The following is a 230,686-nucleotide window of genomic DNA, read 5'->3' as shown; positions in this document are numbered from 1 at the left end:
ATACCGCGCATTACTATTACCGGCGTGGTGCTTATCTTGCCGCCGTGAATCGCGCACAAACGGCGCTTAAGCAATATGAAAGTGCTCCTGCCACCGAAGATGCATTGCATATCATTGTGCTGTCTTATCGAGCGCTTGGGCAAACAAAACTCGCTAGCGATGCAGAGCGTGTATTACAGGCTTCTTTTCCAGCAAGCCGCTATCTGCAAGATGAGCGCAGCAAGTTAAAGGTTAGATCGTTAAATTGAAGCTACTCATTCAGCTAGCGCGAGCGATCCTACGTTGATTGCGGCGTATGGTTATTTGCCAGAGCCGTGTTCAATCATTTCAACGCCTGTTGCGCTGGCTAACAGACATAAATTTGCAGGACGTTTGGCGAAAAGCCCAACTGTCACAACTCCCGGCCAGCTGTTAATTTCCGCTTCAAGCGTGACGGGGTCAGTAATCTGCAAACCGTGCACGTCAATAATTGGATTGCCATTATCCGTCAGATAAGGTGAGCCATTTGCTGTAGTTCGCAATACGGGTCTACCGCCTAAAGCGAGGAATTTGCGGCTGAGTGCGGCGCGCGCAAGAGAGATAATTTCAACCGGTAGTGCGAAGCAGCCTAACGTATCGACGCGTTTTGAGGCATCTGCAATGCAGATAAAGACCTCAGCTACCAGCGCGATGATTTTTTCGCGCGTCAATGCGCCGCCGCCGCCTTTGATCATATGTCCATGATGATTGATCTCATCTGCGCCATCGATATAGACGGGCAGGGTTTCGACTTGATTGAGATCCAATACTTTAATCCCATGCATTTTAAGTCGCGCAGTGGTCGCATTTGAGCTCGACACGGCGCCATGATAGCGGGCGTTGAAGACCTGGTGGCTAGCTAGAGCGTCAATAAAGTAGTTGACGGTTGAGCCAGTGCCAATCCCGATTACAGCCCCTTCTGGTATGTGGATGAGCAGGTAATCGGCGGCGGCTTGGCTAACGAGACGTTTTAAGGTGTCTTGAGACATGCTGACGTAGATCAAAAAAGAATTAAAAATTAGGGTATGTGCTAATGGGTTGTAGCGCTTAACTCACCAGGATACGTTGCCGGCGTGCCTCGAACAGCGCGATGCCACTGGCTACGGATACATTTAGGCTTTCAACGCTACCGGCCATTGGAATATGCATAACTTCATCGCAGGTTTCGCGGGTTAAGCGACGCATGCCTTCGTCTTCTGCGCCCATGACCAAGGCCAGTGAACCAACCAGCTTGGTTTCATATAAGCTTGTCGGAGCATCATCGGCAGCGCCAACCACCCAAATATCGGCGGCTTGTAATTCACGTAGCGCGCGGGCTAGGTTGGTGACAGAAATATAGGGGGTTGTATCCGCCGCGCCGCTGGCTACTTTTGCTGCGGTTGCATTAAGTCCCACAGCGCGGTCGCGCGGGGCAATCACAGCCTGCGCGCCCGCTGCATTAGCGACGCGTAGGCAAGCACCAAGGTTATGGGGGTCAGTGACGCCGTCAAGTACTAATAAAAGTGCGGGGCCGCTTATCCCATCGAGCAACTCGGCCAAATTATGGGCGAGGGGAATGTCGGCTACGCGCGCGACGATACCTTGGTGGCGGTCAGTACCGGCGAGGCCCCGTAGCCGGTTTTCTTCTGCTGCGATAAGCCGCACTCCAGCGCCGCTAGCGACCTTTAAGAAATCCTGCATGCGCCGGTCGCGGCGGGCGGGGTCATATAAAATTTCGTTGATGGTAGCTGCATCATATCGCAAGCGCGCTGTGACTGCGTGAAAGCCGTAAAGAAGTTTGAGATGGGCCATGCTGTAAAAGAAATTAAGTGTTTTTGCGGGTGCGTTTTGAGCTAGCCTTAGCGCTCTCACGAGATAGGTGTCGAGCTGTTTCGGCTGGCTCTTGGTTGGCTAGCGGGGTTTTTGCTTTAGGTGTTTTTTTAGCTTTGGCAGCGCCAGTTTTGGCGGTTGGGTGCGCTGGATTTTTATGAGAGGCTTTGACCGGAGGATCTTGTACCAAAACAAAATCAATTTTACGCGTGTCTAGGTCAACTCGGCTGACTTGCACGCGTACCCGATCGGCAAGCCGGTAGCGGGTACCGGTATGCTCGCCGCGCAATTCATTTTTAATCTCATCATATTGAAAATACTCTGGCCCCAGCTCAGTGACATGCACCAAACCTTCAACAAATAGCGTATCAAGCTGCACAAAGATGCCAAATGAAGTCACCGCGCTCACTAAGCCGCCATATTCTGCGCCCAGTTTGTCGCGCATAAAATAACATTTAAGCCAGGCTTCAACATCGCGTGAGGCTTCATCTGCGCGCCGCTCATTGGCTGAGCAGTGCAGACCGAATTCGTTCCAAATCGCTGAGCTACTTTGGCGTGATCTTTTTTGGGAAGTATTGGCTTTGTTTTGTAAGGTTTGAGCGTGGCCGCTCAGAGCAGTATTGAGTTGCGTATTGGGTAACAGAGCGGGCTCATAGCGGTTTCCGCTTAAAAGAGCTCGGATTGCCCGATGTGTGAGTAAATCAGGATAACGTCGGATGGGGCTGGTAAAGTGAGCGTAAGCCTCGTACGCTAAACCGAAATGACCGAGATTGTCTGGGCTGTAAACGGCCTGCTGCATGGAGCGCAGTAACATGGTTTGCAGCATTTGCGCGTCTGGCCGCTGGCGGATTTGCGCCATGAGAGCGCTATAGTCGCTGGCCTGTGGTTTAGCGCGGCCCTCAAGCGAGAGTCCAACGCCGCGCAAAAAGCTGCGTAGATTGGCAAGCTTTTCTTCGGTAGGACCTTCATGGACACGATATAGCCCCGCATGTTTATGGCGTTTTAAGAAATCAGCGGCGCATACATTGGCGGCTAACATGCACTCTTCGATCAATTTATGGGCTTCGTTACGCGTGCGCGGGACAATTTGTTCGATTTTCCCAAGTGCGTTACACACAATATACGTTTCGACCGTATCAAAATCGATCGCACCGCGCTTCTGACGCGCGTTTACAAGCAGTTGATAAGCGCCATATAAATGCTGTAAATGTGGGAGTAAGGGAGCGTGGTTTTTGGCCTCAAGGCTTTTGGTATTGGCTAAGAGGGTGGCGACCTCAGTGTAAGTCAGGCGTGCCGCCGAATGCATCACAGCAGGATAAAATTGATACGCATGGAGCTTGCCTTGGGCATCAATGACTAAATCGCAAACCAGCGCGCAGCGATCTACGCCCGGGTTAAGCGAGCACAGTCCATTGGAGAGCTTTTCTGGCAGCATTGGAATCACGCGGCGTGGAAAATACACCGAGGTGCTGCGCTCCAGAGCATCGACGTCAAGCGCATCATTGGGTTTGACATAATGAGATACATCTGCGATTGCAACGATCAACCTAAAACCATCACCACGGCCGACTTTGACAGGTTCGCAATAGACTGCGTCATCAAAGTCGCGCGCATCTTCACCGTCAATCGTGACTAACGGCAAATCGCGCAGGTCAACGCGCTGGTGTAAATCGGCTGGGCGTACTTTGTCAGGCAACTTATTAGCCTGCGCCAGTGCGGCAGCGCTAAATTGATGGGGGACGCCGTGTTTGCGTACAGCAATTTCAATCTCCATGCCAGGATCGTCAATCTCACCGAGGATTTCCACCACTTTGCCTAGCGGGGCGGTGTGACGGCTTGGAAAATCAATGAGCTCAACGCTCACGACCTGTCCCGCCTTAGCTTGGCCTTGAGCCCGCGGGGCAATGATAATATCGTGGCCAATGCGTTTATCTTCTGGGGCGAGTATCAGTACGCCATTTTCGTTCAGCAAACGGCCAATCACATGGGTATTAGCTCGTTTAGTGATTTCTACAATATGTCCTTCCGGCCGTCCGCGGCGATCGTAGCCCATGATGCGCGCGAGGACGCGATCATTGTGCATCACTCTCTGCATTTCCGCATTGGAGAGAAAAAGGTCGGCTTGTGCATCATCACGAATTAAGAAGCCATAGCCATCGCGGTGACCTTGAATGCGGCCTGCTACAAAGTGCGAGGATGAAGCTAATTGCAAATAGCCTTCTTGGCTAGATTGGATTTGCTCATCGCGCTCCATGGCGTTAAGGCGTTTGAGAAAACCTTCTTGTTCTATGGCTTTGACCGAGAGGGTTTGAGCAATGTCTTTGGCGGTTAACGGGACTGTGCTTGCGCGCAACACGCTCAGAATCTCTTCGCGGCTTGGAATCGGATATGGGAATTTATTCAATGGCTAATTTAATGGTTTTTGTTGTGTGAGTGGGGTTTGCTTGTATGAGCGAGGTAAAAGTACAGAAAGCACATCAATTCACCCCCCGCCCTTAGCTAGATGGAGATATTCTAACAGGTAATAAAATTTATACAAAATAGTATAAATTTTATGCTATATCAACCTTTCGAGCTGATGAGTTTGGCTTAATGTTTTCTTTGTTGTATTCTGCGCCCTTCTTATTTTTTATCTTCATTCTTAATTTTATATGACGGTGTCCGCTCATTCTATACCTAAAGTTGGTTTTGTTTCGTTAGGTTGCCCCAAAGCTCTCGTCGACTCCGAGCAGATTCTGACCCAATTGCGCGCTGAAGGCTATGAAATTTCAGCAACCTATGACGGCGCTGATTTGGTGGTTGTGAACACGTGCGGTTTTATCGACGAAGCCGTGCAGGAAAGTTTGGATACAATTGGTGAAGCCCTCCACGAAAACGGTAAAGTGATTGTTACGGGCTGCTTGGGAGCGAGAAAAAGCCAAGACGGCGGCTCTTTGGTTAAAGACATCCATCCGAAAGTACTCGCCGTCACGGGGCCGCATGCTCTGGGTGAAGTCATGCAAGCGGTACATCTCCATTTGCCAAAACCGCATGACCCATTTGCAGATCTAGTGCCTGCGGCGGGTTTAAAGTTAACCCCGCGCCATTACGCTTACCTAAAAATCTCCGAAGGCTGCAATCACCATTGCACTTTTTGTATTATCCCGTCGATGCGGGGCGATTTAGTGTCGCGGCCGGTAGCGGAAATTATGCTGGAGGCGGAGAATTTGCTGCGTGGGGGCGTACGCGAACTCTTGGTGATTTCTCAGGATACTAGCGCGTATGGGGTGGATGTTAAATATCGGACAGGCTTTTGGCGTGGTCGGCCATTAAAAACCCGGATTACTGAGCTGGCCACCGCGTTGGGTGAGTTGGCGGCTGAGCATAACGCCTGGGTGCGTCTACATTATGTCTATCCCTATCCGCATGTCGACGAACTGCTGCCGTTGATGGCGCAGCAACGGATTTTGCCTTATCTAGATGTTCCATTTCAACACGCGCACCCAGCGGTGCTAAAACGGATGAAGCGCCCCGCTAATGCGCAAAAATCGCTTGAGCGAGTGCAAGCGTGGCGCGCGCTCTGTCCTGAGCTGACGATTCGGAGCACTTTTATTGCTGGTTTTCCAGGGGAAACCGAGGCTGAGTTTGAAACCTTGCTGGATTTCATCCGCGTGGCTGAATTAGATCGGGTTGGGTGCTTTGCCTATTCTCCGGTAGCCGGTGCTGCGGCAAATGAATTGCCGGGCGCATTGCCCGATGCCGTGCGCAATGAGCGGCGCGCGCGTTTTATGGAAGTGGCCGAAGCTGTATCGGTGCAGCGTTTAAAGCGTAAAGTAGGACAAACATTGCGGGTCTTAGTGGATGAAGTGAATCATGCTGGAGGCATTGCGCGTTCGTCTGCAGATGCGCCAGAAATCGATGGTGTCGTTTATATTAAACCCGTTGCTCATGCTTCCCATGCCTATCAAGCCGGTGATTTCGTTGACGTAAAAATTACTGGCGCGCAGGGACATGATTTATGGGGCGAAGTGTCTAGCACCGCTAACTGAGCGGTTAACCTACTGATAAGTATGACGATTGCCTATGGATACTCATTTGCAAACTGAGCTCGTGCATCATGCGCAAGCCAATCTGACAGCGGGCTGGGCGGCCATATCGGCACCCGTGACGCGGGCTTCGACCGTTATCTTTCCCAATCTCGCCACGCTACGCGCGCTTGACTGGCGGCATGATGCGCAATGGCGCTATGGTTTACACGCCACGCCCATTTCTCATGCGCTAGCGCAGCAGTTGGCTCGGCTTGAGGGCGCGACACATGCTTTGTTACAGCCTTCCGGCTTAGCTGCCATTGTTAATGTGTATCAAGGGCTACTACAGCAAGGCGATGATGTACTGATCCCGGACAATGCCTATACGCCGAATCGTGATTACGGCGCTTGGCTAGCGAGATTTGGCATTTCTGCCCGTTATTATGATCCGCTCATGGGCGCCGAGATTGCTCAGCTGATACAGGCGAATACACGTTTAATTTGGCTTGAAGCACCGGGTTCGGTGACGATGGAAGTGCCGGATGTGCGTGGCATCACGCAAGTTGCTCGGGCGCGAGGCATATACACAGCGTTGGATAATACTTGGTCAGCCGGACTTGCTTTTAAGCCTTTTGAACATGGCTGCGATATTTCGGTGCAAGCGCTGACTAAATATCAGTCAGGTGGCAGTGATGTTTTGATGGGCGCTACGCTCACGACAGATACGGAACTGTATTTAAAACTCAAGCAAGCCCGTATGCAGCTCGGGTTTGGCGTCTCTGCGGATGATTGTGCGCTCGTATTGCGCGGCTTGCCTAGCATGACGGTGCGCTATGCCGCTCATGAACAGAGCGCATTGGCGCTTGCGCGGTGGTTACAAACGCGGCCCGAAGTCGTGGCGGTCTTGCATCCGGCTCTGCCGGATTGCCCAGGTCATGCCTCTTGGAAGCGAGATTTTTCTGGCTCGGGGGGATTATTTTCGGTCGTGTTTGATGAAAAATATACACCAGTACAAATAGATCGTTTTGTTGAAGGCCTCCAGTTTTTCAAATTGGGGTTTAGCTGGGGCGGCGCATTAAGTTTGGCGCTACCTTATGATGTAGCACCGCTGCGTACCGTGACGCGCTGGCCTCATCGCGGCGGGTTAGTGCGCTTTTTTATTGGTTTGGAAGACGAACGCGATTTGCGCGCAGATCTTGAGCGTAGTATGTCGACCCATTTGCTAGGCTAAAGTTCAATGAATCTTATTCTTCAGAGCACTCAACTCCTGTCTAGTGCACAGCTTGAGCAAGCGCGCATAGCGGCTGGCGGCGCTGCGGCGCTGCGCCTGGATGATTATGCTGCGCGTATTCTCAATGTGGATTTAACTTTGCGCGCGCAAGTGACGGCCTGGTGTGCGCAGCGCCAACTTGACTGTGCGTATCTGCCATCACGGTCTTTGGCTGAGTTTAGCTTGGTCGTGATGGATATGGATTCGACTCTGATCACGATCGAATGTATTGATGAAATAGCTGATTTTTGTGGTCTTAAAGCTGAGGTGAGGGCACTGACTGAAGCCTCTATGAGTGGCGAGATATCTAATTTCGAGGAAAGCCTGCGGTGTCGGGTCGCCTTATTAAAGGGATTGGATGCCAATGTGTTGGAGCAAGTATGGCGTAAGCGCCTAAAACTCTCACTAGGGGCGCAACGCATGCTGGCCGAGGTGCAAGCAGCAGGTTTGCATACACTTTTAGTTTCGGGCGGGTTCACATTTTTTACCGAGCGGCTGGCCACTCGTCTCAGATTGGATTATGCGCACGCGAATAGGCTCGGCATTCGTCATGGCAAGCTTACTGGCGAGGTGGTAGGTGAGATTGTGGATGCTCAGGCCAAAAAGCGGCGGCTCTATGAAGTGTGCGCTGAATTGGGGATTACGGCTTCGCGTGCTATCGTGATCGGAGATGGGGCAAATGATCTGTTGATGATGGCGCCGGCAGGTTTATCCGTCGCTTTTCGAGCGAAGCCAGTGGTGCGGCAAGCGGCAGATGTGTCGTTGGAGTATACTGGTTTAGACGGGGTCTTGCGCTTATTTGGATGAAATTCCTGGTCCTTGATTTAAGCTGAAAAAGCCATTGTAAGATGCCATTTTGATGAGGTGTAATATACTTAAATAAGTTATAAAAAAGAAAAGGGGCAACTTATGAAATACCCAATCACTAAAGTAGTCAAAGTTTCATGCATGCTGGCAATCTTTGCCTTAATGGGAACGGGGCGTTTGGCACTGGCTCAAATGCCTAAATCGCTTGATGCACCGATTCATTACACAGTCAAAGTGGTGTCTAAGCTCTATGGCAATGCACAAGAAACTCGCCAGATTGCATCCGGCGAGGTGGATGATTTTACCTGGAAAACTGTACCGCCTGCGGGAGCTGTGCCGATTGATCGACAATGCCCTCACTGGGAAAATGTGCCGCGTGATAGCGAACATGCGATGTTACGGCAGACAAAAATACGGCTTGCGCCGATTGTCGGCCAAGATGGTGTGGCAACGATCCAATTAGGTTTCCGCGCTCATGCGCCTCAGGGGACTTATATTTATAAAAAGAAAAGCGGCCAAAAGCTGCGCTGTCCTAAAGATCAGGTGCATCACCAAATTGTGCGCTTTACATTGCCCACCAATGGAGCGTCTAAAACGATCAAGTTGACTGACGGAACAATTTTGACGGTAACCGCGACTAGGTGAAATCAATCATTTGATGTGATTGCCCTATGTGAAACATGGGCGGCGGTCGAGTAGCCTAAAGGAGCCTCATCTTCAAGCTCTCTCGCAGTCGGACGTGAATCTCTCGATTCATCTGGTTCTTATCATCCAACCATTTTGGCTCGTTAATAGGCGAAGGTGCAAAGAGCTGTGGCAAATGCGCAACTGCGCGTTTTAACCATGCTCTCGCCCTTGCCATACTTTTACCAAGTCATTTGTATTTCCAAGCGCAAATTCTGCTTGCGATAAATCTGCTCATCAAGCAAAATCTTTTCCAGCTTCGACCAAAATTCATCTGTAATAAGTAATCGGGGCATTGCAAACTCGTGTTGTCTCGGTGTCAGAACCTCAGCAATACGGGTTTGCTTCTAGTTTCTAAACAATTAATTACAAACTTCAACACGCTCTATTCAGGGTTTCTGAGATTGCTTATGCCCTATCGTAATTGGGGTAGATAGGTTTTATGCAGTGAAAGCTGAAGTTTTATCCGATAAAAAGTTATTCAGATATAAGTTAAATAAAAATTATTAAAAAGGAGCAGCCAGTATGTCGCCGATTAATCCAAATCAGAGTATTCAACCTTCTTTAGCTTCAGATTTCCCTGATACGCAAGCAAGAACCGATGCTCCAGGTGAAAGCAACGTGCAAATTGGTAATGGTTTTATAAATTATTTAACCATTGGAAATAATAATATAGCTAATAACCATATACATTTAGCGGGAGCCGATCCGAAGTTAGTAGAAACCCTGATGTTGCAGCATATTTTTGCCTTGCAATCGAATGTTGAGCCGTTGGTCAATTTGGACTCAGCGCTTGAGAAATTGAGGGAGCAGTATTTAGAGGGTTTAAAGGAAGATAACGAAGTTAAAGATGCGTTATCAAATTATGTTGCCCCAGAAGGAATGACGCTCTACGATTCAACCCGTTTCGATTTAAAAAGCAAGGTTCAAGACTTCTTAAACTCCGATAAAAAGGTTTTACTCCTGCTAGGAGAGGCAGGTTCAGGTAAGTCGACATTTAACCGTGATCTTGCTGTTAGCTTGTGGGAGGTCTATACCCAGGCAAGTGCGGTAAAGAATAGCCCTATCCCAGTGTTTATCCAACTATCATCGAGTGAGTTAAAGTCAAAGCCGAATTTGGTTGAGAGGTTTTTTGAAATACAGGGTTTTTCAAAAGAGCAAATTAAGGAACTGCAAACTAAGCATCGTTTTGTCTTGATTTTAGATGGATTTGATGAAATTAGAGATCGGCAACAGGATTTTTATAAGGATAATCAGCTGAATAATTGGCGAGACGCCAAAATCATAATCAGTAGCCGACCAGAGTATTTAGGCTCTAATTATCAATATAAATTTCATCCATCCGATGAGCGTAGCGCTTTACAAGAGTACCGGTTAGCACCTTTTTCGGAGGAAACGGTTGAACGATATGTGGATCAATATAAAAGAGCACATCCAGAGGGGCCGTGGAGTATAGAGCAGTATAAGGAAGCATTAAGACAAGGTGATTTAAAAGAATTGGTACGTAATCCATTCTTGCTCAAAATAACTTTGAGCGTGTTACCTGAATTGGGTGAAATACTGAGAAAAAAGGGCCAACACTTTACCCGAATTGCGCTTTATGAACATTTCTTGAGGAGTTGGTTTGATCGTTCGCAAAAGCGCTTAGCACGAATTAGACTAAGCGGGAGAGAATCCGAAGAATTTAAACGTTTAGAACTTAGAGGATTTATCGAACGTGGCGTGGCTTTCAATAAAAAATTAGCTATAGAAATGTATCGAGCGGGGGAAGTGGTTACCACCTATTCATATGCGGCGGATGATCCTTGGGAGGAGCCTAGCACAGAATTAAGTCAGGATTGGCGCAAACGGTTTCTCGGTGACGATAACGCGATGGCGGTGTTAGTGCGCTTAAATGCGCCGCTAATCTGCAGGGATAAGCAGGATGGTTCAGGTAAAGAGTACCGGTTTATTCACAAATCAGTTCAGGACTATCTGGTAGCGCGGGTTTTATGGGAAGAGCTTGGTGCCCATGACAAGATGGAGTCTTCTTCGTGGCTCAACCGGTTAAATATCGTGAACGATCCGGCAATATTGCAGTTTTTAGCGGAGCGTGTGCGGCAAGATGTGGCATTAAAAGCCCAGCTTTTAAGGGTTGTTGAGCGCTCTAAAGGTGAAGGAGGTACGCAATTTGAGAAAGGAGCGGCCAATGCGATGACGATCTTGGTCAGAGCAGGGGTGCAGTTTAATAGGGCTGATTTAAATGGAATCCGGATTCGAGGGGCGGATCTGAGTCATGGGGTGTTTGACTATACGCAATTTGAAGGAGCAGATTTAAGTGAAGTGACGTTGCGTGGTGCGTGGTTACGTGGTGCTACGATGCGCAAAGCAAATTTGAGAAATGTTGAGTTTGGAGAAATGCCTACATTAGAGTTAGGTGGCTGGCCTAATATTTGTCGTTATTCGCCAGACGGCCGCTGGCTAGCAGTTGGTTCAGCTCTTAAAGGATGCAGTCTCTATAAAGTAGAAGAAACAGAAACAGAACTAGAAACAAAAATACAGAGACGGCTAGAGCTTAAATATAAATGGACCTTTAATCTCCCACTCTTTGGAACACGTTTTGTCGGATACAGTGTTGCGTTTTCTCCTGATAGTAAATGGTTGGCATCAGCCGATTATGATGGAGCGATAAGGCTATGGTCAATTGAGACGGGCCATTTGACGGGTGTTTTTAAACACGGTAATAAAATGGTTTCAAGTGTTTCATTTTTTGAAAAGGGTCAATGGTTAGCATCAGGTGGCTATGATAAGACAGTCAAATTATGGAAAATACAAACGGGCAAACGAGTAGTGAGTGAACCTATGTATACGCTAGAGGCGCATGCTGGAGAGATTGAGAGTATATCGATCTCATCCGATGGCAAGTGGCTAGCCTCTGGGAGTAAAGATAAAACAGTGAAGTTATGGGAGCTAAAAAACGAAGAAGTGACGCTACGGCAAACGCTTGTAGAGCATACTGATGAGATTCATCGTGTGTCTTTCTCAGGAGATAACAAATGGCTGGCGTGTGGTGGGCAATACGGTGCAGTAATGCTTTGGAAACTAGGGAGCACCGGCACATTGTCACATCAGATCCTTAAAGGGCATTCTGGTTTGATGAGAGGCTTATCGTTTTCGCCGGACAGTAGTTGGTTGGCCTCGGGAGATGATGCAGTGAAGCTGTGGAAGTTAGAAAACTCCGAAGCGGTGTTGCATCATACGTTTGAGGGCCATAGTGCCATAGTAAGAGATGTATCTTTTTCGTCAGACGGTAATTGGCTAGCATCGGTGAGCTACGATAAAACGTTAAAACTATGGGAATTAAAGAGTGATCGGGCGCTATTGCCTCAGATGCTCGAAGGACATAGTGGTAGTGGTAAGGTGTGGAGCGTGTCGGTTTCGCACAATGGCAAGTGGCTAGCCTCTGGGAGTAGTGATAAAACAATTAAACTCTGGGAGGTCGGAAATGGGGATGTATTTTTGCGCCAGACATTAAAAGAACATAGTGGAAATGTTCTTGATGTAACGATTTCCGAGGATGGCAAATGGTTAGCCTCTGGAAGTAGCGATAAGACGGTTAAGCTATGGGCGCTTGACTCAGGAAAAGCTGTGTTGCATCAGACGCTTGAAGGACATAGTCATGGAGTGTTTGGTGTGTCAATCTCATTGAATAATAAGTGGCTAGTATCGAGTGGTGGTAAAACAGTCAGGCTATGGGAACTCAGTGACACAGGAGCATTGTTGCGTCAAACGTTTGAGTGCCATAGCGATAACCAAAGGCGCGTGTCAGTCTCACGAGATGGCCAGTGGCTGGCATCCGGATCTGGAAGCAGTGATGGAGCTGGGAGCATAGGCAATAAAGTGGAGCTCTGGAAATTGGAGCCAGAGAGCGGAGAAAAATTGTTGTACCAGATGCTTGAAGGCCACAATAGAGATGCTTTTAGCGTGTCGTTTTCACTAGATGGCAAGTGGTTAGCGTCTGGGAGTCTAGATTGTACAGTGAAGCTGTGGGAGCTAAGCGATACTGGAGCATCGCTGCACCAAACATTGAAAGGCCATAGGTGGGATATTTTGAGTGTGGCGTTCTCGCCAGATAATAAGTGGTTAGCGTCTGGGAGTTTCGACAAGACGGTAAAACTGTGGTCGTTAGATACAGGTACATGTAAAGCGGCGATTCAGTGTTTTATTAGAGAGATAGATTCAATTGTTTGGCAAGAGTGGACTGAAAATTCAGCTAAAATCGTAGTGGGAGGAGCTGAAAATATGATTCGTATTTTCCAATTAGAACGCAAAGGCAACGACTGGAAATATAATTTGCACTGGACCTCATATCAAAACGAGCTATCTGCAGGCGATCTGGTGATTAAAGATGCGCGGAATTTAAGTCTAAATAATAAGCGTTTAATTGAGAGAAATCGTAAAGATATGAATTCTGGTATATCTCAAGAATCAGTAATCTTATTGAATAATCGTCTAAACGATGCTAGAAATCTTGGGCGTTTTTTTATAGGCCTGATTAATCCAAGTAATATTGTGATTAAAAACACAATGCCTGGCGCATTTCCTGAGAAAAATTCTATTGAATCTGGTGTAAATGGATCTTCTGGGTTAGAAAATTTATCTCAAAACGAGCTCAATTTAAGTGATGCATCAGGCCAAGGAATTCCTGATTTAGATCCGATTGACCGTGCGATTGCTCTTCGCGAAGCAGACGGATGGAGAATGAACTCAGAAACTTCTACTAAATCAGACATCGATGAGGCATTTTTCCTTGCAGAGGCGGGGATTTTAAATTGGAAAGCTTTATAGAATCAGGGACTTTGCTGAAATTTAGGAATTTTAACCCTCGATACGGGGTTACTGTATATTGGAGTTTGTTTGCGTGAGAGCCTAAGGATGAAATTCCTTCGGTCTACTAGATCAACTTATTATTCTTTAAGTTGGGTTGCGGGGGCAGGATTTGAACCTACGACCTTCGGGTTATGAGCCCGACGAGCTGCCAGACTGCTCCACCCCGCGTCCGGTAAGAACGAAACTATAGCGAAATGTTCTTGGTTACGCAAGTAAATTATTTTTTATTTTTTCGAAATCGTATCCAGGGTTTGTTTTATGCATGTGCTTTATCGATCCTGTGCGCTGTGAGATCCGTTATTTTTTGCCGGTTGAGCTAGCAGCCACTGTACATCACTGACTCCAGTTTGACTGGATTCTGGGGTTGCTACGAATCCATATTTCCAGCCAGGGGAGGAATGATTTACTTTTTGACCTTGGCTATATAAACCATATGGCTTCCATGAAGCCCCTGCTTCTAACAATGCTTCGACTTGACGCTCAAGCGCTTTAATTTGATGCTTAAGTTTCCGGATAGGCGCTTGTAAACTGTATTTTTGATCATTGTTTGCGGCTTTTTGTTTTTTTAATTTGAGCGCTTGTTTTTCCTGTTGCAATACCGTTGCTAGATTGGCATATTCATCAAGCTGAGCGGCTACTTCGGGTTTGATCAACCAACGCTCTCCAGAAATTTGCTGCGCATCGGGCCCCTTTTCTAAATTAAAAAAATTGTTCAAGGTTTCTTGATCGTGTATTTTGGCCCAGTGTTGCTTTGCATGACGCTTAAGGTCCTGTGGGTTTAAAAACATCACATCTCGAAACATCAATTCAGGAATTAAGCCCTGTTCATCGCGTACTGTATGCACTATGCTGCGGCGTCCGTGCTGTGATGAGTAGTACGTGTGTGAGGGCAAGAGGGCTTTGCTGCGGGGGGCGAGGGTAAGATTGCTTTCGGTGTGGACTTCAATGCCAGCCAGAGCAGCAGAAGCGGATTGCATGAGCATGGTTTTATTTCTCCAGCCGAGAGTTTTCTCTTGACTATAGTGTTGTTCGCTCTGTACCGTGCGCCTCTCGTAGAGCACGGTTTCATTGAAAAGAGCCAGGGTGGTTCCTACTCGTATGGGTTGGTGAGCATCTAATTGGGTTCCCGCAAAAACGCCGGTTAAAAGGCCCAGTTCAGTCTGCTTTATTTTTTGCTTACCTAACGTGATATTAGGATTTTTGTAAAAACACTCAGACGCGAAATACTCCAAGTAATCTTGAGCATCGGTTGCGTGTTTAATCGATTCCCAGTATAGGTTAACCATCTCTTTGCTATTTTTGCGCCATTCCTGCTCACTGTCTTCGCTAGAGAGTGTGCTACGGCTAGGCACAGGTCTGAGCGTGGAGATTTCCGCGTTATACCCTCTAGTGTGTTGCGCGATAGGGCCCCCCCCGGCACCCACTCCTGCAATAATATTTAAAATAGGTGTTTTGATAAGAGTGAGGCCGGTAAAAACGGTAACGCCGGCGTAGCTGGTAACTTGCTTGGGAGCTCCAAAAGTAATGGAACGGCTCGCTTCAGTCGAGCCAATTTTATAAGCGGCTTGTCTGCTATGAGTTGCCTTTAGAGACGGAATAACATTAACCCCAAGCCCAATTTGCAATCCTAGGTTGAGCCCCGTTCTACCGCCATTGCTGGTTTGGCGGGAGTTGCCTGGCGGATGTTGCTCCATGAAAACCTGTTCTCGTCTATGCAGCGTTTCATGTGTGATTTCATCCAGCGCTGGGGTCATAATGGGGGCTAATTTTTCTATTTTTTCGATTCGATCATTCCAACTTCTTTGCATATCCTTTAAACCATATTTATCTAAAGAGTTTTCTTCGTCTTTATTTGAAAAAAATTCTTCGCTTATTTTTTTGAGCGCGTTCAGATCGAATGGAGCTGATTTCGAAGCGGTAGAGCGCAAACGGAAGAATCTACGGCGCTTCAGCGTGCCCATTTTTTCGTTTAACATTTCAAGCAGCGCTTTAATTTCTGTGGCGGGAAGTCGATTGGCTTGGTTTTCAATAAGTCGCGTTGCCTTTTTCAGTATTGTGCGACTGGCATGAGTTGTTAAGTCATAATTTTTGGGGTGGGCGAGCTCTTGCTTCGTTTGAGAAGAGATAGATTGCTCTGTCCATGCCTCGAGTTGGGCCACTTGAAGCGCAGTGTTTAGAAATAAAGTCCGCTCAGAATCACGCCGAGGGGTTTGACTGATTTGAATCATGTTGAGCCGATTCATGCCTTCAGTATAGGGGAGCTGGCATGCATCAATCAGAGCACTGTTGTACTCTTGGATCTGTTTTTGATCGACCCCGAATAATGGCTTATCGTTTGGCCAATAGGGGGTTTTATCGTGATAAATCACATTGCGTAAATTCTTAGCAATCTGTTTTCCTCGCGCGCGCCAATGCTGTTTGCTCCAAATGGAAGTTTGGGCGATTTCATCTCGAATTTTTTTGTAACGATTCGCGCGCGTCACCCATTCAGTTCCGGCTTTGTAAGAACGGTTTGTGACTTGGGCAAGCTCCGAGCCTTCTTGATTTTCATGAAACCCCCATTGCCAGAGGCGAAAAGCGGCCGCTTGAGGCCGGCTAAGGAATTCTTTTGGCGATTTCTTAAAAAATAAGCATAGGTCAGTCAAACGGGCTGATTCAATCGCCAGCAGTGCTAGATCGGCTTTAGACTCCTGCTTAAGCTGACTTAGTGTGTTGGGATCCGTAAGGTGTTGTGGCAATACGCTCAAAGCCGAGTTGCGTGAGCGTAATAATTCATGGATTAAGTGTGATGCTTGTAAATAAACCGTTAAAACGGCGGCTGGCCCGGTGTCAAACATACCGGTTTTCTGGCGCGGCAAATTTTGCAATTTCAATAAAGCCGTTAAGGCTGGGCCTTCCTTGTGTGCCATGGCTTGGGCGCAACGCCAGGCAAGGCCATCGAGCTTAGCGTTGACTGGAGTGCCAGTCGGATTGATTTCAAGTTTTTGCGTGAGCCTGACTAATACCTGCTGGGCCTGCTGCAAATCACCTTCGCAAACTTGTGCCAGCTCATAGGCAACCGCTAGCAGACCGGGTTCTAGAAAAGCAGAAGGAGGTTGAGTTTTTTGTAAATGCGCGTTGATTGACTGAAGAAATTGATACGTTTCATGTTTTTGCGCCGCGGGAAATAAGTCTTGCAATACCGTGTCGATGTGCCCGTGTGCAAGGCAATCAGCATCAAGTTTCTGCTCCGGTTGAATGATATTCTCAATTGAGCGGGCCCAATCACCCGCTTCTTGTTTTGCTGCGCGCTGCTTGAGCGCATGCACCGCTTTTTTTAAATTCAGCTTGGATAGCCACTGAGGCCATAATTTTCCAGCGCGTTTGGGATCGGGCGGGGCAGATATGGGCCGATGAGGACTGGCCTTAGCAAGAGTTTCTAACGGCAGCGCTGCTGTATCGGATGGCCTGACGATTTTAGCTGGGGTAAACGCAGGATGAGATGAAATAGAGGGGCTACGCTTACCAAAACTCAGATTGAGCCGATTTGTAAGCTCAGTTTGCAAATTTTGGATGCGCTTTTCACTGTAACTCAAGGGAGCCTCGTTTGCGGAACGTTGCTCTACCAGAGTTGCGGATGACTGATCGCTGGCTAGAGAGGCAGGCGTGAGTTTCACGGAATATCCTGTTGTGCGACCCAATCAAATTGATTAGGTATCCTATTGCAAGGTTGATCTGCTATAGGTTGATTGTTTTACTAATTCCAATGATTGATGCGGGTGGATGCGAAAAGAAGTTATCCTTAACGATTGATGAACAATTGATTGTTCGCTACGCAGGGTGCGGTTTTGTGTGTCGAGCGTTATCTTCGACGGTTTTTTATGCATGGACGACGGTGCGGCAGCTCGCTTGGACTTAGCTTTTTTATTCTATGATGGCCCAATTGCTTAATGCAGATAATATAAAAATTATTTTATAACTCTATTTGGATTAATATTCGATGAATCTCCCGATTTTAATTTTGATTAAAAATCAGTCTAGAGTAACCCACCAGGTGAGAGCAGATTGATATCTGCTCGCCGATGACGCAAGCGCCGTTTATTTTTTCACTTGATTGCCAATCAGGCCGCCGGCAGCAGCGCCACCCAGCGTACTCAGCATATTGCCGCCCAGCGCGGCGCCCGCCACACTGCCGATGCCCGCACCAATGGCGGTATTGCGCTGGCGGGTTGTCATGCTTTCGCAGGCGGTTAGACTTGCAACCATACTGGCAAGAAGAATGGCGGCGCGAATAGATTTGAGTACTTTAAATTCCATGGCGGGGCTTCCTTTGAAGGTGCGCTAAAAAGATCTGTGTAGCTACGGCGCAGTGCCAAGCTATAGATAATCTTACGCCAGAAATTTGCATTGCATCGTATGGATACGCTGATAAATTTGTATTTAAATGTTTCTGCCTACGATACGCTTGCGACGAGCGGTTTTATCCCGCTCGTCGCATTTTTAATGCTAGCGTTATTTTATTTATTGACGCTGATAAATCTCTGCGCCGTTACGCATGAATTCAATGGCTTTTTCGGTTTGGCCTTGAGTTAGCGCCTGTTCGTCCGAAAGCCCCGCTTTGGCGGCGTATTCACGCACATCTTGCGTGATTTTCATGGAGCAAAAATGTGGCCCACACATGGAGCAAAAATGGGCTACTTTGGCGGAGTCTTTAGGGAGCGTTTCATCATGAAATTCACGTGCTTTATCAGGATCTAAGCCCAGATTAAACTGATCTTCCCAGCGAAACTCAAAGCGTGCCTTTGACAGCGCATTATCGCGAATCTGTGCGCCTGGATGCCCTTTTGCCAAATCTGCCGCATGGGCCGCGAGTTTATACGTGATAATGCCTTCTTTTACGTCATTTTTATTCGGCAAGCCCAAATGCTCTTTAGGGGTGACATAGCAGAGCAGGGCAGTTCCAAACCAGCCAATCATGGCTGCGCCAATGCCTGAGGTAATATGATCGTAGCCTGGCGCAATATCGGTGGTGAGTGGCCCAAGTGTATAAAATGGAGCCTCCCGGCACCAATCGAGCTGCAGCTCCATATTTTCTTTGATTAACTGCATTGGCACATGGCCTGGGCCTTCAATCATGACTTGCACATCATGCTTCCAAGCGATTTGCGTGAGCTCCCCCAGGGTTTTTAATTCAGCCAATTGAGCTTCGTCATTGGCGTCGTAAATGGAGCCTGGGCGGAGTCCATCCCCTAGTGAAAAGCTCACGTCATAAGCTTTCATGATTTCGCAAATTTCTTCAAAATGCTCGTAAATGAAACTTTCGCGATGATGGGCCAGGCACCATTTTGCAATAATCGAGCCGCCGCGTGACACAATCCCGGTCATGCGCTTGGCGGTCATTGGCACATAGCGCAGCAGCACGCCAGCATGAATCGTGAAGTAATCCACGCCTTGCTCAGCCTGTTCAATTAACGTGTCACGAAAAATCTCCCAGCTTAGGTCTTCTGCTTTGCCATTGACTTTTTCAAGCGCTTGGTAAATCGGTACTGTGCCAATTGGCACGGGGCTGTTGCGGAGAATCCATTCACGCGTTTCATGAATATTTTTGCCGGTTGATAAATCCATCACCGTATCTGCCCCCCAACGAATGGCCCAAGTCATTTTGTCGACTTCCTCGCCTATCGATGAGCCTAGAGCTGAATTGCCGATGTTTGCGTTGACTTTAACCAAGAAATTGCGGCCGATGATCATCGGCTCGATTTCGGGATGGTTAATATTCGCTGGGATGATGGCTCGGCCGCGGGCGATTTCGTCGCGCACAAATTCTGGCGTAATTTCATAAGCATTGTGCTGCGCGCCTGGCTGACTTGAGAGCGCAGCGCCAAAAGCTTGTCCAGGATGTTGCCGGCCGAGTAGCTCCACCAGCCGCTCACCTTGCGGTCCGCTCGTGCGGAGACTGGCCAGATATTCGGCGCGGCATTGATTTTCGCGGAGTGCAACGAACTCCATTTCAGGGGTGATAAGGCCTTGCCGTGCATAGTGCATTTGACTGACGTTGGCGCCGGCTTTAGCGCGCCGCGGCGCGCGCTTGGAGCCAGTGAACTGCGTCTCGGCGTGCTCCTTATCGGCTGCACGTGCGCGGCCAAAGAGACTCATAGGATGAGGCAGCGCTTCGGTATCGCCACGCTCAAGAATCCAGTTGTCGCGCACTGGCGCTAGACCACAGCGGATATCAATCTGGGCTTGTGGGTCAGTGTACGGGCCGGAAGTATCATAGACGACCAATGGCGGATTTTTTTCCGCGCCAAAATTGCTGGGCGTATCCGCTTGCGAGATCTTACGCATTGGCACGCGTAGATCTGCCCGTGAGCCCGTCACATAAATTTTGCTGGAATTAGGCAGCGGTTGAATGGCGGCGCTATCGACATGGGCGGTGGCGGAAACGAATTTTGGCTTAGCATTTGTAGTTGTCACAATACACTCCAGTTAGCAGTTACGTATGACTTAGTTTTTGGTCGGATTGACATCCATTTTGAAGTCACTAGCATACAGCCTCATTGGTGACGCGCAAAGGACTCGGTTTGGGGGCATTGCGATTTAGCCGTATTATCCGTGTAAAAACTTAAGACATCGAGCATTTTCAGCCGGGCCCTGATGCCGCGATTTTAGATGCGGATTGTCGCTGAGCTGAAAAAAGTATAGAATTATAGACGTAATGGGAGCTTAAGCTCAGCACGACGTAAGTAAGACATGTAGCTAGCAAAAAGATGGGCATCAAGCCCATTTTTTTTTGGAGAGCAAATTGGGATTGCTGCACAGGCCGCTTAAGCCATTTTTCAAGCCGCTTTGCGTGGAGCCAATATAATGCAACTGATAGAAACTACGGTCGCCGGGCTGGGTTATGAGCTGGTGGATATAGAGTATGGCGCGCGTGGCGTGCTGCGTATATTTATTGATCAAGCAGCAGGGATTACAATTGAAGATTGCGCAAAAGTAAGTCACCAGCTACAGCATGTGCTGACGGTTGAAAATGTGGATTACGAGCGCCTCGAAGTGTCATCGCCGGGCTTAGACCGGCCGCTAAAGAAATTAGCCGATTTTGAGCGCTTTGCTGGCAGTGAAGCGGTGGTTACATTGAGAAAAGCACTGACTGGCCGTAAGCAATACCGGGGTGTTTTGCAGCAACCTGAAGGTGAAACGATTAAGCTGCAATTCATAGGCAAAGAGGGCCCAGCGGTGCTGGATTTTACCTTAGCTGACCTTGATAAGGCTCGTCTTGTCCCGCAGATAGAATTTTAGGAGTTATAAGCAATGAGTCGCGAAGTATTGATGCTGGTAGATGCGCTCGCCCGCGAAAAAAACGTCAATAAAGAGGTGGTCTTTGTTGCACTTGAGGCGGCGCTCGCTTCGGCCACGAAGAAATTATACGATGAAGAGGTCGAGATTCGGGTAGCGATCAACCGCACGAGCGGAGAGCACGAAACTTTTCGTCGTTGGCTGGTGGTGCCGGATGAAGCTGGCTTGCAAGAGCCTGATAAACAGATTCTATTATTTGAAGCTCTTGAGCAAATTCCTGAGATCGAAGTGAACGATCATCTTGAAGAGCCGATTGAATCGATTGGGTTTGGGCGGATTGGTGCGCAAGCAGCTAAGCAAGTGATTTTGCAAAAAATTCGTGACGCTGAGCGTGAGCAAATTCTGAGTGATTTTCTGGAGCGCGGCGAAGTTATCCTGACGGGCACGATCAAGCGACTCGATAAAGGCAATTTGATCGTTGAATCGGGGCGTCTTGAAGCGTTACTGCGCCGTGATCAATTGATTCCACGAGATAATTTGCGGGTCGGTGATCGTGTGCGAGCTTGGCTACTTAAAATCGACCGCGTCGCCCGCGGCCCGCAAATTGAGCTCTCCCGCACAGCGCCAGAGTTTCTAGCCAAATTATTCGAAATCGAAGTGCCCGAAATTGAGCAAGGTTTGTTGGAAATTAAATCGGCCGCGCGTGATCCTGGTATGCGTGCCAAGATCGCCGTGGTTGCTTATGATAAGCGGATTGACCCAATTGGCACTTGTGTGGGCATTCGAGGCTCGCGGGTGCAGGCCGTGCGCAATGAACTCGGCGGCGAAAACATAGATATTGTCCTTTGGTCGGAAGATCCAGCTCAATTTGTTATCAATGCATTAGCCCCGGCGGCGGTCCAGTCGATCATGGTGGATGAAGAAAAACATGCAATGGACGTGGTTGTCGACGAGACTGAATTGGCTTCTGCGATTGGCCGTAGTGGACAAAACGTGCGTTTAGCCAGCGAGCTGACGGGTTGGCAAATTAATATCATGACGCCGGACGAGTCCGCTGAAAAGCAAGCGCAAGAGCGCTCAGCTTTACGTGATTTGTTTATCGCTCGTTTAGATGTGGATGAAGAAGTCGCCAACATTTTGCTGGATGAAGGGTTTACTAGCCTGGAAGAAGTTGCCTACGTGCCGCTTAACGAAATGCTTGAAATTGAAGAGCTTGATGAAGCTACGGTGCATGAATTGCGTAACCGAGGACGTAATGCGTTACTGACAATGGCTATTGCAAACGAGGAGAAAGTTGAAAATATCGCCCTTGATTTGAAGACGCTCGAAGGGATGAATTCCGACTTGCTTTCAAAACTGGCTGAGCATCAGATACAAACGCGTGATGAGTTAGCAGAACTGGATGCCAGTGAGCTAATTGAGATTACGGCAATGGATGAAGAAGTCGCGAAAGCTTTGATTATGAAAGCACGTGAACACTGGTTTCAATAACGTCTCGCGTCATATACGCTTAACGAATAAGTTAAGTGAGAGCGTTAAAGAACTGTTTTAGAATGCGATAAATAGAAATGAATGAGGTATGAATGGCGAGCAATAATGTAGCTCAATTTGCCGCGGAACTTAAAATGTCTGCTGGCGTGTTGCTAGAGCAACTGCGTGCGGCTGGCGTTGCGAAACAAAGTACGGATGATGCATTGTCGGAAGCTGACAAGGCGCGTCTGTTGGATCATCTGCGTCGGGTTCACGGTGCGGATGACACAGAAAAACGCAAAATTACGTTGACTCGTAAACAAGTATCCGAAATCAGGCAGTCTGATGCAACGGGCAAGGCTCGTACCATTCAAGTTGAAGTGCGTAAAAAACGTGTCTTTATTAAGCGCGATGAAAGTGCCGGCGTGAGCGAAACGGCCACAGTAGAGGCTACGGAAGCAGATAAAACCGAGTTAGAACAGCGGCGCGAGGAAGAAGCGCGCCGGCAGGCTGAGTTATTTGCTCGTCAGGCCCAAGAACAGCAAGAGCGCCAGGCGCAACTTGCACTTGAAGAAGCCCAGCGTAAGCTGCGCGAGGAAGAGCTTGAAGCCGAACGCCGTCGTGCTGAAGAGGATGCCGCTAAACAGCAGGCTGCTACTGAAGCTGCGGCGCAAGCTAACGTACCCACTCCCCAACCGCCTAGTTCAACTGATGCGGCAACCCAGAATGTGAGCCAAGTGGCGCTAACACCTTCGGCGGTCACAGAGCAGAAAAAAACGCAAGCACCCACTACTGCTGTGCGGGCTGAGTCGCGCCAAGCAGCGCGCAGAGCGGGTGCTGCTATTGCGCAAGAAGCACCGGCACGAGTCGTTGACGAAGCAGAAATCCAACGTCGGCGCGCGGCGGCCGAGGCAGAAGCGCTGGCGATCCGAGAAATGATGAGCACGTCGCGCACCGTAACGCGTGCCGTTGCAGCAAAACCGGCAGCAGCACCGCCCGCAACGGTTGCGGCCAAAGGGACCTTGCATAAACCTACAACGGGCACCGGCGTTAAAAAAGAAGTTAAGCCGGAAGTTAAAAAAACCGCGAGTGTGGCGGCGACAACCGATAAAAAGAAACCTGCAAAGACATCGAGTTGGCAAGAAGATGCGGCTAAACGCCGGGGCATTAAAACTCGCGGCGACGCTAGCGGCGGCATAGACCGTGGTTGGCGTGGCGGTCCTAAAAGCGGGCGTAGGCATCGTGAAGATCAACGCACAGCTTTCCAAGCGCCGAGTGAGCCCATTGTGCGCGAAATTCATGTGCCCGAGACCATTAGCGTGGCGGACCTCGCACATAAGATGTCGGTGAAGGCTTCTGAAGTCATTAAAGTGATGATGAAGCTAGGCCAGATGGTGACAATCAACCAAGTGCTGGATCAAGAAACCGCCATGATTGTGGTCGAAGAATTAGGCCACAATGCGTTAGCCGCTAAATTGGATGATCCTGAAGCGCTACTAATTGTCGGCGACTCCCATGACGCTGAAAAATTGCCGCGGCCGCCAGTGGTGACCGTGATGGGTCACGTGGATCACGGGAAAACTTCATTGCTGGATTATATTCGCCGCGCTAAAGTCGCTTCTGGCGAGGCTGGGGGCATTACACAGCATATTGGCGCATATCACGTCGAAACGCCGCGTGGGGTGATTACCTTCCTGGATACGCCAGGCCATGAGGCGTTTACAGCGATGCGCGCGCGTGGTGCGCAGGCAACGGATATTGTGGTGCTCGTGGTGGCGGCAGATGATGGTGTGATGCCACAAACCAAGGAGGCCATTGCTCATGCCAAAGCGGGTAATGCGCCGCTGGTGGTGGCGATCAATAAAATCGACAAATCTGGCGCGAATGAAGAGCGTGTCAAGCAAGAATTAGTCGCGCAAAGTGTGGTTCCTGAAGAATACGGCGGCGATGCTCCATTTGTGCGGGTTTCTGCTAAAACTGGGGAAGGTATTGACGAATTGCTTGAGCAAATTTTATTGCAAGCAGAAGTGCTTGAGTTGACTGCGCCGGTCACCGCCTTAGCTAAGGGCCTAGTGATTGAAGCTAGGCTGGATAAAGGCCGAGGACCCGTTGCAACCATTTTAGTGCAGTCCGGTACCTTAAAAAGCGGAGACATTGTGTTAGTAGGCGCGGCTTATGGTCGTGTGCGCGCTATGTTGGATGAAAATGGCAAGCCGACGACGCAAGCCGGTCCTTCAATTCCGGTTGAAATTCAAGGGCTGTCCGAAGTGCCTGGCGCCGGCGAAGAAGTTATTGTGCTGCCAGACGAGCGCAAAGCACGTGAGATTGCGCTGTTCCGTCAAGGTAAGTTCCGTGATGTGAAACTCGCTAAACAACAAGCGGCGAAGCTTGAAAGCATGTTTGATCAAATGGCTGAAGGGGCGGTGCAAAACTTGTCCTTGATTATCAAGGCCGACGTGCAAGGTTCGCAAGAAGCACTGATGCACGCGCTGACCAAGCTTTCTACAAATGAGGTGCGGGTCCAAGTTGTACATGCCGCCGTAGGGGGAATCAGCGAATCGGATGTGAATCTTGCGACGGCCTCAAAAGCTGTCGTGGTCGGCTTTAACACGCGGGCGGATGCACAAGCGCGCAGACTTGCCGAAACCAACGGCATTGATATTCGGTATTACAATATTATCTATGATGCGGTTGATGAAATAAAAGCCGCTATGTCGGGGATGCTTGCGCCGGAGAAAAAAGAGGTGATTGCTGGCTTGATTGACGTGCGGCAGGTATTTCGTGTGCCTAAGATTGGCACGGTCGCGGGTTGCATGGTGCTTGAAGGATCTGTTAAACGCTCATCTCAAGTACGTGTGTTGCGCGCTAATGTGGTCATTCATACCGGTGAGCTTGACTCGCTTAAACGTTTTAAAGATGATGTGCGTGAAGTGAAAACGGGCTTTGAATGCGGTCTTTCCGTGAAGAATTTCAATGATATTGTCGAAGGTGACCAACTGGAAGTCTTCGAAATTACTGAAGTTGCCCGCACGTTATAAAAGCTGCCTACGTTATGTCTAGAAAACGCAGTACCCCTGAGCGCATTAATCGCATCGCAGATCAAATCCAACGCGATTTATCGGAAATGATTACGCGTGGCGAAGTGAAAGATCCGAGGATTGGTTTTGTCACGCTACAAAGCGTAGAGCTGACGCCTGACTATGCCCACGCCAAAGTATGGTTCACGACGCTCTCAGGGGATCCAAAAGCGTCTGGCACAGCTTTAAACCATGCGGCGGGGCATTTACGTAATTTATTATTCAAACGCTTACATATCCACACCGTGCCTACACTTCATTTCATATTTGATGAGACACTTGAAAAAGCGGCTGAGCTCTCGCAATTAATTGATCAAGCGAATACCGTGCGCGCGAAGGATTAAGGTATTGGATAGTCAAACACTATCAATCCAACCCAGTTATGGCGTTTCCTATTCAATCAAGCAAACCGGCCCGACACGCGCTTGATGGCGTACTACTGCTTGATAAACCCCTTGGTCTTTCGAGCAATGAAGCATTGGTCCGCGCCAAACGCTTACTCTTGGCTAAAAAAGCCGGACACACAGGCACCCTTGATCCCCTTGCGTCGGGCTTATTGCCGCTTTGCTTTGGAGAAGCCACAAAATTCTCCAATGATTTACTGAATGCAAGTAAATGCTATGAGGCGACTTTAGTCCTTGGTGCGTGTACGACAACTGCGGATGCGGAAGGTGAAATAATTCAGAGCCGCTCCGTCAAGTGCGAGCTAAAAGCCGTGCATGAAGCGCTGGCGCGCTTTCGCGGCGAAATATGGCAAGTCCCACCCATGTATTCAGCGCTTAAACGAGATGGCAAGCCGCTCTATGAATATGCGCGTGCGGGCTTGACACTTGAGCGAGCAGCGCGTCCAGTCACGATTGAAAAGCTTGAACTCATCAGTTGCACGCTACCGGCGCAAGCGCAAACCGATCCATGCGCGACAGGGACGCTACAAATACGCGTGCAATGCAGTAAAGGAACCTATATTCGTGTGTTAGCGGAAGATATCGGCGAAGCGCTCGGTTGTGGGGCTTATTTAGGTGCGCTGCGTCGTACGGGCGTGGGTGTATTAAAGCTTACCGATGCGATCTCTCTGGAGCGACTTGCAAGCGCTGAGCATCCCGCGCGCCTAACCCACTTGCGGCCTACGGATACGTTGCTCTCTACGTATTCAACGATACAACTTACTGCTGTGCTCGCGCACCGTTTTAAGCAAGGACAGCGCTTACCCGCTGAATTAATGCTTGAGTCGGCGTGCATCAATTTACCCCCGTCGGCCGCTGCTGCGCTGGTGCGGGTATATGATGAAAAGTCTCAATTTTTAGGGACCGCACGTTTAACCGAAAAGATCTTGGCGCCAGAAAGATTGATTGCAAACTCATAAATCAATCTTAAAAGGGGGCGTCAACGTTTGTATATTTCTCGCACGGCGTTTTCAATATGTTGCCGTAGTAAGCGGCGCTCTTCAAGATTCATTACATTTTTATAGCGGCGTTCATGAGAATTAGATAAAGGAGGAGGCTGCTGGATTGAGTTTACGGTTGTAGTGGGTGGACTACAATTGCGGCTGTTGCTGGGTATGCCGTGAGGGTCTGGCGAGCAAGGCAAATGGGTTGCATAGGTCGTGCAGGTATAGCTAAAAAGCGCGATGCTAAGCCAACTTGTGTTCAACCAGCGAAGCATAATTCCTCATCCTTATTGACTCATCTCAATCTACTCAAGTGTACGCGTGGTACTCTAACGATCGTGACTTGAGCCGTATCATTTTTGTAATCTTTTGTAATGCCTTTGTTATCAGTTGATGAATGTTTAAAATAAATTAATTTTGATTCACAATAAAATATAGCTATGGAAAACAAAAACCCACCGAAAATACTGGTAGTGGACGACGACCCACGGCTGCGTGATTTGCTGCGCCGCTATCTTGGCGAACAAGGTTTTAATGTCTATGTTGCTGAAAACGCAACCGCGATGAATAAACTTTGGATGCGAGAACGCTTTGATTTATTGGTGCTTGATCTGATGTTGCCGGGTGAAGATGGCTTATCTATCTGCCGGCGCTTAAGAGGCGGTGATGAGCGTACTCCCATCATCATGCTCACCGCCAAAGGCGAAGATATTGATCGCATCGTTGGCCTTGAAATGGGCGCAGATGATTATCTGCCTAAACCCTTTAACCCGCGCGAGCTGGTGGCGCGCATTCATGCAGTACTCCGGCGCCAAGCCCCAGCGGAATTGCCTGGCGCACCCTCTGAAACGAGTGAAATGTTTCAGTTTGGAGATTTTTCTTTAAATCTGGCAACGCGTACCCTCAGCAAAAACAATCGAGAAATTCCGCTGACTACAGGGGAGTTTTCGGTGCTTAAAGTATTTGCCCGCCATCCGCGCCATCCATTATCGCGCGAGAAACTGATGGAATTGGCGCGTGGCCGTGAATATGAGGTCTTTGATCGCAGCTTAGATGTACAAATCTCGCGTTTGCGCAAGCTGATTGAACCTGATCCGAGTAGCCCTCGCTTTATCCAGACCGTATGGGGTCTAGGCTATGTTTTCATTCCGAATGGAGCGACATGATTGGCATGATTGATTAGAGCGATAAGACCCAGCGTATGCGAATTAATCGACACTTGATAGCGCTTGCCTTCGGCGGGCTTTTCTGGCGCACATTTCTTCTAATTGCGCTCCTGATCGCGCTAAGCGTTGCGGCGTGGTTCCAGATTTTTCGTATGATTGAGCGTGAGCCGCGCGCACAGCGTATTGCATTGCAATTGGTCTCGGTGGTTAAATTGACCCGCGCAGCTTTACTCTATTCGGATCCTGACTTGCGCCGTGCCTTATTGCAAGACCTAGAAAGTAACGAAGGCGTTAGAGTTTATCCACGCGAATTGACCGATCAATACAAATTTCAGCCGGACCAAACGCTATACCGATTGATAGAAACCGAAGTCCGTCGGCGTCTAGGGCGAGATGTGATTATTGCTCAATCAGTCAATCGTATCCCCGCGGTATGGGTTAGCTTTAAGATCGATGACGATAATTACTGGATTGCCCTTGAGCGGGAGCGACTGGATAACGTGTCGGGCTTGCAGTGGCTAGGGTGGAGCGTTTTTGCGCTCGCGGCGTCATTATTGGGCGCTGCATTGATTACGAATCTAGTGAATCGCCCGATTGCGCGTTTAGCCTCGGCCGCGCGCCAAGTTGGTTCGGGACAGACGCCTAAGCCATTGCCGGAGCGTGGTCTAGGTGTTGCAGCGGCAACCAACCGTAGTTTTAACCAGATGGTGCGCGACCTTGAGCAAGTCGAGGCGGATCGTGCGTTCATGTTGGCTGGCATTTCGCATGACTTGCGCACGCCACTTGCGCGCTTGCGGCTTGAAATTGAAATGAGCCCAGCCGATGACACGATCAAACGCGCGATGGTTGATGATATAGAGCAGATGGATCATATCATTGGTCGTTTTCTCGATTATGCGCGTCAAGCTCAGCGCACAACTGTATCGGTTGATCTGTCGCGCCTAGTCCGTGAGGCAGCAGCTCGCCTTGCCTACGAAAAGGATATAGAGATTACCGTCGACTTAGCCGATGCAGCGATCATTGAAGCTGATTTACTGGATGTGCGCCGTATTTTAGCCAATTTACTGGGAAATGCGCGCAAATATGGGCGCAGCGAAGCCGACCGAATTGCGCATATCTCACTCATTACACGTAGCCAGCATGGGCAAGTTCAATTAATTGTGCATGACCGTGGACCCGGCATTCCAGCCGATCAACTTGAGCTGGTTACACGCCCATTTTACCGAGTGGATACTGCACGCAGCCAGGCCGATGGAACCGGCTTAGGGATGGCGATTGTGCTACGTTTAGTGAGCCGCCATCATGGTGTGCTACGGCTTCAAAATCGTGAACCAGGGCCTGGACTTGAAGCCGCGGTCACTTTTCCTGCCTCGCGCTTAACGAGCCACCCTGAGAACGGAAGCCGGATAGAATAAATTAACCGGCTGCCCTCGATGGAGGGTCTCCTCTAATTGCTAAAATCACTGGACTATTTAGTTAAATACTATTGGATTTTATAATTAATAGGTTTACACTTAAGTCTAGTTGCTTAAGTCACTTTAAGTTCCAATGTATTTCCAACCCACGCACAGGAGTTTCTATATGAAAACAGTTGGTGACAAACTCGAAGCATTTTCCATTGCTGCAGCTAAGCCTGGATTCAACCACCACGAAGAAAATGGGCAGTCAGCATTTGAAACCATCACTGAACAGTCTTTTCCGGGTAAGTGGAAAATTATTTATTTTTATCCAAAAGACTTCACTTTCGTTTGCCCAACCGAGATTGTTGAGTTTGGCACATTGGTTAAAGACTTCGCCGATCGTGATGCGGTTTTGCTGGGCGGCAGCGTTGACAATGAATTTGTCAAACTCGCTTGGCGGCGAGAGCATAAAGATCTAGATAAACTGAACCACTACGCGTTTGGCGATGTGAGAGGGGAGTTGATCGATCAGCTCGGCATTCGCGACCGTGAAGCTGGCGTAGCGTTGCGCGCCACATTTATTGTAGACCCGGACAATGTCATTCAACATGTCTCCGTCAATAATCTAAACGTTGGCCGCAATCCACAGGAAATCTTGCGCGTTTTAGATGGTTTGCAAACAGATGAGCTTTGCCCATGCAATCGGACCGTCGGTGGCGCAACCCTGTAACGTGAACTTACAAAAAAGCTCGTGGCTGCGAGCTTTTTTTAACTAGTGAAGGTTATCCAATGGAATTTTTAAATACAATCAAGGACTTGATTCCTGATTACGCGAAAGATATTCGTCTAAATATTGATGGCACGATCGCTCGCTCTTCACTGGAAGGGAGTGACGCAATTAGCGTGGCATTAGCGGCTGCATTTGCGGCAAAAAGCAGCAAAATCGTGGACATCATCAAACGTTCAGGCCAATTATCCGCCGCAGAACAAAATGGTGCATTAACCGCTGCTGCATTGATGGGTATGAATAATACTTGGTACCCCTATTTGGAGATGGCTGACAGTCCAGAGCTAAAAGGGCAACCAGCAGGGCTCAGAATGAATGCTTATGCACAGCATGGCGGCGTAGATAAGCGGCGTTTTGAAATGTACGCATTAGCCGCGTCAATTGTCGGTAAATGTCACTTTTGCGTAAAAGCACACTTTGATACGCTGATTAAAGAAGGCATGAGCACGGCGCAACTGCGAGATGTAGGAAGAATTGCAGCGGTAATTCAGGCCGCGGCTCTAGTAATAGTAGCGGAGCAAGGATGAATCAGCTACAATAACTAGCTTGACTGTAAAGCAGTACGCGAGGGTGGCGAAATTGGTAGACGCACCAGGTTTAGGTCCTGACGCCAGCAATGGTGTGCGGGTTCGAGTCCCGCCCCTCGCACCATAAAATTCTTATAAATCAAAGACTTGGGGTTTTTGGTTGGTCACTTTTCACCCCTCATTTCTGATCAGAAATGACAGCATTTTTTGAGCAAAAAGCGCAATAGATTTTTCTCCTGCCCGCATTGGATGTTCGCCAGCCGATAGTATCATTGATGCATAGGTGTGTCGACATTGGTCCATAGTTAAGAAAAGAACAATAAAACAAAAAAACATTTTTCTTATTTTTCTAGAGCAGCGTTACTAATATCCTTTAAGTCCTCTTGTATCAGGTCGATATGTTCGACCGGAATCAGCTTCAAAACAGCGGGGTGCTAGACAACACAGCAGAAGTTCGGGAATAAAAGCCTAGGTCAGTACGTCAAACAAGGCTATATTTTTTGAAATATGCGCAATTTACGACTATGATTTCTCTCAGCATAAAATTTCTGTAGGCAATGTCTTTACCTGCAAGAGATTTTTTTCATCGAAGGAGGTGCCGCGAGGGGGTAGCGAAATAAGAGAAAATATTTTTTCTCAAAATAAGTCATGGCTTAAATTTTCCATTAAAAATTTAAATTTTAAATTGAGAGGGGATTTAATGAAAGAAAATAATTTAGTCAATTCACATAATGAATGGGATGAATTAGAAGAAATCATTGTCGGTAGCGCTCAACTTGCTAGGGTCCCAGAAAAAGATAAAGGAATGGTGGCCGCTTCTATTGGCGGTGGCTATGATTATTTCGACCCTAATATTTCAGAATTTTTCCCTGAATATATCTTGCAGGAGACTGAGGAGGATATTGAAAATTTTACTTCTGAATTAAAGAAACTTGATATCAAAGTTAGGCGTCCAGAAGATATTTCTATAAATAATTTTTCTACTCCTGACTGGCATTGTGATTCTTTTTTCCCATATTGCCCCCGAGATGTTTTATTGACCGTGGGTAATTCAATAATTGAAACACCTAATTTATTTAGATCCAGATATTTTGAGACGATCGCTTATAAAGAGACCCTGATTGAGTTTATGCAATCGGGGGCCCGCTGGATTTCTGCCCCTAAGCCCAGGCTGCTAGACCACGGATACAACATGCAGGATAAAGCGCAGCTGAGTCTAAATAATCATGAACCCGTATTTGATGCCGCCAATGTGATTCGTGCGGGTCGCGACTTATTTTATTTGGTATCTGATTCCGGTAATAGACTTGGTATGCAGTGGCTACAAAATGCGGTAGGCCATGATTATACTGTCCACGAACTATCACCCAGTATATATTCTTCCGTCCATATTGACTCGACACTCTCTTTTTTGCGTCCAGGATTGTTGTTGGCTAATCCGGCACGTGTCAATGAAGATAATATTCCCGACATATTGAAGAAATGGGAAATTATTTACGCACCGAAGATGACAGAATATAGTTATTCAGACATTAAGCCATCATCTTCAAAATGGTTGGGGATGAATTTGTTAATGCTCTCACCTACTCTCGCTGTGGTAGACAAGCATCAAACTGAACTCATTAAACTGTTAGAAAAGCGAGGGATTGATGTACTACCTACCTTATTGCGTCACGGGCGGACATTAGGGGGGGGCTTTCATTGTATAACCCTAGATGTGCGCAGAAAGAGCAAATTGGAAAGCTATTTCTGATTGTCGCCCTCCTTTGCTGGTAAAGTGCCGCTTAGGGGTAGGAGCAGAGGATCGCACTCTCACGGGTGCGATCCTCTCGTTGAGGGCCATTTCGTAGATGCTGGGTGATTTGCTTACATGCGCTTAAGTTTTTAGTGTAAGTCACTTTTTATTCCTGATGTATTTTCCGCAATGTCCGTAATAGCATTTTGTGCTGTAAATGAATTCAACACAGCCTTCTTTTTGATATGCCTCAAAAAGATTGTTCGCCGCTTGCATCATGGCTTCATAATTGGGTTGCCCTGATTTTGGTATGAAAGAGATAGACAGTAAGCGTCCTAAAAAACTATTCTTATCTAATTTTTGTTGGTGGGTAAATTCAGCAAAATGAACGCTTGTCGGCGTAAAGAATTTTTGGATTTCCTCTTCATCTATCTTGTTAGGATTGATCTCTTGATAGCCAGTGCCATACTGATTTAAGAGTCGCCATCAATGGCGATGCTTCAAGCAGCCGCACATTCCAAATCAGCATGCACAAACCACCCGGCTTAAGAATGCGGTTAAATTCCTGCTTTACCCTCTCTTTATCGAACCAATGAAATGCTGTCGCGACGGTAATGCTGTCTACGCTATGGTCGCTCAAACCTGTCGCCTCAGCAGTGGCATTTACGCTCATAAAGTTTGCATAATCAGCCAATTGTTGTTCTGCTTTTTCTCTCATTTGCGCATTAGGTTCAATACCCAATACTTTGTATTGATCATCAAGTAGCAGTTTGGCGAATATGCCGGTGCCTGAGCCAATATCTGCGACTACCTCGCCAGGTTTAAGTCGTCCTTCTTTTTTGAGAAGATTTATCACAGCAACAGGGTAGGCAGGACGATATTTCGCGTAATACTCGACCGTGTTACTAAATCTCGTAGTGGGGTTAAATTTTTCTTCTTGCATTAAAATTAACTGGTTTTTAATCTAATAAAAACAGGAAGTCTACGTAACGTCAGCGCCCAAAGATGGCTACGGAGTTGCTAGTTGATCGATTCTGGTTGCAGATCGAGGGCGCGACAAAAAAACATCTAAATTAAATGAGTAGACGAGTAATTTAGCAGCAAGCGCTGAGTTGTGCCAGTAGTTTGGGGATGATCCACATTGATGGAAATTAAAATCCAATCTGAGCAACGCTCGCGGGAAATAAAAAAGAGATAAATATTTAAGAGAAAGGAAGAGATTAAATAGTTAAATGTTTATTTAATCTATTACCCACTGATTAAAGCGTTCGATAGCTGCCCTCTGAGTTTCAAGCCAGTACGAGGCGTTGATAAACAAGCCTTTTTTAAGGTTATCTGGATAAGTTTGGAGAAGCTTGGTTCGCTTTGGATCAATATAATTAAAAGCGTCAGGGTGTGTTGGTCCAATCGCATGCGTAGCAAGAAGTGCCTGCCGCTTTGGATCTGAAGTGAATTTAATGAATTCACGGCACGCATTAACGTTAGGTGTCCCCTTCAAAATTGTCCAATTTTCATACCCGTAGAGATGTTGATTCCATGAAAATGCCAGCGGTAGGCCAGCGTCGATTGCTAGTTGTGCCTTAGAAATAAAAACCGGTATTAAATCTACCTCGCCAGAGTTTAGTAGGTGTTCGCTTTGTGCCCCCCTTGTCCACCAAACATTAATGTGCGGCTTAATTTTATCGAGGCTAAGAAATGCCTGGTTAAGGTTACAAGGATAAATTTTATCTGGAGACATGCCACTAGCCATCAGGGCTATCTCTGTGGTTTCAAACGGCAGCTTGCGCAGACTGCGGCGACCCGGGAAAGTGTTTATGTTCCAGAAATCTTCCCATGTCTGAGGTTGTCTTTTTCTAAAAATATCTGTTCGATACGCGAGCACAGTTGTATATACATTCGTTCCAACCCCATAAGGGGATATAAACTGTGGCGCAATCTTTGAAACAATTGGATCGCTCCCAAGTCTATGCTCTTCCAGGTAAATATGCTTGCCTGTGGTCAGGAACAAGACGGACCGATGATTCAGATTTGTGATATCCCATAAGTAACGTTCTGTTTCGACCATCGTTTGAATTTGTGTGGTGGGTTCTGGATCTGATGCAACACCAATAACCTCAATACCGGTTTTCTGTTTGAATGGTTCATAGAACACTTCTTTATATAGCCGAGAGAGAAGTCCGCCTGAATCTCGAATGACGATTTGCCTCTTTGGAGACGTCTTAGAGCGAGTCCAAACGAAAGGCGCGTAGACCGCAGCACCTACTGTCAACAGCTTGATTATGGTACGACGGCCCAGACTTTTAGGCTGATTTTCATTATCCATGTTAATAATGATCTCAAGGCGCCAACGAAGGGAAAAGTAGCGTGTTTTGCGTTAGTTTATCTGAGAAAATAGGCAATTTAGCCACGATCAATCCAAGCGATTGCCTGACTGCTGGCGAATGTGGCCTACCTCATCTGATGTTCCTCGAGGGCAAGCTCACTTACATGCTCTAGTCTCTTGTTAGAGTCTACCCTGCTGGGCAAGGTGGAGGTGGATGGAGTGTAGCGCCTTCGCTTCGTTCTGGTGAGTTGTGTGGGACGCTTGGGATTCACTTTTTTGTAATCAAGACAATCTCCTTGGCTGGTATCATTACTGTTTTCGACGGCGTACCAAGAGAGATTTTCTGGACATGGTATTTGTCACCCTACACCAATATAAACCTTTGTCACTACTGGCGTTGCATCGGTCATGGCTAATTGAGCGTGGGATAACTAAGCTTACAGAAAATGATGACTGACTACATGGCACCGCAAGATGCTACGAACGACCTCCAGTTTAGGCTGAAAAAACGGCTCTTAACATTGAAGCGACGATATATTCTGGGTAGCGATCTGCTGCGGCAAATATGATGGCACCTTACACTGAACAGGATACGCATTTTATGGCGCTGGCTCTTACCGCTGCGCGTGAAGCCCAGAGCAGTGGTGAAGTGCCAGTGGGGGCTGTGGTTGTGTATGATAAACAAGTGATTGCGACCGGTTTTAATCAGCCTATTGGTCAACATGATCCATCTGCGCATGCTGAAATGAACGCGCTGCGCGCTGCAGCGCAGGCACTTGGCAATTACCGCTTACCCGAATGTGAGCTCTATGTAACGCTCGAACCTTGCCTGATGTGCGCAGGGGCGATGATCCATGCGCGGATTGCGCGGGTCGTGTTTGGCGCGTACGATCCTAAAACCGGGGTAGGGGGGAGTGTGTTAGATGTATTTTCTAATACGCAATTGAATCATCAGACCAGAATCAGTGGCGGAGTGCTGGCTCCGGAGTGTGCGCAATTATTGACCCGTTTTTTTGCGGATCGACGGTGCGCATTACGAGCTGCACGGCGGTTAAAGTAATGAACAAAAATTTTAACGTAAGTTTAGTCGCGCCATCCGGTTATCCGCTAGAAGCGAGCACTGTGCACCGTGGGCTTGAGCGGTTGTGTGCATATGGTTGTGCCCTTGAGCATACGGCAGCCGCGCAGCGACGTTTTCAGCGGTTTGCGGGCACTGATGAGGAGCGCGCGGCTGATCTCAATCGATTGATTGACCCAGCGCAGGAGCGCCCAGATATTGTGCTTGCAGTGCGCGGTGGCTATGGCGCAACGCGGATTTTACCTAAGCTAGATTACGCCGGGCTACGGCGCCGCTTTGCAGGCACGTCAACGGCATTTGTGGGTCATAGTGACTTTACGGCAATTCAAATGGCGTTGTTGGCTCGTTCCGGTTTAATCACCTTTGGCGGTCCGACTTTATGCAGCCATTTTGGTGCTGAAACGATGCCTGAATTTACTTTGCATCATTTTTGGCAAGCCCTGGAGTCTGCACAAATTCAGTTAACCAGTAACGTGTGTCAGGCGCAGTCGGTCAACGTCAGCGGCACGCTCTGGGGCGGAAATTTGGCGGTGCTTGTATCATTAATTGGTACCCCGTATCTGCCACAAATCGAGGGTGGCATACTGTTTATCGAAGATATTAATGAGCATCCGTTTCGACTGGAGCGGATGGTGTATCAGTTACATTTTGCTGGCGTGCTGGCCCGTCAGCAGGCACTGGTACTCGGTGATTTTAGCGGAATTCGGCTAGCGCCACATGATAACGGCTACGATTTTATGGCGATGGTTGAGCAGATACGGACTGTCATTGGGATTCCAGTTGTGACCGGTTTGCCATTCGGGCATTGCGCTGATCTGGTCACTTTGCCAGTGGGCGCGTCTGCGCAGTTGGTTGCGCATGCGCAAGGCTTTAGGTTGACGGTGAGTGACTATCCACACTTATAAAAAATTAGGCTGTGTCAAGTAAGAAATTTTTTTCTGAGACTAGAACGTAACGGCCATAGCAGTGGTAGAATCCGCGTTTCACTCCTGCCGGGGTGATGAAATTTGGTAAACATAGCGGACTTAAAATTTGAGTGCCTGACTGGAAACGGTCAGCGTAGAACCCTTCAAATTCGGTGAACCCCCTGGTGCATGCACCGAGGCAATGCCGAGCCAAGTCTTTTGTGCCGGGTATTATAGGCGTAAGAGAAAGGTGTAGAGACTAGACGGAGGGCGCCTACTGCGCGTGAGCGTTAAGGCGAAGGCATAGTCCAGCGCACAAACAGCAGTTATGCTGGCGTTTAAAGACGTAGTGTGAAGAAAATCCGCCGCCTTCGGGCTTGCCGGTTCGAGTCCGGTCCCCGGCACCAGCTTGCTTTTTGACTGAAGCAGCATCTATCAGCGCGCTTCAGCGTATTTCATTAGATTTTTTATACCGTTCTGATACTTCAGTCTGTCAGCCGTAATTTTTGGCATGGGTGTGCTGTATTTGCACTCGTCAGGGGCGCAGGTCACCGGCGCGCTTATAAAGTTATTCCTAACCGACGCTAGCGGATGAAATGACTTCATCTGCAACATAGGGATTCGTTTTTCGCTCTTGCCCAAAAGTAGAGGTGCGGCCATGTCCTGGAATGAAGGTCACGTCATCGCCCAGAGGCCATAGCTGGCTTTGGATGGAATGGATCAACTGGGCCCGATTGCCGCGTGGAAAATCGGTGCGGCCTATGGCGTGGGCAAATAATACATCACCTACCATGGCTAAGCGTTGCGCTCGGCTAAAGAAAATAATGTGCCCCGGTGTGTGGCCTGGACAATGATAGACTTCTAGCGTTTCTTTTCCAAAATGCACTCGATCTCCGTTTTCTAGCCAGCGATCTGGCGCAAATACGCTAGCAGGCGGAAAACCAAAACGGATACTTTGCTCGGGCAATAAGTCTAGCCAAAAACGCTCCTCTTTATGAGGCCCTTCAATCGGAACATGATATTTGTGCGCCAGCTCCTGCGCACCGCCGCAATGATCAAGGTGGCCATGTGTGAGAAAAATTTTCTCTAATTTCACGCCTGCCTTTTCGAGGTATTCCTCGATTTGCTCTAAATCTCCGCCAGGGTCTATCACAGCAGCGTGCTGACTGACCTCACAGATCAGTACAGTGCAGTTTTGCTTAAAAGGCGTAACCGGAATGATTCTAGTTTTCATGGCAATTAAAACGATGCTTAGGGCTTATCCTAGACGGGCATAGTAACGGATGCTGTTCGATTTTTCTTGTATGGGTTGGTTAGGGCGCGCTAGTTTTTTGTGGTTTCTTATGCGGGAACGTCTGACACAGCTCTAAATAAGCTCCTAAAACGCTATCAAGCGCGACTACAACGTTATTGGGTAAGGCGCTCACTGTATCCGCATCGATTAATTTTTGAATCAATTGGCGCACAGCCATTGAAAGATTTTCATGTTGACTGATTAATTTTTGCTCAAGCGCTGATAAGGGTTGGCTTTTTCTGGCGCGTTTGCGAGCAGACATTGCTTCGTCCCCAAATTGTAGCCACTCTGGCGATACGCCTAGTGCTTTAGCAACAGAAGGCAGTCGATTTCTATGCGGCGCTGTGCCCCCTTTATCTTCAGGGCGTTCCCAGTGCTGAACCGCCTGCCAACTTTTAACGCCTACTTTCTGGGCAAGCTCTTCTAGCGAAAATTTTTTTTCTAGGCGTTTTTGTTTGATTCGTGCATGTATATCCATGTCATACAATGTACCCGCCAGAAAAAATAGCGTCACTGCAAATTTTTCTTGTTAAGCAAAAATAACTGGCATATATTGATGCCTGAGAGGGTTTTAGGGCGAGTCCTTGAGCCGCTTTTCTACCTTAAACCACTGAAAATAAAGTGAGAAAAGGAAAATGTTGGATTTCCCAAGAGGGCGTCACGAGGGAGGGGAAATCAGTGTGATAAACCATTTGCAGCGAATAATAGGAAGCGCTGATGTTGACGATTAGCTCACCGGCTTTGACCAGGAGCGGGCGAGGGAAATTATATACCTTCCTGCCTTATTATCTATTGAATGCCTCAATTTTTGTAACCCGGGAGGTTTTTTGCGCGCAGGAGTTCATATGAGCCAAATTGCCCGTAAATTTAGCGTGGAAGAGATTAAAGCGAGGCTCGCCTTATGTTTGAATGCTCAAAACCCTCCCAGCGCGCCGCTCTCAGAGGGTTTGCCTGTCACTGCGGCAACTCAATCTGCTCAAACGCAACCGCAACCGTCAAATCCGAGCGAGTGTTTAGTGCAAGATTACCGCTTAGGGGAGCGCTTGATTGAACTGCATTCAAATAATCTACGTCGGCTTGCATTACTTGAGTTAATCACATCAATCCGAGCACAAGTCAGATTTGATGGACTTTCCAGCACAGCATTATATATTTTGCGCAAGCCGGATATTGAAAAATTGATCAGCCGATTACTCGCAATGAATTCAGTGTGCGTATTAATTCGCGCGCATACGTTAAATTTTCGGTGTGAGCATATTGAATCAATGGAATGGGAAGAAGCTGCGTTACAGTATTTTGTGCGAGCGCAAGCAAGCCTGCCTTTGCTACGTAGCGTTTTTCCGCAAGTGACGCGCGCCCAGGTTGGCCGATTACGCAAGGCATTAGCGGTAGCTCCACCGTCTAAAGCGGCCCATCTATCGCTGCCACAGCTCCAGGAGATTTATCGTATATGGCAAAGAATTTGCCAAGAGCGCGAAGACAATCGTGAACGGTACATCGAGCTCCATGGTGAATTTCCACAGTTCACGTTGACTACATTGTGCGCCGCCTTGAATGTTAAAGTGAGGAAGTAATGGGCCGGACAGATATATTGTTGAGTGAACTGAATGATTTTGAGCGGCAATTCAATCGCTTTTGGATGAGCGCAGCGGGGCTGCATGTCTTATATTTTGCGTGTTGGGTTTATTATTTTAAAGCCATTGTATGGCTTTGGTTACTGATGATTGAATCCAATCACACGAGTCCGCGCTGCTCGTCTGCGTACCCGATAAGGCATGATGATGGCCTCTAACGCGCCCCACTGACAAAAACAACGCAATATGGCCTGTCGCTATCAAAAAGAGAAGAGACCACACATCCTTCAACTGTAATGATTGGCGTAAAAGGAGCGTTTATGGAATCTCAATCCAAAATGCATTGGGTGCATATTTGTCGTGCGTATCTAATGCGTTCTAAATTATTTCGCTGTCAGACAAAGCTGATTTTATATAAAGGCTTGCCGGTCTCTAAAAGCGACTTTTATACGCTATGGCCGCACCCTTGGTCAGCCCTCGGCCTAAGGCTTTTACAGTTTCGTATTGGGATCATGCCATTGCCTCTATATTGCGCTATTTTTGCTTGCTTATGCGCTTTCCTCATTTGGGGCACGTTGCCTAGTGAAATTTCGGTGATGTTTGCTACGCTCGCCGTGCTGGGCTTTACATGCGCCGAATTGGGCGCGCGCCTACCCGGTTTGCGCCGTATTGGTGGGCCTGTGCTGGTGACACTCTTACTCCCTTCAGGCCTAGTGTATTACCAGTGGATACCTACCGATTTAGTGCGCTCAATTAGTGAGTTTTGGCATGCAACGAATATCCTTTATTTGTTTACCGCCGCCATTATTGTGGCGAGCTTGCTTAGTATGGAGCGGCGGTTGCTGATTCAAGGTTGCGCTAAAATTTTTATGCCACTGGCGGCAGGTTCGATTGCTGCGGCATTAGTCGGTACTCTGACTGGCTTAGCGTTTGGTTTAAGTGCATATGATACGTTTTTCTATTTAGTGGTTCCGATTATGGCGGGTGGCCTCGGTGAAGGAGCGATTCCGTTAACATTAGGCTATGCAGCGATTTTACAGGTACCGCAACCTCAGCTTTTTGCACAAGTTGTGCCGCCAGTGGTGCTGGGCAATTTGATGGCCATTATCTGTGCTGCTTTATATCATCAGTTTGGTGCGCGTTATCTGCGCTATAGCGCAGAAGGCCCTACATTATTGTCTGGCGCTTCAGCTCGCAAAAGCAAGCTGCCGCTTATTTCGGTTGAGCCGTTAGCAGAAGCGGGCATGGTTGCATTGGGTCTATACATGATTGGGCTGGTTGTGCATCAATGCACGGCATGGCCCGCGACGATTGTGATGCTGTGCTTAGCTGTAGGCGTTAAATTGACGCGTATGGTGTCGCCTAAATTGGAATATGGTGCGCAGATGATGCACCATTTTTTTTGCCGTGCGGTAGCCTATCCATTATTGTTTGGCATCGGATTGACGCTGACGCCGTGGAAAGGATTGCTTGCAGCGCTTACGCTAGCGAATTGCGTCACGATTATGGCGACTGTATTGACGTTAACGACGGTAGGTTTTGTGGTGGGACGCTGGGTTGGCTTGCATCCGGTTGAAAGCGCGGTGATCAATGCCTGTCATAGTGGCATGGGTGGGATTGGTGATATGGCGATCCTTACTGCGGCTGATCGCATGCGTTTAATGCCATTTGCTCAATTGGCAACGCGCATTGGCGGGGCCTTGAGCGTGCTATTAGCGCTTATTTTGCTGGCTCAAATAACGTAAATGGCAACTTTATAAAGGTGAGGGAAGCATGAAAATGCAAGAGGATAGGTGATTTAGGATGAATCACTAGCTCTATTGATAGAGGTTAGCGAGAGCGTCTCTACCGTCCTGATTTTTGGAGTTTCAATGTATTTAATGATTTTTATTATATTTATTTTAGTATTATTCAGATTTTTATTAGGTTTTTTATATAGATAAAATGCTTTTTAAGTGTGAAAGAAGATTCCTTTTGCTAGTCTGTTGTATATCCCATTTTGGGTGAGTCGAAAGGAATGGTTCGACTTTTTCTTGGATGGCGCGATATTTTTGAAGATCTTGCATTGATATTTTATCAAAGGTTCGCGGAGCTTCGCCTTTAATTTGATAGCGTGTGCTTGGATCTTTAGCTCCAACTCGTTCATCGCGATATGTTTTAGCATTAAGTGTATTTGCGTAAAGAGATTCGATTAATTCACGGCCTACATTGGGCGCAGATTTTCGGGCTAAGTATTGATTAACAAAGCTAGTATTGACAATTTCATACTCTTGTTCAAAGAGTGCTTCTATTGACTCAGGCGCTGGCGTTGACGCTGGGTATGTCAGGGTTATTTGCGGGTCTGTCTTCAGATTATATCGAGATTGCTTAAGGGTATAGGCGGCTCCGTAAATAGGCCATGCGTCTACAACAACAGTGTTGGTTTCCCCCCATTCAGGGACTCTCGGATCACCAATCAATGTGTAGGCGTGGTCTTGTTTTAGATCCGCCATACTGAATAAGGGGGCCTTTAGCCCTTGAGTTGTGAGTATGCCAAAAGCTATAGCATTCATTTCATCACAATTTCCAGCTTGATGTTGCATTGCATATTTTATTTTTCGTTCGATTTTTCCTGTTGGACTGCTATCTGCTGAACTTTCTTTTGCTGCTTTTCGAATTGACTCTCGACACATCTTGCTGCGTACTCTACTTTCTCCTTCTGTGTCAAGTATGCTAAATAATTGATTGCCAGAGCCATAATGCAGAATAGCATTAACTTCCGCAATAACCTCTGTACAAATATCTAAATGCTCCATGGTTTCTTTTGAAACTATTTCAGTTTTATTGCGATATTTCTTTAGGTTCAATTTTAAATCTCTTGGGTTTAATGCTTGATGGAGATTAGTTGGCCTAGGAGGGATATTGGATAATGTAGTGGGCTCAGGCGAGGAATGCCTTGTCCTGGATCTTTTCTAGAGTAAATAAGACGAGAGAGATCACTCCTATTTCTATAAACATAACCGTTGTTCATATTATTAAATCCTACTTAATTTTATCTTGGGATAGGTAATTCTGATTGGGCGGAGGATATTTATATGTTCAGATGCGAAGACAGGTATAGTTAATACGCTTAGTACAGTTCTTCTTACTTAAGAATCTCATTTTTTCAAGTTTTATGATTTGAAAAAGCTAATTTTAAATTAGAAATTCCACTTAGGATGTTGTTCCAGAAAGGTGTCTGCTGTTTTAAGAGTAGATTTTTGTTCTTGAAGAAATTCAATGGGTATTTCATCGAAGGTTTGCGAGACCCCATTATTATCTTTGTATATCGTACTTGGATCTTTAGTCCCAACCCGCTCATCTCGGCATAACTCAGGGGGCGAGGTCTCATAAAAATACTCAAGAAGATCATCGCCTACATTAGGATATCCCTGCTTTTCTGCGAATAAATCAATCTCCGCTATATGAACTGTGCGCGGCCTTTCTCCGAAGAGCGTTGCGATCGAATTGGGGGCAGGTGTTGATGGCGGATGTTGAAAAAATATATCCGGTTCAGGGTTTAAAATACTAGCTTGTCTTAGCGTATAGACGGTTCCAAAAGGATGCCAAGCATCTACGACGACCGTATTCTTAGTTCCCCATGTGGGATCTTTGGGGTCGCCAATGAGTGTATAAAAGTGATCTCGATCATGATCAAATGCACTTAATATGGGTGCCGATAAATTTTGGGTGGTGAGGAGACTGAACGTTATCGCTTCCATGGCATCGCAGTTTCCAGCTTTAAATCGAATTGCGCGCTCGGCTATTTGTTTGATTTGCTGGATCGGCTCCTCTGGTTTTGGATTTTGTTCAAATAGATAGCTGCTTATATAAGAGCGTATTGCACTTTCGCCTTTTGTGCTGACGATATTAAACAGTTGGTTGCCTGCTCCATAGGGCATTAGACGTTTGGTTTTTGTCACGACTTCAGAAGCGATGTTTAAGTGCCGAAGGGTTTGATTTTTGACGCTCTCAGTTTTATGCTGGTACTCGTTTACTTTTAAATCAGAGTGGGTAAATTCTTGGTGTAATTTAAATTTTTTAGGCTGATGGTTTAGCCGGGTTAGTGTAGAGCGAACCTTAGATACCCTACTGTAAGTTGGCGTATGAGGTATGTCTTGCCCTGTTTGTGCAGAAAGATCATGGTGAGAGATTAGATTAATATCATTTTCTAAATGAAATTTTTTATACATATTAAAAACCCTACGTACTTGTCTCGTTTCAATAACATAGAATTTTAATAGAAAATAGAAATTTTTTTGTATTGGTGCGAAGGTATGGCGTATAAACTGAATGCCATTTATAGATTGGTTGCTCTTAATATTCAAGTTTCATATGATAAACTAAAGTCTAAAGTTTGGTACTTGCCTACCAATTTATTGGCCTTGCTTTTCTTGCTATAGTTCTTAAAAATTCTGAATGGGTTCTAAGAAATATTTTTCATTGGTTTAAAATGTACGGGGAAATTTAAATCTGGCAGATTTAGCATAAAAACTTACTGAAAAATAGTAAACTCAATCTTGACTTGCCGCGCCCCTCAATCGGGGAGAGCAGCAAGAAATCGATCGACATTTTTCTGAATAACGATATGTTTGTTAAGTTCTTGCTCTGATATATCGTCAAAGGTACGTGCCTGACTTCCGTCTGTATAAAGTGTGCTTGGATCTTTAGTCCCAATCCGTTCATCTCGGAGGTATCCTGAGTTAAAGTCGTCATAACAATGTTCAATAAGCTCATCACCCACAGGAGGAAGATTGCTATCAACTAAATATTGATCGATAGAAACTGTACCAAGATTTGGGCATTCTTCTCGGAAAAATCTATCTACCGAGTCGGGCGATGGCGTAGATGCTGGATATTGGAGAGTGACCCTTGGATTAGAATCTAGGTTATATGATGCTTGTTTTAATGTATAAGCAGTCTTAAAAGGAAACCAGGCATCTACAACTACGGTATTTTGCGTTCCCCATTTATGATCTCTGGGGTCACCAATAAGCGTATAAGCATGGTTCCGTATACCATCAGCGAAAGTCAATATTGGTGCCGGAAGACCTTTGGTTATAAGTAAGTGATGAGCCATTATTGACATTTCGGAGCAATTTCCAGCCTGATATTGGGGAGTAAGGTATACAGTTAATCCAGTCTCGATCATTGATTGGAGTGATTCGTCATGCATCTGGTAATTTTTCATTATTTCATCGATTTTATCCTGAAGCATATCGCAACGTACGTCACTTTCGCCTTTTGTTGCAACGACATTAAGCCACTGATTTCCTGCCCCATAGGGTATTAAACGATCGACAGCTTGTATCGTTTTCGAAGCGATGTCTAGGTGTTGAAGTGTTTGCGTGTCGACATACTCGGTTTTATATTGATACTGATCTATATCCAGATAAGAGGGAGGGTATTCTTTATGTAATTTATAGGTTCTGGGTTGTTTGCTTAGTGGTATGCGAGGGGGCGAATTATATATTGTTCGGTGGGATGGGGTAAAACGGGATGCTGGCTGTTCGGATTGTGGATAGGAACTGCTGCGAGACAGTGCATCAGCATTATTTCTTGAGTAATAATCTTTATACATATTAAAATATCTTCGGGGCTTATTTATTGAATTAGATCAGGATTTTAATTAGGAGAAGAGAGTTTATTGGCGTGGATGCGAAAATTAGATGCATAAAATGAAGGCCGCGCTAGGTGTATCAAACAATTGCTGAGGCTTCGAAAAAATTTGAGTATGTTGAAATGAGCCGGCTTAGCGATTAGTCGATCTTAATAATGGAACCCCAACTAGCCGAGCTAAAGAGTGGATGCTTTGTTGCTGGATTTTGGCTGTGGCTAAATCACTGTTAAACCATTGATTTGAGAGGCTGATTAGGAGGTCCGGAGAGATGAAAAATAGGCGCCAATGCGGCCACCACAAAAAATCCTCATAACAAATGGAAAGCGCTGCTTGTAGGCCGTCAAGTTTGAGATAGGGCTGTGTCAATTTACCTGTTACGGCGCTGATTTTTGCGCCTGGGCGCCATAAGCCGATAGGCATGGGCATGCGGCTATCTAATTGAGCTGGGTTGTGTCCGAGTGCTAATACGCTATTGGTGTAGCGGAGCGGTATTGCTTGTTTGAGAATATCAGCACCGAGTAAGAAGGTTTGGCCTTGGTAGGCTGCTTGGCGTATCTGTTTGTGCCACCCCCACGCCAGCGCTGGATGCCAGAGCCCGACAATTTCTTCCGGCAGCACAATAATCTTTATGGCGGGCTGCGCGAGGGCTTGGGAGAGCGTGTTTTGTACTTGTTCAGTGCGCTTAAATAATGCAGCTAGTGTGCTTTGATCAAGGCGGCCAAATTGTAAATCAAGCGCTTGCCATCCACTGGGTATGGTTGGGGGTATTTCATTTTTATGTGCGTTTAGAACCATGCAGGCTACGCATAAAATAAGCCATATCATTTTATTACGGCCTAGGTTTGCCGCCATTAGGCAAAGAGTTCCGATGCCGAGTAATAAGCCTAATCCACCCCAGCCAGGATAGAGTGCGCTGCTGATATGCAGGGGGGAGAGCCAGCCAATGATGCCAAGCGGGGGGATCTGAGTGAACAAGAGTGCGCTGAATGTAAGGATGAGCGTTTTTGACGCAGAGGTGTGAGAGGCTGGGTGGAATAACATCCATGGGATAGAAAGCAAGGCCGCCTGGGTTAACCAAAAGCCTCCGCCAAGCAGATAACCCAAGTTCGCCGGCAACTCATTATGGCCGCTGAAAAACCGCGCGCACATGCATGGGATGTCACGTGCCCCAGTCAGGTAATAGCTGATCCAAAGTGCGGCTGCCTGCTGGGGTGTCTGTGTTTTGCGCCAGAGCCATGGTAAGAGCGCTAAGCTGGCTAGCCAGTGGCCTGGAAACCAGGCTAGAAGCGCAATGGTGGTGCCCGCCAGGCTGTAATGGATTAAGCGAGGCGGTTGCATGCGCTGAGGAGGGGCGGTGAGGGGCAAGAGCGCTCAACTCAAGTCAGCTGTTTGAGTCTTGGCTAGGACATTTTTACATTGCCATAAACCAGACTTTTTCTGCGCCGTGGATGATGAAACATTCTCCTTGCATGATCGGCATCAGCGCACTATTTTTCCCTTGTCCATATTTGTCGCGCCTAGAGTCTTCGAAGCGCAGAACCCCGGACGTGTAGCCAGTCATATGCGTATTAAAATGTGAGGTCGCGAGCAGAAAGCCGCTGTCATGCACACATCCAGAGTAGGGATAATTTTGCCATCCTTTGAATTTTCTTGAGGTGGATGAGCACCAAGCGCCGCCTTGACAAGTCAAAATAAAACCCGATCGATCGATTGCCATAGCGCCATGCCCTTCATGGCACTCTTCTCCCGCTTCTTTAAAACGTGTAAGTTGTAGCTTTCGGGTAATCAGTTGGTTTTGCACCAAGATGTCATCGGCTTGGATCCGTTCTGTTGCAACGACTTTGGCATTACGAATCTCTTGTCCAGCGGCATTCATTGAGCCGCTTAATTGACGTGAGCCATCTAGTTTGTAAAATTGTGCAAGCTGCCAAGTTAAATTGCCGGCAACAACGCCCACGCGCGCTGCAAGCGTGCCAGGTACGGCGCCAAGAGGATTAGCTTGTCGCCATTTATGATCTAGCCCAACCAGTTGGTCGCCATGGGCGGGGGTAGAGAGGGCAGCATCTGCACCAGCAGATAATCTGGCTTGAGATAATAAATCGATCCGTAGTGCGCCTTCTTTGTCATGATAAGGGTGCTTAGAGTAGATGAGGCCAGTGATTGAACATGCTAAACCTGGACAGTTTTCTCGCTTGAGTTGGGTTGTGAAAGAGAGCCCGAGCGGGCTGCTATCAGCAAATGTGGGGAGCAGAAATTTAAGCGCGCGCAATTCAGCGACGGTGGGTTCGAGCGGATTGTTTACCTGAGGCATGGGACTGCCGCTAGCGAGTGTATCGTAGTGGGTTTGCACATAGTGATTGACGCCAGCTTGCAGCGCGTACAAATATTGGCCAGTCGCTTTTGCGAAAATTTGCGTAATCTCAGTTTGGACTTTATAGAAAGTCGCCACTATGCCAAGCGTGGAAAGGGTGATGGCTAAGGCGACATCAAGCGTGATAAAACCATGCCGACATCTGCAGCCTATATTGGGTACTCGTTGAGTGCGTTGGCGTGGACCGGCCGAGGGATGAATGAAAGGATGGGGTGTGAATGTTTTCATGGGATTGTTCAAGGATAAGGCGAGCCCTTTTAGCCGACCACCAGTGTCAGTGTATTGGCATCGCCTAGGCAGCGGATCTGTGCGGGATCAGGTTGGCCGCCAGGTGCTTTGACTTCGCTGGTATTAATGGTGAGCCGTGAGGCGCTGCGTGCCAGGGCCGTGACGAGGGGAAGACAGGCTATGTCTGGTAAATTGGTAATTTGGTATTGAACGGCATCGCCAGTTGTGTTGATTTGACTTGGCGTCACAGTCAGTACGCCATTGCCTGGTGATATGGTGACAGCGCCATGGTTATCTCTGAAGGAAGGCAAAGAGCGGAAAAAACCGCCTTGATGTAAAGCGGTATTGTTAATGGCTTGATAATTCCCGGAATAAGCTGTTCGCACACTGCCAATCAGATTGTTAAGATCCATTGCCAGAGTATTGGCGTGCGTGACTTGGCTATTGGTGGAAAAATAAACCAGGGTGCTGACTAGGCCAAAAGAGATGAGCAAGAGCACTAAGCCATATTCAGCCATTAAAGAGCCGCGCTGATGGCTATTTTGCGTGGCGCCCTGTAATCTGTTTGAGGGGGGGAGTGGATGTGTCTTCATCGTGGTGATCCAGGTTGAATAAATTAAATGAAAAAGGAATGAGGTCGTTAACCGTGTGGGGATTCTGACAAATTAGGGGCTCTGCATGATGTGTTGCAGGGTGGCTGATGCTTGGAATTCGTGAATCATCCCAAGTAGTCCAAAATACAGTCCCATCATGCCTGCTACGGTTAAAAATGAGACGCTATAGCGAATTAATGTGGCGCTTCTTTTAATGCGCCTTGGGGTTTCGCGCAGAATGTGCTGAGAGACGTTAAGTAAGGCGCTATCGAGTTTTTGGTATTCGCTCAGGTCTTGCAAGCGGTACTGGAATTCACGCTTGAGGATGCCGGTGGAAAATGCTTCGCCACCACGATTGGGGATCTCCTCAAAATTGCGTGAAATGCGCTCAATATGTTGAGCCAGCCAAGTCGATGCATGGGGCTTAATGCGTGATAAGGCTTCGTGGATGCTCATTGTGCGTTCGCCGATTTTCTGTGTGATTGAGGACAGGGTGGCTAAAAATAGCGCACCCGAAAAATCTCGATATAAGGTGTAAAAGATGATGTGTTGGTCAAGCCATCCTCGACAGCGACCCGTATAGTTTTTGATTGACCAAGAGCCCCATAGCAAGGCCGCTAAAAGTAGGGCGAGCCAAGCTGGGCCCACGCTGCGGATCGTCGTTGCGAAAACATGATAGGTCTGCGCGATGGGACCATAAAAACGCCTATCGATATCCATCGCAGCTTCGATTTGCGGCACAATCCAATAGCCGATTAAGCCTAAAAAAATATGCGAAATAACCAGGCCAACGAGAGCGCTGGCATTAATTTCAAGAAATGAACGATGAGTGCTTTCAAGCGTTTCGAGATTGGCAGCTAGGGTGCGGAGTCCTATTTTAAGATCACCGGATTCTTCTGCAACGGCAAGCACAGTGGTTTCTTCAGGGGGGAGTGTAGGGGCTACAGCGCGTGAGAAACGGGCGGTTTCTTCAAAGCGAGTGAGCCAGTAAGCGCAAACTATGCCGACCGGTTCGTCTGGGTAGCGGAGGGCGTATTTTTGGAGAAATATGGCAAGGGTTTGCCCAGGTTGAGCATCGATTTGGCTAGCGAGATCATTATAGAATTCAGCCCGTTTTTTGCGAAAGCAGCGCTGGGCCCAGGCCAACCGTCGAGTGCGACGCGTTCTGCATGAGGTATATATGATCTGCCAGAATTGCTTCAGTTTGTTGGCGCAGAGTGGCGGAGGCATCGGGGGCTCCTCTGGTGCAGTTGTAGCTGCCGTTGATAGTGTATAAATGAACCAAATTTTGCTTCTATATCAAGCAGGTCGATCTCACCTTGTAAGGTTTTATAAAGAGCAATTTCGAGTGCGGATTTGCCCGTGGTCGATATGTTATCGAGTGGGGCCTTATGCAAGTTGTAAAGATATTGATGCAGCTCTAGATTTTTATGGGCACGCACCAATGCCAGCATTGGCCTGTCTAACTCGAACATTTCAGCGACTACCGTGCGTTGGTGTAGACCATTTAACTCGGGTAGTCCTTCGCGCTGGCAGTGTGCGCAGCCCGTTGGGTTGCGGCAAAACAGCTTATGTTTTAGTGTGTTATCGAAAAGCTCGAGTTTGAAGCAGCGAGTAATACGCGTAACATAGGCCGCTAGCCCTTCAGATGTGGCGAAGAGGTCTGACGCCGGAAAAATGTCTGCCAGTTGGGCCAGGTGGCGGGTTTGTGCGCTGGCTGAATGCATTAACTCAAATAGAGGTATTTTGCAATGTGAGCAGAGCGTGGGCAGCAGCGTTTGATAAACCAGTAAATTAAGAAAGCCGGGGGTCGCTAATACTTCACGTGGAATGCCGAGTTCGTGATCGGCTAGGCGGTCTACAATACCAAGCGCAGAAGGCGTATGCAACGTGCTTAAGGCGCGATGGCCTGATTCGGCAACATCGCGCAATAAAGCGGCGCTCGGCCGGTCCCGAATCTCACCAATCAAGCATACGTCTAGGTCGCCGCGTTTGAGCTGCCGTTTGATGGTTAGAAATGGATCGCTGCTATGCTCTTGCTCGCTGAGCGAGCGTGCGATCGAGACTTGAGAAACGCCGGGGATCAAATATTCAACGGGGTCTTCAATAGAAAATTTTTTAGCCCATTTGGGCATTTGCGCTAATACGGTTTGCAGTGTGGTCGATTTGCCAGAATTAACCACGCCCGCGACAATGGTTGCACCGCTTAAGCGAGCTATCGTGCGTCGCCACAGCGCCACTTGGTCAGGCAGATAGCCTAAATCCTCAAGTGAACGAATGGTTTGCGTGTTGCTTTGAAACAGCAAACGCAAAACCACATCTGTGCCGTTGACGAGCGGGAAAGTCGCTAAGCGGAAGAGGATGTTGCGCTCATCGATAGTGACCGGCACTTGGCATTGCTGCGCATAATTTTCGTTAAAGACGGATTCGGACACTGAATTGCCGCGGGAATAGATAATCGCGGCCATATCGGTCAAGTGGGCGGTGAACATATGGAATGCGGAGGGGCGGACCAGGCGTCCGGCGACTCTAAAGCCTATCGGCGAGCGTTCTTGTGCGCGCCGAATTTCCAGATGAATATCAGACGCGCCGTTAGCCATTGCAAAGCGCGCGGCGGTTAAAAAATGGGCCCATAATGCACTGTCATCGAGTTTTTTCGATGCGAGGCCTTTTATCTGACGATGGCTGTGTGGTTCGTTGCGCACTCGGCATAATTCAATCATTAGAGTGGGCGCTGCGACGTAATACAAAGGGTCCGCTGGGGTATAACGCAGACTGAATTGGCGCACGATTTCTTCGGCTATATCTGAGCTCAGCATGTTCTCAAGCAAAATAAGAGCAAAGCGGCCGCGCTGCATTTTTTCTGTAGCGGATTCAATCAGGACTGGACAAATTTGGTTGCGTAAAGAGGGCTGAAGAGAGATTTCTTCATACAACGTGCGCACGAAATAGGGCAATTCATCAGGCAGGTTAATGACTGCCTTGGCCTGCGCGCCTGGTAATGGAGTGTAGAGCGCCTGAGGTGTCGGCGTGGGCCGGCTCGCGCGCCGGAAATGCAGAGAGGTATCGGTATCTGCCGAATTTGGGCTATTTTGTTTGGAGGTCAATTTAGAGCGCATGAGCACATTACTTTGAGATGAAGCATTAGTTGAAATTTGGTTTAAGTTCAGCTGCAGAGGGTAACCGGTTGATCGCCGCGGGAAGAGGGGCTAGATCGAGTTGCTGGGATGATGCTGAAGACATCGCAGGCAGCGCAATTCGCGTATCGAAAGCAAATGAAATAGAACGAATCCGGCCATTTGACGAGCGTAATTTAACGGCTTGTGGGTTGAGTTCGGTCACCTTATAGTCGCGTACGATTGCGCCAGCATAGAGTGGGTAGATGTGCTCCCCCCAAATCAGATAACCGCGATAATCAGGTGCAATACCAAACACGGCAATGTAGCGAGGCTGCTCGGTAGAGTTAGGCCGCATAGAATCAAACGGTGGCAGGTGCGGGGCCCTGGGTTGTTGGGTGGGCGCGGAGTATGTTTGACTCAATTCATTTTTTAGTTTTTGCAGTTTGAGTTGGCTTTCTAACTGCATGAGCTCGTTGATTGTAGGTCCGGTTTGAGCACTGGCAGCACTGAAGGCATTTAACCAATATAGTGAAATTGGCATGAGTCTCGCTAGGATATGGCGCTTGTATGATCGATTAGTCACGGGCATAAATATCTCCTTTAACCTGCAACATTAAGCTTGAGGCTTTGAGTGAAGTTGTGGGGTGAGAGTCTTGCAGTGTGAGAGAAAGTTGGGTGAGGCTGGCGCTGGCTGGGAAGGCTTCAAATAAAGCGATATTGTGCAGCGGCCCATGGATCTCCCAAGCTGCAGATTGGATTGAATCGAAGAGTGCGCTGGGCGGCATGCCTGCCGGTACGCCATAAGCACGGAAATTCTCAATCTTAGTTTCAGCGACTTGTTGCATGCGTTGTAATTGCGAAATGAAAGTTAAGCGAAGTGCGCGCTGGCTTGGCAAGTTAGGCAGATGTTGCTGTAGGCTCATGGTCGGAATGCTGGGCAGCGCCATGCTTACCTGTAAGTATTGATCGCTGACGGTGTCGATCAGCTCAGCTTCATGGTGTGTTGCCGCTTCGACAAAAGTCTGTGGCGTGGCTTGTGGTAGCTTGCGTTCGTAGTTCAATAAGCATTTTGGTGCAGGCAGATGTGCAGTACAGTCTATGCGGCGTAGATGCCAACCGCCTACGGTAAGCGGTAGCGCCTTTGCCCACTCAAACCAAGCGCTTATCGTGGCTGGCGCACTCAGCAATGGCTGATTGAGTGCAGTGCTGGACGGTACGGGTGGTTGGGCCGTAGCTAGCGTGGGCGCCGTGGTTGCGGCGCGTTTATTGTGCCAGTGCGTGTAGCCAGTATAGAGGGCGCTAGCCATACCTAGCGCTATGACTAGCCATAGCATATAGGGACGAAATACACTGCGCCGCGGCTGATACATACGGGAAGTCGGGCCCGCAAAGCGCGCTAATTCAGTTAATTGGAATGGGTTACAGTCTGCCAGCGCGACATTTCCGAGTAGCGTGTAGTCGTGGTCACCGCATAATTCTACAAACTGTTGAATGAGTTGAGTCAACTCTGCGCTAGACAACCCCACTTTATCAAAATTTTTGCCGCTCGCAGTCGCGCTTCCCCACGGCCGGCCGTGAAAAATCCCGCATAGCGAATGGGTCCCGGCTTGATCCCGGATGGCGAATAGTGCGTTTGGGCCGCAACCTGGCACGGTTGATAGGACATGCGCTGCGGCGTACACGGGTTGATGGCGCAGCGGGGTAGGCAAGATTCCGTGATACAGGCCGATGAGCGGTGTTGCGCCATCTTGCCAAATCAACGTTGCGTTGAGTTTATCCGCCTCAGTCAGAGCGAGCGCCTCGTAAGATTCTGTGGCGCTGAGCAAGGGCTTCCAGCATAGGCCAAAGGCCAGGTGTTTGCCGTTAATTGTAATGATATGCATTAAATATCATCCTGAATTATGGCCGATATGACAATCAGAGTTGTGCTGCGTTGACGGCTTGCGCTGGTTGACCCTCCGCTGAGCAAAGGCATCTGCTCACCGAGCGTTCTGCGCCGAAAATGATCATCAAAGCGCTCAAAGCCGGTAAGGACAATGGTCGTGCCGCTGCGTACGGTAGTGTGTAACATCGCTCCTTGGCGATCGATGTTAGGCAGTTGCACGGATTGGTTTTGCGGGCCTGCTCCAGCATCGAAACGATCGAGGCCGGTGAGCATCGAATCTTCAATCGAAAAGGTCAAGTCGACCGTATCTTTGCTGGTCGCATTGGGATAAATCAAGAGTTTTAAGCCGGTTGAGATCTGGCTGGTCTTAAGACCAGGCACACCCGGCGCGCCCCCTACCGTTGAACCTGCGGGCAAGGCTTCTGAGACGTAAGAAAAAGCATTGCCAATGTCATAGCTCATGGGTTGTCGGTTGCGAATTGTCAGCGGTAGTTCAGTCGACGATTGCACGCGCCCGATCTCGCTTAAAGCATGAATGATCGTTTTGGAGTTATTCAATGCCCCCGCTAGAATATTGAGATTCAAACCACTGGCATGAGAGCCCGCTAGTGAGATGGGTGAATGAGTTGTGAGTTTGAAATCAGGTAGCTTAGAGAGGGCCTGGGTGAGCGCCATATTCCAATCGATGCTAGCTGTGCCGGTGTCATGGGTGAGCACTTGGATTTTTTGTAGTTTAAGGAGTACACGTCGCGACAGGATATGAATTTCGCGGGTGATGATGTCATCCGCGCGTTCTACAACCTCTTTGGTGTCAGTGAGGGTGAGTGTACCTGTTGCCGCGTTGGTTGCAATCGAACCGGCACGCGTCATCAGTGTTTCGATGCTTTGACGCACTGAGTCAAGTTCATTAATCTGAGATGCTTCGCGCTTAGCTGTAGAGTTAGCGTAAGTATTTTGTGGCAGTAACGTAGCGTTAGTATTACTGGATTGAACCGTACTGCCCTGAAACGCAGTAGTGAAAGACATTTCTCCCGCTGAGCCAGGAAGTTGCCAGATTTTGGTGAGCATCCGGTAAAAACGAATCGCGCCGCGTACTTCATCATAGCGCCAGTTGATGGATAAGCGCGTGGCGATCAGATCGAGCATTTGATTCAGAGGTATTTCAGCCGGTTGAAACTCAACCTGAGGGAACGCGTCGAGCGGGCTTGCTGGATTTAAGCTGGCAAACCCTGGAGGGGGATGGTGTATGAATGGATTGGATCGTGCTGGGGCAAAAGGCGCACCTGCTTTATAAGGGGCGCTATGGGCTGTTTGCCGCTCGGCGTGAGCGCTTTGTGCGCGTGGCAAGAGCATTGAGGCGGAGAGGTAAACATCTGGCTCGATCTTAACTGGAATACCCGTTGCCAGGGTGATGCGTTCGGCGGCTAAATTCAAAGGGACCGTTTTTTCTGGGAACATCACGGCGGTTTTGACTCCTTTGCGCAGTGCATAAGGTAAGGTCACTTCGCGCGCGAGAGGTACGGGGTTGCCGACTAAATAAGGTAGATTGACTTCATCATTGACCGCGCTTTGCGGTTTGCCGTCATGCATCTGGGTCAAGAGTGTTGTGCGTAATCGTTGCGCTTTGGCTTGAGCCTGCTCGATGCTGGTGCGGGTTTTTTGTACGAGCTCAGGTGAGATGCAGCCACTTAAGATAAACCCGGCGAGCGTCACAAAAATGAGGTAGCAGAAATTTTGCATAGCGGATTTGGGAGGTTTACTGATGTGGGTTACAAACGGTTGTTTTACGCACCACGCGCACGACACGGTTCGCATAAAAGCACGGTTTAATCTGGTATTCGGTTAACGCTGTGCTGCCTAGTACGCGGCGTACGGCTTCCTTAAAATTACTGTGGCTTTGGTCTTCGGCTTGAATCGGAATATCATGGTTTACATCCCATACTAGATGCCAACTCTCTATTTGCGCCCAGCGCGTAAGGAGTTGCCGTAAATTTTCATCAGAGCGTTTGACTTGCCACAGCGTAGGGGCGGGCTTTTGCGATTCTGGTTGAGTTTTTGCAGGTATTTTGGCGGCGTTGGTGGGCAAAAATAGTGCCTGTGGCGCTACGGTTTTTACGGTTTTGGCAGGCCAAGCGGTCGCCATATGCAGTTTGGAATTTTTGCGCCAAGCCTGCGCGTGCTGCCGGCCTAGACGAAAATGCAAACGTGATTCAAGCTGGTTGAGCACAATGTAAGGCGATTCTACGCGCCAATGCAGCAGAATTTGCCCATCCGGTTTGTCAGCCAAAATGACGGGTGTAGGGAAGCCTTTGCGAAATTGTAAATAGAGTTTCTGGCCGTTATCAAAGACTTGGAGTGGAGCAACCTCCGGCGCTCCTGAGATATGCCAGTCGAAATGATAGGTTGTAGGCGTTTGCGTTTGGGGCTTAGACTCTTGGATCGGGGAAGCATACAGTCTTTGGCTTGAGTCGTATAAAAAGCTCAGTAGTAACGCAGGCATGATCAAAAGCGGCATAGATAAATTTTTCATAGAACGCCTTCGTAATTGGCAACTACAGCGGGAGGAAGCACCATATCGCGCGCGACCATAATGGTGATTTTTTCACCCGGCGACAAAGTGAGCGTAGGCTTAATGTTTTGGTGATGATCGAGCATGCGCCGCGCGATGTCCGAAAGTGTTTGTGCGGCGGTTTGAGAAAATGTTGAGGGCAATGCTGAGCCGCTAACGTTGATCGTCACATTAGGCGGTGCCGATGGTTGGCGGCCAGCCCAGGCCGCAATGCCTGCGACTAGAAAAGCCTGGCTGAATTGGCGCAGAAAATGGTGGTTTGCATGAGCGGGCAAGCCAGATGAGCCACTGCGGTCGGTGGCTGGGACACCGCTAATATCTAAGTAGGCTCCGCTCGGGAAATTCATGCGATTAAAGGCGATGAGCAAGCGGCTTTGACCCACTAACACATCGGCGTTACTGACTCCTACCAAAATAGTGCCACGCGGAATCACCTTGAAATGGCCGCGCACGCTGTCATAAATATCGCGTGTTACCATGGCGCGCACCGTCCCGGGCAGGTCGCTGTTGACACTTTGCAGGGTTACCACGGGGATCGGTTCGCCCATCATCAACAGATAAGGTGAGGCGGCGCTAGTTGGCATTAGAGGTTGGCTACTGGTGTATGTGTTTTGGTGGCGTAGCCAGTGTTCGTCACGACTGACTGCCGGGGCAGCACTAGCGTGCTGGTTGAGTAGTTGCTGCAAAGCCGGGTGAGTGTGGGGGGCAGCAAGAGGTGCGCTGGCTATGGGCGGCAACGGCGCAAGCGGGTTTGGATGCTCTGGATGATTCCCTAACACACGGCGCTCTTCCGCTTCGTAGACTGCCATATCCGTGTCTTCGTTAAGCGCGGCGCGGGCCCGTTCAAGAGTGAGTTTTTGTTCGTTGCTTAAAGGGGCAAAGGGGGTGTTTGGGGCGGGTATGTTATATGCCGGAGGTAGGGGAGGTGCGACCGATGGGGGGCCCTCGGGTTTGATTTTGTCTTGTTGTTTGGCGTGATAGGCGCGCTCGGCCTGTTGGCGTAAGGCCGAGCGTATATCGTTGGCGTTTCCAGCGGATTGCATCCGGTATTCAGCATGGTGTTGCAAGGTTTCTCGTTGCGCGGGGATTTGGGCTGTGCCAGTGAAGCGGCGCGTCATCACGATAACTAACATAGATAGCATTAATACCGTCAGTAATACTTGGACGAGATTGCGTTTAACGCGCTGGCTTTGGCGCGGTATGGAGGAATTCGAGAGGAAGGGAGGCGCCATTTAATGTTCCCACAAATGATTGATTTGTGTACCTGTCGAGCACCCCCAAAAACTGCAGGCCCGGCGTTGGTTGTGATAGATGCGGACTTCATCTTTGCCGAGTTTGAGCAATGCGCCATGCTCAAGCATTTGCCGGATGACAAAATAATCGCCCTGCACCATGAAATTAGCCAACTCCACTGCACCATCTTGAGCCAACATAAAAATGGCTGGAATTTCTTGAGTAGCGGGCATTTTTAGCCAAGTGAAGCGACCATCGTCAAAGACTGCAAGCGGCTTGAATGGCGCTTTACCTTTAACGGTATAGTCAAAATTGGCGCGCTCCAAATTGAACGGCAGCTGCGTACTTGTCTGATGAGATGGGTTGCTTGGGGCCATTTCAGACAAGCGGGCGGGTGAGGGTTTTTTGGGCAGTTTGGCGTTATTTTCTGCGTTATTCGTGGTTTCAGGCGTAAATCCATCTAGGGGATCGCTTTCATGATGTTGCCAAGATACGCGTTGATAATATTGATCTGCATTTTGTTTGAGCATCAACTCATAACGACGTTTGTTCGTGATAATGGTGGCTGTATTCGCAAGCCCCGCTAGCTTGGGCTGGATAAAAAAGTCGCGCCGCGTCACGGCGGTTTTACGATGCCAGCTTTTAGGGTCGGCTAGATAGATGCCAATGATTGTTTCATCTTCTTCAAACTCAAGATGCGTGAGCCGTCCGGTTTGCGTCAAAATTGGATAGGTGTAGTCTGGGTCGTACGGATATACGACTAATTTAGGATCAAGCGTTGCCGGTTCGGCCCGCATGAGCTCTGGCGGTGAGCTTGGAATCGCCGGATGGGTTTTTGCGGCGTGTGTGGTGCTCAGGAGTAGCGCCGTTAATAATGCGACGAGCGGCGAGTAAAGAGATCGCTTGCTATGCTGGAGCAATTTCATGATGCGGATTGAGTTGAAGGGCTGGGACCGTAATAGGGGGTGAGCGTGAAGTGGGTCACCATTAGGCCGATTGGATTGGTTCGCCGTTGCTGTTCGTCAAGGCGTTCGGGGGCTAGGATGAGATTCGCCGTTAACATTTTTTGCGCGCGGTTTGTCTCAATGCCATCGATCCGTTCAATGAGCGTTAGGACCATATAGGCGACCCCTCCTTCTTTAGCATATGAAGTCGAGTTTTCTACTATTTCTCGGGTTAGGCCAGGCTGCTTGGCGATCCGCTCGGCGACGCGATCAGTCTGCGCAAAATATTCAGTGAAAACCTTGGTTGCTGCGCCGATTGTCCAGGCCGCCGCGGCGGGTATATCGTTTTCTTGAGTTTGCTTTTGATCTGGCTTGATCGAAAGCATATGAGTTGCCCAAATGCGCAGAAAATAGGTGATATTGGCGGCAGTGGGTGTAAATTGTTGGGCCACTCGAGAAGACAAATAAACCGCTCCAGAAGCTTCATCATGTTCGATAAAATAAGGTCGTGGGCCAGCGTTTTTGAGGAGTTGCATCAGTGCAATGGCTTCAATTAAGGCCAATATGAAAAATCCTGTTGCGGCTAAGCGTGCCCATTTGGCATTCAGTAGCGGCTTCTGAAAATAAGCAAACCAGGCATGGTTGGCGGCTAATGTTGCGCCAGGATGAGGGGTGTCTGTCTGAGAGGACTGTTTTGAAAAGGGCATCGTGGCGAAGTTCCTATGCTTTAGCGCTGGCGGTGGACCTAGCCATCTGGCTAGGTCCAAACCTCGGCAAATTAAGTGCGCTATGGCCTGAAATAAGGCACTGAGCAATCTGTGGCACTTGCCACATCATGTAGGCTCCCACGCTACCGGTGAAGCCAAGTCCAAGCATTGTTAGGCAATGAAGATCGAGTTGAGAACTGACATGAGGACCAACGCCTGCCCCTAGCTGTAAAACTAATTTCTGTATGGCCGGATTGATTCCAGCTTGGACAATCGTTAACATGAGCCAAGCAATCACTTTGTATAAGCCCGCAACGATGATGAATCTTAGCCAGCCGTTAAACAAAAATTCAGTGGCAGGAAAAATATACCAAGGTAATAAAATAGGACCCAGGCAAAAGCCAATTGCCAGCAAGAAAGAGGACATTTGGGCGACGAGCATAAAGGCGATGGCCATTTGGGTGACGGCCAGCACCGCAATGACTTTGAATATAAATGACAATAAGACAAACGATAAATTGCGTAATGTGTCGAGCCAATGGTTTTGATGGTTATGAGCACTGTGGCTAAGGTGGCAAATTCGTTGGTTGCCGGCCAACTGCGCGCCATCGTCGGTGAGTTTGGGTAATTCTTCGCAGACACTGGTTGCGTCAGCGCGGGTCAGCGAAAAAATCGTTTGGGCGGCGTTCCATAGGGTCCGCACGGTGTCGGCTGGAGTGGCGCTATGGAGGCTAATTTGCTTGGCAGTGCGCTCCATATTGCCAATGAAAAAATCGCGTACGGTACTTGTCCAAGCCGTTAACATCAAAAGAATGATGGCAACTTTAACTAACAAATTTAACTGGTTAACGAAATAATCGATGGTGGAATCCGCCAGCATCCACATCAGGGTGTACCAAGTCGCCATTACAAGACCCAGCGCTAACAGCAATTCAATTCCTTCATGAATAAATTTTCCGTATAGCTCAAGGCCAGTTTTTTGCATCAGCCGGAAGAGTTCGTCGACAATGCCAAGTGGATCGTTTGCATTCATGCGAGTTACCTTATGCCAGTGGTGCAATGTAAAACGATGACAAAAAGCAAGCCGGCGAGTGCCAAGATTCCCTTTGGCAACAACGTGGGTTGCTCTAGCGTTAGGCGGCAACAGGCCCAGGCAAGTGATAAGCGTGGTTTATGAAAACCTCGCGGCGCGCGCAATTCTTCTATGGCAGCCTGAGAGGAGGTGCTTGCATAACGTTGATAGGCGCGCTGCAACCGAAAAACCTCGTTGCGGTCGTAGCATAGTTGATAAATCACCCAGCGCAAAAATAAAGGCATCGCTCGTTTTCTCAACGGTTTAGGGGTGTTCTTGCAGGACATGGAATGGACCGTTCTGGATAAGTTGGCGCTCATGTGTATCGAGTTGGCGTGCTTGCGCTTGGCGCGCCTGAATTAGATTTAAAAGAGCGCGGTTGCTCCATTCATGGGCTTGCTGATCTTTGTTTTGCATGGTTAATTGGCGCTGCATCAAGGCGCGTAATTCGAGCATTTCAGATGCTAAGATGGAGGCTTGTTGGTTGAGTAGCTGGAGTCCCTGGATGGTGCTCGTAATACCTGGAATTTGACTGGATAGGGTATGTACGCTGCGCGCGCGGTGTGCGAGCGTATCTAATGCCGCTAGATCTTGCCGCCATTGACGCTGATAAAGGTGATCTCGACTTCTGGCTAAATTGCTATGGGCTGCTAGCCATTGTTCCGGAGTCAGGTGCAACTGGGTGATTTCGCGTAGGCTACGTTTAAATAAAGCGCGTGTTTGATGGGTCGCTTCTAATAATGACTCAACCGAATGGGCAAGTTGCATAAACATTTGCAATTGATCTCGCCAGGGAGCCATAATTTGCTCTAAAGCATGGGCTGGAAGCTGTACCAGATTTTGCAGCATCGCCATATATTGCTGCACGCGCGTAATGTGCGCTGTAATATTTTGCGTCACCATCGCGCTTTGTTGGCTGACGCTTGCCAGCAGCTCAAAGTGGTTCATGATCTGGGTTAATTCAGTGGCACCTCCTATCGTTGCCCCAACGCCCCCGCCTGCTAGCGTAGGTTTTGCCGAACCGAGCGCGATGCTGCACACTAATATGCGCAAGCAATGTTTATGTAATTTAGCGAGCCGCATGAGTCATCTCTTCAAAATAGCGGGCCCGCCAGGCGGGGTGGCCTGAGCGGTAGTGACGCTCGAAGATTGCTTGCGCACTCAGCTCGCTGCGGAGTACGGCAAGTGTGCGAATATCTAAAGTAAGTGAAATGCGGCGCGCAAATCCATTTTTTTGGGTGATGAAGTAGTCGCGTTTGCGCGTCCCTTTTTCAATCCCTTGGATCTGGCCCGCATGTAACCCTAAACCGGTTTCAAGTGCTGCGCGTTGTGACGGATTGAAGCTGCCGCTAGGAGGCAAAAAAATACAGGTTGGCACATTGTCGCGTAGGCTTGGATAGACGGGGGAGTGCAGGTAACTTTCCGGGGATTGCGTATCCATCCAGACGCTACCGAGCTTTTTGCGCAAGGTGCTAATCCAATCCACGATTTTGTTGGCAAAGCGTGGGTTATCGAGCAAATGCCAGACTTCAGGTAAACCGATAAAGGTTGGCGCTATAACGCCGTTTAGCCGGTTCACGGTTAGCGTATCGTCAAGCTTGTAAAAACATAGATCGAGCAGTGGAGGAGCGACTAAAGGGTTGTGAATAATTTTGCCGACTTCTATGCCAATCAGGCTGGTAGCGGCGAAGCTATCTTCAAGATTGTCAAAGTAATGGGCATACACACCGTCGCCTACCCATGACGCCAGTTGCTGCTTGAAGGGTCCATCAGAGAGTTGGCTATAAATCGCACACAGGCGCCAAAGCGAGCGATCAATATTGCGGGTTGCGCGCAAAACGTTGAGCAGCTGCATGTCGTCTTGCGCGCTAGGCTGATAGCCGCGTAAGCTGCCTAGAAATAAAATCCAGTCTTTGAGCCATTCTAAGTGGCGTTCATGTGCGAGTAAGGCGATTGGATTAAAACTGGCGCTCTCTCCACGTTCTGCAGCAACATCTAAATAAGCACCGCCTTGCATGAGCACAGGGATGCGAGAAGAATAGTCTTTATCGAATAAATAGACGGTTGCCCCGGTATATTTGCGAAACAGGGTCCAGCTCAGATTGAGAAACGAGGTTTTGCCAGAGCCGGAATCGCCGCATAGCAGCACATGCCCGACATCATCAAAATAGCCGGTGAAATGAAAAGGCGTGCCATATTCGGTTGGGAAGGTCGCTAAAGCTGGGCAGTCGAGGCCCATTTCCTGGCTGAGATGTAAGTTATAGCGTTCTCCTTGCGCGACCGTGCGCAGCGGTGCGAGCCGTGCGAGCACCTGCGCATCAATAAAAGCCCAGCGCGCGCACTCACGCCACATGCCGGGAATGGTCACGCTAAAAGCTGAGAGTGCATGGAGTTTTTCGCGCACAGGTGTGAAATGGGCAGCGCGCAAGATGGCTTCAGCCGTTTTACAGGTGGCGCTTGCTTGCGCATAGGCGGTCCGTTCGGCGCTGGCAGATTGAGCAACGTCCGGTCCGCCCGCTTCAAATACGGGTGACCAGGCCAGAATGGTGAGGTTATACCAGCCGTATGCTTGTTGTCCCATTGACACTTCGCCGTGCAACGCATCCGTTTCGCTGGCGGCTTGGGCGCGGGCCAAGTTGTGCCGTACCGATTCAGAATGTCCTTTTTTTAAAGCGGCGCTGAGCAATCCTCGCAGATCCAGTTGCCGGTTATCGTGATACTTGCGCATACTGTTGATAAAGCGTTCTGCGTGGGCCCGACTGGCGAGGCGATAAACCTGGCTGATGGTGAGTTCTCCATGAATTTTGAGGAGGTCGTCAAGGGTCGTGGGCGAGATCTGGTCAGGCCAGTTTTCGCGGGCCACTGGGATGCTGAGCGCAAGTGCGTAACGTTTGCGGCTATTGCCTTCAAAGGATAAAAAATCATGGCCCGGGATGACTTCTGTATCAGGCAGTGCGAGATCCAGAAAAGGGTGGTCGGATATATCCACGTCGGTTTGATTTTCTGCACAAGGGGAGCACGTGGTATGTAAGAACGCACCCAATTGAGTGCTGCTTAAACGACTGCATTTCAGATTAGGTAGGCCTGCTAGCAAGTGGTCTAATAATGCTTCAAATTCTTCTATTTGATGGCGTAACTCATCGGCCGTATAGGCAAATGCGTACTGATCAGAGAAGGTGCCACGCAGCGCTTGCCAGAGGGCTTTGTAAAGCGGTAAACCATCATGTGATAAAGCATGTGAGAGCCTGCCTGAGAAGCGATCTAGACCGGCGTCAGGTGGGCGGACAATCGTCAGGTAGTGACGGTTTAAGTGACAGCCACTTTGCGCAAAAGCGTGCCGCCGTTCATCGTCGACAATTTGAGCATATAGATCGGGTAGTGGTAGTGTGTCATAGTCACTGATGCGCCGGCGATGTACGGTCCACCAGAGGGTGAGCGGTTGACGGCTTAGGCTAATTAGAGCTTGGGTTAAATCTCCAATCAATTTGAGCATCTCGCCCGCCGTGATGCTGTCGGTATCGGGGCCGCTATATTCGAAAGTAGCGAGCAATGAAGAATCTTTACACACTAAAGTAGATGAATTGCACGCAAATAGCCAGGGCACTAATTCGGAGCAAGCACGAGTTCCAAAGCTGCGGCGCTGGCTTGGCGGCTCTTGCTCAAACGCACTTGTTTTGGATGGCTTAAGTTTTAACATAGGTGTTTACGAGCAAAGCCCAATGGACGCTGATTGCGTCTTTGTAGGAGCTGCTGACGCGGCTCGTAGTAGTCCGCTTGGCGGCAGTATTTGAGATAAATATCGATCAAATCAGGATCGCGTTGGCTGGCGAGCCAAATGCTGCAGTAGCCTGGCAGCGCTACGAGCAGAATCCAATAATTGTGTAATGTCGTGGCGACCAAAAGGACGAGAATCAGGAGCAGCCCGAGCATGCGTTTATCCACTGCGAGTAAGCGCTTGCGTTCAAGCAGAACTTTTTTAACTTGGGCATTAAGAGATTGGTTTGAGCTAGGCATAAATAGTGTGTTGCGGTTTTATATTTAACTGCAAACCGGAGAGCGGCCAAAGATGGTTGTCCAGAAAATCGGGAGGTTAAAGATCACGAGCGTTGCCGCTACGATGCGTAGCATCCATAATTTAATCGAAGATGATTTGTCATCTAGCATCCATAAAATGATGGCGAGAGCGCATGAACCGATACTGACAAAGGTGATCAGTTCATCATCGATAACTTGTTTATAGAAGCGGCATAACCCTCCGCCCCAAATCCCGGCGTAAGCATAAGTTGACCAGGTGCATAACAGCCAAGGAAGAAAGATCATGTGTGCTCCAGATTTGGGTTTATTGAACCGTGTCATACGCTGTGGCTTCTTGTTGAATTTTGGAAAATAGCAGGCGGGTTTGATAGCGATGGTTTTCGATGCCGAGGATTTCCCGGATCTCCCAAGGGCCTCTTAGAGCGCCTAAGCGCTGTGTTTGCACTACATAGCGGAAAGTGGCTGCAATGTGTTGGCGTAGATCGGCTAAAGGCCAGGTTTGTGCTTCAGGAGCCATCCGTACCAAGGTTTCAAGGCGGGTGAGTGCTGATTGACAGGAGTCGGCATGAAATGAAACGACTGAACCCGGGTGACCGGTATTGAGCGCATTCAGCAAGTCAAATGCCTCGGCACCTCGAATTTCACCAATGATGATGCGCGTAGGTCGACAGCGTAGAGCCAGCTGCACGAGCTCGCGTATGTTCGCGCCTTGCGCTGGGTGCGTTTCAAACGATACATAATTGGGAACGTAGACTTGCAGCTCACTGGTATCTTCAATCGTGATCAGTCGGTCCTCTCTTGGGATGACTTCGATTAATGCGTTAAGTAGTGTGGTTTTGCCGGATGAAGTTGCACCGCAGACCAGCAAATTTTGGCGCGTATGAATGACCCACTCAAAGAACTGCTGTAGCGCTTGGCCGCCGGTTTGCATGGCGCGGCGCAAAGCTGGATTCAAAGATGTGGTGGGCGGCATCGGGTGTAATGAGTGTTGCGAGGCTTGTGGCCAGGCGTCAAAAGCCCCGTTCTGCACATAGTGCTGGAGACCTAGATGGTGTTCGCTATGTTTGCGGATACACAGCATTGGACCGTAGATCGAAACGGGTCGGCGCGCGGTGGCGATGCGCAGACCCGGTAACCAACAGTCCATCATCAATGCATCTGGCTTATGGTTTAAATTGGCCAGTAAAGTAATGGCGGCCTCAAGACCCGTTTCAGTCAATTTTATGTCGTTCAGATAAAGCGTACTGCCGTCACGCTCAAGCCAAATATTGTCATAACGATTGATCATGACTTCCTGCACATTTGGATCATCGAGTAAGTGGCGAATAGGCCGTAAATGTTCATCCAGAACGTGTTGGGCTATCTGAGCAGCGGATTTATCCATGTCTTGCATTTTCTAGGGCTTCAAAAAAACCCGCCGAGCGGGGATCACACCCGGCGGGAAAGACCTGTCGGCGCAAGAGGAAGCGACCGACAAGGTGTAATTTAGAAAATGGATTGGCCGCTGTCTGTAGTTTTCCTGCCCAGCTTATTGATGCGTTGTGCAGGCAATTTTTAAAGTTTATGGTTATTTGATAACCACAGGTAATGAAAAAGAGCGCTTGGCCTGGCGCTGAAGTTTTTCAAAAAGATCAGGGAAAACAATGAATTAGAGCATTGAATCAAGCTGAGGGAATAGAAATAAAGATCTTCAAAGCTGCTTAAAAAAGACGATAAGGAAGCAGCAAAACTTTACAGCTTAATAGCGTGCAGCAGTTTTTGTCACTGAGTTGAGTGCACGGCATATCAGCATTGTGTGCATCCAGGTTTTGGCTCGTTCAGGTTTTTTGGCTACGGTGAGATTTTTTATTGTGCTGACATTTCGTTACTCTGTCATAGTGAACTGGCTCGGCAGCTCGAGCGTGTCAAGGCGCAAATATCTTTGATTAAATCAGCGTCTCTATATAAACTCCTTAGAGATTATATTCGTTGGTGTTTTTGTGAAAAATACTATACTTTGTTTAGCGGAGTATATTTTGTTTCTTATTAGAATTTAATTAGATCACCATGAATTGAGGTAAAGTAGAGTCGAGTCGTTAGTAGAGGATAGCGAGTTCTGTAAAGAAAGGGGTAAAGTGCGATGAAACGAATCTTTTTATCTATATTGATAGTATTTTTTTCCTTCGTAGGGTGTGGCGAAGGAGAGAAAGAGATACATGATAATTGGGCGAAATTAGAATATTGGCGGACTCTTGGGCATCCAGGAGAAAAGCGTGGAGAAGCTGTCCTACGTATTCAGCAGTGTCATGATTGCCTGGTATTAGATCTTAGTAATCTAAATTTGACAGAGTTGCCAGAAATATTGGGCGATTTTGATAATTTAAGAAGCGTTCTTTTTGTAAATTTGGAAAATAATAAATTACGTGAATTTCCAAGTTCTGCTCAAAATCTTAAAAGATTATTTAGGTTAAATATATAAAATAATGAAATTATAGAGTTTAGGAATTTCCCTTCTGGGGTTGATAGTATTATTATCGATATTAAAGGTAATCCAGTATCAAGTTTAATTAAAGAGAAAATCAATTCTGATTATAGTAATTCCTCTGGTTCAAGTGATTTAGGAAATTTTATTCTAGAGGGAGATGCGAAGAATCAAATTGATGCACTTATTGCGCGGCGTTGCCTTGTTAAGATGATCAAACTTTTGGAGATCTATCCCGCCAAAGAAAATCAATCTTTTGAAAATTGGGCTACTCATATTACTACCGCAAACGCATCCACATTTTCAAATTTCCTCTTGAGGTTATTTGACACAGCGGATGCTAAATCTAGCGTGGGTTTAGAACGCCTTAAGCAACGTCTGCGTCGCGTGCTTCTGGAGCTAGTGGCACATGAAGACTTAAACTCTCTCTGCTTTTATCTTGCAAACGAGGCTTTGGAAACTTGTGGTAATAGAGTGAGCCTAGGGCTGAATCATATTGAACAGGTATTTCTTAATGCAAAAGTTAAACGCGATAAGATTAGTCAAAATGAAATGGCCGACATTGTCATGCAACAATTCCGTTTAAATAAACTTGAAACAGTCATATGTGAAAAATTCAAGCATTTACCATCCTCTACTCAGGTTGAAACATATCTTGCGGTTCAGATTAATTTAAGAGATTTGTGGGGTTCACTGATTCAAGAGCAAGATATGTTGTACCCAAGGTTGTCAGGCATTTCGGCTCCGGAAATGGGTGAAATAAGACAGTTATTGGAACGCGTGGGGCGCGGGGCTGAGCTTTTAAATTTCTTCACGCATCATGAGGCTTGGCGAAGCTATCTGGAAAGAGAATATTTTGAAGAATTTGAGAGCTATAAAATCGAGTATAAGAGGCTATTGGAAGCTTGGGCAAAAAAGCCTGCAGATATGACGCAGGAACAATATGATGAAGGTATAGTTAAGGTAAAGGTCCAACTAGATGAAAAATTACGTGATATGTACATAAATTTTACTAAGCAAGAGGGCATTGCTTTGGGCATACCTTTTTAGAAGAAAATTTATAGAGAAATATGCTTGGAACTCGATTTTTCTACAAAGAATGCACTTTTGAAAAAGTATTTTTACTTAAATATAGAATATATCTTTTATAAAAAAATTTGCAAACAAAAATAATTTGTATATATTGAGAAAATTGCTTCGCGTGGTAAAGGAGCAATAGCTAGTGAGTACCGTTTTTAATTTCTCTAAACCTAAGGAGATCGAGATGGGTGCTGTAGAAAGTGTTTTGCGTGAAGTGGAGAAAGTGACGATAAGACCTTTGGGAGAGGTGGCGCGTACCGTAGAGAGAGAAGCAATAAGACCTTTAGGAGAAGTTGCGCGTGATGTAGAAAGAGTGACAATAAGACCTTTGGGGCAAGTTATACGCGGCACTGAGAGAGCCGTACTCAGACCTGTAGCAGGGCTTGCAAAAGAGAGCATATTGCTGATGGGGCGAACTTTAGATTTAATTAAGCCAGACGTAGATATACCCGCTAATACAGATATGCCAGCCACGGAGGCAAAGATAAGGGAACAGGCAAAAGAAGAGTTCAATAGAACAGAAGCAGATTATTCGAAAGTGCAAGGGGACATCAATGAGATCATTGCACAGACGCCAGCAAGTGACGCAGAAACGCTCAATCTTTTAGGTAAGACTTATGAGCTACACGCCAAAATACGAGAGAAGACAAAAGACCCTTAAGTGACATTACGCGTGAATTAGATCGAATATTACAAGAATTTTCATCAGAAAATCTGACTCCTGGACTAATGACGGCAGCAGAGCATTTAGAAAGGATCGCATGTGATTTAAACCGGTCATTAATGACCCCTGTAGGTGCTTTTGCAAGTAAAGCAATATTACTGATGGCTCGTCTGACGCATTTGGTTAAACGTGTTGAAGAGAAAATAAAATCTGGCGCAGATCTGGAAGTTGAACAAAGTATTTTAGAAGCAGTGATGGTAGATACAGTCCAACTGCAAAGAATCATAGATGATGCAAGGTCAGCTATGCCACTCTCTGCAAGAGAAGATCTGAAGGCTCTAGATGATTTAAGCGAGGAAGCTAATAAAATCCGAGAGACGATAGAGTATCTTCAGGGCAGTATTGAAGTTGTTCAAGACAACGCGGCGCTCGTTGAAAAAAATAAAGTCCTTAAGCAAAAAATCAGTGCGTTAAAAAATAAAATTTTAGACAAAGCATAACGTGCAGCCGAGCATTAATCGAAGTTTTTCAAGAAATTGCAGCTTTTTTCTGCGCGCTTTGCTATATGCCTGGAGAATCCGATTATGAATCCCATTCAGAATACGTCTCAGCCATTTCAGTCATCTTCATCCATTCGCCAACTGACGACGCCCCTGGCAGATACCCACGAGTCTGCGCTTGAAAAAGACGCATGCCCGACAACTGAGCCAAAATGGACGATGGTGCGTGGCCCGCAACCACAGAGCGACTTAACGCTAAAGATGGTTCTGAATGAAGTCACTGGAGAGATGCCATCCCAGCCTAATCGTATCGTGAAGATTGCTGGGCAGCCGGCTGAAATGTCTTGTATTAATGCTCATGGCCTATCTTACTGGGGTTACCGTTTTTTGAATAATGGTCACATTGCGTTGACAACAGGTTCGCCGATTTGGGGACAGAACGGTGATCTTGAAACACTGCGTGTAGCTGAAGGGCAAATTACAATCCGCTCTGGGGCAAAACTAAAGCTGCTTGAATCACTGGATTTAATTGCCTATAGCATCAAAATAGAAGGCAAATTACAGGCTAAGCGCATTCATTTATTAAGCGGAGCCAACTGGCTGAATTACACGAAAACTGGCTATTGGAAGAATGTAGTTGGCCCGCTTACTAATTCCAACAAAACACCTGATTTAGGCCAGCTGACTCTAAACCAGCACGCTAAAGTACGTGCTGAGAAAGAACTCTGGGTTTCGAGTTCGGGTGACATAGTGAATCGGGGTAGCCTGCATACAAATCATGGCGATTTGAGCTTGAGTAGCGCCGGTCATTTCAATAATGACCATGGTTTGGTCAATATTGCAGCGGGGACTGGAGCACTCACAATAAACGTTGCAGCTTTAAATAACCAGAGCGGGTGCATCCTGCATCAAGGAGAGGGCGCAAAGGTTGAAATTAAAGCTACTTATTTGAACAGTCAGACTGGAGTCATTGGATCAAATAAAGATCTGGAGTTAAAAGCCTCTGCGCTAGAAGACCCTGGCATGATCAAAGCAAAACGTGATCTGTCGGTATCGTTACAGGAGGATTATACGCATACTGACTACCAAGCTTTGCAAGCAGGGCGTCATTTATCGTTTCAGACTAAGGGCAAATTAATTAACCAGAGCGCTTTGCATAGCAATGGGGAAATGCAAATTTCTGCAACGGAGATTGAGACCTATTCAGATTCTTCAATCGATAGTTCTAGTACCACGATTAAGGCTGAAAAACTCAAAAACCAAGGCGTGATAAGTGGCGGGGCGGTCAGGGCTGAGGCGCAATTCTTAAGTAATGAAACAGGCAAAATTGAAGCTTCAAGCAAAACCGGAACGTTGCTCGTTAAAGCTGATGAAATTAAAAATAGCGCAGCGCAGATGATCAACCGTGGTAACGGAAAAACACAAATTTCAGCAACTGAAAAAATCGAGAATATTCAATCTGGCGTTATTTTTGGCAAAGGTGAGACTCAGCTTACTGCTGCATCCATCGTCAATCACTCTGAGCCTCAAGATGTGAGCAAGACGAATATAGGCAGCATGATTGCGAGTTCAGGCTCTCTTACACTGAATGCGCAAAAATTAGAAAACCGACTTAGCACGATTTATCAAGGCGAGCTGACTGCGATACCGGTCGGCACGATGGCTGACAGAGGAAAAGCATGGATAGATGAGGTTAAAAAGCAGCAAACAGCGCAAGTGGGCGAGCAACTTACGTTGCTATTCGATAGAGACCCTGCAAAGCTTGAACTGAGAGTAGTCAATGAGTTAGAGAATGACAGCGGGCATATCGTGCACGTTGGCGGGGGTAATACACGGATTATTGCAGGGCAACTCAAAAATAACACCGTACTTGATAAGCCAGCTGAGTGGCCAAGCTTGGTAATCAGTTATGGAAATATTACGATAAATGCACAAAGTGTATTGAATGGCCAAGCTAATCAGATGTTGGCGGGTAAAAATCTCAAATTAGAGGCGGCCCATGGGAACTTCAAGGGAAGCACGGCAGTGGGGACTTTCGTCTCTTCGCGCAGGACATCTAATATGCCCAATAAAGAAGAAGTGCTTACACTCGCTCAAGGCGATTTTGTGAATAAAGGAATCATGCTAAGCGGAAAGCAGATGCTGATTCACGCTATCAATTTTGACAATCAAACAGAGGCACTGATTACGGGGTCTCAGGTATTGCTCAAAGCAGAAGCTACGTTGAATAATAAAGGGTTGATCTATGGCGACACGGTTGCAGTGGGTGCTAAGACCTTAATTAACTTTGAGACAAAATATACTGTCAATGGATATAAGCCAAGCGTCATTGCGGCGGATAAACGTCTGGATATAGGAGCTAATTGGCTTGAAAACAAAGATCATAGCCTGCTATTCAGTGGTGGCGATATGGCTATTGGTCTACAGCTTAATGCGCAAAACCAAGCAACGGATAAGGCGCAGCGCACCATTAACTCATCCGCTACGATGGATGCGGTAGGTCAACTTTCAATTGATACTTTTCGAATCATCAATAAAACTGCTTATTTCAAAACTCGAGAGCGGGTGATCGATGAGCAATTCATTGTAGAAGTACAACCCGAAGGGTCAACTCAGCGCTATCGCCTTGACCAACTGTCATGGGATGCCAGCCGGGGAGGCCGTCAAATGGTGACAGACGGAAGCGCTGCTCCTTTCGCTGACTATACTGAATACGGCTATATGCGAATCGTAAAAGATACGGTCGTCGAAGAATGCGCGCCTGCGACGATCCAGGCCGGTGGCGATATGAAATTGTCTGGCATGGTGCGCAATGACAAAAGCAAGCTGATCGCTGGCGGCAAAATTCTCCCTCTGGATGATACTTTCGAGATGGATCAAAATCGTGACGCGATTAACTTAATTACCCAAATAGATGTAGGGCTTTCCCGTTATACGCGCAGTGATTGGCGCGGCCATTTTGGAGGATGGGAGCGTACGTATAGTGGCTTTATCGACTATAGACTTCCTCCGATTACACAGCAGCGCAAGTTGGATCTCACGACTCAGGCAGAAGGTAGATTGGTTCAGCACAAAACACCTGATCTATTGAGAATACAAGCTCAAGATACGAATAGCTTAACGGTTCAGCCTTTACCTACAAGCGGCATGCATATTTTGCAGACTGCACTGGATCACCCTTTTTTAGTCGAGCTCGACCCACGTTTTAATCGTACTGACTTGCCTTTATCAAGTAATTACCTATTAAATCTGGTGGGTGTTAATCTGGGAAATGCACCCAAGCGCCTAGGGAGCGGTTTTTATGAGCAGCAACTTATACGCGATCAAAGCATTGCATTGGCGGGTCAATATGCACTGTCATATCAAAGGAGTCAAAGAGCTGAATATCAAGCTTTAATGAGAGCGGGCGCAGAATATGCGCGCCAGGCTAGCCTGCAATTAGGCATGCCATTGACAGCTGAACAGCAAGCGCTATTGCCCTATGATATGGTCTGGCTGGTGAATCAAACGGTTAGACTGCCTGATGGTTCGGAGCAAACTGTACTCGCACCGCGATTGTATCTTTCTGGCGCACGCATCCATGTACCGCGGTTAGGAGGTTCGGGTATCGCTGCTAGCGAGATTGATTTGACCAGCCGTGGCATGATTCAAAATGCCGGCACGATGATCAGCACAGGGAGTATCAATCTTAACGCGCAAAATATTGATAACCGACGCGGCGCAATCGTAAGCTTAGACAATATCTCTTTACATGCTAGCGAAGATATCGACAGCCGCGCGGGTACACTTGCCGGTAAACAAATTGCCTTGAAAGCCGAGCGCGATATTCATCTACAAAGTCAAACTCATACGACCCAGATATCTAACGCTAGCTTGACTACGCTAGATGGCTTAAGCCGTATTCAAGCAGAGCAACTGGAAATTCAGGCTAGGAGAAACCTTGAACTGGCAGCGACTCGCGTCGAAGTCAATCAAGCTGCAACTTTAGAAGCGGGACATAACCTCACATTAGGCACTGTCGCTATCGCAGCGCAGCAGCAATTGACCTGGGATGAGCAGAACTCGTTAAGCCAAAGCAGAAAAACCGAAGTGGGGACGTCCATTCAAACAGGTGGGCCACTTGAGCTTAAGGCGGGTCATGATGTCAATGCAGTTGGCGCTTATGTGCATGTAGGGGGCACCCTTTCTGTCAAAGCTGGCAGAGATATTAACCTGGCAGCAGCCTATGAAGAGCACGCTTTTGCTGAATCTCGCTATCAAAAATTTAATCATTTACTTTCTTCTTCAAGTGAATTAACCCAAACTCAACACTATAAAAAACAAGCATTGAACAGTACGTTCTCAGGTGATACCGTCAAGCTAGAGGCTGGGCACGATCTTAGCGCTACGGGTTCAAACATAGTCGGCATGCGTAATGTGGGTTTGTATGCTGACAATGACATCAAGCTCAAAGCAGCTAAGCAGATTGAGAAAGCGAGCCATTACTCAGTCAAAGAGCGCTCAGGACTATTAGAAAGCGGTAGTCTAGGGTGCACCATTGGCGAGCGTGAACAAATAGAGGAATTCGAAGCTGAAAACACCCCGTATGTTGGCACTGTGGTTGGCAGTGTGTCAGGTCAGATCCAGGCCATAGCTGGCCGCGAATATCAACAAAGCGGCAGTCAGCTGGTTACGCCAGAGGGCAGTATTCAGGCTAAAGCACTCAAAGGCACCATCGATGCAGTCTATGAACAAGGCCGGCGCTGGCATCGTAGCGAAATGCATCAATCTGGTTTGACCGTTTCCGTGGGTGCGCCAGTCATTGCTGCTGCGCAAACCGGTCAGCAAATGCTTGAGGCCGGTACCCAAGTCAATGACTCACGCATGCAAGCTTTAGCCGCTGGCACAGGCGCACTCGCGCTTAAAAACGCCTATGATGCAATCCAAGTCGATCCTAGCGCAGCCGGTGGCGCTACTGTTAGCGCGATGATGGGCGAAAGCAGCCATGCGTTTCAGCAAACCCAGTTGAGCGCAATGGCAATGGGCAGCACCATTGCGGCGGGTGGTACCGTGCTCTTAGAGATGGAAGGTTTAGGCGAAAGATCAACCCTTGATATCATCGGTTCTCAGATTGAAGTCAAGCACGATGTTCGGCTCAAAGTAGAAGGCCCGTTGAGAATTGAGGCAGCGCCTAGCACCTTTGCCCAGCATAGTGAGCAACACAGCCAAAGTAGTGCAGCAGGGGTAGTGGCAACCCTCGGAGCCCGTAGCTCAGCAGGCGCATCGGTTGCAATCAGCAGTGGGCGCGGCCACACAGAGGGCGTTGAAGTTAGCCATACACCCGCTCAGATCAGAGCCGGTCATCAACTGATGTTAGCCGCGCAAAGTGATGTTCGCTTAAAAGGCGCTCAACTCTCTGGTCAGCAAGTCGCAGCCAGAATTGAAGGTGACTTGGAAATTGAAAGCGTGCAGAACGCGAATACATATAACAGCCGCTATCAAAGTATCAGCGGCAGCGCTACCTATGGTCCTGCCTCTGCGGTGAGCCTTAATTTCTCACAACAAAAGATAAATAGTAGTTATCTGAGCGTAGCAGAGCAAACGGGCATTCAATCTGGTGCAGGAGGCTTCCAAATTGAAGTCAAAGGCGATACGAAGCTGATGGGGGGCGTACTCGCTAGTACAGATCACGCGATTGAAGAGGGCAAGAATCGATTTATAACGGGTACTTTAGAGGCTCGTGCGATAGAGAATCAAGCACACTACGACGCAAACAGCTTAAGCTTAGGCATTGGGTACAGCAAAGGCGGCCGAGGAGTGGGTTCGAGCCAACGCGGTCAAGCGGTCACGCCAGCGCATAAGGGTAATCAGTTGACTAGTTTAAAAGGCACTAGCGCTGCGTTGCCGATCGCCATGCGCGCTTCGGGCCAAGCCGCGTCAATGACCCAAAGTGCGATTAGCGGTGCGGAAATTGTAATTACGCATGAGTCGCGGCAAAAGGCATTGACGGGGCAAAGCGCAGCAGAGACGATTGCTGGCCTAAACCGTAATCCAGCACACAGCCATGCGGCGTTAGAACCCATTTTTAACCAGGCTAAGATTCAGGCTAGCCTTGATATTGTTGGTGCATTAGGTCGGGAAACGAATACGTTTATCTCCAATCGAGCTAGAGAAGCAGATCATAAAATTGAGCGAGCCGAGCGTATAGAGAGACAGGCCGATGAGGAGCTAATGCCTGTAGCGCGGCAAGAATTGCTGGAAACCGCGGCTGAGTTACGTACGCAAGCACAGACCTTGAATCAGCAATGGGGAGTAGGCGGTACCTACCGTCGCATTGTCACTGCGTTAACGGCAGCAGCCTCGGGTAATGTGACAGGGGCGACTGCGCAATTTACCCAAGCCGCAGCACTCAACTATTTGCAAAGTTTGGGTGCAGAAAAGATTAAACATATTGCCGATGGTTTGAATGATGAGGTGGCACGTGCGGCCTTGCAGGGCGCACTGGCGTATGGTGGCGCAGTTGCGCAGGGGCAGTCGGGTGGTTCAGCGGCTCTGGGAGCCAGCGCCAGTGTCTGGGTGAATCATCTATTAGGTCCTGTAAAAGATCTTTCTGAAGAGGAGAAAGAAGCGCGCAAAAATATCGTCACGAGCCTAGTGGCAGGGGCGACCAGTATCGGAGGAGCGGATGCAACCTCCGCGCAGAATGCAGCGCAGATTGAGACAGAAAATAATGCCATGGTATGGGTCGCACCGTTTGCGGTTACTCCACCTGGGCTTGTTGCATTAACTGCGGTGACTGCAGGCTTAGTGGCCTGGAATGCTTATGAAGCGTATAGAAAAAATCAAGCTTATCCTGTAGCGCAGCCTGAAGAAGATGAAAATCAGTTAATACAGCCCCCTCAGCGGCCCATTATTTTTCCGATAGCACCTCAGGAGTTTGATCCACTTCCCGGCAGAGCTTGGCATCAGGAAGAAAAGGAGATGCCTGAAAGCATGCCGGATCAATCGGATAAATTTGTCGTTGAGCCTATGAGTACGCCAGATCAATCTGGCGAGCATAAAGTAGAGCCTCTGATAAATCCAGGGGTCCAGGAGTTGGATATATCTGATACGGTTATTTTTAGTGAAAGGAAGAAGGCTAATAGAGACAGGGATTTTGTGCCGAATGCTGGCTCTGTGGGTAATATGGAGAAATTCTTTAATGAAACAGAGTTTGGGAAAGAGATGAAGCATATAGCTAAGCCCACTAAAGAAATTTGTAAAGGGGCAAGGCTATACAAAGCAACCGATGAAATTAAAGGTATAGTAAATGAGGGCGATTTCTTCTACTTAGATACAGCGCACAAAAATCATTTGGAGGTTCTTGATAGACACAAAGAATTTAAACATGTCTTAAATTTTGATGGCACAATTAATGAAGGTAAGACTGATAAAGCAGAAGGCAGGAAATTGAGGAAATAAAATGAAATTTATATTGGGTTTTAATAAATTCAAAGAGTATCTTGCAAAACTTCTTCTATCTCATGGTTTGACAGATATTGATCTAAGCGCGTCACACAAAAAGACTGGATTTTCAGTGTGGCATATAAATTGGAGGCGTGATTTGAACAAAGATTTCAAAGAGGATTGGGACTCATTAAAGAGAGAAATTAATTTATATGATAGAGCGCTATTGGAGAAAGATAGGTTGGCTGCTAAGGCAGGACTTATGCATGCTTCTATAAAAATTGGTGACTTGGCAATTAGTCCATTTTGGTCAATATCACATGATTTAACAAAAATTCTGAATAACAAAAATTATAATTGGCCTTCTCTTGGGTTAGGTTATGCCATTCCAAAGAAATATTTAGATGAAAAAATAAATGAAATTGACCAAAAGGAGTGGAATGATTTAGCTAAAATTCAAAAGATCTTGATAGATCTAGTCAAATCTCAAGGAGTGACAGATGAAGAGTTAAAGCGTGTAGATAAAAGAACAGGGCGCTTGATATGGGGCATTGACTTGAACGTCGACTTCAATAAAGTTTTCTATGAGAAGCTGCTAGCTTTGCAAATAGCTTTTGAGGGATATGAAAAAGCCTTTATACAAGAGGACTGGCGAGCAGTTCGGGCGATTCTCCAGAGAATTAGACTAATCAATTTTCAGCTTTATAAATTCTTGAAGGCGATTAGAATAGCACTAAGAAATGCCCGGACAGATGAACGTTTCAATTGGCCCTCTTTCCCAGAAGACTATAAAGTGCCAGTGCATTATAACTATAAGGAATGAACCCGGCCGTAGGGTAACCTTCTCCTTTTTACCCTAAAAAACATTAAAAACTGTTTGCAGAAAATTGAAACGATGTTTGTAAATCGCACAACTTACATAGTAGATTTTCTGGAATTTATTGTGTCTGTTGAAAACTGTTATATAAAGCTAAAAAAACTAAGGCGTGTTGAAATTCCACATAGGCTGCCATAAGAAGGCACAAGCCATGTGCGACCACATTCTCGTCATTACGTTTCAACTGATTGAATCGAGTTGCTAGTACGCGAGATTTAGGCAACATTAGCCATTTAGACTCAAAGTGCGTTAGTCGGATATTCATCATTTTGTATTGGTTCAACTTCGTTGCGTTGCACCGTTAGCATTTCAATCAGGGTAGTCATATAGCGACGTAAGTAAACCCCTTGTTTATGCACAATATATGTCATATAACTGCCAAATAAATGCGCTAATGGTAGCACGCGTAGCGCACCGTTCTTGAGTTCAGCACTCAAGGTTATATTAGGTACGATACCAATACCTAAACCTAGTTCAACATAGGTTTTGATGGTGCCAGCATCGGTCGCTGTAAGCGCAATTTCTGGCGTTAATGACTGGAGCGTAAACGTCTGCAGCAGCTTCGCGTAGCTATTTGCGCAACCGGTATCATAGATCAAGAGCGGATAGCGGGCTAGCTCTTCAAGGGTGAATTCATTTGCCGTAAGCGGGTGATTGCTCGGCATGACAGCGATATAATGCCATGGCGAAGAGGGCGTTAAGTTGAGTTCTGGATAACCTGTCACCGCTTCAATCATCAGCCCGAGATCGGCTTCTTCGCGGTTGATTTGATCGGCTACTTGAGTTGGCGTGCTCAGCGTGATGGATAAGCGAACTCGGGGAAATTTTTTCTTGAATTCGGTAATTACAGAGGGTAGCGTGTAGCAGGTACAGGCTTGGGCTGCCGCCAATACGAGTTTGCCCTGATCTTGCTCAGCGTACTCTTTGCCAACACGTTTAATATTATCGATTTCTTGTAATATTTTTTCAACGGATAATAAAATCGCACGTCCAGGCTCAGTGAGCGAGCGTACCCGCTTGCCATGCCGTCTAAAAATATCGACCCCTAATTCATCTTCAAGCTCGATAATCGCTTTTGATACGCCGGGCTGTGACGTCGCCAGTGCTTTAGCCGCTTCGGTTAAATTGAAATTTCGCCGAACGGCTTCGCGTATAAAGTAAAACTGATGAAGATTCATATTTGAAGACGGCCTAAGAATATGAATAAATTATTAATGTCGATCAACCCAACGCAATGCAATTAAGCCAAGCGCAATATAAATCAAGCTCGGCGTGGCAGCAGTCAGCGGCGCGGGCCAGGTATTGAGCGTGCCGATATGCGAGAACAGCGTGTTGATGAGCTGAAAGCTCATGCCGAGCATGATGCCGCCAAATACTTTAATGCCGACTACGCCGGCGCGGGTATGCAGATAGGCAAATGGCAAAGAAAGCGCAAGCATGACCCAGACCGTGAATGGGTAGAGAAATTTGCGCCAGAGGGCTATTTCATAGCTCTGCGTATCTTGATGATTTTCTTGTAGGTGGCGAATATATGAAAATAAATCGAACATTGACATGCGGTCAGGTGCTACCAGCAATACAGACAGAATTTGTGGCGTCAGCTGTGAGCGCATTAAATATTCAGGCAAGGCAACTTGTGCCGCGTGATAAATCGGTTGCAGCAGATCAGGTTTTTTATTCACAGCACTGCTTGATGGCGGCAATGAGGTCGGCTTAGATAAATGGGTTGCAAGAACTTCAGTCAGCTGCCAGTGATCAGGTGGGATAAATTTGCCACGTTGGGCAACGCGCACATCGGTTAACTGAAATTGATGATCGAATTCATAAATGCGAACATGGCGAATTGTTGTATCAGGCATGAGCTCGCCAACATTCAGAAAGCGCATGACGGGACGGCCTGCGCCGTCATTGTCTAGGGTATCTTTGACCCACACCCCAGAGCGAAAATTCGAAGATACGGAGGAGCCTAATGCTTCGAGCCGCACACGCTCCGATAATTGGTCGGCATAAGGGCTAATTGCTTCGCCAAGGAGAAAAGTAGCCACCACCAACGGGATGCCAATTTTTATTAGAGCGCTGAGTGCGTGCCGGGTCGATAAACCGCTAATGCGCAAGATCGTATACTCTGAGTTAGCAGCCATAGTAGCGAAGATATAAATTGCGCTAATTAACGCCGCCACTGGAATTATTTCATATAAGCGAGATGGAGCGAGTAAAGCGACACGTATGACCGCGTAACCAAATTTATAATTGTGCTGTCCGATTGAGTTGAGTTCGCTAATCAAATCAAAAAAGAAAAAAAGCCCAGAAAATGCAAACAACACAAAGCCGAACGTGGCATAAATCTGGCGCGCTAAATAACCTTCATACACTAATAGAGAAGTGGGCATTGCAGGAGCAGACATAATTTATTTCTCTTTAGATCTAGCCATCGATAGATAGCTAAGCCATGGTCGCTGACGTGTGCGTAACCCAAAAAGTAGCACAACCACCGCGGCAGCAATAAGATGCAAGATGCATAGACCTATGCCGAATGAGATTTTGTCTTGCTCAATCCAAGACTGCATTAAATTCAGCAAATTTGAATAAGTTAGGTAAATCAGAACGGCCATGACCAAATTGATGGTGCGACTGCGACGGGGATTTTGATAGGCCAACGGAATGGCGAGTAACATCAAATTGATCGCAATCAATGGCAAACCGGCACGCCATGCAAGCTCGGCTAAATTGACTGAACTAGGCTGCTGAATGAGTTGTAGGGTTGAGGTGCTGGTTGAGGTGGGGGTGTTAACAAAGCGTTGTTCGCCAATGCGTACGCCATAGCGTTCAAATGACATGATGCGGTAGTCAGGTTGGCCCGGTTGACCATCGTAGCGGCGCCCGTTTTCAAGTACTACAAAGCGCTCGCCATCGGGTTGCGTTATGATGTGTCCCTGGCTTGAAACGATAATGCTAACTTTGCCATTTTCGGTACTGCTGACAAAAACATTGCGTACATTGGTCGCGTCAGGCGAGATGTTTTCGATGAAAAAAACCCGCTTGTTGGCGGCAGATTCTCGAAACTGACCTGGCGCAAGCAAGGAGACTTCGTCACGCTGCGCAAAATGTTCGCGTAAAATTTTGCTCTGTTCGTTTGACCAGGGCCAGCCGACGAAAGCGAAAAACGCAATCGCCACAATCAGCGGCGCCGAAAAAACCGCAATGGGCTTAATCAAATGCGTGAGACTGACGCCAGATGACATCCAAACTACCATTTCCGAATCTTGGTACCAGCGCGTCAGCACAAACAGAATTGAGACAAATAACGTCACAATCAGCATGACTGCGAGATAACCAATCACGGTAAGGCCGATGAGTGATAGTACATCGCGCGGATCGACCTTGCCTGAGGCGGCAAAGCCGACAATGCGAATCATCATGGTGGCTAACATAATGGTTAGCAATACCATAAACACGGCTAAAGCCGTATATGCAAGCTCGCGTTGCAGAGAACGTTCGAAAATCATGGCGGTTGTAGCGGCTACACAGGCAGCAACTAAAGAAAATAGCGGATAATCATGGTTTGCTTCAAAGTAAACCCAATTTATCCAAGGAGAGCGCGATGGACTTTAGCATAAAAGCATGTAACTGGAATAGAGCTGCCCAAACTGAAATGCTGCGGGCGCAGTCTAGTTGTATTGTAATTGGGCTCTTTGAAGGGGGTTCTCTGCTAGGGGTTGCCAAACAAATTGATCAAGCTATGGATGGCGCAGTGAGTCGGCTTGTAAAAGCGGGAGAGGTCAGTGGCAAGTGCGGTGTGGCGCGGATGTTGCACGAGACGGCGGGTCCGAGCGCAGCTCGCGTCTTAGTCGTTGGCCTTGGGCCACGCGAGAATCTTAACGCCAAAGTTTTTGCGCAAGCCGTGCGCGCGGTTGCACGCGTACTTTTGATCACGCCCACGTTTGTTCCGGGTGTCAAAAATTTATGTTGGACACTGGCCCAAGAATGTAGCAACGAATTGGCTGCGGCATCAGGGGTGCGCTTGTCGATTAGTTTAATGCGTGAAATCGCTTACCAATTTACGCAGCTAAAAAGCGCCTCTGAGCCTAGCCAGGTTCGGCCCAAAAAGGTCATCATCACGGTACATGCAGCGGACGAGAAAAGTGCAAAGGCGGCGGCTAAACAGGGCGTTGCGCTGGCTAATGGAATGGATCTGACGCGCGACTTAGCCAATTTGCCTGGCAATATTTGCACGCCCGCTTACTTAGCGCGGACGGCGCAAGAGCTGGCTCGTGAATTGACCTTAAAAGTCGAGGTGTTGGAGCAAAAACAATTAGAGAGCCTAAAAATGGGCGCCTTTCTAGCAGTTGCGAAAGGCTCGACCGAAGCGCCGAAATTGATTGTGTTGCATTACCAAGGCGCTGCAGCAAAAACCAAGCCGATTGTCTTAGTCGGCAAGGGTATTACTTTCGATGCGGGTGGGATTTCGCTCAAACCCGGCGAAGGCATGGATGAAATGAAGTACGATATGTGCGGTGCAGCCGCAGCCCTTGGCACGTTGCGTACGGTCGCTGAACTGGGTGTAAAGTTGAATCTTGTTGTCGTGATTCCAACGTGTGAAAATCTGCCCGCAGGCAATGCCTATAAACCCGGCGATATTTTAACGAGCATGTCAGGACAGACGATTGAGGTCTTGAATACGGACGCTGAAGGGCGTTTGATTTTGTGCGATGCGCTGACTTATGTTGAGCGCTTTAAACCGGCGCTGGTGATTGATATTGCAACCCTAACCGGGGCCTGTGTGATCGCGCTCGGTCACCATCATAGCGGCTTATATACGAAAGAAGACGCGCTAGCGAATGAACTGCTGGCAGCGGCTTCAGTGGCGGCTGATACGGCATGGCGTATGCCGCTTGATGATGAATACCAAGAACAGCTTAAATCCAATTTTGCTGATATGGCGAACATTGGTGGGCGTCCTGCGGGTAGTGTGACAGCGGCTTGTTTCTTAGCGCGCTTTACGCAAGCTTACCCTTGGGTGCATTTGGACATTGCAGGTACTGCATGGAAAAGCGGCGCGGCCAAAGGCGCAACTGGGCGGCCAGTGCCATTGTTGACGCAATTTTTGCTTGAGCGCGCAACCCGCTAATCGTTTATCCGTTATGACGCAAATTGATTTTCATACGCATGTTGGGGATCAACTTGACTATGCGTGTCGGCTCGTGCGCAAGGTTTATGCTGCAGGCCAGTCACTGCTAGTCCTTGCTGAGCCGGCGCTTTTGCGGGTTTTTGATGCGCAGTTATGGACTTTTTCTGCGCTTGAATTTATCCCACATTGCATGGCAGATGATGCGCTTTGCGCAGTCACCCCGATTGTTTTAGCGACTCAGGCAAAACCCGCATTATATGGCCGGGTTTTGCTCAATCTTGGGACGGTTGCCGCGCCTGATTTTGCTCATTTTACGCGGGTGCTTGAAGTCGTTGGCAGCGGGGCGAATGAGCTTGCCGCTGCGCGTGAAAGGTATCGCTTTTATCGTGAGCAAGGCTACCAGCCTAACACTTACAAGCGGGGTGATTAGCCGGTGGACGCGCCGCGGTTTGCGGGCAGTGCGAGAGTCGCGAATTTCGCCAATACGCCACGCGTATAGCGGGGGGCTGGCTGCTTCCAGGCGGCGCGGCGGCGCTCGAGTTCAGCTTCTTCGACATTTAATTGCAGCAGTAATTGGTGCGCATCGATGGTAATTGAATCGCCTTCTTGCACGAGGCCGATCGTGCCGCCCACAAACGCTTCAGGTGCAACATGCCCAACCACTATCCCCCAACTCCCGCCAGAAAAGCGGCCGTCGGTAATTAAACCGACGGATTCCCCTAAACCCTTGCCAACCAGAGCCGAGGTGGGGCTGAGCATTTCAGGCATGCCCGGGCCACCTTTCGGGCCAAGATAGCGTAGTACAAGAATATCGCCAGCTTGAATCTGATCTGCAAGAATCGCGGCAAGCGTGCTTTGCTCGTCGTCAAATACGCGTGCTGGACCCGTAATCACAGGATTTTTGAGGCCACTGATCTTTGCAACGGCGCCATCTGGCGCTAGATTACCTTTCAAAATGGCGAGATGACCTTTCTGATACAAGGCTTTTTCAATTGGAAAAATAACCTTTTGTTCGGGATTAGGTGTATCTGGTACAGCGGCTAATTCTTGAGCGAGTGTAGCACCGGTGATGGTCATGCAATCGCCGTGTAGTAGGCCGGCATTTAATAAAATCTTCATCACTTGCGGAATGCCGCCGGCGCGATGTAAATCCGTCGCCACATACTGACCCGATGGTTTGAGATCACAAATCACTGGGACGCGTTGACGGATCCGCTCAAAATCATCGATCGTCCAATCTATCTCAGCGGCGTGGGCCAGCGCCAGATAATGTAGAACGGCATTGGTTGAGCCGCCAGTTGCCATGACCACGGAGATGGCGTTTTCAATGGATTTTTTGGTGATAATGTCGCGTGGCTTTAAATTGCGTTTGACCGCTTCAACCAGAACGCGCGCCGAGGCAGCAGCGGAGTCAACTTTTTCTTGGTCAGGATTCGCCATCGTTGACGAATAGAGCAATGACATACCGAGGGCTTCAAAGGATGAGCTCATGGTATTCGCGGTATACATACCACCGCATGAGCCGGTGCTCGGGCAGGCATTGCGTTCAATGCCCTCAAAATCTTCTTGATTGATGCGGCCAGCCATGAATTGCCCCACCGCTTCAAAAGCCGAGATGACGGTTAAATCTTTCCCATGCCAGTGGCCTGGCTTGATGGTGCCGCCATAGACATAAATCCCGGGCACATTCATGCGCGCCAGCGCAATCATCCCACCCGGCATATTTTTATCGCAACCACCAATCACAACCACGCCATCCATCCATTGGCCTTGCACTGCGGTCTCAATGCAATCGGCAATGACTTCGCGCGAGACCAATGAATATTTCATGCCTTCGGTCCCCATCGACATACCATCGGAAATCGTGGGCGTGCCAAAAGTCTGAGGATTCGCGCCAGCGCTTTTAATCGAATTGACGGCAGCATCTGTGAGAGGTTGCAGGCCCGCATTGCAAGGCGTGATGGTAGAGTGACCGTTGGCTACCCCAATCATGGGTTTATCGAAATCTTCTTTTTTATAACCTAGCGCGTAATACATAGATCGGTTGGGCGCGCGCTCGATACCTTGCGTAATATGGCTTGAACGTGAGTTATGAGGCATGGATTCTCCTTTGGGCAAAAAACGGGCAAAAAAGCAACGCCTGTACTCGGCGCTGGGCTTGCCACGTTTAAATTTGGGTTAATCTGTTATCACTAAGCTAAGTATAGCAATGAAATCTCTTTTTATTGCTTGCAAATACTATAATGTGAGGTTTATTAATGGTTTATAGGTCCAATCATGCTGGTCCATCCACAATTCGATCCGATCGCGCTTCAACTGGGTCCGCTTGCTGTGCATTGGTATGGCTTAATGTATTTGGTTGCGTTTTTCGCCGCCATTGGGTTGGGTCGCTGGCGGCTACACTTGCCGCAGATCATCGCGCAAGGCTGGAACGCAAAAGCCTTAGACGATTTGATGTTTTACGCTGTCTTGGGGACCATTGTAGGCGGCCGGCTGGGTTACGTTTTGTTTTATAAAGCCAGCTATTACTGGGCTCACCCACTGGATATTTTTAAAGTATGGGAAGGTGGGATGTCGTTTCACGGCGGTTTTGTTGGCGTAAGTTTTGCTCTGTTTCTTTTTGCTCGCCAACATCAGCGCCGCTGGTTAGAAGTGAGCGATTTTATGGCGCCGCTGGTGCCTGCAGGTTTGGCCGCGGGGCGTTTAGGTAATTTTATTAACGGTGAATTGTGGGGCCGGGTGACCACCCCTGATACTTGGTGGGCCATGTTATTTCCACAGGCGGCACGCGCAGATTATGCATGGGTCTTGAATTATCCGCAGCAGGCTGCTGCATCCGGGTTGCAGGCCATTTTTGCACAATACGGCGCACTGCCGCGTCATCCTTCCCAGCTCTATGAAGTGGCTCTGGAAGGGGGGGCTCTGTTTATTCTGGTCTGGCTATTTGCGCGTAAGGTAAGACCGGTTGGCGCAGTTTCAGCCGTTTTCTTGATTGGATACGGCTGTGCGCGTTTTCTGATTGAATTTTTACGTGAGCCAGATGCGTTTCTTGGCTTACTAACGCTGGGTTGGTCGCTTGGGCAATGGCTGTCAATACCGATGGTGGTGGTCGGGGTTGGTGTGCTGATTTATACCTATCGGAGGCGCCCGCTCACTACTTTGCCAATGGCTAAGGAGTAACATTTAGAGCGTAAAAAAAACGGCGCCGAGAATTCGACGCCGTATTATAAAATCTCCACCTTAGCCGTTAGACCAGCATCCTGAACCGGGGTTCAAGATGGTCGCAGTTAGTAGTACTTTGAGTGCATCAGACAAGTGATGCTCACACCCGTACCACAAATTTCCGCAACCTTTGCATATTGCATTGGTTCAAAGAGTATATGGCCCTCGCGAACTAGGCAGAGAAAACTAGAGTTTAAATCACAACATTGGCTTTTTAAACAATTCAAAAAATTGATTCAGCAATTATACTACGCCGGCTCCTATTTAAAGCCCTCAATTAGGTTGGATCACTGCTTGACGATAGCACATTTTGCTCATGCTGCTCAATCGTAGTGGCAATCCGCTGATTCATACGTTGCATTGTACGTCGAATTTCTTCAGTAGGGAATGCTTCATTTTGACGTACGCTACGTTGCAGTAATAAAAGCTCGGAAGCTAACGAAAGAGCGGCCATGACGGCAATCCGATCGGTGCCGCGGGCCGTGCTCTGAGCACGCACTTTGGTCATTTCTGCGTCAACGCGTGCCGCAGCTTCCAATAAGGCCGCTTCGTTTTCTATTGAGCAGGCGAGGCGGTATTGTTGATCCAATATTTGGACTTCAATTTGTTTATTTGTCATGAGAGCTTACGGAGGTTTATTGAGAGGAGTGAGCGTGCGGCGCAGTAGGTAGGGCTGGCGGTAACTGGGTAAGAATGGCATTCAATTGAGCCTGCGCCTCTTCGATTTTGCGAGCCAGGGCATCGCGCTCACTGCGCGTTTGCTCGAGTGTCAAATGGGCCTCGGCTAAGGTCGCCTGGGTTTGCGCTAATTGTTGGGTGACTTCTCGCCATTGTTGGCGATAGCGGTCGAGTAATGTAATGAGCCGACTAATATTTTGTCGTAAAGAATCTATTTCGTTAAGCATGAGCTGCATCCTTGGAAGTCAGCGTATTTTAACCGTATCAAATCGCGTTGCGGTAGTTTGCACAAAGAAAGGCAAACTTAACCGTCAATTAGCGACGATATTCGTGTGGCCGATGGGCATCATCCTAAGCATGCTGTCGCAGTGGGCGCACGCCGATACACATCAGCCGGATCCTGGAAAAATGGGTCCAGTTAAATTCGCTCTCAACCCAACAGCGTTGGCTAAGCCTCCGGTATTGGCTCAAGTGGTGGTGACAGCTTCTCGCATAGCGCTACCATTAACCCATACGCTGGCGCCCACTACGTTATTTAATCAACAAGATATGGCAGAGAGTGGTGCACTAGATTTGCCTGCATTATTGCCTGCTGTCGCAGGGGCGCAGGTTGTTAGGAGTGGTGGACCTGGGGCGACGAGTAGTCTTTTTTTGCGGGGCGCTGCTGCGACGCAAACCTTAGTATTGATCGATGGGGTGCGCGTTGACTCAGCGAGTCTTGGGAGCGCGCAGTTATCGCAATTGATGTTGGATCAGTTTGAACGGGTCGAAGTAGAGAGTGGCAATGCCTCTGCGCTGTATGGCTCAAACGCGATTGGCGGTGTGGTACACATTTTCACAAAAGAAGGTAGCCAAGCTTCGCCAAAATTAAATGTTTCGGCGGAAATGGGTAGCCATCATACCCAGCATCAGCAAGTTGGCCTAGCTGGCGCACTTGACACCACAGGTGACACGACCTTTAATCTGAATGGCTCACGCCTGAAAACCGAAGGTTTCGCAACGCGCGATATGTCACCAACGCAAGCGGTCCATCCGCAGGCCTATGGTTTTTTTACGGAAAGCATCGGCGCTCAGCTTAAGCATCGCTTTACACCTGCTTGGCTGGCGGGACTGCGCTTTTATCAATCAGAAGGGATGGTGGGTTCTGATCTGGCCTATGGTTGCCCAACGGATCTCAATTTAGCCAAGAACCGAGTGCGCACGGTATCTATGTTTGTGGAAAGCAAATTAAGCCAAGCCTGGCGCACTTCGTTGACCGTGGCCAGCGGCAACGACCAAAACCTAAATTGGCTAAATGGCATATTCGATAATCATTTCAGCACCACCAATCGCCAACTGACCTGGCAAAATGAGCTGACTTTACGGCCAAGGCAGCAGCTGCGGTTTGGTTATGAATACCTTCAGCAAAATTTAGATGCCAGCCTTTATACAGCCGCTAGCCGGCATTCGCATGCCAGTTTTGCGGGCTATCAGGCGGGCTTAGGCGCGCATCAATTTCAATTTAATGTGCGGCGCGACCAATATACACATTTCGATGTGGCGCATAGTTACTATGTCGGCTACAGTTACTCCTTCGATCCGCATTGGAAATTTACGGCGAGTCACTCTACGGCATTTCGCGTACCATCGTTTAATGATTTATATTATCCCAATTATGGCAATGCCAAATTACAGCCTGAATATAGTCAAGCGGTGGAGGCGAGGATTGAACATACTTCAGATCAATTGGGCATGACACGTTTGAGCGTATTTCAAACACGTTACAATGACTTAATTGAAGCGGTACCCGCGCCCTCTACTCAGAGCACTGTATTTCAGTTATATCAAGCTCAGAATATTGGCCGCGCGCGCGTGCAGGGACTTGAAGCATCATGGCACGGACGGGTACTCGGTACGCGGATCCGGACTTCAGTGACCGCGCAACACGCCATGGATGAAACGCATAAACGTGAGCTTCCGCGCCGCGCCCGGTATTTGGCAAACTTCCTCGCGACACGGCGCTTGGGCGATTGGCAGGTGGGGGGCATGTGGTTGATGAGTGGTCAGCGCCATGATAATGGCGCTCTGCTCGGTGGCTATGGAGTGGTGAATCTCAACGCGCGTTACGACCTATCCCGCTCATGGCACCTCGCAACCCGGATTGAGAATCTGTTAAACAAAAACCATGAGCTGGTTCAAGCCTATCGCGCTGCACCACGTGGCGTATATTTCACGCTAGGTTGGCAGCAGCGTTAATGATGTCAAATAGCCAATGATCAAAAGTATGACGTTACAGCGCGCCGCATGCATCTGGGCGGTGCTTTTCTTAATTGCCGCTAGCGTATTTGTGGCCTCGCTCGCAGTGGGTAGTGTTACCTTGTCTTGCGCGCAATTATTGCGCGTTTTCTTTGTTGATGAAGAGAGTGTTGCGACCCAAATTGTTTATACTTTACGCCTACCTCGTGCGGTAGCAGGTTTTGCTTGCGGCGCGTTACTGTCCGTGGCTGGCGCGCTGCTCCAAATTTTATTGCGTAATCCACTTGCCGATCCTTATGTGTTAGGCGTATCAGGCGGCGCGGCCACCTTTGCTTTGGGCGCGATGATGCTGTCATTGCCGGCTTTTTATATTAATCTTTGTGCCTTTGCTGGTGCGCTTGTCGCGATTATGATTTTACTGCTCGCCACGCGGCGTATCTGGTTGCAGCACGCATCGCATAGCGCTGCGCCGCGCTTATTATTAAGCGGAGTTGCGCTGGCAATGGGGTGGGGCGCATTGATGATTCTTTTGCTCACGCTTGCCCCAGAGCGCGCATTGCGTGGCATGGTGTTCTGGCTGGTCGGAGATTTAAGCAGCGCGACGCAAGGTTGGTGTGCATTCATCGTGCTTGCCGGAGTACTTATCATGAGCTTAACGCATGCCACACAATTCAATGTCTTGCTGCGGGGCGAGATTGCGGCGTATGCGCTAGGGGTTGCGGCTGCGCCATTACGGCGGCGGATTTATTGGTTGGCGTCACTGGCTACTGCGACCGCGGTGAGTAGTGCTGGGAGCGTTGGATTTATTGGCTTAGTGGTACCTCATGGAGTGCGACTTTTACTGGGGAATGATCAACGCATGTTACTGCCGGCGGTTGCCCTGGCCGGTGGGGCATTGACCTTGGCGGCGGATCTGGTGGCCCGCACGATAGCTGCTCCGCTTCAATTACCATTAGGCGCTGTGACTGCATTGATTGGGGTCCCCGTTTTTTTATGGTTGCTGGCCAGCACGTGCCGATGAATCAGCACCCGCCAAAGGGCGCAGCAATTGCCGCAGATGCACCCATAGCGCAGGGCCTGATGGTGCGTGAACTGACGCTCGCGCAGGGTTCTCGCACCCTCGTTGCGGGCTTCACACAATGCTTTTTGCCGGGTCAGATATGGTGCATTGCCGGCCCTAATGGGGTGGGTAAAACGACTTTAATCGAAAACTTAGCGGGCGTGCGTCAAGCGAAGCAGGGTACGATTGAGCTCGATGGCCGCGCGCTGTCCTTATGGTCAACCGTTGCGCTTGCGCGGCGGCGGGCGTTATTGCCGCAAACTTTGCAAGATATATTTAGCTCGAGTGTATTTGAGACAGTCTTACTGAGTCGCTATCCTTATTTGGCAGGCTGGGGCTGGGAGACTAAGCAAGATCATCTGGCTACTTGGGCGGCGCTCGCTAGCTGGAATTTAACCTCGCTGGCTACGCGTGATGTGCTGTCACTTTCGGGGGGCGAGCGGCAGCGGGTTGCGCTGGCGGCAGTGCTATGCCAGCAGACGCCATTACTTTTATTAGATGAGCCTCTGGCGTATTTAGATTTACCTTACCAAATGGATTGCCTACAGCGTTTACGGAGTTGGACCGGCAGTGCGCAACGCACCCTTATTTTTTCATGCCATGATTTAAATTTGGCACGTCGGTTTGCCACCCATGCACTTTTGCTGGATGGCAACGGAGCCGTCTATAGCGGCCCCGCGCGAGAAATTCTCTCGCCCATCTTGGTTAGCCGTGTGTTTCAACATCCGTTTAAACTTTTGCCAGGCGTTGAGCCAGAAATCTTAGTGCCGGTTTAATTTTCATTGAGCTATTACATATTGGGATAATTCGGCCCGCCGCCGCCTTCTGGCGCAACCCATACGATATTCTGTGTAGGATCTTTAATATCGCAGGTCTTGCAATGCACACAATTTTGCGCATTAATTTGTAAATGCGGTGGTTTATTGTTGTCGGCCACGAATTCGTATACAGCCGCAGGACAATAGCGAGCTTCTGGCCCCGCATAGAGGCGTAAATTGACATCGATGGGCGTCGTGGGATCTTTCAATGTCAGGTGTGCGGGCTGGTTTTCTGCGTGGTTGGTATTGGAAAGAAAAACTGAAGAGAGCCGATCAAAAGTGAGTTTGCCATCAGGTTTGGGATACGCGATAGGCTGAAATTGTGCCGCGGGTTTTAGGCTCTCATGATCTGCTTGCCGATGGTGCAAAGTCCATGGCATTTTACCGCCGAGCAGTTTTTGTTCAAGTCCCGTCATTAAGGTACCCAAGGTGAGCCCCTTGCTCATCCATTGCTTAAAGTTGCGGGCTCGAGAGAGCTCCTGGTATAGCCAAGAGTGCTTAAAAGCTTGCGGGTAAGCGTGCAGTGTGTCACCTTGGCGGCCTTCTACTAAAGCCTCAAAAGTTGCTGCGGCGAGCAGCATTGCGCTTTTAATTGCAGCATGACTGCCTTTAATGCGCGCGGCATTTAAAAAACCTGCCTCGCAACCCGCCAGCGCACCGCCCGGAAAAACTAATTTTGGTAACGACATTAAGCCACCCGCGGCGATCGCGCGGGCGCCATATGAAATGCGTTTGCCCCCGTCAAGAAAGGAACGAATGGCTGGGTGCGTTTTATAGCGTTGGAACTCTTCAAATGGCGAAAGATAAGGATTTTGGTAACCTAGCCCAACCACCAGCCCAAGCGCCACTTGCTGATTGGCCATATGGTACAGAAAAGAGCCGCCGTAAGTTGCATGATCAAGTGGCCAGCCAGCCGTATGTATAACCAGCCCGGGTTGATGTTGTGCAGCTGGGACCTCCCATAATTCTTTAATGCCAAGACCATAAACTTGTGGATCGGAATCAGCGCTGAGCTGGTATTTTTCTTGTAATTGGCGGCCTAAATGGCCTCGTGCGCCTTCGCAAAAAAGCGTATATTTGGCATGCAGTTCTAAGCCGGGCTGAAATTGCTCAGTCGGCTGGCCATCCCGTCCTATGCCCAAATTACCCGTGGCGACGCCTTTGACAGCGCCATGCGCGCCATATAGAATTTCTACGGCGGCAAAGCCTGGGAAAATTTCAACGCCAAGCGCTTCGGCTTGGCGCCCGAGCCAGCGCACGACATTGGCCAGGCTAATCAGGTAATTGCCGTGATTTTTGAAAGTCTCGGGTAGGATCCAAGCGGGTGCTTGATACGCTCGTTTGGAAGTCAGAAATAAAAAGCGATCTTCAGTGACGAGTGTCTCAAGCGGCGCGCCGCGTGCTTTCCAATCGGGAAATAACTCACTCAGCGCGCGTGGATCCATGACTGCGCCTGACACAATGTGAGCCCCAATTTCTGAGCCTTTCTCAAGTACGCATACGCTCATTTCCGCGCCTTTTTGTTGGGCGAGCTGTTTTAGATGAATCGCCGCCGCGAGGCCAGCTGGGCCGCCGCCAACGATGACTACATCGTATTCCATCGATTCGCGCTGGCCGGATTGATCAGAAAAGGGGGTAGGTGACATAGCTCTCCACTGCGAATTATGATTTGTTTTAGCGAACAATATTGTGCTGGAAGTAGCCTTCTACTGCAAGCAATCAGTAAGCTGTAACAGATTGAGATTTTGTTAATTAACTTTTTTGGGCGCACAAATTGATGTCCATTTTTGTTGCTTCATAATGAACCACGAGATTCTTTCTCAACCCGCAGCCAGTGCTTTAGGGCTGAGTGATGCATTCGCCTTTGTGCGTGAGCAAGCGGGTACGCTCCGATTAGATTCGGGAGAGCCTGTCGTTGATCATGCGCTAGGTGTTGTGCGTATTATTAAAGCGCTGAATGTAGATCAACCCACTTTGATTGCATCCGTTATCTTTAATACCCTGAATTACATAACCGAGCCCGGCGCGCTTCTGGTCGCTCGCTTCGGCCCTGAAATTGCACAGCTTGCAGCGGATGTATGCAAGCTGATGCGGCTGGGTGTCAGCAAAGGACCGAAGACATCCGCGGTGGGGCCACAGCGCGCTGGCCGCGATCTTGAGGCCGCGCGGCGGATGCAAATCGAGGTTGTGCGCAAAATGTTGTTAGCCTTTGCCCAAGATGTGCGGGTGGTGTTGATCCGCCTGGCCTCTCGGCTGCAAACCTTACGCTACTATGCTGCGACGCAGCAACGGCCCGCACTTGCCGCGGTGCGTGAAATGCTTGAGCTAGACGCACCGCTGGCTAACCGTCTTGGCATTTGGCAGCTAAAATGGGAACTCGAAGATTTGGCCTTTCGCTTTGAAGAGCCGGTGACCTATAAATACATTGCGGGCTTACTTGACGAAAAGCGGATTGAGCGTAATACCTATATCGTAGAGACCATAACCCAATTACAACTTGAATTATCTAAGGCCAGTATACGAGCCGATGTCAGTGGCAGGCCCAAGCATATCTATAGCATTTGGCGCAAAATGCGCAGTAAGCAACTCGATTTTTCTGAGCTTTATGATGTACGCGCATTGCGCGTGATTGTGGATGACATAAAAGATTGCTACAGCGTGCTTGGCATTGTGCATAATCTTTGGCAGCCGATCCCAAAAGAATTTGATGATTATATTTCACGGCCTAAGCTGAATGGCTATAAATCATTGCACACCGTTGTGCTAGATCATGAAAGTCGTGCCTTGGAAATTCAAATTCGCACCCATGAAATGCATCGCTTTGCCGAATATGGCGTTGCTGCGCACTGGCGCTATAAAGAAACTGGCGGACAGAATTATGATGGGCAGACGGTTGCCCAAAGCCGTTACGATGAAAAGTTAGCCTGGTTGAGGCAATTACTTGCGTGGAAGGACGAGGTAACGCAGGGCGAGGCTGCAGAAAATATATGCACTGACAAAAAACCATGGGAACAATTAAAGCAAGCGGAGCTGGATGATCACCTCTACGTACTCACGCCGCAGGCTCATGTGGTCGCTTTACCGCAAGGGTCAACCGCTATCGATTTTGCTTATTATTTGCATACGGAACTGGGCCATCATTGCCGCGGTGCTCGGATTGACGGCGCTATGGTGCCGCTTAATACGCCACTGCACAATGGGCAAACGGTCGAGATTATAGCGGTGAAGCAGGGCGGCCCATCGCGTGATTGGCTGAATCCGCAATTGGCCTATTTAAGCAGTGCGCGCGCGAAACAAAAAGTGCGTGCTTGGTTTAATGCGATTGATTTGCAACAAGACATCGTGAGCGGACGAGTTCTGGTTGAGAAAACCTTACAGCGCGAAGGAAAAACCTCTACTAATTTAGAGGAGCTCGCGGCTAAATTGGGCTTCAAGTCAGCCGAAGAATTATTTATTGCCGTCAGCAAAGAAGAGCTAAGCCCACGCAGTATTGAGCAAGCATTAGTTACTCCCAGCGCTGAGCAAAACCAGAGTGCTGCTGCGTTAATCACCAGAAAAAGCAGTGATTTAAGCGTGTTGAAAGGTGCGTCAAGCGGTGTGCTCGTGGTTGGAGTCAGTGCATTAATGACGCATTTTGCCCGTTGTTGCCGGCCGGCTCCCCCGGACGCAATTGCTGGCTTTGTGACACGCGCTCGGGGCATCTCCATTCACCGTGCTCAATGTGCAAGCTTTTTCCATTTGGCGCAACGGATGCCTGAGCGGGTGATGCAAACGACTTGGTCTAGTCATGCACAGAGCCGATTAGGTACAATAGTCTATCCGATTGATCTGGTCATAGAAGCAACTGATCGGCCAGGGCTGTTGCGCGATATCTCGGAAGTTTTCGCGCGAGAAAAGATCAATGTAATTAACGTAAAAATTGTGAGCCGGCGTGCCCTCGCATTAATGCACTTCACGGTTGAAGTGACCAGTACTGCGCAGGTTTCGCGGGCGGCAGCATTATTAATTGAAGTCGTAGGGGTGCTGCGTGCTACACGTAAAAGCTAAATGCTTAGTACTCTATCTAGTGCGATCACTATAACGAAATTTTAAGGTAGCGCTCTCTCTTTAGAGCGCTGATAGCAATGTCTTTTGATTCAGCTTTTTTTATTTTAGTACTCGGCGCGATGGTCGCGGGTTTTGTCCAGGGACTTTCTGGCTTTGCGTTTGGCATGGTCTCCATGTCATTCTGGGCTTGGGTGCTCGACCCGCAGCTGGTGATTGCAATGACTGTTTTTGGTGGGCTCACGGGCCAGTTATTGGCGGTGACGACAGTACGCCGCTCCTTGAATTTGCCATTACTGCTTCCTTTTCTCATAGGGGGGTTAGTCGGCATTCCTATTGGCATAGCGATATTGCCCTACTTAAATACGAGTCTTTTAAAAACCATCCTAGGATGCTTACTGATCGTTTGGTGTCCGATTATGCTTTTAAAAGATCGGCTCCCGCCGTTTAAATTGCGTTCGCGCCTAGCGGACAGCATAGTCGGTGGCTTGGGCGGCATCATGGGTGGGCTAGGGGGCTTCGCTGGCGCACTTCCGACTTTATGGTGTATGTTGAGCAGCTTTGATAAAAATACGCAGCGTGCGGTGATCCAAAATTTTAACCTTTCTATTTTAACGGCGACAATGGTGAGCTACGTTGCCACAGGCGTTGTAACGCGCAGCATGATACCGATGTTTGCGGTTGTAGCTGTGGCTATGTTGGTACCTACTTTAATTGGTGCGCGCTTATATAAAGGGATTGATGAGCTTACTTTTCGCAAGATCGTACTCGGTTTGCTCACTTTTTCGGGGGTTACTTTGTTGGTTTCTGTTTGGGTTTAGCTATAAAATGCTTTTCTCTGCTTACGACTCACGTAAAGAACGCATCTGTTGTAGCACTTGGAAAGTCGCTTTAGCTATCGTTGCTATGGATTTGTAGCAATCCAACTGAATTAATCATCTCACTTATTTTTACGCTAAAAAACATTAAAAACGGTTTGCAGAAAAGTGAGGCGATTCTGTAAAACGTACACTTGAAGTTATGCAGCAGCTGCTAACCCACTATCGGCGGATGAACAGACTCTTGCTAAATATAATAGAATTAAAAATAGCCTAAAATTTGTTTCTCAATTAGCTTGTATATAGGTGATTTAAGCTTTTAATGGGCCTGAGTCGTATCTTTGCTGTGGAATTTTTGACGTTGCTCATACTGCCGTAACTTGGGACAGGTGAGTTTTATCAGTTGATAAGTGAAACTCCAATCGATAATGACTGGTGTAATCACAGACTCAATAAGTGAGGGTGTTTAGAGGAGAATAACTAGCATGTCCCCTATTAATCCAGACCAAAGTACCAGATCTTCCTTCGTTCCGTTTCTTTCTAATACGCAAGCACTAACCGATGACTCGTGTGAGAGCAGGGTGCAAATCGCTAATGGCCCAATGAGTAACGCGATCATGGGCAATAATAATACAACGAATCACCATATATATTTAACCTCTTCAAATCCAAAATTCGAAGAAACTTTAATCCAGGCGTTTGAAACGAGTCAGACAACGCAAAAAGAAGCGCTGCAGTCGATCCCTGAGCCTCTTGCGCTATTGGGTGAAAATATCAAAGACTTCAAGAAAGAGTATGAAAGGAGTTTAAAGGGCAGAGGAGAGTGGGATGTGCTGTCAATGTATGTTCCGATCCAGGGAATCAAGAAAGGTCGGCAGGGTGAAGAGAAGGTTGACCTTGAAGCAGAATTGGAGCGATTTTTTGCCTCAGAAGCAACCGTATTCTTACTGCAGGGTGTAGCGGGTACAGGAAAATCGACATTTAACCGTCATCTGGCCCTTAAAAAGCTGGAGGATTATCAACGCCTTTCTCAAACCCAAAGCGATCCGCCTCTCGTCTTTTTTATTGAGCTCAGAAGCATTAAAAATCCGAATGAAAAGATAATCGAACAGTTCTTACAAGGCAAAGGATTTGCATCGGAGCAGATTGAGGCTCTACGGACACATTCGCATCAACGCTGCATTTTCATTTTTGATGGGTATGATGAAATCAAGGAACGGAATCGCAATTTTTATGATTTGAATGAGTTATGGCGGTGGGAAAAGACGAAATTTGTCATTACGAGCCGCCCAGAGTATTTAGATGCGAATTATCAAACGTATTTCCATCCTAAAGGGGCTCGTGATGAATTGAGGGAAGTCTGGATGGCACCATTTTCTGCGGAGCAGAGGTCTCATTATATTCAAAATTATGTGAACACAAGCAATCCTCCGTGGACGGTAGAACAGTATGAGCAGGCATTAAGCAAGTTGACGACTTTAAGCAAGGAACTGGAGCGTCCGATCGTATTGCGTCTGCTGTTGCAGGTACTGCCTGGGCTAGGAAAAATGAATCAAAACCAGAAGGCTTTAACGCTAGGAGCGGTCTATGAGCATTATTTCCAGAAATGGTGGGGAAACTGGCAATCACGCCTGGGGGCAATTGAGTTAACGCGGAAGGAAGAAGAAGCGAAAGAAGAGCTGTGTGAGCGTAAAGGCGGATTTATACAACAAGGTTTTGCTTATATTCAGAATTGTGCAGTGGAGTTGACTCAAGCAAGTCTGATATCTGTTCAGGATAGTGAAGGTTTTAAAAATCGATACCAAAGCGTATACGAGGCTTTTTTTGCAGATGAAACTAAGATAGAAGAGCGTGCACAGAAACGATTATTACGCTTTAACGCACCGTTTCAGATAAAGCAAAAGCAGCACTATGAATTTTCGCATAAGTCGATGCAGGAGTATTTAGTAGCGCGAGCGATTTGTGCGCCTGATTTTGAAGCGATAGAACTTCATCCCGAAGATGTGCTGAATCAGCTTTCGTTGGTTAAAGAGCCCGTTATTTTAGATTTTCTGGTGGAGCGGGTGAAAGAGCAACCGCAGTTTAAGGCGCATCTTTATGCCTGGATAGAAGCTTCCAAAGACCCTCGTGCCTTTGTGACGGTGGGCGCTGCGAATGCGATCACGATATTTGTCAGAGCAGGTGTGCAGTTTATCGAAGCAGATTTAAAGGGAATTCGGATACCTGGTGCAGATTTGAGTAATGGGGTATTCGATTCAGCGCGGTTGCAAGGATCGGATTTTAGGGCAGTGAATTTTCGTCAGGCCTGGTTGCGCGGAGCGAATTTAAGCAAAGCGCAGATGGCGGGAGTGAAGTTTGGCGAATGGCCGACCCTGAAAGAAAAAAGCGCAGTGTATTCATGTGCTTATTTGCCGGATGGGAAAGCGTGTGCAGTGGGATTTTTAGATGGCAAGATTTGTGTGTACGACACGTCGAGCTGGGCAAATATCCACACCTTGCGGGGACATGAAAGTTTTGTTAAGAGCCTAGCGTATTCGCCGAATGGAATGCAGCTGGCGTCAGGAGGCAATGACAATACGGTGCGGTTGTGGGATGCACAAAAAGGACGGCCAGGCCCGATTCTGCATGGACATACCGGTAACGTTAATAGTGTGGCGTATTCGCCGAACGGAACGCAGCTGGCGTCAGGGAGTAATGACGGTACGGCGCGGCTGTGGGATGTGGAAAAAGGGGAGTCGAGTCTGATTTTGAGCGGGCATGCGGTTTGCGTTAATAGCGTAACGTATTCGCCGAACGGATTGCAGCTGGCATCAGGGGAGTATGGTGGGGTGCGGCTGTGGGATGTGCGAAGCGGAGAATTAGGCTTGATCTTGTGCGGACATAGAGGTGAGGTTCATTGCGTAGCGTATTCGCCGAACGGAACGCAGCTGGCATCAGGGGGACAGGACGGTACAGTGCGGTTATGGGAGGTGGAAAGGGGAGAGTTGGGCTTGACCTTGCGTGGACATGAACGTGGTGCAGTTATGAGCGTAGCGTATTCATCGAGCGGATCACAGCTGGCGTCAGGGGGGAGTGACGAGACAGTGTGGTTGTGGGATGTGAAAACAGGAGAAATGTGCTCAATCTTACGCGGACATACGGATTGGATTTATAGCATAGCGTATTCGCCAAACGGAATGCAGCTGGTGTCAGGGGGAGGGGAGGAGGTGCGGCTATGGAATGTGGAACGAGGAGAGTCTGGCCTGATCTCGCGCGGACATGAAAATGGGGTTAACAGCGTAGCATGTTCGCCAAACGGAACGCAACTGGCGTCAGGGAGCAATGACTGGACGGTGCGGCTGTGGGATGCGCAAAGTGGAGAAACGGGCCCAATTTTGCGTGGACATAAAGGCGCAGTTTGTAGCGTAGCATATTCGCCAAATGGAAGGCAGCTGGCGTCAGGGAGTTATGACCAGACGGTACGGCTGTGGGACCTGGAAAGAGGAGAAGCGGGACCGATCTTGCGAGGACATGAAAGAGGAGTTTCCAGCATAGCGTATTCACCGAACGGGTTGCAGCTGGCGTCAGGAGGCGATGACAATACAGTACGGCTGTGGGATGCGCAAACAGGGGAGCCGGGGCCGATCTTGCGGGGACATAAACGTGAGGTTTTAAGCGTAGCGTATTCGCCAAATGGGACTCAGCTGGCGTCAGGAAGCGGTGACAATACGGTGCGGTTATGGGATGTGGAAACAGGGGGGGTGGGCTCGATCTTACACGGACATGCATGTAGGGTTTCGAGCGCAGCATATTCGCCGAGTGGATCGCAGTTGGCGTCAGGGAGTTGGGACAAGACGATACGATTGTGGGACTTAAAAAGAGGAGAATCCGACCTGATCTTGCGTGGACATACGGGTTATGTTTCGAGCGTAGCATATTCGCCGAGTGGGTCGCAGCTGGCTTCAGGTAATTATGACAATACGGTGCGGCTGTGGGAAATATCTTCAGGTCAATGTTTAAGGATTATTCAAAGTTTTATTGGAAAAGTCCAAAGTGTAGTTTGGCAACAGCGGGTCGAAGGGGAGTATGTGTGGACGGGCAGCGCAGATAAGCTCGTACGCAAGTGGGAGGTAAAAAAAGAGGGAGAAGGATATAAGGCCAGGCTGGATTGGATGTCAGGGCACGCAGGGCTGATAGTAGGCGATGTTCTAATAGAAGGCGTAATAGGGTTAAGCGAAGTCCAACATAGGCTATTAAACCCGAGTGGCGCGCGCCCTCCAAAAAATGCAAGTGGATGGCTAGATTTTTTTCGAAGAAATGTAGGTTAAATACGAATTATTAAAAAGGAGCAGCCAGTATGTCGCCGGTTAATCTAAATCAGAGCACTCAACCTTCTTTAGCTTCATATATTCCTCAATTGGCTTCAGCTTTTTCTGATACGTAAGCACGAACCGATGATCCAAGTGAAAGCAACGTGCAAATCGGTAATGGTTTTATAAACAATTTAACCATTGGCAATCATAATACAGCGAATAACCATATATATTTAGCGGCGGCAGATTCGAAGTTGATAGAAACCCTGACGTTGCAGCATATTTTTTGCCTTGCTGCGGCTGTGGGATATTGCTTCGGGACACTGTCAAAAAGTGATTCAAGATTTTAACGGATTAGTGATGAGTGTTGCTTGGAAAGCGATCTCAGGCGGTAATTATTTATTGACCGGCGATGGGAATAATTTGGTTTGCCAGTGGCAGGTGATAAAAGAGGGAAACGAGTATTATACGCGCCTATGTTGGAGATCAATGCATACAAAGCTTACGGCGACGGATACTTTAATCGAAGATGTAAAAGGCCTCAGCGAAGGGGATTGCAGGTTATTAAAGCAGCGTGGAGCGATAATACGTTCCCGAGAGATGGCGGAGTAAATTATTTTGTGAGACGTTGCATTGAGGCACCTACCTTCGAAAGTATCCCATCGCATGAAATAGATTATTAAATCTTATTGATGGATTTTTTGTAACTGGTGATAAAACGCTTCTAGTTTTAGCGCTTGCTCGGGCCATTGCCAGCAGGTGTTGGCATTGAGAGCATTGGCGCTGTAAATCGCACAATTCAAGACAGTGAATTGATTTCACGTCAGTCTAAAGCTAAAGCGGCACTGCGTATATTGCGGAGCAAGCGCAGGGGTCAAAAATCTGCTAGAATCCATACCGCATAAGGCAAAGCGGGCGTCGTATAATGGTTATTACCTCAGCTTCCCAAGCTGAAGACGTGGGTTCGATTCCCATCGCCCGCTCCAATCTGTAATATTTTCTGCATGCTGCTCTCCGTAGTTCAATGGATAGAACGAGTGCCTCCTAAGCGCTAGATACAGGTTCGATTCCTGTCGGGGGGACCAGCGCTAGAGCTTGTCCCTTAATTGCTCCTGGCAATATAAAACAATCTGCATCTATTATTCATATATGTGAGTCAATCCAGGGGAAGTATTTCCCCTAGCTAGGAGACCGCTATGAAACAAGCGACTCTGCCACGTATTGTTTGGGTGTTAGGGGCAGTCAGTTTCTTCATGTCACTCTCTTTTGAGTTAGGCCATGTTTTATTGCCGATGTTACTGGTTGGCACAATGGGCATGAGTGTGACCGCGCTGGGCCTAATTGAAGGCATGGCCGATGCGATGAGTTTTATGATTAAAGTTCTGTCTGGCGTGCTCAGTGATTATCTTAAGCGGCGTAAATGGCTGGTATTATTAGGTTATGGCTTGGCGGCTTTAAGTAAGCCATTATTCCCCCTTGCGCATTTGCCCACTATGTTGGTGGCCGCACGTTTGCTTGAGAGTTTTGGTCGTGGTATTCGAAGTGCGCCAAGAGATGCATTGGTTGCAGATATATGCTCGCCTGCAGCGCGTGGCGCTTGTTTTGGTCTACGTCAATCAGCCAGTACTTTCGGCGCAGTTATGGGCGCGTTGCTGGCGCTGGGGCTGATGTTTTGGTCGGGGGAGAATATTCGGCTGATTCTTTGGTTTCCTATTCTCCCCGCATGGATTGCCGTGGCTCTAGTGCTTTTTGGGCTTCATGAGAAAAAGCGTGCACCGCATAAACCTTCTTTACAATCATTTCCTTTGCGCTGGCGGAAATTACGTAAGTTTTCAACGTACTATTGGCTAATCGTAACGATTATAGCGCTCTTCTCTATGGTGCAATTTAGGCCAGCCTTTATTCTGTTACTTGCGCAGCAAGCCGGCCTCGAGCCGAGGTGGATTCCTGGCATTATTGTAGTTATGTATTTGGTGTATTCATTGTCCGCTTATCCGATCGGCAAAATCTCGGACCGCATAGAGCGTGGGGTTTTGCTTGCTTGCGGCCTGGTGCTGATGATTCTAGCGGATCTGCTATTTGGGTTAGGTCATTCGCTCGCACTTTTGTTGCTTGGGGTTATCTTATGGGGCTTGCATATGGGATTTATCCATGGCATTTTAGCCGCGCTGCTAGCAGAAGCCGCGCCAGCAGAGTTACGCGGCACAGCATTTGGCATTTCTAATCTAACCAGCGGTGTATGCATGGTGATGGGAAGTGCCGGTGCCGGTTGGCTTTGGGATCATTTAGGGTCAGCGGCGAGTTTCTTAATAGGCGCTTTATTGACGCTGATTCCTTTATTGCTATGCTGGTTGATGCCGCACGCCAAAAAATTGGGGCGTAACAGTAGCAAACATTAAACACGATTGCTGTATTCCGCTGAATTACTTTTTGGGCCATTGCTTACTGACCCGCTCGGTACGTAGATAAAGCCGGAAACGTTCGTCGCGATCGGCCGGCCGGCGGCCTTCCCAGATGAGCTTCCAAACAAAAGGTGATAGTGAGGCGGGTGCGCCATAATCCCAGGTATCTTGACGGAGTAATACATCACAATCTTCGTTACCAAAGGCGAAACGCATTTTGCCGAAATAAGCAAAAGAGGCAATTTGCGCATCCCCTAAGCGCACCGGACTAATACATTGATAATCAGTGGGCAAGTGATTTGCAAGCTGGGTGGCCACATCCCGATAAGTTCGGCTGTAATTGACAAGCGGTAGCCATAATGTCATCAATAATACCCACATTAGCGTTGTGCCTGCGCTTGAGAGGACGACACTACGCCATAATGCTTTAGGGCGGCGCGCGAGTCGCCAATATACGAGAATGACCCAGCAGCCTGTGACAAATAGGGCAATAATAAATGCCGGAAGCCTAAATTCAGCCTGAAAACCAGGTGCAAACCGAGCTAAATTGTGCGCAATTTGAGTTGGGAAACCGGTTTGCTGCGCGATCCAAACCAGCCAGACAAATGAGCTAAGAATGGTAAAACTTAATAGCGCGAACCAATCAATTGCATTGATTGTGCCGCGCTTAAGAGTAGGCAAACCGAATGCAGCAAGCACCGACAGCGCAGGCAATAAGAGCAAAAAGAGCCGGTTCGTCTGATGGGTTTGTAGGGCAATCAATATAAGTAGCCCACTTATTACGGACAGCGCAATCATGATATGTGGTGCGCGCCGCAAACCTGCCCAACTATACCAAGACCATGCGGCAAGCGGCCAGGCTGGCCACGTGTAGAGCGGTAGGTTTTTTAAAGCGTAAAAAAGTGTGCTGACTGGAGAGCCAGAGAACGTGCGGAGATTGCCAAAGAGCCAGGCATATAAATAGGGGCTAGCCTCGCTGGTCAAGGCAATGTATGCGGCAAGCGGCCAAGCAAGCGCAATCAGAGTGAGCACCGGCACGCCAAGTGTGAAGAGCGCTTTGACACGCAGCTCGTGTGTCACGAGCATTAAGGCAAGGGTACTGATTAAGAGTGCAACCAGTAAAGGCGGATTAGCGGCAAGTAAGAGTAAGCCCAGTGCCAGACCCCAACAGAGCGCGCCTTGCTTAGGCTTATCTATGCAGCGGATGAGGCCGTAGAGCATCATCGCAATGCAAGCAAATTGTGTAATTTCAGGTGTGGTTTCATGACTGCGCTCGGCTAACCCAAAGCAGCCAAGCAGAATCAAGAGCGCGCCATCGGCCAGAGTGCGGCCGTAATCACGTGACGAAGGTTCGCCACCGAAAGCATATTTAAAGGGCTGAACTTCAGCGCGGCGGCCGAGTAGATAGCCGCTATGCCAGACAAAGGCGCAGCTCATGCACAGTAGACACACGGTGACAATATGCGTAGCGCCAACCGGACCTATCCAGCCGCCAAATATGCGTATGCTGATCGCACCGAGCCAATAAGCAAGAGGGCCGCTGCTGGTGATGGCTTTACCGGCTAGATTGGGCAATAGCCAGTCCTGCCAATGGCCATTGGCCAGCGTCCACATAATGCCGAAACCGGCCGCATCTTCGTTTTTCCATGGGTCGCGCCCAAATAGGCCAGTGACTGCATATACAATGCAAATAGCGAACAATAACCAGCGTGGCAATGTGCGCGTGGCGGTAGTCGTCAAACGAACAACGGCGGATTTCATGCGTGGCGATAAATCATTCAAGCAAAAAATAAATAAAAAAGGCAGCCTATGCGCTGCCTAGATCGCCTCTCGGTGTAAGCACTTGCTACACCGATGCCAAAGCTCTGTGTTTGAGCATTATGCGGGGTCTGAGGTTTTTGCCGATTTAGTGTAACTTGCGTATTTCCGGTTGAATTTTTCGACGGTTCCTTCACTGTCGACAATTTTATTTTGACCGGTATAGAAAGGGTGGGAGGCTGAAGAAATTTCCATCTTTGCAAGAGGGTATTCTTTGCCTTCGTATTGGGTTGTTTCCCGGGTGTGGATAGTCGAGCGAGTTAGGATTTTGTCGTTAGACGACATATCCATAAAGACGACCTCGCGGTATTCTGGGTGGGTATTTTCTTTCATATTCATTCCTTGCGTGGCGCAATCACTTCTGTCCGCGCCTCATTAACGCGGACTCCCTTGTTGCGCGAAAGCGATTTCAAAGTGGAAAACACATTATTATGCCAGAAAACTGGTTGCTTAATAAAGTAAAGGTTTAGTTTAAGCAACCTGATGCCTGTGCATAGTGGGTATTTATATCAAAATTATCCGCCGCGGCGCATTAGATCGAAAAATTCAGCGTTGTTCTTAGTCTGTTTAAATTTATCAAGCAAGAATTCCAATGCTTCAACTTCATCCATATCATGGATGAATTTACGCAGAACCCAAATCTTTTGTAGGATTTCTGGCTTGATGAGCAGTTCTTCGCGCCGGGTGCCTGATTTATTCAAATTGATTGCAGGATAGACTCGTTTTTCAGCCATGCGCCGCTCAAGATGAACTTCCATATTGCCGGTGCCTTTAAATTCTTCGTAAATCACATCGTCCATCCGGCTACCGGTTTCGATCAAGGCCGTACCAATGATCGTCAGCGAACCACCTTCTTCGATATTGCGCGCGGCGCCAAAGATGCGTTTGGGACGTTGTAGCGCATTGGCATCTACCCCACCGGTTAAAACCTTGCCTGAAGTTGGAACGACTGTATTATAGGCACGTGCTAAGCGAGTAATGGAATCAAGCAGAATCACCACATCATGCTTCATTTCGACTAAGCGTTTGGCTTTTTCAAGCACCATTTCAGCAACTTGTACATGGCGTGAAGCAGGTTCGTCAAAGGTTGACGCAACGACTTCACCGGCCACAGAGCGCTGCATTTCGGTGACTTCTTCAGGGCGCTCATCAATCAATAAGACGAACAGTTTAATATCTGGATGATTCGCCTTAATCGCATGAGCGATATGTTGTAGGATCACGGTTTTGCCTGACTTGGGCGAGGCCACAAGTAAACCGCGTTGGCCTTTACCGATGGGGGCGATCACATCGATGATCCGCCCCGTAATGTTTTCTTCGCCGCGCAATTCTCGCTCTAGTAAAAGCGGTTTATTCGGGTGGAGTGGCGTGAGGTTCTCAAACATAATTTTATGTTTTGAGGCCTCAGGGGGCTGGCCGTTGACTTTATCCACTTTCACAAGGGCGAAGTAACGCTCGCCATCTTTGGGGGTGCGGACTTCCCCTTCAATCGTATCGCCAGTATGTAAATTAAAACGTCGAATTTGTGATGGACTGATATAAATATCGTCGGGACTGGCTAAGTAGGAGGTTTCTGGCGAGCGTAAAAAGCCAAAGCCATCCGGTAACACTTCGAGCGTGCCATCACCAAAGATAGTTTCGCCTGTTTTTGCGCGCTTTTTTAAGATAGCAAACATTAATTCTTGTTTGCGCAGGCGGTTTGCGTTTTCAATTTCTAGGCCATTGGCCATTTCAATAAGGGCAGATACGTGTAAAGATTTAAGCTCAGATAAGTGCATAGGAATCCCGCTAGGGAGAAAACTTGTCGCTAAGGACTATAGAAAGAAAGAGCGAACGCTCAGGGAATCAAACGGTATGTAATTTTTCGCATTCTAGCATAATGTAGTCCGGCTACTCGGTTTTTTTTAGAAACTTTTTTGTGGCCGGTACAGTTTTAAGCAAATGCTAGCGTCAAAGATGGCTATCAAGAAACGAGGTCAGTTGGTGTTTCGATAAAGCGCCGACTTTTTGTGCAGCGACAGCACCATTCTTAAAGAGAATCAAGGTTGGAATGCCGCGTACGCCAAATTTTGCGGGTGTAGCTTGATTTTCATCAACATTGATTTTGGCAATATGCAAACGATCGCTGTAGGTGTGCGCAAGTTCATCCAGGATAGGCGCAATCTGTTTGCATGGGCCGCACCAATCAGCCCAAAAATCTAATAATACGGGCCGTTCTGCTTTGAGTACGTCTTCTTCAAAGGATGCGTCGTTAATAATCTTGATGAGTGGATTCATTGTGAATGTACCTCTTTCAACCTTGGAAATTGTGGCTAACCTATAAACAGGCGTTATCTTAGCCTAAATTGTTTAAGTTGTGAGAGGGTTTCATAAGCAAGCTAGGGTCTGCTTCGTTAGGTGTGCTACAGAAGGCCTCAGCTAGCCTAAAGCATGACCCCGAAAAAGATTCCAGACTTGAATGGGATAAATGGACTCACGCACTGGATTGTCAGGCTACGCAAGCCCCTGCAGCTTAGGCGGAACTACATGCGGATTTTGTGTCTCGAATTGTGCAGTTTTTCAATAACTGACCTGACGGATTGTATACTTCAGCGTCCCAACTCCAAGCCGTGTTGTCAGCGTTTGTAGGGCCGACGCGCTTTATGACCATATAGCCATATTGCTGATGCAAAATGTCGATGGCTTGGATCTCTACGTTGGGGGTTGGGGGAATCGGAGAATAGGGGAAAAAGTTAATATTTAGGCTTTGTAAATAGGGTATCCGTTCTGTTTGATCTGGGTAGTTCAATAGGGATTTGAGTAAGTCTGAATCATCCAACTGTGCGCCGGAAAATCCAATAATAAAATGCGAGGGGTGCGCCGAGAATTTAATATGCTGCCAGATATGAAAGTCACTCGCTAAGACAAGCTTGATTCCTGCTGGAAAAAGTTTTTTATTTTTGTCTAAAAAAACGGATCTGATTGACGTTCCTATATAAGGTTTTCCGATGTCGCCTGCTAGCGCTAATAGGGGGGTATGCATAAGTAAAATGTTGCGCCTGGCTTTTTGCGCGAGTTCTTCCATCTCCGTATACTGTTGCTGGTATTGGAAATAAGAATATTCACCGGGTTGAAAATTTTTAAAACGTGACTGGGCTGAATCAAAAACAATAAATTGTTCATGAACTCCGAGCGGGATAGCGTAAGGAGAGCTATAGTCGCCTGCATAGTGGCCTGCTTCAAACGGCTGGAGGCAATCCTGCTCGGGCTGTTCTGTTTGCCACGGCCGCGGATCTAAAAATCGCCACCACCCCTGTCCAGCAAGTTGGCAGCTCTCTCGGTTGCCGCGCACCATGATCCAAGGCGCGGCCTTTAATAAGGCATCTGCGGGTTCAAAAAAATCTTGATTCCAAGTGTCGAAATCCGCATGCTCTCCCGCTTTTGCTTGTCGGTAATGATAATCGCCAAGATGAATGACTAAGTCTAAATTAGGGGTTCGCGCTGCAGTTTGGGCAATCTTTTTAAATGGAATTTCACCATCGCATGATTGCCCTTTAGGGACTCGGCAGCCCGTATCCCCAATAATGACAATAGTCTGGGGAAATTCTTTGCCTAATCTTAATTCTTTGCCGCGAATCGATAGGGTTTTTGCCTCTGGTGTGAGCGGCTTTTCGCAGGTAAGCGGTAAATTATCCAAATTAGGCTGGTCCGGGGTGGTGGCTCGATCGCTTCTTGCCTGCCGCACGACCATATTGTGCTCTACTTCATTAATCTTAATCTTGGGGCATGTATCCCCCTTAGCGATTGCCCGGACGATGCGTTGGCCATTTGGACCTAATACGACGAAGGCTGAATGCAAGTCAGCGGGTGAAACGCTGACAGAGTTGGGATAATTCGAATCCTGGCCGCTACTGCCGTTGCCGCAAGCGGATAGTGCGACGATAAGTAAAAATCTAATTAAAACGAGCGAGATCAATGGATAACCAATGTGAGGGGGCATGATAAAACCACTTCCTTGAGTGAAATTCCTGGGCGAAGGTCCCGTTGCTATGAATGAAGAGTTTTAGGTAGGGGGGAATATTTGATAGAATGACGACGTTCAGTCGTACTTTCCATATTAGGTTACTTATTCCGTTATTTTTAGTGCAAAACTTCTAGCACCCTAGAGGCAGACTTAGATTTGTATAGCTGCGTCAGCAGGGTAGTGGAAGAAGCATGATTAGCAGAACCTTGAGCATACTCATACTCACGCACTTGGCTGAGTGTTTTTAATTAGGACAATTTGATTCCATGACCTCAAACATCAATATAGAAAACCTTGGCAAACTTGAGCGCAGCGCTCGTCTCCCTATCCAGAAAGAAGACGTGCAGCAAGAAATCAATCAACGTATTAGTAAGCTCGCGAAAAATTTCAAACACCCTGGGTTTAGACCGGGTAAAGCGCCACTCAAAATTGTCGCGCAACAGCACCAAGAGCGAGTTCAGGAGGAAGTGCTTTACACCAAAGCAAGCCAGGAATTGTCAGCCATTAGCCAAGCGCAAAATTTTAGAATTGCTGGGTTGCCAAACTTAGAAATCAGGAATGATTTGGCGGATGCCACTACTTATACGGTAGATGCAACCTTTGAGGTCTTTCCTGAAGTGAAAATGGGTGATTTATCTAATGTGCAAATTACTCGCACGACAACTAAGATTGGTGCGGAGCAGATTGATGCCACGCTTGATATGCTGCGTAAGCAGCGAGTCCACTATCATGTACGGGGCGAGGCTGACGCCCACGGCGATGGCGGCGGTGGGCTAGCTGCGCAAGCCGGAGATCGAGTGCACGTGGATTGGAATGGGGTGCTAGATGGCGAGCCGTTTAATGGCGGTTCTGCAGAAAATGTTGAACTGGTGCTGAATGAGAAAAAAGCAGACCAGAGCGAGCCCAAAAATCATCAGCAGCTGATTCTAGAGCAGTTTGAAAATGCAGTGCTGGGCCTTGAGCCAGGAAGCACCCGAGAATTTGATTTAAGCATTCCAGAGGACTATCAAGATAGCAAAATGGCTGGCAAAACAGCTCATATTACATTAACCCTCAAAAAAGTTGAGTGGCCGCATTACCCAGAAATCAATGCAGCATTTGTGCAAGCAATGGGCATTGAAAGCGGAGACGTGGCGAAATTGCGCGAGGCGATTCAGGAGAATCTTGAGCGCGAAGCGAAAAAGCGCACGCAATCACTACTGAAGCAGCAAGTCATGGATGCAATTATTGCTGCGACCGAGCTGGATGCGCCAAAAGTATTGGTGGCGGAAGCTCAACAGCAGTTGCTCGAAATAATGCACGCAAATTTGGAGCGGCGCGGCCTAGCCAAGGCGAAACGGCCATCGATTCCGGCTGAAATATTTCAAGCTCAGGCTGAGCGTCGCGTAAAGTTGGGCCTATTGCTCAATGAGTTAGTTCAAGCGCATAGTTTGCGGGTAAAGCCGGAGCAGCTTCGAGTTGAGGTTGAAGAGCGGGCTCAAGGTTATGCTGACCCGCAAGAAGCTGTGCGCTGGTATTATGCTGATCGTACGCGTTTAGCTGAAATAGAAAATGACCTTACGGAAGGCAATATCGTTGACTTTGTGCTGAATCAGGCCAAGGTCACGGATAAGGAGGTGAGCTTTGAGGAATTGGCGCAAGCAGCAACAGCGCAGTAAAATAGGTCCAAATAAGTTATAACTACAGCGTGTGGATAGAGTTAACCTTCTAGCGGATGCGCTGTGGTTATTTAAAAAGTGAATAAGGATGGCGTATGAGGTCTTACGGTGATTTAGCTGAGCAGCGGTTTACCCTAACTTCGAGTGGGTTTGATCCGCAAGCATTGGGCCTTGTGCCGATGGTTGTTGAAACCAGTGGTCGCGGCGAACGCGCTTATGATATTTACTCGCGTTTGCTTAAAGAGCGTGTGGTTTTTCTGGTTGGCGAAGTCAATGATCAGACCGCTAATCTGGTGGTTGCACAGTTGCTATTTCTTGAAAGCGAGAATCCGGACAAAGATATTAGCCTATATATTAATAGCCCAGGTGGTTCGGTCTCGGCAGGCATGGCGATCTACGATACCTTACAATTTATCAAGCCTGAAGTTTCCACCTTATGTTTGGGGCTAGCGGCTAGCATGGGCGCTTTTTTGTTGGCAGCTGGCGCGAAGGGTAAGCGTTTCGCGCTGCCGAATGCCCGTGTCATGATTCATCAGCCGTTAGGCGGTGCACGCGGTCAAGCCTCGGATATTGAAATTCAGGCACGTGAAATTCTTTATCTAAAAGAACGGCTTAACCAATTGCTGAGTTCTCATACTGGGCAAGCGGTTGAACGGATTGCGCGTGATACAGATCGTGACAATTTTATGTCGGCTGACGATGCCAAAGTCTACGGTTTGATTGACCAGGTCTTGTATAAACGTATTTAATACCTATTTAACCCCATATTGGGTTCAATCGTAGGTTGTGTAGATAATTAGAGTGCTGGCGAAAATAGCCTGCACTTATTTCACTGTCCGGAGGGATTCGTCGATGGCGGACAACAAAACTTCTAGCAACGATAGAGTGCTTTATTGCTCGTTTTGTGGCAAAAACCAGCATGAAGTCAAAAAATTGATTGCTGGTCCATCTGTGTTTATTTGTGATGAGTGCATTGATTTATGCAATGACATTATCCGTGAAGAGCTTGCTGGGACAACCAGCGAGGCCAACTTGGCTAAATCAGCTTTGCCAAGTCCTAAAGAAATCAGTGAAATCCTTGATCAATATGTGATTGGGCAAGAGCGCGCAAAAAAAATTCTCGCCGTTGCGGTTTACAATCACTACAAAAGACTCAAGCATATTGATAAAAAAGACGAAGTTGAGCTAGCTAAGAGCAATATTTTGTTGGTGGGCCCAACCGGATCAGGCAAAACCTTGCTGGCGCAAACGCTTGCGCGTTTACTTAATGTTCCGTTTGTGATGGCTGATGCAACGACGCTAACAGAAGCGGGTTACGTTGGTGAGGATGTTGAAAATATTATCCAGAAGTTATTGCAAAACTGTAACTACGAAGTTGAAAAAGCTCAAAAAGGCATCGTTTATATCGACGAGATCGACAAGATTAGTCGTAAATCAGCTAATCCATCGATTACCCGCGATGTATCGGGTGAAGGCGTGCAGCAGGCTTTGTTAAAACTGATTGAAGGAACCATGGCATCCGTTCCGCCACAAGGTGGACGTAAGCATCCCAATCAAGATTTTATTCAAGTCGATACAACCAATATCTTGTTTGTTTGCGGTGGCGCTTTCGATGGCCTTGAAAAGGTGATTATCGACCGTACTGAAAAAACAGGGATTGGTTTTGGCGCTACGCTCAAAAGCAGTCAAGAGCGCGATGCGGGCGAAGTTTTGCTTGAGGTTGAACCGGAAGATTTGATCAAGTTCGGCTTGATTCCCGAATTGATTGGCCGTCTGCCGGTCGTGGCGACGCTCAGCAAACTGGATGAGACAGCGTTGGTCAAGATTCTGGTTGAACCGAAAAATGCAGTGATTAAGCAATACCATAAACTTTTTGCGATGGAGAATGTCGTACTTGAAATCCGGCCTGCCGCATTGCAAGCGATTGCCCGCAAAGCCATTCGCCGTAAAACTGGCGCGCGCGGCCTGCGCTCAATTTTAGAGCAGGCCCTGCTAGATACAATGTATGAATTACCGATGCTAAAAGGTGTGAGCAAAGTCATTATTGATGAAAATACGATTGAAGGCGAAGGTAAGCCCTTGCTCATTTATGAGGAATCGCAATCCTTAGTTGCTAATCAGAGCGCCGGCTAAGATGGCCATGACTCTCTATTTGTAAAAGTGGCTCAATCGATTTTACCTATAGGAAAATAAAATGCCAGGAATTCAACTCCTTCCATCAGAGCCCATCATGTTACCGTTGCTTCCATTGCGCGATGTGGTGGTTTTTCCGCACATGGTGATTCCATTATTTGTTGGGCGTCCCAAATCCATTAAAGCACTCGATGCTGCAATGGAAAACGGCAAGCGGATTATGCTTGTGGCGCAAAAAACGGCTGGCAAAGATGAACCGGCGGCGCATGATATGTATGAGATTGGTTGCGTGGCGCATATCCTGCAAATGCTTAAGCTTCCTGATGGCACAGTTAAAGTGCTGGTTGAAGGGCTGCAGCGCGCGAAGGTTCTGTCAATCCTGTCAGTTGAAGAGCAAGATGCGCAGTTTTTTTGCACGACGCAACCCCTTGCGCCAGAGCATGCTGAAAGCGCGCAGACTGAAGCGCTGCGCCGCGCGCTCATTTCGCAGTTTGAGCAGTATCTGAAGCTGAACAAGAAGTTGCCGCCGGAAATTCTAACGTCACTGGCTGACATTGATGAAGCTGGCCGCTTAGTGGATACAATTGCAGCTCATCTACCGCTTAAACTTGAACAAAAACAACGGGCACTCGAAACCTTTTCAGTGCTTGAGCGGTTTGAGCATTTGCTGGCGCAGCTAGAAGCAGAAATTGATATTTTGCAGGTAGAAAAGCGGATTCGCGGCCGCGTAAAGCGCCAAATGGAAAAAAGTCAGCGCGAATATTATCTGAATGAACAAGTTAAAGCGATTCAAAAAGAATTAGGCGAAGGGGAAGAGGGGGCTGATCTTGAAGAAATTGACAAGCGCATTACCTCTGCGCGCATGCCTAAAGAAGCTAAAAAGAAAGCCCAAGCTGAACTGAAAAAATTAAAGCTGATGTCACCTATGTCGGCGGAAGCAACTGTGGTGCGCAATTATATTGATACGCTGATTAACTTGCCGTGGCGCAAAAAAAGCAAGGTCAATAATCATTTGCCTCATGCAGAAAAAGTCCTAGATGAAGACCACTATGGTCTGGAGAAAGTCAAAGAGCGGATCCTTGAGTATCTTGCAGTGCAACAACGGGTTGATAAAGTCAAAGCGCCTATTCTATGCTTGGTTGGGCCGCCTGGAGTTGGCAAGACCTCGCTTGGCCAATCGATTGCGCGCGCGACAAACCGCCAATTTGTCCGCATGGCTTTAGGTGGCGTGCGTGATGAGGCAGAAATTCGCGGCCACCGACGCACGTATATTGGCTCGATGCCAGGTAAAATTTTACAAAGCTTAACCAAGGCCGGGGTGCGTAACCCATTATTCTTGTTAGACGAAGTTGACAAGTTGGGGATGGATTTTCGGGGTGACCCTTCATCGGCGCTGCTGGAAGTGCTAGATCCTGAACAAAATCATACCTTCGCAGATCATTACGTTGAAGTTGATTTTGATCTATCCGATGTGATGTTTGTGGCAACTTCGAATTCACTGAATATTTCGCCGCCATTGCTTGATCGGATGGAAGTTATTCGGCTCTCAGGTTATACGGAAGACGAGAAGGTCAATATTGCGCAACGTTATCTGATGCCTAAGCAAAAACGCAATAATGGCCTGCAAGAGGGGGAGCTTGAGCTGGCGGAAGAAGGGATTCGCGACATCATCCGCTACTATACTCGCGAGGCAGGCGTGCGTTCGCTTGAGCGCGAAATCTCAAAAATTTGTCGTAAGGTCGTCAAGACCTTGCTGTTACAAAAAGAGCTGAAAAAAACCACCAGCACAATCATCGTTGACAGCGCTAACCTCAGCGTTTTCCTGGGCGTGCGTAAATATGACTTTGGCTTGGCGGCAAAAGAAAACCAAGTGGGTCAAGTAACCGGCCTAGCTTGGACCGAGGTGGGGGGCGATTTACTCACCATTGAGGCTGCCGTGATGCCTGGTAAAGGCAACGTGTTGCGCACGGGTTCCCTCGGCGACGTGATGAAGGAGTCGGTTGAAGCTGCGCGTTCTGTCGTGCGTTCGCGCTCGCGACGCTTAGGCATAACGGATGAAACTTTTGAAAAAAAGGATATTCATATCCATGTGCCTGAAGGCGCCACACCGAAAGATGGGCCATCGGCTGGCATCGCAATGGCGACAGCGCTGGTTTCCGCACTCACGGGTATTGCAGTGCGCGCGAATGTGGCGATGACCGGTGAAATTACACTGCGCGGAGAAGTCTTGCCGATTGGCGGACTCAAAGAAAAACTGTTGGCGGCGCATCGTGGCGGCATTAAACTGGTCCTGATTCCAGAAGAAAATGTAAAAGATTTGGCCGAGATCCCAGACAATGTGAAGAGCCACATTGAAATTGTGCCAGTACGCTGGTTCGATAAAGTACTCGAGCTAGCGCTTGAGCGTTTACCGACTGCGCGGCCGGAAGAAGAGCTGAAAAATGAAGCGGTCAAGGAAGTACCATTGCCTGCGACAGTAACCCAAGGAGTCGTCAAGCATTAATCAGAAATTTTTGGTTTTCCGGTCTTTTAGGGCTGGTCAGCTTAAACAGAATGCGGTAAACTAATCGTCTTTGCAAGGTTGCAGATTAAGTAGAGTTTTGCTGCAATCTTGCTATAGTCTCCGATGGAATTGGGTGCTTAGCTCAGTTGGTAGAGCGGAGCCCTTACAAGGCTTAGGTCGGGAGTTCGAGCCTCTCAGCACCCACCAATCCCATCACAGAAGTATTTTAGAATGACTCGCCCCGAAGTTCTTGCTGGGCAAAATGATCCCATCTTCGGCTCTCGCTTCTCTGATCTTTCACTTCTATGTTCGACTTCATTCGCAATCACAAACGTCTCATGCTGGTCTTCTTGGCTTTGCTTATCGTGCCGGGCCTTGGCTTGGTCGGCGTGCAAGGTTTTCGCGGGTTTTTTGATAATAGCGCTAATGTAGCCGAAGTAGGCGGCTCCAAGATAACGCGGCAAGAATACGATGCGCTCCTGAAAGAGCAGCTTGAGCGGATGCGCGAAATGTTTGGTGGGGCCGTTGATACAGCGGCAGTGGATACGCCTGTGCTGCGCCGGATTCTGCTAGATAGCTTGATTCAGCAACGGATCTTGGCTGATGAAGCAAAGCGTCGGCGCTTAAGCGCCTCTGATGAAGCTGTGCGTCAAACCATTTTAGACATTCCAGCGCTTGGAGCATTGCGTAAATCAGATGGGTCAATCGATACCGAACAATATCGTGAACTTCTGGCCAAACAGGGCATGACACCTGAGCAATTTGACGCTCGCGTGCGCCGCAGTTTAGCGATCGCTCAGATTAGCGATAGTATTGAAGCGAGTGCTCTAGCGCCCAAGAGTTCGGCGGAGCAGTTAGCTCAGTTATCGATGCAGCAGCGCAAAGTGCGCGAATTGGCTTTTCATCCACTGGATTATAGTGCGGAAGTGAAACTGACTGAGGAGCAATTAAAGCAATATTATGATGCGCATCAGCAAGAATTCGAAACGCCGGAAACCGCTACGATAAGTTACGTAGTTTTAAGCGCTGAGATACTTTCCGCTAGCATCGCGCCAAGCGAAGACGAGCTGAAAAAAGCCTATCAAGATAACCTCGCAGCTTATCAAACGGCTAAGCAAGTGCGCGCTAGCCATATCCTGATTGCGATACCTAAAGACGACGCTAAAGCGGCTCCTAAGGCGAAAGCAAAAGCGGAAGCGTTGCTGGCCCAACTACGCAAGCAACCCGGACAATTCGCCGAAATTGCGCGGAAGGAATCTCAGGACCCTGGCTCTGCAGCCAGAGGTGGCGATCTGGGTTATTTTAGTGTGGGCATGATGGTCAAGCCATTCGAAGAGGCGGCGTTTAAGCTCAAGCAAAATGAAATGAGCGGCTTGGTGCAGTCGGATTTTGGCTACCATATTATTAAAGTGACGGAGATTAAACCCGCACAGACCCGGCCCTTGAGTGAAGTCAAAGAGAGCCTGCTCAGTGACTTGAAAAAGCAGCAAGCTGCGCAGCGCTTTGCTGCTGCGGCGGATCAGTTTTCTAACTTAGTCTATGAACAGACTAACAGTCTGGCGCCAGCGGCTGAGAAATTTAATTTAGTGCTGCAAACAGCGACCGTGGCGCGGCAAGCGATGCCAGCGCCGGCGGCGGTTCCTGCGTTGGCTAACCCCCAATTTCTGGCGGCGGTATTTGATAGTGAAACACTTAAAGGCAAACATAATACAGCGGCCATTGATGTGGGCGACAATACGTTGATTGCGGCGCATGTCACAGCGCACAAGCCAGCGTCAGTGCTACCGTTTGAAGCGGTTAAGCAGGGCGTGCGGCAGAAAGTAACGTTGCTACAAGCGGCTGAATTGGCGCGTAAGGCGGGCGAAGAAAAGCTGACTCATTTGCGGCACTCTAAGTCGGTTGAGGGTTTTTCGCCCGTGATTCAGCTCTCGCTAGCTGGCGCGAAAGGGTTAACGCCTGCGGCCGTGAGCGCCATCTTCAAAGCGGATACGCAACAACTGCCGCAATACGTGAGCGCGATACTAGGGGGGGGAATTTATGCGATTTATCGTGTCGAGTCGCTCAGCGCACCCCCCGCGATTGAGCCGCAACGGCTTACCGCTTTGCAGCAGCAATTGGCGCAGTTGACCGGGCAGCTTGAGTTAAACGCGTATCTTGCATCGCTACGTGCGCGCTCAAAAGTCAAAATTTACGAAACAGAAAAAGCGGCTGCTGGCGAATAAAACCAACAGAAAGCAGCACCTTCCTCATATTGGGGCCTGGCCGCTAAAGCTAGGCCCCTTGTCTTTTGTTATCTAGCGCTCAAAACGTGTAGGCGAGAGCGCCATCAACGTATCCGCATCGAGCTCACAAGCCTGGCCCGTGAGTTGATCCGCTAATGCCTTCGCGGCCCCGCAAGTCAGCGCCCAGCCTACTGGCCCATGGGCGAGATTAACCCAAAGCCGTGGATGAGCCGTGGCTCCTACAATTGGCAAGCCATCGGGCGATAAAAGCTTCTGGCCATCCCAATAACTGCCGGTGGACAGTTTAGTGATCCCGGGCAGCCAATTGTGCACAGCGTGCGCTACTTTATTCAGGGTTTGTTGGCGCAGTGTGTGATTTAGGTTGAATTGAGCTTGCTTAAGGCGAGGGCCTACAATGCCGCCAGCCACGCGCAGCCGATTATTGAAACGTGCCATCGTAATATGCTGTACCGTATCAATCAGCGTGAGATGAGGCGCACGCTCTTCATAAGCAATTGGAGCAATGATGGTATGCAGCTGCATCAGTTGCAACGGTAAGCGTACCCCAGCCTGGGCCAGCAATGGCAAGCTGCCAGTGCCCGCTGTAAGCACAATCGCATCGGCTGTCATGCTTTCAAACGTCTGGTTGGGCAAGCTGCTTAAAGCGCTAGCAGAATGGTGATGCGGTGGCTCGAGCTCAACTCGCGCTAGCGCAGGATCAATGCGTGCAACTTTGCGGCCAAGTAAAAAACGTACCCCCGCTTCTTCAAGTACTTGCTTCAGCTGTTTTGCAAAAAGCGGGCAATTCGCACTGCGATCATCGGGTAACAAGATGCCGCCTGCAAGTGGCGGCTGCAGCGGTATCGAAGGCTCTGCTTGGTAGCATTCTTCGGCATTAAGCAATTGGTACGGATGTTCGTGCTGTTTCAAAAATAAGAGCGCGGGTGCGATTCTCTTAAGCTCGGAAGCATGCCGAAATAAATGCAAAATACCGGTTCTTTGCTCAAACTCAAATGCATGGCGGGTTTCAATTTCTGCCAGCGTAAGAGAAGATAGATCGATCAGAGGTTTGAGGCGAGCATAGCGCGCTAGACACTGCTCGCTGCTAGGTTGCTTGAAAAAGCGGCGGGTCCAACTGCAATTCCGCAGATTTTTGCTAAAGCGCACTCGCGTAGATTCTCCACCCAACCAAGCGGGCCATGAGCTAAACGAAAGCTCTGGACCGAACCAAGTATCAAATGGTGTGGGTAAGATGACGCCGCCGTGGCCAAAACTGGCTTTTTGGGCAACCGTTGTTTGTCGTTCAATGACGCAAACACGGTGACCGGCGGTATGCAGGCTGTAAGCCGTGGTGATGCCAGCGATGCCAGCGCCAATAACAATAATATCCATAAGCCGTCATTATAGATGCGCTATGCGCAGTGCGTGGGCGATTAATGCGCGCGTTGATGAATCGTGTGCCTGATTCACCTTTTGCGTGACTAAATCATTTTCAATCACGGCACTCAGTTGTTTGCCAAGTTCGACTCCCCATTGGTCGAAAGGGTTAATCTTCCAAATCGTGGCTTGTACCAGTGTTTTATGTTCATACAGGGCAATTAACGCCCCCAATGTATGTGGCGTGAGGGCATCAAGCATAAGCGTGTTACTGGGTCGATTACCCGCAAACGTTAAATGAGGGAGCAACGCTTGTTGCTCAGGCCTAATCAGTTGCTGGGCAGCCTGCGGCGTGCGACCAAGCATTAACGCTTGGCTTTGCGCGAAGCAATTCGCCAGGAGTCGAGGGTGGTGGTTGGCAAGCTTATGCTCAGGCGTGAGCGAGATAATGAAATCAACCGGCACCATCGTAGAACCTTGATGCAACATCTGGAAAAATGCATGTTGTCCGTTAGTTCCGGTTTCGCCCCATAAGATTGGGGCGGTTTCATAGTCGGCAAGAGAGCCGTCTAAACACACGGATTTGCCATTACTTTCCATCTCCAACTGTTGTAAATAAGCCGGAAAATAACGTAAAGCCTCGGCATAAGGTGCAATTGAATAGCTTGGCGCGCCAAAAAAATTTCGATACCAAATACCGAGTAAAGCCAAAATAGTCGGCAAATTACGGGTTAGCGGCGCTTCGCGAAAATGCTGATCCATCTGCGCGGCGCCAGCCAGTAGCTCAGCAAAATGCATCGGCCCAATGTAGAGCAGGGCTGACAAGCCCACGGCTGACCAGAGTGAGTAACGGCCTCCTACCCAGTCCCAAATTTTAAAAATATGCTCGGGGGCGATGCCAAATTGCATCGCCTTAGCCGGGTCGGCAGAAACTCCTACCCAATGCTGCCTAAGCTTAGCTTCGGGCACACCATTGCGCAGCAGCCAACTGCGCAATGAGTGCGCATTCGTCATCGTTTCAAGCGTGGTAAATGTCTTTGAGACAATGATGGCAAGGGTTGTCGCAGGATCGATTTGGGCCAGCACACGTTGTAAATCTGCGCCATCCACGTTCGAGACAAAGTGCATCGATAACTTAGGATTTCCCAATGGATGCAGAGCGTGGCAAACCATTTTGGGCCCGAGATCCGAGCCACCGATGCCGATATTAACAATATGTTGAATCGGTTTGCCCGTATGGCCAAGCCATTGTTGATGACGCACTTGATGCGCAAAAGCCGCCATTTTGTCCCATTCTTGCTTAATCTGAGCGGCATAAGGCGCATGCGGATCGGTCGCGCGGAGGGCCGTGTGTAGCGCTGCACGGGCTTCTGTCGGATTCACCATCTCGCCGACAAACATAGCGTCACGCGCTGCTGGCACGCCCGCTTCATAAGCCAGTTGCACGAGCAGCTTGAGCGTCTCATCGGTGATGCGATTTTTTGAAAAATCAAGCGTGATGCCACTGCTTTGCAGCGTAAAACGCTGCGCGCGCGTTGGCGCAAGGTCATTTTCCGCAGCAAACCAAGAGCGCATTTGCTGGTTGCAAATAGTGGGGTAATGGGCTTTAAGTGCTGTCCAAGCAGCAAGTGATTTGAGCGGCATGATAGGGCGAAACGCCAGTTAAGAAGAAGAGTGATTTTAGCGCACTCATCTATCTTGTCACCTCTAGCACCTAGTATGGTTAAGATATTTGGCCTATTTAAAAGTGTGCGCGCTCGACTATTTATGCGGATGCGCTACCGTTTTTGTGATCAGGCTCTCGGCCACACGACAGATTGAAGGTATAATTAGGGTTTGTCTGCCTTGTGGTGCATCGCACGCCGCTCTACACATCTCTTACATGGCTCACCTCTCATATTTCCCTGGTTCTTTGGCGCTGTCTAGTTTTCGTTGTGCGCAGCAACTGCAAAAGCTGCAAGCGATAGATTCTAATATCTGCGATTTGCGGGCGCGCTATCTCCATTTGGTGCACAGTACTGCTCCACTTACGACCCAGGATGCAGCGCGCGTTGAAGCGCTGTTGCATTATGGCGTACCTGTGATGCCCAAAGACGCTCAAGAGAGTCAAAATTTTTTAGTCATTCCACGTTTTGGCACAATCTCGCCCTGGGCTAGCAAAGCCACTGAAATTGCACGTCATTGCGGCTTACAAACGGTACACCGTATTGAGCGTGGCATCGAATATGAGATGGTGCTTAAAGCAGGTAACCTATGGTTTGGCGGCAATCGGGCATTATCCGAGAAAACGCGCGCAGCGATTGCGGATGTTTTGCATGATCGGATGACCGAGAGCGTGGTGACAAGCCGGGCTGAAGCACAACATTTGTTCGATGAGTTACCCGCACACCCCTTACAGAGCATTGATCTTGGCCAGGGCCGGCAAGCCCTTGAAGAGGCTAATCTAGCGCTTGGCCTGGCCCTGACGGCGGATGAAATTGATTATCTGGTGGCTGCTTTTGGGCAACTGGGCCGCAATCCCACCGACGTTGAATTAATGATGTTCGCGCAGGCGAATAGTGAGCATTGCCGGCATAAAATTTTTAATGCGCGCTGGACGATTGAGGGTGAGCCGCAGGATTATTCTCTATTTGAGATGATCAAAAATACGCATGCCTTACATCCGCAAGGCACGATTGTTGCGTATTCAGATAATGCGGCGGTGATGGCAGGCGCGCAGGCACAACGTTGGTTTGCGCAAGGCGAGTCGCAGTGCTATCAACGCAGTGAAGGGGTGCTGCATACCTTGATGAAGGTTGAAACGCACAATCATCCAACGGCAATTTCACCTTTTCAGGGCGCGGCAACCGGTGCGGGCGGCGAGATTCGGGATGAAGGCGCAACCGGCCGTGGAGCTCGGCCTAAAGCTGGGCTAGCGGGTTTTTCCGTATCGAATCTCCATTTGCCCGGCGCTGTTGCAGCTTGGGAAAACACCCGCGATGTAGCGCAACCGCTGAGTACAGGGCATGCTACCGACATGCCTATGCCCTATGGTCGGCCCTCCCAAATTGCTTCGCCATTACAAATTATGATTGACGGCCCGCTTGGTGCGGCTGCCTTCAATAATGAATTTGGCCGACCTAACTTGGGCGGCTATTTCCGTGTGTATGAGCAAAATGTTGCGCAACGCATGCGCGGCTACCATAAGCCGATTATGATTGCGGGCGGAATCGGTAATATTGCCGATGAGCTCACGCATAAAATTGATTTTCCTGCAAAGACGTTGCTGGTGCAAATTGGCGGGCCCGGAATGCGGATTGGCATGGGGGGCGGGGCGGCGAGTTCAATGGCAACTGGCGCTAACACTGCTGAGCTTGATTTCGATTCTGTCCAGCGTGGTAACCCTGAGATGCAACGTCGGGCGCAAGAAGTGATTAATGCTTGCTGGCAGCTGGGCGCAGATAATCCGATTCTGAGTATTCATGATGTGGGCGCTGGAGGATTATCCAATGCCTTGCCTGAGTTAGTGGAAGGGGCAAAAAAAGGCGCGCGTTTTGAACTCAACGCAGTGCCGCTAGAGGAAAGTGGCCTATCGCCTCGTGAAATATGGAGTAATGAGGCCCAAGAGCGTTATGTTCTGGCGATTTCTCCCACTGCGCTTCAAGTCTTTGAAGCCATGTGCATACGCGAACGCTGCCCGTTTGCCGTGGTTGGCGTAGCCACTGATGAGCAGCATTTGCAACTGACCGACGGCAAGCGGCAAGAGCCGGCATTGGCGTCGCCAGTAGATTTGCCAATGGATATCTTATTTGGCAAAGCGCCGCAGATGCAGCGCCAAGTCAGTCGCACGCAACCGCTCTTAGCGCCGCTCGAATTAACTGGACTAGCGCTAGCGGAGATTGCTTTGGCTGTGCTTAAGCACCCGAGCGTAGCGAGTAAATCGTTTTTAATTACAATTGGTGACCGCACGGTGGGCGGTTTATCTGTGCGCGATCAAATGGTGGGTCCATGGCAAGTACCGGTTGCCGACTGCGCGATTACAGCACTAGACTACGCCGGCTACCGGGGCGAAGCGATGACGATGGCAGAGCGTGCGCCGCTCGCGGTCATCAATGCGCCAGCCTCTGGCCGGATTGCGCTAGGCGAAGCGATTACTAACCTTGCTGCCGCACCGGTTGCAGCCTTGACTGAGGTTAAGCTCTCGGCTAACTGGATGGCTGCCTGTGGCAGCCCGGGTGAAGATGCAGCGCTCTACGATACGGTGCGTGCGATTGGTCTTGAGCTATGTCCAGCGCTGGGTATGAGCATTCCGGTAGGCAAAGATTCATTATCGATGCGCACCCAATGGCAAGACAACGGGGTTCATAAAGAAGTGACAGCCCCGGTTTCGCTGATTATTTCTGCGTTTGCACCGGTAACAGATATACGCAATCACCTGACCCCTCAATTGCGGTGCGCTGAAGAAAAAGGTGAGACGATATTGATCGCGATTGATTTGGGGCGGGCGCGTCACCGGCTGGGGGGCAGTATCTTAGCGCAGATTACGCAACAAATCGGTGATACAACGCCAGACCTGGATGATCCGCAAGATTTGCAGCGTTTTTTTACGGCAATCCAACGACTGAATGCGCAACGCAAATTATTAGCCTATCACGACCGCTCGGATGGTGGCTTCTTTACCACGGTCTGCGAAATGGCATTTGCGGGCCATATGGGTGTATCGCTGAATATCGATATGCTGATGCTAGAGGCTGGCCATGAATCCGATTATGGCGATGCCAAAAATTGGGCGCAGCAAATCGCCGGTCGGCGCGAAGAGCAAACTTTGCGAGCGCTCTTTACGGAAGAGCTCGGTGCGGTGATACAAGTGCGCGCTCAAGATCGAGATGCTGTTTTTGCTCTTTTACGCGAACAAGAATTGGCTGCATGTAGTCATGTGATTGGCAAACCCAATGCAGAAGACACCATTGAGATTTGGCGCGATACCAAGAAAGTCTTTAGTGCTCCACGGGCCGAGTTGCAACGCGCATGGAGCGAGCCAAGCTGGCGCATCGCGCGTTTGCGGGATAATCCGCTGTGCGCAGATAGTGAGTACGACACCTTGCTGGCGACCGATGATCCGGGTTTATCGGTGCAGCTGCCTTTTAATCCTGCGGAGGATATTGCTGCGCCGTTTATTGCAACCGGTGTGCGGCCGCGCATCGCGGTTTTGCGTGAGCAGGGCGTGAATTCGCATCTCGAAATGGCCTACGCTTTTGACCGCGCTGGCTTTGCCGCGTATGATGTTCATATGAGCGATTTGCTAGCGGGTCGGGCTACGCTGGCTGAGTTCGCTGGGTTGGTTGCATGTGGGGGGTTTTCTTACGGCGATGTTTTGGGGGCGGGCGAAGGCTGGGCCAAAACGATCCAATTCAATACCGCACTGGCGGCCATGTTTGCTGAGTTTTTTACGCGCGGCGATACCTTTGCGCTGGGTGTATGCAATGGCTGTCAAATGATGAGTGCTTTGGCCGAGATGATTCCTGGCGCACAAGCCTGGCCTAAATTTACACGCAATAAATCGGAGCAATTTGAAGCGCGGCTAGCGCTGGTTGAGGTGCCGTCCTCGCCCTCTTTATTTTTTGAAGGCATGGCGGGGGCACGCCTGCCGGTTGCAGTGGCGCATGGTGAAGGGTATGCTGATTTCTCCCAGCAAGGTCGCCTGGATGAGGTCAACCAGCATTTAACTGCACTGCGTTATATTGATCACGAAGGTGCGCCAACCGAGCGCTATCCGTTTAATCCAAATGGCTCGCCTGCCGGCCTGACTGGCGTGACAACACCTGATGGCCGGTTTACCGTATTAATGCCGCATCCAGAACGCGTGTTTCGTACTGTGCAAATGAGCTGGCATCCTGACCATTGGGAGGAAGATAGTCCATGGCTTAGGATTTTCCGTAACGCGCGGCGCTGGCTTGGGTAAAGCGAGCTTACGCAACTTAAGGTGAGAGGAGCGCTATGGACCCCAAAGATACGTACAAAAAATCTGCCCAAGAATGGCGCCAACAGCTCTCTGATATAGCCTATAAAGTGACGCGGCAAGCGGCCACTGAGCCAGCTTTCAGCGGTGCTTACTGGGATCATTGGCAAGCGGGTGTGTATCAATGTGTGGGTTGTGGCACGCCACTTTTTGAGTCTGTGGCCAAATTTGATGCGACGTGTGGCTGGCCAAGTTTTGATCGGCCGGTGGCCAGTGAGAACATTGAAGAGAAGATCGACCACTCTCATCAAATGACACGGGTTGAAGTCCGTTGTCAGAAGTGCGCAGCCCACCTCGGGCATGTATTTACCGATGGTCCAACGCAAACTGGGCTACGCTACTGTATTAACTCAGCTGCGTTACAATTCGATCCTAAACCTGAATAGCTTAAAATTTAAACCTTACGGCAATTAATTGACTCTGTAGACATATCAATGAAATTCTTATTCGATCTTTTTCCTGTGGCCCTTTTTTTTGTGGCTTTCAAAGTGTGGGGTATCTTTGTTGCAACTGCTGTAACAATTGTTGCAACACTGGCGCAAATCGCCTGGGTTGCCTTCCGCCATCGTAAGGTGGAGCCTGCTTTATGGGTAAGCTTAGGGGTGATTGTGGTGCTCGGCGGCTCGACGCTTTTGTTGCGTGATGAAATGTTTATCAAATGGAAACCCACCGTCCTGTACTGGGTATTTGCGTTAACTCTGATCATTTCGCGATGCGCTTTTGATAAAAATTTAATGCAAGCGATGCTGGGTAAAAAAATCGTCATGCCGCAGCGCGCTTGGAGCGCATTGAATTCGGCTTGGGCTGGCTTTTTTGTGGTCTTAGGCTGCTTAAATTTGGCGATTGCGTATCAGTTCTCAACCGATACTTGGGTTAACTTCAAGCTTTTCGGTGGCACCGCTTTGATGTTTATTTTTATCATTCTCCAAAGCATTTGGTTAACCCGATATTTAAAAAGTGAGTAATGTATGTCTGTTTGGTCTGATAATCCGCTGGCTTTGATTGAAACGCGGTTGCGTGACGCGCTTGAACCGAACTACTTAAGAGTAGATGATGACGGTGCACAGCATATTGGTCATGCAGGCGCTAAGTCAGGCGGGCATTTTAGCGTGACAGTGGTCGCGCAGCGCTTTGCTGGCAAAACACGGATAGCGCGTCATCGCCTAATTTATGATGCACTGGCTGATGCGATGCAAGGCGCAATTCATGCGCTGGTGATTGCCGATTACACACCAGAAGAATTTGATACATTATCGGATAACAAATCGCGGGCTATTTCATAGTAGAATAGCGACCTTCTCTGTATTGAAAGTTAGAAGAAGGGCCTCTAGCTCATGCATGGTTAGAGCAGCGGACTTAACGGGCGGCCAGCCTAAAGCGTTCATCATTTGATAACGCAATGGCAGACCGCCAGATGGGTTGCTTTGGAGTAGCACTTAATCAGTGTTGCTCCTTAGTAGAACTGCTCAAAGTCGGGGAAGCCTCTGGTCTATGACCGTGGTGATCCCGAGCGAAGCCCGTTAAAGATCATTCTTTAACGGGAACGTGTAGAGACTGTACGGGCAGGTCGTAAAGACAAGAGACAGTCCAGACCCCAAACTTGAAAAAGGCGGCGAAAGCCGTAGTGGGTACGCATAATCCGTTGGTGCCGGGTTCGACTCCCGGGGGGCCCACCAAGAATCTCAAACAGTAGTCATCAATTCCCCCTTAAAATAAATAAAGAATCCTTGTAAAGTAAAGGGTTACGGGGGATTTATGCCCTCAAGCCCCAATCAAAAACAACGCGACCGATCCCCAGGTGCGCAGATGTTTTGTAGCGTCTTTGTGGGTATCTGGCTTGACCTGCGCTGAATCGAATACGCCACTACTCAGTGGCGTGCTACGCCAAGACGGACAAAAATTGTATTAGTTCAGATTTGATCGTACAGTAACCACGTCGCTGATTAGCAACATAGATATTTTTGTAAGCGATCTAATTAAAAATCAGAGTATAGCTATATAAATACTGAATGCGTGAATGATAGAGAATCACTAAAAATCTCAAACTTGGGTTCTTGGATAAGGGCTACGGTTGACTAGTTTTACTTCCTTCTTGGGGAATATAAGCGTGCTTCGATTGATAAAACGCTTTTGAGAAATTTCAAAATGCCTACAAGTAAAAGAAGAGATTAAAATAAACTTTGCTTATAGGTCACGAGCGCTTTGATGGAACAGACAAGGGTAATTTCGTCTCTTCAAGGCAGGGTGCGACAAATAGCGTGCCGTGATAAATGCCCATCAGGGTGCGTCCTGTAACAATCAGCCAAAAGCCAAGTAACATACAGACGAAAATAGTCCCCAGTATGGCAAACAACTCGACCCCCGTGATCCGCGCCAATGTCAATGTTGCTAACGCATAGACCCCGATTGGAAACGTAAACGCCCACCATCCCATATTAAAAGGTAAGCCTTGTCGCATATAATGCAAGGTTGTCAAAATCGCGATCACTAACCACCATAAACCATAGCCCCATAAGATACAAGCGCCAATGATGCCCGTACTTTGGGCGAGTTGTCCGACACCGATAAGATCGGGCGCAACGAGAATACGGGGTGCTTGTTCGCCCAGCTGCAGCAGGCCGAGCGCACCTGTGCCAATCGGACCAATTGAAAGCCAGCTTGAGACAGCCATATCGCGGCCGGGCAATTTATGGAGCACCATGCGGAGAAATAAAATGGCCAAGATCCCCAAAGCAGGCAAAACGGAAGTCCCCCAAAGCACATAGCTGAAAAACAAAATAGAGCTAGAGGCTGGATTCGCTGGCAAATAGCCTAGTAGCAAACCACCCGATGCAGCGGTCACTTCTGCTGCCACAATCGGGAGCAGCCAAATGGCTGTCATATTTTGCAACGTATGGTTTTGGCGGGTAAACATCAGAAAAGGCATCAGCCAGGCACAGAGCAGGGCCAGCGCTGCATCTAGCCACCAAAGAAGGGTGGCGATCTCGACTGCAAGGTGTCCCCATCGTTCAGTGCCAAAAATCAAAAAACCGTTGAGGATGGTCGCGAGACCCATCGGGATCGCACCAAAAAACATCCCCATCGCGCTATGCTGAAAAATTCGTTGGGCTCCATCAAAGAAAAATATCCAGCGTGCCGCATACAATAGGCTACACACTATAAATAAACCTATATTGATCAACCAAAGCACCTCTCCCGTTGCTTTGATTCCAGTGATTGGAAAAGGGAAGCGCGCCAGCGCCAATGCAACAATCCCTGTACCCATTGTGGCGGTAAACCAATTAGGCGTAAATTGCCGAACAAGCTCACGTGGATGTGACAAGCGATTTAGGGGGCGCGGAATCATGATCAATGCCTTATTACACGGTAGAAGATAAGTATAGTATCGATAATATTGATCTATCTATCAATATTTTTTATTTGATTTGGTGTAATACGTGTAAGCAGTAAAAGAAAAGTGTTTTAAACCCTTAAGGGCCGCTTTTAGTTTTGGTGCTGTAGCAAAAATGGGCAGCCTGTGCTGCCCATTTTTTTAAGCATGACCTACTGCTTATAGTGAGTAATACATATCGAACTCAACCGGATGCGTTGTCATTCTAAAACGCGTCAGCTCCGCCATCTTTAATTCAATGTAGGCATCGATCATGCCATCGGTAAAGACGCCGCCGCGAGTTAAGAATTCACGATCTTGATCGAGGTGTTGCAGTGCTTCATCTAAATTTGCACAAACGGTTGGGATTTTTTTATCTTCTTCGGGTGGCAAATCATACAGATTTTTGTCTGCTGCTTCGCCTGGATGAAGTCGGTTTTGCACGCCATCCAACCCGGCCATTAAGAGCGCAGAAAATGCCAAATACGGATTAGCCATTGGGTCTGGAAAGCGCGTCTCAATCCGGCGGCCTTTCGGGCTTGAGACATGCGGAATGCGAATCGAAGCAGAACGATTACGCGCTGAATAAGCGAGTTTGACTGGTGCTTCAAAACCGGGCACCAAGCGTTTGTACGAATTGGTGGTTGGGTTTGTGATGGCATTGAGCGCCCGTGCATGTTTGATAATGCCACCAATGTAATACAGTGCAAATTCGGATAGCCCCGCATAACCATGGCCGGCAAAGAGGTTTTGGCCATCTTTCCAGATCGATTGATGAACGTGCATGCCGGAACCATTGTCGCCGACGATGGGTTTAGGCATAAAGGTGGCGGTTTTGCCATACGTGTGCGCAACATTGTGCACCACATATTTTAGGATCTGAGTCCAATCTGCCCGTTGCACCAAAGTAGAGAATTTTGTGCCGATTTCATTTTGTCCTTCACCCGCGACTTCGTGGTGATGCACCTCAACTGGCACCCCAAGCTGCTCAAGCAATAAGCACATTTCAGAGCGCATATCTTGAAACGTATCGACCGGCGCCACTGGGAAATAGCCGCCTTTTACATTTGGGCGGTGGCCGGTGTTGCCATGCTCATATTCTTTGCTTGAAGACCACGGTGCTTCTTCCGAATTTACTTTGACAAAGGAGCCTGACATATCAACGCCCCATTGCACGGAATCGAAAATAAAGAATTCGGGTTCTGGTCCAAAATAAGCCGTATCGCCTAAACCGGTACTTTTAAGATACGCTTGCGCGCGTTTGGCTAAGGAGCGCGGATCGCGTTCATAGCCTTTACCATCCGAGGGCTCAACCACATCACAAGTCAAAACCAGAGTGGGTTCTTCATAGAAAGGGTCAATATAAGCCGTACCTGGATCGGGAATTAACAACATATCAGAGGATTCGATTCCTTTCCAACCCGCAATTGAAGAGCCATCGAAAGCATGACCGCTTTCGAACTTATCTGCTTCAAACGCCGATGCCGGTACCGATACATGCTGTTCTTTGCCACGCGTATCGGTAAAACGAAAATCGATAAACTTGATGTTTTCTTCACTCACAAGTTGCATTACATCGGCTACGGTTTTACTCATAAACTACTCCTGCTAAATTGCCCAAGTTGAACATTGACTTCTTTCGCCGGCGTCCCCGTATATAGAGTAGAGGCTTTAGCGCGGGAAAGGTAAGGATTTAGGTAAGCTAAACGTATGGCTGGGTTAAAAGATTTTCACCATAAGAAAGTAATCTGGACGGGTTTAACGCATCTGACAGAGTAACGCATAGCAACATGCCCATGAATTTTAGTGAGCAAGGCGTACAAAATCTGAACTTGCTTTGATCCAGGAAGAGCCATTTAGACCCGATTGAATTTAAATCAATGAAGGACATCATTATAAACCGTACCGTAGAAAAAGCAATAATCCTTGGGTTGATAAACTGGACAATTGCGCTATAAAAGCGTTGCATTTATCACTAAATAAGTGTAAGGAAAATGGTTTGAGAGAAGGCCGTCGAGCATAGTGGTGATGCGTATGGCCTGATTGAGCTTAGACGAATTCGCGAACATTTGCTTTTATTAAATAGTTGACATAGCTCGATTGCCCTGGGTGGAAAAATGTTTAATTATTTCTCAGACGTTGCTATAAAATAACGTTTTAGTTTTTGTCGATATCTATTCTAAATGAGTATGCTTGAGCAGCTTTATATACAGGCCCAAACGCGCGGCTTGGAACACGGGTTACCTTATGCTGGCGCACTCACGCCTACTGAAGCATTTGAAATATTGAAAATGGATGGCGTTGCTCGCCTGATTGATGTGCGTACCCGCGCTGAGCTTGATTGGGTAGGGCGGCCAGCTGTGAATGCTAGCCAATACAGTCATATCGAATGGATAAGCTACCCAACGGGTGCGCCCAATATGTCTTTTATTAATCAATTAAGTGAAATATCGAGTTTTGAGACTCCATTGTTTTTGATCTGCCGTAGCGCCGGCCGTTCAAAATTTGCTGCCGCAGCCGCTACCCAAGCTGGGTTTACACGTGCTTTCGATATACTCGAAGGCTTTGAAGGCGATAGGGATAGTCACGGCCATCGTAATACAATCAATGGTTGGCGCTGGCAAGGGTTGCCGTGGTTGGGTGTTTAGTGTGGGGCCGGCTTAGCCAGATCTGAGCCGGCTATATATTCTATGGCCTGATTTAAGTCCTGCAATGTCAGTCCCTTCACGGTGCTTGGCAAGCGCGCTCGCGATGCGAGTTCAGCTATTAAAAAATCAATTCAGCTAAGTGCGGTCTGTTATTCAGTGATGTGGATCAGATTGGCGAAGTATATATTCTTGCTTTGCTATGATTTTTCTCCTAAAGTAACCTGAATAATTTTAAAGAAAAGAGTAACGCTCAAAAAAGCCTACTCCTTTATTGCCTTTACCAAAAGAAATAATGGAGAAGATTGAAGATTTGCTAGATCTAGATGATCGACTTATCTATGCTAAAGCGTTGCTAGATTTAACTGAAAATAAAGAGATGCTGGCTTTTCCCGCATCGAGCTTGAGCTTGCTATCTCGTTTATTAGAAAGGGTTTCATCAAAACGGTACGCCATTTTTTTAGCCCAAATACCCGAAGTGAAAAAATTTGTCTTTGACCAATTTCGGGCACTATGGGAGAAAAGATCTACAGAGTTCCATCGGATCGTAGAGATCCCGGTTCTATTTAATCTGCTGCATTCAATACAAGATCAAGAGGTGCTGAATTTCCTTGCCGATAAGGTGCAACAAACGCCTGATTTACGGTGGCGGCTTTTAATGTGGATTGAGCGCTCAAAAACCGAGGAAGTGCAAACCCAGGCAGCCAATGCGATGACGTTATTAGTTAAAGCTGGCGTGTCATTGAGCGGCAAAGACTTTCGAGGGACTCGAGTGCCAGGAGCCGATTTAAGTTATGGGGTATTTGACTCTACTCTATTCCAGGGGGCAGATTTAAGCCACGTAAATTTGCGCGGTGCGTGGCTGCGAGAAGTTAATTTTACGGATGCAAATTTAGATCAAGCGTGTTTTGGAGAAACGATGCTTGCTTCAGCCAAAGATAGGGCGTTGCCTCAAATTCAATCTGCATCGCTTCAGCAAGCATTAAAAGCACAAGCGTTTTGGAATTTGGCATTTTCACCGGATAGTCAACGGCTCGCTGTAGGTTGTGACGATGATTGGATTAGGCTTTGGTCATTAGGCGTTAATCCGCCCAAAGAAATTCATTCTCCCTCGATGCGGCACACTGATGGAATAAAGAACGTGGCCTTTTCACCGGATGGTGGATGGTTGGCATCAAGTGATTGGAGAAAATCAGTATGCGTGTGGTCCGCTGCTTCGGGTAAACGCCTAGCAAAAATCGATGGCTTTGTGGGGTCGGAAACTTTGACAGTACGCTGGTGGAAAAATGACCAAGAGAGCGCTTTTCAAGATAATGCTTTTCTAGTAACCGGCGGGCCAGACCAAGCGATTCGTTTTTGGCGCGTTATAAAAACCGATAACGAGCACTGCCAGGTTTCTTTACACTGGGCTTCACATCAAACCAGGTTAACTGCCGCTGGCGCCTCTATTGAGGGAGTCCGAAATTTAAGCCCTACAGCTCAAAAGTTGCTCATCAGATATGGTGCTCAAGATTCCTCTGCTTCTGTATCAGAAGAAGACTAATCTCTACGCTCTAAAATATCGGATGGCGTAAATCCTTCATAGTTTATAGAGAAATGACGCGCTGCAAAACAGCGCGCATTTCTCTACTTTCGGATGCAGATCTTTTATTCTTCCGCTGCATCCATTCCTGCGACCACTGCATTGAAGCCACTATCTACATGCATGATTTCAGCACTCACTCCCGCGGCCAAATCAGATAATAAGAACGCGGCAGCATTGCCCACCTGCTCAATTCCGACGTTGCGACGTAAAGGTGCATGGGTTTCAACAAAATCTAAAATTTTGCCAAAACCTTTAATGCCGCTCGCCGCTAAGGTCTTAATCGGGCCGGCTGAAATACCGTTAACTCGGATACCTTTCGGACCGAGAGAGGCGGCTAAATAACGTACGCTAGCTTCCAGCGAGGCTTTGGCTAGGCCCATCGTATTATAGTTTGGCACGACCTTTTCAGCGCCCAGGTAAGTCAGTGTGAGTAGCGACGCGTCGGCTGATAAAAGCGGTAGAGCGGCTTTAGCGAGTGCGGCAAAACTATAAGCAGAAATATCGTGCGCTATTTTGAAATTTTCGCGCGTTAAACCTTCTAGAAAATCGCCGGCAATGGCCTCGCGTGGCGCAAAGCCGATTGAGTGGACTAAACCATCCAAGTGGTTCCAATGCGTTTTTAGCGTGGCGAAGGTCCCTTCAATTTGCGCATCGTCAGCGACATCGCAGGGTAAAACTAATTCACTGCCGAATTCTTTAGCAAAATCTGTGACGCGTTCTTTGAAGCGTTCGCCAACATACGTGAAAGCGAGTTCAGCGCCTTCACGATGACACGCTTGCGCAATACCGTAAGCAATTGAACGGTTGGATAAAAGTCCGGTGAGTAAAATGCGTTTACCAGCGAGAAAGCCCATACATACTCCATAATATTAAGAAATGTCTCTCACTCACTTATCTCATGATTGGAGCGAGATTTTGGGTACAATTCTCGCACATTGCAACTAGAATTGCCTATTTTAAAAAAACCAAAATATGAAAGAGTGCTTTTTCGTTGGGGTTCATGTCAGTGATTACGGCGCTCGTTCTGCTTATAGTTGGAGCGTGTGTTGGCTGTGCCTGTGCGGTTTTTTAAGTGGGCTGCTGACAGTCCATGACGTCTATGCCGCCCATGCAATTGCGCAATATGGGCAACCCAAATATGCACCCGGTTTCGCGCATTTCGCTTATGTTAATCCCGATGCTCCTAAGCGGGGCACATTGACCTTGGCGAATCCCAATCGACGGACTAGCTTTGATAAATTTAATCCGTTTACATTGCGTGGCAATGAAGCGCCTGGTATTGGGTTGTTGTTTGAAACTTTGCTCAGTGCCAGTGCGGATGAAGTTGCGAGCGCGTATGGCTTACTGGCTGACGAAATTCAGGTGGCGCCGGACGGCAAGTCGGTGGTATTTCATATTCATCCACAAGCGCGTTTTTCAAATGGTGATCCGGTTACTGCGTACGAGGTTAAATATTCATACGAGACGCTGATAAGCCAAGCTGCTGCGCCTGTGTATCGGGTGATTTACGCAGATATTGCTGGGGTAACCCTGATTGATCGGTTAACGCTTCGCTTTGATTTTAAGCGGAGCGCGCCTGAGCTGCCTTTGCTGGCAGGAGGGCTGCCAGTGTTTTCGCCCAAATGGGTGGAGCGTAAGGATCAAAATGCGGTCTCAAGCCAAACCACTCAGTCGGAGGAGTCGCTGCGTAAAGAGGCCAAGCAACGGGTGCCATTTGATCAACTTACGTTTGAGACACCTGTGAGTAGTGGTCCCTATTTAATTGAGCATTATGACAATGGTCGTTCAATTACGTATCGTCGCAATCCGGCTTATTGGGGAGCACATTTACCTGTGCGGCGTGGGATGTATAATTTTGAGCGGATTGTGTATAAGCTGTATGGCGATGATACCGCTCGCTTAGAAGCCTTTAAAGCGGGCGAGTTTGATGCGATGGTTGAATACCGCGCGCGCCACTGGGTACGGAGTTATGTAGGTAAGCGCTTTAAACGCGGCGAATTGATCAAAGGTGAATTTAAACAGCATAATGGCGCATCGATGCAGGGGTTTTTCATCAATACTCGGCGACCGTTTTTTGCGGATAAGCGGGTGCGTGAAGCGTTAGGGTTGGCGTTTGATTTTGAATGGGCGAACCGCCAGCTTTTTTACCAACAATATGAGCGCACCAATAGCTATTTTGCAAACAGTGAATTGGCGGCACCTGAATGGCCCGATGATGCCGAACTCAAATTGTTAAATCCATTAAAAGCCCAGCTGGATGCCTCGATTTGGGGACCATTGCCACAGCCGCCCGTGACCACTGCGCCGCATTCATTACGCGGCAATCTACGTCGGGCGCGTGAGTTGCTGGCGCAAGCCGGGTGGATCTATCGGGATGGCGCGTTGCGTAATGCGCAAGGTGAGCCATTGCGCTTTGAAATTTTGGACGATAGCGGCGGCAATATTGCTCAAATTTCATCCGCCTACGCGCGCAATCTTGAAAAATTAGGCATTGAAGTTAAGTTTCGCACGCTTGATTTTGCGCTTTATCAAAAACGCCTTGAAAATTTTGACTTTGATCTCACCACCTTGGTATTGCCTGCGGGACAAAGCCCTGGCGTAGAAACGCTAGAGCGGTTCGGCAGTCAGGCGGCCAAGACGATCGGTTCCAGTAATGTGAGTGGCATTCAAACTGCGGCGGTGGATAGCTTATTAAACACGCTGCTCGCAGCGCGTACACGCGATGAATTGAAAACGGCCACGCATGCGTTGGATCGCGTATTGCTGCATGGCTATTATGTCGTGCCGCATTGGTACACCTCAAAGCATCGTATTGCTTACCGTGAGACTTTGGCGCATCCGGCTGTGTTGCCGTTATATTATTCAGCCGAAGAGTGGATGGTGAGTCAATGGTGGGAGCAAAACCCCGCCGCTTGGGGCACGGCCCAAGCACGGCAGGAAAAGCCTAGCAAGACTGCCGGGCAAGCTCTTCCTAGTTCTTCGTCTTTGGCTGAGCATTGAGCCATGTGGGGCTATGTATGCAAACGCGTTTTGCTGATGATTCCTACGTTGATTGGGGTCTTAACGCTGACTTTCCTGGTGATTCAATGTGTGCCGGGTGGTCCGGTGGAACAGACTGTACAAGAACTTCGCCGCGCGGCAGCGAGCGGACAAGCGCGGCAGGAGGCTAGCGCTGCGTTTGCCTACCGCGCGCAAAACGGCATGGATGCACAGCAGATCGAGCAGCTTAAAGCACTCTATGGTTTTGATAAGCCACCGCTTGAGCGCTATGGTTTAATGCTGCGGAATTTTGCGCGCTTTGAGTTGGGTGAAAGCTATTTTCATCATCGCAGCGTATGGTCATTAATTGTTTCAAAACTGCCCGTATCAATCAGTATTGGCTTATGGACTTTTCTCCTCAGTTATTTGGTTTCGGTGCCGCTTGGCATTGCAAAAGCCATGCGGCATGGCTCTCGCTTTGATTTCATCAGTAGCCTGGTGGTGTTGTCAGCCTATGCGATTCCAGGGTTTATGCTTGGCGTGCTTTTATTAGTGCTATTTGGCGGCGGGTCATTTTGGCAACTTTTTCCGTTACGTGGTTTGAGTTCAGACAATTGGCACGAATTAAGTCTGCTCGGCAAAATCTTGGATTATTTATGGCATCTGGCGCTGCCACTGACGGCCTCGGTGTTAGGCAGCTTTGCTGTGATTACAATGCTGACCAAAAATGCTTTTTTGGAAGAGGTGCGCAAACAATATGTCCTCACCGCGCGCGCCAAAGGCTTGCCCGAGCGACAAGTGTTAATTAAGCATGTGTTTCGAAATGCGCTACTGCCGTTGATTGTTGGCTTTCCGGCTGCATTTATTGGCGCTTTCTTTAGCGGCAGCTTGCTAATTGAAACGCTCTTTTCACTGGATGGACTGGGCTTATTGTCTTATGAATCTGTGCTGCGGCGCGACTATCCAGTTGTCTTGGGCTCACTTTATCTGTTCACCCTGATTGGTTTAGTGGCTAAATTATTGGCTGACCTCTGCTACGTGTGGGTGGATCCGCGCATTCGATTTGGACAAGGAGAGCCTTGAGATGGCGGTATCATCGACTATGCCCGATGCCAGTGGGATCTTATCCGCATCTAAAACACCCTGGCAGCGGATTGGGCTACGTTTTAAGCAAAACCGGCTTGGTTATTGGAGTTTAATCTTATTAGTGGGTCTCTTTGCGCTGAGCCTATTGGCACCGCTCTATTCAGATGATCAGCCGCTACTGATTCAGTATGAAGGCAAATGGTATTTCCCAATCGGGGCGACTTATGCAGAAACGACCTTTGGTGGCGATTTTCCAACCCCAGCCGACTATCTCGATCCTTATCTTCGTCAGCGCTTAGCCACAGCGGGCAATTTTGCGCTTTATCCTCTCAATCCTTATGGCTACAATACATTAAATTACTTTGCCGGTGCGCCCAATCCAGCTCCGCCCTCTCATGAAAACTGGCTCGGCACCGATGATCGCGGGCGCGATGTATTGGCGCGTCTGATTTATGGTTTCCGCACTTCGCTTGTATTTGCTTTGGCGCTGACTGCACTAGGGACCGTGTTGGGTGTGTTGGCCGGCGCCTTACAAGGCTATTTTGGGGGACGTTTTGATTTGTTATGTCAACGCTTACTAGAAATCTGGGGGGCTTTGCCAGAGCTGTATTTACTCATCATCTTTGCTTCGATTTTTGAGCCGAGCCTGCTTTTACTGGTTGCGTTATTATCGCTTTTTGGCTGGTTGGGCTTAGCCGATTATATGCGCGCTGAATTTTTGCGCAATCGCACGCAAGATTATGTGAAGGCGGCGCGCGCCATCGGTTTATCGCATTGGAAAATTATTTGGCGTCATATCTTGCCCAATAGCCTGACTCCGCTGATCACCTTTTTACCCTTTAGAATGAGTGGTGCTATTTTGGCGCTGACCAGTCTTGATTTCCTTGGACTGGGTGTGCCTGCGACCACCCCTAGTCTGGGTGAGTTATTAGCGCAAGGTAAAGCCAATCTAGATGCATGGTGGATCTCGCTCACCACCTTTGGGGTGTTGGTGATAACGCTGTTGCTGCTGTCATTTATTGGCAGTGCACTACGCGATGCACTTGATATGCGGCTCGCAGACCGGGCGCAAGCGGCGGGTGGCACGTTACTATAAAGACTTATGAGCGCCCAATCATGGATGCAAGCCTTCCTCTCTTATCGGTTGAACATTTAAGCGTGCGCTTTGGCAAGACGCTAGCGGTAGACAATCTAAGCCTAGCTATTGCTGCGGGCGAACGGCTGGCATTGGTGGGTGAGTCGGGCTCAGGCAAGAGCGTGACTGCGCTGGCAATGCTGCGTTTAGTGCGTGAAGCCTCGCTTAGCGGGGCGATCCATTTTGCTGGCGCAGATCTTTTGCAGAAAAGCGAGCGCCAAATGCGTGCTGTGCGTGGCGCTGAAATTGCGATGATTTTTCAAGAGCCGATGAGTGCGTTAAATCCACTTTATACGGTGGGTGAACAAATTGGCGAAACCATTATCTGGCATGATGGCGTCAATGCTAAGCAAGCCCGTATGCGCGCGATTGCGCTACTGGAGCGCACCGGGATTAACGATGCGCAACGGCAAGTAGATAGCTATCCCCATCAATTATCGGGAGGGCAGCGCCAGCGCGCAATGATTGCCATGGCGTTGGCTTGCCGTCCGCGCTTATTGTTAGCGGATGAGCCCACGACGGCGTTGGATATGACGCTGCGCGCGCAAATTATCGAACTCTTAATTTCTTTGCAGCAAGATGAAGCAAAGCAGCGCGGCATGGCGGTGTTGCTGATTACCCATGACTTAAATCTAGTCCGTCACTTTGCACAGCGCGTTGCTGTCATGAAAGAGGGGAGATTGGTCGAGAGTGGCGCGTGCGCCCAAATTTTTAATGCGCCGCAGCATCCTTATACACAGCATTTATTAGCGAGCCGTGTGCGTTGTCAATTAGCACCTGTGGCAGAAAATGCTCCGCTCCTACTCGAGGCTAACCGACTTTCCGTTGCATTTCGCACACCTCTGAGCGGGTGGGCGGGTTGGTTTTCTACGGGCTCTTTAACGGCCGTCAAAAATATCGACTTAACGCTAAGACAAGGGGAAACGGTTGGCGTTATAGGAGAATCAGGTTCGGGTAAATCGACGCTGGCCATGGCCTTGTTGGGTTTACAACGGGTGCAGACAGGCCTGGTTAAATTTAATGGGCAGCCACTCCCACAAATGACACCGACTGCGCGCAGACGATTGCGCGCGCAGATGCAAGTGGTTTTTCAAGATCCGTATGGCTCGCTTTCGCCACGTTTAACCATTGAGCGTATCGTTGGCGAAGGGTTGGCGTTGCACCGGCCTGAATTAAGTGCTCACGCGCAACGCGCAAAAATAATCGAAGTATTGTCTGAAGTGGGACTTGAAGCCACCGTTTTGCACCGTTATCCGCACGAATTTTCTGGAGGGCAACGGCAGCGCATTGCGATTGCTCGCGCGCTTGTACTGGAGCCCCGCATTTTGATACTCGATGAACCAACCAGTGCGCTGGATGTATCGGTTCAGCATCAAGTACTGAGTTTATTGGCGCAGCTACAGAAAAAACATCAGCTGGCTTATCTTTTTATTAGCCATGACCTTGAGGTTGTTCGTGCTATCTCGCACCGGATCCTAGTGCTGCGTGCTGGTGAAATCATTGAAGCGGGACTGACCGAAGAACTACTTGCTGCTCCGTACCAACCTTATACGCAACAACTCCTGAAAGCAATAAGATAACTTGTTATTTGCATTATGCTTGATTAGTATGGATTTAATCGGAAATTCAAGCTGCTTTTTTTGCTTTCCGGATGAGTGAATAAACTATTATAATAGCGGGCTCTTTCATAAGGTTGGCTCTCTATCTTGAATTTTAATTACCTATGCTGCAAAAAATTCTAAATTTCTCACGCGCGCAATTTACGCTTGGCCTCCTCGCAGGCGCTCTTATCTTAAATGCAAATGCAGCTTTTGCCGAGAAAAACACTTATTTCAACAACTTTAATTTTGACTCTTCGGTACTGACAGAAAGCGATACAAAGGGTCATGCTGGCAAATTATCGGGCGCTCCGATTCAAGAGCGGCATACCTTTTTGTCAGACATGGCAACCCAGGCTAGCGACGTTGTTGTCAGCGCTTTGAATATGATTGGCGTGCGCTACCGTTGGGGCGGCAACACGCCGAATTCAGGCTTGGATTGCAGCGGTTTTGTGCGTTATGTATTTCAAGATGCGCTGGGCTTGACATTGCCGCGTCGCGCAGTAGAGATGAGCCGAGTGGGCGCGAAAATCAAAATGACAGATCTCCGGCCAGGCGATCTCGTATTTTTTAACACCATGCGCCGCACGTTCTCGCATGTTGGTATTTATATTGGCGACAATAAATTCGTTCATTCTCCTTCAACCGGTAATAACATTCGGGTTGATAGATTGGATAACCGCTATTGGGGAATACGCTATACGGGGGCGCGCCGGGTTGAGGCGTTGTTGGCTGGATAGTTAGAGAGATTTGAAAGTTATAATTTCTATGTATTTTTGATGATGGCGTATAGTATTTGAATATCTTTTGATCTTCAGAATTAAATTTTGATTGTGATAAAAAGTATTCATATATTTTAAATTTTACTTTTTTATCCCTAGTAGGATGCGCACGCTACGCGCGATCATCAAGCGACGTAGTTGCTACGGGCTAGAAAGCCGATGACAAACCTCAGCCGAAATTGGCTCAAAGGTGCGCTAGGTATGCTTCTGTGCTGTGCTGGCCATAATTTGCGCATGATTCTCAGAAAGCTTCGGTTTTTGGGCTTATATTGGGCTTGGCTCTAGGCAACTATACGGCTTCCGTTTCTCTCTAAGAAAATAGAAATACCTGCTATTTTGGAAGAAAATTACACAGAAGAGTATGATAGATTTCCCAGCAATAAAAATCCGAAAATAGAAAAGAAATAAAACCATTTGCCACCACAATAAGCGAAGCATCCCTCAGATTTTTAGCAAATACTCAATATTTGTTATATGCTACTAAGGTCGATAGGCAAAACGTATTGGCAAATGTATTGATCGATGGTCGCGCAAGACAAGTGCTCGCCATGTAGGGAGTGCGGTGTGTGGCCCCTTCATACATATTTCAGGAGAGTAAAAAATGCTATCTATATACCGTACTTCTCGTCCTTCTAGCCTAGCTGTTGTATTGCTGATCAGTATGCTTGCTGCATGCCAGGGGAAACCGGACCAGGACGCTGCTACTCGTAACACGACCCCTACCGACGCTGTGGTGGGTAGTGTAAATGGTAATGTAAATACGGTCTCCCCTCAGCCTACATCTGCCGACTCCTCTCAGCCTACGCCCGCCGCAGACCTGTTGGCATCCAAAGTGCAACAAGTGAAGAATGCGCTTGTCTCGGCCGAAATCATCTCTCCGATTGCCGAGCGCTCTCTTTACTTTAGGTTTGACCAACATTCAGTCAGAAATACTGGCCAACCTCTTTTAGAAAAGCATGTGCAGTATTTAAAAGCGCACCCAGATCAGAAATTACATGTTCAGGGATTTACCGATGAAAGAGGCACCTCTAAATATAATTTAGCACTTGGACAACGACGTGCAGAATCAGTGCGTCACGCATTGATTTTATTGGGAGCCCCTGCATCCAATATAGAGGCAGTCAGTTTTGGCAAAGAAAAGCCAAAGAGTCTCGGGCATGATGAGGCCTCTTGGGCTGAGAATCGCCGTGTAGATTTGGTTTATTCGCACTAAAAAGTGTCGGTGGGGTGAGCGGGCTTTTTAACTGGCAAACCCCAACCTAATCCCGCTCTGTCTGATAACAGGCAAGGTGGCCAAACATATCCACAGATACTGTGCATAACTACGTTGAAAAGTGTTTTATATCTTTTTCAAAGGTAGATGGGATAAGGCCACTCTTTAGATTGATTAAATTTTAGCAAGATGCCTACTTTTCGGGAGTGTTCTAGGTTTTCTATTTTTTTAGGCTATGTGTAACTTAGCTTGAAGGCTAATCTAGCTGCCTATCGTTCTTGGTTTACGGGCTCGTTTTGGACGACGTGAAGCTTCTAACGCTTATGTCCCGAGCTACCGCCTCAGATCTGAGATTCATTCTGGCCCCCTCTTTTTTCTTTAAAAAGTTAGGTTAAAAACTTCTCGCTTGCATGTTAGCATCCACTTTTCTTCATGCAGCACTTCTTATCTTAAAATGTCCGCCGGTTTAAACCAGGCACAGCGTGAAGCCGTGCATTATCTTGATAGCCCTTGTTTGGTCCTCGCAGGCGCGGGCAGTGGCAAAACGCGTGTCATTACGCAAAAAATCGCCTATCTGATTGAAGTTCGAGGGTTTGAGCCTAAACATATTGCTGCGGTGACCTTCACCAATAAAGCGGCCGCTGAAATGCGCGAGCGTGTTGCGCAATTGCTCGAAGGTAAAACACTGTCTGCCCCTGGCAAGGAGGGGCGTAAGATACCCACTAAGCAGCTCACGGTGTGTACGTTTCATTCACTTGGCTTGCAAATGCTTAGGCAAGAAGCTGAGCAGGTCGGGTTAAAGCCGCAGTTTTCAATTATGGATGCGCAGGATTGTTTGACGCTGCTTCAAGAGCAAGCATCGACCACTGATAAAGCGCTGATCCGCCGCATTCAAAACGCGATTTCGCTTTGGAAAAATGCGCTGGTGACACCGGAGCATGCGCTGGCCAATGCGAGCGATGAAGATGAGCATCAGGCGGCGCTGATCTATCGTAATTATGTTGCTACGCTTAACGCTTATCAGGCCGTGGATTTTGATGATTTGATCCGGATTCCGGCTGAGCTTTTAGCGGCGCATGAGGCGGTGCGCGATAAATGGCAAAACCGACTACGTTATTTGCTGATTGATGAATATCAGGACACGAATGCTTGCCAATATACTTTACTCAAGTGGTTAGTTGGGCCGCGGGCAGCATTTACAGCGGTCGGTGATGACGATCAAGCCATCTATGGTTGGCGCGGCGCAACCTTAGAAAACCTTAAGCAATTGCAAGTTGATTTTCCGGTGCTTAAGGTGATCAAGCTTGAGCAAAACTATCGTTCGACCGTGCGTATTTTGGATGCGGCGAATAATGTGATTGCCAACAATCCCAAATTGTTTGAAAAAAAATTGTGGAGCGAATATGGGGTGGGCGATGCAATTACGGTCACCGCTGCCAATGATGAAGAGCATGAAGCCGAGTCCGTGGTTTTTCGGCTCTCTGCGCATCGCTTTGAGCGGCGCGCGCAGTTTCGTGATTATGCAATTCTGTATCGGAGTAATTTTCAGGCGCGCGTATTAGAGCAAGTGTTGCGCCGTGAGCGAATTCCATATGTTTTATCAGGCGGCCAGTCGTTTTTTGAGCGCGCTGAAATTAAAGATGTCTGCGCCTATTTAAGGTTGATTGCTAATGCGGAAGATGACCCCGCTTTTATTCGAGCGGTGACGACCCCGCGCCGCGGTATCGGCAACACCACGCTAGAAGCCCTGGGCTCTTTTGCTGGGCAAGCGAAGAGCTCGCTTTTTGAGGCGGTTTACATGGGGGCACTTGAAGCGCGGCTTGCGGCGCGCCAGCTTGAGCCACTGCGTGCGTTTTGTGATTTTATTGAGCGCTTGCGGGTCCGCGCGATTAAAGAGCCGGCATCGGTTTTATTGGATGACTTAATGGCGGGTATTCAATATGAGGTTTATCTATACGATGCATATGATGATCGTCAGGCGCGCACAAAATGGCAAAATGTCCTTGAATTTCTTGAGTGGCTTAAGCGTAAAGGGACTCAGCCTGAGCGGGAAGAGCAAGCCGCAACCGGCTTTGATACCGCAGATGGTTTAGCGGATACAGGTAAAAATTTATTGCAACTGATTCAAATGGTGGCTTTGATGTCAATGCTTGAGGGGCGTGATGAAGACCCTGATGTAGTCAGGCTATCAACCGTGCATGCGGCAAAAGGACTGGAATATCCGCATGTATTTTTAATGGGTTGCGAGGAGGGGATTTTGCCGCATCGAGGTCATGAAGGGAGTGAAATGGATGACGCTCGGATCGAGGAGGAGCGGCGCTTGATGTATGTCGCCATTACACGTGCTAAGCGCAGCCTGCATCTGACGTATTGTACTAAACGTAAATATGCGCAGCAAACGCAAGTATGCGAGCCCTCACGTTTTATCGCAGAAATGGCGCTAGACGAGGCGGCGCCTAGTGTGCCAGAAGTTACGCCGATGACCCCGAAAGATCGTTTAGCGAGTTTGAAAGCGTTGCTGAATTGACCGAGCGAACCATTTTATTTAACCGCATGAATCATATAATCAACCGCTGCTTTAACTTCAGCGTCGGGGGCATTTGAGCCGCCTTTAGGCAGCATATTGCCTTTGCCATGCAACGCGTAGTTATAGATGGTCTCCATCGATTCTTTTAAGCGAGGTGCCCAGGCGGTTTTATCGCCAAATTTAGGGGCATCCATGACGCCCGTGCCGTGGCAGGCAATACAAAATTTTGTGTAGAGCGCTTTGCCTGCTTGCGCTAAATTGGCGCTCTCTGCGCTGCCAGAGGCGGATGAGGTTGGCAGCGCAGAGAGCGCCGCCATTGCGGCTGAGGCTGTAGCGGGTGAGGCCTGGGCTGGCGTAACAGTTGCGGCCAGATTGAAGGCTGGCGCTACCGCTTCATTGATCTCAAGTTGAGCAATCGGGGCGATGCGCTGAGCGATAGCGGTGTGCGACATCGCATCGGTGCCTGCGCCTGCGCGATAGGTGTTATCAAAATATTCAATCAGCAAGAGAATGCCTACGACTGGAATTAAAAAAGAGGCAATCACAACTCGGATCAGCTGCCGCGGAGTTTTAATCAGGGTGTCGTGAGAGGTTTCGCTCATATTAATTGAGTCTCCTTGATTGAACGATATTAACAAATTATAAGTTTAAATGCTTGCTATGAGCGCGCGTATGAGTTTTGACAACTTGATTGCACAGTCAGGCCGTCGCCAAAAAAATCAGATGACCCATGCACATGCGTAGACTTCGTGCCCTGAAACGGGTATCCTTGCGGTTTCGCCGAGCAGTCTCTTATTTTGCGAAGCGCCCGTAGCTCAGTGGATAGAGTGTCGGCCTCCGAAGCCGAAGGTCGCTGGTTCGATCCCAGCCGGGCGCGCCAAAAACTAAATAAAATAAGCCTCTTTACACTTTCTTTATACTTTTCAGCATACCTTTTTCTCTTCTTTTATACGCATTCGCCTAACCTTCAGCTTGTCTTAAAGCACAAATGGAGAATAACAAATGGATGCGTTGTACTTGGCTTGCCTAGCGTTTTTTAGCGCGTTGAATGTTGCATTCATTATGGGTTGCGCTCAATTGCGTGTTAAACGCGAGGAGCGGTCATGATTTGGGTGGCGGGAATCAGCGCTGGACTACTGTTTGCCTATCTTGTCTACGCATTGTTATGGGTGGAGGCATTGGCATGAATACCAATCAAATTGCGCAAATTGCTCTTTATTTGGGGCTTTTGCTCGCCATGGCAGTTCCTCTTGGGCGCTATATGGCTGGGATTATGGAGGGCACTTCTTGGGTTGTGCATCGCTTGGGCAGACCGCTTGAGGATAGGGTGTTGCGGCTCGCCGGTATCCATCCGCGGGCTGAAATGAATTGGCGGCAGTATGCGGTGGCGGTGGCTGCATTCAATGCGCTGGGGGTCTTGGCATTGTATGGGTTACTGCGCATGCAAGGCCTGTTTGCTCTCAGTGGCCCTCAATTTCCCGCTCCCTCGGCAGCGATGGCTTTTAATATCGCGGTGAGTTTTGTGACCAATACCAATTGGCAAAATTATGCGGGTGAGAGCAGCATGACTTATCTCTCACAAATGTTAGGTCTGACGGTACAAAATTTTTTATCGGCAGCGACGGGAATTGCCGTAGTGTTTGCGCTAATCCGTGGTTTCGCGCGCCATAGCGCACAGACGATTGGAAATTTTTGGGTAGATTTGACGAGAATTACGCTTTATATCTTGTTGCCCCTCGCGCTTATCGTCTCGGTGTTGTTTATGAGCCAAGGCGTGCTACAAAATTTCTCAGCTTACCGTGCCGTGTCTACTCTGCAAGGGACGACGCAGACCCTGGCGATGGGTCCGGTTGCGTCACAAGAAGCCATTAAGCTGATTGGTACCAATGGCGGTGGTTTTTTCAATGCGAATTCTGCGCATCCGTATGAAAACCCAACCCCTTTATCCAATTTGATTCAAACGCTCTCGATTTTATTGATTCCAGCTGGTTTGTGTTTTTCGTTTGGGCGCATCGTGGGCGATAAACGGCAAGGATGGGCCTTATTTGCAGCGATGGCGCTTGCCTTAAGCGCGGCTACTCTGGCTGAAGTCGTGGCAGAGCAGGCGGGCAATCCAATTTTAACTACGCTGGGTGCGGATCAAAAGGTGCAGGCCATTCAGCCAGGCGGCAATATGGAAGGCAAAGAAACGCGCTTTGGGATTACGCAAACCGGTATTTTTACGGTTGTCACCACGGCCGCGTCATGTGGTGCGGTGAATGCGATGCATGACTCTTTAACCCCGTTGGGCGGACTGATTCCACTGTTACTGATGCAGTTAGGTGAGGTGATTTTTGGGGGCGTTGGCTCGGGTCTGTATGGCATGCTGATTTTTGCCTTGCTCGCGGTTTTTATCGCCGGCTTAATGATTGGCCGTACCCCAGAGTATCTCGGCAAAAAGATCGAAGTCTATGAAATGAAAATGGTCTCGATTATCGTCCTGTTGACGCCTTTTTTAGTGTTGCTTGGCACGGCGCTTGCGGTGTCAGTCAGCGCGGGCACCACAGCGCTTGCTAACCCTGGACCCCATGGCTTGTCAGAAATTTTATATGCGTTTAGCTCGGCGGCGAACAATAACGGTAGTGCGTTTGCCGGTCTTTCGGTGAATACTCCTTTTTATAACGTGGCCACGGCGCTTGCGATGTGGTTTGGCCGCTTTGCTGCAATGATTCCAGTGCTGGCATTAGCCGGCGCGCTGGCTGCGAAAAAACGCATGGCAGCCTCAGCCGGCACGATGCCTACGCATGGTCCATTGTTTGTCATGTTATTGCTGAGCACGGTGTTGCTAGTGGGCACCCTCACTTATATACCCGCGTTAGCGCTCGGACCTATCGTCGAGCATTTAATCATGCTTAGCTATCGCTAATTACGAGGTTTTTTATGAATCATCATATAACGACTTCTTCAATGTTTAAGCTAGAAATGATCCTGCCCGCGCTCATTGGGTCGTTTAAAAAGTTAGCGCCGCGCACGCAATTACGTAATCCAGTGATGTTTTGCGCTTATATCGCTAGTGTCTTAAGCACGCTGCTGTGGCTGGTTGCGCTGCTTCAATCCGCTCCGACGGCGGGCTTTATCTTGGCAGTTGCGCTGTGGCTCTGGTTCACGGTTTTATTTGCGAATTTTGCTGAGGCATTGGCAGAAGGTCGGAGCAAGGCGCAGGCGGCCTCGCTGCGTGGCGCAAAACGCGACTTAATGGCCAAGCAGATCAGTGAGCCTCATTATGGCTCGCCGCATCATGCGGTAAGTGGCAGCGCGCTACGCAAAGGAGATCTGATTTTAGTTGAGGCGGGCGACACGATTGCAGCGGACGGAGAAGTGATTGTAGGCTTGGCTTCAGTAGATGAATCTGCGATTACTGGCGAGTCTGCGCCGGTGATTCGTGAGGCCGGTGGAGATTTTTCAGCCGTGACGGGAGGCACGCGAGTGCTCTCGGATTGGCTCATCGTACGGGTTATGGTGAATCCGGGCGAGGCTTTTCTTGACCGGATGATTGCGATGGTTGAAGGGGCTAAAAGGCAAAAAACGCCGAATGAAATCGCGCTGACGATTCTTTTGGTAGCGCTCACGATCGTGTTGCTATTAGCCACGGCCACCCTCCTTCCTTTTTCGATCTTTAGCGTGCAGGCGATGCAAGCGGGGCAGGTGGTGAGCCTGACGGCACTCGTCGCGCTTTTTGTTTGCTTAATCCCCACTACGATTGGTGGTTTACTCTCAGCCATTGGTGTGGCGGGAATGAGTCGCATGATGCAGGCCAATGTCATTGCGACCTCTGGGCGCGCCGTCGAAGCGGCGGGAGATATTGATGTGTTGCTGTTGGATAAAACCGGCACCATCACGCTGGGCAACCGGCAAGCCACCGCGTTTTGCCCCGCCTCGGGGGTCAGTGAGCAAGCGCTGGCTGAAGCGGCGCAATTGGCCTCGTTGGCGGATGAGACGCCAGAAGGCCGCAGTATCGTGGTGCTGGCTAAACAGCGTTTTAATCTACGTGAGCGTGAGATGGGCGCATTGCAGGCTGCTTTTCTACCCTTTACGGCGCAGACTCGCATGAGCGGCGTAGATTTAGCGACGCATCAGATCCGCAAAGGAGCCGCTGATGCGATCCACCAGTATCTGGCCGAGGGCGGCCGATCCTTTGCATCTGGGTTGCAGGCAACGATTGATGAAATTGCGCGTAGAGGCAGCACGCCCTTGGTGGTTGCTGAGCAAATAGAAGGTCAGCGGCGTGCGCTGGGGGTGATTGAATTAAAAGATATTGTTAAAGGTGGGATTAAAGAACGTTTTTCTGAATTGCGCAAAATGGGGATTAAGACCGTCATGATGACGGGCGATAATCGACTCACCGCGGCGGCGATTGCCGCCGAAGCAGGGGTTGATGATTTTTTGGCGGAAGCCACGCCAGAAGCCAAACTTGCGACTATCCGCGGCTTTCAAGCTGAAGGGCGGCTGGTGGCGATGACGGGCGATGGAACGAATGACGCACCGGCTTTGGCGCAAGCCGATGTCGCGGTCGCCATGAATACGGGTACCCAGGCGGCTAAAGAGGCGGGCAATATGGTGGACCTTGACTCAAACCCAACTAAGTTGATTGAGATCGTTGAAATTGGCAAACAAATGCTCATGACGCGCGGCGCGTTGACCACCTTCTCAATTGCTAATGATGTCGCCAAGTATTTTGCGATTATTCCAGCCGCATTTGCGACCACCTATCCACAGCTTAATGCGCTCAATATCATGCAGTTGGCCAGTCCAGCGTCCGCTATTTTAGCGGCGGTGATCTTCAATGCATTAATTATTGTTGCATTGATTCCACTGGCGTTAAAGGGCGTGCATTACCGCCCGTTAGGCGCTGCGGCTTTACTGCGCCGTAATCTACTGATCTATGGTGTGGGCGGCATCTTGACTCCCTTTGTCGGGATTAAAGCCGTGGATTGGGTGCTCGCTGGGTTGGGACTCGCTTAAAAAATCAAAGCAGAATGGAAGCCATCATGAAAAATTTATTTCGTCCTTTATTCGTTTTGTTTGCTGCCCTCACTGTGTTAACGGGGGTTTTGTATCCAGCCGTGGTCACCGGGTTGGGGCGTTTGGCGTTTCCATCGCAAGTGGAGGGTAGCTTGCTGTATCGTGATGGCAAAGTCGTGGGCTCCCAATTAATTGGCCAGCATTTTGATGCTGCTCACTATTTTTGGGGACGTCCTTCGGCGACAGCATCTGTTCCCTATGATGCTCAGTCATCAAGTGGTTCCAATTGGGGACCAACGCATCCTGCGCTAGCGAATGGAGTGAAGGAACGGATCGCTAAATTGCGTGCCAGTGATCCGCAGCAGACCCAACCGGTACCGATTGATTTGGTGACCGCCTCAGCCAGTGGTTTAGATCCAGACATTAGCCTGGCTGCCGCTCAATATCAGGCGCCTCGGGTGGCACGGGCGCGCCATATGTCATTAGCCGAGGTCGAGCAGTTGATTCTGCACCATACTCAGGCGCGGCAGTTTGGCCTATTCGGGGAAGCACGGGTTAATGTATTGCTGTTGAATTTGGCTCTGGACGAGAAAAAAATGCAGTAACTTTAAGCGCTAAGCTACGATGGGATGGTTATTGTGGTTAAGTTTTTAACTAATTTAGGTCAATCCTCGTCTGGCGTGAGGGGTGTCGAAGAGAAGGGATGTTCCACAAGCTTGACTACGCCGCCGGCAGCGCGGATTTCTCAAGCGTTAAAGCGATTCTGTGCATATCCTAAAAAAATCCAGCAATGGGCCAACCGTTTTCAGCTAATTAGCATCAATAAAACGGTTGGGCCCGGCCTTCATACTCAAACTAAAACTCGCCAATCCGCGCCCCATAATCCGATTCAATTCGTCCTCCAGAAACCGGAAACGACGCGTCATGATGCTGCTTCAAATACGGAAGATTTAAATTTTGAGTTTAAACAACCTAGTACGTTTAAAAGTAAGGTTGCGCCATTTGTAGGTACATTGCAAACGCGGCCGGCGTTCTTGCGTAGCAAGGATGGTTCCCGTACTGATAAAAAAATAGCGCATTGTGCAGCGCAAATTCGGCTTGATGCCATGCTAATTAAGACGGCTTGGTTAGCGCATCTGAGCCAGTTATTTCAGGTAAAAATTGACGGTCGCCAGGTCCCAGCACTAGGCGATATATTGCATGAAATCTGGCCTAATGAGAGGGAAGATGTTGGGTTGCCATTCGCGGCCCGGACTTTCTTGGTAGAAGCGTTAGCTGAGGGGGCGCAAGGTGATATTGAGTTGGCGACTCAAGTATTAAAACAGCTTAAGCAAAAAGGGATCTTGGAGCTGGACACCGATCATTTTCATCAGCAAGATGCTAAAGTAACCCGTGCGATTTGGCATACTGCTCAGGCGTTATCGCGTGCACCAGAGGGTTTGCGCGCATTGGAAAAAATCCTCCCATCTCATAATGCACTGTTTGCTGTGAAAGCAGGTGAACGCAATTCCGCTCAAGTTGAAGGTTTACAAATGCAACAGCGCCGCGCACAGGCGTTGGCGATTTTTTTGCAAACGGGAGATTATTTGCGCACGCGTCATTTTAAGATGAGTAAAGAGTCTGATGTGCTCGCAAAGTCAGCGCTGAGCGCGGCCCAAAAATTATGGCTTGAGCCGCATGCAGAGCAAGCTGGACTTAAGCGGCAAGAAAAAAATGCATATTTCAGTTGGTGTCAAGGGTTTTTGCAAGATGGCCGGCATACCGATTTATCGCGTATGCGAGGGCGCTGGCACAAAATGGTGGGGCGCTGGGCGCAACGTGTGCAGAAACGTAAGCCGAAAACGGCGGTTTCTAAAATACGGAATCTGTTGGGCAAAGATAAAACCCCGTTTAAGCCGATGGTCAAACATTTATTTGATGAGAATCAAAGATCCAATCAAAAAACTTTTTCAGCCAGACTACAAGAGACCTTAAGCGTATTGGTGCAACGCATGCAGAGCGATAACCAGGTGATTTTTACCGATGGCGCAAATGGTGGCCTGGATAATGCCGGGCTTTCGATGAATCAAGGAGTCTGGTCGATCACTCCCTACCTAACTGCTCTGAAAGGCCGGCATGGCCTATTTAAAATCGGTGCGCAGCCAGCTGGAGGAGTCCTCGAGTTTGGCGCTGAAAACCAATATAAAGGGGGAGCTGGGGTCGCAACGATGGCTGGGCTGACGATACCCGGGTTTTTGCTAGGCAGTGGTTTTGACGTAAGCGTAAGTGGCCAGTTTTCTCATTTTACTGGGGTAAGCCTGCAAATGCCAGATCGCTTTGCCAGCCGCCCAGCTCAATTCAAATCTGCCGATTGGCGTGCTGAAATGGCCGCTCTAACAGACTTTTTGGTGCATGAAATAGCGCGCGCGAGCCAAGTCGAGCTTGACGAAAGCGATTTGTGGGATGCCTTTGTCGACCGTTTTTTTGACTCAAATCTTTCAATCGCTTGGCGCGCGGTCAAAAGTTCAGGGGTTAACTTGAGCGGCTCTTTGTTTTTGAGTGGACGTGTTGATCTCGGCCGTGCCGCATTGCCGCCTCGTTTAAGCGCGACTTCTTCAGTCGGCATAAGCTATGATCCATTTGTGCAGCGTCATCAGCAAGATCACAGTGGGCGACTCCGTAACGAGACCTTCAGCATAGAAAGTGGGGTGAGTCTTTCCGCCGCCTTATCAGCCGCGCTGGCTAACCCAGATCTGTCTGTCAATGGTGAAAGAGAGCAGCCTTTAGCGCTGAGCTTGCCGTTGAATCCACTGTATAGTGCTGGCGTCGAATTTTTTAAAGCGGGTGTCTCTACAACCTATTCAATGACGCGAGATGAATCCGGTTACATTCCAGAGCTGATGCTACGCGAGGTCACTTATTCTGATCTTTATAAGATAAAGAAAATGCTTTTAAACACGCCAGAATGGCAGTCCACCGAGCGCGGAAAAAAATTAGATGCATTTATCGCTCAACAGCTTGCATCAAATCAGCCGCATTGTGCGTTGGTCGAGCGCTGGCAAATGGAGCCACTGGCGGTAAAACAGCTTGATGGGCTCCAGGCATTAGTGAATTTCTTAGAGGTGCAGCTGGCGCGTGCTTCCGAGCAAAGGGTTAACGTTGCATTGCAAAATCAAATTGATCACTATCGGCAATGCGCTACGGAGATCCTCAACGATGAGACTCACTGGTTGCCGTCAGGGCTCTATTCTGAGCAAACGGTAGCGCACCAACAGGCGCAAGGTTTTTCATGGGGCCTAACGGCTCAGCGTGCGACCTGTGCAACCGGAGTTGGGGCGCTGCGCTGGGATGACGCGACGGCGCGGATGTTTCGCGCACGAATTGCGCAGCTTAGTCGGGCTGAGCCTAAGTTAGAGCCTTCACTGGTCTTGCCTAGAGACCTTTTAACGCCTTTTTCAGCTTTATTTAAACAAGGTCTAGATGAGTTAAGTGCGCGTCAGTCCAACGTGCATACTGATAATTAAGCGAAATCAATCGAGAGAACCAGGGAGGATGGTGTGGAAAGACCTGATCCAGATGAGCTGCTGGATAAACTGCAACGTAGCGCAGAAAAACGGCGGCGCGGCCGACTTAAAATTTTTTTTGGCGCCTGTGCTGGCGTTGGTAAAACGTGTGCAATGTTAAAGGCTGCACGTTGCCGTCAAGCGGAAGGCGAGGATGTGGTGGTCGGTATTGTAGAGACCCATGGCCGGGCTGAAACGAATGACTTGCTGGCCGGCTTAGAGGTGCTGCCACGTCAAAAATTGACCCAGCACGGGCGCTTATTATCTGAATTTGATCTAGATGTAGCGCTCTTGCGTAAGCCGGCTTTAATCTTAGTGGATGAACTGGCCCATACCAATGTGGCGGGTGCGCGCCATTTAAAACGCTGGCAAGATGTTTGCGAATTATTGGAAGCAGGCATTGATGTAGACACTACGATTAACGTTCAGCATCTGGGCAGTTTAAACGATATCGTGGGCCGCATCACGGGTATTCAAGTGCGCGAAATCGTGCCTGATCATATATTCGATTTGGCTGAAGAAGTGATGCTGGTTGATTTGCCGGTGGAAGAGTTGCTGATGCGTTTGCGCGATGGCAAAGTGTATTTGCCACAACAGGCGGAGCGGGCGACGCAACATTTTTTCCGTAAAGGCAATCTAATTGCGCTGCGTGAACTCGCATTGCGGCGCACCGCTGATCGCGTGGATGCGCAGATGCGCGAGTATCGCGCGGATCGTTCAATCCAATCTGTCTGGCAAGCGCGTGAGCGGCTTCTAGTTTGCCTTGGGCCTGGCCCAGAAAACCTCAATTTAGTGCGCGCAGCGGCGCGCCTTGCCACTGCTTTGAAGGCGGATTGGATTGCAGCTTACGTCGAAACCCCAAAATTGCAGCGGCTAGGTGACGCGCAACGGACCCGCATCTTTGCTGCGCTCAAATTGGCGCAAGAATTGGGGGCGGAAACCGTGACGCCGAATGGCACCGACATAGCAGCTCAACTCACCGCTTATGCACGGCTACGCAATGTGTCAAAATTTGTGGTGGGCGCACCGCTTCGTACTCGCTTAGCAAATAGATTAAGCCAACCATTGGGCATGAAGTTGCTGCGACAGGCTGCAGATATCGATGTGATATTAATCGCGACAGATGCCAAAGAGGTGCCCGCTACTTTAAATTTTCCTCGGCACACTCTATGCACCAATAAGAAATCCGCAGCGCCCTCAAGCCATTTTATCTGGCATCGTTATTTGAAAGCCGGGGCGATTTGCGCTTTGATTACGTGGCTAGCCACGGCTTTTTTAGTGCATATTGATTTGACCAATTTGGCCATGCTTTACTTGCTTGGCGTAATTTTTGCTGCAGCTCGACTGGGGCGTGGGCCAGGTATATTCGCTTCATTTTTAAGTGTAGTTGCTTTCGATTTCTTTTTTGTGTCACCCCGTTTTTCTTTAGCTGTGTCAGATGCAGAATATCTACTCACCTTTTTAGGACTGCTAGTGACTTCGCTGGTGATCAGTCATTTGACCTCTAACTTGCGGCGCGAAGCGCGCATTGCCACGTATCGCGAACAGCGTACAAGCACGCTGTATGCAATGACCCGTGAGTTGGCGGCAGCACTGACGACAGAACAGATTATTGAAATTGGCAGTCGCCATATTAGTGAGATTTTTCAAGCCAAGATCTCGATTTTGCTGCCAGATAGTCTAGATAGAGTGTGTCAAAAAATTGAAAAGCCGAATCCGCCCTGGAACTTAGACGAGGGGCAGATTGATCTTGGCATTGCGCAGTGGGCCTATCATCAGGCGCAAGCAGCAGGGCAAGGCACAGATACCTTAAGGGCGGCGCCAGCGCTTTATTTGCCGCTCAGAGCTCCCATGCGCACACGCGGCGTGTTGGCGCTGATTCCTCAGCAGCAGCTCAGTGCGCCTGAGCAGAAGCAATTGCTCGATACTCTAACAGCGCAGGTCGCATTAGCTCTAGAGCGAGTGCATTATGTTGAAGTCGCGCAAGATGCGTTAGTCTCGATGGAGTCAGAGCGGATGCGTAACGCACTCCTTGCCGCAATTTCGCACGATTTGCGCACGCCGCTCACTTCAATTGTGGGTTTTGCCTCAATGTTAATGTCTAAGTCGATAGAGCGCGCCACCCATACTGAGCTGATTGTAGCGATTCACGATGAGGCGCTCGCAATGAATCGGCTGGTCACGAATTTGCTGGATATGGCGCGTTTGCAGGCCGGCGAGATTCAACTCAATCGCCAGTGGCTGATGCTCGAAGAAGTGATTGGCAGCGCCTTGCATCAGTGCCGTCATTTGCTGGCTGGACATTTAACTCAAGTGCAACTACCGCCTAATTTGCCTCTGCTGAAACTGGATGCAGTGTTAATTGACTTGCAATTACCCACAATTATGAGCGAGTTCAAAACCGATCTGTATATCAATAAGTTTTCGTAACCCACGCCAGATAACGGTGTTACCAGGAGGAGGATCACCGGTTCGAGCTAGATAGCCCCCTAGTTGAGCTAGCTTAATGATGTACCGTGTAAGAGGATTGGCATTTACATTTTTCGGCTTATCTTTGACCAATTGATCAAGCCGCTGCATTTCAGAAGGCGTCAGCGCGATTTCAGCCGATATATCTGGCGCAGCTCGATGTAGCATAGTCATCCAGAAGATACGCCAACTCACGACACAGAATATAGAAATGAGATTGACTAGCCGCTCAGCTGTACGCAGCTTGGACTCTTCAGCCTTACAGCCTGATTTGAGGACTTTGTGGAATACCTCTATTTTCCAGCGTAGTGCATACCAGTCCAATTTTTCAATAGCTTGCTTGCGAGAAGTCACGGATAAATTGGTGATCAACTTCCATTCAATAGGCTCTCTGCTTGCAGGTGCGTCCCGTTCAAATGCATGAATCACCGTCAGATGCAAAGGCGGGTAACGACGCTGTTTGCCGATGGGAGGCAACACCTTTATGCGATGATATCGAAGCTCCAGCACAGCTCGATGCTCCTTACCCTTAGAGTCTCGAACCGTAATTCGATGTATTCCATTAACGCGAACCTCTTCCATTTCTTGCGAGATCGTATGCTTCCCATCTGTTGCGAGCCGATCCACACAGGTCCGAACCAAGAAATTTGTTTGGAGCTCTTGCGCTAAACAGAAGAGTTCGTAAATGTCGCTTTCGCGATCACCTACATGGACACACCGCTGGGGATCGCTAAGCAATGCGGTGGATTGCCGCAAATTCTCGAGCCACCGATAACTTTCCTTCTCTTCGATCGGAATGCGTGTTGGATTAATTTTACACTTGAGGGCCCTGGTCCCCTTGAACTTCTTGCGCGTCCAGAATTTGATTGCTGCCAACCCCAGTGGAACACCTTGTGTGGTAACCAGCAGACTCGAATGCATCAAAATCCCACACACCGTATATTTGATGTTCTTCCCCATCTGGTCTTTGCGACCTGCAACTTCACGCGTCGCGCCTATCCACTCCGGATGCTCTCGTTTATATGAGAATTCGGTCGTATCCTGCAATACTAATATGGGGCCTCTTGAGGCTTCAAACCGCTTTTGAGTTGCTTCGTAATGCCCACTTAGGATTTCCTGTTCGCTCACTTTAGCATTCGAAAAAAACCGGTAGGCTGCTTTCGTGTTACTCCAGTCCTGAAAGGCCATCGGAATACTCTGACCAACGTAAGACCACAAACGCTCTAGGACCAGCCTAAATCTCTTCGTAAGGCGTTCATCGCGGAACTTATTCTGTCCTATCTCCTCTTCAAACCATTTCTGATCTTCACTCTTTCCTACCCTGCTATCTTTGCCACGCTTTCTTTTTAACATCCATAGGTCTCATCATCTGTACGAGCAATGACGTTAACAGAACTCGATCATTGTTAACAGGCTTTAAACGCGTTAAATCTGTGGGTAATTGAAAGGTTAATTGAGCGTTTACTCGTGAATCTATTGGAAAATGCCGCTAAGTACACACCGCGCGGAACGCGGCTTGAAATGAGTGCAATTTCCATCGTGGAGCATGGCCAGTCCATGGTGCGTGTGATGCTTGACGATCAGGGACTGGGCCTACCACCGGGAATGGAAACACATCTCTTCGAAAAATTCACACGTGGCGAAAAGGAGTCAACCCAGCCTGGGGTTGGCCTGGGCCTGGCGATTTGTCGCTCTATTGTGGAAGCTCATCAAGGTAAGGTAGGGGCTGAAAATCTTTATAAAACCAAAGATTCAACGCAACCCAGCGGTGCCCGTTTCTGGTTTACATTACCGCTTGAAATATCTGACTCTGTCGCGGAAGAAATTGGACTCTCTAGTGATACAGCAGATGCAGCCAAGTGGCAAGGAGCAAGATAATGACCGAGTCTGCGATTCACATTGTATTAATCGAAGACGAAAAATCGATTTGTCGTTTTGTGCGGATTTCGCTTGAAGCGGAAGGGATGGTGGTGCATGAGGCGAATACTGGACAGCAAGGGTTGATTGCTGCCGCCACGCGCCATCCTGGGCTGATTATTGTCGACCTTGGGCTACCGGATATGGATGGCTTAGATGTGATTCGAGAATTGCGTAGTTGGAGTGAGCTGCCAATCATCGTATTGTCCGCACGAACGCAAGAACTTGAAAAAGTCGCAGCGCTGGATGCGGGGGCGGATGATTACTTGACTAAACCCTTTGGCGTATCTGAGCTATTGGCTAGAATACGCGCGCATTTACGTCGGTATAGCCGCGCCGAGGCAAATTTGGCGGCTACCGTGACATTTGGCTTAATTACGGTTGAGTTGGCACTGCGGCAAGTTAAACGCGCGGGTGAGGTGATCCATCTCACGCCGCTTGAATACCGCCTTATCACAACGCTAATTCGCCATGCTGGGCGTGTGCTGACGCATCGTCAACTATTGCGCGAGGTATGGGGGCCCTCTCATATCGAAAGCCATCACTATTTGCGGATCTATATGGGACATTTGCGCCAAAAATTAGAGCGCGATCCGGCGCAGCCTGAGCACATTATGACGGAAACTGGGGTGGGGTATCGGTTAGTTGGGGTGGATTAGAGAAAGATGGAGTGGATTGAGTAGTATCGATCTTGCTGGGAGATCGAGCAATTTTTTGATGTATTGAAACGATGTCTGTGAAGCGCACATCTAAACTGACGTCAACATACGTAATGTCCCCTTAAGGGCTGCAATCCGTGCAGACAAATCCTGCGCCTGAGTTTCAATCCGCAGCTTGTCTTGCCCCATCAGTTTTATATGACGATGTTTTTGCACCAATGCAATGATACAAGCCGGATTGACCGAAGGATTAGGGCCAAATAGTAGTGTGACGATGCTTTCTGACATATCGATTTTTACAATGCCAAGTGTTTTGGCGACAATGCGTAGTCGGTGCGTTTCAATGAGCGCTTGGGCAGGGGGTGGGAGTTGGCCAAAACGATCGATCAACTCTTCATGGATGGCATCAATTTGGTCGTCAGTAGTGCAGCCGGCCAGGCGTTTATATAGGGAGAGTCGTTGTTGCACATCGCCACAATAATTTTCTGGTAGAAGTGCTGGAACATGCAAGTTAATATCGGTTGCAGCTGCAAGTGGCGCGCTTAGGTCAGGCTCTTTGCCTGCTTTGAGCGCATTCACTGCATCATGCAGCATCTCCGTGTAAAGTTGAAAACCAATTTCGTGAATTTCTCCCGACTGTTTGTCGCCCAGCACTTCTCCGGTGCCGCGGATTTCAAGGTCATGCATGGCGAGATAAAAGCCTGAGCCTAATTCTTCCATTTGTTGAATCGCTTCAAGCCGACGCGCTGCCTGTTTAGTTAATGCTTCTGGATCATGCACCAATAAATAAGCGTAGGCTTGATGGTGGGAGCGGCCCACTCGGCCTCGTAACTGATGCAATTGGGCTAAGCCGAATTTATCAGCACGGTGCATCAAAATGGTATTGGCGCTGGGTACGTCAATGCCGGTTTCGATGATGGTGGTGCAAAGCAGTACATTGGCGCGTTGTGCGACAAAGTCGCGCATGACGCGCTCTAGCTCACGTTCATGCATCTGCCCATGCGCTACGGCGATGCGGGCTTCGGGCATGAGCTCTTCGAGCATTAAGCGGCGTTGATGGATGGTTTCAACTTCATTATGTAGAAAATAAATTTGGCCGCCGCGTTTAAGCTCGCGTAGCATGGCCTCTCGGATTGTGCCGTGGTCTTCGCGCCGTACAAAAGTTTTAATGGCGAGCCGTTTTTGGGGGGCAGTAGCAATCACTGAAAAATCGCGTAATCCTTCGAGCGCCATGCCTAGCGTGCGGGGGATCGGGGTTGCGGTGAGCGTCAGTATATCGACTTGCGCGCGTAAGGTTTTGAGGGCTTCTTTTTGGCGTACGCCAAAACGATGTTCTTCATCGATAATCACGAGCCCGAGTTGTTTGAAATTGATTTGCGGCGAGAGTAATTTGTGCGTGCCAATCACAATGTCGAGGGTGCCAGCATTGAGTGCGTTGATGGCTTGAGTAATTTCTTGCGCCGTTTTAAAGCGTGATAGCTCAGCAATGCGCACCGGCCAATCCGCAAAGCGATCGGAAAAAGTCTGGAAATGCTGCTCGGCAAGCAGGGTTGTAGGCGCGAGTAGCGCGACTTGTTTACCATCCAGCACTGCGATAAAGGCCGCGCGTAATGCAACTTCTGTTTTGCCAAAACCAACGTCGCCGCACACCAGCCGATCCATGGGTTTGCCGCTGGTCATATCGGCCATCACAGCCGCGATGGCGGCTGCTTGGTCTGGCGTTTCTTCAAAGCCAAAGCTTTGCGCAAAGCGTTCATAGTCATTGGGCGAGAGCGAAAAAACATGTCCTTCGCGCGCGGCGCGGCGCGCGTATAAATTCAGTAATTCGGCTGCGGTGTCGCGGATTTGCTGTGCGGCTTTGCGTTTTGCCTTATCCCACTGGCCGGAGCCGAGCGCATGCAGGGGGGCCTGTTCTGGTTGAGCGCCGCTATAGCGCGAAATTACATGTAATTGCGAAACCGGCACATAAAGCGTGCTATTGGCGGCATATTCAAGGTGTAAAAATTCGGTTTCACCCTCGCCTAAATCCATTGACGCTAGCCCGTGATAACGTCCAATTCCATGTTGGCTATGCACGACAGGTTCGCCAATTTTAAGTTCGGACAAATCGCGTACCATGGCATCGACATTGCTCGCCTGCTCTTGCCGGCGGCGCCCGACGCGGCGCACCAGTCCGCCGTAAAGTTCCGTCTCGGTGACGATAGCGATATTTTCTGCGGGTAATGCAAAGCCCGCCGCGAGTGGAGCGGTTGTGAGCGCAAAGCGTACTGCTTCAGCCTGGGTAAAAGCGTCAAAGGAATCCAACAGCGCAGGTTTGAGCGAATGTTCGCTCAACATTTGCAGGATAGTTTCCCGCCGTCCAGCAGATTCAGCGGTGATTAATACGCGGGGTGATGGGGTGGCTAACCAGCTACGCAGCATGGCGACGGGGTCGCTAGCTTGACGGTTGATCGAAAGGGCCGGTAAGGGTTCTGCCCAGCGATTGCGTGGCGGCTGGTTGGCAACTGGCGGAGTCAGAATCAGACGAGCAAAAGGTTTAGCTAGGATAAAAAAATCTTCATCTGAAATAAACAGGCGCGTAGGTTCGAGAATGGGCCGTTCTCGATGATGGGATAAAAACGCGTAGCGCTGTTTGGTATCGCTGGCGAATTGCTTGATGGCCGTATCTAGATCGCCGATAAAGGCTAGATGAGCCGTGGGCGGTAAATAATCAAAAAGCGTGGCTGTTGCGTCAAAAAAAAGGGGTAAATAATATTCGATCCCTGCGCTTGGTATACCAACGCCAATGTCTTTATAGAGTGGAACTCGGCTTGGATCGCCATCAAATAGTTCGCGCCAACGGCTGCGAAAGGCCGTGCGGGCGGGTTCATCGAATGGGAATTCGCGGCCCGGCAAGAGCTTGACCTCAGGCACTGGATAGAGGCTGCGTTGCGTATCGGGATCAAACGCACGGATTGAATCAATTTGATTATCAAATAAATCAAGCCGGTAAGGTAAGGCCGAGCCCATTGGAAAGAGATCAATCAGTCCGCCACGCACACAATATTCACCCGGCCGCATAACCTGATTGACGTGTTCATAGCCAGCAAGAATGAATTGAGCTTTAAGTTGTGCAATGTCTAGCGGCTCACCTTGTGTAAATTTAAAGGTGTAGGCGGCCATAAACGATGGGGGCGCCATGCGGTAGAGGGCGGTCGTGGCGGGCACCAGCACAATATCGCAATGGCCTGCGCTGACATCATGTAGGGTGGCGAGCCGAGCTGAAACTAAATCTTGATGTGGCGAAAAAGCATCATAAGGCAGGGTTTCCCAGTCCGGCAAAAGGCGTACGCGCGCTTCTGGCGCGAAGTAAGCGATTTCATGCTGCAGTCGTTGAGCATCGGTGGCGAGGGCGCAGAAGACGACCAGTAAGGGGAGCTGCGTGCGATAGGCGGTGAAATAACGCGCGAGTGCGAGTGCATCTGAGGAGCCTGAGGCGCCATCAAAGACAAAGCGTTGCCCCGTTTTAACTAAACTAGGCGCATGAGAGGAAGCGGGCGTAAGGTTTTCAGGCATAGGGCGACAAGGCATAATACAAAAAAGCGGGGCGAGTTTTTGTGCAACCGCCGACGTAAAGGGAGCTATTATAAAAGCTGAATCTATTTTTTTATTTGGGTGGGGCGTAAAGTGGCGCTGCGGGAACGTCTTTTTGTAGTGATCCCTTGTGCTGGCGTGGGGCAACGGGCAGGCACTCAATTGCCAAAGCAGTATCGGATCGTGGCCGGTCACCATTTGCTTTATCACACACTCGCGGCCTTTGATGCCTGTTCTGAGTTAACTCAGACACTTGTCGTATTGGCGCGTGACGATGCACATTTTGATTCGCGTCATTTTAGTGGTTTGCGTTTTGCGGTACGCCGTTGTGGCGGCGAGAGTCGCCAAGAATCGGTGCTCAACGGCTTAAATGCATTGGCGGAATTTGGCGCGCGCGTAAATGATTGGGTATTAGTGCACGATGCTGCGCGGGCAGGCATCCAGCCAGAATTGATCCGTTTGCTGATTCGTACTGTGCGGGATGACCCGGTAGGGGGCATCATCGCCTTGCCATTGGCCGATACTTTAAAACGCCAGGCGCTTGAGCTTGACGCTGGAGCGGTACCGCTCGTACCTTCTATTATGCGCACTGAAGCGCGCGCAGATTTATGGCTGGCGCAGACACCGCAAATGTTTAGAGTGGGAATGCTACGCGAGGTGCTGGTGCGAGCGCAGCAAGAAGGGCATATACTAACCGATGAGGCAAGCGCCTTTGAATGGCTAGGATATTCGCCTAAGCTAGTGCAAGGGAGTCTGCGTAATTTTAAAGTCACTTATCCAGATGATTTCGAGGTCATGGAAGCCATGCTCAGTCATCAAAAGACCTAGCAAAAAGGGGATTCATCATGAAATTTCGGATTGGACAAGGCTATGATATCCACGAGTTGGTGCCAGAGCGGCCGCTGATTATTGGTGGCGTGCGGATACCCTGCGAGCGTGGCTTGCTCGGCCATTCGGATGCGGATGTACTCCTTCATGCGGTGATTGATGCGCTGTTAGGCGCGGCGGCGCTGGGCGATATTGGGCGGCATTTCCCCGATACCGATCCGCAATTTGGGAACGCAGATAGCCGCATGTTGCTGCGCGAGACCCTCTATCGAGTGCGCGCGGCGGGTTATACCGTGGTGAATGTAGATAGTACAGTGATTGCGCAAGCCCCTAAGCTAGCGCCTTATATTTCTGGAATGTGCGCTAATCTGGCGGCGGATCTGGGGGTGCCGCTTGAGTGTGTGAATGTCAAAGCAAAAACTAACGAAAAACTGGGTTTTCTTGGGCGTAGCGAGGGGATTTGCGCGCAAGCAGTGGTCTTGCTCGGCCAGACTTGAAAAACTCGTGCCTGACCCTAATCTGAGGTGCTGTAACCAAGCTAGAGGCTTTTCATGAGAATCGATAAATTCACTACCAAGTTGCAGCAAGCGCTGGCTGATGCGCAAAGCCTTGCGGTTGGCAACGATAATCAATATATTGAGCCAGCGCATTTGCTGTTGGCGCTCCTCGAGCAGCCAGATAGCGCGGCGCGTTCATTGTTGGCGCATGCGGGAGTGCAGCTTTCAGCATTGCAGCAAGCACTCAGTAGCGCGCTTGAGCATCTTCCCAAAGTTCAGGGTACCGATGGTAACGTACAACTGAGTCGTGATCTTATGGGCCTTTTGAATCAAACCGATAAAGAAGCGCAAAAAGCCGGCGATAGCTATATTGCTAGCGAAATGTTTTTACTGGCGCTGGCTGACGATAAGAATGCAATTGGCCAACTGGTGCGTCAGCACGGCCTAACGCGCAAGGCGCTAGAAGCCGCGATTGCCGCCGTGCGTGGCGGTGAAGCAGTCCGTAACCCTGAAGCGGAAAGCCAACGCGAAGCGCTTAAAAAATACACGCTAGATCTCACTGAGCGCGCGCGGGCTGGCAAGCTTGATCCGGTGATTGGCCGCGATGACGAAATTCGTCGTTCAATCCAAATTTTACAGCGCCGCACAAAAAATAATCCGGTCTTAATTGGCGAGCCTGGGGTGGGCAAGACCGCGATTGTCGAGGGTTTGGCGCAACGCATTGTCAATGGCGAAGTCCCTGAGTCGCTCAAAAATAAGCGCGTTTTATCGCTCGATCTGGCGGCGCTTTTGGCAGGTGCCAAATACCGCGGTGAATTTGAAGAGCGACTCAAAGCCGTGCTCAACGATGTGGCAAAAGACGAAGGCCAGACCATCGTTTTTATCGATGAAATCCATACCGTGGTGGGCGCTGGCAAGTCTGAAGGGGCGCTTGATGCAGGCAATATGCTTAAGCCTGCGCTAGCGCGTGGCGAGCTGCATTGCATTGGCGCCACCACGCTAGATGAATATCGGAAATATATCGAAAAAGACGCAGCGTTGGAGCGCCGTTTTCAGAAGGTACAAGTTGACGAGCCTACGGTAGAAGCCACCATCGCAATTTTGCGGGGCCTGCAAGAAAAGTACGAATTGCATCACGGGATTCAAATTACTGACCCCGCCATTGTGGCGGCTGCTGAGCTTTCGCAGCGCTATATCACGGACCGTTTTCTGCCGGATAAAGCGATTGATTTAATCGATGAAGCCGCGGCCAAAATCAAAATGGAAATTGATTCCAAGCCGGAGTCCATGGACCGGCTCGAACGTCGACTGATCCAATTAAAAATTGAGCGCGAAGCGGTTAAAAAAGAACCTGATGAAGCCTCGCAAAAGCGCTGGCAACTGATCGAAGCGGAAATTGATCGGCTGGGCAAGGAATATGCTGATCTTGAAGAAATTTGGAATGCCGAAAAAGCCGCGGTGCAAGGGAGTGCGCAGCTCAAAGAAAAAATTGAGCGCACCCGCGCTGAGATCGTGCGTTTGCAGCGCGAGGGTAAGTTGGATCAAGTGGCGCAACTTCAATATGGCGAACTGCCTCAGCTTGAGGCGCAGCTTAAACAAGTGAGCCAAGCTGAAACTGAAACAGGGCATGCCGTCGCTCGCCCGCAGTTATTGCGTACGCAAGTTGGCGCAGAAGAAGTTGCCGAGGTCGTCTCACGCGCTACGGGGATTCCAGTTGCGCGCATGATGCAAGGCGAACGAGACAAGCTGATGCATATCGAAGCCAAGCTACACGAGCGCGTCATCGGTCAGGATGAGGCGATTCGTGCGGTGGCCGATGCTATCAGACGCTCGCGAGCGGGTTTGTCGGATCCAGGGCGGCCTTACGGCTCCTTTTTATTCCTTGGGCCAACGGGGGTTGGTAAAACCGAGTTATGCAAAGCACTTGCCGCTTTCTTATTTGACTCACAGGAGCATTTGATTCGCATCGACATGAGCGAATTTATGGAAAAGCATAGCGTGGCCAGGCTGATTGGCGCGCCACCCGGTTATGTCGGTTATGAAGAAGGCGGCTATCTAACGGAAGCGGTTCGGCGCAAACCTTATAGCGTTATTTTGCTGGATGAAATTGAAAAAGCGCATGCTGACGTTTTCAATGTGCTATTGCAAGTGCTAGACGATGGCCGTATGACAGATGGGCAAGGGCGCACGGTTGATTTCAAAAATACCGTGATTGTGATGACTTCTAATTTAGGCTCGCAGCTGATTCAATCGATGGTTGATGCATCTCATCAGAGCGTGCGCGAGGCAGTCTGGACGGAGGTCAAACAATATTTCAAACCCGAATTTCTAAATCGGATCGATGAAGTGGTGGTTTTCCATGGCTTGGATCGCGCGCAGATTGAGTCGATTGCGAAAGTTCAATTGGCTAACTTGACGGAGCGCCTAGCTAAGCTCGATATGCAATTTGATATCTCTGACGCAGCGCTGAAACACATCAGCAAAGTCGGCTATGATCCGTTATTCGGGGCGCGCCCATTGAAGCGGGCAATTCAGCAGGAAATTGAAAACCCGATTGCAAAATTAATCCTTTCAGGAAAAGTTGGCCCGAAAGATCTGATTCCGGTCGATTATCAAGATGGGCAATTAGTGTTTGAGCAAGGGCAAGGTTAGCCGACTATATAGGACTGTCTGATTAAGGAAACGGCCATTTTATAAATGGCCGTTTCTTCTTCAATTACCTATATCGAGAGGTGATAGAGGCGCATTGAGTCAAGTCGCAAGGAAGCCGATGACTTACGCAACCCTTTGATTTACACGGGGCTTCATGCAGTAGCCCGGCGTTCCGAGGGAACTCGCCATGAGCCATATCTATTATGTGCTAAGATATAGGGCTTTTAAGCAAGCAGATGCGGTAGTGCTAGTAAGTACACGCTGACACGCTTTGGCTTTTCCCTTCTAGAATATCTTATGACCCGCGCGCTTCGCAATATCGCCATTATCGCTCACGTTGATCATGGCAAAACCACTTTAGTTGATCAGCTACTCGGCCAATCTGGCACGTTTCGAGAAAACCAAATCATTATCGAACGGGTCATGGATTCAAATGCTATTGAGAAAGAGCGAGGTATCACGATTTTCTCCAAGAATTGCGCGATTGAATACGCTGGCACTCATATCAATATTGTAGATACGCCGGGTCACGCCGATTTTGGTGGTGAGGTTGAGCGTGTATTGTCGATGGTTGATGGCGTACTGCTGCTTGTTGACGCAGTTGAAGGCCCTATGCCGCAAACCCGCTTCGTGACTAGAAAAGCGCTGGCGCAAGGCCTGAAACCGATTGTAGTTGTGAATAAAATCGATCGGCCTGGTGCGCGTGCCGAATGGGTCGTGAATCAAACTTTTGATCTATTCGACAAACTCGGTGCGACTGAAGAACAATTAGATTTCCCCGTGATTTATGCTTCTGGTCTGAATGGCTATGCCGGTCTTGACGAACATGTACGCTCCGGCGATATGCGGGTGCTGCTAGATGAGATTTTGCGTTATGTGCCGGTGCGCGCAGATGATCCAGATGGTCCGTTGCAATTGCAAATTTCTTCGCTCGATTATTCAACGTATGTCGGGCGCATTGGGATTGGCCGGATTGCGCGTGGCACACTACGGGTAGGCCAGGCCGTGGCCTTAGTCATGGGCCCGGAGGGCGCGGCCCTGAATCGCAAAATCAACCAGATCCAAAAATTCAAAGGGCTTGAGCGCGTCAATGTAGATAGCGCACAAGCGGGTGATATTGTGCTGATCAATGGCATTGAGGATATCGGGATTGGCGCAACGCTATGCGATCCGGCCCAACCAGAAGGGTTGCCGATCATTAACGTAGACGAGCCAACCTTAACCATGAATTTTTGCGTGAATACGTCCCCCCTGGCCGGGCGTGAAGGTAAATTCGTCACCAGTCGGCAATTGCGTGAGCGGTTGATGCGCGAACTCAATCACAACGTTGCATTGCGCGTGAAAGACACGGCTGATGAAACCGTTTTTGAAGTCTCCGGCCGGGGTGAACTCCATTTAACCATTTTGCTTGAAAATATGCGGCGCGAAGGCTATGAATTAGCTGTGTCGCGGCCACGCGTGGTATTGCGTGAAATAGATGGCGTCATGCACGAGCCCCTTGAGCTACTCACGGTAGATGTTGAAGATAGCCACCAAGGTGGGGTGATGGAAGAGATTGGCCGCCGCAAGGGAGAGCTATTGGATATGGCATCGGATGGGCAGGGCCGTACGCGCCTTGAGTATCGTGTGCCGGCGCGGGGGTTAATTGGCTTACAGAGTGAATTTCTAACGCTCACGCGAGGCACCGGCTTGATCAGCCATATTTTTGATGCCTACGCGCCATTGCGTGAAGGCACGATTGGCGAGCGCCGTAATGGGGTTTTGATTTCGCAAGATGACGGCGCAGCAGTGGCGTATGCACTCTGGAAATTACAAGAACGTGGCCGTATGTTTGTGCGCCCTGGCGATGCTTTATACGAAGGAATGATTATTGGGATTCATAGCCGCGATAATGATTTGGTGGTGAATCCAATTCGTGAAAAGAAACTCACGAATGTCCGCGCTTCAGGTAAGGATGAGCATATTGACCTCACCACGCCGATTCAACTTTCTCTCGAATATGCAGTTGAATTTATTTCAGACGACGAACTGGTGGAAATTACCCCGCAGTCTATCCGTTTACGTAAACGCTGCTTAAAAGAAAATGAGCGGCGGCGAGCAGAGCGCGGAAGTGCCGTTGCGTGAGAACCCTGAGATCTATTTTTGTGATAGATGCAATCCGGATGGGCTGCCGCCAACTTATGGTGCGATGTCTGCTGTTACTTTAAATAAACGCCATTATGTCTGAAACACTTATTTCGTCCGCGTCTAAAACCCATGCCGAGGATCTGCCGTGTTTTGACCATTTTGGCCTCCACGCCGATATTCTAAAGGCATTGGCTGGGCAAGGTTACACTACGCCAACACCGATTCAGGCGCAGGCAATCCCAGTGATTCTCGCGGGCCACGATGTGATGGGCGTGGCGCAAACGGGTACGGGCAAAACCGCGGGCTTTTCATTGCCGATGATCCAACGGCTTGTGCCGTATGCAAATACCAGCGCTTCTCCAGCACGGCATCCAGTGCGCGCATTGGTATTAACTCCTACACGTGAGTTAGCCGACCAAGTCGCTAAAAATGTGTGGACCTATGCCGAACACACGGCATTACGCAGTACCGTCGTATTTGGTGGCATGGATCTGCATCCGCAAGCGGCTGAATTACGGCGTGGCGTCGAGATTTTGATTGCTACACCTGGGCGCCTGTTGGATCATGTACAGCAAAAAAACGTTCAATTGGACCACGTCCAAATACTGGTGCTGGACGAGGCAGATCGAATGTTGGATATGGGGTTCTTGCCTGATTTACAGCGCATCTCAAACCTTTTGCCACGTGAGCGGCAGACTCTGCTTTTTTCTGCGACCTTTTCCAATGAAATCAAAAAATTAGCCGCCAGCTATTTGCAGAGCCCAGTTACAATCGAAGTCGCGCAACGCAACTCAACCGCTACCAATGTCCGCCAGATTGTCTACGAAGTGGCAGAAGGCGATAAGCAGGCAGCGGTAGTCCAGTTAATTCGCCAGCGTGGTTTAAAGCAAGCGATTGTTTTTTGCAATAGCAAAATCGGTGCGAGCCGGCTGGCGGGGCAACTAGAGCGCGAAGGGATCATTGCCGCCGCCATTCATGGCGATAAAACCCAGAATGAGCGGATGCAAGCGCTTGATGCGTTCAAGCAGGGCGCCCTCGAAGTGCTGGTGGCTACGGATGTAGCTGCGCGTGGCTTGGATATTGCTGAGCTACCTGCCGTGATTAATTTTGATTTGCCTTTTAGTGCAGAAGATTATGTGCACCGAATTGGCCGTACTGGCCGGGCGGGGGCATCTGGGGAGGCGCTTTCATTGTGTAGCCCACATGAATCTAAGCACTTAGCCGATATTGAGAAACTCATTAAGCGCGCGCTTGAGCGTGAGCCGCTGATGCTTGAAACAGCACGTACATCAAGTCGTACGCGTCACCGAGATCATCCCTCTTCCGCGCGTCACGCAACCGGTAAACGATCTGCGCAAACGGTGGAGCTAGACGATTTTTTCAGTAAACCTTACCAACCTGCTAACCCCATCCCGCAAGCTAATCCGGAAGTGTCAGACAGCGCCCGCACGAATCATCTTCCCAAAGCAGCACCAAAGCGCCCGTTAGCCGCCCTGCTAGGCGGCATGTCTTATAAGCCTAAGGCGAACCAGTAAAGCGCCCAGGGAAGGGGGGGACGGTATTTCGCTACGCAGCGGCCCGCCTAGGATAGCAGTGCTGGCAGTGTTCACCAGGCACATAATAGGGCGAGCGTTGGTCTTCTGGCGTGAGCACTGCGCGGCAGCCAAAGCACTGTAGCATGGCTGTTGGCTTAAGCTCTGGATTTAAAGCGGTGCGCTGATCAAATACAAAACAATCGCCGTTATAATGCGCACCCCCGACTTCCTCGAAATATTTGAGGATCCCGCCATCCAGTTGATAGACCGATTCAATGCCAATATTTTGCATATGTAATGCAGCTTTTTCGCAGCGAATCCCGCCGGTACAAAAAGACACGACGGTTTTGCCAGTGAAATCCTCACGATGCGCTTCGATCGCAGCAGGGAATTCACTGAATTTTGTAAGCCGGTAATCTAATGCGTCAGCAAACGTACCGACATCTGTTTCGAATCCATTCCGTGTATCCAGCATCACCACTGGGCGGCCGTTATCGTCTTGCCCACGGTCAAGCCATTTTTTAAGCGTTTGCGCGCTCACTTCAGGGGCACGGGCCTGGCCTGGCTGGATTGCGGGGGAGTGCATGGTGATGATTTCTTTTTTCAATCTAACCAGCATCCGCCGAAATGGCTGTTTAGCGCTGATGCTTTCTTTGAACTGTAAATCCGTTAAATGACCGGCAAACAGCGGATCCGTGCGTAGCCAGTGTATAAAGGCATCAGCCGCAGCACGGGTACCCGCGACAAATAAATTGATCCCTTCAGGCGCCAGCAAAATAGTGCCGCGCAGGCTGAGCTCATCGCAACGTGCGCGCATCGGCGCACGCCATTCGGCAGGGGAGTTGAGTGTGAAAAAACGGTAAGCGGCGAGATTAACAATCGAATTCATGACACGGACAAGTAAGTGTAGTGTGTTTTGTTGTAAGCAGAACTTAGCATTGTCTCATGTTGCCAAGTTGTTTGCTAAAAGTGAATTTTAGCCTGACAAAAAATAAGCCATGAGGATAACAGAATGCGTTAGGCGCTTCAAATGGGGGGCTGTGGTCGAGTCTGCTTAGCTTTTGTGCACGGAGTTCCTGCCAGAAATGATGCAAATCAATAAAAATTTCTTAAAAAGATTATTTGCATAAAATAAATAATTGCGCAAGTTTATTTGGTGTTTTGAGAATCATCATTTAGACTGAGCGCATTACATATGATTAAACGGGGTGAATGATGTTAAGACCTATTCATGGTATATACACTCAATACATTCGGACTCATTCGATTACACCAGATAGGCCAGAGCAAATAACCCCCCCTTCTAATCCAGAAGCGGATGCACCGACGGCGAATAGTACTCGGTCTAACGCAACAAGTGCGTATCCCGAGCTCCCCCATTTTAATTTTGTCCCACGCGGTCTGAATAGCGTTATAAAGATTGCCGGGGAGCCGGCCCAATTAATTTTTTCTAATGCCAATGGGATGGAGTGCTGCGGCTATCATTTTCTGAACAGCAGCCGTATTGTATTGACGACAGGTGAAGCTGTTTTAAATGATGATGGCGAGGTTCAGACATTTCGCCTGAAAGCAGGTGAAATGACGATTCAAAGCAGGACGACACTCAAACAGTATGAGCAGATTGATCTGATTGCGTATTCGATCAGAATAGAAGGTGAGATGTGCGCAAATAAAATCAATATCAGCACGACGCAAGAAGTCAATTACGTGGAGATAGGGCTGCCGATGAGTATGGCCCAGCAGGAAGTACCGATAATCAGCGCAGAAGCTCAGTCGAATTTACAGCGTCGGGTGCAGTTCACGAGTACTGCTAAATTGCAGGCTAAGGAGGAACTCAATATACAAACAGATAGGCTGGATAACGCCAGCTCCCAGATTCAATCAAACGGGAATGTCACCCTGAAAACCAGCAGCTTAACTGGCACAGGAGCGGTGATTGCAGCACGGGATCTTACTGCAAAGCTGGAAGAAGACTATACACATAAGAATCAATTGAATGCAGGTCGGCATTTATGGATTTCGACGACTCAGCGTTTAGTGAATCAAGATAACATAAAAACCCAGGGCGACGTTACGCTTGAGGCTAAGGAATTTGAGAATCAGGCAAAATCTTCAATAAAAAGTGTTCATCTTAAACTCAAAGCAGATTCGCTGAAAAATCACGGCGTGCTTCAGGGCAGCAACCTTACCATCGATGTGCAACACATGGTTAATGATGGGACGGGTAGTACAGATGAGCATCAAGCCGGAAAGATCATCGCGGAGCGTCAACTTACAATTCAAGCGCAGACATTGCACAACCAAGAGCAGGGGTTAGTGTATAGCGATGACGAGTTAACGATAGGAGACATTCCAGATACTCCGTACAAAGTGGATGGAGCAATGCAAGCGCTCGTTAATTCGAATTCTTCTACGATAGCGTCAAGCAAGAAGCTATCGATTCAAGCGGGCTTTTTGGATAATGAAGATGGGCAAATTAAGGCCGGCTCAGAACTTATTCTGAGAAGTCAGATATTTACCAATCGGCAGGGACGCATAGAAGCGAAGGGAGATCAAAGCGTATTGGATGTTCGAGCCAAGACGATTGATAATATTTCTGGATGGTTGCTTAATGTGGGTACAGGAAAGACCCAGATTATTGCTCAGCAAGCGCTAGGTAATTCTAATCCTGAGGCAATCGAAGGAGCTGGGATAATCTTTGGTAAAGGTCCAGTGACTATTCAGTCCCCTGAACTGCTAAATGACGCAGGCGGAGCCATTATTTCGGATCAGATACTCAAAATAAAAGCGCCTCTCTTGGCTCATAGGCTAAGTACTTTATCGGCAAGCCGGAGAATTGAGATTAACACGAATCAATTAACCAGTGCCGGAGGATTGATAGCCGTTGGTGATGACGAGAAACTTAAGACGGAAACCTCGCTGGGTGTAAAAGACCTCTCTCCTTATATTGCACACGTAGGCGTGCTTAAAGTGCGCGCCCAAAAAGTGATCAACACTTGGCATAAAGGTAAAAAAGTACAAAACACCTTGATTCGCGTACAAGGCAGAATCACAATAAAAGCACAGGCTATCTACAACACGTATCAAACCCAGATTTTAGGACAACGCGTCAACCTAAGTGCAGTCAAACTTTTCTCCAACTCGAATAGTGCGATTTCTGCACGTGATGAATTTACGCTCATAGCTGAGCATTTTATCAATACTCATGGAGGGAGTTTACACAGCAAGGGAGGTATTCTGCTTGAGGTGAAAGAGCTAGAAAATCGAACGCGTGCTTTGATTGATGGCAGATTCTTGACGCTACTCTTACAGAATCAGCTCAAAAACAGCGGAGTTATTCAAGGTGGCACAATCATTATCGATGCACAAAACCTGATGAATGATGGCGAAAACAGGACAGATCGACAGCCAGCTGGAGCGATCATCGCGCGGCACCATCTTACGATCGGAGCGCAGGCATTACACAACCAAGAGCATGGGTTACTGCGCAGCGATGGTGACCTGAGTATAGGAGATACGCTTGATGCACAACACCAAGTAAAGAGCTCAATGCAGCGGCTTGTGAATTCGAGTTCCTCTACGATAGAGTCAAAAGAAAAACTATCGATTCAGGCAAGTCAGTTGGAGAATAAAGATGGGCACATTAAGGCTGGCTCAGAACTGATTCTGAGAAGTCAGGTCGTTAACAATCGACAGGGACGCATAGAAGCGAAGAGCGATCAAAGCGTATTGGATATTCAAGCCGATGCGATTAATAATATTTCTGGCTGGTTGCTTAATACGGGGACAGGAAAGACCCGGATTATTGCTCAGCAAGCGCTAGGCAATTTTAATCTTGCGGCACTCGAAGGAGCGGGGATAATTTTTGGTAAAGGCCCAGTGACTATTCAGTCCCCTAAGCTGGTCAATAATGTAGGTGGAGCCATTATTTCGGATCAGATCCTCAAAATAAAGACGCTCCGCTTAGACAATAAATTGAGTACTTTATCGGCCAGCCGGAAAATCGAGATAAAGACGGACAAGTTATACAATGCTGGAGGATTGATAACGGTTGGTGAAGAGGAGAAATTCAAGAAAGAAACTTCACACCACATAGACAGTCTGTCCCGCAATGCACCCTACGTAGGCATACTGGAAGTGCGGGCTAAGGAAGTAGTCAATACTTGGGATGAGGTTGAAAAAGTACAAAAAACTCTGATCCGCGTACAAGGAAAAATTACCATACAAGCACAGAGTATCTACAACGCACATCAAACCCAGATTTTAGGGCAGCACATCAACCTAAACACAGAAAAGCTTTTCTCCAATTCAGATAGTACGATTTCTGCAAGTGATGCATTCACGCTCGTGGCTGAGCATTTCATAAATTCTGAGGGAGGGAATTTACACAGCAAGGGAGACATTCTGTTTAAGGTGAAAGAGCTTGAAAATCGAGCGCGTGCTTTGATTGATGGCAGATTCTTGACGCTAACCTTACAGAATCAACTCAAAAACAGTGGGGTCATTCAAGGCAGCACGATCACTATCAGCGCACAGAACGTGATTAATGATGGTGCACATGACACCGACGAACAGCAAGCTGGAGTGATCATAGCGCGGCACCATCTTACGATCGGAGCACGGACATTATACAACCAGGAGCATGGGTTACTGCATAGCGATGGTGGCCTGAGTATAGGGGATACTTTCGATGCACAACACCAAATAAAGAGTTCCATGCTGCAGCTTGCGAATGTGAGTTCCTCTACGATAGAGTCAAAAGAAAAACTATTGATTCAGGTGGGGCAATTGCATAATGAAGATGGGCAAATTAAGGCAGGCTCAGCATTTATTCTGGGAAGTAAAGTAATTAACAATCGACGGGGACGCATAGAAGCGAAGGGTGATCAAAGCGTATTGGATGTTCAAGCTGAGGCGATTGATAATCTCTCCGGCTGGCTACTTAATGCAGGTACAGGAAAGACCCAGATTATTACCCATAAAATAATAATCAATTCTAATCCTGAGGCAATCGAAGGAGCGGGGATAATTTTTGGTAAAGGCCCAGTGATTATTCAGCCTCTTAGGCTCATAAATGATATAGGTGGAAGCATTATTTCGGATCAGATACTCGAAATAAAGGCACCTCGCTTAAACAATAGATTGAGTACTTTATCGGCCAGACGGAAAATCGAGATAAAGACGGACAAGTTATACAATGCTGGAGGATTGATAACGGTTGGTGAAGAGGAGAAATTCAAGAAAGAAACTTCACACCACATAGACAGTCTGTCCCGCAATACGCCCTACATAGGCATACTGGAAGTACGTGCTAAAGAAGTAGTCAATACTTGGGATGAGGTTGAAAAAGTACAAAAAACTCTGATCCGCGTACAAGGAAAAATTACCATACAAGCACAGAGTATCTACAACGCACATCAAACCCAGATTTTAGGGCAGCACATCAACCTAAATACAAAAATTTTCGCTAACTCGAATAGTACGATTTCTGCACGTGATGTATTCACGCTTATGGCTGAGCGTTTTGTAAATTTTAAGAGAGCGAATTTACACAGCAACGGAGATATTCTGCTTGAGGTGAAAGAGCTTGAAAATGAATCTGAGTCTTCAATAGAAGGTGCTTACCTTAAGCTCAAAGTTAAAGAAGGCTGGCTTAAAAATGATGGAGTAATTCAAGCGAGCACGACGGCCCTTGATGTACAAAATCTCACCACACAGGAAGGCTCGCTCCATGTACAAGGCGGGCTCACCATTGAAGTTGAGAGTTTTCTCAATTCAAATACAGGTCGAATCCTAGCGAAAGATCTGAATCTGAATGCCAAAACAAACCTTATCAATCAGGGCGGCACGGTATCTGCACGTGACACGCTGTCGTTAGCAGCCCAGTCCGTTATAAATTCAAATAAAGGGCTTTTGCAAAGTGATAAGAGCCTGCATATTTCAGCGACTGATTTTGGCAATTCAGGTACTTTGCATAGCAAAGACCAGGTATTGATCAAAAGTGAAAGAGGACTCAATTTTAGAAACGAACGCCAAGGTTTAGTTTGGGGCAAAACGGTCTCAATGGGTGCACATGACCGACTTAACGGGTTTCTGGTCAACCAAAGTGGCGTGATTTTCGCGCAAAATAAGCTTGAGATGGGGTTCAAGGAAATTACAAATCTTGACCACGGCACGTTGTATAGCGGTGGCCCCCTGACGATGGGTGGCGTACTGGATGCTCAACTCAAGATACAGGGTCTCAGTGAGCAGGTCCTCAATCATGGCGCGTTGATTGATGCGTCAGGCGATCTGACCATCCATGCCAACAAACTGCTCAATCAAAATGCAAGATTCGAAATCGAAGAAAGGCTGATTGAGGAGCGGGGCATACACGAATGTCACGATGACCAGACAAACCAACGCTTTGATGGCTCCCAAATCGCCTGGCACGGCGACGTAGGGGGCCTCTACCGTGTGCACAGCTCCGGTCATGAAATATTTCGTTTTATCAACTATGTCTTTACGCGCCGAGTGACCACAACCAGGGTGACGCACAGCGAACCTGGCAAGATTCATGCAGGTGGCGCGATCTCTCTGTCAGACCAGGTGATGAACGATAAAAGCATGATTATCGCTGGAGGGGCGCTCAGCGACCTTGAAGGCAGGCCTGCCCAAATTGAAAACCGGGATGCCATCGGTCAACGCGTCACGACTGATCAGGGAACCTTGCAATACTCAGATAGAAAGTGGCGAGGCGGGTTCAAGCGCTATTTTCAACGGGAGTGGGGTGGGCACGCGCCCTACCATCCGGCACCAATGGTCGAGCATCACACGCTGACGGTCGCCGTCTCTCAACCGCATACGGCAGTAGAGCATTCTGCGCCCTCTACCGCCTTAGTGCCGAGTTCTTCGGCTTTAAGCCGTAATACTTTATTAAATAGCGGCTTATTGCACCTGAACACCGATCCCAATCAACCCTATCTGATCCAGATCGACCCCCGCTTTACCCGCCACAGCGACAGGGTATCGAGCGATGTATTGCTGCGCTTACTGAATCTGGACCCTCAGCACATCCCTAAGCGCCTGGGCGATGGATTCTATGAACAGCAACTGATCCGGGATCAGATTATCGGTCTGACGGGCCATTATTATTTATCCAGCTATCACAATCCCATCGCTGAGATTCGGGACTTGATGCACGCCGGGGCAGACTGGGCCCAACGTTTTAATTTGATGCTCGGCATTGAACCGACACCTGAGCAAATCAATGCGTTAACCACCAGCCCCGTCTGGCTGGTGAATCAACGTGTTCAATTACCCGATGGCTCAGAACAGACGGTCCTGGTGCCTAAAGTGTATCTGGCCCCAAGCGATGCACCGGCCATCCCACGAAGCAATGCACTGATTTCAGCCGATACGATCGAGTTAGAGAGCGACCGCCCCTTTAAAAACACCGGAACCGTGCTCAGTCGCAGCACAACACGTATTCGCGCAAGCCAGATCGATAACGCGCGCGGCACGCTGGCCAGCCGGGGCACGCTCTCTATCCAAACCCGCGACGACATCGATAGCCGTGCCGGCAAGCTGATTGCCGTTAAAAAACTCACCGTACAGGCCGGCCAAAATCTACAATTGCAAAGCCAGACACAGACCACTCATGCCGCCAGCGGCAGCCGAACCCATCTAGTGGGCCTCACCCAGATCCAGGCCGAAGAATTAGAAGCAACAGCAGGATCCGATCTCCATCTTGCCGCCACCCAAATTGAAGTGGAACACACGGCAAGGTTAGACGCGAAACAAGATCTGATCTTAGGGGCCGCCACCACCGGCTTGCAACAGAAGATCGTCTGGGATGAGCGGAATGCCCTCAGCTTAAGCCAGCATACCGAAGTCGGCACCCAGATTCAGGCCGGCGCGCTTGAGCTGAAGGCTGGGCGCGATGTAACTGCAACCGGCGCGTATGTCAAAGCGGCAGAGAAACTCGCGGTGAAAGCCCGCCGAGATATTCATTTGGAAGCCGCGTATGAAGAGACGGATTTTAAGGAGTCTCATTATCATGAATCGAGTCACTTCTTCGGTTCCTCAAGCGAATTAACGCGCAACGCGCTGTATAGAAAACAAGCGTTAAGCAGCACCTTATCTGGAGGCACAGTACAGATAGAAGCCGGACATGACCTGAATATCCTCGGTTCAAACGTGGCGGGGATGCATGATGTGGATCTTTATGCGGGAAATGACCTCCAGCAAAAAGCGGTCGAACAGGCTGAGCGCACTCAGCGCTATTCCGTTCAAGAACGCTCCGGCTTATTAGAGAGCGGGAAATTCGGCGTGACGATCGGCACGCGAACCCAAAAAGACGCTCAAGAAAAGGAGCACACCCCTCAGATTGGCTCAGTCATAGGCAGCGTATCAGGTCCTGTCAGAGCGATTGCCGGCCGAGACTACGAGCAAAGCGGCAGTCAATGGGTGGTGCCCACCGGCGATATAGAGATTCGAGCCGGTCAAGGCAAGATTGAAGCGGCCTATGAGCAAAGCCGAGTCTGGCAGCGCAGTGAATGGCATCAATCGGGTCTGACGGTATCGGTCAGTGCGCCGGTGATTGCCGCGGCCCAAACGAATCGTCAGATGCTGCAAGCCAGCACCCAGGTCAGCGATGCGCGGATGCACGCGTTAGCGGCGGGTGCAGGCGCCCTGGCGGCGAAAAACGCCTACGATGCGATCAAAGCAGATCCGAAAGCAGCCGGTGGCGCCACCGTGAGCGTAATGCTGGGCGAAGAGCATTCTGAAAGCGAGCAGATACAGCTCAGCCGGACGGCGCTCAACAGCACCCTGGCAGCCGGAGGGAATATCTCGATCCAGATCGGTGGCTTAGGAGAAGAGTCCACACTGGATCTGATGGGTGCTCGCATCGAAGCCAAACAGAATATAGCGCTCAACGTAGAAGGTCGTCTGAAGGTGGAAGCTGCGCCCAATAGCCTGATTGAGCAAAGTCAGCAGCACAGCCAGAGTTCTGCAGTGGGGGCCGTGGCAACCCTGGGCAGTCAAAGCTCAGTGGGCGCATCGGTTGCACTCAGTGTAGGGCATGGCCGTACAAAAGGAGCGCAAATTAACTATACGCCGACTCTGATTCAGGCGGGTGGCACGCTAGAGCTCAAAGCAAAAAGCGATGTGCGCCTCAAAGGCGCTCAGATGGTGGGCAAGCAGGTTAAAGCCCAGATTGAGGGTGACCTTGACATAGACAGTGTGCAAAACACGGCGAGGTACCAAAGCCATGCTCAAAGTATCTGTGGCAGTGCGACCGCCGGCTCTGTCTCGGCAGCGAGTCTGAACGTCTCACAACGCAGGATGGACAGTGATTATCTGAGTGTGGCAGAACAAGCGGGGATTCAGGCTGGAGAGGATGGCTTTCAGATCAGCGTTAAAGGAGATACGAAGCTGGTTGGTGGCGTGATGGCAGGTTCTGAGCAGGCGGTGCAGAAAGGCAAAAATAAACTGATAACAGCAACTCTGCACAACACGGATCTGACGAATCAGGCGAGCTATTCTGCAAGCAGTATCAGCTTAGGCGGTGGGTATAGTCAAAGTGGCAAAGGAGTGGGCTCAGACCCATCAGGAAAAGCCATAACGCCGGCGCATAGCGGCAATCAACTGGCAAGCCGGGGTGGAGTGAGTGCTGCGCTACCGATTGTGATGAGTGCTTCAGGCCAGGCAAGATCCACTACCCGCAGTGCGATCAGCGGTGCGGAGATGGTGATTACGGATGAGGCGCGGCAAATCGAGCTGACGGGACATAGCGCGGCCGAGACGATTGCAGACCTAAACCGTCATCCGGCACAGAGTCATCAAGCGTTAGCGCCGATTTTTAATCAAGCGGAGATTGAAGCCGGCTTTGATATTGTCCATGCATTAGGTCGGGAAGCCAATACTTTTATCGTCAATCGAGCCCGGGAAGTAGATCAAAAGCTCGAGCAAGCTAAGCGTATCGAGATGGCGGGTAATGAGCCAATGCCTGTGGAGCAGCAAGAGGCATTACAAAACATGGCAGTTGAATTGCGCGCCCAGGCGCAAGCGCTGAATCAGCAATGGGGACCTGGTGGCTTAAGCCGGCGGATATTGACAGCGTTAACCGCAGCCGCCTCCGGTAATGTAACAGGGGCGACCGAACAGTTTGTGCAAAGCGGTGTTGTGAATTTGCTCCAACAGCACGGGGCAGGCTACGTTGGCGAGTTGGTGAAATCTGGCGCAGTAAACGAAGGCAGCGCAGCGCATGCAGTGTTGCACGCACTGGTTGGGTTAGGTGGCGCAGCCGCCTCGAATCAAAGCCTCGGCGCGGGGGCATTAGGTGGCGCGGTATCGAGCATTTTAACGCATGCCTTTAGTCCGACCCGTCCAGATGAAACGCGTACTGAACAGGAAGCCAAACACAATCTTGCGACCACACTGGTTGCGGGTGTAGCGGCACTGACTGGGGCCGATGCGACTGTGGCTACACACAGTGCCGCAGCGGCTATCGATAATAATTGGCTGGCTACAGAACAACTCGTGCTAGCCCAAAAAGAATTAGATGCCTGTGAAGACGATATCGTCTGCAACGCAGGGACAATGATTAAATGGACCGGTGTTTCGGCGAAGCAAGATGCATTGACAATGTCGGGTCTGATCAGTGGTTTGGCTGAGGCGGGCTGGCATGATTTAAAAGGATTGGCCGAATTTTTTAAAGATCTTCCCAAGAGTCTAGAAGGATTAGCTTCTCTGGTTAACCAAGAAGTACGCGATCAAATAGGAGAAGAGATTGCTGCTGAGTTCAATGCCAAAATCAACCGGATGCAGGTTGCCTTAAGAGAAGGCGGCGACCAAAATGCATTACAGCTTGGCCGGGATTTAGGCAATTTAATCTGGCAGATAGGCTCAATCGCAATGGGAACAGTAGGTGCGGCTCAGCTCACTGCATCGCTGGGTAAAATTGGAGTTCGTTTAGGTAAGGAAACGGCAAAAGAGTTTTTGCATGTTGACTGGGTGACGATGGGGGGGAATTTCGGTCATAACGGCAAGCCATTGCTAGACTTTAAGCAATTAGCCAACATGGAAAAAAGCATGGTGGGCGAGCACTTTGGTGGCAAATTTATTCAGAATTTACTGCCCGATGCACAACCCATTGCACGAGTGGGTGCGAGTGAAAAAGGCATTGATGCCTTGTATAAGGTCAATAAGAATGACATCGACTATGTCATAGTGGAATATAAATATGATAAATCTAGATTAAGCAAAAAAACCGCTGACGGGCCACAAATGAGCGATAGCTGGTTGATTGGGAAGAAGACCGGGAATGACCGAATTTTAAAATTTGCCGGTCAAAAAGAAGCTTTAAATATTACAAAAGCGTGGAAAGAGGGGCGTGTTGAAAAATGGCTCGTCCATACGAGCCGTCATGGTAAAGTGTCCGTTAGTCTCTTAGATAAGAATGCCAAACGGATCCCTTATAATACCTCGAAACTGTTGGGGGCAAAATGATTCGTGATAGCTTAAAAGACAAAGAATGGTTTGATAAGTGGATCAAATTTGACGAATATGCGATTGGTGAATATATTAAGGGTCTCAAAACTCATTTTAATGATCCTACATATAAGCCGCAATATATCTTTGAATTAGTTAAAATATATTGGTATCTAATGCTTAGCTGTTATTCTCGAGGGGATGCTATTCATGAACTAGCTCAATACTTTCCACCCATGCTTGATGCTTGGGAAGAGTCTGAAAGGTTGGGGAAAGATATTTGGGACAAGCAAACGCAATACACACGTAATGCATGGGAGGTCAATTTTGATCAATACATTAATTGTTTTTGGCTGGTAGGTCTGGCTCTGGCCCTTGAAATCCCCAATGATCAATGGCAACGGTTACTTGTACTGATTGGTAATGAAGGGGAAGATGAATTGTTAGATCGTATCATTGCTAGCCGAGAGCCCTCGCGTAAGATTGGGAATAAGCTATGCCATGCAAAACCCTATCAGCGCTTGCTTGACGCAATTAACGCACCTAAGGATCAGCAGGCAAAGAAGCTCAAAATTTTTGTTGAAAAATGGTATGCTGAATTAATTCGGCAGCCTAAAAAAGAACAGCCCCCCAAAATAGAGGCTTTATTTTCTAAACGTCCATATTGGTACAATTTTCATCTTAATACGATTGAACAAGGGTGGTATTTCGGTTATTGGTGTATCGAAGCTATAGCCGCCGTCAAAGCTTTTGGCTTAGATGATTCTTTATGCTTAGGCCATCCCAATTATCCCGGCGATTTATTGCGACCCAATGGCCCTTCTACTCACCCTGAACGAGTAGAGAATGATCTAGCAGTTAAGGAAGAACAGGCCAACGAAACATCAGAAAAGAATTCCCATCATTTTTGGTCGAGGCTTTTTAATATAATAAAGCCTAAGCTTTGATTAATATTTTTATGAATTTCAATAAATATAATTAAAAACCGCGGAAAGTGCAGGCGAAACATTGCACCACAATCTTACTTCGGGACTCATAGAATCAAGCATATTGCAGATATGCCTGAATGATGAAACGGCGCGTTCTGCGTTGCATGGGGTATTGGCTTATGGTGGCGCAGTCGCACGGGGACAATCAGGTAGTTCAGCGGCCTTGGGGGGCAGTGCCAGTGTATGGGTGAATCATTTGTTAGGTCCTGTAGAGGGTTCGTCTGAAGAGGAGAAAGAAACGCGCAAAAATATCGTCACCAGCCTAGTAGCGGGGGTGGCCCGTGTCGGAGGAGCGGATGCGGCCTCCGCGCAGAATGCGGCGCAGATTGAGACAGAAAATAATGCTGCCGTGGTGCTGGCCGCACCATTAGCGGCCACCCCACCTGGGGTTGTTGTATTAAGCGTGGTAGCTGCGGGCTTAGCGGCATGGAATGCTTATAAAGCGTATCAAAAAAATCGAGTCAATGAAGAGGATGAGGAACAGTTAATACTACCGCCCCCGCCGACGATATTCACGCCGATGGAGCCACCGCAGTCGCACCAAATTCCGGGCAGAGCGTGGCATCAGGATGAAGAAGTGCTGCTTGAAGGCATGCCGAATCAATCGGGTGAGCATCTCGTTCAGCCTTTGGTGTATCCAAATAAATCTGGAGAATATACGGTAGCGCCTCTGATCCAGCCAATTGCTGAAGCTCCAGAGAAACTAGGAAATATGATTTTTAGTGAAGGGGTTAAAGAAGAGAAAACTGATGAGCAGTTAGTCAGTAAAATATTTGGTGGTAATCGCACTATTTTGGAAAATACTACATCGAGAGGAACAAAGGTGGAAAGTATTCCAGATGGAACCAAGACTACAGCAGATGCAGATTTCGATGCACTTGGTTTGAATGACATCCGTTCTATTGATACAAATTATGGCCAAGGGCGGGTTGGACATTTACCTGATGGAACAACTGTTATTGTTCGTCCAAGCCGTGATGGGAGACCAACTATTGAGTTTCAATCATCTAGTAGGACTATAAGGGAGATACGTTATGGCCGTCCATGAATTAGTAAAGATAAAGGCTGATATAGGGCATCAACTTAACTTACTACTGTCTTCCGAGCAGCAATTTGATGACGCAGAAATTCGTAGACTCGGATGGGAAATTTTTTATATAGATGATAAAGCGATTTTTGACGAAGACTCAACTCACTTTGAAGAAGCGATGAGAAAATTGGGATGTGATTCCTTTTTTGCAGCAACAACTCTCAGCATTTTAGCTGATTGTAGTAATATTAAAGCCATTAAGTTTCCATCTAATAAATATGCTATCGAAAAATTTCAAGATGCTAATGAGTTTGAGATGAGTCTTAACGATTGCTTAATTTTCTCAATCCCTATTAATTTCGCAATATTAAGAACAGGAGAGGTCTTACATACCCTTTATGCAGGGCCACCAATTTTTACTGCGTGCTTTAAATAAATATAAATTCTTGATAAGCCATACAAAATAAATTTAAAAATTTCGACACTGAATCCCGGAAAATATATTGATATTCCTTCTGAAGAAAAAGCATATGAATATATTTCATTAGGTGGCGCGGTATCAAGCATTTTAACGCATGCCTTTAGTCCAACCCATCCAGATGAAACGCGCTCCGAACAGGAAGCCAAACACAATCTTGCGACCACACTGGTTGCGGGTGTAGCGGCACTGACTGGGGCCGATGCGACCGTGGCTACACACAGTGCCGCAGCGGCTATCGATAATAATTGGCTGGCTACAGAACAACTCGTGCTAGCCCAAAAAGAATTAGATGCCTGTGAAGACGATATCGTCTGCAACGCAGGGACAATGATTAAATGGACCGGTGTTTCGGCGAAGCAAGATGTATTGACAATGTCGGGTCTGATCAGTGGTTTGGCTGAGGCGGGTTGGCATGATTTAAAAGGATTGGCCGAATTTTTTAAAGATCTTCCCAAGAGTCTAGAAGGATTGGCGTCTCTGGTTAACAAAGAAGTACGCGATCAAATAGGAGAAGAGATTGCTGCTGAGTTCAATGCCAAAATCAACCGGATGCAGGTTGCCTTAAGAGAAGGCGGCGACCAAAATGCATTACAGCTTGGCCGTGATTTAGGCAATTTAATCTGGCAAATAGGCTCAATCGCAATGGGAACAGTAGGTGCGGCTCAGCTCACTGCATCGCTGGGTAAAGTTGGAGTTCGTTTAGGTAAGGAAGCGGCAAAAGAGTTTCTGCATGTTGACTGGGTGACGATGGGGGGAATTTCGGTCATAACGGCAAGCCATTGCTAGACTTTAAGCAATTAGCCAACATGGAAAAAAGCATGGTAGGCGAGCACTTCGGTGGCAAATTTATTCAGAATTTACTGCCCGATGCACAACCCATTGCACGAGTGGGTGCGAGTGAAAAAGGCATTGATGCTTTATATAAGGTCAATAAGAATGGTATCGACTATGTCATAGTGGAATATAAATATGATAAATCTAGATTAAGCAAAAAAACCGCTGATGGACCACAAATGAGTGATAGTTGGTTGATTGGGAAAATCACTGGACGTGACCGAATTCTGGCATTTGCTGGACGAGAAGAAGGTGTAATTATTACAAGAGCTTGGGAGCAAGGGCGCGTTGAAAAATGGCTCGTCCATACGAGCCGCCATGGTAGAGTGTCCGTTAGTCTCTTGGATAAGAATGCCAAACGGATTCCTTTTAATACCTCTAAACTTCTGGGCAATAAATAATGGTTCGTGATAGCTTAAAAAATAAAGAATGGTTTGATAAGTGGATTAAATTTGATGAAAACACGATCAACACTTATACCGAGGATCTTAAATCCCCTTCTGGTAATCCAGACTATCGACCACAATTTATTTTCAAATTAGTTCAAGAATACTGGAGTTCTATGTATCGCCGTTACTCTCGAGGTGATGCAATTCATGAATTAATGCAATATTTCCCGCCAATGCTCGATGCTTGGGAGGAATCTGAGCGATTAGGCCAAGATGTATGGGATGAGAAAACACAATACACTCGCCACGCATGGGCAGTGAACCTTGATCATTATATTGATTGTTTTTGGCTAGTAGGTCTGGCGCTGGCCCTTAACATTCCAGATGAACAATGGAGAAGACTGATTGTTTTGATTGGCAATGAAGGGGAGGATGAGATGTTAGATCGCATTATCGCCAGCCGAGACCCATCCCGTAAAATTGGAAATAAGCTGTGCTATCCGAGGACCTACAGGCGTTTGCTTGATGCAATCAATGCGCCTCAAGAAGAGCAGGCAATAAAGTTAAAAAACTTTGTTGACAACTGGTACAAGGAATTGATCAAGCTACCAAAGAAAAAGCTGTCTGAACTAGAGATTTTGTATGCCCGCCCTTATTGGATTACATACCATGAAATAGATGGAGCCTATTTCGGCTATTGGTGCATCGAAGCTGTTGCTGCGGTGAAAGCTTTTGGTTTAGATGATTCTTTATGCTTAGGCCATCCCAATTATCCGGGTGATTTACTACGGCCCAATGGCCCTTCTACTCACCCTGAACGAGTAGAGAATGATCTAGCAGTTAAGGAAGAACAGGCCAACGAAACATCAGAAAAGAATCCCCATCATTTTTGGTCTGGAATTCTCAATAAAGCAAAAGCTTACCTAAAAAGTGAGTGACATTCTTGAGCTGAAATTATGGTGCAATGACCGTCGGCATTTTAGATAAAAATACCAACTTGATTCCTTATAATAACTCGAAATTGTTGGGGACAAAATGATTTGTGATGGCTTAGTACTACAGTTGTAGATAAGGTGATTTTCTAGATAGGTAATGGGAAATTTTGGAGGCTGCTTGATGCATTCTGCGCCAGATAGACCAGTGTATGAGAAAAGCGCGAGTTGGTGGAGAGCGGCGCAAAGTAGTGTGTTGCATCAATCGCCGTATTTCTTGTAATAACCATGTAATCAAAGCCCGTAAGGACTCACGTGTCCAGATTCTTCTGCCAGTTGCAGCCATTCTTGCGCTCCACTCCCGGCAGCAGACCATTTATATAGTCTTTGACTGCCGCGCGCATTTCACTGCGCAACATCACTGAGCACACTCCTTTGCATACCTCATCATAGCTAATCGATAAAATTCGCATTCCGCTTTATATTTATCTTATCTAATAAGATCTCATTATAATTTATCTACAATTGTAGTACTAAGGGAGGGCGCTATCGCCATGGACCTCTGACAGGGGAATAATGATGATTTCTATTACTGAATCTTTTGATCATATAAGTAGTCTCGAGTACGTACTCAAAAATAGGCACGAAAAGTGGTGTCAACAGCAACCTGAAACTGACCCACTTAAGCTACTGGCCAGCAACTTAAAATTGACCCACCCGATTTTCTTCTAGGGTCTGACGAGGCTGAATAATTCCAGCTTTGCGTTTATCTTTAAGTCTGAAGCTTTCTCCTTTAAGTTGAACGACATGGGCATGGTGAAGTAAACGATCCAACATGGCAGCAGTCAAGGTAGTATCGTTTGCAAAGGCCTGATCCCATTGGCCAAATGGCAAGTTGCTGGTCATGAGCAAGGCTGATTTTTCATAACGCTTGGCGATGACCTGGAAGAAGAGATTAGCCTGATCCCGCTCCATGGGGAGATAACCAATTTCATCAATGATAAGCAGTCGAGGGGCGTTGACATTGCGCTGGATGAACTGCGTTAACCGATCCTGCCGCTGTGCAGCAGCCATGGCGAGGATCAAATCTGCCGCGCAGATGAAACGTGTTTTTATCCCAGCTTGAGTAGCCAAGTAGCCCAAGCTAATAGCCAAATGTGTTTTACCGACCCCTGAGGGGCCAAGCAACACCAAGTTCTCAGCGCGCTCAATCCAAGTGAGCGCAGCGAGTTCTTGTAGGGCTTTTTTATGCACGCCATGCACCGCCGTAAAGTCAAACTGCTCCAGTGTTTTAATGGCTGGGAATCCAGCCATCTGAGACAGGATTTGCCGTGAACGAGTTTGGCGCGTGGCGGCTTCGGATTTCAATAATGCTTCGAAGAAATCGGCAAAGCTCAATTGATTGGAAACGGCTTGAGCGGCCAGTTGTGGGTACGCCTGAGCCATGGTGTCGAGCTTAAGTTGCTCACACCATTGCTCAATCCGTTGATGTTGTAACGCCATTAATAGGCTCCTGTGAACAGTTGTTCATAGATAGCCAGCTTATGCTGCATCGGCTGTTGGCTAAACTGCATCCAATTAGGCGGCAATACCACAGGCGGAGCGCTCTTGGTGTGTCCTAGATAAGGAGGTGGCAAGGATTGTAAGGCGGCTTTCTCCTGACTCAAGCGCGTTTGCACCCCCTCTTGCGTAGTGCCGTGCACGCGGACATTGGCCACTTCACTCAGCCACGTGCGTACTGCTGCATTCGCCGTGTCGACATCTAGATGAAGCTGATTCTGCACCAACCTGGAAGCTAACGGGTTATAAAAGCTGCGCCTCAAATAACCATTGAAACGTTCGACTTTACCTTTGGTTTTAGCTCGGTAAGGTCGACATAGTTTGGGGACAAAACCATAGTGTTTGGCAAAATCGAGGAAGGTAGGCTGAAAACGGTGAGCACCTGGGCCATACGCATCCCGTGCTAGTACAACCGTCTTCATATTGTCATAGAGCACTTCTCGCGTCACACCGCCAAAGTATTCAAAAGCGTGCTCATGGCAAGCCAACAGCGTGTCTAATTTCTCGTTGTTAACAAATTCGACGAAGCTAGCCCGTGACCAACCTAGTGTCATCACAAAAGCAGACAGCGGATATTTGCCGCGGCGAAATACGATCCAATCACACTGCATCTGCTCACCAGCTAACGTCTCAAACCGTACTAATCGCTCTTCAGGCCGTACCACCTGCAAACTACGGACAAACTGGCATACGCGTGAGAGTCCGCCTGCGTAGCCCAATAGCTTGACCTCTTGGCACAACACGGTTGCAGGCAATCGGCAGGGATGCGCCGCACGCAAGCGCTCTTCGAGATAGCGTTTATACGGATCAAGCTTATGTACACGGGCTTGACAAGGTTTGCGTTGCGCTGCATCCACTTCTCGCAGGTAGCGGCGCACCGTGTTACGCGATACCTGTAACTGTCGAGATATCTCTCGAATACTGATGCCTTGACGGGCTAATACTTTAATTTCCACTTGTTCCTCTACGCTTAACATATCCCGACAAAGGGACGAAATTTACGGGAGGTGGGTCAATTGCTAATTGCTCAGGTGGGTCAGTTTAATTGTGCTGGTGACAGCTGGCTGCACCGTTAGCGTTTACCCCACCCGGGGTTGCTGTATTAAGCGTGGTGACTGCGGGCTTAGTGGCATGGAATGCTAATGAAGCGTATCAAAAATATCGAGCCAATAATGCGGGGCAAGATGGAGAGGATGGGGATGAGGATCAGTTAATACTACGGCCCCCGCGGCCGATGATCACGCCGATGGAGCCACCGCAGTCGCGCCAAATTCCAGGTAGAGAGTGGCATCAAGATGAAGAAGTGCTGCTTGAAGGTATGCCGAATCAATCGGGTGAGCATATCGTTCAGCCTTTGGTGAATCCGAGAGAGGTTCAATCAACAGGTAATATGACGGTGCTGCCGAGGCACGAGGGGTTGGATATATTTGATACGGTTATTTTTAGTAAGGGGAAGAAGGCCAATAGAGACAAGGATTATGTGCCGAATGCTGGCTCTGTTCATAATATAGAGGATTTTTTTAATACAACAGAGTTTGGAGCGGAAGTAAAGCGTGTAACTAAGCGTACTAATGAAATTCATCAGGGATCCAGAGTATATGAGTCACTGAGGAAATTGGAGATAAAATAAAAGATGGTGATTTAATGCACTTAGATAATTCCCATAAAAATCATTTGGAAGTGTATACTGAACAAAGAGTGTCCAGGCATGTCTTAAACCTTGATGGAACAATTAATCGAAAAAAAACAAAAAAAGCCGAGGGTAGAAAGTTAAGTAAATAGGGTAAAAGCAATGTTAGATTTTAATAAATTTAAAGAGCGTTTAATGGAGTTTTTCCAGTCTCATGGCTTTAAATATTCTGACCTGAAGGCTTCGCATAAAAAAACTGGATATTTAATGTGGTACGTAGACTGGAGAGCTGACTATAACAAATCTTTTAAGAGAGATTTGGAAAAAATGGAGAGTGCTATCGAGTTATATAGCAACGCATTATCTCAAAAAGATATGTTGGCAACTCAGGCAGGTCTTATGGATGCATCTATAAGAATTAAACTGATAGCGAGTAGTCCATTTCACGCAATTTCAACTGATCTAACCAGAGCTCTTAATAGTAAGTATTTTAATTGGCCTTCATTTGGAAGGGAATACACTATTCCAAGTAAATATTTAAATATAAAAATAAATAAAATTGATAAAAAAGAATTGGTGGATTTGAATAAAATTCAAATAATCTTGATGGATTTTGCCAAATCTCATAGCGTAACAGATGAAGAATTAGAGCGTGTGGATAAAAGAACGGGGCGTTTGATATGGGGAATTAATTTAAAAGATGACTTCAATAAATCATTCAATGAGAGGCTGCTAGCTTTGCAGATAGCTTTTGACGGATATGAAGAAGCATCGGTACAAAAAGATTGGCGTGCAGTTCGAGCCATCCTTCAGAGAATTAGGCTAATTAATTTTCAGTTATATAATTTTTCTAATGCCATTGGAACCGCTCTAGAGAATGCATGGTCAGATGAATACTTCAAATGGCCCTCTTTCCCGGAAGATTATAAAGTGCCAGCGCACTATAACTATAAAGAATGAACTAGGCCGTAGAGCAAGGTGAATTTCGCTTTGGATGACTCTTGCTATACGATCAGATCTGGTTTGAACTACTACACTTTATAGCCGCCTCGAGTCTTTTGATTCAGGACACGGGTTAAGTGGCATTACGATGAGCCCGTCGCTACAGGTCGCTCAGGATCACTGCACCATTCACTCCACGATCCAGGATAAAGCATTGCTCCAGGCAAACTTGCGATTTCCATCGCCAGCGCATGCAAGCAAGCAGAAACCCCAGATCCACACTGTAAGATAACCTCATGCGCAGGTTTGTCGCCTAATAGCGTATTAAATTCATCACGTAAAACAGGTGCTGATTTAAAATGACCATCGACAGTCAGATTATCTTGAAAAAACCGATTAAGCGCTCCTGGAATATGTCCACCAACGGCATCTAGCGTCTCGTTTTCCCCCCGATAACGTCCAGCAGAACGTGCATCGATGAGCGTGTATTCATGTGTCTCCAGATTGCGCATCACGGTGTCTACATCGACTGTCTGCGCCAGCGGCACAGCAGGTTTAAAATCTCCTGCACGCAGGCCAGGCAATGTATCAGAAAGCGGCAACCCAACTTTGCGCCAGGCGTGTAACCCCCCGTCAAGTAAAGCTACTGCCGCATGGCCCAACCACCGTAATAACCACCATAACCGCGCTGCGAAAATCCCGCCTTGGGCGTCATATGCAATCACTTGATGTTGATTTTGCAGGCCATAAGATGCCAGCGCTCGCGCTAGTGTGGTGCGCTCAGGCAATGGGTGGCGTCCATTGTGTCCTGTGCGAGGACCGGAAAGGGTCGCGCCAAGATGGAGATAATGCGCGCCAGGTAAATGCTCAGCATCGTAAGCATGCTTGCCCGAATTTTCATCAGTGAGATCGAAACTACAATCAAAAATAATGATGTTCTCGGGTTTGCTTGCTATCAGCGCTGCAAGCTGGGCCGCGCTGATGAATGTCGTATAGCGAGAAGTCGACATATTAAAGGTCTCATTAGGCAGCTAAACTGTTCTCTATATTACCTAATTGGCGCCATAAAAACTGATGAAAATGCTGCATTCCATCTTCTAGCGGGCTTTGATAAGGCCCAACCTCAGAAATGCCACGCTCCATAAGAGCGGCACGCCCAGCATCCATACGCCTGGCAATTTCATCATCTTCCGCTACGGTTTCCATATACGCTGCACGTTCAGCCTCAACTAATTCAGGCTCAAAAAGTGCAATCTCTTCCGGGTAATAAAATTCGACGATGTTTGTTGTATGCCGAGGGCCACGCGGTATTAAGGTTGAGACCACCAGCACATGCGGATACCATTCAATCATCAGATTGGGATAGTACATCATCCAAATTGCGCCATGCTGCGGTAACTTGTTTTGGTTAAAACGCAAAAGCGCATCTTGCCATTTTCGGTAGGCTGGGCTGCCAGCTTGGCTAAGCGCTTGGCGCACGCCCACTGTTTGCAAGCTGTACCAATCACCAAATTGCCATTCTAATTGGTCGCAAGATACAAAGTGACTCAGTCCAGGATGAAACGGCGCAACATGATAATCTTCTAAATAAACTTCGACGAAGGTTTTCCAGTTATAAGTACATTCGTGAACTTCAACATGGTTAAATACATAACCCGAGAAATCCAGATGAGGGTTAGAAAGCATTGTCAAATCATGCACTGGGTTGCGCCCATGCGTATCGAATAACAATCCGCGCCAGTTATGCAGGGTCGTGCGCTCCAGGTTTAAGCAGGGACGATCAGGAAAATGCGGTGCGCCCAGTAACTCCCCATTTAAGGCGTAGGTCCAGCGATGCAACGGGCAGACGATATTTTCAGTTTGCCCTTGGCCCTCTAACAAAATGGCCTGGCGGTGACGGCACACATTCGATAAAAGCTCAATTGCGCCACTTCTTTGGCGCACCAACACGCGCGCATTACGTTCACTGGGTAACGTAAAATAAGCGCCCGCCTCAGGCACCATTAATTCATGGCCAACATAGCGAGGCCCGCGCTGAAAAAGCGTTGCAAGTTCGCGCTCGTAAAGTGCCTCATCAAAATAAGCACTAACCGGGAGTTGCTCGCAGGATAACTTGGGCAGGGCGCTGCTCAGATTAGACATCTACTTTTCGATCAAAAAAGTCGGCAATTATACCGCTCTCTTAAGCGAACAGCGCCCTCGCAATTCGGAATAATTTTGATATGTTCGTTAGCCCGGCATTTGACTAAAAATCAGAAGCGCTACCATGACCGTTAAGGCTCCACCAATGCGGGTTGCGAGCTGTGCAAATGGCATTAATTGCATACGATGCGCTGAAGTGAGAATCGCCAAATCCCCCACACTGCCCATGCCGCTGTGGCAAGCATTCACAATCGCGCTTTCAATGGGATGCAAACTATATGGGGTAAATGTATAGTATAAGAAAAATTTATCTATTAATTTTTAATTTAACCCAAACTTTATTGCGCAGAGCCAATGCTTTAGGTGAACAGATTTTCATGGGTTTAATTCGGCTGCGAAATTTCTCTGGAGTATTAAATGCAGGATCGTTAATTAAATCAAGATCTGTAAATTTATCAGAACCTATAATTGCATTGCTGTATTTATATTTATTAGAGACGTAAGCAATGTTCTCCGGTCGCAGCATCCAATCAATAAATCGATGTGCTTCATCAACATTCTTAGCTTTATTGGGTATCGCAAAAATATCTTGCATAAGGATCGCTCCTTCCTCAGGATACACAAAGACAGCCGTTGCTAGCTTGGATTTTACTCGTACAGCAACACCATTCCATATTTGTTGCATGAAAATTTCTTGATTTACCATACGAGCAGTTGTTCCATCATTGCTATAGGTCAGAACATATGGCTTTTGTTCTTGTAATAATTCGAGCACCTTCTCGGCATCTTTTGGATTCTCTGAGCATTCATCTAGGCCAAGGTACCAAGCGGCAGCAATAAACAGATCATTTTGTTCATCCAAGTTAGCAATCTTGCCACGCAGTTTTTCATCTGGCTTAAAGAAAGATCCCCAACTTTCTTTTAGTTTACCGCCAGGAATATGAGCTGAGTCATAGGCGAAGCTAGTTAGAATCGCAGTATACGGTGCGGTGTACTCCCGTTCTGGGTCAAATGCTGGAGAGAGGTATTCAGATCGGATATTTTTAAAATTTGATAATTTCTTCCGGTCCAATTTTCTAATTACCCGATTTTTGATGAGCATCGGTATATAAATTTCATTAGTGATGATTACATCGTATATTTGTCCTCCTGCATTCATTTTAGCAGCCAACGTATCATCGCTGTCATAAGGATTGAGAGTTGCTTTTATTCCTGTCTCTTGTTCGAATTTTTGTAATAGCTCAGAAGGGTAATAATTCTGCGGACAAGCAAGATGAAACTTGCCTGCTGCATTTGTAATTTGATATAGACAGAGTAGTGTGCTAACAACTGACCATTTTAATAATTTCATCAAAACTCTCCCAGGAAAATATCACTTCTGTTTTTGCTGGCCGATAAAGTAAGCTAATGTAACAAATAATACCGACATCCCTAAAATTAAGGTTGAAATTGCATTGATTTTAGGTGAAACCCCACGCCTGATAGTTCCAAAATATAAATAGATAGAGTTGTTGACCCCGGCCCAGAAACAAAATAAGTAATAATAAAATTATCCAATGATGTAATAAATTCCAATATATCACACCAGGCATTAATTGTGGCCAAGTAATGCGCCCAAAAACTCGTTAAGGATTGGTGTAAAGATCTTCTGCCACATTCAATTAAATGTGGGCTAATTCTGGATAAGCGTGCTTGAATGGGTACATAGGCTCGTGACCATCTATTTCAGAAGCGTGACCGGTCATTTCAGATTTATCGTGACCGCTGATTACAGAATTTTCGTGACCGATTTTAGATAAGATTTTTGAAATTGGAAAGATAGAAATGATCGGCGATTTGATAGGGCTGTAGGCAAGCGTGGGTAATTTGAACAACCCGGTATCGTGTGCGCTTTTTAGGTATGCGATGCCAAGTCGACAAATTACCATGCGCAAAGTTAAAGAAGTATTAAGGCTGCGATATGAGTGCCGCTTGTCGCTAGAGGCGATTGCCCGGGCCCTGTCGCTCTCTAAAGGAGTTGTTGCCAAGTTCATTAAGCTTGCTAGCCAAGCGGGTTTAGGCTGGGAAGAGGCGCAAGCGCTAGACGAAACAGCGCTGTCATCCAGATTGAAGCCCAAATCCGAAACACCAGTGGTGCGCGTGTCGCGGTTCATGCCGCCGGATGGCCGGCCCTCCAGTTACACAAGCTTGTGCGTACATTACCGTGCTTGGGCCAAGACACTCAAGCGCTCGATGCGCCAGGTTCATCGAGCTGGCGAGAAACTATTTGTCGATTACGCGGGCCAGACGATTGCAGTGTCTAACCCGCATACAGGTGAAATCAGTCAAGCACAACTGTTTGTAGCGGTACTCGGCGCCTCTAACTATACATTTGCAGTGGCCACGGGAAGTCAAACTGCAGCGGACTGGATTAACGCACACATCCAGGCACTTACCTATATCGGAGGCTGCCCTGAGCTGATCGTTTGCGATAATGCTCGAGCTTTGATTGCTCACCCTGATTGGTATGAGCCTCAGGTGGAGCATCTGTATGCTGAGTTTGCTGCCCATTACGGCTGCGCAGTACTGCCTGCACGGCCTTATAAGCCGCAGGACAAAGGTAAAGTGGAAGTTGGCGTGCAAATCGCTGAACGCTGGATTCTCGCCCGCTTGCGTCACCGGCGTTTCTTCAGCCTGTCCGAATTAAACCACGCTATCGCAACTCTGCTGATAGACCTCAACGCTCGGCCCTTCAAGAAATTGCCTGGCAATCGCATCCAAGCGTTCGAGGCAATCGACCATCCGGTACTGCGGCCGCTGCCGTTACAGCCATTTGAACTCGCGCACTGGAAAAAAGCGAGTGTGTCGATTGATTACCATATTGAAGTCGATCATCATTATTACAGCGTGCCTCACCAATGGGTGGGCCGTGAGGTCGAAGTGCGTATCACAGCGGACACCATTGAATGCTTCCATCAAGGCAAGAGGGTGGCCTCTTACCTCAACGTAGCAAGCTGCCGAATACCCTGCACACGACCTTGGCCGAACACATGCCCAAATCACACCAAGCTCACAGGCAATGGTCGCCCAGACAATTATTGAATTGGGGCCAATCGATCGGAGAGGCCACACATCAGATCGTACAACATCTATTGGACCCTAGGCTGATATTGAGTTTACGCTCAGAGTTGGTTACGGCTCTTGCATGCGGAAAACCCTCCGTATCTACCAGCAAATGGCGTGTATTCTTCCGTTATATTTTGCGACCGAGCCTAAACGTAGTTTTGTACTAGGGCCAGAAGCACGTAAACCCACAATCGCTTCCCGCAAACCACCCACACCACTGCCTATCCTGTTGCTAATACATCAGCCAGACAGCATGATCAACCACGCGAATCGCAACCAACGGTACTTTCTCTTTGCGAATGGACTCCTGCTACCTAGCTAAATTTGATTTGTTCATTAGCCCGGTACTTGACTAAAAATCAGAAGCGTAACCATGACCGTTAAGGCTCCGCCAATGCGGGTTGCGAGCTGTGCAAATGGCATTAATTGCATACGATGCGCTGAAGTGAGAATCGCCAAATCCCCCACACTGCCCATACCGCTGTGGCAAGCATTCACAATCGCGCTTTCAATGGGATGCAAACCCGTCCAGCGCCCAACGAAAAAACCAACCGTAGTTAAGGTCGCTACGGTAGCTAGGATCGTGACAACATGGCCCGGTGTTAACGCGGCTAAAAATGCCTCCCAAGGTGTCAGAATCAAACCAATTCCAAACAACATGGGATAGGCCGCAGTGATAGCAAAAAAACGATACATAGCATAAGCGCCATGCTCAAATTTAGGCGGGATAATGCGTGTTAACTTGATGATTACAGTGAGCAATAGCATACCCAATGGCGCAGGCAAACCGGTGCAATGATAAATTACAACACCGACTAAATATAGACTGACTGCAATCATGCCAGCTGCCGCTAAGGTTTCAATCGTAAAAGAAAGCGCATGGCTCTCTTCCGGCGGCGACTCGGCGGCCGAGGTGCGCAGTAACTCGCCATTTCCGCTATAACGAGGATAGCGTTTACCAAATTGATGAAGGATCGATGCGCATACGATAGCGGTTAAATTGCCCAGTACGACAGGCGGAACAATTTGAGCAAAGAGCTGGGGTTGCGGTACATTTAAAATGGTAGCGTAACCCAAGGTCAAAGGAATTCCCCCCTCACCAAGACCGCCAGCCATAATGGGAATTACCAGATAAAAAAGAGCATGGTGTGCGCTAAATCCAAATGCTACGCCAGTCAGGGTGCCCACGATAACTGCGGCAATCGAACCTACCGTCAGAGGAATAAAGAGCTTCGCAAAGCCTTTAATCAGAAGCCGCCGGTCCATACTGAGAATACCGCCGACAATCACGGCAGCAGTAAACAGGTAGAGGATATTTGTCGTATGCCAAAAGTTGTTAATCGACTGCACTAATTTACTGGGCAGAAGTGCATGGTGCACCAAAAAAGACGGCAGCAAAATAGTTAAGATAACAGTCCCGCCGATGTGCCGTAAGCCGGGTAGGCGCGCGCCTAGTTCAGCACAACTAAAACCCAGTACAGCAAGCGCTGCGAAGATCAGAGAGACCTCGCTGGAGAACTCATTTATGCTGAGAAGGAGGATGAGGCTAGTAGAAAGTATGCAGAAAATAGGCAATGGAATGATGCCGATGCCTTTGTTCATCCACTGTCGCCACTGGTTTTCTGAGCGAATGGGATGAAATAAGGAAGGTGCCTGTCGAGATCTATTCGGAGTAGGGACTGAAATTGTAGTATAGAATCCTAGAGCTTCGATTGCTCCGCTCGGTGGTGTATAACTTAGATTAAAGAGATCATCTTTATTTATGCTATGATACATTTTGCTTATCCTTTCCTTAATAAGAGAGATTGGCGCTGCCCTGGTCAATAGCCACCAAGCATCTGGTCAGGGCAACTTCGATGATCAATAGTTTTCTAACTGCCTCCAGATTTTTTCAATTGCATCCAAACTTTATTGCGTAAAGCGAGTGCTTTAGGTGAGCACAGCTTAAATAACTTAATTCGGTTACGGAACTCTTTAGGGATGCTAAATGCTGGATCATTGATTAAGTCAGGGTCCATGTATTTTTCTGCGCCTATAATTGCATTGTCATATTTATATTTATTGGAAACTTGGGCAATGTTTTCTGGCTTAAGCATCCAATCAATGAACCGATAAGCTTCATCCACGTTTTTGGCTTTAGCGGGTACAACAAAATTATCCATAGCGAGGCGGATACCTTCTTTGGGATAAACAAAGATAGCGCTAGCGAGCTTTGGCCTAACTCGTACGGCAGCGCCATTCCAGATTTGTTGGACAATGACTTCCTTATTCACCATTCTTTCAATTGGCCCATTATTACTGTAGGTCAACACATGTGGATTTTGTTTCTGCAAAACGTTTAGCACGCGTTTTGCGTCTTCAAGACTCTCGGAGCATTCATCTTGTCCTAGGTACCAAGAAGCAGCCATATACAAATCATCTCGTTCATCCAGATTAGCAATTTTGTCATGTAATGTTTTGTCTGGATTGAAAAAAGACCGCCAGCTATCTTCTAATTTCCCAGCAGGAACACGGGCTGAGTCATAAATAAAGCCCGTTAAAACGAGGGTGTAAGGCATTGCATAATCGCGGGCAGGATCGAATGGCGGAGAGCGATACTCAGATTTAATATTCTTGAAGTTTGGCAATCTGTCTTTATTCAATTTCATAAGTAAATTATCTTGCTTGAGGATGGTTACATAAATGTCAGAAGTTACGACTACGTCATACCGACCTCCTGATTTTAGTTTAATGGCTAACATAGCATCACTTTCATAGTTATCTAGCACTGTTTTTATACCTGTATCCTGCTCAAATTTCTTTAGTAATTCAGGAGGATAATAATCCGGCCAGCTAGCAATGCTGAGCGTGCCCGCCGTTGCTATTCCATGTAAGCAAAATAATAACTTGACACTAATGAAGCAATTTTTTAGCACTTTCATGATTTATACAAATGCAAAGTAGTTATACTTGGGCCAATAAATACTGCTTTAGAATTCAAAATGTATAGATAGACTATATTCTTCATGTTGTATATATTTTGTTTGTCACGCAGTGAGTTGACGCTATTTTCACTATATGATTTTGGAATTTAATTTCATAAAAATCTATCTCTTCATCTTTAACTTAATCCAAACTTTATTACGCAAAGCCAATGCTTTAGGCGAACAAATTTTGAATGGTTTAACCCTGTCTCGGAATTCTTCTGGAACGTTAAATGCAGGGTCATTTGCCAAATCTGGGTCTATAAATTTATCTGCTCCTATGATTGCATTCGTGTATTTGTATTTATTAGAAACAACAGCACTATTTTCAGGTAATAGCATCCAATTAATAAACCGATGAGCTTCATCCACATTTTTAGCGGCATCAGGTATTGCAAAATTATCCCGCGAGAGAATAACCCCTTCTTTAGGATAAACAAATACAGTCGTTGCTAGTTTAGACCTTACTCGTACAGCAACACCATTCCATACTTGCTGCATGAAGACTTCTTCGTTTGCCATACGAGCAGTCGTCCTGTCATTGCTATAGGTCACAACATATGGTTTCTGTTTTTGTAATAGTTGTAGTACTTTTTCGGCATCTTTAGGATTTTCCGAACATTCATCTAAGCCAAGATACCAAGAGGCAGCGATAAACAGATCATCTCGCTCATCCAGGTTAGCAATTTTGCCCCAGAATACTTTATCTGGATGGAAAAAAGCCCCCCAGCTATCCTCTAGCTTGCCATCTGGGATACGGGCGGAATTATAGGCAAAGCTAGTAAGGATCGCCGTATACGGCATCGTGTACTTCCGCTTTGGATCAAATGATGGGGAAAGGTATTCGGACTGGATATTTTTTAAATTGGTCAGTTTTCTCTTGTCTAATTTTCTAATAGATCCATTTTTAATTAATGTTGGCACATAAGCTTCATTGACGACGATAACATCGTATATTTGTCGGCCCGCGTTCAGTTTAGTAGCCAAAGTACCATCACTGTCATAAGGGTTGAGCGTTATTTCTATTCCTGTTTTTTGCTGGAATCTTTGTAACAACTCCGGCGGGTAGTAATTCTGTGCGCAAGCAAAATGTAGTTTGCCTGCTGCATTTGTAATGTGATGTAAACAGATTAGTATGCCAACAATAGAACATTTCAATAACTTCATAAAAGTCCCTGGGAACCGTTACTTCTGTTTTTGCCGCCCGATAAAATAAGCCAATGCAATAAATAGTACAGATATACCCAAAATGAGGGTTGAAACAGCGTTAATTTTGGGTGAGATACTGCGCCCAATAGTCTCGAAAATGTAAATGGGTAAAGTTGTTGCGCCGGGTCCAGCAACAAAATAAGTGATAATAAAATCATCCATTGAAGTAATGAATGCAAGTAAGGCCCCAGCTGTCACACCAGGCATTAGTTGTGGCCAAGTAACGCGCCAAAAGACTCGCCAAGGATTGGCATAAAGATCTTTCGCTGCGTCTATCAAATGAGGGTCTGCTCTGGATAAACGCGCTTGAATCGGCAAATAAGCAAATGGGATGCAAAAAACGATATGCGTGACAATGACGGTTATCAGACTAGGCTCTAAGCCAGTGAAAGAAAAAAACATTAAAGCGGCCACCGCAATCACAATCCCTGGCGCAAGCAACGGTAAGCCAATTAATGTAGTTATGATTGATTTACCGATAAAATCATGCCCCCGTAGTGCAAGTGCCGCGAGCGTTGCCGCTAACGTTGAAACCAACATAGCGCTTGAGGCTACGATTAATGAATTTTGGGCGGCGCGGAGGAGGTAAGGATCTTGCCAAATTTCTACATATCCATTCAAGCTAAAACCTTGCCAAATGGCGGTTAGATCACTTTGATTAAAACTTAAAAATACAAGTACGATGATTGGCGTATATAAAAATAAAAAGGCAAAAATAGCAGTTGCTTGAACTCCAGGAAAGGTGCGCGATTTAAGTGTGTTCACGAGGCATGCTCCCCAGTTTTTATAGAATGTACTTTGCGCATTAGCACTCCTAATATAGCTAATCCCAGCAAAACAAAACTAATGGCAGCGCCAAAGGGCCAATTGTGTGCATTAGTAAACTGTAAGTGAACCAAGTTGCCGATCATTAAAAATTTGCTTCCGCCTAAAAGGTTAGGAATGATATACATGCCTAAGGCAGGAACAAAGACCAGCGTACAACCTGCAATAATTCCCGGTAGAGCGAGCGGCATAATAATCCGGCGTAATACCTGCCAGCCATTTGCCCCCAAATCGTGAGCTGCATCGACTAAACGCCAGTCTAGCCTGGCTAAGCTCGCATAGATGGGTAGCACCATAAATGGCAAAAAGGCGTAAAGCAAACCGATCTCTGTCGCTGTATTGGTATACATTAAGCCAAGAGAAGGGGCTTTTATGATGCGGAGATGGCGTAACAATTGTTCAATAATACCGCCGTCGCGTAGCAGCGCGATCCACGCGTAAATGCGTACCAGAAGATTTGTCCAAAATGGAATGCTTACTAAAATTAATAATATATTGCGGTACTGAACGGGCCGTGAGGCGATGAAAAGTGCCGTGGGAAAACCCAAAAGTAAGCAGCCTAAGGTGGTGAGTAGTGAAAGCTGGAATGAACGGAAAAAAATCAACAGATAATCTGAATTGAAAACCAATTGGTCACTAAAGTTTTGTTCAAATAAGAATTGGGCATAAGCGGCTGCCGAGAATTTCCCCCACAATACGCCGCCATAATCTGCAGCACCTGAAAATGATGCGATGGCCATGATAACCATCGGCAATACCATGCCGCCTAAGAGCAGCAATAGGACTGGGCTAAGCAGCAAGAGCCGCCGCCGAGGTAGATTTAAATTAGCCCAAAAATTCATCATGACGCCAGTACTCGGAAAGCATGTTGGGGAATTTGCACATAGATTCCTTCACCGATCGTAAATGGTGTGTATTCTTCTGCTTTATTTTGCGACCGAACCTGAACTAATGGTTGCCCTTCGCAATCTACATAGTAGATCGTACTTGTGCCAAAATAAGTAATATCCTTGAGGTGACCAAACAACAGGCCGGAGTGTCGATTCAATTTTGCATGCTCAGGACGAAAGGAGAGAGTAATGAATCCATCGTTATCTGATTGAATTGGCAGTGATTGTCCGCCAGTAAGGATAATAGAATTTCGTTCTGCAACGCCCTCTAGAAAATTGATGTCTCCAATAAATTCAGCGACGCAGCGATTGAAAGGGCGGTTATATATTTCCTCCGGGGTCCCGATCTGTTGGATTTGCCCATCTATCATCACTCCGATACGATCAGACATGGAAAGTGCTTCGTCTTGATTATGAGTGACAAACAAGAAAGTAGTCCCCGTTTCATGTTGTAAGCGCTTAAGCTCTCTTTGCATTTCTTTCCGCAGTTTTAAATCAAGCGCAGAGAGTGGTTCATCAAGTAATAATAATTTTGGCCGCGAGGCTAGAGCTCTTGCTAGTGCAACTCGTTGTTGTTGTCCACCGGACAATTCTCGAGGATAGCGGTGCGCTTCGTTTTCCAGTTGTGTCAACGACAACATATGGCTTACTGTTGTCTTAATTGTTTCCGCAGAGAATTTTTTCATCTCTAGGCCGAAGGCTACATTCTGTGCGACGGTCATGTGTGGAAATAAAGCGTAGTTTTGAAAAACTGTATTGATTGGGCGTTGGAACGGGGGTTTATTGGTTAAAGAGTGATTGCCGAGCAAAATTTCGCCAGCGGTTTGTTGTTGGAAACCAGCAATAAGACGTAGTAAAGTCGTTTTGCCGCAACCAGAAGGCCCGAGTAGAGTAAAAAATTCGTTCTCGTATATTTTTAATGAAACATCATCGAGTACCTTAACATCGGTTTGTTCGGAATATGAGAAACTTAAGCCATTGATGGCAAGGCAAAGGGACTCGGCGGCACGCGAGGTAGACTCCTTTTCTTTTAAAGCGGTTTCTTCTGAAGCCTGGGGCCATTTAATTTGCATTACCTGTCTCATATTATTCAAAACATTCAAAATATTTATTAGGAAAATTAAATTCTTAGTAAAAATTTCTACCGATACGCTCACTCTAAACTAGGCATTTAAAAGATTGGAACAAATGCTAGCAAATGATGGTTAAGGAAAGGGAATCATAAATAGACATTTAGGCGGTAATTTTGGACAAAATGTGATCGGTTTTCTTTATAACTAGAATTGAGCGCAATTTTTTGTACCAAAGGTCTGTATTTTCCCTCTGCCCTCTCATTTAGAGGGATTGAGCCTGTAATCTGCGCGATGCATTTCTGATGCACGCTTGCCGTCGGTATTCTTGGTAGAACTGAGCGTTGCCAAGACATATCATTGTTGGACAAAACACAACCGATGCACACGTTCTAGCACAATCAGAGGACAATCCCGCTCGCCTTTAGGATAAAACGGTCAAGCAGGCGACACCAGAGAATTAAAGTTTCTCTCGGCGTTTGCACGATCTGTGGAAACTGGGGGCGGGGTGACTGGAGACAGTCACCCCGCAGGGCTACTCGACCAGTCAAAAAGAAGAGAGATCAAGAAAACAATTTTGAACTCTGACACTGTGCGTTTGCTTGCCAAGCATTTTCAAATTCTTCTAACGCTTGATCTATTGCTTTGCTTGATTCAAATAACATATTGTAAACTTTCTCAGAGACTGTTGCAGCCGCAACTCCAGCTTGCGCACAATTTAAGAGCTGAGTGGGTGAATAGATCGCAGCGGCTAGAATTTTCAGAGGGAAATTCTGTTTATGGACAATATCTTGCATGGCCATTAGTACAGAATCAGCATTCCCTTCAATTTTTTCTATTCTGCCATAATAAGGCGCAGCGTATTTTGCTCCCGCAATTGCGGAAAATAATATTTGTCTTGGTTCAAAAATTGTTGTAGCCAGGGTTGAGATATCTTCTTTTTTAAGCAATCCCATCGCCCTGAATCCATGGCTATGCGCCGGAATCTTGATAATCACGCGTTTATCTAATTTGGCTAATTTTCTGGCTTGCGTCATTATTCCATCAAGTTCAGTAGCTACAACTTGAGCAGCAACATAACCTGGCTGTATATCTAAAAGGCGTTTGATTGTTGTTTCTGGTAGAGCATCTGTTTGGCTTAATATGGATGGATTTGTCGTGACCCCCGTTAAAATGCCTAAATGGCTAGCTTCTTTTATAAGATCTAGATTAAGTGTATCAAGCCAAAGTTCCATATTAAAAATCCTTTGTTAAATCAGATACTTCTTAGTTATTCATTTTTAATTTCGCCCAGACTTTGTTGCGTAAGGCTAATGCTTTAGGTGAGCAAAGTTTATATGGTCTAATCCGATTGCGAAATTCATTAGGGGGGGTGAATGCTGGATTATTGATTAATTCGGGATCCATAAATCTTTCAGAGCCGATAATTGCATTATTATATTTGTATTTGTTCGAAACTTGAGCTATGTTCTCCGGCTGTAGCATCCAATTAATAAATCGATGAGCCTCATCTGTATTTTGGGCTTTTTCTGGCACAACAAAACTATCCAACGAGAGACTGACTCCTTCTTTGGGGTAGGCAAATACAACTGTGGCTAATTTAGGTTTTATTCTTACAGCAACGCCACTCCATACTTGTTGCATGATGATCTCTCGATTTACCATACGAGCAGTTGTACCTTCATTGCTATAGGTTTTTACATATTGTTTCTGATTACGCAGTAAATTCAGAACTTCTTTTGCATCTTTTGCATCTTCGGAACACTCATCTAAATCAAGATACCAAGAAGCCGCTACATATATTTCATCAGGCTCATTCAAATTGGCGATCTTGCCTCGTAGCGCTTCGCCTGGTTTAAAGTAGGCTTTCCAACTATCCTCTAATTTGCCTCCAGGAACTCGAGCAGAATCATAAGCGAAGCTAGTTAAAATCACAGTATAAGGCATTGTGTACTCCCGCGCTGGATCAAATAACGGGGAGAGGTATTCAGGTTTGATATTTTGAATATTCGGTAGTTTTTCTTTCTCTAATTTTCTAAGGGAGCGGCTTTTAACTAAAATCGGCACATGAGCTTGATTAATAATTACAACATCATATATAGCACCACCTGCTTTAAGTTTGGTGGACAAGGTAGTGTCGCTATCATAAGTGTCAAATGTTGTTTTGATTTTTGTTTCTTTCTCGAATTTTTGCAATAACTCAGGTGGATAATAATTTTGGGCACTAGCAAAATGGAGTGTGCCTTTTGCATTTGCCACACTATACAGGCAGAGTAAGATACAGATTAAAATTTTTTTTGGCTCTTTCATTTTTGAAGGATCTCCGAAAATATACTATCTTTGTGCTTGTCGGCCAGTAAAATAAGATACTGTGACAAACAGTATCGATATTCCTAGAATGAGTGTTGAAACTGCATTAATTTTGGGAGAGATACCTCGCTTGATGGCTCCAAAAATATAAACAGGAAGGGTTGCTGAACCAGGGCCTGAAACGAAATAAGTAATAATAAAGTCATCCATTGACGTAATGAATGATAATAGTGCTCCAGCTATTATGCCAGGCAATAATTGAGGCCAAGTAATGTGCCAGAAAGCTTGCCAAGAATTAGCATAAAGATCAGTCGCCGCGTCGACTAAATTAAAGTGAATTTTAGATAATCGTGTTTTAATTGGAAAATATGCGAATGGGATGCAGAAAGTGGAGTGCGCAATAATTACGGTGAATAGACTTAACTTTAAGCCAATAAAAGAAAAAAGCATAAGTGTTGCTACCGCAACCACAATTCCAGGAATCAACAGCGGCAGGCCAATCAAGCTTGCAATAATTGATCTGTCATCGGATTGGCGCTGCCATAAGGCGAGCGCAGCAAGCGTGGCTGATGGTGTTGCAACTAACGTAGCGATTAACGCTACGATAAATGAATTTTTGGCGGCCTGGATAATGTAAGGATCTTGCCAAATTTCTATATATCCATTCAAACCAAGTCCTTGCCAAACTGTTGTTAGCTCTCCTTGATTGAAACTCAATAACACGAGTACGATAATTGGGATATACAAGAATGAAAAAATCAGAACAGCGATAGGCCGAATTCCAGGGAAAGAATGTAATTTAAACGCATTCATACATTTTTCCAGTCCTTTTGGAGCAAAATCGGCACATTAGCATACCTAATAGCGTCAATCCCAATAAAACAAAACTTAGTGCTGCGCCAAACGGCCAATTGTGCGCACTAGTATATTGTAAGTGAATTAAATTACCAATCATTAGGGATTTGCTGCCGCCTAAGATATCTGGAATGACATATACTCCTAAAGTGGGCACAAAAACTAACGTGCAACCTGAAATTATTCCTGGTAAAGCCAGTGGCGTAATGATGCGCCGCAACGCTTGCCACCGATTTGCTCCCAAATCGCAGGCAGCATCTACTAAACGCCAATCTATTTTTTCTAAACTAGCATAAATTGGCAAAATCATGAATGGTATGAAGGCATAAAGCAGGCCAATTGCTGTTGCTGTGCTGGTATACATCAATCCTAGCTCATCTTTTTTGAGGTGAAGCCAGTGTAGAAATTGCTCAATACCTCCGCCATCTCGGAGTAGAATAATCCAAGCATAGAGACGTACCAATAAATTAGCCCAAAATGGAATACTTACTAGAATCAGCAATGTATTGCGGCGGCGTACAGGCTGTAACGCTATAAAGAGGGCGGTAGGAAAGCCCAAAATGAGACAACCAAACGTGGTTAGTAATGCAAGTTTAAGCGAGCGTAAGAAAACAAATATATAATCTAAATTAAATATTTTTCTCTCATCTAAATCTTGTTCAAATAGAAATTGTATATAGGCATTTGCTGAGAGTTTTCCCCATAAAATATCTCCATAATCAGCGGTTCTTGATATAGAAACAATTGCTACTATTAGCATTGGAAATACTATTCCGCCTAATAAAAACAGTATTGCCGGACTCAGTAATATTTGTCGTCGACGGTTAATCGTTAATGAGGACCAAATATTCATTTCTTAAATATCCAGAAAACATGAGATAGGATCTAAGTGCATATTTTCATCAATAGATAATGAGGTGCCTGTAATAGCTATATTTTTACACGTGTACTTGATATTAATGATTTATTTTTATAGTCTATGCGGTAACTATATCTGTCTCCGAATAAATAATCATCCTTTAGATGGCCGCTATATTTTTATTGGGTTGGCAAGATGGTGAATATCCACCTATAAGGATTTTGTTAAACAACTCCCTGTTTCCGCCAGAGAACTCTCTAAAAAATAGGTCGGCTTAGTCTTCATGACGCGTCAATCGTAATATATCACTATTAATTGAGAGCGGGGAAACTCCAAAGCTTTCATATAGCTACTCTATTACTATCTTTAGGATTTATGCGATTTTTCTTTTCTTAGTAGTTCTCTATAGTAGACTGGAGATTGGCCAGTCCAACGCAAGAATGCCCGCCTGAAGCAAGTTGTTTCAGCGTAGCCGAGTTCTTGTGCAATTTCGCCCACCGACAGCGTACTATGCGCTAGGCATTCTAGAGCTAAATCGTGTCGAGCATGGTCCAACAGATTTTGAAACGAGCTATTAACATCTCTGAGGCGCCGACTGAGCGTTTTAGGCGACATATACAATGCCTGAGCGGCAGCATTTAAAGAACCGTAGCGATGCAGGCTAGAGCGTAATAACAATAATATTTGCGTCGTTACATCATGAATCTGCTGGGCGGCCCATTCCCGGTGTATGTGCTCACAATATCCACGCATCATATGATATTGGATGGGGTTAGAACGGGGCAATGGCGCTGCGAGCAGTTCGGCCGGAAAATACATTGCGTTTTCTAGGGAGTTGAAGTCGGCATTGCAACCAAATACCTTAAAATAAAAGGGTTCATGTGTAGGGCGCTCTTTATACACCAAAGAGAGTCGTTTAACATCTAATGGCTTGCCTAAAACACCGCTTATTTGCATGTACCATGAGGCCAGGCACATATCTGTATTGATTACTGTCAAATCTGGACGATAGTGATAGCCGCTAGCAGTCGTTATCGCCATCGTACCGTCTATTCTAAGACTTTGTTTAAAGTAACTAACTTGCAATAGCGGAAAATCTAATAAGCATTGCAATGCTTCACCTAAAGTTGGCGCGGTTAGCATCGCAGCTCCGAGAATGCCGTAAGCATAGATGTCTAGTGCTTGCCCAATGCGTAGACCAATTGATGTGTCACCACAAGCAGTAAATATATTGCTAAATACAGTAAGCTCATGCGCGTGTGTGACCATTCTCATCTTTTCCGGAGTTTGTAAATCCTCCAGAGTCACCCCGCTATTTGCCAGTGCAATATGTGCTGGAACCCCCATCTTGCCTGCTATTGCCACTGCAGTGGCAATAGTTTGTAATGGAGTCGGGGCATTAGCGGGGGACATGGCTTCATAAGTCATATGGGTATGCACTTTTTTGTGTATCATCTCTAAAAGAGTATATTGATCAAAGTTTAAGTGTAAATTTAACTTGGTAGCCGCCTTCGTCAAGCGCGCCGCGTATCCATCTAGGATATTGATAAAAGCCACCAGCTCGCTCTTTGGGATAATAACTGCAGCTTGGTAACGTGTCCAAAAGGTCGCCACGGCTCAGCGTAAAGTTTTGCCGCCTATTCATTAGGGTGTGATAAGCATATTTGAATTTGAAGAGGCCAAATAACGTTAGCAATCTATTTGGGTGAATAGCGAATGAAATATTATCTTGTGACCTCCTCACTCATTTTCTAGGGATAAGAAATATAACTATTTATTAATGGCTGGTCAGGCGAGATATTTTAGAATATTTGATAGCATTATTGTAATTGTTAAAAATTCCCATATTTCCTGACTTTTTTAACCCAAAATGGCTCGCATACATTTCAAATATAATTTAATCTCTAGTGAATAATTTCTAATTGATAGAATTCGGATTCTACCCCCTTAAACCAACATTTTGCTCAAACGCCTGTTGCAACCCCGCAACCGCCTCCCGCAAATCCTCCGCCTCAGTCACCGCCCGCACCACTGCTGCACTGCCCACACCTGTTGCTAATACATTAGCCAGTACAGCATGATCAATTCCACCAATCGCAACCAATGGTACTTTCTCTTTAAGCAACTGCACATAACGCGTCAGTCGACTTAATCCTTGTGGTGCAGTTGGCATGACCTTGGTCGTGGTCGCAAACACTGCACCGAGTGCAATATAACTTGGTTGGAAGTGGTTCGCAACTAGCATTTCATAGTAGCCGTGGGTTGAGAGTCCAAGGCGTAATCCTGCGTTGGCGATAGTGTGTAATTGCGCTGTGGATAGATCTTCTTGACCTAGGTGAACGCCATAAGCGCCAGCCTCAATGGCAAGTTGCCAGTGGTCGTTGATAAAAAGCTGCGCATTATGCAAGCGAGCGGCTTGCACGGCTCGTTTGATTTCCGCTTGGAGCATTGAGTGCTCGGTTTTTACGCGTAATTGGAGGGTTTTTACGCCCAATTCAAGCAAGCGTTCAACCCAATCGGCGTTTGGCACAACGGGATAGAGTCCGAGCTGCCAAGGGCAGGTCGCAAAAGCTGTGTTGGGACGTTGATCTAGCCCTACTACGCGCGGAAAATACTCATAATCAACTGGCCAGGCGTCGTTGGCCGCTAGATTATCCGTGCGCCATGCATGGGCTAGAACAAGCGCATCATGCGGCATAAAATGACATTCAAGAAACGCGGCAAAGGCAGCGAGCCAAGCGTCTGATCGAGCACCGGCTAATGAGTATACTTTGTCGCCATATTGTAGCGATATGGTTTTGTCCGCGACAGTGAGCACGCCGGCAGCCGCGGCAAAATAGCTAGATTCTGCCTGCGCAGCGTCTGTGGTGCTATACAGAATGATTAAATCATGCGCCTCAATAGATTGGGGGATAGCACTGCATAAACGCCATGGTATCGAAGGCGATGGCCACTGGCCTAAACGGGCGCGAATGCGGTCTGCGGTTGCGCGTAATGCGTTATCCGGCGGCCAAAACGTGGTTTGGCCTGCTAAAGTGGGTAAAGAAATTGGCCTGTTCATATTTATTTATGGGGTTGGCGTTTGGTGCCAAAATGGCATTCCGACTACAGGGGTGCTGGCTTGAGCACTCTCTTGTACTGGCATGGGCCCAGCCAAATAAGCGACGCGCCCTGCGCGTACTGCTGCGGCGAAGGCGTGCGCCATTTGTACCGGGTAGGTGGCTTGAGAAATTGCAGTATTTAATAGAACCCCGTCAAACCCCCATTCCATGACTTGACACGCATGGGAGGGTACGCCAAGGCCGGCATCTACAATCAAGGGTATATCAGGCAATCGCTCGCGCAATAAACGTAAACCATAAGGATTAACAATGCCCTTGCCGGTACCAATGGGGGCTCCCCACGGCATGAGTACCTCGCAGCCCGCATCAAGTAAGCGTTGTCCAACCACAAGATCCTCTGTACAGTAAGGCAAGACTTTAAAGCCGATCCGCACGAGTTGAGCTGCTGCTTCAACTAAACCTATTACATCTGGCTGTAAGGTGTAATCATCGCCAATTAATTCTAGTTTGATCCAGTCAGTACCGAATACTTCGCGCGCCATTTGAGCCGTCGCTAAAACTTCTTGTACCGTATGGCAGCCTGCTGTATTGGGTAAAAAAGGGATGGCGTGGCTTTTAAGGGTGGTGAAAAAGCCGGTATCCGCTGCCGCGGCCTGGTTTATCTGGCGGCGTAATGCAACTGTCAATAACGCTGGTTGCGCCGCCTCAATTGAATGCCTGAGGATTTGCAATGATGGATAACGGGCCGTGCCTAGAAATACACGGCTATTAAAGGTTTGCCCATAGAGGGTTAAAGTGTCGGCCGCGGCGCTTGAATTCATTTAATCCTCAAAAGAAAGTAGACGTGTCTATTTTTTACCTGAGCAAGGTGTTGGCGGTTTAATTCTTAGCCGCCCATAACTGGCTGTACGACATCAATACAATCACCTTCTTTGAGCAAGTGCTGAGGGTAATCTCGCTGCGCGACAAAGACCCCATTAACCGCTGCTGCGAATGGGGCGTGCGCCGCATACGCTTCGAGGGCATTGGCTAGGCTCGCGCCTGGCAGAAGCTCGAAAGGGTGTTGATTAATTATAACTTGCATAAGTCAACCTATAGGATGCAGAGGAGAGTTCTGAAATAAGGCCGGCCAGCGGGTTTGCTGACGCCATGCATCAAATGCGTCTGGATCGGTCATTTTACCGGCTAGAAGTAGCTCAATCATGGCAAATGCTTGTTGGCAGAGCGCCGGTGCAATTAAATAGCCGTGCCGAGACAAGCCATTAATCCGCAGTATACGCGCGCCATCCCAGGCAATTGCTGGCTGGTGATCCGGTAGAGTTGGGCGGCATTGCGTATTGAGCTCAAGAATACGCGCTTCGCCAAATGCTGGGTGCACTGAAAAAGCTGCGCTTAATAGTTCAAGTGCGCTGCGCACACTTACTGCCGATTGATCTTCGCTTTCAATTTCAGTCGCGCCAATAACGTATATGCCATTTTCTTTAGGGGCAATATACAGAGGATAGCGCGGGTGTAAAAGTCGTACGGGCCGGGTCAGGCCAAGATTGGCCGCCTGGACCCGAATGACTTCACCCCGCACGCCGCGTAAGGCCGGCCAGCTTGGTTTGGCGCCTAGTCCGCGGCAATCTATAACCAGGCCAGCCGTAGGCAGTGCTAAATCGTCAATGGTCACGCCCCAATGCAATTCAGCTTTATGCTGGGCCAGTCCTGTCGCTAAAGCGGCGAGTAGCTGCCGATTATCAAGTTGACCTTCGTGTGGCAGCAGCAGGGCTTGCGAAAAACGTGTGCCCAGCGCGGGTTCTGCGGCTTGCAGCGCGGGCCCTTGCAGTTTAACTATACCGGCTTGTTGCAGGTCGGCTGAAAGGTGGGCGCGCATGCTTTGTTCAAAGAGCAAGGCTTGCGCGCGATCTGCCGTGTGCCAGACGACCAAGGTGCCATTGCGCTGAAAAAATACGGGTTCTGGTAACTGAGCCAAGATAGCGGGCCAAAGAGCCAGTGATTCTATACCCAGCTCGGCGATCCGTACTTCAGCGAGCGCGGCTTCTGCTAACGGCGCTAACATGCCGGCAGCGGCCCAGGCGGCGGCCTGACTACCCGTTGCATCGCCACGCTCATAAAGCGCCACGCGGTAACCGCTACGGACGAGTTGCCAACCCATTAAGCGGCCCATCAGCCCACCGCCGATAAGTGCAATATCAGGCGCTGTTGTAACGGGGCGAGGAGTGGCCGGCGCCATAGTTTGGGGCATGGGGTTCAAAATTTGAGCGTCAAATAGAAAAGGATGCGTGCCAAATACAATTTAGCAACTAATTTAGTTTAAACAATCAGCATATAATATGGAATTTACTCCAACTTGAAAACCCATGGTTAAAGTTCAGCCCGCTCAACCTGAATCTGAAAACGATATGGGGGAACCCGCTGTCGATGCGCTACCTAATAGCTATGAGGTCGCTCTGGCTGAGCTTGAGGCCCTCATTCGGCAAATGGAAGGGGGTAGTTTGAACCTTGAGGCATCTATTACTGCGTATCGGCGCGGCGTAAGCTTAGTGACCTATTGTCGGCAGCAGCTTGAAAAAGTAGAGCAGCAAGTACGCGTGCTCGACGGTGAAATGCTTAAACCCCTTGAAACTAATCACTTGTCTTCAGGGGCATGAATGGGGACGGATTTTGCAATCTGGCGTCAGGCCATTCTCGCCCGCACTGAGCAAGCGCTTGAGACTTATCTGCCGGCCGTTACTGCGCCACCTAGCCAGCTCCATCAGGCTATGCGGTATGCATTGCTGGGACATGGCAAGCGCATTCGTCCGCTGCTCTGTCATGCCGCGGGCCTTATCACCGGAGCGCCCTCTAGCGTTCTTGACGTTGCGGCGGCAGCACTTGAAATGGTCCATGCCTATTCGCTCGTCCATGATGACCTACCTGCAATGGACAACGATGACTTGCGGCATGGCAAACCTGCGGTACATATAAAATATGGTGAAGCGACTGCACTATTAGTCGGAGATGCATTGCAGACACAGGCGTTTATGACTCTAACTCAAAGTCCGCTTGAGTTCGCGCAGCAAGCCATACTCGTTCGTGAGTTAGCGGCAGCCAGTGGTTCGCAGGGTATGGCGGGTGGGCAAATGATTGATTTGCAAAGCGTCGGTGGCGAGCTTTCGCCGGCGGCGCTTGAGACTATGCATCGGATGAAAACAGGGGCCTTGCTAAGTGCCGCGGTGCGCATAGGCGCTTTATGCGGTCAAAATGCGGATACTTGTAAAAAAGCGCTGGATGAATATGCGGCTGCTATTGGGCTTGCATTTCAAGTGGTAGACGATATTCTTGATGTGAGTGAAAATTCAGCAACGCTTGGCAAAACAGCGGGCAAAGATAGCCAAAATGGCAAGCCAACTTATGTGTCAGTGCTTGGGCTTGACGCATCGCAGCGCTTGGTTAAGCAATTGCATCGCCAAGCCCAAGTAGCGCTTGTGCCGCTTGGAAAGCAAGCTCATTGGCTCGCTCATTTAGCGGATTTGGTGATTGATCGAGTATGCTAAGCCGTTCGTCTCAGCCAGAGCACTCCTAGCTAGAGGAGGCGAAAATCGCTTCTATTAAAAGTGAAATTTAAATGAGTGAGTTGTTAAATACGATTAATGAGCCAGCGCAGCTACGTAAACTTAGACGCAGCGAGTTAGAGCGTTTAGCTAATGAGTTGCGCGCTTTTGTGCTGAATAGCGTAGCGCGCACAGGGGGGCATTTGTCCTCTAATCTGGGCACGGTCGAGCTCACCATCGCGCTACATTATGTTTTTAATACTCCTCATGATCGGATTGTATGGGATGTGGGGCATCAGTCCTATCCTCATAAAATTCTGACGGGCCGGCGTGAGGCGATGTCAACATTACGCCAACTAGGCGGTCTCTCGGGTTTCCCCTGCCGCAATGAATCTGAATATGATGCGTTTGGCACAGCGCATTCAAGCACCTCCATTTCAGCGGCGCTTGGGATGGCGCGCGCTAGCCAATTAAAAGGCGAAAAGCGTTTTTCAATTGCGGTGATTGGTGATGGGGCAATGACGGCTGGCATGGCCTTTGAAGCAATGAACAATGCCGGTATTTATGACGATCTGCCATTAATTGTAATTTTAAACGATAATGAGATGTCGATTTCGCCGCCAGTAGGGGCGTTAAACCGCTATTTAGCACGGCTTATCTCGGGTCGTTTTTATGCGGCGGCGAAGAAAGGTGTGGGACAAATTTTAAGCATTGCGCCACCCGTACTTAAATTTTTGCGCCGCATGGAAGGGCATGCGAAAGGCATCGTGGTGCCGGCTACGTTCTTTGAGGAGTTTGGCTTCAACTATATTGGTCCAATTGATGGGCACGATTTGAAGTCTTTGATTCCAACGCTGTGTAACCTCAAAGAACTCAAAGGGCCGCAATTTCTGCATGTTGTGACTAAAAAAGGGCAGGGCTACAGCCTTGCCGAAGCCGATCCAGTGCTCTATCATGGCCCTGGCAAATTTAACCCGGCTCAGGGCATTCAATCTGTTCCGGCAGTGCGCAAAACCTACACTCAGGTGTTTGGCGAATGGCTGTGCGATATCGCTGAACAAGATGAGCGCGTGATTGGCATTACACCTGCCATGCGTGAAGGTTCAGGTTTGATCGAATTTGAGCAACGTTTTCCTAATCGCTATTATGATGTTGGCATTGCTGAGCAACATGCGGTGACTTTTGCAGGTGGCTTGGCAGTTGAAGGTTTAAAACCCGTGGTGGCCATTTACTCCACCTTTGTGCAGCGCGCTTATGATCAATTGATTCATGATATTGCGTTGCAAAATCTGCCGGTATTGTTTGCCATAGACCGCGCGGGTCTAGTGGGGGCGGATGGCGCAACTCATGCGGGGGCGTATGATATTGCGTTTTTACGCTGTATTCCAAATATGACGGTGATGGCGCCCTCAGATGAAAACGAGTGCCGGCAAATGCTGTATACCGCCTTGCAACAGTCGGGGCCTACCGCAGTGCGTTATCCGCGTGGCGCCGGACCGGGGGTTGCTATACAAAAACCAATGAAGGCATTGCCGCTGGGCAAAGGCGAGGTGCGACGTATGTCAACCCAGCCAGTAGGTCAGCGGATTGCGATTCTTGCCTTTGGCTCAATGGTAGCGCCAAGCTTGGCAGCGGCGGAGACATTAAATGCTAGCGTAGCCAATATGCGCTTTATTAAGCCGCTTGATGCAGCGCTGGTGCATCAATTGGCTCAGACGCATGACGCACTGGTTACGGTTGAAGAGGGATGCGTGATGGGGGGCGCGGGTTCAGCCTGTATTGAAAGCTTGCTCGCGGCAGGGATTCAATGTCCGGTTTTACAATTAGGTTTGCCTGACAATTTTATTGCGCAAGGCGACCCAGCGCGGCTTTTGGCAAATTGTGGTTTAGATAGCATCGGTATTGCGCAAGCAATTCGTCAGCGTTTTTTGATGCATGCAACAGAACACTTAGGCGCGACCAGCGCGTCAGAATTAATGATATAAAAAGCTCAGGAAAGTATTGTTTTATGAATGGATTAAACTCTGTTGCTGTCATGTCAGATGTGCAAGGCAGTATTGACACCCGTCAAATCCCAATTCAACGGGTCGGCATCAAAGCTGTGCGTCATCCGCTTACGGTGCGTAGCGCAACCGGTGCGAGCCAACCAACCATTGGCCTTTTTGATCTTGATGTGTATTTGCCAAGCACCCAAAAAGGCACGCATATGTCGCGTTTTATTGCGCTCCTGGGGGACAGCACTGTAGATGCTATGACGGGGGAGGCTATCGCGCTTGATCTTGCTGGTTTTCAAGCGATGCTGATGAAAATGTTGGCTAAACTAGAAAGCCCAGCAGGGCGCATTGAAGCCACTTTTCCTTATTTTATGAATAAGACGGCGCCTATATCCGGCGTTAAAAGCTTGCTTGATTATGAAGTGAGCTTTATTGGCGAAGCGCAAGGTGAGCGTAGCCAGATTTTTATGAAAGTGCTCGTGCCGGTGATGAGCTTATGCCCGTGTTCAAAAGAAATTTCTTTATACGGTGCGCATAACCAGCGTTCGCACCTCATTATTAAAGCAGAATTGAAAGATGATCAACTACCGGTTGAGGATCTGATACGGATTGCTGAAGAGTCTGCATCTTGTGAATTATGGGGGCTTTTAAAGCGACCAGATGAAAAATTTGTGACTGAGCGCGCGTATGACAATCCGAAATTTGTTGAAGATTTGGTGCGCGATGTGGCCAGTCAGCTCAACCAAGATGAACGGGTTGTCGCTTATGTGCTAGAAGCTGAAAATTTTGAATCGATTCATAATCATAGCGCTTATGCGTTGGTTGAATATGACAAACGACAAAGTGCGAAACCTACTTAAAATGGAGCAAAGAGCTCCTAAATAGTTGCTAAATCCCAGCGTGGTCGTACGGTAAAGGCGTACTGCTTGCGCGCTTGCTCCGGCCAGCGCGCAAGCCTGAGCGCGCCAGCCAGTGCAATCATAGCGCCATTATCTGTACATAGCGCCAAATCTGGGTAATAAACTTCAAATGCGTGCTGTTGCGCCGCGATTTTAAGTGCGGCGCGGAGTTGTTGATTCGCGCCCACGCCACCCGCCACGACCAGCCGAGTTAGGCCCGTTTGTTTAATCGCTTTGATGGATTTTGCCGTCAGCACATCAACCATCGCAGCCACAAAGCCCTGCGCCAGATCTGCTTTGGCCGACTCATAAAGTGGCTGGTCAGATTGCTTTATATAAGTGAGCACAGCCGTTTTAAGGCCGCTAAAGCTGAAGTCGAGATCTTTTGAATGAAGCATTGGCCGCGGTAGGATCACCGCTCCTGGGGTCCCACTTAGTGCTAAGTGGGATACGGCGGGGCCGCCCGGATAATCTAGCCCGAGCAGTTTCGCTGTCTTGTCAAATGCCTCTCCCGCAGCATCATCGAGCGTTTCGCCCAACATTTCGTAATTGCCAATATCTGTCACGCGCATTAACTGGGTATGACCACCCGAAACTAATAAAGCAATAAACGGAAACTCCGGGGGCGTGCTCGCGAGTAACGGCGACAATAAATGCCCTTCCAAATGATGGATGCCGAGTACGGGCTTATCCCATGCCAGCCCAAGGCCATTGGCAACGCTAGCGCCAACCAGTAATGCTCCGGCAAGTCCTGGCCCTTGGGTAAAAGCGATAGCATCAATCTCTGCAGGTGTAATCGCTGCTTGCTGCAAGATTTGTTGGAGTAAGGGCAAGATACGCCGAATATGATCGCGCGAAGCCAATTCAGGCACGACTCCGCCATATGCGCGGTGCATGTCAATTTGCGAATGTACAGCATGAGCTAATAAGCCGCGCTCTGTATCATAAAATGCGAGGCCGGTTTCGTCGCAAGAGCTTTCGATGCCAAAAACGAGCATAAAAATGACAAATGATAGCTAAATATACGAGAAAAATGAATCTTTTGTTTTCTAATGGGTAGCGTTAAATAACGGATTGAACGCTGTTGGGTGCATGCCCGTGAAAGTTCGCTAAACCTCATGCTTGGGTTTAGATTGACCTCAATACCTTGCAAGCAGTCGATAAAAGCTATGTCACGGCTGAGCTGCGTGAAGTCCATAGCGATATGGTCTATGCGTGCCAAATTAACGGTAAAGCAGGTTATATCCCGCTCTTACTGCTGCTTGAACATCAGTCGACTGCCGATAATATCGGAAGAGTGATTTTATCGGTTTCATTTGTTCACTGGTAGAGCAAGGCATCTTAAATATGGCACTATCTCATACGACAGAACCGTACTTTGTTGCTATCATAGAATATATAAATTCAAACGAACAAACCGGGCAAACTGAAGCAACGGAAAAATTCTTTAAGATATTGAGCACAGCATTACCTGAAAAGCAGGAGAGTATTATGAATTTTAACGAAAAATTGCGGCAAGAAGGTAGGCAAGAGGGTCGACAAGAAGGGGAGTACCAGAAAGCGCTCGCTATCGCTAAAAAAATGCTGGCCGAGGGATTAGAATCTTCCTTTGTGAAGGAAGTGACGGGTCTTTTTGACGAGGACATCATAAAAATCATGCCTCAACACTGAGCGTTTTACTCCTACCAGAATCGCTCTGAAGGATATGTAAGAGTTTTACTTTCAATATGCTATAATCGATGTTTTTGTTGTACGGCCCTATTTATAAACCTACGCTAAACACATGACCACTATTCGCGTTAAAGAGAATGAACCGTTTGAAGTAGCAATGCGGCGCTTTAAGCGCACGATTGAAAAAAATGCGCTTTTAACCGAGCTGCGCGCGCGCGAGTTTCGCGAAAAGCCAACGGCTAAGCGCAAACGCAAAAAAGCCGCAGCAGTCAAACGCCATTTTAAGCGTTTGCGCAGCCAGATGTTGCCTAAAAAACTCTATTAATCTTTTCGGCGTTGTCGGTCTGCTGCTTTTCTAAATGAAATAAACCGTGGATGGAAAGCGAATCGTGATTCTTAAAAATCGGATTAACGAGGACATCAAGGCTGCTATGCGAGCCCGTGATGCAGGTCGGCTAGGAGCGTTGCGTTTGTTGCTGGCAGCTATTCAGCAACGGGAAATTGACGAGCGTATCGAGCTAGATGATGCCGCAGTTATTGGCATCATCGATAAGTTGGTTAAGCAAAGAAAAGAATCTATCGTTCAATTCCAGAATGCTGGCCGATTCGATTTAGTCGCTAAGGAAGAGGCTGAGCTTGCTATTTTGCAAGTATATCTGCCGCAACAGCTTACGGATGAAGAGATCGCAGCCGAAGTGCAAGCTGCCCTGACGCAAACCAGCGCTGCGGGTCCTCAGGCTATGGGTAAAGTAATGGCGCTGCTGAAAAGCAGCTTGGCGGGTCGAGCTGATATGACTGTAGTCTCAATGCAAGTTAAGGCGGCGTTGTCAGCTTCGGCATCTACGCGTTAACAAGTTCTGCGCTTATTTCTCTAGGCGACACGACCTACATGTGCTTATCAAAGTGCACGATTAGCGCTTAATCAATCCCTTACCGATAACCAGAAAGTCGATCTTATCCAATCGGAGTCAGTTCTATAATGATTCCCCACACTTTTTTGCAGGATTTACTCAACCGCATCGATATTGTTGAAGTGGTGGGTAAATATGTGCAGTTAAAGAAAGGGGGGGCGAATTTTATGGGCTTATGCCCATTTCATACAGAAAAAAGCCCGTCTTTTACGGTGAGTCCAGCCAAGCAGTTTTACCATTGTTTTGGCTGTGGTGCACATGGCAGTGCAATTGGTTTTTTGATGGAGCATACAGGGCTTGCGTTTGTAGAAGCGGTGACTGAGCTAGCCCAATCTGCTGGATTGACGGTCCCGCATGAGCCTCAATTTAATGGGGCTCATGCCAATTCTTATGGCGTTGCCACCAACCTGCGCAATGCGGCAAACAGTTTGGTAGACACCATGCGGCAAGCTTGTGATTACTATCGCAAACAATTGCGCGGTGCCGCGCAAGCCATTGACTATTTGAAAAAGCGTGGCTTAAGCGGCGAAGTGGCAGCTCGTTTTGGGCTCGGTTACGCTCCCGCTAACTGGCAAAATTTAAACGCAGTATTTGCTGAGTATCGAGCGCCTGAGCTGAGCCAGGCGGGTTTGGTGATTGATAGTCAGAAAACGGATGTGCAAGGCCAGCCGCGCCGTTATGATCGTTTTCGCGATCGTATTATGTTTCCTATCCGGAATCCACGGGGCCAGGTGATTGGCTTTGGGGGGCGAGTGATTGAAAATGGCGAGCCAAAGTATTTGAATTCACCGGAAACGCCCTTATTTAATAAAGGGAGCGAGCTATACGGCTTGTTTGAGGCCCGTGCGGCCATTCGCGATAAAGGTTATGTGCTGGTCGTGGAAGGTTATATGGATGTCGTTGCGCTGGCACAACTTGGTTTTCCTAACGTTGTTGCTACGCTTGGCACGGCTTGTACGCCCAATCATGTGCATAAGCTACTGCGGCAAACGGATCAAGTCGTCTTTAGTTTTGACGGTGATGCTGCGGGCCGGCGCGCGGCGCGGCGCGCGCTTGAGGCATCTTTGCCCCATGCCACAGATAACCGGATTATCCGCTTTTTGTTTTTACCCGCGGAACATGATCCAGATAGCTACCTGCGTGAATACGGGGCCGCAGCATTAGCTCGCGAAATTGAAGGTGCGTTACCGTTGTCGCAATTTTTATTGAATGAAATTCTTTCTAACAAACTTCTGGCACAGTCAGAAGGACGCGCACAAGCCTTATTTGATGCCAAACCATTATTGCAAAGTTTGCCGGCCAATGCTTTGCGCGCCCAAATCTTGCATCGGTTAGCGACGCAACTTGAATTGCCGCTGGCTGAGGTGACGGCTTTATGTCAGCTTAAAGACGCACCGCCTCAAGCCAGCCGCGCGGCGCCAGTGCGTGGCGAACGGCGGCGCGTGACAGATAACGAGCAACGTGCGCTACGTAATTTGATTGCCTGGCCACGGATTGCGCACACTTTAGATGAAGAGGAGCGACACATACTGCTGAATATTACGCGCCATAAAATATTTTTTGCAGAGGTGTTAGCACACGCCCAAGCGCTAGGCAGCACAGCAAATTTTAGCGTGCTTTCGGATTTATTGAGAAATTCTCGCAATGCGCCAGCTTTTGAGGAGATTTTTAGAGAAATTCTTGTCTATGATGAAAATGTACGTGATTTGATGCATGGCAAGTTGGATATGTCGCATATGGATAGCGATCATTATCAAGAGCAAGAGCGCTTAGCTGGCGTGGAATTGCGAGCGGCTATTATTAAGTTACGTTACAGCGTGCTGTGTGAGCGCCGCGAACATTTAGCCAAGCAATTGAAATTATCGACTGAAGAAGCTGTGGAATTTGCGAAATTGTTACAGCAAACAGCAGAGCTCAAGCAGCGTTTAGCGAGTAGATAAGATATAAAGTCTTAATTAAGATAAGTTCACATGTTAAAATAGTCGGTTTTAGCTGGCTATTTTTAAAAGCAAAGGTAGAATGGTAATGGCAAAGACGGTAAGCGAAAAAACAGCGGGCAGTAACGTAACCGGGGGGCGGAAGAAATCTGTCGCCGGTAAAGCTAAATCAAGCAAAACCGTGGCTGAGGCTGCGCAAGCCCGGCCGATTACTGATGTCGAAACTGATGCGCCACAGCAAGAAGAAGGTTCTGGCAAAGGTGAAAAAATAAAAGCTCGAGATCGTCGTGCCAGAGAGAAAGCTTTATTAAAAGATGCTTTTGCATCGCATCAGCCTGGCACCACTGAAGAGCTTGAAGAGCGGCGGGCGAAATTACGCACACTGATCAAATTGGGCAAGGAACGAGGCTTCCTGACTTTCGCTGAAATTAACGATCATTTACCTGACGATTTAGTTGAAACCGAAGCGCTAGATAATATTATCAGCACTTTTGGCGATATGGGTATTTCTGTTTATGAGCAAGCCCCTGATGCAGAAACTCTGTTGCTAAGTGACAACGCGCCAGCGGTAGCCAGCGATGATGAGGCCGAAGAAGAGGCCGAAGTGGCCTTATCCAGTGTCGACTCTGAATTTGGCCGCACGACAGATCCAGTTCGCATGTACATGCGTGAAATGGGAACGATTGAGTTGCTTACGCGTGAAGGTGAAATTGAAATCGCCAAACGCATTGAGCAGGGTTTGAAGCACATGGTCCAAGCCATCTCTGCATGTCCGACAACGATTGCGGATATTCTCGCCATGGCCGAACGCGTGGCGAACGATGAAATTCGGATCGATGAGCTGGTGGATGGCTTGGTCAATGAAGATGCTGCAGATGGGGATGAATTGGTCGAAGCTGAGGTTGATCCAACTGAGACTGAAGCTAGCGAAGCTGATGAAGCAGATGCCGAAGAGGACGACGACGATGGTGCGGCGGCTGAGCGGGCAAATGCTGCGCAGCTGGCTGAATTAAAACAAAAGTCGCTGGAAAAATTTGTGGTTATCGGCGATTGGTTCGACAAAATGCGGCGTGCTTTTGAGAAAGAAGGGTATCAATCAAAAGCTTATCTAAAAGCACAAAAAGCGGTGCAAGCTGAGCTCGTTTCAATTCGCTTTACGGCTCGCACGGTTGAGCGCTTATGCAGCACCTTGCGCGCGCAAGTAGAAGAAGTGCGCGTGGTTGAGCGCCAAATTTTACGGATTGTGGTGGAACGGTGCGGAATGCCACGCGATGAGTTTATTTCGGTTTTTCCGGGGCATGAGACGGATCTTGAATGGGCGCCAAATATTATCGCTAAAGGGCGTTCGTATAGCGCCACGCTCGAGCGTAATTTGCCCGCTGTTCATGAACTGCAACAAAAGCTTATCGATTTGCAAGCGCGTGTCGTCTTGCCTCTTAAAGAGCTTAAAGAAACCAATCGGCAAATGGCAAGGGGGGAGTTAAGCGCCCGTCAGGCCAAACGCGAGATGACTGAAGCCAATTTACGGTTGGTTATTTCGATTGCCAAGAAATACACCAATCGCGGTTTGCAATTTCTTGATTTAATTCAAGAAGGCAATATCGGCTTGATGAAAGCGGTAGATAAATTTGAATACCGTCGCGGTTATAAATTTTCGACTTATGCGACTTGGTGGATTCGCCAAGCCATTACGCGTTCGATTGCCGATCAAGCGCGCACGATCCGGATTCCGGTGCATATGATTGAAACGATTAACAAATTGAATCGGATTGTGCGGCAAATTTTACAAAAAACTGGGCGCGAGCCTGACCCGGCTATTTTAGCTAAAGAAATGGCGATGCCTGAAGACAAAATCAGGAAAATCTTAAAAATTGCGAAAGAGCCTATCTCAATGGAAACCCGCATTGGTGAAGATGACGATTCTCATCTGGGCGATTTCATTGAAGACACGAATACCATCACCCCAGAAAATGCGGCTTTGTATTCCGGCCTACGCGACTCGGTTAAGGATTTATTAGATACTCTGACGCCGCGTGAAGCCAAAGTGCTGCGGATGCGTTTCGGGATTGATATGAGTTCGGATTACACCCTTGAAGAAGTCGGCAAGCAATTTGACGTAACGCGTGAGCGGATTCGCCAAATCGAAGCTAAAGGTATGCGCAAAGCGCGTCACCCAAGCCGTTCTGAGAAACTAAGGCCATATTTGGTGAGCGGCTAAAGAGCAGGATGAAATCACCGGCTGAATCTCCTACCAGTCCATTTATCGATCTGCTGCGCATTCAGCAAATCCGCGCTGAAAATGGCGAGAGTGAGCTGATTTTGCCACTTGAGCCATTTCATCTGAATGCCTGGAAGATTGCACATGGCGGCGTCACGATGACGCTCTTGGATAGCGCATTGGCTTTAGCTGCGCGTAGCGTTGCTGCAGCCAATACCGGCGTAGTGACAGTAGAAATGAAGACCAACTTTATGCAACCTGGGCAAGGTTGCTTGCGCGCGTTCGGGCGCGTCCTTCATAAATCCAGCACAATGGTCTACTGTGAAGGTGAAGTACGCGATAGTAACGACGCTTTTGTAGCCAAAGCGTTAGGCACTTTCAAATTTTTGCGAGAACGGCCGCTGGGCCGTTGCTTAAAGCGAGCCAGTAGCGGGTAATGCATAAGGTAGCGCAAGCCATTTAAGTACTGGCCCAGCCAGTGTTCCTACATGAATTGTGGCGCCGTTTGCAGGTTCAAGCATCGCGAGTTTGACCTCAACTAAGCAATCTACCCCACCGCCAGGCGCGGGCGCTACATTGACCACCATCCCACAGGGTTGCTGCGGATCGGCGAAGTGAAAGACCTCTGCGCCAGGCTCGGCTTGATCTGCATGCGCTAACATCATACGGCGTTTAATGGTCCCTCGATACTGGCTACGCGCGATAATTTCTTGACCGGGATAGCACCCCTTACGAAAATCAACTCCCCCAATCACCTCAAAATTAACCATCTGCGGGACGAATTGATCCTGCGTGGCTTCGGTAATACGTGGCTCGCCCGCATGTATCTCAAGCCAGTCCCAAATAGCCGGCGTAATCGAGGCTAGGTTCGCGCTCAAAGTAGCGCGCTGCGCATGATAGATGGGCTGCGGCGCAGCCCATAGATAACGAGCACAGTGAGTCGGTTGAGCGGAGCTCTCAGAAGCGCAGGGCTGGGCTGCAAGCGGCACATCCGACAAACGTATGAGTGTACCCGCTGCGCTTTCGACTTTGCTGTGCGCTTGCTCTGGCAGGTTTGGAAAAAGCGGGGCTAAAAGCTGTACCGCAGCGCCAGTTAAGCCAATCAGCGTAATGCAATCACTCACATCATTCAGCTTGACCTTGCTGCGCAAAATAAACATAGATAAGCGTTTTTGCACTGCCGCCTGCAAATCACGCGATAACATGAGCTGAATCGTTTCGGCAGCCGTCTCAGAGGTGGGTTGAACCGCGCGCCAAACCAAAAAAGTCGCAAGCAAGCGGCCTTTAATCGAGCACAGCCCTGCAAATTGGGTTTTTTCCGTTGCGAGTTGTGCAATGTTATTGGTCAATTGGCCATGCAGAAAAACGCCTGCATCGGGGCCTGTAGCCTGCAAAACAGAAAATTGATCGAGTATGGTAAAAGCGCTGGCGGTAAGATCCGAAATATTTTTCAAGGAGAGAGACGGTGTTTCGCTCCAACTAGCAGAAGTTATCATGTGCTCCATTTTTTGCCTTAAGATTACGCTAGACTTCGTTATTATATGGGTTTTTGTATGGGCTTTTCATTTTGTATGGGCTTTTCAATATGAGGCACGAGAGGCTTGTGATTAAACAGCAAATAAAAAGGCGATTGCGACTTTATACCGTAAAATTTTTGTGCGTTGTGACGACATTTGTTGCGCTGCTAGCAAGTGGGATTTTTATCTGGGCGAACCTGCCATTACGGCTCGCCCATCCTACGCTTGATGTCACCATCAAGGCCAGCAGTGGGGTGAGAAGCGTGGTCGCACAGTTGCAAAGCGAGGGCTTACCCGTGCGGGCGATGCCATTTGAAATTTTGGCGCGCCTGCTTAAATTGACCACCCAATTGAAAGCGGGCAACTATGAGTTTAAGCAGGGCGTTACATCGTATCAAGTACTGCAAAAGATTGCGCAAGGCGATGTCAGTCAATATGCTGCCACCGTGGTTGAAGGCTGGACTTTCGCGCAAATGCGCGCGGCTCTTGCGCAGCATCCTACTTTAACGCATGATGCGGTTCATCTGACCGATGCGCAATTAATGCGAGCTATTGGCGCACAAGAAACGCAGCCTGAAGGTCTTTTCTTTCCAGATACGTACTTCTTTGAAAAAGGCGCCAGCGAGCTCAGTATTTATCGGCGCGCATATGAACTGACGCAAGAGCGTTTAAGGTTGGCTTGGACGACTCGGGCGGCAGGTTTGCCCTATAAAACACCTTATCAAGTATTGATTGTGGCTTCTTTAATTGAAAAAGAAACGGGCCGGCAAACGGATCGGCCTTTTATTGCGGCAGTTTTTGCTAACCGGTTACGCATCGGTATGGCATTGCAGACTGATCCAAGCATTATTTATGGATTAGCCAACGACTATACAGGCCGCCTGCGCAAAAAAGATTTAAAAATGGATGGACCTTATAACACCTATACCCGCCCGGGTTTGCCGCCCACCCCTATTGCCTTGCCCGGCCAAGCCGCACTGGATGCTGCCACTCGACCAGGGCTGACCGATGCACTGTATTTCGTATCACGTGGCGATGGCACGAGTGAGTTCTCGAATAATTTAACCGACCATAATCGTGCGGTCGACAAATTTATTCGAGGTGTAAGGTGATTACACGCGGTAAATTTATTACCTTTGAAGGGATCGACGGAGCGGGCAAATCGACTCATCTGAATTGGTTTCGCGCGCAGCTTGAGGCCAAATTAAAGCCTGTGCAAGCGGCCGTTATAACGACGCGTGAGCCAGGCGGTACGGTGCTTGGCGAAGCACTACGCGAGCTGTTGTTGCATCAGCCTATGCAGCTAGAAACGGAAGCATTATTAATGTTTGCGGCGCGCTATGAGCATTTGGCAACCGTGATCGAACCAGCGCTTGAGCGTGGCGACTGGGTTTTATCTGACCGCTTTACGGATGCGAGCTTTGCTTATCAAGGCGGTGGGCGAGGACTTGCATTGCCTCGTTTGAATGCGTTAGAAACTTGGGTACAAGGTCGTTTTCAGCCGGATCTCACGGTGCTTTTTGATCTCTCCCCTGAGCTGGCTAATCAACGGCGTGGTTTGGTGCGCGTGCCGGATAAATTTGAGCGTGAATCAGAGGCATTTTTTACCCGCGTACGAGCCGAGTATCTGCGCCGGGCCGCAGAAATGCCCGCTCGTTTTGTGTTGATTAATGCGGCGCAAAGTATCGCCGAGATCCAACAAAAACTAGATGAAATAATTGTACTCTTATGACTCCAATTCTCTATCCTTGGCAACGCACAGACTGGCAACGCCTCTACGCGTTACGTGCCCAATGGCCATCGGCTCTCCTTTTGCACGGTCAGGCAGGGATTGGCAAAGTTAACTTTGCGCGTTATCTTGCGCAAGGGTTGCTCTGCGAAATGCCGCTAACGGATGGCCAGCCCTGTAACCAATGCGCGGCTTGTCATTGGTTTGTCGCAGGCAATCATCCCGACTATCGGGTACTCTGCCCAGAAAATATGGCTCTCACGGCCAGCGATACGGCGCTCACTCAGCCTAGCCGTGAAGAGCAGGAACCCGAGAAAAAAACCCGTGCCCCGAGTAAAGAAATTAAAATTGAACAGGTTAGGGCGCTCTCGGACTTTTGCGCGTTGGGCTCGCATCGCAGCGGTCGACGTGTCGTCTTACTGTATCCAGTTGAGGCGCTTAATGTTGCTGCCGCTAATGCTTTATTAAAAACGCTAGAAGAACCGCCGGCCAATGTGGTTTTTTTCCTCGTTTGCACCCAAATTACGCAACTTTTGCCGACCATTGTCAGCCGTTGTCGTCGTTGGCCAATGCATCTACCGGAATCCGCTCAAGCGTTAGATTGGTTACACGAGCAAGGCTTAAAAAATGCTGCTAGTGCTTTGGCGCATGCGGCGGGTTCGCCCCTTACGGCACTCGCTGATGCTCGCGACGAAAATGCCGCATTAAAGCGTTTTGCACTGGATCAGCTCGCCGCAGGCGCGGCATGCGATCCCTTCGCCTGTGGCGCAAATTTGCACAAAGTACCTATTCCGGTGGTCTTGGGTTGGTTGCAAGCTTGGTTATATGACCTCACCACACTGCGCTTAGCGAACCAGATCCGTTACCACCCAGCGCATCAACACGCCTTAGCTCGCTGCGCCCAACACCTTAATCCGCTGCACTTAGTCCGTTATGCTCGTACGGTTAACTTGCGCCGCGTAGCTGAAAATCATCCGTTGAATGCGCGCTTAGTATTTGAAGAATTATTTTTAGAGTATCGGTCTATTTTTATAGCTCATTGACACAGGCGTACATTATGTCTAAGTCAGTTAACCTCTATATCAGAGACGCCACGCTTGATGACCTACCCGCCATAGTGGCTATCTATAATTCAACTGTGCCATCGTATCAAGTGTCGGCTGACATAGAGCCGATCACAGTCGAAAGCCTGATGACCTGGATCGAGGCGCGTGAAACAAAGACCCGATCCGTCTGGGTAATCGTTTCTGAAAGCGCGGATGAATCTGTTTTAGGCTGGCTCAGTTTTTCGGATTTTTATGGCCGACCAGCCTATAGCGCGACTGCAGAGCTGAGTATTTATATTGAAGAAAGCTGGCGCGGACAGGGGCTCGGCAAACATCTGTTGGCCTGTGCCCTTGAATGTGCGCCATCGCTTGGAATTAGCACTGTGCTAGGCTTTGTGTTTGCGCGCAATACACCAAGCCTTAAGCTTTTTTATAGCTTTGGCTTTTCTGATTGGGGACGATTGCCGCGGGTCGCTAAACTGAATGAGACGGAGCACGATCTTATTATTGTTGGCCGCAAAGTTTAATGCTTAATATAAACGGAATACCTATGTTTGTTGATTCACATTGCCACCTCAACTTTAAAGGCCTAATCGAGCGGTTGCCACAATTGCTTGAAAACATGCGCACTCATTCAGTGAGCCATGCGCTTTGCGTCAGTGTTGATCTCGAAACCTTGCCCGAGGTATTGGCTGTAGCGCAAGCACATGACAATCTATTTGCTTCAGTGGGCGTGCATCCTGACTATGAAAACGTGCAAGAGCCGAGCGTGGCGCAGCTCATTGAGCTGGCAGCGCATCCCAAAGTGGTCGCCATTGGCGAAACTGGGCTTGACTATTACCGGCTAGAAGGACGCGAGCCGGCTGATATGGAATGGCAGCGTGAGCGGTTCCGTACGCACATTCGGGCTGCATGCGCGGTGGGTAAGCCACTCATTATCCATACGCGCGCTGCCGCGCAAGACACCCTAACCTTAATGCGCACAGAAGGTGCAGATAAAGTAGGGGGTGTTATGCATTGCTTCACCGAAAGTTGGCAAGTTGCGCAGGCTGCTATGGAGTTGAATTTTTATATTTCCTTATCCGGGATTGTGACCTTTAAAAACGCGCGCGAGGTGCAAGAACTGGCGCAGAAAGTTCCATTAGAGCGCTTACTACTTGAGACCGATGCTCCTTATTTAGCGCCAATACCACACCGTGGCCAGGTTAATGAGCCGGCTTTTGTTAGCCATGTTGGCCGTTTTGTTGCGCAATTGCGGGGTGAAAATGAAGCGCAAGTGGCACGCGTAACAAGTGACAATTTCTTTAGACTTTTTAAAATCGATGCGCAGGTTGGTTAAGCATTAAGCTAAGCGTTTTTAGTTTTATGCGCTTGGGGCTATTTCAATTAATGTTGCGGTTGCGGGTTGAGCGGGCTTGGATCCGTACTTAAGAGGAACTCGAGTAGCGAATGACGTGACGGTCATGCTGTGCTTATTCATTGCCTCGTCTCTCTTTTTCTTTAAGGCAGGATTTGGCTTTAATAGGTGTGCCGTTTGAAAAACAGCTTTTTGAGCAGATAACTCGACGGTGATTCGTTTATTTGGTTCTCGAGCTATATTATTAATAGATTTTGGTTTATAAACTTTAGGATTCTGTAATGCAGCAGTTTTTCGGTTATTGGTTTTATGTGCATCATTCAGCGATGACATGCTGGTTGCTTCTGCAATAGGCTTCATTTTATCAAGTATATAATTAACATCATCTTGTATAAATGATTGCATAAATTCATCGGAAAAAACAGAACCCCCCTGATTTTTTAATTTTCCTAACTCTTCTGAAAAAGATAGATAAAAATTTCCACTCGGAATCTCTGGCAAATTAAAATCTTTAAGCAGGGAAGCCTGTTCATGCATAGAAATCGACTTTTCAGCCTCCGGTTTTTTTCTTTTGAGAATGCTTTCCTTAAATTGAGAAAATATATTATATTTTTTGAGTTTAAGTGTTGCTCCTAAACCTCTATTACTAGTCAGTTTATTGGGAAGAGAAAATTTAGGCAGGGAAGGCCAGAGCGAGCCTTTATATTTTTCTTGCTTAGTTTTATATTCTTCTGGATGCGCTGGGGTAGAGGTATAGGAAGAGGGGTGGAATTTAATATTTTGATTATGCGTTGACATAAATATACTCCTATACTCTCTTAAAATTAAATTAGAAATTATTTTGGTCCTTAAGAAAAGAGTTTTTGCTGGAAAGCCGATGAACGGTTATGTAAAGCGAATCTGTTCTTTTAAGATTTTATGCGCCAAAAAAATTGAAAAAATCGCTCTACTTTTGGCGCACGTGCATACTTATACAAAACAATTCTCAATCATGCGCCAGGTTTGGTTATCAAACGCTATACTTATGACTTTCCAGGGCATTGTACAACCGGGCGCAGCGCGTAGCCGCTTAAAACTGTAGCGAATCGAAAATAGGGATGAGAATGAATTTTTCAGAGAAAAAAATGCTAGATCGCAAGACATCGTTTGGTGCAACTAGCAAAGCTATATTCTGGTCTTTTATGGGCATCCGAAAAAGCCGTGACTCCAAGCAAGATGCTGAGCGTCTCAACCCGCTTCATGTATTGATTGCGGCTTTGATCGGAGCATCGCTTTTTATCACGGTGTTAATCGTAGTGGCTAAGCTCGCCATTAAAGTCGTGAGCGCGCATTGAGAGTTTTTGGGCCATCGGAGCGGGGTTGGGAACAGTATTCTGCTTTGTATTTGTATTAAAATAACTACATGTTAAATCGAGGTAGGGTCGCTAAAATTTTGCTTAGCGCCCAAAACACTTCAGCAATCATTTTGGGTTTATGTCAATCTATATTCAGAGCTCTACTGTTCCACGCTATCGGACAGTGCAAAAAGATTCAGCGCCGTCATTACTCTCACTGCCGCCCGAAATAAAAAAAGAAATAGAGAATCATCTAGATCATTCAGATTGTTGTGCTTTCTTTGAAGCGCTGACTATCGCGACTTGCAATGGCAGCCCGGTGGATTCACCTACTCTGAAATTACACCTACTGCAGCAAATGGTTCCACTGAAATATCATCGCACTTTGGCTCGTTCGGACGTGAGCTTGCAAGCCTTTGCATGGAGTCAATTGCAGAGGCTATGGGAATCGGAGAAACTTGTTCATGTCGTAGAGAAAGAGCCTGCATTCCTTGAGCTGTTGTACCTTGTTGATCATCCAAAAATATTTGAATTTTTAAAGAAAGAAATTCAACAAAAGCCAGAGTTAAAGCAAAAGCTAAGAGACTGGGTCGAACGCTCTAAAACAGAGAGCGTGCAAGCTATAGCAGCCAATGCGCTAACGATCTTGGTAAAAAGCGGTGTCCAGTTTAACGGGGCGGACTTAATGGGAATCCGGGTTGCTGGGGCAGATCTAATACATGGCGTATTCGATCATGCTCAGCTGCAGGGGGCGGATCTGAGAAATGTCAATCTTCGTAATAGTTGGCTGCGTGGGGCGAATTTAAGCGGCGCACAGATGAAAGGCGTACAGTTTGGTGAGCTGCCGTTTCTCAAAGAAGACAGCTGGGTGAGTTCCTGCGCGTATTCACCGGATGGGGAAACCTGCGCTATTTCCCTTGATAATGGCAATATCAGCGTGTATGAGACTTCGAGCTGGGAAAAAATCCAAACTTTAAACAATCATGGCGATTGGGATATTAGCCTTGCGTATTCGCCAAAAAGCGATCAGATCGCTTCTGGCTGCTGGGGTAATACAGTTCGGCTGTGGGACGTAAAAACGGGTACTGTCGGCCATCTCTTACGCGGTCATCGCGGTCCGGTCCATAGCGTGGCGTATGCGCCGGATGGTAAGCAGATTGCCTCTGGCAGTGGGGACAAGAGAGTGCGGCTGTGGAACGTGGAAACCGGTACTGCCGGGTACACCTTACGCGGCCATACAGGTGACGTTTATAGCGTCGCATATGCGCCGGATGGCAAGCAGATTGCCTCTGGCAGTGGGGACAAGAGAGTGCGGCTGTGGAACGTGGAAACCGGCGCTGTTCAACGCATTTTACGTGGCCATAGCAATGGAATTAGTAGCGTCGTATATTCGCCGGATGGTAAGCAGGTCGCCTCTGGCAGTGAGGACTATACAGTGCGACTGTGGGATGTTGAAACCGGAGCGGTCGGTTACATTTTACACGGCCATAACGATGTTATTTATAGTGTTGTATATTCGCCGGACGGTAAGCAGATCGCCTCTGGTGGTTCGGACAAGGTAGTCCGGCTGTGGGATGTGGAAACCGGTGTTTGCTGTCACACCTTAAGCGGCCATAGCAGTTTTATTAGTAGCGTCGTGTATTCGCCGGACGGTAAGCAGATCGCTTCTGGCGGTGATGATAATACAGTGAGACGATGGGATGTCGAAACAGTAGGTGCTAGTTATGCCTTAAGCGATCATAGCGATAAAATTAATAGCGAGGTATATTCACCGAAAGGTGATCAGATTGCTCTCTGTGAAAACAATACAGTGCAGTTGTGGAACGTTGAAGCCAGGGCGGTCAGTCACATCTTATGCGGCCATAGCGATAGTGTTACTAGCGTTGTGTATTCGCCGGACGGTAAGCGAATTGCCTCTGGTAGTAAGGACCATACCGTGCGGCTGTGGGACGTGGAAACCAGCCAGTGCCAGATGGTGATTCAAGATTTTAACGGGCCAGTGATAAGTATCGCCTGGGAAGAGGTTTTCAATGGCGATTATTTGGTAACCGGCAGTAATAAGTCCATCCGGCAGTGGCGGATCGTAAAAGAGGGGGAGGAATATAAGGCACTTTTGTGCTGGAGTTCGACGCAAGATGTTCTTACACTGCGGGGTGCTTTAATCAAAGGAGTACAAGGTTTGAGCAAAATGAATGAGAGTCTGTTAAGCCAACGCGGGGCAGTATTAGCTTGAAAAGTAAGCGCTCATTATTTGATCGAGCGTGATGGCACGCTGATATGTTTAGTTCCCGATAAATATCGAGCTTGGCATGCTGGCATATCGCAGTGAAAAAACTAGGTTATCAAGTAGCGCCGCTTGAGGATGCAATCCAAGCTTTTAACCAGCACTACTTAGGACGAAAACACGAAGATAAAAAAGAGGGAAAACTTGAGCTTGATGCGGAAGGCAAACTCACTTTGCATCGCCTCCTTGCACTAAAAGTTGGAAACCATAACAATATAGCATTCTCGAAGCTTTTCGCAGCATAGTCATTGTTAACCAGTTGAACGATCTCTTGCTGCTGGAGTGACGTGGCTTTTCGGCGAGTGGCCTTGCGAGCTGTCCGGGGAGCAATGGTATTGCTCCCCCACATCAGTTCGATAAAACGTTGCAATCCTGGCCATGCGACCACCCAGGCACATTAATGTAGTAGCGTACTGCTTTGCCGACGCCGTGGCTCCACAGTTGCCCGCCCGCGACCATCTCCGAAAGGTCGCGTGTTGCTGTGGCCTTTGAGATACCGGTCATCTTCATGTACTTGTCGACGTTCAAGCCACCCAAGAAGCCACCGTCCCCGTCATCGAGCAAGCGCTGTAGCACCTTGCGCTGCCGCTCATGAAGTCCGCTGCCCTCGTGCTTCTCCCAAAAACGCCTCTTCTCGATTGCCTGGTCAATAGTGTGGCTCGCGGCATGACAGGCGGCCGTACATTGGCGCGCAAACCACTGTACCCACGCCGTGACATTGGTGTCGCCACACTGAGCTTGGTTAAGGGCATCGTAGTACGCCGAGCGCGAGGTGAGTAACTGGCGCGAAAGGCTATAGAGGCGCACCGGTTGTCGCAAATGCTGTGCCATGGCTATGTCAGCGATGGCTCTCCCAATGCGGCCGTTACCGTCCTCAAACGGGTGGATGCTCTCGAACCACAGGTGTGCGATGGCGGCACGGGCGAAGCCATCGATCGTCTTGCTGCCCGTTGGCTGCAAAGGCGATGTCTCAGCAAACCACGTGAGGAAGCGCTGCATTTGCGCCGGCACGTCCTTGGATGGCGGTGCTTCGTAATGCACCACTTCACGGCCGAGCGGACCGCTCACGATCTGCATCGGGTCGTCATGATCGCGATATCGGCCGACGACGATGCGGTGAATGCCGGACGTGCCACCAGGAAACAACGCCGATTGCCACCGGCACAAGCGACCCTCATCGAGAGGCATGTCAAACTCTGTCGTGGCATCGCTAATAACCTCAACCAGGCCATCAACATGGCGGTTGGAGGCTCCCGACGTTGAAAGCCCGAGTCGCCGCATCACGGATGACCGGACCACATCGAGCGACAAACGCTCTCCTTCTATGGCGGCGGTGGCCAGCACCTCATCCGATAGCGCATCCAGTGCGACTTGACTGGTACTTCCAAGGCTGATGGCCGTAGCCTTGCCCTCGACTACACCGTGCATCCGGTAGGCCTCCGCCAAGTCAGGTGCGGTTATCTGCGCGTTGTAGGCGAGATCAGGCCATGCAGCCCGACGCCAGATCCAGGTGGATTTCGTGTTCATGAGCCACAATCTACCATATTCGGCTCATATTATGAGCCGATTCTTCAGAATTGCGGCTCACGCAATCGCCTGCAAACAACGATAGCCAGGCTCTTGGGCTCCATTTTAACTAACAGTATTTTCCAATCCTAGGCTGAAACTGTCATGCGGAGTAGAGAAATTGGATCGATAATTAGTTGTAA

At 48.2% G+C, this 230,686-nt stretch carries 175 protein-coding genes, 6 tRNA genes, 1 other RNA gene and 3 pseudogenes (1 of these 185 running past the window's edge); 103 read left to right on the top strand and 82 right to left on the bottom strand.

The genetic code is table 11. The features are described from left to right. A protein-coding gene (locus MPB2EB_RS05565) for an outer membrane protein assembly factor BamD (protein ID WP_185181372.1) crosses the window boundary here: on the top strand, positions 1-248 show its 3' portion. The gene continues 556 nt to the left of window position 1, outside the view; 248 of the gene's 804 nt are visible here — the last part of the coding sequence; its start codon lies beyond the left edge, outside the window; it ends in the stop codon at positions 246-248. 51 nt (positions 249-299) lie between these two features. Here the strand turns inward: MPB2EB_RS05565 and rpiA are convergent, their stop codons facing one another. From rpiA to rnr, 3 genes are read right to left on the bottom strand one after another with little or no spacing between them, the layout of a single operon-like run. After that, on the bottom strand, positions 300-1,007 hold the full coding sequence (gene rpiA / locus MPB2EB_RS05560; RefSeq protein WP_185181371.1) for a ribose-5-phosphate isomerase RpiA: 708 nt from the start codon (positions 1,005-1,007) through the stop codon (positions 300-302). Positions 1,008-1,065: 58 nt separating this feature from the next. Further along, positions 1,066-1,809, bottom strand: a complete 744-nt coding sequence (gene rlmB / locus MPB2EB_RS05555) for a 23S rRNA (guanosine(2251)-2'-O)-methyltransferase RlmB (RefSeq protein WP_185181370.1) — start codon at positions 1,807-1,809, stop codon at positions 1,066-1,068. 13 nt (positions 1,810-1,822) lie between these two features. Then, positions 1,823-4,231: a ribonuclease R gene (rnr, locus tag MPB2EB_RS05550; RefSeq protein ID WP_185181369.1), complete on the bottom strand. Its 2,409-nt coding sequence runs from the start codon at positions 4,229-4,231 to the stop codon at positions 1,823-1,825. A 253-nt stretch (positions 4,232-4,484) separates the two neighbouring features. Between rnr and rimO the strand changes: the two genes are divergently transcribed. The 5 genes from rimO to MPB2EB_RS05525 all read left to right on the top strand — a co-directional run bounded on the left by rimO (position 4,485) and on the right by MPB2EB_RS05525 (position 13,422). Beyond that, entirely contained in the window at positions 4,485-5,855 is a 1,371-nt protein-coding gene (rimO, locus tag MPB2EB_RS05545) for a 30S ribosomal protein S12 methylthiotransferase RimO (RefSeq protein WP_232534422.1), read from the top strand. 34 nt (positions 5,856-5,889) lie between these two features. Further along, on the top strand, positions 5,890-7,065 hold the full coding sequence (locus tag MPB2EB_RS05540) for a cystathionine beta-lyase (protein WP_185181367.1): 1,176 nt from the start codon (positions 5,890-5,892) through the stop codon (positions 7,063-7,065). 6 nt (positions 7,066-7,071) lie between these two features. After that, positions 7,072-7,911, top strand: a complete 840-nt coding sequence (gene serB / locus MPB2EB_RS05535) for a phosphoserine phosphatase SerB (RefSeq protein WP_185181366.1) — start codon at positions 7,072-7,074, stop codon at positions 7,909-7,911. Positions 7,912-8,013: 102 nt separating this feature from the next. Then, positions 8,014-8,556, top strand: a complete 543-nt coding sequence (locus MPB2EB_RS05530; RefSeq protein WP_232534421.1) for a DUF6013 family protein — start codon at positions 8,014-8,016, stop codon at positions 8,554-8,556. Between the two features lie 564 nt (positions 8,557-9,120). Then, positions 9,121-13,422 (top strand): NACHT domain-containing protein, encoded by a 4,302-nt coding sequence (locus tag MPB2EB_RS05525; protein ID WP_185181365.1) that lies wholly within the window; start codon positions 9,121-9,123, stop codon positions 13,420-13,422. Between the two features lie 136 nt (positions 13,423-13,558). On the opposite strand, the gene MPB2EB_RS05520 is transcribed toward MPB2EB_RS05525, so the two are convergent. Both MPB2EB_RS05520 and MPB2EB_RS05515 read right to left on the bottom strand, forming a co-directional pair. Next, a tRNA-Met gene (locus tag MPB2EB_RS05520) sits at positions 13,559-13,632 on the bottom strand. 101 nt (positions 13,633-13,733) lie between these two features. Next, entirely contained in the window at positions 13,734-17,120 is a 3,387-nt protein-coding gene (locus MPB2EB_RS05515) for a hypothetical protein (RefSeq protein ID WP_185181364.1), read from the bottom strand. A 68-nt stretch (positions 17,121-17,188) separates the two neighbouring features. Between MPB2EB_RS05515 and MPB2EB_RS05510 the strand changes: the two genes are divergently transcribed. Then, positions 17,189-17,362: a hypothetical protein gene (locus MPB2EB_RS05510; RefSeq protein ID WP_232534420.1), complete on the top strand. Its 174-nt coding sequence runs from the start codon at positions 17,189-17,191 to the stop codon at positions 17,360-17,362. A gap of 179 nt (positions 17,363-17,541) precedes the next feature. Here MPB2EB_RS05510 and MPB2EB_RS05505 read toward each other — a convergent pair whose 3' ends face one another. Both MPB2EB_RS05505 and thiC read right to left on the bottom strand, forming a co-directional pair. Beyond that, positions 17,542-17,760, bottom strand: coding sequence for a glycine zipper 2TM domain-containing protein (locus MPB2EB_RS05505; RefSeq protein WP_185181362.1), 219 nt, complete (start codon positions 17,758-17,760; stop codon positions 17,542-17,544). A 204-nt stretch (positions 17,761-17,964) separates the two neighbouring features. After that, on the bottom strand, positions 17,965-19,917 hold the full coding sequence (gene thiC / locus MPB2EB_RS05500) for a phosphomethylpyrimidine synthase ThiC (protein WP_185181361.1): 1,953 nt from the start codon (positions 19,915-19,917) through the stop codon (positions 17,965-17,967). 390 nt (positions 19,918-20,307) lie between these two features. Between thiC and rimP the strand changes: the two genes are divergently transcribed. The 5 genes from rimP (at position 20,308) to truB (ending at position 26,649) form a co-directional block, all read left to right on the top strand. Further along, a complete protein-coding gene (rimP, locus tag MPB2EB_RS05495; RefSeq protein WP_185181360.1) occupies positions 20,308-20,742 on the top strand; it encodes a ribosome maturation factor RimP in 435 nt (144 codons plus the stop codon). Between the two features lie 12 nt (positions 20,743-20,754). Next, positions 20,755-22,230, top strand: coding sequence for a transcription termination factor NusA (gene nusA, locus MPB2EB_RS05490; RefSeq protein WP_185181359.1), 1,476 nt, complete (start codon positions 20,755-20,757; stop codon positions 22,228-22,230). Positions 22,231-22,322: 92 nt separating this feature from the next. After that, a complete protein-coding gene (infB, locus tag MPB2EB_RS05485) occupies positions 22,323-25,247 on the top strand; it encodes a translation initiation factor IF-2 (protein WP_185181358.1) in 2,925 nt (974 codons plus the stop codon). Positions 25,248-25,261: 14 nt separating this feature from the next. Further along, positions 25,262-25,630, top strand: coding sequence for a 30S ribosome-binding factor RbfA (gene rbfA, locus MPB2EB_RS05480; RefSeq protein WP_185181357.1), 369 nt, complete (start codon positions 25,262-25,264; stop codon positions 25,628-25,630). A 38-nt stretch (positions 25,631-25,668) separates the two neighbouring features. After that, positions 25,669-26,649, top strand: a complete 981-nt coding sequence (truB, locus tag MPB2EB_RS05475; RefSeq protein WP_185181356.1) for a tRNA pseudouridine(55) synthase TruB — start codon at positions 25,669-25,671, stop codon at positions 26,647-26,649. A gap of 20 nt (positions 26,650-26,669) precedes the next feature. Here the strand turns inward: truB and MPB2EB_RS05470 are convergent, their stop codons facing one another. After that, a complete protein-coding gene (locus tag MPB2EB_RS05470) occupies positions 26,670-26,948 on the bottom strand; it encodes a hypothetical protein (protein WP_185181355.1) in 279 nt (92 codons plus the stop codon). Between the two features lie 165 nt (positions 26,949-27,113). Here MPB2EB_RS05470 and ompR point away from each other — a divergent pair, with 165 nt between their 5' ends. The 6 genes from ompR (at position 27,114) to MPB2EB_RS05440 (ending at position 32,306) form a co-directional block, all read left to right on the top strand. Beyond that, positions 27,114-27,839 carry a two-component system response regulator OmpR gene (gene ompR / locus MPB2EB_RS05465; protein ID WP_185181354.1) on the top strand — a complete coding sequence of 242 codons (726 nt, stop codon included), beginning with the start codon at positions 27,114-27,116 and terminating at the stop codon, positions 27,837-27,839. A 35-nt stretch (positions 27,840-27,874) separates the two neighbouring features. Further along, on the top strand, positions 27,875-29,254 hold the full coding sequence (locus MPB2EB_RS05460) for an ATP-binding protein (protein ID WP_185181353.1): 1,380 nt from the start codon (positions 27,875-27,877) through the stop codon (positions 29,252-29,254). 166 nt (positions 29,255-29,420) lie between these two features. Next, complete coding sequence (locus tag MPB2EB_RS05455; RefSeq protein ID WP_185181352.1) at positions 29,421-29,969, top strand: peroxiredoxin; 549 nt, start codon at positions 29,421-29,423, stop codon at positions 29,967-29,969. 59 nt (positions 29,970-30,028) lie between these two features. After that, a complete protein-coding gene (locus tag MPB2EB_RS05450; RefSeq protein WP_185181351.1) occupies positions 30,029-30,553 on the top strand; it encodes a carboxymuconolactone decarboxylase family protein in 525 nt (174 codons plus the stop codon). Positions 30,554-30,590: 37 nt separating this feature from the next. After that, a tRNA-Leu gene (locus MPB2EB_RS05445) sits at positions 30,591-30,677 on the top strand. A 576-nt stretch (positions 30,678-31,253) separates the two neighbouring features. After that, entirely contained in the window at positions 31,254-32,306 is a 1,053-nt protein-coding gene (locus tag MPB2EB_RS05440) for an inosamine-phosphate amidinotransferase 1 (protein WP_185181350.1), read from the top strand. 418 nt (positions 32,307-32,724) lie between these two features. Here the strand turns inward: MPB2EB_RS05440 and MPB2EB_RS05435 are convergent, their stop codons facing one another. Together MPB2EB_RS05435 and MPB2EB_RS05430 are read right to left on the bottom strand one after the other, a co-directional pair. Beyond that, positions 32,725-33,231: a class I SAM-dependent methyltransferase gene (locus tag MPB2EB_RS05435; protein ID WP_185181349.1), complete on the bottom strand. Its 507-nt coding sequence runs from the start codon at positions 33,229-33,231 to the stop codon at positions 32,725-32,727. A 297-nt stretch (positions 33,232-33,528) separates the two neighbouring features. Further along, positions 33,529-34,611: an ABC transporter substrate-binding protein gene (locus MPB2EB_RS05430; protein WP_185181348.1), complete on the bottom strand. Its 1,083-nt coding sequence runs from the start codon at positions 34,609-34,611 to the stop codon at positions 33,529-33,531. 565 nt (positions 34,612-35,176) lie between these two features. On the opposite strand from MPB2EB_RS05430, the gene tadA reads away from it, so the two are divergent. Together tadA and ldcA are read left to right on the top strand one after the other, a co-directional pair. After that, the gene (gene tadA, locus MPB2EB_RS05425) at positions 35,177-35,671 is read left to right on the top strand and encodes a tRNA adenosine(34) deaminase TadA (protein ID WP_185181347.1); all 495 of its coding nucleotides are present in this window, start codon (positions 35,177-35,179) and stop codon (positions 35,669-35,671) included. Beyond that, positions 35,671-36,594 carry a muramoyltetrapeptide carboxypeptidase gene (gene ldcA, locus MPB2EB_RS05420; protein WP_185181346.1) on the top strand — a complete coding sequence of 308 codons (924 nt, stop codon included), beginning with the start codon at positions 35,671-35,673 and terminating at the stop codon, positions 36,592-36,594. The genes tadA and ldcA overlap by 1 nt, the downstream gene beginning before the upstream one ends. Positions 36,595-37,168: 574 nt before the next feature. Here the strand turns inward: ldcA and MPB2EB_RS05415 are convergent. Both MPB2EB_RS05415 and MPB2EB_RS05410 read right to left on the bottom strand, forming a co-directional pair. Beyond that, positions 37,169-37,828 (bottom strand): MBL fold metallo-hydrolase, encoded by a 660-nt coding sequence (locus MPB2EB_RS05415; RefSeq protein ID WP_185181345.1) that lies wholly within the window; start codon positions 37,826-37,828, stop codon positions 37,169-37,171. Positions 37,829-37,907: 79 nt separating this feature from the next. Next, positions 37,908-38,402 (bottom strand): helix-turn-helix domain-containing protein, encoded by a 495-nt coding sequence (locus tag MPB2EB_RS05410; RefSeq protein WP_185181344.1) that lies wholly within the window; start codon positions 38,400-38,402, stop codon positions 37,908-37,910. Between the two features lie 331 nt (positions 38,403-38,733). On the opposite strand from MPB2EB_RS05410, the gene MPB2EB_RS05405 reads away from it, so the two are divergent. Further along, positions 38,734-39,462, top strand: a complete 729-nt coding sequence (locus tag MPB2EB_RS05405) for a hypothetical protein (RefSeq protein WP_185181343.1) — start codon at positions 38,734-38,736, stop codon at positions 39,460-39,462. A 320-nt stretch (positions 39,463-39,782) separates the two neighbouring features. Beyond that, positions 39,783-41,207 (top strand): 2-hydroxycarboxylate transporter family protein, encoded by a 1,425-nt coding sequence (locus MPB2EB_RS05400; protein ID WP_185181342.1) that lies wholly within the window; start codon positions 39,783-39,785, stop codon positions 41,205-41,207. A gap of 186 nt (positions 41,208-41,393) precedes the next feature. Here MPB2EB_RS05400 and MPB2EB_RS05395 read toward each other — a convergent pair whose 3' ends face one another. The 22 genes from MPB2EB_RS05395 to MPB2EB_RS05290 form a co-directional block, all read right to left on the bottom strand. Then, on the bottom strand, positions 41,394-42,308 hold the full coding sequence (locus tag MPB2EB_RS05395; RefSeq protein ID WP_185181341.1) for a hypothetical protein: 915 nt from the start codon (positions 42,306-42,308) through the stop codon (positions 41,394-41,396). Between the two features lie 333 nt (positions 42,309-42,641). Continuing rightward, positions 42,642-43,673, bottom strand: a complete 1,032-nt coding sequence (locus MPB2EB_RS05390) for a hypothetical protein (protein WP_185181340.1) — start codon at positions 43,671-43,673, stop codon at positions 42,642-42,644. Positions 43,674-44,017: 344 nt separating this feature from the next. Beyond that, the gene (locus MPB2EB_RS05385; protein WP_185181339.1) at positions 44,018-45,061 is read right to left on the bottom strand and encodes a hypothetical protein; all 1,044 of its coding nucleotides are present in this window, start codon (positions 45,059-45,061) and stop codon (positions 44,018-44,020) included. A 171-nt stretch (positions 45,062-45,232) separates the two neighbouring features. Next, positions 45,233-46,438, bottom strand: a complete 1,206-nt coding sequence (locus MPB2EB_RS05380) for a conjugal transfer protein TraB (RefSeq protein WP_185181338.1) — start codon at positions 46,436-46,438, stop codon at positions 45,233-45,235. Between the two features lie 73 nt (positions 46,439-46,511). Next, a complete protein-coding gene (locus tag MPB2EB_RS05375) occupies positions 46,512-47,699 on the bottom strand; it encodes a hypothetical protein (RefSeq protein WP_185181337.1) in 1,188 nt (395 codons plus the stop codon). 29 nt (positions 47,700-47,728) lie between these two features. Next, on the bottom strand, positions 47,729-48,292 hold the full coding sequence (locus MPB2EB_RS05370; RefSeq protein WP_185181336.1) for a type 4 pilus major pilin: 564 nt from the start codon (positions 48,290-48,292) through the stop codon (positions 47,729-47,731). A 72-nt stretch (positions 48,293-48,364) separates the two neighbouring features. Then, positions 48,365-49,522: a hypothetical protein gene (locus tag MPB2EB_RS05365; RefSeq protein WP_185181335.1), complete on the bottom strand. Its 1,158-nt coding sequence runs from the start codon at positions 49,520-49,522 to the stop codon at positions 48,365-48,367. Beyond that, complete coding sequence (locus MPB2EB_RS05360; RefSeq protein ID WP_185181334.1) at positions 49,492-51,411, bottom strand: GspE/PulE family protein; 1,920 nt, start codon at positions 51,409-51,411, stop codon at positions 49,492-49,494. Before MPB2EB_RS05360 ends, MPB2EB_RS05365 begins: the two co-directional genes overlap by 31 nt. 25 nt (positions 51,412-51,436) lie before the next feature. Beyond that, positions 51,437-51,952 carry a hypothetical protein gene (locus tag MPB2EB_RS05355; RefSeq protein ID WP_185181333.1) on the bottom strand — a complete coding sequence of 172 codons (516 nt, stop codon included), beginning with the start codon at positions 51,950-51,952 and terminating at the stop codon, positions 51,437-51,439. Between the two features lie 34 nt (positions 51,953-51,986). Continuing rightward, positions 51,987-53,294 (bottom strand): type 4b pilus protein PilO2, encoded by a 1,308-nt coding sequence (gene pilO2 / locus MPB2EB_RS05350; RefSeq protein ID WP_185181332.1) that lies wholly within the window; start codon positions 53,292-53,294, stop codon positions 51,987-51,989. Further along, positions 53,294-55,036: a hypothetical protein gene (locus MPB2EB_RS05345; protein WP_185181331.1), complete on the bottom strand. Its 1,743-nt coding sequence runs from the start codon at positions 55,034-55,036 to the stop codon at positions 53,294-53,296. Before MPB2EB_RS05345 ends, pilO2 begins: the two co-directional genes overlap by 1 nt. 16 nt (positions 55,037-55,052) lie before the next feature. After that, complete coding sequence (locus MPB2EB_RS05340; RefSeq protein WP_185181330.1) at positions 55,053-55,826, bottom strand: TcpQ domain-containing protein; 774 nt, start codon at positions 55,824-55,826, stop codon at positions 55,053-55,055. Next, positions 55,823-57,097, bottom strand: coding sequence for a TrbI/VirB10 family protein (locus tag MPB2EB_RS05335; protein ID WP_185181329.1), 1,275 nt, complete (start codon positions 57,095-57,097; stop codon positions 55,823-55,825). Before MPB2EB_RS05335 ends, MPB2EB_RS05340 begins: the two co-directional genes overlap by 4 nt. After that, positions 57,098-58,024, bottom strand: coding sequence for a TrbG/VirB9 family P-type conjugative transfer protein (locus MPB2EB_RS05330; RefSeq protein ID WP_185181328.1), 927 nt, complete (start codon positions 58,022-58,024; stop codon positions 57,098-57,100). It abuts the gene before it with no gap. Next, the gene (locus MPB2EB_RS05325; protein ID WP_185181327.1) at positions 58,021-58,749 is read right to left on the bottom strand and encodes a VirB8/TrbF family protein; all 729 of its coding nucleotides are present in this window, start codon (positions 58,747-58,749) and stop codon (positions 58,021-58,023) included. Before MPB2EB_RS05325 ends, MPB2EB_RS05330 begins: the two co-directional genes overlap by 4 nt. 13 nt (positions 58,750-58,762) lie before the next feature. Beyond that, positions 58,763-59,782, bottom strand: a complete 1,020-nt coding sequence (locus tag MPB2EB_RS05320; RefSeq protein WP_185181326.1) for a type IV secretion system protein — start codon at positions 59,780-59,782, stop codon at positions 58,763-58,765. Between the two features lie 5 nt (positions 59,783-59,787). Beyond that, positions 59,788-60,066, bottom strand: coding sequence for a hypothetical protein (locus MPB2EB_RS05315; protein WP_185181325.1), 279 nt, complete (start codon positions 60,064-60,066; stop codon positions 59,788-59,790). A 19-nt stretch (positions 60,067-60,085) separates the two neighbouring features. After that, entirely contained in the window at positions 60,086-60,904 is an 819-nt protein-coding gene (locus tag MPB2EB_RS05310) for a conjugal transfer protein TrbJ (RefSeq protein WP_185181324.1), read from the bottom strand. Continuing rightward, a complete protein-coding gene (locus MPB2EB_RS05305; protein ID WP_185181323.1) occupies positions 60,891-63,518 on the bottom strand; it encodes a VirB4 family type IV secretion system protein in 2,628 nt (875 codons plus the stop codon). The genes MPB2EB_RS05310 and MPB2EB_RS05305 overlap by 14 nt, the downstream gene beginning before the upstream one ends. Further along, a complete protein-coding gene (locus MPB2EB_RS05300; protein WP_185181322.1) occupies positions 63,512-63,835 on the bottom strand; it encodes a VirB3 family type IV secretion system protein in 324 nt (107 codons plus the stop codon). Before MPB2EB_RS05300 ends, MPB2EB_RS05305 begins: the two co-directional genes overlap by 7 nt. Positions 63,836-63,859: 24 nt before the next feature. Continuing rightward, a complete protein-coding gene (locus tag MPB2EB_RS05295; RefSeq protein ID WP_185181321.1) occupies positions 63,860-64,141 on the bottom strand; it encodes a hypothetical protein in 282 nt (93 codons plus the stop codon). A gap of 19 nt (positions 64,142-64,160) precedes the next feature. Then, on the bottom strand, positions 64,161-65,240 hold the full coding sequence (locus tag MPB2EB_RS05290; protein ID WP_185181320.1) for a CpaF family protein: 1,080 nt from the start codon (positions 65,238-65,240) through the stop codon (positions 64,161-64,163). A gap of 735 nt (positions 65,241-65,975) precedes the next feature. Between MPB2EB_RS05290 and MPB2EB_RS05285 the strand changes: the two genes are divergently transcribed. The 6 genes from MPB2EB_RS05285 (at position 65,976) to MPB2EB_RS05260 (ending at position 76,809) form a co-directional block, all read left to right on the top strand. Further along, entirely contained in the window at positions 65,976-66,314 is a 339-nt protein-coding gene (locus tag MPB2EB_RS05285) for a hypothetical protein (protein WP_185181319.1), read from the top strand. A 213-nt stretch (positions 66,315-66,527) separates the two neighbouring features. After that, on the top strand, positions 66,528-67,367 hold the full coding sequence (locus MPB2EB_RS05280; RefSeq protein WP_185181318.1) for an NEL-type E3 ubiquitin ligase domain-containing protein: 840 nt from the start codon (positions 66,528-66,530) through the stop codon (positions 67,365-67,367). Between the two features lie 214 nt (positions 67,368-67,581). Then, a complete protein-coding gene (locus tag MPB2EB_RS05275; protein ID WP_185181317.1) occupies positions 67,582-68,058 on the top strand; it encodes a hypothetical protein in 477 nt (158 codons plus the stop codon). Between the two features lie 68 nt (positions 68,059-68,126). Continuing rightward, positions 68,127-68,561, top strand: coding sequence for a hypothetical protein (locus MPB2EB_RS05270; protein WP_185181316.1), 435 nt, complete (start codon positions 68,127-68,129; stop codon positions 68,559-68,561). An 84-nt stretch (positions 68,562-68,645) separates the two neighbouring features. After that, positions 68,646-76,001 carry a hemagglutinin repeat-containing protein gene (locus MPB2EB_RS05265; RefSeq protein ID WP_185181315.1) on the top strand — a complete coding sequence of 2,452 codons (7,356 nt, stop codon included), beginning with the start codon at positions 68,646-68,648 and terminating at the stop codon, positions 75,999-76,001. A gap of 1 nt (position 76,002) precedes the next feature. Beyond that, entirely contained in the window at positions 76,003-76,809 is an 807-nt protein-coding gene (locus tag MPB2EB_RS05260; RefSeq protein WP_185181314.1) for a hypothetical protein, read from the top strand. A gap of 293 nt (positions 76,810-77,102) precedes the next feature. On the opposite strand, the gene MPB2EB_RS05255 is transcribed toward MPB2EB_RS05260, so the two are convergent. The 3 genes from MPB2EB_RS05255 to lptF are packed head-to-tail and all read right to left on the bottom strand — an operon-like array spanning position 77,103 to position 80,369. Next, positions 77,103-78,041: a LysR substrate-binding domain-containing protein gene (locus MPB2EB_RS05255; RefSeq protein ID WP_185181313.1), complete on the bottom strand. Its 939-nt coding sequence runs from the start codon at positions 78,039-78,041 to the stop codon at positions 77,103-77,105. 33 nt (positions 78,042-78,074) lie between these two features. Next, the gene (gene lptG, locus MPB2EB_RS05250) at positions 78,075-79,253 is read right to left on the bottom strand and encodes an LPS export ABC transporter permease LptG (protein ID WP_185182672.1); all 1,179 of its coding nucleotides are present in this window, start codon (positions 79,251-79,253) and stop codon (positions 78,075-78,077) included. Positions 79,254-79,271: 18 nt separating this feature from the next. Beyond that, on the bottom strand, positions 79,272-80,369 hold the full coding sequence (gene lptF / locus MPB2EB_RS05245; protein WP_185181312.1) for an LPS export ABC transporter permease LptF: 1,098 nt from the start codon (positions 80,367-80,369) through the stop codon (positions 79,272-79,274). 95 nt (positions 80,370-80,464) lie between these two features. Between lptF and MPB2EB_RS05240 the strand changes: the two genes are divergently transcribed. Together MPB2EB_RS05240 and MPB2EB_RS05235 are read left to right on the top strand one after the other, a co-directional pair. Further along, the gene (locus MPB2EB_RS05240) at positions 80,465-81,991 is read left to right on the top strand and encodes a leucyl aminopeptidase (protein WP_185181311.1); all 1,527 of its coding nucleotides are present in this window, start codon (positions 80,465-80,467) and stop codon (positions 81,989-81,991) included. 13 nt (positions 81,992-82,004) lie between these two features. After that, positions 82,005-82,421, top strand: coding sequence for a DNA polymerase III subunit chi (locus MPB2EB_RS05235; RefSeq protein ID WP_185181310.1), 417 nt, complete (start codon positions 82,005-82,007; stop codon positions 82,419-82,421). Here the strand turns inward: MPB2EB_RS05235 and ilvD are convergent. Next, on the bottom strand, positions 82,418-84,091 hold the full coding sequence (gene ilvD / locus MPB2EB_RS05230) for a dihydroxy-acid dehydratase (RefSeq protein ID WP_185181309.1): 1,674 nt from the start codon (positions 84,089-84,091) through the stop codon (positions 82,418-82,420). The genes MPB2EB_RS05235 and ilvD overlap by 4 nt on opposite strands. Before the next feature lie 177 nt (positions 84,092-84,268). On the opposite strand from ilvD, the gene lgt reads away from it, so the two are divergent. Continuing rightward, positions 84,269-85,171 carry a prolipoprotein diacylglyceryl transferase gene (gene lgt / locus MPB2EB_RS05225; RefSeq protein WP_185181308.1) on the top strand — a complete coding sequence of 301 codons (903 nt, stop codon included), beginning with the start codon at positions 84,269-84,271 and terminating at the stop codon, positions 85,169-85,171. Positions 85,172-85,219: 48 nt separating this feature from the next. On the opposite strand, the gene ssrS is transcribed toward lgt, so the two are convergent. The 3 genes from ssrS to MPB2EB_RS05210 all read right to left on the bottom strand — a co-directional run bounded on the left by ssrS (position 85,220) and on the right by MPB2EB_RS05210 (position 86,118). After that, a non-coding RNA gene (ssrS, locus tag MPB2EB_RS05220) (6S RNA) lies at positions 85,220-85,399 on the bottom strand. A 91-nt stretch (positions 85,400-85,490) separates the two neighbouring features. Beyond that, positions 85,491-85,832 (bottom strand): cell division protein ZapA, encoded by a 342-nt coding sequence (locus MPB2EB_RS05215; RefSeq protein ID WP_185181307.1) that lies wholly within the window; start codon positions 85,830-85,832, stop codon positions 85,491-85,493. Between the two features lie 16 nt (positions 85,833-85,848). Next, a complete protein-coding gene (locus tag MPB2EB_RS05210; RefSeq protein ID WP_185181306.1) occupies positions 85,849-86,118 on the bottom strand; it encodes an ATPase in 270 nt (89 codons plus the stop codon). On the opposite strand from MPB2EB_RS05210, the gene MPB2EB_RS05205 reads away from it, so the two are divergent. The 3 genes from MPB2EB_RS05205 to MPB2EB_RS05195 are packed head-to-tail and all read left to right on the top strand — an operon-like array spanning position 86,117 to position 89,962. Further along, a complete protein-coding gene (locus MPB2EB_RS05205; protein WP_185181305.1) occupies positions 86,117-88,126 on the top strand; it encodes a TonB-dependent receptor domain-containing protein in 2,010 nt (669 codons plus the stop codon). The two genes, MPB2EB_RS05210 and MPB2EB_RS05205, sit on opposite strands and share 2 nt — an antisense overlap. Before the next feature lie 28 nt (positions 88,127-88,154). Continuing rightward, a complete protein-coding gene (locus MPB2EB_RS05200) occupies positions 88,155-89,147 on the top strand; it encodes an iron ABC transporter permease (protein WP_185181304.1) in 993 nt (330 codons plus the stop codon). Beyond that, complete coding sequence (locus tag MPB2EB_RS05195; RefSeq protein WP_370576585.1) at positions 89,144-89,962, top strand: ABC transporter ATP-binding protein; 819 nt, start codon at positions 89,144-89,146, stop codon at positions 89,960-89,962. The genes MPB2EB_RS05200 and MPB2EB_RS05195 overlap by 4 nt, the downstream gene beginning before the upstream one ends. 14 nt (positions 89,963-89,976) lie before the next feature. On the opposite strand, the gene MPB2EB_RS05190 is transcribed toward MPB2EB_RS05195, so the two are convergent. Then, positions 89,977-91,650 carry an electron transfer flavoprotein-ubiquinone oxidoreductase gene (locus tag MPB2EB_RS05190; RefSeq protein WP_185181303.1) on the bottom strand — a complete coding sequence of 558 codons (1,674 nt, stop codon included), beginning with the start codon at positions 91,648-91,650 and terminating at the stop codon, positions 89,977-89,979. A 154-nt stretch (positions 91,651-91,804) separates the two neighbouring features. Between MPB2EB_RS05190 and MPB2EB_RS05185 the strand changes: the two genes are divergently transcribed. From MPB2EB_RS05185 to MPB2EB_RS05155, 6 genes are all read left to right on the top strand, one after another. Further along, positions 91,805-94,051: a bifunctional (p)ppGpp synthetase/guanosine-3',5'-bis(diphosphate) 3'-pyrophosphohydrolase gene (locus tag MPB2EB_RS05185; protein WP_185181302.1), complete on the top strand. Its 2,247-nt coding sequence runs from the start codon at positions 91,805-91,807 to the stop codon at positions 94,049-94,051. A 77-nt stretch (positions 94,052-94,128) separates the two neighbouring features. Continuing rightward, positions 94,129-94,869: a sulfite exporter TauE/SafE family protein gene (locus tag MPB2EB_RS05180; RefSeq protein WP_185181301.1), complete on the top strand. Its 741-nt coding sequence runs from the start codon at positions 94,129-94,131 to the stop codon at positions 94,867-94,869. 482 nt (positions 94,870-95,351) lie between these two features. Further along, the gene (locus MPB2EB_RS05175; protein WP_185181300.1) at positions 95,352-99,173 is read left to right on the top strand and encodes an NACHT domain-containing protein; all 3,822 of its coding nucleotides are present in this window, start codon (positions 95,352-95,354) and stop codon (positions 99,171-99,173) included. Positions 99,174-100,069: 896 nt separating this feature from the next. Next, positions 100,070-100,144: transfer RNA gene (locus MPB2EB_RS05165), tRNA-Gly, on the top strand. 24 nt (positions 100,145-100,168) lie between these two features. Continuing rightward, positions 100,169-100,243: transfer RNA gene (locus MPB2EB_RS05160), tRNA-Arg, on the top strand. A gap of 111 nt (positions 100,244-100,354) precedes the next feature. After that, the gene (locus MPB2EB_RS05155) at positions 100,355-101,557 is read left to right on the top strand and encodes an MFS transporter (protein ID WP_185181298.1); all 1,203 of its coding nucleotides are present in this window, start codon (positions 100,355-100,357) and stop codon (positions 101,555-101,557) included. A 24-nt stretch (positions 101,558-101,581) separates the two neighbouring features. Here MPB2EB_RS05155 and MPB2EB_RS05150 read toward each other — a convergent pair whose 3' ends face one another. From MPB2EB_RS05150 to MPB2EB_RS05130, 5 genes are all read right to left on the bottom strand, one after another. Further along, complete coding sequence (locus MPB2EB_RS05150) at positions 101,582-103,321, bottom strand: glycosyltransferase family 39 protein (protein WP_185181297.1); 1,740 nt, start codon at positions 103,319-103,321, stop codon at positions 101,582-101,584. Between the two features lie 117 nt (positions 103,322-103,438). Beyond that, positions 103,439-103,711: a type B 50S ribosomal protein L31 gene (locus MPB2EB_RS05145; protein WP_185181296.1), complete on the bottom strand. Its 273-nt coding sequence runs from the start codon at positions 103,709-103,711 to the stop codon at positions 103,439-103,441. A gap of 182 nt (positions 103,712-103,893) precedes the next feature. After that, positions 103,894-105,156 (bottom strand): transcription termination factor Rho, encoded by a 1,263-nt coding sequence (rho, locus tag MPB2EB_RS05140; RefSeq protein WP_185181295.1) that lies wholly within the window; start codon positions 105,154-105,156, stop codon positions 103,894-103,896. Positions 105,157-105,328: 172 nt separating this feature from the next. Beyond that, a complete protein-coding gene (trxA, locus tag MPB2EB_RS05135) occupies positions 105,329-105,655 on the bottom strand; it encodes a thioredoxin TrxA (RefSeq protein WP_185181294.1) in 327 nt (108 codons plus the stop codon). Between the two features lie 235 nt (positions 105,656-105,890). Beyond that, on the bottom strand, positions 105,891-107,357 hold the full coding sequence (locus tag MPB2EB_RS05130; RefSeq protein ID WP_185181293.1) for a metallophosphoesterase: 1,467 nt from the start codon (positions 107,355-107,357) through the stop codon (positions 105,891-105,893). A gap of 290 nt (positions 107,358-107,647) precedes the next feature. Between MPB2EB_RS05130 and tig the strand changes: the two genes are divergently transcribed. From tig to MPB2EB_RS05100, 6 genes are all read left to right on the top strand, one after another. Then, positions 107,648-109,039 carry a trigger factor gene (gene tig, locus MPB2EB_RS05125; protein WP_185181292.1) on the top strand — a complete coding sequence of 464 codons (1,392 nt, stop codon included), beginning with the start codon at positions 107,648-107,650 and terminating at the stop codon, positions 109,037-109,039. Positions 109,040-109,134: 95 nt separating this feature from the next. Further along, positions 109,135-109,788, top strand: a complete 654-nt coding sequence (gene clpP, locus MPB2EB_RS05120) for an ATP-dependent Clp endopeptidase proteolytic subunit ClpP (protein ID WP_185181291.1) — start codon at positions 109,135-109,137, stop codon at positions 109,786-109,788. Positions 109,789-109,891: 103 nt separating this feature from the next. Continuing rightward, complete coding sequence (clpX, locus tag MPB2EB_RS05115) at positions 109,892-111,172, top strand: ATP-dependent Clp protease ATP-binding subunit ClpX (RefSeq protein WP_185181290.1); 1,281 nt, start codon at positions 109,892-109,894, stop codon at positions 111,170-111,172. Positions 111,173-111,233: 61 nt separating this feature from the next. After that, the gene (gene lon, locus MPB2EB_RS05110; protein WP_185181289.1) at positions 111,234-113,675 is read left to right on the top strand and encodes an endopeptidase La; all 2,442 of its coding nucleotides are present in this window, start codon (positions 111,234-111,236) and stop codon (positions 113,673-113,675) included. Between the two features lie 131 nt (positions 113,676-113,806). Beyond that, positions 113,807-113,882, top strand: a tRNA-Val gene (locus MPB2EB_RS05105). Between the two features lie 98 nt (positions 113,883-113,980). Continuing rightward, a complete protein-coding gene (locus tag MPB2EB_RS05100) occupies positions 113,981-115,897 on the top strand; it encodes a SurA N-terminal domain-containing protein (protein WP_185181288.1) in 1,917 nt (638 codons plus the stop codon). Between the two features lie 72 nt (positions 115,898-115,969). On the opposite strand, the gene MPB2EB_RS05095 is transcribed toward MPB2EB_RS05100, so the two are convergent. Continuing rightward, the gene (locus tag MPB2EB_RS05095; RefSeq protein ID WP_185181287.1) at positions 115,970-117,289 is read right to left on the bottom strand and encodes an FAD-dependent oxidoreductase; all 1,320 of its coding nucleotides are present in this window, start codon (positions 117,287-117,289) and stop codon (positions 115,970-115,972) included. Positions 117,290-117,298: 9 nt separating this feature from the next. Continuing rightward, positions 117,299-118,918, bottom strand: coding sequence for a glucose-6-phosphate isomerase (pgi, locus tag MPB2EB_RS05090; protein ID WP_185181286.1), 1,620 nt, complete (start codon positions 118,916-118,918; stop codon positions 117,299-117,301). A 238-nt stretch (positions 118,919-119,156) separates the two neighbouring features. Between pgi and purL the strand changes: the two genes are divergently transcribed. The 4 genes from purL to MPB2EB_RS05070 are packed head-to-tail and all read left to right on the top strand — an operon-like array spanning position 119,157 to position 124,555. Beyond that, entirely contained in the window at positions 119,157-123,215 is a 4,059-nt protein-coding gene (gene purL, locus MPB2EB_RS05085) for a phosphoribosylformylglycinamidine synthase (RefSeq protein WP_185181285.1), read from the top strand. Positions 123,216-123,250: 35 nt separating this feature from the next. After that, positions 123,251-123,658, top strand: a complete 408-nt coding sequence (gene msrB, locus MPB2EB_RS05080; RefSeq protein ID WP_185181284.1) for a peptide-methionine (R)-S-oxide reductase MsrB — start codon at positions 123,251-123,253, stop codon at positions 123,656-123,658. A gap of 48 nt (positions 123,659-123,706) precedes the next feature. Continuing rightward, positions 123,707-124,237, top strand: a complete 531-nt coding sequence (locus MPB2EB_RS05075; RefSeq protein ID WP_185181283.1) for a septation protein A — start codon at positions 123,707-123,709, stop codon at positions 124,235-124,237. 3 nt (positions 124,238-124,240) lie between these two features. Continuing rightward, on the top strand, positions 124,241-124,555 hold the full coding sequence (locus MPB2EB_RS05070; protein WP_185181282.1) for a BolA family transcriptional regulator: 315 nt from the start codon (positions 124,241-124,243) through the stop codon (positions 124,553-124,555). 908 nt (positions 124,556-125,463) lie between these two features. Here MPB2EB_RS05070 and MPB2EB_RS05065 read toward each other — a convergent pair. Further along, entirely contained in the window at positions 125,464-126,618 is a 1,155-nt protein-coding gene (locus MPB2EB_RS05065) for a TDT family transporter (RefSeq protein ID WP_185181281.1), read from the bottom strand. Positions 126,619-126,822: 204 nt separating this feature from the next. Next, the gene (glnA, locus tag MPB2EB_RS05060) at positions 126,823-128,238 is read right to left on the bottom strand and encodes a type I glutamate--ammonia ligase (RefSeq protein ID WP_185181280.1); all 1,416 of its coding nucleotides are present in this window, start codon (positions 128,236-128,238) and stop codon (positions 126,823-126,825) included. Positions 128,239-128,825: 587 nt separating this feature from the next. Here glnA and MPB2EB_RS05055 point away from each other — a divergent pair. Together MPB2EB_RS05055 and MPB2EB_RS05050 are read left to right on the top strand one after the other, a co-directional pair. Then, positions 128,826-129,290, top strand: coding sequence for a rhodanese-like domain-containing protein (locus tag MPB2EB_RS05055; RefSeq protein WP_185181279.1), 465 nt, complete (start codon positions 128,826-128,828; stop codon positions 129,288-129,290). 292 nt (positions 129,291-129,582) lie between these two features. Beyond that, positions 129,583-130,830 carry a pentapeptide repeat-containing protein gene (locus MPB2EB_RS05050; protein WP_185181278.1) on the top strand — a complete coding sequence of 416 codons (1,248 nt, stop codon included), beginning with the start codon at positions 129,583-129,585 and terminating at the stop codon, positions 130,828-130,830. Between the two features lie 104 nt (positions 130,831-130,934). Here the strand turns inward: MPB2EB_RS05050 and fabI are convergent, their stop codons facing one another. Further along, positions 130,935-131,726: an enoyl-ACP reductase FabI gene (gene fabI, locus MPB2EB_RS05045; RefSeq protein ID WP_185181277.1), complete on the bottom strand. Its 792-nt coding sequence runs from the start codon at positions 131,724-131,726 to the stop codon at positions 130,935-130,937. A gap of 118 nt (positions 131,727-131,844) precedes the next feature. Here fabI and MPB2EB_RS05040 point away from each other — a divergent pair, with 118 nt between their 5' ends. The 8 genes and pseudogenes from MPB2EB_RS05040 to MPB2EB_RS05010 all read left to right on the top strand — a co-directional run bounded on the left by MPB2EB_RS05040 (position 131,845) and on the right by MPB2EB_RS05010 (position 142,192). Continuing rightward, positions 131,845-133,872: an extracellular solute-binding protein gene (locus MPB2EB_RS05040; protein ID WP_185181276.1), complete on the top strand. Its 2,028-nt coding sequence runs from the start codon at positions 131,845-131,847 to the stop codon at positions 133,870-133,872. A 3-nt stretch (positions 133,873-133,875) separates the two neighbouring features. Beyond that, positions 133,876-134,934, top strand: coding sequence for a microcin C ABC transporter permease YejB (locus tag MPB2EB_RS05035; RefSeq protein WP_185181275.1), 1,059 nt, complete (start codon positions 133,876-133,878; stop codon positions 134,932-134,934). A 1-nt stretch (position 134,935) separates the two neighbouring features. Further along, positions 134,936-136,033 (top strand): ABC transporter permease, encoded by a 1,098-nt coding sequence (locus MPB2EB_RS05030; protein ID WP_185181274.1) that lies wholly within the window; start codon positions 134,936-134,938, stop codon positions 136,031-136,033. 20 nt (positions 136,034-136,053) lie between these two features. Next, positions 136,054-137,652: an ABC transporter ATP-binding protein gene (locus MPB2EB_RS05025; protein ID WP_185181273.1), complete on the top strand. Its 1,599-nt coding sequence runs from the start codon at positions 136,054-136,056 to the stop codon at positions 137,650-137,652. Between the two features lie 143 nt (positions 137,653-137,795). Beyond that, a complete protein-coding gene (locus MPB2EB_RS05020; protein ID WP_185181272.1) occupies positions 137,796-138,410 on the top strand; it encodes a C40 family peptidase in 615 nt (204 codons plus the stop codon). A 148-nt stretch (positions 138,411-138,558) separates the two neighbouring features. Further along, positions 138,559-138,737, top strand: a pseudogene (locus MPB2EB_RS08650) (IS5/IS1182 family transposase); the annotation flags it as partial. 316 nt (positions 138,738-139,053) lie between these two features. Then, on the top strand, positions 139,054-139,665 hold the full coding sequence (pal, locus tag MPB2EB_RS05015) for a peptidoglycan-associated lipoprotein Pal (protein WP_232534419.1): 612 nt from the start codon (positions 139,054-139,056) through the stop codon (positions 139,663-139,665). A 454-nt stretch (positions 139,666-140,119) separates the two neighbouring features. Then, positions 140,120-142,192 carry a UvrD-helicase domain-containing protein gene (locus MPB2EB_RS05010; protein ID WP_185181271.1) on the top strand — a complete coding sequence of 691 codons (2,073 nt, stop codon included), beginning with the start codon at positions 140,120-140,122 and terminating at the stop codon, positions 142,190-142,192. Between the two features lie 14 nt (positions 142,193-142,206). On the opposite strand, the gene MPB2EB_RS05005 is transcribed toward MPB2EB_RS05010, so the two are convergent. Then, positions 142,207-142,794, bottom strand: a complete 588-nt coding sequence (locus MPB2EB_RS05005) for a c-type cytochrome (RefSeq protein ID WP_185181270.1) — start codon at positions 142,792-142,794, stop codon at positions 142,207-142,209. A 202-nt stretch (positions 142,795-142,996) separates the two neighbouring features. On the opposite strand from MPB2EB_RS05005, the gene MPB2EB_RS05000 reads away from it, so the two are divergent. From MPB2EB_RS05000 to MPB2EB_RS04970, 6 genes are all read left to right on the top strand, one after another. Next, a tRNA-Arg gene (locus MPB2EB_RS05000) sits at positions 142,997-143,072 on the top strand. A 303-nt stretch (positions 143,073-143,375) separates the two neighbouring features. After that, positions 143,376-145,097: a potassium-transporting ATPase subunit KdpA gene (kdpA, locus tag MPB2EB_RS04990; RefSeq protein WP_185181269.1), complete on the top strand. Its 1,722-nt coding sequence runs from the start codon at positions 143,376-143,378 to the stop codon at positions 145,095-145,097. 14 nt (positions 145,098-145,111) lie between these two features. Next, positions 145,112-147,193: a potassium-transporting ATPase subunit KdpB gene (gene kdpB, locus MPB2EB_RS04985; RefSeq protein ID WP_232534418.1), complete on the top strand. Its 2,082-nt coding sequence runs from the start codon at positions 145,112-145,114 to the stop codon at positions 147,191-147,193. A gap of 26 nt (positions 147,194-147,219) precedes the next feature. Beyond that, a complete protein-coding gene (gene kdpC / locus MPB2EB_RS04980; protein ID WP_185181268.1) occupies positions 147,220-147,798 on the top strand; it encodes a potassium-transporting ATPase subunit KdpC in 579 nt (192 codons plus the stop codon). Positions 147,799-147,831: 33 nt separating this feature from the next. Then, positions 147,832-150,696, top strand: a complete 2,865-nt coding sequence (locus tag MPB2EB_RS04975) for a hypothetical protein (RefSeq protein WP_185181267.1) — start codon at positions 147,832-147,834, stop codon at positions 150,694-150,696. A 33-nt stretch (positions 150,697-150,729) separates the two neighbouring features. Then, on the top strand, positions 150,730-153,165 hold the full coding sequence (locus MPB2EB_RS04970) for a DUF4118 domain-containing protein (RefSeq protein ID WP_185181266.1): 2,436 nt from the start codon (positions 150,730-150,732) through the stop codon (positions 153,163-153,165). On the opposite strand, the gene MPB2EB_RS04965 is transcribed toward MPB2EB_RS04970, so the two are convergent. Then, positions 153,109-154,557, bottom strand: a complete 1,449-nt coding sequence (locus tag MPB2EB_RS04965; RefSeq protein ID WP_185181187.1) for an IS4 family transposase — start codon at positions 154,555-154,557, stop codon at positions 153,109-153,111. The two genes, MPB2EB_RS04970 and MPB2EB_RS04965, sit on opposite strands and share 57 nt — an antisense overlap. A gap of 78 nt (positions 154,558-154,635) precedes the next feature. Here MPB2EB_RS04965 and MPB2EB_RS04960 point away from each other — a divergent pair, with 78 nt between their 5' ends. Then, positions 154,636-155,082: an ATP-binding protein gene (locus tag MPB2EB_RS04960; RefSeq protein WP_185182667.1), complete on the top strand. Its 447-nt coding sequence runs from the start codon at positions 154,636-154,638 to the stop codon at positions 155,080-155,082. Beyond that, positions 155,082-155,780: a two-component system response regulator KdpE gene (gene kdpE, locus MPB2EB_RS04955; RefSeq protein ID WP_185181265.1), complete on the top strand. Its 699-nt coding sequence runs from the start codon at positions 155,082-155,084 to the stop codon at positions 155,778-155,780. Before MPB2EB_RS04960 ends, kdpE begins: the two co-directional genes overlap by 1 nt. 90 nt (positions 155,781-155,870) lie before the next feature. Here kdpE and mfd read toward each other — a convergent pair whose 3' ends face one another. Beyond that, positions 155,871-159,335 carry a transcription-repair coupling factor gene (mfd, locus tag MPB2EB_RS04950; protein ID WP_185181264.1) on the bottom strand — a complete coding sequence of 1,155 codons (3,465 nt, stop codon included), beginning with the start codon at positions 159,333-159,335 and terminating at the stop codon, positions 155,871-155,873. A 117-nt stretch (positions 159,336-159,452) separates the two neighbouring features. On the opposite strand from mfd, the gene ispD reads away from it, so the two are divergent. The 5 genes from ispD (at position 159,453) to MPB2EB_RS04925 (ending at position 166,992) form a co-directional block, all read left to right on the top strand. Continuing rightward, complete coding sequence (gene ispD, locus MPB2EB_RS04945; RefSeq protein ID WP_185182666.1) at positions 159,453-160,181, top strand: 2-C-methyl-D-erythritol 4-phosphate cytidylyltransferase; 729 nt, start codon at positions 159,453-159,455, stop codon at positions 160,179-160,181. Between the two features lie 17 nt (positions 160,182-160,198). After that, a complete protein-coding gene (gene ispF / locus MPB2EB_RS04940; RefSeq protein ID WP_185181263.1) occupies positions 160,199-160,678 on the top strand; it encodes a 2-C-methyl-D-erythritol 2,4-cyclodiphosphate synthase in 480 nt (159 codons plus the stop codon). Positions 160,679-160,732: 54 nt separating this feature from the next. Next, complete coding sequence (clpB, locus tag MPB2EB_RS04935; protein ID WP_185181262.1) at positions 160,733-163,330, top strand: ATP-dependent chaperone ClpB; 2,598 nt, start codon at positions 160,733-160,735, stop codon at positions 163,328-163,330. 297 nt (positions 163,331-163,627) lie between these two features. Beyond that, on the top strand, positions 163,628-165,454 hold the full coding sequence (gene typA, locus MPB2EB_RS04930) for a translational GTPase TypA (protein ID WP_185181261.1): 1,827 nt from the start codon (positions 163,628-163,630) through the stop codon (positions 165,452-165,454). A 95-nt stretch (positions 165,455-165,549) separates the two neighbouring features. After that, positions 165,550-166,992 (top strand): DEAD/DEAH box helicase, encoded by a 1,443-nt coding sequence (locus tag MPB2EB_RS04925; protein WP_185181260.1) that lies wholly within the window; start codon positions 165,550-165,552, stop codon positions 166,990-166,992. 31 nt (positions 166,993-167,023) lie between these two features. Here the strand turns inward: MPB2EB_RS04925 and MPB2EB_RS04920 are convergent, their stop codons facing one another. Continuing rightward, a complete protein-coding gene (locus MPB2EB_RS04920) occupies positions 167,024-167,881 on the bottom strand; it encodes a sulfurtransferase (RefSeq protein WP_185181259.1) in 858 nt (285 codons plus the stop codon). Between the two features lie 323 nt (positions 167,882-168,204). Here MPB2EB_RS04920 and MPB2EB_RS04915 point away from each other — a divergent pair, with 323 nt between their 5' ends. The 7 genes from MPB2EB_RS04915 (at position 168,205) to MPB2EB_RS04885 (ending at position 183,128) form a co-directional block, all read left to right on the top strand. Continuing rightward, positions 168,205-178,485 (top strand): hemagglutinin repeat-containing protein, encoded by a 10,281-nt coding sequence (locus MPB2EB_RS04915; RefSeq protein ID WP_185181258.1) that lies wholly within the window; start codon positions 168,205-168,207, stop codon positions 178,483-178,485. Next, the gene (locus MPB2EB_RS04910) at positions 178,482-179,414 is read left to right on the top strand and encodes a PoNi-like cognate immunity protein (RefSeq protein WP_185181257.1); all 933 of its coding nucleotides are present in this window, start codon (positions 178,482-178,484) and stop codon (positions 179,412-179,414) included. The genes MPB2EB_RS04915 and MPB2EB_RS04910 overlap by 4 nt, the downstream gene beginning before the upstream one ends. 61 nt (positions 179,415-179,475) lie before the next feature. Then, entirely contained in the window at positions 179,476-180,504 is a 1,029-nt protein-coding gene (locus MPB2EB_RS04905) for a hypothetical protein (RefSeq protein WP_185181256.1), read from the top strand. Continuing rightward, the gene (locus MPB2EB_RS04900) at positions 180,491-180,922 is read left to right on the top strand and encodes a hypothetical protein (protein WP_185181255.1); all 432 of its coding nucleotides are present in this window, start codon (positions 180,491-180,493) and stop codon (positions 180,920-180,922) included. Before MPB2EB_RS04905 ends, MPB2EB_RS04900 begins: the two co-directional genes overlap by 14 nt. Before the next feature lie 252 nt (positions 180,923-181,174). Beyond that, positions 181,175-181,753: a hypothetical protein gene (locus tag MPB2EB_RS04895; protein ID WP_185181254.1), complete on the top strand. Its 579-nt coding sequence runs from the start codon at positions 181,175-181,177 to the stop codon at positions 181,751-181,753. A gap of 20 nt (positions 181,754-181,773) precedes the next feature. After that, the gene (locus MPB2EB_RS04890) at positions 181,774-182,202 is read left to right on the top strand and encodes a hypothetical protein (RefSeq protein WP_185181253.1); all 429 of its coding nucleotides are present in this window, start codon (positions 181,774-181,776) and stop codon (positions 182,200-182,202) included. Then, positions 182,202-183,128, top strand: coding sequence for a PoNe immunity protein domain-containing protein (locus MPB2EB_RS04885; RefSeq protein ID WP_185181252.1), 927 nt, complete (start codon positions 182,202-182,204; stop codon positions 183,126-183,128). The genes MPB2EB_RS04890 and MPB2EB_RS04885 overlap by 1 nt, the downstream gene beginning before the upstream one ends. Before the next feature lie 305 nt (positions 183,129-183,433). Here the strand turns inward: MPB2EB_RS04885 and MPB2EB_RS04880 are convergent, their stop codons facing one another. The 3 genes from MPB2EB_RS04880 to istA (MPB2EB_RS04870) form a co-directional block, all read right to left on the bottom strand. Then, positions 183,434-183,595, bottom strand: a complete 162-nt coding sequence (locus tag MPB2EB_RS04880; protein ID WP_185181251.1) for a hypothetical protein — start codon at positions 183,593-183,595, stop codon at positions 183,434-183,436. 229 nt (positions 183,596-183,824) lie between these two features. Then, the gene (istB, locus tag MPB2EB_RS04875; RefSeq protein ID WP_185181250.1) at positions 183,825-184,625 is read right to left on the bottom strand and encodes an IS21-like element helper ATPase IstB; all 801 of its coding nucleotides are present in this window, start codon (positions 184,623-184,625) and stop codon (positions 183,825-183,827) included. Next, a complete protein-coding gene (gene istA, locus MPB2EB_RS04870; RefSeq protein ID WP_185181249.1) occupies positions 184,625-185,659 on the bottom strand; it encodes an IS21 family transposase in 1,035 nt (344 codons plus the stop codon). Before istA (MPB2EB_RS04870) ends, istB begins: the two co-directional genes overlap by 1 nt. Before the next feature lie 131 nt (positions 185,660-185,790). Here istA (MPB2EB_RS04870) and MPB2EB_RS04865 point away from each other — a divergent pair, with 131 nt between their 5' ends. Both MPB2EB_RS04865 and MPB2EB_RS04860 read left to right on the top strand, forming a co-directional pair. Continuing rightward, entirely contained in the window at positions 185,791-186,312 is a 522-nt protein-coding gene (locus MPB2EB_RS04865; RefSeq protein WP_185181248.1) for a hypothetical protein, read from the top strand. A gap of 162 nt (positions 186,313-186,474) precedes the next feature. Further along, on the top strand, positions 186,475-187,272 hold the full coding sequence (locus MPB2EB_RS04860; protein ID WP_185181247.1) for a hypothetical protein: 798 nt from the start codon (positions 186,475-186,477) through the stop codon (positions 187,270-187,272). Between the two features lie 125 nt (positions 187,273-187,397). Here the strand turns inward: MPB2EB_RS04860 and MPB2EB_RS04855 are convergent, their stop codons facing one another. The 4 genes and pseudogenes from MPB2EB_RS04855 to MPB2EB_RS04840 form a co-directional block, all read right to left on the bottom strand. Further along, positions 187,398-188,264: a sulfurtransferase gene (locus MPB2EB_RS04855; protein WP_185181246.1), complete on the bottom strand. Its 867-nt coding sequence runs from the start codon at positions 188,262-188,264 to the stop codon at positions 187,398-187,400. Positions 188,265-188,277: 13 nt separating this feature from the next. Continuing rightward, the gene (locus MPB2EB_RS04850; protein WP_185181245.1) at positions 188,278-189,396 is read right to left on the bottom strand and encodes an aromatic ring-hydroxylating dioxygenase subunit alpha; all 1,119 of its coding nucleotides are present in this window, start codon (positions 189,394-189,396) and stop codon (positions 188,278-188,280) included. Positions 189,397-189,483: 87 nt separating this feature from the next. After that, positions 189,484-189,669 (bottom strand): annotated as a pseudogene (locus MPB2EB_RS04845) (2-hydroxycarboxylate transporter family protein); the annotation flags it as partial. Between the two features lie 34 nt (positions 189,670-189,703). After that, entirely contained in the window at positions 189,704-190,747 is a 1,044-nt protein-coding gene (locus MPB2EB_RS04840) for an extracellular solute-binding protein (protein WP_185181244.1), read from the bottom strand. 575 nt (positions 190,748-191,322) lie between these two features. On the opposite strand from MPB2EB_RS04840, the gene istA (MPB2EB_RS04835) reads away from it, so the two are divergent. Then, a complete protein-coding gene (gene istA, locus MPB2EB_RS04835) occupies positions 191,323-192,477 on the top strand; it encodes an IS21 family transposase (RefSeq protein ID WP_185181243.1) in 1,155 nt (384 codons plus the stop codon). Positions 192,478-192,837: 360 nt separating this feature from the next. Here istA (MPB2EB_RS04835) and MPB2EB_RS04830 read toward each other — a convergent pair whose 3' ends face one another. The 15 genes from MPB2EB_RS04830 to MPB2EB_RS04760 form a co-directional block, all read right to left on the bottom strand. Then, positions 192,838-194,103 carry a 2-hydroxycarboxylate transporter family protein gene (locus MPB2EB_RS04830; RefSeq protein WP_185181242.1) on the bottom strand — a complete coding sequence of 422 codons (1,266 nt, stop codon included), beginning with the start codon at positions 194,101-194,103 and terminating at the stop codon, positions 192,838-192,840. A gap of 269 nt (positions 194,104-194,372) precedes the next feature. Continuing rightward, positions 194,373-195,422: an extracellular solute-binding protein gene (locus MPB2EB_RS04825; RefSeq protein WP_185181241.1), complete on the bottom strand. Its 1,050-nt coding sequence runs from the start codon at positions 195,420-195,422 to the stop codon at positions 194,373-194,375. Positions 195,423-195,587: 165 nt separating this feature from the next. Further along, a complete protein-coding gene (locus MPB2EB_RS04820) occupies positions 195,588-196,631 on the bottom strand; it encodes an extracellular solute-binding protein (protein WP_185181240.1) in 1,044 nt (347 codons plus the stop codon). Positions 196,632-196,649: 18 nt separating this feature from the next. Next, entirely contained in the window at positions 196,650-197,438 is a 789-nt protein-coding gene (locus MPB2EB_RS04815; protein WP_185181239.1) for an ABC transporter permease, read from the bottom strand. Further along, positions 197,435-198,343, bottom strand: coding sequence for an ABC transporter permease (locus tag MPB2EB_RS04810; protein WP_185181238.1), 909 nt, complete (start codon positions 198,341-198,343; stop codon positions 197,435-197,437). Before MPB2EB_RS04810 ends, MPB2EB_RS04815 begins: the two co-directional genes overlap by 4 nt. Beyond that, positions 198,340-199,461: an ABC transporter ATP-binding protein gene (locus tag MPB2EB_RS04805; protein WP_185181237.1), complete on the bottom strand. Its 1,122-nt coding sequence runs from the start codon at positions 199,459-199,461 to the stop codon at positions 198,340-198,342. Before MPB2EB_RS04805 ends, MPB2EB_RS04810 begins: the two co-directional genes overlap by 4 nt. 560 nt (positions 199,462-200,021) lie before the next feature. Next, complete coding sequence (locus MPB2EB_RS04800; protein ID WP_185181236.1) at positions 200,022-200,693, bottom strand: transaldolase family protein; 672 nt, start codon at positions 200,691-200,693, stop codon at positions 200,022-200,024. A gap of 31 nt (positions 200,694-200,724) precedes the next feature. Next, on the bottom strand, positions 200,725-201,768 hold the full coding sequence (locus MPB2EB_RS04795; RefSeq protein ID WP_185181235.1) for an extracellular solute-binding protein: 1,044 nt from the start codon (positions 201,766-201,768) through the stop codon (positions 200,725-200,727). Positions 201,769-201,792: 24 nt separating this feature from the next. Beyond that, positions 201,793-202,581 carry an ABC transporter permease gene (locus MPB2EB_RS04790; protein WP_185181234.1) on the bottom strand — a complete coding sequence of 263 codons (789 nt, stop codon included), beginning with the start codon at positions 202,579-202,581 and terminating at the stop codon, positions 201,793-201,795. After that, positions 202,568-203,476: an ABC transporter permease gene (locus MPB2EB_RS04785; protein ID WP_185181233.1), complete on the bottom strand. Its 909-nt coding sequence runs from the start codon at positions 203,474-203,476 to the stop codon at positions 202,568-202,570. Before MPB2EB_RS04785 ends, MPB2EB_RS04790 begins: the two co-directional genes overlap by 14 nt. Before the next feature lie 372 nt (positions 203,477-203,848). After that, the gene (locus tag MPB2EB_RS04780; protein WP_185181232.1) at positions 203,849-205,039 is read right to left on the bottom strand and encodes an AraC family transcriptional regulator; all 1,191 of its coding nucleotides are present in this window, start codon (positions 205,037-205,039) and stop codon (positions 203,849-203,851) included. A gap of 382 nt (positions 205,040-205,421) precedes the next feature. Continuing rightward, positions 205,422-206,543, bottom strand: a complete 1,122-nt coding sequence (gene thiE, locus MPB2EB_RS04775) for a thiamine phosphate synthase (protein WP_185181231.1) — start codon at positions 206,541-206,543, stop codon at positions 205,422-205,424. A 6-nt stretch (positions 206,544-206,549) separates the two neighbouring features. After that, on the bottom strand, positions 206,550-207,365 hold the full coding sequence (locus MPB2EB_RS04770) for a thiazole synthase (RefSeq protein ID WP_185181230.1): 816 nt from the start codon (positions 207,363-207,365) through the stop codon (positions 206,550-206,552). A 65-nt stretch (positions 207,366-207,430) separates the two neighbouring features. Beyond that, complete coding sequence (gene thiS / locus MPB2EB_RS04765; RefSeq protein WP_185181229.1) at positions 207,431-207,628, bottom strand: sulfur carrier protein ThiS; 198 nt, start codon at positions 207,626-207,628, stop codon at positions 207,431-207,433. A 3-nt stretch (positions 207,629-207,631) separates the two neighbouring features. Continuing rightward, the gene (locus MPB2EB_RS04760) at positions 207,632-208,792 is read right to left on the bottom strand and encodes an FAD-dependent oxidoreductase (RefSeq protein ID WP_232534416.1); all 1,161 of its coding nucleotides are present in this window, start codon (positions 208,790-208,792) and stop codon (positions 207,632-207,634) included. Between the two features lie 157 nt (positions 208,793-208,949). Between MPB2EB_RS04760 and MPB2EB_RS04755 the strand changes: the two genes are divergently transcribed. From MPB2EB_RS04755 to folE2, 4 genes are all read left to right on the top strand, one after another. Continuing rightward, on the top strand, positions 208,950-209,198 hold the full coding sequence (locus MPB2EB_RS04755; RefSeq protein ID WP_185182664.1) for an exodeoxyribonuclease VII small subunit: 249 nt from the start codon (positions 208,950-208,952) through the stop codon (positions 209,196-209,198). Beyond that, on the top strand, positions 209,199-210,083 hold the full coding sequence (locus MPB2EB_RS04750; protein ID WP_185181228.1) for a polyprenyl synthetase family protein: 885 nt from the start codon (positions 209,199-209,201) through the stop codon (positions 210,081-210,083). A 71-nt stretch (positions 210,084-210,154) separates the two neighbouring features. Continuing rightward, the gene (gene dxs / locus MPB2EB_RS04745; RefSeq protein WP_185181227.1) at positions 210,155-212,065 is read left to right on the top strand and encodes a 1-deoxy-D-xylulose-5-phosphate synthase; all 1,911 of its coding nucleotides are present in this window, start codon (positions 210,155-210,157) and stop codon (positions 212,063-212,065) included. Between the two features lie 23 nt (positions 212,066-212,088). Next, a complete protein-coding gene (gene folE2 / locus MPB2EB_RS04740; protein WP_185181226.1) occupies positions 212,089-212,934 on the top strand; it encodes a GTP cyclohydrolase FolE2 in 846 nt (281 codons plus the stop codon). Positions 212,935-212,951: 17 nt separating this feature from the next. Here folE2 and tsaD read toward each other — a convergent pair whose 3' ends face one another. Further along, a complete protein-coding gene (gene tsaD, locus MPB2EB_RS04735) occupies positions 212,952-213,971 on the bottom strand; it encodes a tRNA (adenosine(37)-N6)-threonylcarbamoyltransferase complex transferase subunit TsaD (RefSeq protein WP_185181225.1) in 1,020 nt (339 codons plus the stop codon). 134 nt (positions 213,972-214,105) lie between these two features. Here tsaD and MPB2EB_RS04730 point away from each other — a divergent pair, with 134 nt between their 5' ends. From MPB2EB_RS04730 to MPB2EB_RS04700, 7 genes are all read left to right on the top strand, one after another. After that, positions 214,106-214,303, top strand: a complete 198-nt coding sequence (locus MPB2EB_RS04730) for an Rpn family recombination-promoting nuclease/putative transposase (protein ID WP_370576633.1) — start codon at positions 214,106-214,108, stop codon at positions 214,301-214,303. Between the two features lie 17 nt (positions 214,304-214,320). After that, positions 214,321-214,644: a hypothetical protein gene (locus tag MPB2EB_RS04725; protein ID WP_185181223.1), complete on the top strand. Its 324-nt coding sequence runs from the start codon at positions 214,321-214,323 to the stop codon at positions 214,642-214,644. A 112-nt stretch (positions 214,645-214,756) separates the two neighbouring features. Further along, a complete protein-coding gene (rpsU, locus tag MPB2EB_RS04720; protein ID WP_026920659.1) occupies positions 214,757-214,969 on the top strand; it encodes a 30S ribosomal protein S21 in 213 nt (70 codons plus the stop codon). 64 nt (positions 214,970-215,033) lie between these two features. Next, on the top strand, positions 215,034-215,495 hold the full coding sequence (locus tag MPB2EB_RS04715) for a GatB/YqeY domain-containing protein (RefSeq protein ID WP_185182663.1): 462 nt from the start codon (positions 215,034-215,036) through the stop codon (positions 215,493-215,495). Positions 215,496-215,623: 128 nt separating this feature from the next. Further along, complete coding sequence (gene dnaG, locus MPB2EB_RS04710; protein WP_185181222.1) at positions 215,624-217,495, top strand: DNA primase; 1,872 nt, start codon at positions 215,624-215,626, stop codon at positions 217,493-217,495. A 205-nt stretch (positions 217,496-217,700) separates the two neighbouring features. Then, on the top strand, positions 217,701-219,710 hold the full coding sequence (gene rpoD, locus MPB2EB_RS04705) for an RNA polymerase sigma factor RpoD (RefSeq protein ID WP_370576632.1): 2,010 nt from the start codon (positions 217,701-217,703) through the stop codon (positions 219,708-219,710). Between the two features lie 8 nt (positions 219,711-219,718). Next, complete coding sequence (locus MPB2EB_RS04700) at positions 219,719-220,147, top strand: PaaI family thioesterase (RefSeq protein ID WP_185181220.1); 429 nt, start codon at positions 219,719-219,721, stop codon at positions 220,145-220,147. On the opposite strand, the gene MPB2EB_RS04695 is transcribed toward MPB2EB_RS04700, so the two are convergent. Further along, on the bottom strand, positions 220,124-221,206 hold the full coding sequence (locus MPB2EB_RS04695) for a folate-binding protein YgfZ (protein ID WP_185181219.1): 1,083 nt from the start codon (positions 221,204-221,206) through the stop codon (positions 220,124-220,126). The genes MPB2EB_RS04700 and MPB2EB_RS04695 overlap by 24 nt on opposite strands. A 167-nt stretch (positions 221,207-221,373) precedes the next feature. On the opposite strand from MPB2EB_RS04695, the gene mltG reads away from it, so the two are divergent. The 5 genes from mltG to MPB2EB_RS04670 are packed head-to-tail and all read left to right on the top strand — an operon-like array spanning position 221,374 to position 225,341. Next, the gene (gene mltG, locus MPB2EB_RS04690; protein ID WP_232534415.1) at positions 221,374-222,339 is read left to right on the top strand and encodes an endolytic transglycosylase MltG; all 966 of its coding nucleotides are present in this window, start codon (positions 221,374-221,376) and stop codon (positions 222,337-222,339) included. Beyond that, positions 222,339-222,959 (top strand): dTMP kinase, encoded by a 621-nt coding sequence (gene tmk / locus MPB2EB_RS04685; RefSeq protein WP_185182662.1) that lies wholly within the window; start codon positions 222,339-222,341, stop codon positions 222,957-222,959. Before mltG ends, tmk begins: the two co-directional genes overlap by 1 nt. A gap of 5 nt (positions 222,960-222,964) precedes the next feature. Then, on the top strand, positions 222,965-223,999 hold the full coding sequence (locus tag MPB2EB_RS04680; protein ID WP_185182661.1) for a DNA polymerase III subunit delta': 1,035 nt from the start codon (positions 222,965-222,967) through the stop codon (positions 223,997-223,999). 14 nt (positions 224,000-224,013) lie between these two features. Beyond that, the gene (locus tag MPB2EB_RS04675) at positions 224,014-224,529 is read left to right on the top strand and encodes a GNAT family N-acetyltransferase (protein WP_185181217.1); all 516 of its coding nucleotides are present in this window, start codon (positions 224,014-224,016) and stop codon (positions 224,527-224,529) included. 23 nt (positions 224,530-224,552) lie between these two features. Next, on the top strand, positions 224,553-225,341 hold the full coding sequence (locus tag MPB2EB_RS04670) for a TatD family hydrolase (RefSeq protein ID WP_185181216.1): 789 nt from the start codon (positions 224,553-224,555) through the stop codon (positions 225,339-225,341). A 24-nt stretch (positions 225,342-225,365) separates the two neighbouring features. Here MPB2EB_RS04670 and MPB2EB_RS04665 read toward each other — a convergent pair whose 3' ends face one another. Beyond that, on the bottom strand, positions 225,366-226,157 hold the full coding sequence (locus MPB2EB_RS04665; protein WP_185181215.1) for a hypothetical protein: 792 nt from the start codon (positions 226,155-226,157) through the stop codon (positions 225,366-225,368). Between the two features lie 326 nt (positions 226,158-226,483). Here MPB2EB_RS04665 and MPB2EB_RS04660 point away from each other — a divergent pair, with 326 nt between their 5' ends. From MPB2EB_RS04660 to MPB2EB_RS04645, 4 genes and pseudogenes are all read left to right on the top strand, one after another. Beyond that, the gene (locus tag MPB2EB_RS04660) at positions 226,484-226,693 is read left to right on the top strand and encodes a DUF2970 domain-containing protein (RefSeq protein WP_232534414.1); all 210 of its coding nucleotides are present in this window, start codon (positions 226,484-226,486) and stop codon (positions 226,691-226,693) included. Between the two features lie 139 nt (positions 226,694-226,832). Next, positions 226,833-228,926: a pentapeptide repeat-containing protein gene (locus tag MPB2EB_RS04655; protein ID WP_185181213.1), complete on the top strand. Its 2,094-nt coding sequence runs from the start codon at positions 226,833-226,835 to the stop codon at positions 228,924-228,926. Continuing rightward, a pseudogene (locus tag MPB2EB_RS04650) lies at positions 228,927-229,016 on the top strand (N-acetylmuramoyl-L-alanine amidase); the annotation flags it as partial. It lies immediately after the preceding gene. A gap of 2 nt (positions 229,017-229,018) precedes the next feature. Then, on the top strand, positions 229,019-229,222 hold the full coding sequence (locus MPB2EB_RS04645) for a hypothetical protein (RefSeq protein WP_185181212.1): 204 nt from the start codon (positions 229,019-229,021) through the stop codon (positions 229,220-229,222). A gap of 103 nt (positions 229,223-229,325) precedes the next feature. Here MPB2EB_RS04645 and MPB2EB_RS04640 read toward each other — a convergent pair whose 3' ends face one another. Further along, complete coding sequence (locus MPB2EB_RS04640; protein WP_185181211.1) at positions 229,326-230,504, bottom strand: Fic family protein; 1,179 nt, start codon at positions 230,502-230,504, stop codon at positions 229,326-229,328. Between the last annotated feature and the right edge of the window lie 182 nt (positions 230,505-230,686).

It is taken from the genome of Mycoavidus sp. B2-EB (genome assembly GCF_014218255.1).
In the GTDB taxonomy this organism is placed as follows: Bacteria; Pseudomonadota; Gammaproteobacteria; order Burkholderiales; family Burkholderiaceae; genus Mycoavidus.
The sequence above is the reverse complement of the archived record's forward strand: the minus strand, read 5'-3'. Positions and strand labels throughout refer to the sequence as shown.

Coding starts and splice junctions, on each gene's coding strand:
- rpiA (WP_185181371.1), bottom strand. CDS start 1,007: ATGTCTCAAGACACCTTAAAACGTCTCGTTAGCCAAGCCGCCGCCGAT.
- rlmB (WP_185181370.1), bottom strand. CDS start 1,809: ATGGCCCATCTCAAACTTCTTTACGGCTTTCACGCAGTCACAGCGCGC.
- MPB2EB_RS05540 (WP_185181367.1), top strand. CDS start 5,890: ATGGATACTCATTTGCAAACTGAGCTCGTGCATCATGCGCAAGCCAAT.
- serB (WP_185181366.1), top strand. CDS start 7,072: ATGAATCTTATTCTTCAGAGCACTCAACTCCTGTCTAGTGCACAGCTT.
- MPB2EB_RS05530 (WP_232534421.1), top strand. CDS start 8,014: ATGAAATACCCAATCACTAAAGTAGTCAAAGTTTCATGCATGCTGGCA.
- MPB2EB_RS05525 (WP_185181365.1), top strand. CDS start 9,121: ATGTCGCCGATTAATCCAAATCAGAGTATTCAACCTTCTTTAGCTTCA.
- MPB2EB_RS05505 (WP_185181362.1), bottom strand. CDS start 17,760: ATGGAATTTAAAGTACTCAAATCTATTCGCGCCGCCATTCTTCTTGCC.
- rimP (WP_185181360.1), top strand. CDS start 20,308: ATGCAACTGATAGAAACTACGGTCGCCGGGCTGGGTTATGAGCTGGTG.
- nusA (WP_185181359.1), top strand. CDS start 20,755: ATGAGTCGCGAAGTATTGATGCTGGTAGATGCGCTCGCCCGCGAAAAA.
- infB (WP_185181358.1), top strand. CDS start 22,323: ATGGCGAGCAATAATGTAGCTCAATTTGCCGCGGAACTTAAAATGTCT.
- rbfA (WP_185181357.1), top strand. CDS start 25,262: ATGTCTAGAAAACGCAGTACCCCTGAGCGCATTAATCGCATCGCAGAT.
- truB (WP_185181356.1), top strand. CDS start 25,669: ATGGCGTTTCCTATTCAATCAAGCAAACCGGCCCGACACGCGCTTGAT.
- MPB2EB_RS05470 (WP_185181355.1), bottom strand. CDS start 26,948: ATGCTTCGCTGGTTGAACACAAGTTGGCTTAGCATCGCGCTTTTTAGC.
- ompR (WP_185181354.1), top strand. CDS start 27,114: ATGGAAAACAAAAACCCACCGAAAATACTGGTAGTGGACGACGACCCA.
- MPB2EB_RS05460 (WP_185181353.1), top strand. CDS start 27,875: ATGCGAATTAATCGACACTTGATAGCGCTTGCCTTCGGCGGGCTTTTC.
- MPB2EB_RS05455 (WP_185181352.1), top strand. CDS start 29,421: ATGAAAACAGTTGGTGACAAACTCGAAGCATTTTCCATTGCTGCAGCT.
- MPB2EB_RS05450 (WP_185181351.1), top strand. CDS start 30,029: ATGGAATTTTTAAATACAATCAAGGACTTGATTCCTGATTACGCGAAA.
- MPB2EB_RS05440 (WP_185181350.1), top strand. CDS start 31,254: ATGAAAGAAAATAATTTAGTCAATTCACATAATGAATGGGATGAATTA.
- MPB2EB_RS05435 (WP_185181349.1), bottom strand. CDS start 33,231: ATGCAAGAAGAAAAATTTAACCCCACTACGAGATTTAGTAACACGGTC.
- MPB2EB_RS05430 (WP_185181348.1), bottom strand. CDS start 34,611: ATGGATAATGAAAATCAGCCTAAAAGTCTGGGCCGTCGTACCATAATC.
- tadA (WP_185181347.1), top strand. CDS start 35,177: ATGATGGCACCTTACACTGAACAGGATACGCATTTTATGGCGCTGGCT.
- ldcA (WP_185181346.1), top strand. CDS start 35,671: ATGAACAAAAATTTTAACGTAAGTTTAGTCGCGCCATCCGGTTATCCG.
- MPB2EB_RS05415 (WP_185181345.1), bottom strand. CDS start 37,828: ATGAAAACTAGAATCATTCCGGTTACGCCTTTTAAGCAAAACTGCACT.
- MPB2EB_RS05405 (WP_185181343.1), top strand. CDS start 38,734: ATGAGCCAAATTGCCCGTAAATTTAGCGTGGAAGAGATTAAAGCGAGG.
- MPB2EB_RS05400 (WP_185181342.1), top strand. CDS start 39,783: ATGGAATCTCAATCCAAAATGCATTGGGTGCATATTTGTCGTGCGTAT.
- MPB2EB_RS05390 (WP_185181340.1), bottom strand. CDS start 43,673: ATGTATAAAAAATTTCATTTAGAAAATGATATTAATCTAATCTCTCAC.
- MPB2EB_RS05385 (WP_185181339.1), bottom strand. CDS start 45,061: ATGTATAAAGATTATTACTCAAGAAATAATGCTGATGCACTGTCTCGC.
- MPB2EB_RS05380 (WP_185181338.1), bottom strand. CDS start 46,438: ATGCAACCGCCTCGCTTAATCCATTACAGCCTGGCGGGCACCACCATT.
- MPB2EB_RS05375 (WP_185181337.1), bottom strand. CDS start 47,699: ATGAAAACATTCACACCCCATCCTTTCATTCATCCCTCGGCCGGTCCA.
- MPB2EB_RS05370 (WP_185181336.1), bottom strand. CDS start 48,292: ATGAAGACACATCCACTCCCCCCCTCAAACAGATTACAGGGCGCCACG.
- MPB2EB_RS05365 (WP_185181335.1), bottom strand. CDS start 49,522: ATGCCTCCGCCACTCTGCGCCAACAAACTGAAGCAATTCTGGCAGATC.
- MPB2EB_RS05360 (WP_185181334.1), bottom strand. CDS start 51,411: ATGCGCTCTAAATTGACCTCCAAACAAAATAGCCCAAATTCGGCAGAT.
- MPB2EB_RS05355 (WP_185181333.1), bottom strand. CDS start 51,952: ATGCCAATTTCACTATATTGGTTAAATGCCTTCAGTGCTGCCAGTGCT.
- pilO2 (WP_185181332.1), bottom strand. CDS start 53,294: ATGCATATCATTACAATTAACGGCAAACACCTGGCCTTTGGCCTATGC.
- MPB2EB_RS05345 (WP_185181331.1), bottom strand. CDS start 55,036: ATGCAAAATTTCTGCTACCTCATTTTTGTGACGCTCGCCGGGTTTATC.
- MPB2EB_RS05340 (WP_185181330.1), bottom strand. CDS start 55,826: ATGAAAAATTTATCTATGCCGCTTTTGATCATGCCTGCGTTACTACTG.
- MPB2EB_RS05335 (WP_185181329.1), bottom strand. CDS start 57,097: ATGGCGCCTCCCTTCCTCTCGAATTCCTCCATACCGCGCCAAAGCCAG.
- MPB2EB_RS05330 (WP_185181328.1), bottom strand. CDS start 58,024: ATGAAATTGCTCCAGCATAGCAAGCGATCTCTTTACTCGCCGCTCGTC.
- MPB2EB_RS05325 (WP_185181327.1), bottom strand. CDS start 58,749: ATGCCCTTTTCAAAACAGTCCTCTCAGACAGACACCCCTCATCCTGGC.
- MPB2EB_RS05320 (WP_185181326.1), bottom strand. CDS start 59,782: ATGAATGCAAACGATCCACTTGGCATTGTCGACGAACTCTTCCGGCTG.
- MPB2EB_RS05315 (WP_185181325.1), bottom strand. CDS start 60,066: ATGCCTTTATTTTTGCGCTGGGTGATTTATCAACTATGCTACGACCGC.
- MPB2EB_RS05310 (WP_185181324.1), bottom strand. CDS start 60,904: ATGCGGCTCGCTAAATTACATAAACATTGCTTGCGCATATTAGTGTGC.
- MPB2EB_RS05305 (WP_185181323.1), bottom strand. CDS start 63,518: ATGTTAAAACTTAAGCCATCCAAAACAAGTGCGTTTGAGCAAGAGCCG.
- MPB2EB_RS05300 (WP_185181322.1), bottom strand. CDS start 63,835: ATGCCTAGCTCAAACCAATCTCTTAATGCCCAAGTTAAAAAAGTTCTG.
- MPB2EB_RS05295 (WP_185181321.1), bottom strand. CDS start 64,141: ATGATCTTTCTTCCTTGGCTGTTATGCACCTGGTCAACTTATGCTTAC.
- MPB2EB_RS05290 (WP_185181320.1), bottom strand. CDS start 65,240: ATGGATAAATCCGCTGCTCAGATAGCCCAACACGTTCTGGATGAACAT.
- MPB2EB_RS05285 (WP_185181319.1), top strand. CDS start 65,976: ATGAAACGAATCTTTTTATCTATATTGATAGTATTTTTTTCCTTCGTA.
- MPB2EB_RS05280 (WP_185181318.1), top strand. CDS start 66,528: ATGATCAAACTTTTGGAGATCTATCCCGCCAAAGAAAATCAATCTTTT.
- MPB2EB_RS05275 (WP_185181317.1), top strand. CDS start 67,582: ATGGGTGCTGTAGAAAGTGTTTTGCGTGAAGTGGAGAAAGTGACGATA.
- MPB2EB_RS05270 (WP_185181316.1), top strand. CDS start 68,127: ATGACGGCAGCAGAGCATTTAGAAAGGATCGCATGTGATTTAAACCGG.
- MPB2EB_RS05265 (WP_185181315.1), top strand. CDS start 68,646: ATGAATCCCATTCAGAATACGTCTCAGCCATTTCAGTCATCTTCATCC.
- MPB2EB_RS05260 (WP_185181314.1), top strand. CDS start 76,003: ATGAAATTTATATTGGGTTTTAATAAATTCAAAGAGTATCTTGCAAAA.
- MPB2EB_RS05255 (WP_185181313.1), bottom strand. CDS start 78,041: ATGAATCTTCATCAGTTTTACTTTATACGCGAAGCCGTTCGGCGAAAT.
- lptG (WP_185182672.1), bottom strand. CDS start 79,253: ATGCCCACTTCTCTATTAGTGTATGAAGGTTATTTAGCGCGCCAGATT.
- lptF (WP_185181312.1), bottom strand. CDS start 80,369: ATGATTTTCGAACGTTCTCTGCAACGCGAGCTTGCATATACGGCTTTA.
- MPB2EB_RS05240 (WP_185181311.1), top strand. CDS start 80,465: ATGGACTTTAGCATAAAAGCATGTAACTGGAATAGAGCTGCCCAAACT.
- MPB2EB_RS05235 (WP_185181310.1), top strand. CDS start 82,005: ATGACGCAAATTGATTTTCATACGCATGTTGGGGATCAACTTGACTAT.
- ilvD (WP_185181309.1), bottom strand. CDS start 84,091: ATGCCTCATAACTCACGTTCAAGCCATATTACGCAAGGTATCGAGCGC.
- lgt (WP_185181308.1), top strand. CDS start 84,269: ATGCTGGTCCATCCACAATTCGATCCGATCGCGCTTCAACTGGGTCCG.
- MPB2EB_RS05215 (WP_185181307.1), bottom strand. CDS start 85,832: ATGACAAATAAACAAATTGAAGTCCAAATATTGGATCAACAATACCGC.
- MPB2EB_RS05205 (WP_185181305.1), top strand. CDS start 86,117: ATGAGCTGCATCCTTGGAAGTCAGCGTATTTTAACCGTATCAAATCGC.
- MPB2EB_RS05210 (WP_185181306.1), bottom strand. CDS start 86,118: ATGCTTAACGAAATAGATTCTTTACGACAAAATATTAGTCGGCTCATT.
- MPB2EB_RS05200 (WP_185181304.1), top strand. CDS start 88,155: ATGACGTTACAGCGCGCCGCATGCATCTGGGCGGTGCTTTTCTTAATT.
- MPB2EB_RS05195 (WP_370576585.1), top strand. CDS start 89,144: ATGAATCAGCACCCGCCAAAGGGCGCAGCAATTGCCGCAGATGCACCC.
- MPB2EB_RS05190 (WP_185181303.1), bottom strand. CDS start 91,650: ATGTCACCTACCCCCTTTTCTGATCAATCCGGCCAGCGCGAATCGATG.
- MPB2EB_RS05185 (WP_185181302.1), top strand. CDS start 91,805: ATGAACCACGAGATTCTTTCTCAACCCGCAGCCAGTGCTTTAGGGCTG.
- MPB2EB_RS05180 (WP_185181301.1), top strand. CDS start 94,129: ATGTCTTTTGATTCAGCTTTTTTTATTTTAGTACTCGGCGCGATGGTC.
- MPB2EB_RS05175 (WP_185181300.1), top strand. CDS start 95,352: ATGTCCCCTATTAATCCAGACCAAAGTACCAGATCTTCCTTCGTTCCG.
- MPB2EB_RS05155 (WP_185181298.1), top strand. CDS start 100,355: ATGAAACAAGCGACTCTGCCACGTATTGTTTGGGTGTTAGGGGCAGTC.
- MPB2EB_RS05150 (WP_185181297.1), bottom strand. CDS start 103,321: ATGAAATCCGCCGTTGTTCGTTTGACGACTACCGCCACGCGCACATTG.
- MPB2EB_RS05145 (WP_185181296.1), bottom strand. CDS start 103,711: ATGAAAGAAAATACCCACCCAGAATACCGCGAGGTCGTCTTTATGGAT.
- rho (WP_185181295.1), bottom strand. CDS start 105,156: ATGCACTTATCTGAGCTTAAATCTTTACACGTATCTGCCCTTATTGAA.
- trxA (WP_185181294.1), bottom strand. CDS start 105,655: ATGAATCCACTCATCAAGATTATTAACGACGCATCCTTTGAAGAAGAC.
- MPB2EB_RS05130 (WP_185181293.1), bottom strand. CDS start 107,357: ATGCCCCCTCACATTGGTTATCCATTGATCTCGCTCGTTTTAATTAGA.
- tig (WP_185181292.1), top strand. CDS start 107,648: ATGACCTCAAACATCAATATAGAAAACCTTGGCAAACTTGAGCGCAGC.
- clpP (WP_185181291.1), top strand. CDS start 109,135: ATGAGGTCTTACGGTGATTTAGCTGAGCAGCGGTTTACCCTAACTTCG.
- clpX (WP_185181290.1), top strand. CDS start 109,892: ATGGCGGACAACAAAACTTCTAGCAACGATAGAGTGCTTTATTGCTCG.
- lon (WP_185181289.1), top strand. CDS start 111,234: ATGCCAGGAATTCAACTCCTTCCATCAGAGCCCATCATGTTACCGTTG.
- MPB2EB_RS05100 (WP_185181288.1), top strand. CDS start 113,981: ATGTTCGACTTCATTCGCAATCACAAACGTCTCATGCTGGTCTTCTTG.
- MPB2EB_RS05095 (WP_185181287.1), bottom strand. CDS start 117,289: ATGGATATTATTGTTATTGGCGCTGGCATCGCTGGCATCACCACGGCT.
- pgi (WP_185181286.1), bottom strand. CDS start 118,918: ATGCCGCTCAAATCACTTGCTGCTTGGACAGCACTTAAAGCCCATTAC.
- purL (WP_185181285.1), top strand. CDS start 119,157: ATGGCTCACCTCTCATATTTCCCTGGTTCTTTGGCGCTGTCTAGTTTT.
- msrB (WP_185181284.1), top strand. CDS start 123,251: ATGGACCCCAAAGATACGTACAAAAAATCTGCCCAAGAATGGCGCCAA.
- MPB2EB_RS05075 (WP_185181283.1), top strand. CDS start 123,707: ATGAAATTCTTATTCGATCTTTTTCCTGTGGCCCTTTTTTTTGTGGCT.
- MPB2EB_RS05070 (WP_185181282.1), top strand. CDS start 124,241: ATGTCTGTTTGGTCTGATAATCCGCTGGCTTTGATTGAAACGCGGTTG.
- MPB2EB_RS05065 (WP_185181281.1), bottom strand. CDS start 126,618: ATGATTCCGCGCCCCCTAAATCGCTTGTCACATCCACGTGAGCTTGTT.
- glnA (WP_185181280.1), bottom strand. CDS start 128,238: ATGAGTAAAACCGTAGCCGATGTAATGCAACTTGTGAGTGAAGAAAAC.
- MPB2EB_RS05055 (WP_185181279.1), top strand. CDS start 128,826: ATGAGTATGCTTGAGCAGCTTTATATACAGGCCCAAACGCGCGGCTTG.
- MPB2EB_RS05050 (WP_185181278.1), top strand. CDS start 129,583: ATGGAGAAGATTGAAGATTTGCTAGATCTAGATGATCGACTTATCTAT.
- fabI (WP_185181277.1), bottom strand. CDS start 131,726: ATGGGCTTTCTCGCTGGTAAACGCATTTTACTCACCGGACTTTTATCC.
- MPB2EB_RS05040 (WP_185181276.1), top strand. CDS start 131,845: ATGAAAGAGTGCTTTTTCGTTGGGGTTCATGTCAGTGATTACGGCGCT.
- MPB2EB_RS05035 (WP_185181275.1), top strand. CDS start 133,876: ATGTGGGGCTATGTATGCAAACGCGTTTTGCTGATGATTCCTACGTTG.
- MPB2EB_RS05030 (WP_185181274.1), top strand. CDS start 134,936: ATGGCGGTATCATCGACTATGCCCGATGCCAGTGGGATCTTATCCGCA.
- MPB2EB_RS05025 (WP_185181273.1), top strand. CDS start 136,054: ATGGATGCAAGCCTTCCTCTCTTATCGGTTGAACATTTAAGCGTGCGC.
- MPB2EB_RS05020 (WP_185181272.1), top strand. CDS start 137,796: ATGCTGCAAAAAATTCTAAATTTCTCACGCGCGCAATTTACGCTTGGC.
- pal (WP_232534419.1), top strand. CDS start 139,054: ATGCTATCTATATACCGTACTTCTCGTCCTTCTAGCCTAGCTGTTGTA.
- MPB2EB_RS05010 (WP_185181271.1), top strand. CDS start 140,120: ATGTCCGCCGGTTTAAACCAGGCACAGCGTGAAGCCGTGCATTATCTT.
- MPB2EB_RS05005 (WP_185181270.1), bottom strand. CDS start 142,794: ATGAGCGAAACCTCTCACGACACCCTGATTAAAACTCCGCGGCAGCTG.
- kdpA (WP_185181269.1), top strand. CDS start 143,376: ATGAATACCAATCAAATTGCGCAAATTGCTCTTTATTTGGGGCTTTTG.
- kdpB (WP_232534418.1), top strand. CDS start 145,112: ATGAATCATCATATAACGACTTCTTCAATGTTTAAGCTAGAAATGATC.
- kdpC (WP_185181268.1), top strand. CDS start 147,220: ATGAAAAATTTATTTCGTCCTTTATTCGTTTTGTTTGCTGCCCTCACT.
- MPB2EB_RS04965 (WP_185181187.1), bottom strand. CDS start 154,557: ATGTTAAAAAGAAAGCGTGGCAAAGATAGCAGGGTAGGAAAGAGTGAA.
- kdpE (WP_185181265.1), top strand. CDS start 155,082: ATGACCGAGTCTGCGATTCACATTGTATTAATCGAAGACGAAAAATCG.
- mfd (WP_185181264.1), bottom strand. CDS start 159,335: ATGCCTGAAAACCTTACGCCCGCTTCCTCTCATGCGCCTAGTTTAGTT.
- ispF (WP_185181263.1), top strand. CDS start 160,199: ATGAAATTTCGGATTGGACAAGGCTATGATATCCACGAGTTGGTGCCA.
- clpB (WP_185181262.1), top strand. CDS start 160,733: ATGAGAATCGATAAATTCACTACCAAGTTGCAGCAAGCGCTGGCTGAT.
- typA (WP_185181261.1), top strand. CDS start 163,628: ATGACCCGCGCGCTTCGCAATATCGCCATTATCGCTCACGTTGATCAT.
- MPB2EB_RS04925 (WP_185181260.1), top strand. CDS start 165,550: ATGTCTGAAACACTTATTTCGTCCGCGTCTAAAACCCATGCCGAGGAT.
- MPB2EB_RS04920 (WP_185181259.1), bottom strand. CDS start 167,881: ATGAATTCGATTGTTAATCTCGCCGCTTACCGTTTTTTCACACTCAAC.
- MPB2EB_RS04915 (WP_185181258.1), top strand. CDS start 168,205: ATGATGTTAAGACCTATTCATGGTATATACACTCAATACATTCGGACT.
- MPB2EB_RS04910 (WP_185181257.1), top strand. CDS start 178,482: ATGATTCGTGATAGCTTAAAAGACAAAGAATGGTTTGATAAGTGGATC.
- MPB2EB_RS04900 (WP_185181255.1), top strand. CDS start 180,491: ATGGCCGTCCATGAATTAGTAAAGATAAAGGCTGATATAGGGCATCAA.
- MPB2EB_RS04890 (WP_185181253.1), top strand. CDS start 181,774: ATGGAAAAAAGCATGGTAGGCGAGCACTTCGGTGGCAAATTTATTCAG.
- MPB2EB_RS04885 (WP_185181252.1), top strand. CDS start 182,202: ATGGTTCGTGATAGCTTAAAAAATAAAGAATGGTTTGATAAGTGGATT.
- MPB2EB_RS04880 (WP_185181251.1), bottom strand. CDS start 183,595: ATGCGAATTTTATCGATTAGCTATGATGAGGTATGCAAAGGAGTGTGC.
- istB (WP_185181250.1), bottom strand. CDS start 184,625: ATGGCGTTACAACATCAACGGATTGAGCAATGGTGTGAGCAACTTAAG.
- istA (WP_185181249.1), bottom strand. CDS start 185,659: ATGTTAAGCGTAGAGGAACAAGTGGAAATTAAAGTATTAGCCCGTCAA.
- MPB2EB_RS04860 (WP_185181247.1), top strand. CDS start 186,475: ATGTTAGATTTTAATAAATTTAAAGAGCGTTTAATGGAGTTTTTCCAG.
- MPB2EB_RS04855 (WP_185181246.1), bottom strand. CDS start 188,264: ATGTCGACTTCTCGCTATACGACATTCATCAGCGCGGCCCAGCTTGCA.
- MPB2EB_RS04850 (WP_185181245.1), bottom strand. CDS start 189,396: ATGTCTAATCTGAGCAGCGCCCTGCCCAAGTTATCCTGCGAGCAACTC.
- MPB2EB_RS04840 (WP_185181244.1), bottom strand. CDS start 190,747: ATGAAATTATTAAAATGGTCAGTTGTTAGCACACTACTCTGTCTATAT.
- istA (WP_185181243.1), top strand. CDS start 191,323: ATGCGCAAAGTTAAAGAAGTATTAAGGCTGCGATATGAGTGCCGCTTG.
- MPB2EB_RS04830 (WP_185181242.1), bottom strand. CDS start 194,103: ATGAACAAAGGCATCGGCATCATTCCATTGCCTATTTTCTGCATACTT.
- MPB2EB_RS04825 (WP_185181241.1), bottom strand. CDS start 195,422: ATGAAAGTGCTAAAAAATTGCTTCATTAGTGTCAAGTTATTATTTTGC.
- MPB2EB_RS04820 (WP_185181240.1), bottom strand. CDS start 196,631: ATGAAGTTATTGAAATGTTCTATTGTTGGCATACTAATCTGTTTACAT.
- MPB2EB_RS04810 (WP_185181238.1), bottom strand. CDS start 198,343: ATGATGAATTTTTGGGCTAATTTAAATCTACCTCGGCGGCGGCTCTTG.
- MPB2EB_RS04805 (WP_185181237.1), bottom strand. CDS start 199,461: ATGCAAATTAAATGGCCCCAGGCTTCAGAAGAAACCGCTTTAAAAGAA.
- MPB2EB_RS04800 (WP_185181236.1), bottom strand. CDS start 200,693: ATGGAACTTTGGCTTGATACACTTAATCTAGATCTTATAAAAGAAGCT.
- MPB2EB_RS04795 (WP_185181235.1), bottom strand. CDS start 201,768: ATGAAAGAGCCAAAAAAAATTTTAATCTGTATCTTACTCTGCCTGTAT.
- MPB2EB_RS04790 (WP_185181234.1), bottom strand. CDS start 202,581: ATGAATGCGTTTAAATTACATTCTTTCCCTGGAATTCGGCCTATCGCT.
- MPB2EB_RS04785 (WP_185181233.1), bottom strand. CDS start 203,476: ATGAATATTTGGTCCTCATTAACGATTAACCGTCGACGACAAATATTA.
- thiE (WP_185181231.1), bottom strand. CDS start 206,543: ATGAACAGGCCAATTTCTTTACCCACTTTAGCAGGCCAAACCACGTTT.
- MPB2EB_RS04770 (WP_185181230.1), bottom strand. CDS start 207,365: ATGAATTCAAGCGCCGCGGCCGACACTTTAACCCTCTATGGGCAAACC.
- thiS (WP_185181229.1), bottom strand. CDS start 207,628: ATGCAAGTTATAATTAATCAACACCCTTTCGAGCTTCTGCCAGGCGCG.
- MPB2EB_RS04760 (WP_232534416.1), bottom strand. CDS start 208,792: ATGCCCCAAACTATGGCGCCGGCCACTCCTCGCCCCGTTACAACAGCG.
- MPB2EB_RS04755 (WP_185182664.1), top strand. CDS start 208,950: ATGGGGGAACCCGCTGTCGATGCGCTACCTAATAGCTATGAGGTCGCT.
- MPB2EB_RS04750 (WP_185181228.1), top strand. CDS start 209,199: ATGGGGACGGATTTTGCAATCTGGCGTCAGGCCATTCTCGCCCGCACT.
- dxs (WP_185181227.1), top strand. CDS start 210,155: ATGAGTGAGTTGTTAAATACGATTAATGAGCCAGCGCAGCTACGTAAA.
- folE2 (WP_185181226.1), top strand. CDS start 212,089: ATGAATGGATTAAACTCTGTTGCTGTCATGTCAGATGTGCAAGGCAGT.
- tsaD (WP_185181225.1), bottom strand. CDS start 213,971: ATGCTCGTTTTTGGCATCGAAAGCTCTTGCGACGAAACCGGCCTCGCA.
- MPB2EB_RS04725 (WP_185181223.1), top strand. CDS start 214,321: ATGGCACTATCTCATACGACAGAACCGTACTTTGTTGCTATCATAGAA.
- rpsU (WP_026920659.1), top strand. CDS start 214,757: ATGACCACTATTCGCGTTAAAGAGAATGAACCGTTTGAAGTAGCAATG.
- dnaG (WP_185181222.1), top strand. CDS start 215,624: ATGATTCCCCACACTTTTTTGCAGGATTTACTCAACCGCATCGATATT.
- MPB2EB_RS04700 (WP_185181220.1), top strand. CDS start 219,719: ATGAAATCACCGGCTGAATCTCCTACCAGTCCATTTATCGATCTGCTG.
- MPB2EB_RS04695 (WP_185181219.1), bottom strand. CDS start 221,206: ATGATAACTTCTGCTAGTTGGAGCGAAACACCGTCTCTCTCCTTGAAA.
- MPB2EB_RS04675 (WP_185181217.1), top strand. CDS start 224,014: ATGTCTAAGTCAGTTAACCTCTATATCAGAGACGCCACGCTTGATGAC.
- MPB2EB_RS04670 (WP_185181216.1), top strand. CDS start 224,553: ATGTTTGTTGATTCACATTGCCACCTCAACTTTAAAGGCCTAATCGAG.
- MPB2EB_RS04665 (WP_185181215.1), bottom strand. CDS start 226,157: ATGTCAACGCATAATCAAAATATTAAATTCCACCCCTCTTCCTATACC.
- MPB2EB_RS04660 (WP_232534414.1), top strand. CDS start 226,484: ATGCTAGATCGCAAGACATCGTTTGGTGCAACTAGCAAAGCTATATTC.
- MPB2EB_RS04655 (WP_185181213.1), top strand. CDS start 226,833: ATGTCAATCTATATTCAGAGCTCTACTGTTCCACGCTATCGGACAGTG.
- MPB2EB_RS04640 (WP_185181211.1), bottom strand. CDS start 230,504: ATGAACACGAAATCCACCTGGATCTGGCGTCGGGCTGCATGGCCTGAT.